Here is a 230,686-nt window from a genome sequence, read left to right on the forward strand (position 1 = left end):
TTGCGGACCACCTGGTTGGCGCGGAACTCGTCGGGGGAGTGGGGGTCGTTGGCGAGCAGATTCTCGGTGTACTGCGGGGTCTGCTTGGCCCGCCAGTTGCGGCCCCAGGATTCGAGCATGGGCTGATAGTCGGGGTTCTCGACGCCGGCGCGCTTCTGGTTGATGCGGTAGGCGGCGAAGGCCATCTGCAGGCCGCGGTTGTCGGCGACGTTCTCGCTGAGGGTGAGGGTGCCGTCGACGTGGTGGGCGGGGTCGAGGCCCTCGGGGACCAGGCCGTTGTACTGGTCGACGAGCTTCTTGGTGCGGTCGTCGAACTTGGCCCGATCCTCGGCGGTCCACCAGTCCTTCAGGTTGCCGTCGGCGTCGTACTTGGAGCCCTGATCGTCGAAGCCGTGGCCGATCTCGTGACCGATGACCGCGCCGCCCGCGCCGTAGTTGACCGCCGCCTCGGCCTTCGGGTCGAAGAATGGGGGCTGCAAAAAGGCTGCGGGGAAAACGATTTCATTGTTGACCGGCTGGTAGTAGGCGTTCACCGTCTGCGGCGTCATACCCCACTCAGTCTTGTCGACCGGCTTGTCCAGCTTGTCGAACATCTTCTTGGCGCCGAAAACATTGGCGGCGCGCAGGGATTGGACGAGCTGGCCGCGGGTGATCTTCAGCCCGGTGTAGTCCTCCCACTTTTCCGGATAGCCGATCTTCACGCCCATCTTGCTCAGCTTGACCAGCGCGGCGTCCCGGGTGGGCTGCGACATCCACGTCGAATTGGTGAAGTTGTCCTTGTAGGCCGCGACCAGGTCGGCCACCATGTCCATCGCCCGGTTCTTGGCCTCGGGCGGGAAATGCTTGGCCACGTACAGCTTTCCGAGCTGCTCGCCCACCGTGCTGTCGACGGTGCCGACTGCCGACTTCCACAGATCCGGCCGCTGCTGCTGCCCGCTCATCACGGTGCCGAAGAATTGGAAGTTGGCGTCGGAGAGCGTCCTCGGTAGGAACCGCGCGAACTCCCGCACCACCGCCAGCTTCAAGTAGTCCCGCCACACCGCGATATCCACGTCGTGCCACAGCTGCCCGGCCGTGGTGAGGAACGACGGCTCGCCCACGATCACCGTCGCGAACAGGCTCTTGGGCCGATCGGTGTTCCCGGAAAGCCAGGGATCCCAATCGAATTGCGGCGCCAGCGCCACCATGTCGGTCCACGACATCTTGTTGTAGCTGGCCTTGGTGTCGTGAAGTTTGATGTTGTCCCAGAATCCGGCCGCGATCCGCGTCTCCAGATCCAGTACCCGGTCCGCCATGGCCACCGGATCCGGGAATCCGGCCCCGGTCGCGATCTTCTCCAGGTAGGTCTTGTATCCGGCCAGCTTGTCGGCGTATTCGGGCTTGCGGTAGTACTGCTCGCTCAAGCCGATTCCGGACTGACCGACCGAGGCGATGTACGCGCTGGAGTTCTTCCGGTCCACCGAGACGCCCAGCCCGATCAGCCCGCCGATCGGCAACGCGCCCATCACCTTGGCCAGCTCCGGCTTGCCCGCGGCCTTGTCGATGTCGGCGAACAGGTCGGCGAGCGGCGTGAGGCCCAGCTTCTCGATGGTGTCGACATCCATCCGGGCGTCGTACAGATCGCGGATCTGCTGCTCGGGTGTGTCCGCCTTGGGATCCTTGATGCCCCCGATGATCTCGCGCAGCTGGCCCTCGACCCGATCCGCGACATCGTCGAAGGTCCCGAACGACACCTTGTCCGCCGGCAGCTGATACTCCTGCAGCCACTTGCCATTGACGAACCGGTACAGGTCGTCCTGCGGACGCACCGCCGCATCCGACCCGGACATGTCGGGGCCGGTGAGCTGGGTCGAGGTGACCGTGTTCTTCGTATCGCTGCCGCACGCCGCCAGCGTGGCGACGGCCGGCGCGAGACCGAGCGCGATCAGAAAACGACGACGGTCCATACCGGCCGGACGATCCGACGAACTCACAGGCACTACCTCTCCCCGAAGCTGCGATACCGACGCGAGGCTACCGGGGTCGGCGGCCTCGCGCGGGTTGTCGTGTTCTCAGAGGGTGACGCGCTGGTCCGGCGGCAGGTATCCCTGGTCGCCGTCCTGCACGTGGAAGGTGCTGTAGAACTCGCCCAGATTCCGTACCACCTGATTGCACCGGAATTCGGCAGGGGAGTGCGGATCGGACGCGATCTGACTCTGCAGCGCCTCGGTGGTCATCTTGGTGCGCCAGGTCCGGCCCCAGGATTCGAACATCGGCTTGTAGTCGGGAGTTTCTGTCCCCTTGCGCTTCTCGGCCATTCGATAGGCCGACAGGGAGATCTCGAGCCCGCGCAGATCCGCCAGATTCTCGCCGACCGTGAGCTCGCCGTTGACGTGCTGATCGGGCGATAGGCCCTGCGGCACCAGCGCGTTGTACTGCGCGATGAGCTGGTTGGTCTTGGCTTGGAAGGCCGCCTTGTCCTCCGGTGTCCACCAATCCTTCAGATTGCCGTCCCCGTCGTACTTGGAGCCCTGATCGTCGAACCCGTGGCCGATCTCGTGACCGATCACCGCACCGCCCGCACCGTAGTTCACCGCGGGCTGGGCATCCGGATCGAAGAACGGCGGCTGCAGAAAGGCCGCGGGGAACACGATTTCATTGCCGCTGGGGTTGTAGTAGGCATTCACCGTCTGCGGCGGCATGGCCCATTCCGCCTTGTCCACCGGCGTCCCCAGCCGATCGAACATCCGCCTCGCCTCGAAAACGTCCGAGGCGCGCAGGGATTCGACCAGCCTGCCCCTCGTGACCGTGAGTTCGGAGTAATCGTGCCACTTGTCCGGGTAGCCGATCTTGGCGTTGATCTTCCCGAGTTTCGCGATGGCCGCGTCCCGGGTGGGTGGCGACATCCACGTCGAATTCTGGAAGTTGTCCCGGTACGCCGCGCGCAGATCGTCGACCATCTCGAGCGCTCGCTTCTTGGCCTCGGCCGGGAAATGCTTGTCCACGTACTGCTTTCCGAGCGCGTCGCCCACGACACTGTTGACCGACTCCACGGCCCGCCGCCACTGCTCCGGCTGTTCCCGCAGCCCCTGGACCACCTTGCCCGTGAAATCGAAATCGGCGTCGGCGATCGCCTTGGGAAGATAGGGCGCGTACGCGCGCACCAGGCTCAGCTTCAGGTACTCGCGCCAGGCGGCGAGGTCGACCTCGGCCCACAGCTGCCCCGCGCCGGTCACGAACGACGGCTCACCCACATCGATCATGCCGAACATGTTCGTCGGCCGGTCGGTGCTACCCGAAAGCCAAGGGTCCCAGTCGAATTGCGGTCCCAGCGCGGTCAGCGCGGTCCAGGTCATCAGGTTGTAGGTCGCATCGGTATCGCGGGTTCTGACGTTGTCCCAATGGAATCCGGCGATTCGGGTCTCCAGGTCCACCACCCGGTCGGCCATCGCGGTCGGGTCCGGGAACCCGGCTCCGGCGGCGAGGCGCTGCATGAACGTCCGGTACGCGGCGAGCCGGGCGGCGTATTCGGGCTTGCGGTAGTACTGCTCGCCCATGCCGAGCCCGGACTGCCCGATCGAGGGGAGATAGGCATTGGAGTTCTTCGGGTCCGGGCCCACGCTCAGGCCGATGAGACCCACGCTGGTCAATCCGCCCATCACATGCGCGAGATCCGGCTTGGTCACGGCCTTGTCGATCTGATCGAACAGATCCTGCAGCGGCGTCATGCCGAGCGTCTCGATCTCGTCCAGGTTCATCCGCGCGTCGTAGAGGTCGCGGATCTTCTGCTCGTCCGAGCTGGCCTTGGGATCGCGGATCCCCTCGATGATCGCCTTCAGCTGCTCCTGGACCCGCTCCCGCACTTCATTGAAGGTCCCGAACGACGACTTGTCCGGCGGCAGCTGATACTCCTTCAGCCACTTCCCGTTGACGAACCGGTACAGATCGTCCTGCGGCCGCACCGCCGGATCCGACCCGGACATATCCGGGCCCGTCGGCTGTTTCGACGTCTGGGAGTCCGGGGAGCAGGCGGGCAATACGGCCACCGCGGGCGCCAGGCCCAGGGCGATCAGGAACGTGCGGCGGTCGAGAGCGATGGGGCGCTCGGACAACGCGAATCTCCTCTACCGGATAATCGGAATTGCTCGGACGTTGCTCGCGTCGACGCTAGTTGACCCGACTGAGGAAGATCTGAATCCGCGCCGACCCTGATGTCCCGCTCGGCCTGCCTCCCGGGTTTGCCCCCGATTTCACCCTGAACAGGGTCTTCGCTAAACTGTTCCGGTTGCCTGCGGGAGCTATGCCCGCACTTCGGCCGCGAACCCACAGTGGTTGTTCTCCTGTTCGGTGAAAAACCGCTGGCAGGCGCTGCCCCGCGTACCTGCGGAGCGGGCCATTGGCTCAGCTGAAGGGCAACTGACCATGCCCGTCGGGTCGGCAATCCGGCGTGCATATCGTCCAGGTCTAGGAGGAGCTGAAGTGATTCAGCAGGAGTCGCGGCTGCGCGTCGCCGACAACACGGGTGCCAAGGAGATCCTCTGCATCCGCGTTCTCGGTGGTTCGTCGCGTCGCTATGCCGGCATCGGTGACATCATCGTCGCCACTGTCAAGGACGCCATCCCCGGCGGCAACGTCAAGAAGGGCGAGGTCGTCAAGGCCGTCGTCGTGCGCACCGTCAAGGAGCGTCGTCGCCCGGATGGCTCGTACATCAAGTTCGACGAGAACGCTGCGGTGCTGATCAAGGCGGACAACGATCCGCGTGGCACCCGCATCTTCGGCCCGGTCGGCCGTGAGCTGCGTGAGAAGCGCTTCATGAAGATCGTCTCGCTGGCCCCGGAGGTGCTGTAACCATGAAGGTGCACAAGGGCGACACGGTCATCGTGATCTCGGGCAAGGACAAGGGCGCCAAGGGCAAGGTCATCCAGGCCTACCCGGCGACCGGCAAGGTCCTCGTCGAGGGCGTGAACCGCATCAAGAAGCACGTCGCGAACTCCGCGAACCAGCGTGGCGCCAGCTCGGGCGGCATCGTCACCCAGGAAGCGCCGATCCAGGCCTCCAACGTGATGGTCGTCGACTCCGACGGCAAGCCGACCCGCGTGGGCTACCGCACCGATGAGAACGGCAAGCGGGTCCGCATCTCCCGTCGCAACGGGAAGGACATCTGAGATGACTTCTACTGAGAACAAGGTGCAGCCGCGCCTGAAGACCCGCTACCGCGAGGAAATCAAGCCGGCCCTGAACAACGAGTTCAACTACGCCAACGTGATGCAGATCCCGGGCGTGGTGAAGGTCGTCGTCAACATGGGTGTCGGCGACGCCGCCCGTGACGCCAAGCTGATCAACGGTGCGGTCGCCGACCTCACCCTGATCACCGGCCAGAAGCCCGAGATCCGCAAGGCCACCAAGTCCATCGCGCAGTTCAAGCTGCGTGAGGGCATGCCGATCGGCGCGAAGGTCACCCTGCGCGGCGACCGGATGTGGGAGTTCCTGGACCGTCTGATCTCCATCGCGCTGCCGCGTATCCGCGACTTCCGCGGTCTGTCGCCGAAGCAGTTCGACGGCAACGGCAACTACACCTTCGGTCTCTCCGAGCAGTCCATGTTCCACGAGATCGACGTCGACAAGATCGACCGTCCGCGTGGTATGGACATCACCGTGGTGACCACCGCCACCAACAACGAAGAAGGCCGGGCCCTGCTCAAGCACCTCGGCTTCCCGTTCAAGGAGAACTGATCCATGGCTAAGAAGGCTCTGATCAACAAGGCCAACGCCAAGCCGAAGTTCGCGGTGCGCGCCTACACCCGCTGCCAGCGCTGCGGCCGTCCGCACGCCGTCTACCGCAAGTTCGGCCTGTGCCGTGTCTGCCTGCGCGAGATGGCCCACCGCGGCGAACTCCCGGGCGTCCACAAGTCGTCCTGGTGAGCTAGTACCCCCAAACCCGAAGGCCCCCACCGAGATCCGTCCCGGTGGGGGCCTTCGGCGTGCTTCGCGCTCACCTGACTTCGTGGTATCCGGCATCACGAGGGCAATATCGGTTATATCTGGGTCAGATATCGCATATATAAGCGAGGGATATCCGATGTCCAAACTCCTTATTGACGTCGACGACGAGGCGCTCGCGGAAGCTCAGCGTCTCCTGGGCACGTCCACGAAGAAGGACACCGTGAACGCGGCACTCATCGAAGTCGCGAAGCGAATCAAACGCGACGTCGATCAGATCGATCGACCCTGATTCAGTCATCCAGTCGCTCCGCACTGCAGGCGGCATCGATCTGCGCACGTTCCCCGGTCCCGCTGGCCGCGTCTGCGAAGCGGGCAAGGCAGCGCCGCGTCGCCGACGTGGCGCAATCTCCGTCCGGCTGAATGCCGTGCAGGCACAGGCCTGTTCGGCATCGAATCTACCGACGCTTGCGTGTGGTCCGCTCGCCGTGCATTCGCGCCAATGCCGAGTTGACGGCGTCCCGGTCGAATTGCGCGGGGTCGAAATCATCGGCGGTGTCGAGGCCGAGCCATTCCAGTAGCTCTTCGTGATCCTGGCCGCTCGGGTCGGCGAGGGTCGCCAGCAGGTTCTCGTATCCCCAGATTCCGCCGCAGTCTTCCGGCGGAGCGGCACGCCTTCCGCCGGTACAGCGCGGGTACTCGGCGGTGGCTTCGGCGGGGGCGATGTGTTCGACGAGAATGGTGTGCTCCCAGTCGTCGCCGAAGTCGTAGGTGTAGACCAGCTTCGCGCCGCTGCCGGCGACCTGTTCCAGCGTCGCCTTGGTCTCGGCGCGACGACCAAACTCGGGGTCCGGCTCGCCGAAATCGCCGAAATCGGTCTCGAATACGTGCAAATGGTCGTCGTCCCACTCGAACGCGGCTTGCAACACGTCGTGCAGTTCGTTCAGCGGGATGTCGCCCGGCACCTCGAGTCGTCGCCAGATCGGCGGCTTGGCGCCGCGCAGATCCACCCGCAGCCGGTAGATCGGCGCCCGGCCGTCCCGGGTCTTGCGCTTGGCCGGCAACTTGCGGGGTCTCGGCGAGCCGAGGGGGCGGCCGGCCGGAGTCGTGAACTGACGCAGCATGTCCAGCAGGTCATCCGGTGACGACTGCGGATGGGCCGGAATCGGTTTCGGCGACTTCGGCAGCGTGCGCAGCCGGGCCTGCAACAGCGGAAGCGTGATGTGGTAACCGGGGCCGTCCTCCTCGCCCAGGTCGATGACGTCGGCCAGGTCGGCGGTGTCGAGATCCTCGTGGTCGTGCTGGACGCGGCGATCCAGCGCCACCTCGGCGCGCCAGCGGAATTCGGCTGGGCTGAGCGGTGTTTCGTGGAAGGCGAGTCCAGCCTCCCGTGCGTGCTGTCGGATGTCGGCGAGTGCGTCCGGCAAATGTTGCGAGTCGATCAGATCGATGGTGGCCGCCGCGCCGCAGTGGACCGGTTCGAGGAGCATGACAATCGCGTGTGATCGGTTCGCTCGGTCGAAACAGGCTGCCAGTGCGAAGGTTTCATCGTCGGGACCCGTCAGCGCCAGGAAGTCACGGGCGGTCACCGGGCGGGCCAGTTCCTCGACCCAAGGCGCGAATCCGCTCGCCGGCAACCGATCGAGTTCCGCGGCGGCCTCCCGCCCGAGGCGGCCCGTGCTGAGGAACGCCAGCACCGCCAGCACCGCGGACGCGTTCTCGCCCAGGTCGAGGATCTCCGGAAGTATCGGGCCGATCCCTGTTTCCTCCAGGTCATCACCGGCCAGACGAGTGGTCGCCAATAGCATTCCGCCGAAGAGCTCGGCCTCTACCGGATCAATGAAGTGCTCGAGTGCGTGCAGGATGTCCTGCCTCGCGGTCTCGGCGCCGCCGCACTCGCCGCATTCGCACTCGGCCGGTGCGTCCGCCGAACTCACTACTCGAAGGTCGCCGCGCGTCTCCCGCTTCCGGTTCACCCGCCCTACCCTATCCGCGACCGGCCGCCCGTTCCAACGATTGCGCTCACGTCCGAAACCCGGTCCATCTCGGTGGGAGCCGCCGGTTCAGGTGCCCTTCAGTTGCGCAATATCTTCTGCCGTCGGGGTCGGTGTCAGCGTCAGGGTGCGGCCGTCCGCACCGATGTGCTGCGCAAACCATTGCGGCACTTCGGTCCCCGCCGCTCCGCCGCCGGGGTGATTGTCCGAAGAAGGACGACGACGAGAGTTTCGCCTAGCTGGTCGCCTTCACCACAGGCCCGGACCCGCTGCCCTCTGTCGCTGGTCGTCAACGTCTGCCACGAGTTTGCTATGTGCTACAAGGCCGTCGTCGAATACCTGCTCAGCAACGAGCCCGAACAACCGCCCGCCCCGTGATCGGACGCTAAACTCGGTCCCGCCAATCCACCGCGAAATCCGTGGCCGAGGCGGAAATTCCATGGGATTCCCCGGAATCGCCTGGTTTTGCGGCTGACCCGGACTGATTTCTGCTCGGCTGGGTGATTGGCGGTGGCTCCCGGTGCGATTCGATCTCGACTTGCTGAAAGGTCTGGTCCTCGTGGGTGTTGGAGATGCGTACTCGATTGCGTCCTCTGAGCGCTGCCACCCTCGAGGTTTGCTGAATAATTTCTGCGGTGTTGTTGCGACGGTGATCGTTGCCGTCCTCGCGGTCACGGTGGCCTCTGCTTCGGGCGTTGCGGTCGCTGAACCAGGAGACTCGTTGGCGCGCTTTCATCAGCAATATCTCGACTGGCGTACGTGCGAGGATGCGGCCCTGACGGCGGAGGGCGCGGCCTGTGCGGATGTCGAGGTGCCACTCGATTACGGCAGGCCGGACGGGCCGAGCATCACCATTGCGGTCTCACGGATCCCGGCACGCGACGCAGCACACCGTCGCGGTGTGCTGCTGACCAATTCGGGCGGACCGGGTACGCCGGGGATCGATGCGTTCGATCTCGTCGGTGATGTTCTCGAACCGGATGTGCTGAGCCGCTACGACCTGATCGGATTCGACCCGCGTGGAGTCGCCCGTTCCGGACGGTCCCAGCGATGCGGATGGCCGGTCGCCAGCTCGATTCGGTCGGCCGGTATCGGGTTCCCCGGATTCGCTGCCGAAACCGTCCTGCAAGCACAGCTGGCCGTCGATTGCCTGGTGGGTGATCGGGACTGGATGCGGCAGCTCAGCACTCGCAATACTGCCCGCGACATGGACGTGATCCGTGCAGCACTGAACGAGGACCGCATCAGCTATTACGGTGTGTCATACGGAACGTACCTGGGCGCGGTCTACACCCAGTTGTTCCCCGACCGATCCGATCGCATGGTGCTCGATAGCGTCATCGATCCGCGACGCTACTGGCTCGGGTTGCAGCAGGACTGGGGGCCGGCGGTGGAAGCGGCCTTCGACGACTGGGCCGACTGGGTCGCTGCTCGTGACCAGCAGTACCACCTCGGCGACTCCGCGACCGAGGTACGTCGTGGAGTCGAGGACCTGATCGACCGCGCATCGCTGTCGCCGATCATGGTCGAGGGCTTCGGCTTCGATGATCATCTCCTGCCGAACGTGCTGTGGACGATGTTGCGTGACGCGCGATTGAACGAGGCTCTGGCGGCATCGGTACGGGCCATCACCGACGCGGCCGAGGGACGCGCACCGCAGGTACCCCAGCAGCTGCACCAGCAGATCGAGGCCGACAAGCATGCGGAAGATTCGGTCATGGTGCAGATCTGGTGTGCGGACGCACCGATGCCCGCCGACCCCGCCTGGTACTGGAACGCGATCCAGGCGGCCCGCCCGAGCCAGCCGATCTTCGCGGCACTGGCCAACAATATTCAACCCTGTGCATTCTGGCCGCCGCCCTTGGAACCACCCACTGTGGTCGACAACGCCGTGCCCGCACTGATCCTGCAGGCCACCGGCGACAACCGGACGCCCTACCCACACGCTGTAGCACTCCACCAACAAATGTCGGGGTCGCGCTTGATCACCTTGACCGACACCAGGATCCACATGGTGCTGCGCCCGGGTTTGAGCACCTGCATCCTCGACACCACCAACCGCTACTTCGGCGACGGCACCTTCCCGGCAGAAGACCGCACCTGCCGGCCCACCACACCACTCGAGTAGGCACGTATTTCCGGGCCTTGCAGCGCGATTCGCGCCGGTCGTCATCTCACTCGAGATCGACACGCCGCGCCGACATGCTGGCACCGGTGGTTCGAGGGAGGCGAAAACCTGACCGTCCCCTCCAAACCGCGGCCAGGGCATCGCCGGAGGTCAATTCTCTCAATGCGGTGATCGCTCCAGCAAGATCACGGGCTGTCCCAACCCGGTGGTAGCGTCGGGCGCTCTACCCCTATCGCGGGGGAGTCGAATTTCTCACTGGTGCAAAGGGTTCACAGATGCTGTTCGGCGATGGGGTCGAAGTCGAGATGCCGACGCTCGCAGCGTTCGTGAAGCGACTGCGCCTGCGGCGCGGATGGACGCAGCGGCAATTGGCGCAGCACGCGCACATCGGAGTGGGCACGGTGCAGAAGCTCGAACAGGGTGACAAGGTCAGCGTCGGCGACCGGGCGCTGTCCGTCCTCGCCGACGCGATGTGCGACGACGAACACGAGCGGGCGCATCTGCGGGCGCTGGCGGGACGACCCGATGTCACCCTCGACGAGGCTGCGTCGGCCGAGGACGTGGCGATTCTGCTCGACCAGATCATCTCGATACCGGCGGCATGGGTGGTGGATTGGGGCGTGGCCGCCGCGAACGACGGGTATCGGAGGCTTCTGCCGGGACTGGTCGAGGCGAAAACCATGCCGCACTGGTTGTTCGGGGATCCTCGCGCCAAACTTGTGCTGCCGACCTGGCAGCTCGAGGCGACCGTCGTGACGGGGATGCTCCGCCACCACTACGCGGCCGCACCCGAATACGGGTGCACCGCCGAGCTCGTTCGGGAGTTGGCGGCCAGTCACGGAGAATTTCGCCGGCTCTGGGATTCCGGCGTCGTCTACGTCCGCCGGCCGGAGGGCGACCGCCGGATCTGGTCGCCGGGCACCGCGACCATGACCGTGCTGCGCGAATCTCTCATTCCGGCAGCCTCGGGCTGGCTGGTCATCGGCTTCCCCTCCGGCGACGGAGCCTGATCAGGCAGGCAGACCGTCCAGGAATTCCCTGATCTCGCGATTCACCAGCTCGGGATGGGTGAGATTGCAGATGTGGGTGGCCGTGTCGGCGGAAATCGTCTGGATCCGCGCCGGACCGCCCAATCCCGTTGCGAGACCCTGCATGTGCTCATGGTTGAACGCCTGGTCACCGATGCCGCGCAGCAGCAGTGCGGGCGCGGTGATCTCCGGAAGCAGTTCCGTGATGGACTCGCGGTCGATGAGGCAGCGGGCGGCCTGGGCGAGCCGGCCGCGGTCGCTCGCCCGCCACTTCTCCACCCACGGCCGCTGATGCCGGTCCCGGTCCCCACCGATCATGACCGCGGCCATCGGCAGCGCGATGTCGTCGATCGGCACCGCACCGCCCACCCAGCTCCTGACGATGACCCGCTCGTAGCCCTCCCGCTCCTGCTCGGTGTAAGCGGCCGCGGTGGTGCCGATCAAAACAAGCCCGCGCGTGCGCGCGGGCTGCAACAACGCCATCCGCAGCGCGGTGAAACCACCCTGTGAGAGGCCGCCGAGGACAAGGCGATCCACGCCGAGCGCATCGACGAGCTTCCACGCGTCCCAGGCGAGATCCCAGTAGGTGAACGGGTTCCCGGCATCCTCGGAATTACCGTGCCCGCGTGCATCCACCGCGATCACCCGATACCGGTCGGCCAGCTCCTCCAGCTGCGGCAGCCACATCTCGGCGTCCATGAAGAACCCGTGCCCCAGCAGCAGGGCCGGTCCGTCGGTCTCGGTGTCCAGATAGTGGACCTTGGTTCCGTCGTCGGTGGTCACGTAGGGCACCGGCCCAACCCCCTTGCCATTCCATCGAATTCGCGTGCTGGATCGTCACCCTAACCGACGGCCGAGCACCCGGGCGCGTGTCTCCGGCTCCATCGCGGCCTACACCGGTATGACGGTCAGCAGCGGTTCCAGTCCTTTGAAATCATCGGCATTGCACGTGAACAGAGGCAGGTCATTCGCCGAGGCGATGGCCGCGATCATCAAATCCATTTTGCGGGGCTTTGGGCTACGGCCTGATGCGACAACGAGTTTCGTCATTGAGGTGAACCGCCGGGCGGACGCGGTGCAGAACGGCAGTGCGTCGAAGCCGTGTTCGATCGCTAGTAGACGCTCCGTTCGCAGGGCCAGTGCTTGGGGCGTGGTCGCGAGAGCTATCCCCAGACCGAGTTCGGCCAGGGTCACCGTACTGATCCGCGGCCGCATGGGCAGCTTGGAATCCTCGATGAGATATGCGTCGATGAGAACGCAGGTATCCAACAGTCCTTCGGGAAACCGTCCGGTGGATGTCGGATCAATCATCGAGGCGATCCTCGCCGAAGGTAGCGTCGATCTCCGCCCGCTCCTCTGCGGCAGTGCCGCTGCGTCCGATGCGAACCAGCAGGGCCTTGAGTTCCGCAGTCGTCATGTCGCGGCGAGGGGATATCGGCCGCAGTTCGCCGACCGGTCGACCGTTGCGGGTGATGACGAAGTCTTCTCCAGCTTCGAGGGCATCCATCACGCCCGCACTGCCATTGCGCAGCTCAGCTTGGGTGATGGTTCGAGTCATACCCCCACTATAGCGACAGATGCTATCTGTTGCTATGAAGATCGGTGCAGGAGAACCCGCGAAGCAGAGGCACCGGATGCACGGGGTAAGGCCCAGGCGTGCATCGGTTGGGGTCCGGCGTCGCGAGCGGAATCGCGATCCATCACGCCGACATCGGGTTTGCGAATCCCTGCCGGAGTCGAGATGTCCAAGGGGCCTTGGATGTGGACCTTGGCTGCGGAGGCTCGGGCAGCTTCGGCGGCCATATCGTGTCGGGGACTTGGTGACAACGGGATCAGCCATCCGTCCGCGAGCTCGTAGCTCTTGCCTTCGTCCGGTAGCGCGTCGAGGTCGTAGACGGTGTACGGCCCGAAGCCGCGTTCATGGGCGACACCCACGGTGTCCTTCCCTCCCGGCTGCGAACCGACATCGACGGATTAGTCGTCATGACCCCGATTTGGCCGCTGATCAGCCCGTGTCTACACTAGACCGGTTGCTCGGGCACCCCTGTGTCCGCACGCGCCTCGCGCGTGTGGCCTTATCGTCCCGGGCGCAAGCGTTTTCTCCAGTCGGGCATCCCCGGCTGGACCGCCCCGAATTGTCGTAGGCCCACGACCGCCGATCTCAGACGGTGCTGAATGGGAACCGCGGCGAGAAAGGTACCGGTCAAACACATGACCATGACTGATCCGATCGCAGACTTTCTGACCCGTCTGCGCAACGCCAACTCGGCGTACCACGATCAGGTGAAGGCTCCGCACTCGAAGCTCAAGGCGAACATCGCCGAGATCCTCAAGCGTGAGGGCTACATCGCCGACTTCCGCACCGAAGATGCGACCGTCGGCAAGACCCTGGTCGTCGACCTGAAGTACGGCCCGAGCCGTGAGCGTTCCCTGCAGGGCGTGCGCCGCGTGTCGAAGCCGGGCCTCCGGGTCTACGCGAAGTCCACCAACCTGCCCAAGGTGCTCGGCGGCCTGGGCGTGGCGATCATCTCCACGTCCTCGGGTCTGCTCACTGACCGTCAGGCCAAGCAGCAGGGCGTGGGCGGCGAAGTCCTCGCCTACGTCTGGTAAGGGAGGTAGGAACAATGTCGCGTATCGGTAAGAAGCCGATCCCGGTTCCCGCCGGCGTCGAGGTGACCATCGACGGCCAGAGCATCACGGTGAAGGGTTCCAAGGGCACCCTCTCGCACGTGGTCGCCGAGCCGATCACCGTCGCCAAGGCCGAGTCGGGTGAGCTGGAGGTGGCCCGTCCCAACGACGAGCGCCAGAACCGCTCGCTGCACGGCCTGACCCGCACCCTGATCAGCAACATGATCGTGGGTGTGACGCAGGGCTACGAGAAGAAGATGGAAATCTTCGGCGTCGGTTACCGCGTGCAGGCCAAGGGCTCGAACCTCGAGTTCGCCCTGGGCTACAGCCACCCGGTTCCGGTCGACGCGCCCGAGGGCATCACCTTCGCGGTGGAGTCCCCGACCAAGTTCTCGGTGTCCGGCATCGACAAGCAGAAGGTCGGCCAGATCGCCGCGGTGATCCACGGCCTGCGTAAGCCCGATCCGTACAAGGGCAAGGGCATCCGCTACGCCGGCGAGGTCGTTCGCCGCAAGGTCGGAAAGACGGGTAAGTAAGCCATGGCACAAACCGAAAAGCAGAAGGCCGCTCGCAAGCCGATCGGCAAGGACGCCTCGACCGCGCGCCGCCTGTCCAAGACGCGTCGTCACTTCCGTCTGCGCAAGAAGGTCGTCGGCACCACCGCGCGTCCGCGCCTGGTGGTCAACCGCTCCGCGCGCCACATCCACGCCCAGCTGATCGACGACTCCGCCGGCAAGACCATTGCCGCCGCGTCGACCATCGAGGCCGATGTGCGTGCTCTCGAGGGTGACAAGTCCGCCAAGGGCGCCAAGGTCGGCGAGCTGATCGCCGCCCGCGCCAAGGCTGCCGGCGTCGAGGCGGTCGTGTTCGACCGTGGTGGTCACGACTACCACGGCCGTATCGCGGCCCTCGCCGATGCCGCCCGTGAAGGTGGGCTGAAGTTCTGATGATCAAAACTGCGAATGGAAGGAACGTCTGATGCCGGGACGTCAGCGGCGTGACGGCGGAAACGGTCCCGCCGGACAGAGTGGTGGCAGTGACAACCGCGATCAGCGTGGTGGCGGTCGCGACCGCCGCGGCGGTGGCGATCGCCGGGACAATGCCGCCGAGAAGAACCAGCTCGAGCGCGTCGTCGCGATCAACCGCGTCTCCAAGGTCGTGAAGGGTGGTCGTCGCTTCAGCTTCACCGCCCTCGTGATCGTCGGTGACGGCAACGGTCTCGTCGGCGTCGGCTACGGCAAGGCCAAGGAAGTTCCCGCGGCCATCCAGAAGGGTGTCGAAGAGGCTCGCAAGAACTTCTTCCGCGTTCCGATGATCGGCTCCACCGTCACCCACCCGGTTCAGGGTGAGGCGGCTGCCGGTGTCGTCATGCTGCGTCCGGCTTCGCCCGGTACCGGTGTGATCGCCGGTGGCGCGTGCCGTGCCGTGCTGGAATGCGCGGGCATCCATGATGTTCTGGCCAAGTCGCTCGGTAGCGACAACGCCATCAACGTCGTGCACGCCACCGTTGCGGCTCTGAAGATGCTGCAGCGTCCCGAAGAGGTCGCCGCTCGCCGCGGTCTGCCGATCGAGGACGTGGCCCCGGCCGGCATGCTGCGTGCGCGCGCGGGACAGGGAGTCTGATATGGCACAGCTGAAAGTGACCCAGATCAAGTCCAGCATCGGCGCCAAGACGAATCAGCGGGAGTCGCTGCGCACCCTCGGGCTGCGTGGTATCCGCAAGTCCGTGGTGCGTGATGACAACGCGCAGAATCGCGGCCTGATCAACGTCGTGCGCCACCTCGTTCAGGTTGAGGAGGTCTAAGCATGACCATCAAGTTGCACCACCTGCGTCCTGCCCCGGGTGCCAAGACCGAGAAGACCCGTGTGGGTCGCGGTGAGGGCTCGAAGGGTAAGACCGCGGGCCGCGGTACCAAGGGTACGAAGGCTCGCAAGAATGTCCCGGTCCGCTTCGAGGGCGGTCAGATGCCGATTCACATGCGTCTGCCCAAGCTCAAGGGCTTCACCAACCCGTTCCGCACCGAGTACCAGGTCGTGAACGTCGGTGACATCGCCCGCGTGTTCCCCGAGGGCGGCACCGTCGGCAAGGCCGAGCTGGTCGCCAACGGCCTCGTTCGCAAGAACGAGCTCGTGAAGGTGCTCGGCGAGGGCGAAATCGCTGTGGCCGTTCAGGTCTCGGCCGACAAGTTCTCCGGCTCCGCCAAGGAGAAGATCGCGGCTGCGGGTGGCACTGCCACCGAGCTGGCCTGACGGTAACCTGAAATAGCAATGGCACCGGGCGAGTCGCGAGCTCGCCCGGTGCCGCTGTTAGAGTTCAAGTGTTGTCTGCCAACACCGTCATGGTTCTCGGCGTTTTTCGGCTGAACCAGCCCATCGCTGAATCCGTGGCCTGACCCATGTCGTTAGCCAGGAGGATCTGTGCTTTCCGCCTTCGTGTCGGCTTTCCGGACCCCGGACTTACGGCGGAAGATTCTCTTCACGCTGGGACTGATCGCGCTCTACCGGCTCGGTGCGTCGCTGCCCTCGCCGGGCGTCAGTTACAAGAACGTTCAGGAATGCATCAACCTGGTCAACGGCGGCAATGACGCCGGTATCTACCAGCTGATCAACCTCTTCTCCGGCGGCGCGTTGCTGCAGCTGTCCGTGTTCGCGATCGGCATCATGCCGTACATCACAGCGAGCATCATCATCCAGCTGTTGACGGTCGTCATCCCGCGGTTCGAGGAACTGCGCAAAGAAGGCCAGTCGGGTCAGAACAAGATGACCCAGTACACGCGGTATCTGTCGATCGCGCTGGCCGTGCTGCAGTCGACCGGTCTGGTCGCGCTCGCCTCCCGCGGTCAGCTGCTGCGTGGCTGCCAGAAGGACATCCTGGACGACACCTCGATCTTCGGCATGATCATCATCGTGCTGGTCATGACCGCGGGCGCGGCCCTGGTCATGTGGTTCGGCGAGCAGATCACCGAGCGCGGCATCGGTAACGGTATGTCGCTGTTGATCTTTGCGGGTATCGCGGCGCGAGTTCCGTCGCAGGGCAAGCAGATCTACGACAGCCGTGGCCTGACCACCACCATCCTGGTCGGTTTCGCCGCACTGGTGGTCATCGTCGGCGTCATCTTCGTCGAGCAGGGCCAGCGCCGGATTCCGGTGCAGTACGCCAAGCGCGTGGTCGGCCGCAAGATGTACGGCGGGTCCTCGACCTATCTGCCGTTGAAGGTGAACCAGGCCGGTGTCATCCCGGTCATCTTCGCGTCCTCGCTGCTGTATCTGCCGAACCTGTTGGCGCAGTTGACCCAGAAGAGTTCCGGTAACCCTGCCAAGTGGCAGGAGCTGATCCAGAAGTATCTGGTCAATCCGAGTAACCCGGTCTACGTGGCGATCTACTTCGCCCTGATCGTGTTCTTCACCTACTTCTATGTCGCGATCACCTTCAATCCGGAGGAGCGCGCGGACGAGATGAAGAAGTTCGGCGGCTTCATTCCGGGCTACCGCCCGGGCAGGCCGACCGCCGATTACCTGAACTTCGTCCTGAGTCGGATCACCCTCCCCGGCTCGCTCTACCTCGGTGCTGTAGCTGTGCTACCGAACCTGCTGCTGGGTATTGGCTCCGGAGGTGGCGGCGTGTCCAGCCTGCCGTTCGGCGGTACCTCCGTGCTGATCATTGTGAGCGTCGGCCTCGATACCGTGAAACAGATCGAGAGCCAGTTGATGAACCGAAACTACGAAGGGTTCCTGAAGTGAGACTCGTACTGCTCGGACCGCCCGGCGCCGGTAAAGGCACCCAGGCCGAACTGTTGTCCGAAAAGCTCGGTGTTCCGCACATCTCCACCGGGAACCTCTTCCGCACGAATATCGCGGAGCAGACTCCGCTGGGCCGCGAGGCGCAGCAGTATCTGGACGCCGGCAACCTGGTGCCGTCGGACGTGACCAACCGCATGGTCGAGGCGCGCATCGCAGAGCCGGACGCGGTCAACGGCTTCATCCTGGACGGCTACCCGCGCACCGTGGATCAGGCCGAGGCGCTGGAGAAGATGCTCAAGGAGGCCGGCAAGGAGCTCGACGCCGTCATCTCCTTCGTGGTCGACGAGGACGTGGTGGTCGAGCGCATGCTGGCCCGCGGCCGCGGCGACGACACCGAAGAGGTCATCCGCAACCGCATGCGTGTCTACCGCGAGGAGACCGAGCCGCTGCTGGAGCACTACGACGGCCAGGTCGTCTCGGTCGAGGGTGTCGGCGATGTCGCCGAGGTCAACGAGCGGGCGCTGAAGGCCCTGGGTCGCTGAATGGTCTTCGGCCGCAAGAGCAAGCGGGTGGTGCCCTTCCGGACCGCCGGTGAACTGGACGCCATGGCGGCGGCCGGCGCTATCGTCGGCCGCGCGCTGGTGGCGGTGCGAGCCGCCGCCAAGCCCGGCGTCTCCACCTGGGAACTGGACGAGGTGGCCGAGCAGGTCATCCGTGGGGCCGGGGCGATCCCGTCGTTCAAGGGCTACCACGGTTTCCCAGGTTCCATCTGCTCGTCGGTGAACGACCGAGTGGTGCACGGCATCCCGTCCAAGGACGAGATCCTCACCGAGGGCGACCTGGTGTCCATCGACTGCGGCGCCATCCTCGAGGGCTGGCACGGCGATTCGGCGTGGACCTTCGGCGTCGGCACCATCATCGAGGCGGACCGCCTGCTCAGCGAGGCGACCCGGCTCTCGATGGAGGCCGGCATCGCCGCCATGGTCCCGGGTAACCGGCTCTCGGACGTCTCGCACGCCATCGAGCAGGGCACCTACGCCGCCGAGAAGTTGCACGACCGCAAGTACGGCATCGTCTCCGGGTACGGCGGCCACGCCATCGGCCGCGAAATGCACATGGACCCGTTCCTGCCCAACGAGGGCGCACCCGGCAAGGGCCCGGAGCTCCGCGTCGGCTCAGTGCTCGCCATCGAGCCCATGCTCACCCTCGGCACCACGGAAACCCATGAGCTGGACGACCATTGGACCGTTGTCACCGACGACGGCACCCGGGCCGCCCACTGGGAGCACACCGTCGCGGTCACCGAAAACGGCCCGCGCATCCTGACCCTGCGCCCGGAGTAGGCTCCGCGCAACATCTTCCGTACCCGCCTCGGCCCCGCTGAGGCGGGTACGGTCGTTTCGACGCTCCTGAACCCTGAACCATGCGGGATGGTGATATCGGGTATGCGGGATTCTCGTTGGTCGCATGCCTGCAGAGTCCGTAGCGTCGGTTGCTATGAGCACCACGGAGAATCGAGAGCTGATTCGGGTCGTCTTCGAGCAGATGGCCGAGGGTAATGGCCGGGCGTTGACGGACGCCATGGCCGATGAGTGCAGTTGGACCTTTCCCGGGGAGTGGTCGTGGGCGGGTACCTGGGCTCCGAAAACCGCTGTGGTGCATGGGCTGCTGCGGCCACTCATGGGGCAGTTCGCCGATACCTATCGGATGGAAGCGGATCTGATTCTGGCCGACGGAAACCGGGTCGTAGTCCAGGCGCGCGGGTATGCCACCACGGTCGCGGGGGAGCCCTACCATCAGACCTACTGTCTCCTGTTCACCCTGGCGGGCGGGCTGATCATCGAGGTGGTCGAGCACTGCGACACTTCGCTGGTGGAACGCGTGTTGCAGCCTCTCGCACCCGCCTCGTGATTCGTCAGGCGTGGCTCCGGGGAGCCGCGCCCCATTTCGCCCGCGCCTTCGTCGCCGACAGCCTGTCGGACCTCGACGGTTCTATCGTGGCGGGCCTGACGTCGAAATGGGTCCGCTGGCGGCTCGGCTCAGAACAGGCGAATATGCCTGATGCCCACCAGGACTCGGCGGAGTTCGGTGCGGAGCGGGCCGTCGGTGTTCGGGGTCAGGGTGAGGCCGCAGGTGGTGGCGATCCGATCAGCGACCTCACGCAGCGTGAGCTCGTCGGTGTGGATGTGCTCGGCGAATTCGGGTGAGGCCAGCGCGTTCAGGCAATGGTCGACCCGTTCCACCGCGAAGCTCTCGTGCCGCAGCCCGCCCAGCGCGCGTTCTCGTAGCCGCCGCACCACGGTCTCGGGCCGCGCCATCAGCGCGAAATGCCGTACCTCATGCCCCTTTTCGCGCAACCGCCCGACCGTATCCTCGAAGTAGGCAGGCTCGACCACGGTCATCGGCGCGATCACCGGCCCAGCATGCCTGGTCATCACCAGATCGAGTGTCTCGAAAACACCCTGCCGCCAAGCCGGTAGATCCTGAAAGTCCCCCCGCAACTCCCTGGGGATGACCCGGTGCAGCCCGAACCCGACCTCCTCGGGGTCGCACACCACACTCCCGGGCAACCGCCGATGCAGTTCATACGCGGTGTGCGTCTTCCCTCCGCCGAAGGGCCCATTGATCCACAGCAGCATGCCCGCCACCCTAGCCGCGGGCGTTGTTGTCCCCGGTCAGCTTTCGAGCAGGATGGTGACGGGGCCGTCGTTGACGAGCTCGACATGCATATGCGCCCCGAACTGCCCGGTGGCGACGGTCGCCCCGAGCTCGCGCAGGGTGGCGGCGAAAGTGTCCACCAGCGGTTCGGCGACGGGCCCGGGGGCGGCCGCGTTCCACGAGGGCCGACGCCCCTTGGCGGTGTCGGCGTAGAGCGTGAACTGACTGATCACCAGAATGGGCGCACCCAGATCAGCGGCCGATCGCTCCCCGTCCAGAATCCGCAACCGGAACAGCTTGTCGGCCAGCGTCTTCGCCGTGTCCTCGGTATCGGTGTGGGTGACCCCCACCAGCGCCACCAACCCGTGGGGCGCGCCGTGGGCGGTGGGGTCGATCCGCCCGACAACCTCCCCACCCACGCTCACCTGCGCCGACGTCACCCGCTGCACCAGTACCCGCATGGCTGCCAATCCTCTCAGACGGCGCGTTCGCCCCCGCGGGGCTATCCTCGAGCAGCCACGCACGCCCCGAATTTCCTTGTGCGCCATAGGTAGTTCACGACAGTAGGCTGTGCTGGCATCTTCAGCTGGCAACGGGCGGAGCGACAGTAGTTAGCGATGGCACCTGATAACAGTAAGTACAAGGACAAGGACCAGACGGCCTGGCCGGGGCTGATGGACCAAGCGAATTCCGGCCACCTGGAATTCGAGCCCGGGGCGGCCGAGCAGGGGGCACAGGCCGCCGCACAGCTGGTCGCGGATCTGCTGTATTACCAGGGCATGATCGACGGGCACCTCACCGACATCGGCCCCATCGGCGATCTGAAGTCGGGCGGCCTGGTGGCCACCAATCTCAATTTGATCGGCACGCACATGTCGGATGCGTTGACCACCCATATCGCGATCCTGCGCGACATGATCGACACGTTCAACCGGGCGGGGCGGAACTACGTCACCACGGAAAATATGTCCGCGGACAACTTCCGGTATCTGCACACCCAATCGCCTGCCGATGACAGCCAGTCGACGTTCAAGGTCTCGGGCGACCATCAGTTCACCGTTCCGAACAAGACATCGCCGAACAGCTACGACGATTCGGCCGACGACGGCTATCCGGACAGCCTGAAGAACTACAAGGGCGGCAAGGCGGGCTTCGATGCGCGCCCCGAGCCCAAGGACTCGATGAGCTGGGAGGCGCTGTACCACCTCGGGCAGGACATGAAGCCCGATCCGTACAACAACGCCTACGAGCTGTACAAGCTGCTGAAAACGAAGGTGGACAGCAGCCTCAGCGATTTCAACAACTCGATCCAGGCGTTGCAGAGCAAGTGGAAAGGCGACGGCGCGACCGCCGCGCAGACCGCGGTGACCAGCTACTGCAACAGTATTCAGCCGCTGCTCGACACCATGGACAACGCATCCCAGATCATGCGCTACACCAGCCGCTGGATGATCCAGACCGCGGCGTCGATGCCGTACCAGGAGCATCAGCCGTGGAGTTGCGACAAGCACGGCGAACTGGAGCGTTACCGTGGCCATTTTCAGGACCACTACGCCGACGGCGTCACCCACACCTCGCAGTCGACGCCGTCGGTGCCGGTCCCGGCGCCTGTCGACAAGCCGAAGCCGGACCCCAATCCGAACCCCAATCCCAATCCGAACCCGAACCCCAATCCGAACCCCAATCCCAATCCGAACCCGAACCCCAATCCGAACCCGAACCCCAATCCCAACCCGAACCCGAACCCGAACCCCAACCCCAACCCGGGCGGGGGCACACCCAATCCGGGTGGCGGCACTCCGAATCCCGGTGGCAGCACTCCGAATCCCCAGGTGCCGCCCCTCAAGGACGTCAAGGACCCGAACACCAACGGTGCCAACCCGAATGGCACCAACCCGAACGGTTCCAACCCCAACGGCTCGAACCCGAACGGTTCCAACCAGAGCTACCCGAATCAGTCTCAGCCGCAGAACAGCTCGACCGGCGGCAGCTCCGGTGGTTCGGACATGTCGCAGCTCAGCAGCCTGTTGAGCACGCTGGTCAGCGGTGCGAGCACCGGCATCTCGACGATCGCCCAGCAGCTGCCGTCCATCCTGCAGGCGCTCGATTCGATGCACTCTACGGAGCTGTCGAACTTGGCCACCGCGCTGGGCGTGCCCGAGGACAAGCTGACGACCGCGTTCACCGCGATCGAGCAGGACCCGTCGAAGGTGACCCAACTGTCACAATTGCTGGGCCTGTCGGGGAACACCCCGCAGACGCCCACGCCGACCGCCGGACTGCCGAGCGACACCGTGCCGCTGGGCACGGTGACTACGCCGAATTCTGGTCTGGCGAGCGCGATTCCCGCCGCGGCCGTGACCAATTCGCCGTTGGCGGGGCTGACCAACCTGTTCGGCGGAGCTACGGGTCCGGGTGCCGGACTGGATCCGCTGGTGGGTATCGTGGCCGCGCCCTCGGACGAGGCCGCGCCGACAGCGCCCGGGATCCCCGCCGCCGCCGCGGATCCCGCGCCCGAGCAAGTCGACTTCATCCGGGGCCTGGAGGGCGTTATCGAAGGTAGCCCGGTGGTCGAGGCATGAGCTGGCAGTTCACCGACATCGAGTTCAAGGTGCTGTGCAACCGGTACCGCCAGGGCGCGATCCCGTCGCCCCTGGTGTACACGAGCCGGACCATGGACGCCGACGAGTATCGGCGACAGCTCCTGGCGGCCGAGGAGGAGCTCGACCAGCGGCTCGATCCGAACTTCCGCGCCGTGTTCGAAGTCGTGTGCAACCCGGAGGTTTTCGTGGGTGTGCACGGCTGGCACGACGCGGATATCGACAACCCGGACAAGCATCTGGTGGTGCACGGGGCACGGCGCGGTCGCCGCGCCTGCGTGCTGATCCAGCAGCCGGGGGAGACGACGATGCACAGCGGCGGCGTCACATTGATCGAATGTGAACCGGAGGAGCTGGCGCGGTTGCTGGTGGCGCAGCTTCCCGACGTCGAGGCCGGCCAATCGACCGCGATCGCGATCGCGACCGAGCCGTCGGCTCCGGATCCCTATGAGGCGCCGCAGGCTTCGGCCTTCGATACCTTCGAGGAGTCCACCGAATCCCGTAGTCTGCGCTTCCTGTCGACCCCCGCCGATCAGACCGGCGCCATGCAGATTCTGCAGGGCCGCTCCAAGTACGGACCGCGCGGTGTCGCCGTCTCCACCCTCGTGTGGCGGGATCTGCCCGGTGACGGCCGGTACATGATCGATCTCGATCCGGAGGTGAAGTCCGCTGTCGGCGTGGATGCCCGACGGCTTGTCGATCACCTCGACCGCGTTATCCGGGGGATTCTGGAACACATGGAATCCCGTGGGGAGCAGCAAGAGTACGTCTGATCGGGTGCGGAGGCGCGGCGGGTGTGACCGCCGCGCCTTCTGAATCAGCACTGTCCGTTAATATTCCGGCCACAATCTGGTTGTCCGATGCTGACAAGGTCAACGTTATGAGCGGCAGTCGGCTGGAGTCCTACCATGATTTGCTGATCACGGCGTCGCAGCGGACCGGCGACGTGCGCGACGGCATCAACGGGGTGGTGAACACCTTCAACGCTCAGGCGGACGGTCTCGGCACGCCGTGGGGCAATGATTCGCTCGGTAACCAGTTCGCCAATGGCGATCAGGGCTACCTGGCCAGCAAGAAGAACATTGTCGAGGGTGCGACCAACATGGCCGGGACCTTCGCGAATTTCTCGAAGTCGCAGAAGGATTCGGCCGACAAGCTGGCGGCCACCGAAGAGGCCAACCGCGAGGCCTTCCAGCAGGCCGCGCAATGAGCAATGAACGGCAGAAGGCCGAACTGGCCGACATCCTCGAGGGTTTCGGCGAGCAGATGCGCCTCATCACCCAATTGCAGTGTGAGCGTGCGGCTCTGACCGCGTCGGTCACCGTGCGCAAGCGGGTGACGGTCACGGTGAACGCGGACGGCACCGTGATCGAGACCAAATTCCATTCCGACATCGAGGATCTCGACTACCCGGAGATCGCCAAGGCGGTCACCGAGGCCGCGCAACAGGCCGCCGCCGAGGTCGCCCGCCGCAGCCGGGACATCATGGCGCCGGTGTCGCAGAACCGGAAGCGGCTGCCCACCCTCGCCGACCTGGTGCCCGGCATGCCCGACCTGAGCAAGGCGCTCGCGATCCCGGAGCCGCCGGTGGTGTCCACCGCGCCGCCGAAATCGGCGGAGCGCCTGGGCGGTTACCGAGATTCGGACGCGAATATCGATGTGGCACAGCCGCGGCGGGGCGGGGCCACCGATTCCGGATGGTGATACGACAGCGCCGGGTGAGGTAGCCGACCATGGCTCTCGAACTGCCCTCGGAACTCGAATGGCTGGGCTGGATCGTCGGGGTCGAATGGCCTCAGGGCAACGAAGACCAGATGTGGGACCTGGCCTCCTACTGGAAGACCGCGGCCGAAGGTCTGCGTAACCAGGTCTCGGGCATCGACGCGGCCAAGTCCGCCACGCTGGCCGCGTACGTCGACGGTGACGGCCGCGACGAGATGGCCAAGCAGTTCGATCTGATGGCCGGTGTCGGCGGGAAACAGGACGGCAATACCTCCATCCTGGATCTGGCCGGCTTCTTCGATCAGCTGGGTGATTCGGTGCACGACACCGGCACCGAGATCGAGTCGACCAAGCTGATGTTCTATTCGTCGCTGGCCATGCTGGCGTTCGAAATGGCCGCGGCCTGGATCTTCCCGCCCACCGCCCCGGCCGCGGAGGCGGCGGCGCAGGCGGCCACCCGCATCGCGGTGCGCATCATCGGCAAGGAGGCGGTCGAGCGCATCGCCGAATACGTCGGCAAGATGCTTGGCTCCTCGCTGGCGAAGTTCATGGTGCGGCACTTCGTCTTGGACGCCGGGCTGGGTGTGCTACAGGAAGTCGGCATCGAGGGTTACCAGATCGCGGCCGGGCACCGCAGCGGCTTCGACTGGGGCAAGATCGGCGTCACCGCCATCAGTTCGGCGGCCGGTGGCATCGCCGGTGGCAAGGTCGGCAAGGCGCTCGGTGAGCATTTCGAGTCTTCGGCCATGAACCACTATCTGGCCGCGGCCATTACCGGCACCAGTGCCGGATTGGCCGGTGCAGGAGCGGGATTCCTGGCGGGCACCGGCGCGCAGTTCGGTCTCGACGCATATCAGCACGGCTGGGGCGACGCCTGGAAGAACATGGGCAACGCCTTCACCAATTTCGACCCGCGCATGCTCACCGCCGGTGTCTCCAATGGCGGTCTGTCCGGTCTGAATCACACTGCCTCGCACAACTTCTGGGAACCGCGCGTCTCGGCCTGGAAGGCGGGCGTGCCCTCCGATCTGGCGAATGTCGGCGCCCACCCGGACGGACCGGGCGATACCGGACACACCGGTGTCGGCGACACGGGGCATACGGGCGGCGGGGATAGTGGCCATACCGGTGGCGGCGATACCGGGCACACCGGCGGAACCGACGGCGGACCCAGCACCCACCCGGCCGCATTCTCCGGCGACAGCGGCGATTCCGCCAACGAGGCCCGACCCACGGGTGACGGCAGCACCGCACGGCCCGAGGGCGGCGACACCGGCGGCGGCGTCGGCGTTGACGGCCGATCGTCCGATCGCGGGACCCCGACCGATGATCCGGCCGCCGCCGGCGGCGGCGACCACGGCCAGTCCCACGCTCCGCAGGACAGCACCTCCCATGCGCCCGCCGATGCCCCGAGCGGCGACACCCGTGGCAGCGAGCCGCATGCGGGTGTATCCGAAGCCAACGGCGGTTCGGTCGATACCGGCGTGCAGGCGGGTAAGCACGAAACACCCGCGCCCACGGCAGATTCCACCTCGAGTGGCCCGGCAGCGACCCAAAATGGTTCCGGTCCCGCTCAATCCGCACCTTCCGACGTGCGCGGCTCGAGTTCGTCCGCACCTGCCCCTACCTCCGACTCCAGAGCACCCTCGGGCACGTCGGCCACCCCCGCCGCCGATACCAAGGCCGCGTCCTCCGGCTCAACCTCCGCGGATTCGAGTGCCCGGCCGACCTCGGATTCCGGCACGCGCGCCGGTGACGCGAATGCCTCCGCGAATTCCGGAGCGGGCGACTCGTCGCGCGTGGAAACTCCGACCGACTCTGGTACACATGTGGATTCCGGTCCGCACGACAGCCCTGCGGCGGCCACTCCCGCCGAGTCGGGTGCGCCCGCCCATGAGGCCGCCCCGCAGAGCACCACCGCCGCACACGACATGTCCGGAGCCGCAGCCGTTTCCGGACCTAATGACGCACAGTTCGCCGCCGCGTCCTCCAGCGGAGCCGCACCGGCCGCGGGCCAGGGTGCCGCGTCCTCCGCCGCCCACACCGCGTCTCCCCAGCACGTCACCGCGACCCCGGAAGCGCGTTCCGAAACCCCGCGTTCGGAGACCCCACGCACCGCTACGCCGGAAAACCGGCCGTCGCCGACCCGCGCGGGTGACGCCGCCGGCGCCAGGCCCGACGCAGCCCGCCCGGAAAACGGTCGCCTCCAAGCCGGTACGGACGCCCGCTCGCAAGCCGGTGCCGACGCTCGGTCGACAGCGGGCGAGGCGCGCCCCGGCGAGGAAGCGACCGCGGTGCGCCCCGATGCCGTGGAGCCCGGCCGCGAACCTGTCGGCCCGGAGCACCCGGCCGCCGAACACTCGACCGATCAATCCGTTCCCGGCGACAACGCCGAGCGCCCCGCGTCCGGACACGAGTCCGAATCGCCCCGGCCGGACGCACCCCCGGAATCCGAACCCCGCGCCGGTGCGGCCCCCGAACAAGTCCCCGACCGCGCTGAGACATCCACTGCGGATCATCCTGCGGAACAACCGGATTCGCGTCACGCCACCGACGAATCCGGCTTGCCCCGTGACGAATCGAAGCAGCGTTCCGACACCGCGCCGCACGATGAGACCGCGCCGCACGATGAGACTGCGCCGCACGACGAGGCCGCGGCCCGTGACGAGCAGGCCGCTCGCAATGAGGTGCCCCCGCGTGAGGCGGGCGGCCCACGGTCGGAGGAATCGGCACCGCACGAACGGGATTCACAGCCAGGTGGAGATGGTGAATCGCCGGGTTCCCAGGGTCGCGTTCGAGGTGAGGACTCCGCGCCGACCGATGGTGAGAACCGTTCTCGAACCGACGATGTCGCCGTCGAACCGGTGGAACATGGCGCGGACGAACCGACGACCGCCACCGATCGATCCGAACCCACCGCCGAACACCGGGCAGTCGGCGCGGATCGTCCGGAACCTGCCGAGCACCTGCGGGAATCGTCCGGGGTGCGGCCGGAATCCGAGCATTCCGCCGACCTCCCGGGCCACGACCGCCCCACCGGTGAACGCCCCGGGGCGGATCGATCCGAGCCGGGGGATCCCGCGCCCGCCCGTGATCGGGACGAGCACGGCACGCCGGAGGACAGCCTGCTGATCGCACCGATTCCCGTTGGTGAGCACCTGGTTCCGCGCGTAGGTGACGGTGATCGCGGGATTCCCGATGGCGAACGGCCGCGTGCGGGTGCCGGGGAAGGGCAGCATTCCACCGAGCGCCCGGCATCCCCGGATCGCCGCGGGGCGGATAGGCCCGGCGAGGGCCGGTCCGCGCCGCCGGAGCGTGGCGACGGCGCGGCGGCGCACCCCGGTACCGTGCGTGAGCCATCGGAGCATTCCGCGTCGGCGCATCCGGACTCGGCACCCGATCATGCTGCACCGCAGCCGGATCGGGCCGCCCACTCCGACGCCCACCCGAATCGCGGTCGCTGCGGCGAGCTGGCTCTGAAGCTGCTGCGCCAGCTCACCGGCAACGATTCGATCCGGGTGCCGGAACGCCCGGTCGGCCACGAGGGCATGACCGTCAAGGAATTGGTCTCCATGGCGGGCGGCAAGCTGCGCGGCTACGACGGTCACGAAGCGATCGCGGATCGGCTGCGCGAGTTGGGCTCCGGTTCGTCGGCACTGGTTATCGATCACTACGCGGGCCCCACCGATGAGCACGGGGTGGGTGGGCACGCCTACCTGCTCGTCAATGAAGACGGCAAGATCGTCGTCAAGGAACCGGCGGCGGGCCGCGAGCACGGCTTCCCGCCGGAGGTGCCGACCGAGACCCGGAGCACGCACGCCGTCCTGTTCAAAGACGATGGCACAGCGGTGGATCCGCTCAGTGAGCGGACCCGGCAGGGCCTGCTCCCCGCCCACGCCGGGCATGGGGGTTCGAGCGCTCAGCAGCAGCCCGATGACCTGCGCACGCAGATCGCCCGCTCGCACGACGTGGCCCGGCACGACCTGCGGAAGGCCATCGAGAACCTGCAAAAGGTGACAGGCCTGAAGGTCGCCGAATCCGACCTGGCCGCAGGCAAATTCGCCGACACCATGCGCGACCTCGAGGGTCGCGACCTGGGGAAGGTCAAGGGCGACCCGCGCCCGGCCTTCACCCAATTGCGCGAGGCCGCACAGCAATACCACCGCGCGGAGAACGTCACGCGGTTGATGATCGCCGCCGATCTGGCGCACGCGGCCGATCTGGCCCACGCCGCCGATCCGGCTCGTGCGGCCGATCCTGGGCCGCGCGGCAACTGTGGCGCGATGTCGCTGGAGTTGCTGAAGCAGCTGACCGGCAATGACTCGATTCACGTGCCCGAGCACCAGATCGGCCCGGAGGGGATATCGGCCAGGCAGTTGGTGGCCGCGGCCGGCGGCGAGCTGCGCACCTTCGACGACCACAATGCCATCGCCGACCGCCTGAGAGATCTGGGCTCCGGTGCCTCGGCCCTGATCGTCGACCACTACGCCGGACCGGTCGACGAACACGGTGTCGGTGCGCACGCCTATGTGTTGGCCAATGAGGGCGGCGAGATCGTCGTCAAGGATCCGGCCATCGGCCGCGAGCACGGCTTCCCGCCCATCGTTCCGGTCGAAACGAAGGGCACGCACGCCGTCCTGTTCGACGCCGACGGCAAGGCCGTGGATCCGCTCAGCATGGGCACTCGCCACGGCCTCGACCCGAAGTTCGCGCCCGAGCCCCCCGAAACCGGCCGTCCCGCTTCGGATTTCCTCCAGCAGACGCGGGCCGACCGGATCGCCGAGCTCGAGCGCATTCCCGGGATCGGGAAGGATCCGCTCCCCGAGCACGCGGCCGGCGGAGACGAGCCTCACGCCGCCGAACCCCACGTCGCCGAGCCGTCACGCGACAACCGTCCGGTCGATCCCCTCGCGGACCGGAGCGCCTTCGCCGACCAGGTCCGCGAGGCCGTCGAGTCCGGTGAGGTCTCGTCCCAGGTGATCTCCGAGGGCGCGATGCGCAGCGCCGAGCTGGTCGAGCTGGTGACCTTCGAGGACGGCACCCAGCTCATCCGCAAGATCACCACCACCCCCGCCCACGCCCATGCCGAGGACCTCGCCTCCCTGGTCGGCCGCGCGGCGGGCGCGGATGTGCCGCGTGTGCACCGCGATGGTGAGCGCGTCGTCTATATGGAGGTGGTGCCGGGTGAGACCGCCAAGGACCTGCACCCGGGCGACCTGAATGCCCCTCTGATCTACCGCGATACGCCGGCCGGTATGCGCCTGGGTCTGCTGGACGCGCTGATCGACATGCCGGACCGCGGTCCCGGCAACTGGATGGTCCGACCCGACGGGGTGGTCAGCGGTATCGACCACAGTCTGGGCTTCGGCGGTGGGGTACGCAGTCACAGCCCCAGCATGTTCGCCGCGCACTTCATGGAGCGCGGGGACCACGGCGAAATCGTCTGGCGCGACCACGAACTCACCCGCTCCGATATCGCACGCGTGCGCGAGCGCCTGGACGCCCTGGCACCCGAGTTCGAGCGATTGGGCCACCCCGACTGGCACGAGGCCATGCGCGAGCGCCTGGACCGGATCGAGGAGCACGCGCAGCCCGATCGCGAGGACGTCCATCACGGCTCCGGCGACGGCATCGATCACGGTTCCGGCGACCACTCCGTGGAGGCACAGACCAAGGCCCCGTCGGCTGGCGAGCCGATGGAACACCCGATCGGATTCACCGAGGACCTCGCGGATCCCGGTCCGGCACAGCACATCCACGATCCCGACTTCGAGGGGGACAAGACCCGCGGTGCGGTCGTCGAACAGCTCGATCTGAACGATCACACCCGAGTCCAGGTGGGGGACGACGGCCTCATCAAGGCGATCGACGGCAAACCCGTGCACGAGTACATCGGCGAGCTCTCCCGTGAGCGCGCCCTGTACCACGCGAAGGACTTCGTCCCGGGTGAGGACGGGCCGTGTAGTGCTCTCGGCATCGACCTGCGGACCGGCCTGATCACCGAGGGCGTGAACGGGCGCACCTTCGACGTGATCGACGGCGACAACGTCCATCCCCTGCTCCGCGAGAACCATCGCGCTCTCGGCGACTGGCAGCACCCGGTCATGGAGTCCGAGGACAAGATCCTCCAACGGAAGGTCAAGGGCGTCGGGAAACGGGACGTGGTCTATCAGGGCCGCGCCCACTTCGACGAGCCCTTGCGGCACGCCGAGGTCAAGGCCGTCAACGAGCTGTTGTGGGCACGCCAGCGCGCCCACGACAACGAGTGGCGATTGCAGCACGGCGCGGACTCCACTCCGCCTCCGCTGGGTCGTGAGGTGCTCGCGGAGCTGCGTTTCGATCCCCGCTGGATCAGCGAGAAACTCGGTGTCGGCGATCCCGCCGCGGCGTGCGCCAACTGCAATTCGATGCTGCACGGCGTCCCCAGCTACACCGGCCGAAACCGGTACGTCCCGTTGGACTACCGCATCAAGGCGGAGGACGGCTCGGGTGTGGTGCTCCCGCACCGCGACCCGATACCCGCCGACATCGCGGCCCGGCTCGCCCAGGAGTCCGCCAAACGAGCGTCCGATAGTGCGGTGCCGCCGGGTGGTGAAGCCGAACCGCCGAGGCCCGGAGAGCAACGGCCCGGTGGTGAATCCGAACCACCGAAGTCCGGCGGCGACGAGTCCGGCCCGGCCTCCGACGGTCGTGAACCGGGCGGTGACGACCCGGCTCCCGGCGCGAGCCCCCGCAAGCCCGGTGGACCCGAATCCGGCGACGGCGCTGCCCAATCGGAGCCGCGCGCCGCCGAACAGCCCGCGAACCTCACCGGCGGTTCGACGTCGACCGGTGGCTCGGCGGCGGCCGCACCGCACCAGCCCTCGTCCCACGCCCAGGACGTGCCGGACAACGTGCGCCCGGAGGAGCGCGCCGTGCGCGAACTCGTCTACCCGGTCGTGGCCGATACACACTTCGTGGACTCGCGGTATCTGGCCGAGGGCGTCGATCCACGCGTGGTGGCGGTCGGGGAAGTGCTGGCGCACACCGAATCCGGGCGTGCCGCCCTCATCGCCCTGCGGGAGGCCGGAATCTCGTTGCGCCTGTTCGATAGTGAGGGCGGCGACCGCGCTCTCGTGCACGATCCGGACCGGCAAACGCTGACCTATGATGGCGTGCACGGCCACTTCTACGATCCGGCCCGGCGTGAACTGATCATCGACACGCACGAGCGCAGTGAGCTGGATCAGGCCACGGCCATCGTCGCGGCCGCCGCCCACTTGGAGGGCGCGCATCCGGCCGTCGAGCCCGGCAGTCCCGAGCACCTGCGGCGCGCGGCCGAATCCTTCGCCAGGGAAGCGGAATTCGTCCGCGAGCTGCGTGATGCGGGGTACGACCCCGAGCGCGGGCCCTTCCACGCCCCCGCGGACAGTGCCTTTATCGACGGCACCCGCGAGTCCTATCATCGGGCGGGCGACGAGGCTGTCGAGCGGGCCCGCGAGGTGAATCCCGAACTGACGCAGGAAGAAGCGGGCCGGGTCGCGCGGGAGGCCGGTGTCGAGGCCCTGCTCGCCGACAACCGTTTCACCGGCGAGACCCGTGTCCATTCACTCGCCGAGCACTACGGTGAGCCGACCGAGGTCCACTCCGAAACACCCGCTCGCACCGGTGATCCCACCGGACACGAATCCGACCGGTCCCACACCGATCAGCCGGAATCGCCGCGTACCCGGGCCGAGGCCGCAGCCGATGGAGTCTCCGACGCCATCCAGGCCGCTTTCGACAACGAGCACGGTAGCGAGCTCTCGCGCTGGGCGCTCGAGACGCTGGACCGAAACGGTGTCGACGTCCGGATCACCGACGATCCGGCGGCCGCGGTGGGCGTCGGCCGTGATGGCCGACCCGAACGCGGCCCCATGGCCGGGTACGACCCGGCCACCAATACCGTTGTGCTGCACAGTCAGTCGTCACCGGCCGAACACGCGGCCGAACTGGTGCGCGCCGCGTCCGAGTTCGAGGCGCGCAGCCGGGTCGAGGGCCCGCTGGAGCGGTTCGCGCTCACCCGTGACGACTACGTGCGTGCCATGTTGGCGCGCCAGGCCGAGGCGCTGGCTCTGGGTTACGAACACAACCGCACCGCGGGCCCCGAAGGCCGGACCCGTCCGCGCTCGGCCGATCCGCTCGAACGTGCCTACCGCCGGGCCCACGATGAGGCGCTGGACACCGCGCGCAAGGCCTACGAGGGCAAGAACACCGCCGACGAGCGGATGCTCGAGGCGGCGGCCTACCGGGCCGGTGTCCGCGAGGTGCTGGCTCGGCTGGTCGGCGACGGCCCGCGCGTCGAGGAACACGACCCGGCGGCCGCGCACGCGGCGGATTGGGATCGGGCGCACGGTATTCGGGACAGTGCGGATCCGGTCCGGCTGCCGAGCCGAGAAGCCGACACCCCCGAGATGCGCGCTCGGCGTGCCGCGGAATACGCGCAGGAGATCGAGCATCTGCGCGCAATGCGCGAGGCAGGCACGCCGATGCCGGTCGGACCGGCGGAGCGCGCGTACCACGACGCCCGCGAGGCCGCCGCGGCCCGCCCGCACGCCTCCGAGTCCAGCGTGCGGGAGGCGGGTCTGACCGCGTTGCGCCGCTATCTGGAGAAGACCGGTCTGCACGACGCCGAGGTCGCCTTCGACGTGGTGCGCTCCTTCGGTCAGCCCGGCGATACCCATTGGGGCCACCCGAATGTGCGTGACCTGTTGCGTCCGCCGAACGCCGTGCACGAGCCCGTGCGCGGTGAGCCGCGGCTGGACGAGGCCGGGGATCGCGCGCTGTCGAGGCAGGCATCCGATATCGATGCGAAGAAGCGTGGCTCGACGCGCCTCACCGATCACGTTGTCCAGATCTACAACTCGACCGGAAGTGCCCGTGTATTGAGGGTGTACGCCGGTGAGGGCGGGCACATGCGCGCGCTGCGGGAGCTGGCCGAAGCGCATCCGCGCCTGCGAGACGCGCTCTGGGATCCCTGGACCCGGCTCGAGTACCGGGAGATCACCCCCGACGGCGAGGGCGGGGCGCGGGTGCGCGACATCCACTCGCTCGAGGCCGAAGGTCCCATGCGCCGCCCGGACATGCGGGAAGCGGTCGGCGAGATGCTCGCCCACTACCTGAATTTCCGGGCGGACGGCCGCGTGCACGTCGGATTCGACGAGTGGATGCGCGGCCTGGGTGACGGGTCTTTCCAACTCGCCCATCGGCCGGGGACCAGGGTGCCGCGCGGGGCCGACCGACACGCGCTGCAGCTGTCGCACAACTTCATGGAGGACGGCCACCGGGAGGCCGTGCGGAACCGTGTGAGCCATCCGCATCCGGCTGCGGTCGCCCACGATCTGATGACCCGGCAGGTCGCCCTCGGCTCGCGCAGCGCGGACGCCTACCGGTACCGGGCCGAAGATCGCTTCGACCTGCACGAGTTCAAGGTGGGTTCCACGACCCTGAACCTGTGGCTGGAACGTGACGGCGAGGGCGGCTGGCGGGTACCCGGGCCCACCGGGCGCGGTGAGGCGTCGGACGCGCTGGCCCAGCGCTTCCAGGGCATGCGCGATAAGGATCCGGTCAAGCTGGCCAACCGGATTCGCGATGTGCTGCAGGATCCCTCCGCCCCGCTGCGGCCCACGGAACCGGAGCAGCCGCGGTCTTTGTGGCGGCGGATGACCGACCGGATCGCTGGTCGCGGGCCCGAGGCCGGGCCGCGTGCCGTCGAGGCCCCGGCCGAGCAGCCGCGTCCGGACGGTCCGGCGCAACGCCGCGGCCCGTTCGAGGAGCCGCATCCGGCGACACCCGATCCGGCGTCACATGATTCCGCCGCCGGGCACGAAAACGACCACGCGACACCGGATTCCGAACATCACGAGGCCGTGTCGGACTGGTCGCCGCGCCCCGACGACGCCTGGTCGACCCTCGACCATCAGGGCATCGCCGATCGGCTGAAGCAGATCCACCGCGACGTCGAGGTCACCAGCTACGACGAGCGCACCGGCACCATCGTCGAGGGCTTCGCCGATTACTACGACGTCGAGGCGCTGCGCGAATACGGCCGCGCCCTCGAGGCCAGATTCGCCGAATTCCCGGATGCCCGGGTGGGCAACGTTCATGTCGGGCCGATCGACGAGCGGGGCGTCTTCGCCGAGACGACCCCCGGACGTATCGAGAACGGCCGGATCCAGACCGACCGGATCACCCTCGACAGCCGCTTCGCCCGGGATCCCGCCGCGCTGGCCCGGGAGGTGGCGCGCGCCGAGGAGGCGGGCCACCTCGCGCCGGGATCGGCTGCGCGCCCGGTGTATTCGACGATCGTGCACGAGTTCGCGCACATGTTGGACTACTCCGGCGGCCTCGCGGCCCAGCATCACGCCTTCGACGCGATGATGCGCCACTATGCCGAAACCCGCGGCAGCCTGGACGGTTTCGAGGAGTGGTTCAACGACCAGCCCGGAATCGCCTTCGACCGCAACGGCCGCTGGGATCCCGAAGAGGCCCTGGCCGAGGCGTACACCGACGACGTGCTCAATGGCGCGGCCGCCTCCGAACAATCGAAGGTATTGAGCCAGGTCCTGATCGACGCCCACAATGCCCAGGTCGAGCGAGCGGCCCACGGCGAGAACAACTCCCACACCGAGGACGGCGCCCACCCCGCCGAACCCGCCCAGCGCCGCGGCCTCCCCGACGACGGCAACACACCAGGTGACAGCGGCGCTTGGCTGAATCACCAGCGCGCCGTCCACGCCGACTGGCTGGCGGGCGAATACCAGCGCAATGCCGACTGGCTGCGTGAAATGGCCGAGACCTTCGAGCCCGGCACCCCGCAACGGCTGGACCTGGAAGCCGATATCGCCGACGCCGACGCCCGCGCCCGCATCTTCGCCCACGACGCCGACCTAGCCTGGGAAATCGCAGGCGGCCGCCCCGAAGAGCCACCCCACACCCCCACCGACCCCAACGCCACGACCCAGGAACTCACGCAACCGGGTTCGCCGGTGCATGACCCGAATGCGGCAACACAGGAGCTCCCGCAGCCCGGGTCTCCGGTGCATGACCCGAATGCCGAGACCCAGGAGCTCCAGCAGCCGGGTTCGCCGGGGCACGATCCCAACGCCGCAACTCTCGAAGTGCCGCGACCGCTGCACGACCCGAATGCGGAGACGCAGGAGCTGCCCGCGCAGCAGCACGCCGCGGTCGCGGCGAGCGAGGCTCCGACGGTGGAACTCACTGCCCCCGGGCAGGAGTCGCGGCCGGTGCCGCGCGATCCGGTCGATGCTTCCCCGGCCCTCCGCGCGGCCGCCGACTATCTGTTGCGCGGCGAGCCCCCGGTGGGCGCCCGTGCGCACACGCCCGGCGAGCGCGAGTACGGACGCCGGCTGAGCGAGGCCCTGGGGGTGCGCGAGGCCGTGGGCGGTCGCCGCGATCCGCTGTCGGCCTTCCGGGATATCGCCGAGCAGGCCCGCGCCCGAGGCCATTTCGGTGATCCCGAGGGGGACGTGCCCTCCCGTCCCATGCGCGCCGAGGATTACGGGCCGCTCTCGAACAGCGAGCGCTTCGATTCCCGGCAGCGCACCGAGCTGCCGGCGGGCGCGAAGCCGGACCGGCGGCCGCTGGAGCCTTGGTCGGAGGTGAATCGCGGTCCGGCGCATGATCAGCCGCGCGCCCTCACCCTCGACCAGTTGCGTCACGAGCTTGCAGCCGAGCTGGGCCTTCGTCCCGAGGACCTGAGTCCTGAGCGCATGTCCGAGGTCATCGGCGACATGCAGTATCGGAACATGCTGCGCGCCGGCGCGATCGAGGCGCTCAGCGACGCGGTCGATTGGCATGCCAATGCCGGTAACCCGCAGGAGCGCCAACGCTTCGCGGAGACCCGCGACGAGTGGGCCCGCCTGCTCGGCGTGGATCCGGACCGGGTCCTGCCCGAGCACGCGGCGCAGACCCTGAGCGAGCTGCGCGACGAAACCCTGCGCCGCGCTTCGGATGTCGCGGACCTGATGGCCGCCACCCACCACGTGCAGGACCCGGCCGCCGGTCACCACCTGGTGCTGGAGTCCGATGGCCACCGGGTGCACGTGAAGGTCACCGAGGACGAGCACGGCAACCGCAGCGTCGAGGTGGTCGACCGCCCCGACCTGCCCACCGCGCCCAAGGCGCCGGCGCCGGAGCCCGAGCATCCGGGCCTCGTGAAGCGCGTCCTGCGCCGGATGATGGCCTCCTTCAAGGGCGACTACCCGAAGTACCCGTCCGGCTCCGGCAATGACAGCAAGGGCCAAGGCGCACTGATCAATTTGGTCGGCGACATCATCCACGACGTGGCCCACGTCGAGGTGCACGAGGTCGAGGAGGCCAACCCGGCGCGCATCGCCAAGGAAGCGGCCACCATCCTCAAGGTGCGCGAGCAGATGCCGCTGCTCAAGCACCTGACGAGCAAGATCGCCGACGTCTCCGCCGACATCATCCCGATGCGAACCCGCGACGGCGGCGAATACCAGCCCTGGAATACCGAGGTCGATCATTCGCGGAGCTGGCAGGAGCGGCTCGATCACCAGGAGAGCATCGATCTCTACCGGGAGAACCACCCCGACGACTACGAGGTTCCCCCTGCGCCGGAACGGGATCCGAACTCCGAGCTGCAACCGCCGCCCGCGCGGCACATGGCCGACGACGTCCCGCAGCCGCTGGTCGGTGCCGTCGACGCTCGTGACGCGGCCCTCGCCGACCTGGTGCGGCTGGCCCACCGCCACGGCATCGATCTCACCGACGCCGACCCGGCCACCCTGCACCGCGCGGTCGATCACGCCACCTACGAGCTCATGCGTCGCGCCGGTGCCATCGAGGCCCTGCGCGACGCCTCCGAGCGGTACAACGCGGAGGCGGAGCGGGTCCCCTTCCGGGAAGCCAAGTTCAATGACAAGGACCCGTTGGGCCGCTACGTGCGGGAAGTGCGGGAGGCGCGGGAGCTGGAAATCCAGCAGCAGCGCGCCGATGCCCGCCGCGCGCGCGACGGCGTCTCGCCCGATGATCCGGACCCGTACTACCTGCCCCGCAAGCCCCGCACGACGGCGCTGGACTTCCACGGCGTCAACAATGGCGGCGAATGGGCCCGCCACTTCGACGATCCCGAACCGGAATTCGCGCAGAGCGAGGAGGGCCGTCTCTTCGAGGACGCCCTGAATCGCGATCAGATCCGCGAGGAGCGCTCGAACTGGGCGCAGCTGCTCGGGATCGGCCTGGACGAGCTCATCCCGACCGCGAACGATCCGGACCGGCTCGCGCACACCATCGCCGACCTGCGCATGCAGGTGCGCGATGACGCTGCCGGAATCCACGAGTTCGCCCAGGCGACAGAGCATTTCCTGCGGCTGGACGCCGAAGCGCGGGACCTGGCCGGGCAGCTCGGCGATCGCACCGCGCACGCCTGGCTGGACGCCCACGGCGGCACCATGCTCGAGGACGGTGTCGGCCTGCGTCCGGCCGAGCGCCCCGGCCAACCGAACCGTCTGGTCGTGATTCGCGGCACCGACGACCATGAGGTCCGCCTCGCCGACGCGCTGGCCGCCCACCCCGATCTGGGCGAGCTGCTCAATCGCGGTGAGCTGCAACTGGATTACCGCGTCATCGGCGTGGACGGCGACGGCCATGTCGTGGTCCGCGAGGCCGAGGCCCCGCAGGCCCGCTTCCACGAGATGGAGGTGGACGGCGAACGTACCCCGGTGCTCATGGTGCGCGAGGGCAACGAGCCGTGGCAGGTCGTGCAGCCGGAGCACGGTAGGCACGATCCGACCGTTGCGGCCCATCAGGCCGAAACGGTCGCAACCGAGCCGCAGCGGACCGCACCCCGCGATCCGGATGTCGTTCGCGCCGAACGCAACGAGGTCGCCGCGCGACTCTCGATCGACCACATGAAGTTGGGCCCCGAGCACCTTCAGGCCACCCTCGACGCGCTGCGCCACGACAATGCCCTGCGCGCCGCGCAGATCGAGGGCATGGCGGACTACATCCGCAGCGGCGATGCCATCGAGAACTTCCACGATCTCGATCGCCGACTCAATAACCTCGCCCACTCCATCGGCGTGGACCCCGAGCACCTGACGCCGGAGCGGCTGGCCGAGGCCATGGCCGATCCGAACGTGAAGAAGGCCGCGCGCATCCAGCGGCTCGAGGATCTGCTCGACTACGCGAAGACGTTGCGCGACACCACCGATGGCAAGGCGGTGCTGGCGGCGCGGGACCGCCTGGCCGAGCGTCTCGGTGTCGATCCCGAGGACCTGTACGGGAAGAAGCACGTCAAGGACGAGAACAAGGAGATCGTCGGCTACGGGCCGGATCCCAAGAGCACCAAGCCCAAGGCCGTGCTCCACGCCATCAACGATGTGCTCGAGCGGTCGGGCAACCGGCCGGAGCTGCTGGCCGCGCTGGCCGAATACGCGCACACCATCGCCGAATTGGATCCCTTCCGCCAGGGGTTGCGCCATGACCCGAGCGCCGATCCGCGCGCCGCGGACGGTGTGGTCCGGATCTACGACGAGAACGCTCCCGCGCTGCTGAAGAAGTTGATGAGCGGTTCCATCGGCGAGCCGTTGGTCGCCGAGAATCCGTCACGGGCGGAGGCCGTCTGGTCGCGGCTGCTCGGGGTGGACGTCCACGATGTCGAGCGCCTGGGGAAGCTGTACCGCGACGAGTTGCCGGGTCTGCACGATCGGCTCTCGCCCGCACAAATGGACAATGTGCTGCGCGGGGTGGAGCAGCGCGAAACGGCGGGTGACCAACGGCGCGAGCTGACGGACGACGAAAAGCACGCGGTGTACGCCGAGTACGTGGCGAGCACGGAGCCCGGGCAGCGGCCACTCTCCGAGGGCAAGTTGTTCGAGGTGGTCAAGGAGATTCGGCACGATCGCTACGCCGAGGTCTACGAGGTCTACCGCGACGGCAAGATCGAGAAGCACGAGCATCCCAAGCCGGGCGAGCTGTCCGGGATCATCGACGGCCTGCGCGAGGAGATCCGTTCTCGCGAGGCCGATATCGACGCGCTGGGCCGGTTGGCCGCCGAGCACAACCAACTCACCACCCCGTGGACCCCCGAATCGCCGCGCACCCCGCGCGAACTCGCCGCCGATCTGGCCGAGGCCCGCCACCGGCTGCTCATCGCGAGCGACAACCGTGCGCACGCCATGGGCCGAATGTGGTTGCAGGACAATCGTCCGCTGTCCGAGAGCGACCTGACGCCCGAGCGGATTCACGGCACCACCGAATACCTGCGGACCCGCAATGCCGACGAGGGCGGGAACCTGCCCAATTTCGAGCCGCGGATCAATGATCTGGAGCGGACCGCGCGCGAGTTCAACCAGGCCCAGGACCGCGTGCGGGACCTGGAGTCGAAGCTGCGCGCGGCGGTCGAGGCCGGAGCCGGTCCGCTGGAGACGCCCGCCGAGGTCTGGCAGCGCGAAGTCGACAGCGCGCGCGCCGAATTGCAGGCCGCGGTCGACGCCGCGCCCGGGAACTGGAACTCGGGCGATCTGGATCGGGTCATTCGCCGGGTCGAGCGGATGTCCAACGTCCCGCGCGAGTCCGCGGGTCTCTGGACCGACGAACAGGTCCCGGTCCGGGACGCGGTGCACCGCTATCAGACCGCGCGCGAATTCCTCGGCGCGGCAGAGAACGACGCGCTCGCGGCGGCCCGCGCGGCCGAGACGCCCGAGCAGCGCGCCACCCGCGAACTCGGTTACGCGCGACAGGATCTGGACATCGCGGCGATGGCGCGCGACAACGCCATGTTCGGCCTGCCCGTCACCGAGCCGGAGCTCACCCGCTCCTGGGTGGAGGCCACCCGCGAGGAATTGGGCGGCAAGCCCACCGTGCAGCTCACGCCGGAGGAACGCGGCCGCTTGGACCTGGCCGACGCCGTCGAGCGCCACCTCGATGCCCAGGAGCGGGTGTCCCGCTGGGAAGCCCAGGTCGACCATCTCGCGGCCGAGGCCGCCATTGCCGCCGACACCCCGCGTGCCGCCGCGGCCCGCGCCCTCGACTCCGCCCGCACCGCCCTCGACGACGCCGTCACCCGCCTCGCCGACGAGACCGGCCTGCAGATCTCCGCCGCCACCGATCTGACCCCCGACACGGCCCCGATCACCTTCGACGCCCTCGACGCCGCCGTCCCGCCGCAAGCCGACGGCGACCCCCACGCGGCCGTGGCCGCCCTGCGCACCGCCACCGAGAACTACCACCGCGCAGACGCGTTCAACGACTTCATCAAGGACCACACCCCGCCCGACCCCGTTCCGGATCCGCGCGAGGCGTACGCGAAAACCCCCGAGCCCGAGTCGGGTGCCAAGCCCGCCGACCCGCGTGAGGCGTACGCGAAAACGCCCGAGCCCGACCCGGACACGAAGCCGACCGACCCGCGCGAGGCCTACCGCAAGCCGCCCGAGTCGGATCCCGGCGACCCGAGCGGGTCGGCGTCGAAGACCGATCCGAACGACCCCGGCGACCCGAGCGGTTCGAGTGCGAAGCCCGATCCGAACAACCCGGGCGACTCGGGCAACTCGGGGGCGCAGGCCGATCCGTCCGATCCGGCAGACTCGTCCCGGGATGGCGTGGATTCCGATGGGGCGCATCATCGTTCGGGCACCGATACGGTCTGGGAGCCGGTCGGTCCGCCGGAGCGGCATGTGCCGGTCGACGCGCGGGTCGAGGCCGAGATCACCGAGCTCATGGGCAACGCGCTGCAGGCCGACGCCGAGGCCGCGGCGGCCCACCAGGCGCTGCGAGACCAGGCGCGCGATCTGGGTGCGCGCGCACTGCGCGACGACGCGAGCCTGACGCCGGAGGAGCGGAACACCCGCCTGCGCGAGCTGGAGACCAGGCTTGCCGACCTCTCGGCGAAGCAGCTGTCGGAGATGGTCTACAACGCCGCACGCGACGAGATCAACGCCTTCGACGAATGGATCGCGGGCGAGGGTGTCACCGGCAGTGCGCACGGACCGTACTGGCAGCGGGTCCAGGAGGCCGAGCTGCGCAAAGCCGAGCTGCGCGACATCCGCAATGCGCGGGCGGAACATATCAACACCCACCGCGCGAAATCCGATGAGGCGTACCGCCTGCGCCAGGAGGCGAACCGCAAGGCCATCGACGACATCCTGGCCAACACCACCACGCGTCGGGTGGACGAGAACGTCGGGATCGTCGACGGCAACCCGCCGAAGATCGTGGTGGTCACCCACGAGGACAATCCGTACCGCGTCGTCGACGCCGAGAACCGCGACCGCTTCACCGCCCAAGGCGCCGAGGTCGAGTACCGCCGTATCGACGTGGCCGACGACGGCACCATCACTGTCCAAACAGTCCGTCCCGCAACCGATCCCGGTGCGCACGACCCCGACCCGACCCCGCGGGATCCGCGTGGGGCCTGGTCGCGCGGCGAGAACCTGCCCGGCCGCGATCCGAACATCGGCGACGACCCGAACGCGCGCGGCGAGGACGACCAGTCCAGCGGAACGAAACCGGTTGTCGTGGAACCAGATCCGTCCAAGGCCGATGATCCGGGCGTGAAGTCCGACCAGGAGCGGGCGGCCGGCGGGACCGCGAACGAGGCGCGCGATCAGCAGGACAATGCCACTCCCGGCGAGGGGGACCACGCCGGGAGTGCGAATCCGGCCCAGGCCGACGATCCGGCCGGCGGAACCGATTCTGCCGGTGGTGTCGATCCGGCCGGTGGTGCGGATCCGGCTGGGGCGCAGCATGGCTTGGAGCCGGGGGAGTGGCCACCGGCCGGTCCGGCCGAGACGTATGTGCCCCGGGACCCGGAGGTTCGCGCGCAGATCCTCAAACTGTCCGAGCAAGCCCGCGACGCACAGTGGGTGGCCGACGGCACGCGCGCGGGGCTGGACCAGGTGGCGCGCGGCCTGGGCATCGAGCCGACGGGCCTGACCGCGCGCGAACTGGAACGCGCCGTCACCGATGCCCTCACCGCCGAGGAAGCCCGCGTCGCGGAAGTGATGCAGCGCAATGTCCCGCCGGGCGCGGGCAACGGCCTGGCCGAGTACATGGAAGTCGAACGCCCCGCGGCCATTGCGCGCGGCGCCGAACTGGGCCGCATCCGAGCCATTGCGAGCACCGATTTCGCCCGGCTCCACGAACGGTCCGAGGAGGCGATGAGCCTGCGCGAGCGGGCGCACTTCCTGGCCTCCGAAGACGTCCTGAAGTCCAGCGTCGACCGCGTGCTCGGCCCGGGTGTCGGCCTGGTCGGCGACCCCGCGAGGGTCGTGGTCGTCAGCCCCCTCCACGACCCCAGCCCTGTCCTCGGCCCCGATCTCCGCAACAGCCTCGCCGCCCAGGGCACCGAGGTCGAGTACCGCCGCGTCCGCGTGGCCGAGGACGGCACCATCACCGTCCAAACCGTCCGCCCCCCGGACGATCCCGCCGCCCCCGACCCCGCGGGCACCCCGCCCAACCGCCCCCCGACCCCGCCGGCCGACCCCGCCAACCCGTCTCCCCGCCCCGCCGTTCCGCGCGCCGAAGGCGAGGACCCCGCCCGGCAGCGCCCCCGCACTGAGGCCGATCCGGCCCAGCCCGACCCGAACAAGCCCGAGAACTCGCAGCAGCCGCCCACGGGTGGCGCTCCCAAGACTTCGGAATCGGATTCGACGAAATCCGTTGCGCCGACCACGAAGTCGGAGCCGCGTGGTGCCGATCCGCGCGAGGCCTCGTCCCGGGGCGAGGGGCCGTTCGAGCGCGCGCCCGAGAACCGCGGCGACGAGGACCCGCCCACTGGTGGCACTCCCGCGACCCCGGAGTCGGATCCGACGAAACCCGGTGCGCCGGGTGCGAAGTCGGAGGCGACGCCTGCTCCGGAGGAGCGCACCACGCAGGTTGTGGTGCGGGAGGAGGAGACTCAGGCCACGCCGGTGCATGAAGAGGCAACTCAGCCGCTCCCGGTGCATGAGGAGGCGACTCGGTCCGCGCCCGTGCCGATGCACGAGGCGACGACGCAGACCTTGCCGGTCGCCGCGCACGAGGTCGAGCGAGTGGTCGACCCGGTGGTGGCCTCGCCCGCCCTGGCAGCGGTGGCGGAGCACCTGAGCGAGCATGTGGTCGAGTCGACCGGTCGTCCGCGCGGAATGGAAGAGGGGGCGTACGCAGCTCGCTTGGCGGATGCCCTCGGTCTCTTCGATGCGCTGTCGCACCAACGCGATCCGCTCGGCGCCCTGCAGCATCTGGCCGAAACCGTACGTGAGAGCGGGCATTTCGGCGATCCGGAGCAGAGCCGCCCACCCGCCCCCATGACCCGCGAGCAGCTCGATGCCGCCCGGCGGAACGAGGCGGAGCATCCGCCGCTCGCTTCGGGCGATCCGGCGATACCTCCGCCGCCCGGCCGCGACCTCCCACTGGAGCCGTGGTCGAGGGTGGAGCGCGGTCCGGCGGGCGCGGCCCGGCTGATGTCACTGGACGATCTGCGGTCCGAACTGATTTCCCGGCTCGGCCTCTCGGCCGACGATGTGGCGAACCTGCCGCGCGTGGCCGGGGAGATGCAGTATCGAAACGCGTTGCGCGCCGGTGCGGTCGAGGCGCTGGCGCATACCCTGCATCTGCACGATGAAGCGACCCGGCCCGAGGAACGCGCGAGGCTCGCTGCGGCCCGCGACGACTGGGCCCGCCTGCTCGGTGTCGAGACCACCTTCCTCGAGCCCCCGACCCGCGTCGATGTCCTCAACGACCTCATGCGCGAAACCCTCCGCCGCGCCACGGATGTCGCGGATCTGGTGGCGGTCACCCACGTCCGCCCGGACCCGGCGAAGGGCCCGCACCTGGTGCTGGAGGCCGAGGGAGATCGCGTCTTCGTCCGCATGGCCGAGGGCCCCGACGGCACCCATGTCGCCAAGGCCGTACCGCGGCCCGAACTTCCGAAGCCGCACGCACCGGTCGCGCCCCGTGAGCCGGAAGCCCCGCGCGGCAGGCTGCGCAAGCTGTGGGATCGCCTGACCGGCGACTACCTCGGGCACGCCCCGAAGTACCCCTCCGGCTCCGGCAATGACAGTAAGTACCAAGCCTTCTGGGCCGTCGAGGCCGGCTACGCCTCGCACAACGAGCATCTGCTCCATGTCAAGGACAAGTTCAACCCGATCCGCGTCGTCAAGGAAACCGCGACGCTGTGGAAGGACCGCGAGAAGCTGCCCTTCGTGCGGCGCATCAGCCGCATGGTCGCCGACATCTCGCCCGACGTCCTGCCGATGCACACCCGCGACGGCCGCGAGTACCGGCCCTGGCTGACCGAGACCGACAACACCCGGCACTGGCAGGAGGTGGCGGAGCACGACGAGAGCGTGCGCCTCTTCCTCGAGGGCCATCCGGAGTACGCCTATGTGGAAGAGGTGCTGCCGGTCGTCGGGCCGCCCGAGCTGCGGCCGATGACCGAACGCGAGCTGGGCCCCGAGCTGCCGCAGCCGGTGGCCGAGGCCATTCTGGCCCGGGACGAGGCGCTCACCGATCTGGTGAAACTGGTGCGGGAGCAGGGAATTCGCCTGTCCGACGCGGAACCGGCGACCCTGCGCCGGCTCGTGGACGAACAAACCTATGAGCTCATGCGCCGCGCCGGTGCGATCGAGGCGTTGCGCGATGCCGCGCAGCGGTTCAACCTCGAGGACGCCCAAGTCCCCTATCGTCCGGTCAGCTTCCTCGACAAGGATCCGCTGGGCCGCTACCAGCGCGAATTGCATCACGCCGAGCAGCCCGCCCGGGGCGAGCAGCGGGTGGCGAAGCTGCGCGAGCGGATCGCCGACGAAAATCTGACCCCGGAGCAGATCGAGGCGCTGGAATCGCGGGCGCGCGAGCCGCAGACCACCGCGCTCGAGTGGCAGGGCGCGGGCAATGGCGGTGAGCCCGGTCGCGACTTCGAGGACGCCGACGAGGAGTTCTATCGCAGCTCCAAGGGACAGCTGTTCGACGCCGCGTTGCAGCGTGACCAGATTCGCGACGAGCGTGGCAACTGGGCTCAGCTGCTGGGTGTCGACCTGGACCTGCTCACCCCCGAGCATCTGGATCACACCCTCGCCGAATTGCGCATGCGGGCGCGCGACGACCTGGATCGGCTGAACCGGCTGTCGGACGCGGTGGATCACTTCGTCGACGCCGACAGCGTCATGGTCGACCGTGCGACGAACTTCGCCGACGGGCACATTCGCGCGTGGATGGAGACGATCGACGGCGGCATGGTCGACCGCGGTGTCGGCCTCGCGCCGGGCGAGCGTCCCAGAGATCCCAAGCGGCTCCTCGTGATTCGCGGTGTCCGCGATCACGACGTCCAGTTGATCGAGACCCTGGCCCAGCACCCGGAGATCGCCGCGCGCCTCAATTCCGGCGAGGTACGTCCCGAGTACTTCGCCATCGATGTGGACGGGCAGGGCATCGCCAAGCTGGACTCGCTGGCGACCCCGCAGGCCCGCTACAACGAAATCGACACTCCCGGAGGCAAACTGGGTGTGCTCATGCTCCGGGACGGGGACGAGCCCTGGCGCATCGTGTCCCATCCGCTGGAAGCCGCGGGGCCGCATTCGATCGACCCCGTCGAGCACACCCTTCCGCGCGATCCGGATGTCGTTCGCGCGGAACGCAATGCGGTCGCGGCCCGACTCTCGATCGACTTCATGGAGCTCGGTCCCGAGCATCTGGACGCCACGATCGAGGCGCTGCGCCACGACAATGCCTTGCGGGCCGCGCAGATCGAGGGCATGGCGGACTTCGTCCGCACCACCGATGCCATCGACAACTTCCACGCGCGGGAGAAGCCGCTCGGCCAGCTCGCGAACCGGCTGGGCCTGAACGATCCCCGGAATCTCACGCCCGAGCGCGTCGCGCAGGCGCTGACCGACCCCGACGTGAACGCCGCGCGCCGTTGGCTGCGAAAGCTGCGGCGCGAGCAGGGCATCGGGGATCTGATCGACTACGCCAACGTGCTGCGCGACGGCGACAAGAAGGCCGTGCTCGCCGCCCGTGACCGGCTGGCCGTCCGGCTCGGCGTCGAGCCGAAGGACCTGTACGCCGAGCGCCATGCCAAGAACAAGGCGACCGGTCTGATCGTCGACTATCGTGCAGATCCGGAAAGCACCGACCCCAAGAAGTTGGTGCACGCGATCAATGAGGTGCTGCGGCGCTCCGAGGATCGGCCCGAACTGCTGGCGGCCCTCGCCGATTACGTCGGGGAACTGGGCGATCTCGATCCCTTCCGCGACAACCTGGGCTTCGATCTGTCCCGCGATCCGCGCCTGGCCGACGGCGTGCTGCCCATCCACGATCCGAAGGCTCCGGCGCGCCTGCGGGAATTGCTGCACGAATCCCTCGGTGAGCCACCGCTTTCCGACAACCCGTCGCAGGCGGCGGGCGTGTGGTCGCGGCTGCTCGGGGTGGATACCTTCAGCATCGACCGCACCGTCAAGCTCTACGAGACGCATGCGCCCGCATTGCACGACCGGATGTCTCCGGACCAGTTGCGCGACGCGCTGCACGCCGGGCGCGAGGCCGCCAATTTCGAGGCGGGCTACCAGGCCTATCGCGACAGCATGCCCGCCGGGCGCGAACCGCTGTCCCGCGAGCAGTTCGTGGATCTGCTGAAGAACTCCCGCAATGCCCGATACGCCGAGGTGTACGAGGCCTACCGCGACGGCAAGATCGACAAGCATGAGCGGCTGAAGATGTCGGAGATGGACGACGTCATCGACACCATGCGCGAGGAGGTGCGCGCCCGCGAGGCTGCTATCGACGAGCTGGCGCGGCTCGCCGCCGAGCACAACGCCCTGACCATGCCGCCGGAACCCGAAGCGCCGCAACGGTCTCCGCGCGAGGTGGCAGCGGAACTCGCCGACGCCCGCGCGGCGCTGGAGCAGGCCGACGCGAACCGCGAGTACGCGCGCGGCCGGGTCTGGCTCGAGCACAACCGGGCCATCGAGCACTCCGACCTGACTCCGCACCGCCTGTCCGGCACCGCCGACTACCTGGCCGCCCGCACGCGTGAAGAGGGTGGCCAACTGCCGGGGGCGCAGCAGCGCATCGACGATTTGGTGGCAGCGGCAAAGGATTACACGCACGCCGCGGATCGGGTAGGGAAGCTCGAGGCCGAACTGGGCGCCGCGGTGGACCGCGCCGCGACCGAACCGGGGGAGACCGCGGTCGAGGTCTGGCGGCGCGAGGTCGAGGGTGCCCACGGTGATCTGCAACGGGAAATCACCGAGAATCCGGCGGCCACCGGCCGCAGCCCTGAGCGTGTGATCGCCCAGGTCGAAGCGTTGCTGCGGGTTCCCGAGGGCGACCACCCGGTGTGGACCGAGGAGACCGCCCCGCTGCGGGACGCGGTGCAGCGCTACCGGATCGCGCAGGAATTCCTCGCCGGTGCCGAGAGCGATGCCGCCGCCCACCACCTGGCGAGCGAAACCCCCGACGCCCGCGTTCATCGCGAACTCGACACGGCCCGACGGGATCTCGAGACCGCGGCGGCCAACCGCGAACTGGCCGCGTCCGGCCTGCCGTACACGCTGGATCAGCTCACCCCGGAATGGGTGCGCGAAACGCGCGAGGAACTCGCCACGAAGCTGCGCGCGAACATGACGGTGGACGAACGCGCCCGCTTCGTGCTGGCCGAGGCTGCCGACCGCTTCCACGAGGCCGCCGACCGGGTGGGGCGCTGGGAAACCGAACTCCGCCGTCTCGCAGTGGAATCCGTGGCGGCGGGCGACTCCCTTCCCGCGGCCGCCGAACGCGCGCGCACGGCAGCTCACGCGGCGCTCACCGAGGCCCTCGCGGACCTGAAGCGTCGCACCGGCATCGAGGTCTCCGAGGCGAGACTGACCCCGTCCAGCTACAAGGCCACCCTCGCCGGACTCGACCCGCGCGCCGCTCTCGTGGCGAGCGTCGACCCCCACAACGTCTTCCACACCCTGCGCGACGCCGTCCTCCGTGTCCACCGCGCCGACGAGTTCGCCCGCTGGGTCGCGGGCGAGTCCGAGCCGACGGGCACCCACGAACGGACCCTGCCGGACGGCGGCCTCCCGGCCCCGGAGCAGCTGCCGCCGACCGAGCAACAGCCGCCGACCGAGCGGCGGGAGCGGACCGAGTCGAATCAGGAAGGCGGCGGCTCGAAGCCGCCGGGTGACGACGAGACCACGCTCGGCCAGGAGCCGATCGTCGGCAATGCCGAGCCGCCGAAATCCCCTGCGCCGCAACCCGGTGACGACGAGGCCGACGGCACACCGCCGGAGAATCGCGACCCCGGCGACGACCCGACCCCGGGCGTGAGCGCCCGCAAGCCCGGCGGCCCCGAAACCGGTGACGGCGGAGCCGCTCTCGAACCCGAGCCGCAAAAGCCCGCATCCCCGACACCGCCGGTGATCCTGCACGAATCCGGCCTGCCCGAGCACCCGCCGATCCAGGAACCGGCCCAACCACAACCTGTTGTGGAACAGGCTCAACCGCAGCCGGTGGTCGAGGAGGAGCCCAAGTCGCAGCCGGTGGTCGAAGAACAGCCCGAGCCGCAGCCGGTGGTCGAGGAGCGGGCCGAGTCGGAGTCCGCTGTCGAGGAACCGGATCGTCGGCAGCCGCTGCTCGAGGAACCGAAGCATGCGAATGAGCCTGCCCCGCAGCCGAATTCCTCGGAGGACCAGGAACCGCCGGTGGCGGAGGGTGATTTGCAGGGCAAGGAGCCTTGGCATCGTGTTCCGCTGGAGAAACCGGAGGCCGAGCAGGGCGCGAAGGTTGTCCCCGAGCCGGAGGCCGAGAATGCTCTGCCCCCGGGCGATCCGGGCGATCCGGGCGATCCGGGCGATCCGGGTGACCCGAACCAGAACGAGCCCGGGCAGCAGCCGCGCGACGGATGGCACAACCCGGGCCGGCGCTCGCACGTGCCGCATCCGGTGCATCCGTTCAACCCGACGTTCCCGCAGTACACGCCGCAGCCTTCGCAGGAGGCCGCGCCGTGGTCGTTGCCGCCGGACAATGGCGATCCGAATCAGCCTGTGGGACCGAATCAGCCTGTGGGACCGAGTCATCCGGGTGGACCCAACTATCCCGGCGGCCCGAACTACCCCGGCGGCCCGAACCATCCGGGCGCGTCAGGTCCGGGTGGCTCGATGCCCCCGGGCGGACCGCACATGCCGACCGGTCCGGGGATGCCGCAGTGGCCCACCCCGCCGCACATCCCGACTCCGCCGGGTGGACGGCCGCAGCCGCCCAACGGGCAGAACGGCTGGCCGCACATCCCGGGTGTGCCCACCGATAATTCGGGCCGGCCGCAGATCCCGGGTACGCCGTGGGGCCAGTCCGGCTGGCCGGAGTCGCAGAATCCCTCGAATACCGCGGGTGGCCTCCAGAATCCGGGTGGCCGGCCGCAGCAGCCTGACGGCGTGCCGCACACACCGGTGGCACCCAACGGGAATGGTCCGCACGCACCGGGTGCCCCGACCTGGCCGGGCGGCGGTCCGAACGGACCCGGCGGACACCCGCCCGCGCCGAACGGGACGCCCGGGCACCCGCCGAACGGTTTCGTGCCGTCCGGCCCGGACCCGGCTACGCCCTGGAACACCCGCTCGGCCAATGGATCCGGCGCGAACGGTATGCCCGGCGGATTCCCGGGCGGCGCGCCCATGGGTGGTGCACCGGGTGCCCAGCCGGGCGGCGCGGGCAATGGCCGCGGCCGCAATACCAGCCGGTTCCCGCGTGCCACGGCTCCGAACTCCGGCAATGCCGGCCACGGCGTGTATCTCCGGTCCCATTCCGGATTCGGTGAATTCGCGACCCTCGACCCGGCCACCGGCGCACTGCAATCCGCGCAGGGTGGTGCGGGCTTGCCGGCGGGCGTCTACGACCATCTGGAAGGCGTGCCCGTGATGTTCTACCGTGACCGGACCTCCGGCTTGGTGCTGCGGATCGGCGATCAGGCCTTCGAGGTCGATCGCCTGGGCGCCGATGTCCACTGGGAGCGCAGCCAGCACGGTTACAACCGGCTGCTGGTCGGCGTCGTCGGGACCGCGCAGTGTGAACTGCGCTATCGCACCGTGCCCGCCGACGCGGACCTCGGCCTGTTGATCCGGGATGTGCTGGCCGACCCGGACCGCCGGGCGGGCATATTCGGATGATCGCCGCGAGCCCGGACATGTGAGTTCGCCGATTTTTATGGTTCAGGCAACCGCACGGTCGTTTGCGATATGTGATGCTGACGGTTGGTTTTCGAAACGGAGGAGGGTGGACGTGCGCGGTAGCCGTCCGAGCGAGGAGCAGTTGCGCCACAATTTCGAGTCCGCGCTGGCCGCTGCCCGGCAAGGTCTCGGCGTGCGCAGCGCGACTGGTCTCGACGCGTCGGTCAAGGATGCCCTGTGGGCGATCGCCCGCGCTCATCCCGATATCCCGGACGCCATGATCGCCGCCGCCGAGCGGTCCTTCGCCGGTCAGCTGGACGGCCGCAATGCCGACCGCTGGCGCGCGGAGATGTCCCGTCGGATCGCCGAATTCGATTCGACGACCGAGAGCTAGCGGCGCACAGGAGACAATCGCGTGACACATTCGCACGACAACATCGAAAACCCGCCCGCCGCACCGGAACCGGTCGGGGAGGGCTCGGATTTCGACAGCCTGGCCGCCGTCCTCGGTGTCGACGAGATCCAGGCGGAGCCCACGCCCGACATCGGTTTCAGCATGACCGCGGTCGAACCGGATATCCCGCAGCGCGCCCGTACCCTGGCCCACCGCATCGCCCAGGAACTGCGCGATGCGGCCCCCGAGGGCTGGGCACGGGTACAGGCATCCTTCTCGCTCACCGTGACCGGCCAGCGCGCCCGCATCGACTATTCCGACGACCAGCAGCGCCACGCACAGGTGTCCGCGTGGCCTTCGGTCCTCGCACTGGTCGCCGAACACCGCGGTCTCTCCGCCGAACTGGGTGACCCGTGGTGGCGGTTGGAGCTGCAATTGAGTGCGGCCGGTGAACTGGACGTCGACCATGACTACGGTGACGAGCCCTTTCCGGCCGACCAGATGCTCGCTCTCCAGGACTATCTGGCCGATCTGGAGGCCTACCCGCGCGATACTGTGCCTACGTGGCTGGCCGCGTTGCTCCGGCACAACGACCGTCAGTCCCGCACCCCGCGGCAGGCCGCGACCGCGGCCCGCGCCGATAGCGAATCCGGCTATATCCCAACGGTTTCAGAAGACGACTTCCCGAATCTTCCGGTGCTGTGGGCACGCTGGGCCGCCATCGCGGCCGCGTTCGTAGCGGTCGGTTCCGAGTGGGGGCCACGGGTTCTCCCGTCGTTCAGCTGGTTCGAGGGCTCCCGCCGGTCGGGTTCGTCGCTCTATCTGCTGCCCGGCGGCCGGGCAGTCCTGTCCGGCGGCGTCTGGAACGCACCGGAATTGGTGACCGCCTACGACGATGGGACGCCCCTTCCGGATCTGTACGCGGGTGCCCCCGACTGGGTCGCCAACCCGGTGCTGAACACCCGGGCCAGTGGCGGCATGCTCACGTTCTGCTACTGGTGGGAGCGCGGCCGCTGGTACCGCGGCGCCTCTCCGGCAGCCGCCGAGCTCGCCCCCGCGGTGCCCGGAATCTGGACCGCCGCCACCGTCGCGGGCGTGATCTGCGATCTTGTCGCCGTCGAGCCCTCCGACGAACTGCGGTCCGCGGTAGCCGAATTCGTCGCCGCCGCCGAGCGTCGCGATGTCACCAGGGCCGTGCTGGAGGCTGCCTTCGGGTCGCACGATCTGGATTCCGCGCACTACCAGTTGGCCATGGCCGGGGTGGCGCGCCTCGGCCCGGAACCGCTGCCGGAGCCGGAGGCGCTGGACGCGGTCCGTCACCACCTGCGCACCGAGGACATCGACACCACCGCCTATCCGCTGGATCAGCTTCGCGCGGAACGCCTTCCGGTGGGGTGGATGGTCTACGTTCCCACCGAGGGCGACGAACCGGTGATCGACCGGGCGCTCTACTACGTCACCGACGACGGCGTGGTGGAGGCGACCACCTCCAGCATGCCCGCGTCGATCTATCTTCCGGGCATGGAACAGCGCTTCCGCCAACGGCATTCGCAATGAGCGACAGGTAATCTTTCGACGCGATGGGTGAGTTGAGGAGCGGGGCATGACTGACAAGATCTACAACCCCTGGGTGGATCTGTCCCGGCAGGCGCACCACGGCGGATTGCATATCGAACCCGGCATCGCGAAGGAGGCGGCCGGTTACGCCGCGGACGTCGTGTACGCCTTGACCGAGGCGAAGAAAAGTACGAAACCGCTGACCGAGTACACCGGCTTCAGCAACAACGGCGTGCTGCAATCGGCCCTGAATCTGATGGACCGGTACAAGGAGCAGGGCTCGTCCGTCGACGGCATCATCGACCACCATGTGTCGCTGCTGACCTCCCTGGCCGACACGCTGATCGCGGCGGGGAAGGTCTACGACAACCAGGACCAGGACTCGAAGGCGACGTTCAATAACCTCCTGGGCGCGGCGAAGGGCCACGTCGATGTTCAGACGCTGCCGAAGGCGGGCACGACCGAAGTCCCGTATTGGTCCGGCAAGCCGCCCGGCACGGACGACCCGAACCTCCAGGACATGAACGCCGTCGCGCAGTTCAACAGCAAGGGGGGTGGCTACGGCGCGATCGGCAGTGAGGACCCCGGCATGCATCGCGGCAAGTGGTTCTTCGATGTCCGTGACGGCATCGACGCGCACGCGGTGGCCGATTCCAGCGCCGCATGGAAGACCTTGGCGGGCACGGTGGATGCCAGCTACGAGCAGCTCACCGAGCGCATGAAAAGGATTCAGGAAAGCGGCAACTGGGGCGGTGACGGTGTGGACGGCGCGATGTCGGCCACGGCCCGTTTCGTCGCCGAATCGTCTGCGTTCACAACGGATCTCAAGGCGATGGCCGAGAGCGTCCTGTATTTCTCGGGCACTCTTTTCAACACGGTGACAGCGATGAATCTGCCGTCCGCCTGGAACGACTCCTGGGCCAATACCGACACCGAGGTCCAGTACGCCAATCAGGGTAAGGCCGCGTTCACCAGCTTCTATATCCCGGGTCTGGCCTTCGCGAGCGGCTCGGTCCCCAAGCTGCACGACCCGACCGCGCAGCCGACGCAGGACCCGTCGTGGTCGCCGCGTTCCGATTACAGCGGGACCGGACCCGATTCGCGGTCGGGTGGCCCGCACGGCGGCGTCTCACCGACCGGTTCGGGAACCACCGGTGCCGAGGCCGCCAAGAAGCCGGGCGGTAAGACCGGTCCCAAGGGGACCCATCCGGGCAAGGATGATCCGCATCACAAGGATCCCAAGGACAAGGATCACCACGATCCGAAGGACAAGGACCACAAGGACCCGAAGGACCCGAAGGACAAGGATCCCGGCGGCAAGGACAAGGATCCGACGGGCAAGGACAAGAACGATCAGCACCCCATCGAGAAGGATCCCTCCAGGACCAACCCCGGTTCGTCGGACCCGAGCTCGTCGAACCCGAGCTCCTCGTCGAATTCGGGTCAGAGTTCGGCCCTTTCGGGGCTGCAGAGCGCGCTGAGTTCGCTGACCGGGTCGCAGTCGCAGACCACCGACCAGAAGAAGTCGCAGGACCTCGAGGACCGGCTGAAGAATTCCCCGCTGACCAACCTGCTCGACGACCTGAAGAAGCCGCTGGGCGGCTCCCCGGGTGGTGGCGGCCCGGGTGGTTCCCCGGCGCTCAAGCCGGTGGAACCGGCCAAGGCCCAGTTGTTCCCGCGCGCCGCAGTCGCGGATGCGTTGGAGGCCACCAGTACCGGCGTCGCCCGCGCGGGTGTCGCCGCCGGCAGCACCGCCGCGAGCGGCATGGGCGGCGGCGGTATGGGCGGCATGGGCCACGGCGGCGGCGCGCACGGCGCCCAGGGCAAGGACCACAAGCGCCCGGACTTCCTGGACTCCAGCGAGCACCTGGACGAGGCCATGGGCAAGGCGCCGATTGTCGCGAAACCCGTGGTGGAGGGCTGAATCGGTGCTTCGAACCTGGAAGTTCACCGACCTCGAGTTCCTGGCGCTGTGGGAGGGCCTGGGTGAGGAGTTCCTGCCGCGCCCGCTGACCTTCGTCAGTCGCACCCGGTGGTGGGATGACCATCTGGCGAATTTGGCTCGCGCCCGTGAGAGCCTGCTCGCCCGGGAGCCCGACTACACCGAGGTGCTGCACGCCCTGCTCCAGCCGGAGGTGCGGATCGAGGTGCACGGCTGGGACGGCCGTGATCGGCTCTCGGCCTCGGCCAGCATTCGCCTGTTGGGCGTTCGATCCGGCGAGGCCGGGTATCTGCTTGTGCAGCAGCCGGGCGAAACCTACGCGCACAGTGGCGGTTTCACCCTTTCCGAGTGCTACGCCGAGGAGCTGGCCGAGCGGGTGGTGGCGGCACTGCCGGACACCCCCGCGGGCCGGGAGTTCCCAGGTGGGTCGGGCGGCGATCTGGTGCTCGCCGAGACCGAGGACGTCGCCGAGACCGACTACGACTTCGGCATGTCTCCCGCGCACGAAACCCTGGATGGCACCGTTGTCACCCGTGCCGCCGACTTCCTGGCCGCCGCCGCGCCGAGCATGGGCACTATCGATGTGGTGCAGGGCCGTTCGCGTTTCGGCCCGCGCGGCATCGCCCGCTTTCGATGGCAGTGGCGCGATCTCGAGGACGATGGCCGTTACGTGGTGACCGGTGACCATCCCCCGGTGGCCGTGGCCGCCGACTGCCGCCGCATGGTCGCGACCCTGGAGACCCACATCGCCGAAGTGGTGCAGGTGATGGCCGATGAGTGAGGGAGACAGCGAGCGCGTGGAATCCCCGGACTTCCCGACCTTGTTCACTCTGTCCTCGCGGACCGGCTCGATCGTGGTGACCACCACGGAACAGGGCCTGCCCCGCGCGATTTCGGTGGAACGTGATCAGCTGCGCGGCGACCCCGAGTTGCTGGCGGCCGACATCCTGCGGCTGTGCCGCCAGTCCGCGGCCCGCGCCGGAGCCGAGCGGCGGGCGCAGCTGGCGGCTGCCGGTCTGGCTCCCGAGCTGCTGGCACTCACCGGTCTGCCGACCATGGCGGAGGTGACCCGTCAGGAGTATGTCGAGGAACAGGAGTACGAGACGGAACCCGACAGCTGGCTGCGCCCGATCTGAGCTGATTCCGGATGCCACGGGCCATCCGGCTACTGTGTTCTCGTTCGACCAGAGCCCGACAGGCTGTGCCATGACCCCCGCGACGGAGTAGGAAATGCGAATCAGCGGCGACCAGGTGGAGCTCGACGACGACGGGTTCACCTGCTACCAGGGCGAGCCCTACACAGGGGAAGTCGAGAGGTTCGCGGACAACGGGCAGCTGGTACACCTCTACAACTACATCGACGGCGTCGAGAGCGGGCACCAGCAAGGGTGGTGGCCGGACGGAACCAAGCGGATCGAGGGCGTCACCGATATGGGTGTCGCTGTGGGGGAGTGGCGGTACTGGCATGCCAACGGCCAGTTGTCGGAGCGGGTGGTGCTGGACGAGCGCGGGCGGGTGCTGATCAGGCAGCGCTGGAACGCGGCCGGTGCGCAGACCATGGACAAGACCATTCGGCCCGCACCGTGAACCGGTCCGCGGGGCACGATGAATTGGACAGTGCGGCAACATGATCAGCCACTCTCGAGGCAACCTGCGGAATACTTGATGTTCACCGCGGTGTTCGCCAGTTCGTGAACTTTTCGCTATGCCGGGCGAATCACCGCTCTGTATAGTTCGATTCGAAAACGATCTTCTTGATGGGGGTCTCATGACTTTCGTTGCCACACCGGACGCGATTCGCGCCTACGGAGACGCGTCGGCCACCATGGCGAGCGCGGTGGCCGGTGCCGCCGCCGTCGATCAGGTCGCCACGGTGGCCGGGCTGGTGCCGGTGTTCGGTCTGATCGGTCAGGACTTCTTGCTGAGTTATGCAGGCGCACAGGGCAATCACCTGACGTCGGTCGCTGAACTCGCCGCCGTGCACGCGGGGACGGCGGTCACCGCCTACGAGGCGGCGGCCGATTACGAAGCCGTCGACGACGCCGCCGGAGTCGACTTCCTCTCCCTATCGCGGGACCTGTGAGTACGCCCTTCGACCAGGGCTCGACCGGAGCCGTGCAGGCCACGCCCGCTGCGGCGAGCGCCCAGTCGGTGGCGGATGCCTTGCGCGACACCAACTTCGCGCCGCTGCTGGACAGCCCGGTCGGCGATGTCCTGCAGACGCTGGGCCTGCCCGCGCTGCCGCAGCTGCCGTCCGTGCCCCCGCTGCCGGACATGCCGCCGCTCCCCACCCTGGATCTGACCGCGCTCACCAAGCCGCTCACCGATCTGGCGTCTTCGTTCGGCACCGGCCAGCTGGGTCAGGGGCTGGACGCGTCGAAGATGCTCTCGGGCGTCTCGAGCGCGTTGCAGCAGGTGATGTCGATCGCCCAGTCGGTCATGTCGCTGGCCAACTCGAACTCGTGGCAGGGTTCCGGCGCGACCGGCGCGGCTGAGAAGGGCACCGCGGCCCAGACCAACGCGCTGGAGCTGGAAGGCCAGAACTTGCACCAGAAGACAGTCATGGCCGGCGCGGCGACCTCGGTGGCCACCGGCGCGGCCCTGATGTCGGCCATCATCACCAAGTTCGTCACCGGCGTCACGGTGGCAGCCCCCTTCATCGGCACTCCGCCCGGGCAGGCGTTCCTGCTGTCGCTGGCCACCGAGACGGCCGCGGAGGCGACCGCCACGGTAGCCAAGACGCGCACCGAGATGACGGTGCACAGCGCCAATATGACCACGGCCGGACAGAAGGTGAAGGTCACCGACGCCCCGAAGGGCGTGGACTCGATGTCGCAGGTGACCCAGCTGCTGAGCCTGATCTCGCCGCTGAGCAGCGCCGCGAGCACCGGCGTGCAGCAGTTGCAGCAGCTCCAGTCGATCAGCCAGACCTCCGAGATGCAGCCGACCCAGGACACCGAAGTGGTTGGCGGGCCCAAGGATTCGGTCGGCGCACTCGGTGGCGGCGGCCTCGCGCCGATGGGCGGTCCGGGCGGCGGCGTGGGCACGCCGTCGACGCCGCTCGGCCAGGCCAGCCCCCGCACCATGAGCGCCTCCACCACCCCGCCCGTCCCCGTGCCCGCACCGGTGCCCGGCACCGGCGTGGGCGGCATGGGCAACGGCATGATGCCGCCCATGGGCGCAGCGGGCGCGGGCGCCGCGCAGGCCGGTGACGCGGACGAGGACGTACGCACGAACATGGTCACCGCCGAACACGGCGACGAGGTCGTCGGCGAGCTGGGTTACACCGGCGTCCCGGTGGTCGGCGCGGTCGGCACCAACGGCCCGCGTCCGGCGCAGTGATCGACATGAGCATGGCGCGGGGCTTCGACATGAGCACGGAGATCGGGTCGTTGTATGTCGGTGCGACGCGGTAAGATTCGCGCCGAAAGGGAGGGACGATGAGCGAATTCAACTTGGGCGGTGTGCGTTTCGACGCGGACACGGTGCTGTCCGCCGCCGCTGACCTGGAAGCCATGGCAGACCGCCTGGAGGCCGCCGTAGGCGCGGACACCCCGGCCCTCTCGGTACCGGCCGCCGGTTCGGACAAGGTCTCCCTGGCCGCAGCCGACACCCTCACCGCGGTCGGCACGTCCTTCGTCACGCAGACCGGCCTCGGCGTCGACGAACTACGCAAACTGGCCGCCGTCGTCCGAAATCAGGCCACCACCTTCGGCCAGGTCGAGGTCGACAACTCCACGGACTTCACCAACCTCTGACCGCGGGCGACCCCTCGCAACCCGAGGGGAGCCCACGAGTCTCGAGGCGATCCCAGGAGTCTAGAGGGGGTTCCAGAGAGCCTGGGAGTCCCAAGGGTGAAACCAGCCCAAGGGTCTCGAGAGGTTCCAGGGGTGAAACCCCTGAGAGCTCCCGAGAGTCAGGTTCCTCAGTGCGGTCGTGCGGAGGGGTGGTCGATGTGGGTCGGAAGCGGTTCGCCCGCCTCCGATTCCGGGTCGAAGGGGGGAGTCGTTCCGGCCAGGCTGAGGTATCCGTTCAGGCTCTGGTTGAGGGCGAAACCGTAGCCGTCGGGGGTGCGCGCGTATCCGGCACGCGGGAACGCGTCTTCGGTGCTCGTCGCCCAGCCTTGCTCGCTCCATGCCCGCAGCACCAGATCGAAGACGGCGTCGCAGGTCTCGGGTGTGGTGCCCAGGACCCAGTACCTGATGTCCAGGAATACCAGCGTGTTGTCGGGATCGCTGCCGTCCCAGGACAGCGTCACGCCGTTGTGGAACACCGCGTTCGGCAGGTCTGGATGGCGCAGTGTCAGCCCCACTCCGGCGGGCAGCGACCGCAGCGTCGCGTCGAAGTGCCGGAGCAGTTGCGCGCGGGCAGCGGCCCGCGTTGTCGCCGTCGCCATTCCGTCCTCGTTTCGTCGATTCCGTTGGGTGGCCCGACCGTTCAGCGCAGCAGATCCTTCCGGCCGACGATGATCAGCCCCAGTTTCCGGAAGGAGTCGTAGTCGTCGCTGAAGTAGTTCTTGCCGGTGTGGTCTTCCGGGTTCCAGCCGAGCCGCGTCGGGCTGGGTGTGGTGCCCGACTCGAAAACCCTAGCGCCGAAGTCCGGGTCGTCGGGTTTGGGCCCGTGGGTGGGCGGCATCAGCTCGAGCGAGTCGTACTCGGCCATGGTCGCGAAGACGTGGTCGCCGATCTCGGCCGGATCGACGCCGGTCAGTCGCAGATCCTGGACATTTTCGACACCGGTGCCGATGCTGCCGATGAAAACCAGCGCATCGGTATTCAATTCGTGCCCGTGCCCGGCCGCGTGCCCGGCGGTGACGCCACCGTACGAATGCGCGAAGGTGGTGATGTTCGCGGGCGGTCCCTGCTGGGTGGCCCGCAGCCCGTCGTGGAACTCCCGCAGCTTCGCCGCACCGCCCTCGGCGTGCTCGGAATGCATGCCCTGGACCAGCGAATTCGGGTTGTTGTAGGCGCCGAACAGAATCACCGACGTCTTCGCGTTCGGGTCGACGAACAGCGAGGCCTGCCGCACCTGTTCCAGCGTCTCGAGTGCGTAGCCGACACCGCTGCGCCGCCGGAACGCACCGGCCACTTCGACGACCACGTGCCGGGCGGTATCCGGATCGCCCAGGGCGTAGATGTACTGGAGCTTCTCGTCGAGATACGACAGGTGGACGGCGGGCTTGCCCTCCTCGGTCGGCCGATCGAGATAGCTCTCCATATCCCGAAGGATGTCCAGGCGGTCCTGGATCTGCTTTCGCTCGGCCACCACCTGCGGCGTCTCCGGCTCGGCCTGTGCCCGCGCCATGTCCTGCTCGGCTTGGTGCCGCAGCATGTCGAAGGTCTGCCGGTTGTACCGATCGCGGTCGGCGTGCGGTATGCCGTCGCGGTTTCCGATGAACGGGTCCGTGCTATGCCAGGCGTCCTTCTCCTCGGGGGAAAGACTCTGCCACTCGTGGTGCAGTTCCTGGGGATCGGTCGGTAGCCGGTGGTCCGGATCGGTCGGGAGCCCGGCGTCCGGCACCGGCGTGCGGTCGGGATACTCCTCGGTACCCGGCGGCCATCGGAACCAGCGTTCCCCGGTCCGGGCATCCTCGACCATGTGATGGTCGCCCACGAGCCGGATCGGTCCCGAGTCCGGCACCTCGTGTGCCTGTGCGAGATGCTCGGCCATCTCGGCCCGGTAGACCATGTGGGTCCGCATGATGGCGCCGTGGGTCGGATTGGACAGGTAATCGAGTGCGTCCGCGGCCCGGCGCTCGAGACGGACCTGCTCGATGTATTCCCGGTCAGCAGGGGACAATTCATGGTCGCGACGGCCGACATCGCTGAGCAGCTCGTCGACTCGCGTGCGCGCATGCTCGTTCAAGTACTCGGCGACGATCGCGCGTCGCTCGGCCGCACCCGGTGTGCCCTCGCGCAATCCGAGTTGTTCGACCAGGGCCAGTGCTTCGTGCCGGGTCTCGGGTGAACCGTCGTGTGCCAGCCCGGCCAGGTCGCGCAACTGCCGGATCCGGCCGAGATCGTGCGGGGTCGGCGCGGCATCGTGATCGACCGGACCCGGTCGCAGGACGCCCTGATCCGGTACGCGCGCCTGATCGATCAGTCGCGCCAGATCCGGATCATGCTGAGCCAGTAGCCGTTCCACGGTGGGTGCGTGCTCCGGGTCGTGCAATCCCAGGTGGTTCATCAGATCGTTGAGATCGCGGCGCAGGGGCTCCAGGAGCTTGGGCTTGACGCGCGCCGCGACGCCCTCGCCGATCTGGTCGACCAGGACGCGGAGTTCGGCGAAGCGGCCACCCAGATGCGAGGTCATGCGCGTGGGCCGATCGTCGACCGGATCGATGACCACGTTCTCGTCGTGGGCCAGCCGGATCTCGGCCAGCTCGTGCGCGACCGCGCGGACGACATCCCCGTCCCGGGCGCCGGGGGAGACCTGGATGTCGTACCCGGTGATCCGTCCGGATTCGTCTGTGCGCGCAGTGAATTCGGCGACGGCATTGCCGGAGGTCGGGCCGACGTCGACGCGGATGTCGAGTGTTCGCCCGTCGTGCGTCATCTCGAACCGGCCCGCCTCGTGGTTCCACGCGACGTCGTCGGGCTCGATGAGCCGCAGATTCTGCTCGACCTTGTCGACCACCGCGTCCCGGGTCAGCGGGTCCGCGCCGACAGGCCGTGCGTCGCCGCGGAATTCGCCGACCGGGCTCGCCGTACCGTGCTCGGCACCCGGCTCGTGCGTGCCGTGCGGGTCGTAGGTAATCACCATGCGGTGTTCGGGCAGCGGCGGGTTGTAGGTCGCCATCAGCTTGGTATTCAGCTTGTTACTGGCACCGGCGTCGATGGTGTAGTCGTAGTTCTCATTGCCCGGGTGCGGGAATTCCTGGTACTTCTGCTTGAACGGGTTCCCCCCGTCCGGGTACTGCCGTTCGATGGCGTCCCACAGCTTGGTGCCCAGAATGTGATTGCGGTCGCCGGGCTTCCCGTCCGTGGTCTCCGGCTTCATGTCCCACTGCACCTCGACCCGCCCACCCGGGGCGAGGGTCTCGGGCAGTCGCGCGGCGATCTCGCGGTAGACGTGCTCGGGCAGGTCGGCGCTGACATTGTTGATGAAGATCCGCGCCACCTCGCCGGTGGGCGCGGCGGTCAGGATATTGCCCTGGGTGAGCAGGTCGCCGAAGACCATGACGGTGCCCGGCTCGGTGAGCGGTCCGGGATCCAGGATGCCGAGATCGCGTCGGCGCTGGCCCTTGATGGGGAATTCGGAGGCGAGTTCGGTCTTGATGATCAGTCCGCGGCCGGCACGGTCCGCGTCCGGTGTCATCTCGACGGCGAAGGCGCTGCGGCCGACGCCGATATCGATGGTGTGGCCCTCGACGCCCGTGGCGGGCAGCCGCTCGTGCCGGATGCGTTTGTTGTCCGCGCCGAAGACGTTCTGCTCCAACGGCAGCCGGTGCTGCGGCCGGGGCCGGGACAGCACCTCGACGGCGGACTTGCCCGCGACCGCGTCGTGGACGACCACGGTGTACTCGACATTGAGCCCGTGTTCACCCGCGCCGCGGTTGGCGCTGTCCACCCCGCGCAGGAAGTCGCCGAGGTTCGTGGGCTCGCCATCGACTACGAGCAACCCGGTGGTGTGATCCATGACGGCGTCGATCCGGTCCAACCCGGGCGCGAAATCATCTGCGGCCCGGTACATCTCCTCGAGGACCTGCGGGCCCAGGGCCTCGTGGAACTTCTCGGGCATGTCGTCACGGAACTGGGCGATGGCCATCTTCATCGCCTGGGCGCGGTCGACTCCGCTCAGCGCCGGGTCGTTGATGGCCGTGTTGAGCGGGTCGAGCGCGTTCAACAGGTATTCGATGTCGACGGTTCTGCGCGCGGCCTTGGTGCTGGGATCGAACAGCGGGTCGAAGACGCGGCGGGCCAATTCCTCGCGCATGCGTCCGTCGAGCGCCATCCGCTCGGTCCGCACCACATCGGCGGCGTGGTCGCCGGTCAGCAAGTGCTCCAGCTGATTCAGATGTTCGGCGCCGGCGTGCTCGAAGCCGGATTCGGTCAGGTTCCGGTCGAAGGCGGGCCGATGCTCGTGCAGGCCTTGCTCTTCGAGCTCGAAACGCCGCGCGAGCTGCGGATCGTGATCGGCGAGCAGCTGCCGCGCGGTCGCGGCGTGCTCGGGATCGTTCATCCCGAGGTGCTCGGCCAGATCGTGCAGATCCTGGCGTAGTCGCGGAAGTTCATGTGCGCGAGCGGGATCGGCGATCGCACGGTCGATGTGCGCTTCGAGGACGCGCATCTCGGCGAACCGGCCACCCAGATGGGTGCTCATCTCCGAGGGCCGATCGTCGACCGGGTCGATGAGGATGTCCGGGTCCTGCGACAGCCGGATCTCGGCCATCTCATGTGCGAGCGCGCGCACCACGTCCTGGTCGCGGGCCCGCTCCGAGAGCACCACGTCATACCCGGAACCGTCGGGCCGAGCGTGGAATTCGGCCACATTGCCGTCGCTGGTCGTGCCGACGGTGACGGTCACTTTGCCGCCGCCGTCGGGAAGCAGGAAGTGGTTCTCGTCGCGGTTCCACGAGACGCCCTCCGGGGTGATGAGCCCCAGATTGTCCTTGATCTGGTCGAGCACGAACTCCGGCTGCAGATTCGCCTCGCCTTGGCGGGCATCGCCGTGGAAGTCGCCGATCGGACTCGCGTGCCCGTGCTCGGCGCTCGTGTCGTATGCCCCGGCCGAATCCGGCTCGTAGGACATGATCCACCGGTGCTCGGGCTGCGGCGGGGAGAACCCCTTCATCCGCTGGTGCGGCAGTTCGTTGCTGGAGCCCGCGTCGATGGTGTAGTAGTAGTCCGGATTTCCCGGGTGCGGGAAGTCTGTTTCCTCCACCTTCTTGAATGGGTTGCCGCCGTCCGGGTACGGCTTTTCCATCGCGTCCCACAGCTTGGTGCCGAGAATGTGGTAGCGGTCGCCCAGCTTGCCGTCCGGCTTCTCGGGCTTCATGTCCCACTGGATCTCGACCCGGCCGCCGGGCGCCATGATCTTCGAAAGATGCTCGGCGATGGGGTGATACGCCTCGTCGGGGAGCTTGGCGCTGACATTGTTGATGAAGACGCGCGCGATGTCCCCGCCGAGCAGGTGGCCGTTGCCCAGCAGGTCGCCGTACACCATGACCGAGCCGGGTTCCATGAGCGGTCCCGCGTCGAGGATGCCGAGATCGCGGCGGCGCTGCCCCCCGATCGCGGCGTCGGCGAGTTCGGTCTTGATGATCAGCCCGCCACCGGCCTTGTCGGACTCCGGGACCATCTCGACGGCGAACCCGCCGCGGCCGACGCCGACATCGATGGTGTGCCCGCCCGCCGCGGCCGCCGGAAGCGCGGGCCGGGGCTGGTGCTCGATGGGCGTGTTGTCGTCGCCGAACCGATACTGCTCCAGGGGAAGTCGATGCTGCGGCTGCGGGCGGGGCAGCACCTCGACGGTGGACAGGCCGTCCACCGCGTCGTGCAGGACGACCGTGTATTCGACGGTGAGGTGATTGTCGGTCGCGCCCCGATTGGCACGGTCGATGCCGTGCAGGAAATCCGCCAGGGTGGTCTGCTCGCCACCGATGTGCATGCGCCCGGTCGCGTGGTCGATGACGGCGGTGACGCGGTCGGGCGCGGTGGCGAAGGCGTCTGCGGCGGCGTGCATGCGCGCGAAACGCTCGGGGCCGAGGGCGTCCCGGGCCGATTGCGGCATGCCGTCGTGGAATTCGTCGATCGCCCGGTGAATGGCGGCGGCCTGCTCATGCCCGCGCAGCGTCGGATGGTTGATGGCCGCATTGACCGGATTGAGCGCCTTCAGCAGGCCGGGTACCTGGCCGCGGGCGGGCTTGGCCTCTTCCTCGAAGATCGACTCGAAGACGCGCCGGGAAAGTTCCTCGCGCATACGGCCGTTCAATCCCTGCTGTTCGGCGCGCAGCAGATCCTCGGCGTGATCCCCGGTCATGTGCTCGCGCAGCTGCTCGAGATGCTGTTCGGCGGCGTGCTGGAACTCGTCCTCGGTGAGGTCCCGGTTGAAGGCCGGCCGCTCGGAGAGCACGCCCTCCTCTTCCAGCCGCAGCCGGTGCGCGAGATCCGGGTCGTGTTCGGCCAGTAGCCGTTCCACGGTCGGCGCGTGCGCCGGATCGTTGAACCCGAGATGGTTCATCAGATCGTGCAGGTCGTGTCGGAGGCCGGGCAGACGGTCCGCCCGGGCCGGGTTCATGGTCGCGTGATCGATCTGCGTGGTGAGCGTCCGCAGTTCGGCGAACCGTCCGCCCAGCTGGGTGGACATCCGGGTGGGCCGATCATCGTGCGGATCGATCAGGATGTCGTCGTCCTGCGACAGCCTGATCTCGGCCAGCTCGTGCGAGAGCGCGCGCACGACGTCCCCATCGCGGGCCTTGTTCGAGATCCGCACGTCGTAACCGTCGGCGCTGGGCACGAATTCGGCCACGTGCCGGTTCGAGGTCTCGCCGACCTCGATCCGGACGATGCGCCCGTCGGACAGGACGAAGTGCCCCTTCTCCGGATTCCACGACACCCCTTCGGGTGTCATGAGCCGCAGGCTCTCCTGAATCTGGCCGTGCACGTACTCGAGCGTGAGATCGCCCGAGCTCCGGGCGTTTCCGTGGAAGTCGCCGACCGGACCGGCGGCGGCGACATCGGCCGGGCGCGCGTCCGCGGCTCGGGGGCCGCGGTCGGCGTGCGGAGTCGTATCGACCGGGAACGGGATGATGGTCGCCCCGTCCGGGTGGGTCCCGTCCGGGCGGGGTGTTGCGTCACCGGACAGGTTCAGGAAGTCGCCCGGTTCGCCCGCGTGCGCGTCGACGTGCTGCTGGTCGCCGTTGCTGCCTGCCTCGGTGCGGTGCCCGGTCGGTTCGACGCCGGTGCGGTTCGCCTGCACGGGGGCGTCGGGGCTGGTGGCGCGATCGACACCGGCACGGGTGTCGGGGGCCTTTGGCGAGCCGCCCTCCGCGGACTTGGGTGCCGTTCCATCGACGGGTTTGGCCGCACTGCCGTCGACGCCGCGCAGCGAGTCCCGTGACAAGGGGATCACCTTGGCCGAATCCGCTGCGGGCAAGCGAGTCTCGGTGCCGGGTGCGCTGTTCGAGGTGCCGTTGTGCGCGGACGAGTTCGCGGCACCCTGTGCGGGATCACCGACCGGGCGGAGGGTGGTGTCGTTCGAGAACGTGATCCCCGCCGTGGGATTCGCGTCCAGGGACGGATCCGATGTTTGATTCGGCGTTGATTCCGTTGTCCGCGAACCTATTCCGGTGTCATGTGTACGACCGGTCGGATCCGTGGTGGCCGACGCGTCTCCGGCGCGATGTTCCGGAGTGCCGCTCGTGTCGGCCCGGCTGGAGTCCCCGGACGTCGAGTCGCCCGTGTGGTCGCCGACCGTCTGGGTATCGGCGGAGCGGTGCGACGAGGAATCGCTTGCGCCGCCGTCGTCCTGGACATTCGCGTCAGGGCGCTCGCGCCTGCCGTCGGAGGAGAAACCGCCATTGTTGTCCGACCGCGTGGAGTCGCCATTGTGGTCCGTCGACTGGTCGTGCCCGTGGTCGGTGGGAGGGGCGTCGGTGGCCGCCGTCGCGCTGGCCGCATGCAGCTGGGGTCCGCCGGATTGCTGACCCTGACCGTTGTCGCCGCCCTGGCCGCCGTTCGACTCTCCCGTGTTTCCGTGCTGCCCATTGGCGTTCGGGTCGCCGGTACCGCCATGCTGGCCGGTGTTGCTCGGGTCCGCCGTACCGCTGTGCTGCCCGGTATTGCTCGGGTCGCTGGTACTACCGTGCTGCCCGGTGACGCTCGGATCCCCGGTGGTGCCATGCCCGTTGCCATTGGCATCGACGTTGGTGGTACGGCCATCCGGGGTGGCCGGTGTGTCGACCTTGGTGCCGGTCTCACCGGGTACGCGCGCGCTGCCGTCGCCGTTCTCGCTGCCCATGGGCCGTCCGGCGTGCGGGGATTCACCGACGTAGCCGTGCAGACCACTGGGTCCCGCCCCGGCGAACATGCCGCCCGTGAGCGAGCGCGGGTCGAATGACCAGTCGCCGTTGACCATTCCATTGGCCAGCCACCCCGCGCCCGCGCCGCCCGCTCCGGCGGTCGCGCCGGTGAGCATGCCGCTGAACGCGCCCTTCCAGCCGCCACCGGCCTCGCTGGGCAGGACATGGTGCGCGCCCAGGCCGATCGCGCCGCCCGCACCGCCGGACAGTCCGGCGACCAGAGCGTTCTTCCCGATCGCGTTCCAGTCGAAGCCGTGTCCGTGCCCGTCCAGGTTCTGGATGGACTCGACGAGCAGTTCCTGGGCGGTGGCCTGGACGGTGGAGATCACCGCGCCCTTGCCGATCTCGTAGATGAGCTTGGGCAGGATCTCCCGCAGCAGTGCGTTGGTGATCCGGCTCTCGACCAGCTCCGCGATCCGGTCCGCGAACATCTGGCCGAGCTTGCGGAACGCGATGCGCGCCGTCGCGAAGACCGCGGTCTCCGACTCCGGCGCGAACGGTCCCGTGGCCGCCGCCCACGCGAGCTCGCCGATCAGCCATCCGCCCGCGATATAGAAGTTGAGCTTGGCCCCTTGCAGCTGATCGCCGAATCCGTCGGCGGCCGTGGACAGCTGGCGATAGTTGTCGCCGAACTCCTTGATCGACCCGTGCCCGGAGCCGTCCCCGTCGCGCAGCGGCGTCAGCCACTTGAGGATCTCCTCGCCGCCGTTGCCGTCCGGATAGGCCTTGCCGATCGAATCGATCAGATGGTCGAGATCCCCGAGGAGCTTATCGGCGTCACCCGCAACCGATTCCAGGTCGCGGCCCATCTGCCACATGGTGTCTTCGTTGCCGTGTGGCCATTCGGAGCCCACCAACCAGCTCAACCACTCGAGCCACGATGGAAACTCCAGAGCCACAGGCCACCTCACGCCGGTCGGTTCTGATCTTGGCGAGAATGACTGTGCCACAAGGACACAGATGAACTCAACACGAACGGCGAATGAGTCGCCGGTGACCGACCCGCGTACACCCGGCGGTGATAGGGTCCGGCGGGAAGGAGGCCGCATGGGCGACATCTCTGGCGCACGCGAGGAACTGGACCGGCTGGGCGCGGCCCTGCGGGCGCAACTCGTCGAGCTCATCACCGATCTGACGCCCGGTACCGGTCTCAGCCTGCTGTTTCTCGACGCACCCACGGTTGTCGACTGGGCCGATCCGCCGCGCTACCACTACTCGGGCCTGATCCGCGGCCAGCGGCCAGCGACCGTTCCGGCCGCCGATCTCGTCGAGCGTGCGGCTGCCTTGCTGGCCGCCGCGGGCTGGGAGGTCGGCACGGAGGAGGTAGAGGCGGGTGCCGTGGTGGTCACCGGTCACCGCCAGGGCAACAGCATCGAAGTGCGTGTGAGCGGCCGGAGTTCGTCGGTCATGTTCAGCGGCCAGACACCCGCGCTCGCGCTGAGCGGCCCGGGGGAGTTCCGTCGGCCGGACCCGGTGCGGACTCCCGAAACCCTGACTCCCGGCTATGTACTCTGCTACGAGTGCGACGGACTGGGTGCCTGCCCCGAATGCAATGGCAGGGGCCGACTGTCCAACGGGCACATCTGCCCCGAATGCAATGGCGGCCGGTTCTGCCCGATCTGCCGGGGCGCGGGTCAGCTCGCTGTCTCCGAGCTATCACCCTTCCAGCGCACCTATTACCCCGAATTGCGCGGGGCACCTGAGTAATTCAGCACCGATAATCCGGTAACTCACCACCCGGAGTCGGTGGCTCCCCGCTTCTCCTGGTCCTCGGTCCACGCCTCGTAGCCCACCGCATTGCCGAAGTCGGGTGCGGGCTCGCCGAGCTGGGACAGCCGTTCCCGCGAGCGCGGGGGAGCGAGCGAGGCGGGCTCGATCGTCGGCGCCTGGGATTCGATATCCGGCATACCCTCGATCAACTCCGACAGCCTGGGCATCCGCGCGCGTCGATCTCGCAACGGCTGCAACAGTTCTCGCCCCTGGCGCGCCACGTCGGTCGCGGCGTTCTGGGCGGCCGTCGTCACCGCCTTGGCGATCTCCTCATAGGTCAGCTCGCCGATATCGGAGGAGAACCGCGTCGCGATCACCACCCCGTCCGCGTTCACCGTCACCTGCACACGCCCACTCGCCGCGGAGGCGCTGGCGACGAGCTGGGTGCGCTTGCGCGACGCCTCCGCGATCTCCCGCATCTGCGTCGTGAAGTCCTCGAGGATGGCGGCCTTCGCGACTTCCCCGTTCTGCCTCGTCATTTCGCCCGCCTACGCGAAGGAGTCGTGGTTGCCGTGCTCCATGTCGTCGAGCTTCTTGGCGGATTTCGTCAGCCCGTGGTGCAGATTCTTGAACGAGTTTGCCAAGTTCTCGGTTCCACTGGCCATGTTCTCGCTACTGGTGGAGAACCCCTTCGCGCCATCGGCGAACTTGCCCCCGAAATCGTCATCGCCCCACCCCGAGGCACCCGGCGAGACCGCGGCCCGGGCATGGTCGGCCATCGACTGCAATCGCGCCTGAATGTCCCCGGCGAACCCCGCGGCGTCGCGCACCGGGTCCGAATGTGCCTGAACTCTCCCAGCCATGATGTGCCCCTCGCGAGTGAGCCGAATCCCTGACACCGTGCCCCGCACGGCAAGATCGACTGTCCCACAACCGATCAGTGAACACAACATGAACGAGACGTGCCGCCACGGGCCTGGCAAGATCAACCCCACACCGTCCGCCCCGGCCGAAGGAGCCCCCGTATGCCCGACACCCTCCCGCTGGCCAGAACCAACGCCGAGGCCCGCCTCTACCTCACCCTCCAGCCCTGCCCCACCTGCGGCGAGACCCGCTGCCAGTTCCGCAGCGCGGTGGTCACCGTCGGCGACGAGCTGGCCAGCCGCTACACCGGCGAATGCCCGACCTGCGGCACGGCCCGCGCCTACGAGTTCCGCCTCCCCGCCGACATCCTGCCCCCGCCCGCAGATTCCGTCCGCTTCGGCGCGGACAACCCCTCCGAACTCCTCGACCCCGGCGTGTGGCTCTGGTACGCCGACAACTGCATCCGCCAGGTCCCGCCCACCACCGCGGGCCTAGACGACCGTGCCGCCCGCACGGCCCGCCACACCCTCGCCACCGCCCTGGCCGCCGTCGAGGAGACCCTCAAATTCCTCCCACCCGCCACCGACCGAATCCCCGCCTCGGCCTTCACTTCCCCCCGAGGCCGCGCCACCTACGAAACCGAACCGGGCCGCTTCACCCGCCCCCGCCTCGAGGCCCTGCGCGACACATACGTCGCCGCGCTCTCGGCGGGGTAGCCCTCAACCTGCGGTAATCACCCGAATGGCCGCATCCTGCGCGGCCTCGCTGACCTCTCCCACCCGAAACCCGCGCCCGGTGATGTGCCGCACCAACTCCGGCTCGGGCGGCAGCCCGTGCTTGTGCAGATAATGCGCCACCGCCCCCGCCCACACCCAGGTCCCATCGGTCCTGAAGTTCAACGGCACATCCCGATCCGCGGGCACGAACTCATCCTGCTCGAAACTCCTGGCCGCCAACACAATCGGCGCACTCTCCAGATACGCCAACACCGCGGTCCGCGTATTCCCCTCCAGCGACTCCCGATTCACCACGGGACGCCCGTCATCGTCCTTGCCGTCGTACACCTTCGCCATCCGCGGCGGAGCTGCTGGGACCTGTTCAGGCTCGATCTTGACGGTCGCCTCGACCTCCGGCGCGGAGGGCGCGAATGGATTCGCGAGTGTCGCACCGGGTGCGGGATTCGCCACCGTGGCAGCAGGTGCGAAGGGATTGGGTGCGGGCGCACCTTGCGCGAATGGATTCGGCGCGGCCGAAGCCTGCGCAAACGGATTGGGCGCAGCACCCACCGACGCAGGCGCGGCACCCACCGGCGCAAAGGGATTCACCGCCCCCGGCCCGCCGGGCATCGCCCCGGCCGGCGGCATGAACCCCGGCCCATAGCCCACCCTCGGCGGTGTCATCAGCCGCGGCCGCGCCAACTGCGCCACCAGCCCCGCCACGGTCGCGGCGAAGGATAGGACAAGTGTGATCACCTTCAACCAGAACCCGGCTCCCGCATACTCCCAGAAGTTCAGTCCCTCCAAGGAGAACGCAGTACACAGCCCACTGATCGCGGTCGTGAAAATCAACCCGGCAGCGGCTCCAGCGGCCGCTCGCACCGCCGCGTTCCGCACCCCCGCACCGGCCAGCAAGGCGACGGCCACGATAGCGACGGCGATCAATCCCAGCGCGAAATGCGCGGCGGGCAACGAAACAGAGTCGGGACCTCCCGCCCAGATGGATATGACATCCGAGGAACGTCGCACCAGCGAGGGGAACGAACTCCAGAAATCGACCGCCGCGGCCACCAACAAGAAGACGGCCCCCACCCGATCCGCCGCCCCACCGCTCGGCTCCTGCGCCACCCCGCGCTTGGCCACCACCGCATCACGCAACGCGCTCGCCAATGCCGCGATGGCAACCAGCATCACCAGTATGATCACCCAGAATCCAGACCCAGGTGAAACGTGATCCCCGAACTGGCGTGAATACCCCACCACATTCCCAGACGCCATCTGCAGCACCAACCCGCCCGCAAACGCCGCCGCCCAGAACAACACCCGCCGCCGAGCCCCCGCCCCCACGGCAAGCAAAGTCCCAACAACCCCGGCGCTGATCACCATGAGCACATACGGCGCAGCAGAGAAGTACTCACCAAATGATGTGTGCCACCCACGCCCCGCGTTCTTCCAGACATAGATGTCCCACGAATCGCCGTGCAGCCCAATAGTCATCACAGGCAGCCAGAACATCGCGACCGTCAACACCGCCGCCGCAATCAGCAAAAACCCGGTAACCCGCCCAACGCTCGGCGCTTCACCCACCTGCGCCGAACTCCCCGGCACCGGTGCAGCCCCACTCATGAAGCCATCATTCCGTGTGTAGGCCATAGACTCTCGCGCCTCTCCCGATACAAAATATGCCCCGTAGCAGCCCGAAACAGCCCATCCTCAACCCCATCGGTCCGAGCCGTCCGCCCCACCTTGTCAATAATCAAGGTCCGACTCATCCCCTCCCGACTGGGCCCGAACCAATACTCAGATTCCTCCGGCTCATCCCGGACCTGCCGGTAGTAGACAAGCAGCCCCACGCTGTCACCAGTCGTCCGCGCGAATTCGGCCGGGTGTGATGTCGTCGAGGTCCTCGACATCGGTGAAGGTCATGCCTTGGTCGGCGTGTTGGTGCCGCTCAGGGGAATTCGGGGGAGCGGTGGAGGCGGGGATCGGTTCCGGGATGCGTTCGGTGAGGTCCGGCAGGCCCTCGATGAGGTCCGACATCTTCGGCATCCGTCCGCGCCGTTCCTGAATCGGACTCATGAGTTCGGCGCTCTTGCGGCCCAATTCGGTGGCCGCGGCCTGCGCGGCCTCGGTGACGGCCTTGCTCAACTCGTGGAGCGAAAGGCCCTCGAGATCTTCGTCGAAGCGGGTTTCGATAACCGTCCCATCGGCATTCACCACCACCGTGACCCGCTTCTGCAGCGCGTATCCGGTGGCCATGAGCTGCGCCCGTTTCTGCTGCATCTCGCCGAGAACCCGCATCTGCTGCTGGAACTCGTCGAGCATCGAGGCCAATTCGGTCTTCGCGCTCTCGTTGGCCATGGTTACTTGCCGAACGCGTCGGCGTTGCCCTGATCGGTACCGTCGAGCTTCTTGCCGGACTGGTTCTGCCCGTCGGAATTGTTCTCGGCGTTCTTTGCCAGAGTCTCGGAGAGGCCCTTCAGCGTCTTGCGGGCGGCCAGGTAGCCGGACCCGTCCTCGGTACCGGCGAATTCCTCACCATAGCTGTCGTTTCCCCACGGTTCGCCCTTGCCGCCGGTGCTGGCCATGAGACCGTCCACCACCCCACGCAGCCGACTGTTGACCAGGTCCGTTTTGGCCGACGCCTTCTTCAATAGCTCGGGATCGACGTCGAGTTTGTCTGTCATCAGGTATTACTCCTCCCCATAGCAGCCGGTCAGCGCGTCAGCCGCGCTGCCACATCCGTTCCTGAAACCGCTGAGTGAACCCCGCGATGTAGACCGTCGGCGGCACCGAGGACGAGGACGGCTCGATCACGCCGTCGTCGGCCATGTAGTAGATCGCGCGACCGATCATGATCTCGCCCGGCCGGGTGGGCACGAAAACCATCCAGCCGTTGTCGATTCGTTCGGCGGTCAACTGGTCGAGGGGGTAGCCACTGGTGTCGGTACCGCGCGCCAGGATGAATCGGCGGACCTGCTCGATGGCGTCGATCCGGCTCAGCGGCGGCGCGGTGACAAAGGTCCGAAGGCCCGCCAGAGTGAACTGGTTCAGGGCCGAATCCACATCGTGTTCGGCCGGATCGAAGACCGCGGCCACTGTCTCGTAGGTCACCAGTCCCGCCTGTGCCGCTGAAACCAGCGTCGCGACAGCAGATTTGGTGGTGTCGGTAATTGTCTTCCCGGCGGAGGTCATGACCTGCAGGATCACTTCGACGGTCGAGTCGGTGGTCCAGATCCCGGGTACGGCGGCAGCTATGCCGGGGCCGTCCGGCGATTCCCCCCGGAACCACTGTCCGTCCTCCCACCAGTAGCAGAAGGTCAGCTGCCCGGTGGCCGCCCGCGGATTCAACACCGCGTCGGTCACCCAATCCGGTGCGCCCGCGTACAAGCTGGGTAGTAGAGCGCCGTCGTTGTAGACAGCATCGAGTTCGGGTGCGTTGAGCACACCGCCCGAGATGACCGCCCGATCTCCCGGCAGCACGTACAGCGTGCTCCCACTGCGATTCGGTCCCTCGAACCAGGCGAGCGACGGCAGCATCCGGGGGCCGTTCGGTGCGTCGAGAGCGACGAATACCGCTGCGAGCGTGGTCCAGTGCGACCACATCAGCGGTAGCGGCGGGAAGACCTCGGTCGTCGCCTGGCCGCGAATCTCCTTCGCGCGATCGGACCGAGCCTGCTCCGCGGCGACTCGCGGCGAGCGCATCAGGCGTCCACCGTGGCTGACGTACGCGGCCAGCCAAACGGGTAGTCGGTTGCGCGGGTACTCGCGCAGATCGGCCAGATACGCCTCGGCCGGAAATAGTTGGTTGTCCGGAAACGGCTCGTCGCCGTAGTCGTAGTCGGTCTGCACCTGGCCCGCGTTATTGAGGCTGATTCGGATCCGCCACCACGGTCCTTCGCTCATCCCCGCCGCGACGTCGCGCTGCTCCTGCACCAATTGCAGGACCGACTGCGCGGGTTCGACCTGAACCGCCTGCTCCCCGGCCGAATACACGACGCTCCAGGTCTTGTCGGTCACGGTCCACGCGAAGGTCGCGTCGACCCGCTCCCAACCCTCCGGTGCGGCGGCCGCGAGTTCCTGGGCGATCCGATGCGTCAATCCCCGCGCTCGCTCGATGATCTCCTGCTCATCGGCCACCGCTTCGGGACCGGGATGCGAAACCAGGCTGAATCCGATGTCCGGCTCCGCGTTGGACTCCGCGAACCCAGCCATGAACGACTTCATGAATTCGTCGTCCGGATTCCCGCCCTGAGGTCTGCTCACGTCCCGACTCCCCTCCTCGACCGGTCCCGCGCCCTTCACCCGGTCGGATACCTGTGCGACCTTACACATTCGAGGTGTCGGTGTCGGCGGAGGTGGGGTTAGCTCAGAGTTCGCGGGAGCTTACGTAGCCCTCGTCGGTAATGCGCAGAGCATCCAGCGTCGCCGTCGGGCTGCCCGACAGAACGACGTCCCAGCCACCGTCGATGCGCTGCGGGGCGAAGCCCATGGCCCCGATATCCACGCCGGCACCGATCAGATACATCCGGATTCGGCTCGATGCCTCGGCCGCGGACATCCCGCCCGGAGCCGCCGCGTGCACAGGCCATGGACGGCGATCGAAAAACCCGAGGCGTTCCGCCTCGCGTTGCCGGTTCTTCTCGCTGTGCCGGTAGTGGTCGGAGGTGTTCGTGAACGGTATCCGCCAGAGTGCCGGGCGCTTGGCCCAACCGTAGAAGTAGGGCCCGCCGGTCACCTGCAATCCCGCGGTGACTAGTCGGGAATCCTTCGGCTGAACGAGCGTGATGATGCCGCTGTGCCCGGAACCGTCGGCCAGCCGAACACGGCAAGTCCTGCGGTGGGTCGCGGTGCGGTTCTCGACCTCGCCGACGACATCGGAGGGCATCGCGGCGAAACGGCTCACCAGCTCATCGAATTCCGCTGGTGGGCCTGAGAATCCGGCGGTGATCTCGTGGAGGCGGCCGTTGGATCCCTTGTCGACCCGGTTGAACCCCTCGCCGACGAAGGCATTCGCGCTCCAGGTTTCGGAGCCGTCACCGTCGGCGGTGAATCCCGCGCCCTCCAACAGCGAGACCAATTCCGAGGCACGCCTGCGCCCGTGCGCGATGACGGCCGCGGCCTGTGCCTTGCCGATGGGATTCAGCGTCGAGGAGACCCCACCCCGATATCCGGTGCTCTCCTCCGGCCCGACCACGGCGATGCCGTGCGGAATGAACCACAGTGATCGCACGGTGACACTCCTTCGGCGGCGGCTGTCCCGATTCCGTTGCCGACCCTAGCCGATCGATAACGGCGGTCGCTTTCCCAGTTGATCGTCGGCGCGTTCTGTGGCAGCGTGTCGCGAGATCGTGAACTGTCCGCGCGCCGAATGCGCTGCTGGACAGCGAATCAGCAATGCAGGTCAGCGCGTATTCGGGGGCGATAGTGGGGTCACGGGGGTGTCTGATTGAAGCCACCGCTGCGCGAGTGATTCTCGTCGCAGGCAGTCCGCGATGATCTGGAAGCCGCCCGCGGCGGGAGGTCTCGGCTGGCTCGTCGGCATGAAATGGCCCGAAGGCAATGAAGACCTCATGTGGGGGATTGCCGACGACTGGACCGGTGCCGCGAAGGACATGCGCAGTATCGATGCCGACATCGATGCCGCGATCGCCGCGGTGCGCCAGGCCTATCCGACCGGCGACGGCGGCGACAAGATCATCGCTCAGCTGTCGGACATGCGGACCGGCAACCAATCGATCGACAAGCTCGCGGACTGGTTCGACACGATCGCGGGGACCGCGAACAACACCGGGACACAGCTCGAATACACGAAGCTGATGTTCTATACGACGCTGATCACGCTGGCCGCGGATATCGCGGCGGCGTGGGCGTTTCCGCCGACCGCGCCGATGGCCGAGGGCGCGATCATCGGCGTCGGCCGGATCACCGTGCGGATCCTCACCCGGCGCGCGATCGACTTCCTGGGCAAGGAAGCCGAGAAGGCCGGTGAGATCGCGCTGAAGAAGTTCATTCTGAAGCAGGTACTCATCGGTGGCCTGATGGGTGGATTGCAGGACGGCGCAATTCAGGCCTATCAGAACGAATTCGGACGTCGCAACGGTATCGACTACAAGCAGTTGGGGCTGTCAGCGGCAGGTGGTGCTGTCGGTGGTCTGATCGCCGCTCCCGTCGGCAAATACGTCCCGAAGATGTTGCTGAGCCCGCTGTCGAAGGACGTCGCCCAGAAGATGGTGACGCAGAAGGCCGCCAACTTCCTCGGCGGTGGAGTCGCCGGTGGTGTGGCCGGTCTGGGCGGCTGGGTCGTCAGCGGTGGTGTCACGCACAACTGGGAATTCGACCCCCGTGTGGTCACCGCGGGTATCGCGGGAGGCACGCTGCCCGGTGTCGCCCACGAAGTCCCGTCGCCCTGGAAGGGCGGCGAGCCGAAGCTGTCCACTGCGGGAGTCAAGACCGACGGCGCTCCGTCGGGCATCACTGAGCAGCACAAGACGCCTGAGATCGAAACTGGCAAGCCGTCGATCGGTGAGCAGCCTCATCAGACGCCTTTGTCCGCCGAGAACGCAGCTCGCGATGGTGCTCCGGCGGCCGAGCATCCCCAATCGGTGGAGCCGAAAGCGCAACTGACCGATCACGGGAACCAGCACGAAACTCCGGCCGGCGGGCCGCAGGCCGCACCGAATGCGCAAGCGCAGGTGCACAACCCACAGGTCGTCGAGGCGCGCCCGGCGGACGGTCCGCAGGCCGCCGACACCGGGCAGACACCGGCGTCGGCTGATCCGCGTCAGGTAACCCCTGCGGGCGCACCGCGCGCCGAGACGCCTGGTGTACTGCGCACCGAAACACCAGCTGCGCTGAAACCCGAAACACCCGTCACCTCGAATACGTCGCGTGCCGACGCACCCGGATCGCAGACCCCGCAGGCTGCCGAACCGAGGGCCACGGCCGTCCCGGCACGCGATGGCGGCGCCGCGCTGACTCCGATGAGCACCAGGGCCACCGGGCAGGACGTCCCCACTCGCGTGGGCGAGCACACGGATCTGAGCCAGTCCGCGCGGACCGCGGAACCGGCGGTCGGTCGTCCGGACGGCAGGGAATTGGTCGGCGCCGGTAGCGGTCCCGCTTCCAGAATCGGCGCGCGACCCGAGAATCCTTTGGGCGGAAGAGAACCGCGGCCGGATGGGCAGACGAATCATCCGTCCGGGTCTCCGACAGAGCACAACCGGGGACCCAACGACCAACGCGGCCCGAATCACCCCGCGGCGGGTCCGGCACCCGACCCGACGGGCACTCATACAACGCCGCCGCACGATTCCACGCCCGCGCACACGCTTCCGCGCGACCCCGAACATCCTGTGCTGCCGAAGGATTCGCCGGTAACCGAGGCCGAGCACGCGCATGCTCGTGACGCCTTGGATCGCCTAGGGCCGGAGGCGACGCCCGAACACCTTGCGCACGAACAGGACAGCTCTGTCGCGGCCGCGCACGACCGGGCGACCGAGAACCACGAGTGGTGGCACTCGCTCACTCCGGAGCAGCAGGACGCCATGTTGCGTGTCCACCCGCACGAACTCGGCAATGCCGACGGCATTCCGCCGCACATCCGCGACGAAGCCAACCGCCTGGCGATCGCGCGCGACATCAACCAGATACGCGAACAGAATCCGCGGGTCGACAAGTTCCTCACCCGGTTCACCGATCCGGAGAGCGTCCGGCAGTGGAAGAACCTGCGGTCTACCGTGGAAGCCCTCGAGCACGCGGACGATCTGGCGCGTAGCTTCGCGGACAAGAACGCCGGTCACGAGCCGCCGGTGCAGGTGCTCTCCTACGACTCGGAGGCGTTCGGTGGCGAGGGGCGCGCGGTCGTCGCCTTCGGCGATACCCAGCACGCGTCCACCGTTTCGTTCCACGTTCCGGGAATCACGACCACGGTGCGAAGTCTGGGAACGAACCTGGACAACGCTTTCAACCACTACCGGGCCACATCGGAGAACAGGGATCCCGCCGAGGTCGCGTCGATCGCGTGGATCGGTTATGACGCGCCGAGCGGATTCCCGAAGATCCTGCGCGAGATGACCGACGCGCGGCTGGCCTCACGCGGCGGCCAACTCCTCGCCCGAGATGTTGCCGCGTTCAGTCAATCCCGTCGTTCGGACGCCGCCCTGCCCGGCGGCTCGCCGACACCCGACGTGCACCTGTTCGGCCACAGCTACGGCTCCACCACCACGGCCTTCGCGGGCGCGGGCGGACGCCTCTCCGGCGACATCTCCACCATCACGCTGCTCGGCTCACCCGGCGCGGGCCCGGTGGGGCACGCCGCGGATTTCGGCATCGGCGCGCACAACATCTTCGTCGCCAGTTCCTCGCGCGATCCGGTCACCTGGATCGGCGCCAACACACACGGCGAAATCAGCCGTATGGCACCGGGTCTCGGCAATGGCCTAGGGATGGACCCCGCCATCTCGGCCTTCGGCGCCAACCGCCTTACCGCCCAATTCCCCGGCGGCATACACACACTCAGCGACATCTCGACCCACACGGGCTACTACAACTACCTGGACAAGGGCGCCACGGTTCCGACCGAGTCCCTGCACAATTTCGCCCGTATCGCCAACGGCGAGAGCCCGCACACCCTGCCCGAATACCCTCGCCCCGGCCGAGACGACCTCAACGCGTGGCAGCGCAACGTCGGCTCCCTACCTCACGACCCGGCGGGCTTCCGCGCTCCCGAACCCAATGTCCATCAGGGCGAACACCCCTACGGCTACGACGATCTGGTCAACCAGCACCGTACCCAGGACCCGGCCCCGGTCGCCCCGGAACGTACGCACTCCCAGGTCAACGACTGCGGCCCCCAGGCCCTCCGCCAGGTCCACGAGCTAACCGGCAACCCCGACGTCCACGTCCCCGAAGACGCTCACATCGCCGACCACGGCATGACCGCGGCCGAACTCGAGAACGCCGCGGGCGCCCACCTCGACCGCCACGAAACACTGGGCTCGATCGCCGACCAACTCCACCGACTAGGCGACGGCGCCACCGCCCTGGTCGTCGACGAATTCCACGGCCCCACAGACGCCAACGACATCGGCGCCCACGCCTACACCATCACCAACGACGGCGGCCGACTAGTAGTCCACGACAACGCAGTCCCCGGCGGCCCCCACTCCTTCCCGCCCGACCACACCAACGTCAAATCCACCCACGCCATCGTCTACGACTCCCATGGCAACCCGGTACATCCGCTCGAATCAAGCGCGCGTGAGCATCCCTCCGCTTCGCGCCCGGAAGCCCGTATCGGCCAACCGGATTCGCATTCGGCCGTCCCCGACCACACCGGTCCGTCCCATGTTCCGGACGAACACGCCCGCCCGAAGCTCCCCGTCGAGGACAAGCCCTACTACGCCAACCCGCACTACGAAGATCCCAGGGCTTCGCACGAGTACGCCGCAAAGAACAACATCAACCAGCGCGAAGTCGACACCATTCGCGAGTTCGAAACCGAGCAATACCCTGAGATCTCCCGTCTCTCCGACGCCGAGATGGACGCGATCCGCCGCAACCAGTTCTTCAATCTCAACAGGCCGGTCAATGACGCGACCCGCAACGGGAACGCGCTGGCTCTCGGCGACCATGACGTCGAACTACGCACTCTGGTCTCGGCGTACAACAAACTGCCGGACTACGAGGGCACCGTCTACCGCTCCCTCAGCTTCGACGACCCGGTGGCCATGGAGAAGTTTCTCGATGACCACACTCCGGGCAAGGAGCCGCCGGCCGACCGGGGCTTCGCATCATCGGACAAAGGCAGCTCGATGCCGGATGGCAATATCGAGTTGATCATCGATTCCAACACGGGGAAGGACATCTCCTGGGCCAGCCTCTCCCAGGACGAGGTGGTCTTCCCGCCCGGCACCCGATTCCGGGTCGAAAGCCGTGACTTCATCGACGGCAAATACGTCATCCGAGTCACCGATATAGGAAGGACCTCCGATGCCCATCAGTCGGGAGGAAATGGAACGCATAGCGCGGAAGGTGCTGGGCCCCACGATGCGGGACGAGATCGAGGACCCGGAGCTCCGCGCGAAGCGGGACCGCGACCTGGAGATCCTGCGCGAGATGGACGCGAAGGGACGCCGCCCGGCCACGGAAGACCAGACCAAGATCTGGCAGGCGTGGGGGGAATCGGAGATCAAGCGGATCGATCGCGAACGGGGGGAGACGACCTAACTCCTGAGGAGTCGGCTCCCACTCACCCTGACGAGCTGCAGCGCCCTGAGGAGCCGCACCTCGACCAGGAACTAGCCAGTCATATCAACGGACCGGACGAACACCATGTCCCGTTCCGTGCTGATCTCGAAGGGTCCACCGGCCACCAGGTCGAGCCACACCAGGAAAACGGACAGCCACACCAGGATTCGCACGAACGAGCGCACGGTTCCGAGCCCACGCATGAGGGGCCGCATACCGAAGCTCAACACGAACCCGCGGCCCACGAAGTCGCCCATCAGACCGGGCCGGAGGTCGTGGCACCCGCCCACGACCCGATTCAGCGATTCGATACACCCGAGGCCGCGCGCCATTACGGCGACGAGATACTCGGTCCGATCCGTGACACCATGTCCGATGCGCAGCTGCGTGAGCTGCAGCGGTACACCCAGAAGTCTTGGATCAACGATTTCTTGCGTGCGCCCGACCCGGTGAAGCTGCTCGCGAAGCTCGGCGAGGATGAGGGGCACTACCGGCAATTGATGCGGCTCACCGACGGTAGCCCGATCCTGCCGAAGGTCGAAATGCTCGACCGACTGCTCGCGGAGCATCCGGATCCCCGTGACCCTTACCTTGATCCGCAGCTGCGCGCCACAATCGAGCACGTTGTCAACAGTCCCGATCCTTTTAGTCGACTTCAAGAACTGTCGCGCAACTCCGAAAAGCTACCCATGATGCGCGAGTTCTTCGGCGGCGAACCGACAATGGATGTCCTCCGGCCCGTGGTCGAGCACCTCGACCAGGCGACGAATCGCCCCGTTCCTGAGGGCGTGGAGGTCTCGCGCGGTATCAGTATGAGGAGTCTCGACCGCTTCACCGGTCCAGACGGCCAACCGTTGAACGGTCGGAACCCGAAACTGTTGAAGGGCACGATCCAGACCGAACGCGGATACATGTCGACCAGCCTGGGTCCGACCCCGCCTCAGGAGTTCAGGCTCAAAGTCCGTGTGGAACTGGATGTTCCAGCTGGCGCAAAGGGCGCTTGGGTCGGCGACAGAGGTCTGTCCGGACCTGAGAACGAGCTTGTTCTCCAGCGCCAAACCCAGTTCCTGATCACCGACGTAATCGAGGACCCGCACGGCGCACGCTACGACGATGGTTATGTCGATTACCTGGTCAAGGGCACTCTCGTGTCGGCGGACTACGTCCACGAGCCCCATGTCGAGGTGCCGGAAGTCCACGATCCCCATACGGCACCAGAAAAGCCCGTAGACGAACAGGTCCATGCGACGGATGGGCCTGACAAAGACCACGTCCCGTTTCGGATGGGCGAGGACTCGGAACGTCCGGTCGAACAGCACACCGCCGAACCGGTACGACCGCAAGAGATTCCGAACGAGGAAGCCCCGAAACCCGAACGCGCACCGATCGACCCGGCTGATCGCCCCTCGACGCTCACCCCGCATCTGATCGATCGGTTCAAGGAGCTACACGGGCGCCTCTACGACCTTGCCTCGGCCTATCATGAGCCGTCCCGCGCCGCCGAGCTGCCGGGGCTACGTCTCGGACTCCACGACCTCATGGACAAGCTCGGCATGGTCGACCATTCGACCTCGGAAACCGCCATGCGGCTGTTCGAGGAGTACCGCCCCGACCTGGCGTCGTACTTGAAGGAAAACCGCGAGGCGTTTGCACCCCACCCGTCCGACACCGCAACACCCCACGAAGCCGCCCCGCACGCGACCGAGCCCGCTCCGCACGCGACCGATCGCTTGCCGGAGTCCACCGAACAGCGGCCGAACGATTCCGAACATCACCCGAATGAGGATGCCCCCCACCAGGATTCACCTCACGCACTCGACGACCACAACCCACCGGCCGATCCGCTGGGACACTATGCCGACCGCACACCCGCGGGTCTCGCCCTGCACAACGACCCGGAAATGCGCGCCCTCGCACACCTGGTCCCCGAAGACCCGCGCTTCTTCACCATCGACGCCCACCTGACCGAACGCGGCACCGTCCTGCTGGACGGCCGCGAGTACACGATGGAAGAACTGGCCGCTCGCCTCCCGGAACTCGGCTACGACGGCCGCCCCATCCGCCTGATCGGCTGCGACGCCGCCTCCACCGACGCCGCAGCCCGCCTCGCCAAAGCCACCGGCCGCTACGTCCTCGCCCCCACCAAACCAGCCTGGACAGACCCCACCGGCCACGTCTACTCCTCCACCGCCGAAGTAACCCCGGAAGGCACCCGCCGCCCCCGCATCCCCCCGGACGGCGACTGGGAACTGATCCACCCCGACGGCACCAAAACCAAGGTCTCCGAAGACGGTTTCGTCCCGGGTACCCGCGACGAAGATAAGCACAGCATCAACCCTGACGACGCTAAGGAGCGTAGTGCGTTTCGTAGTGACGAGGATCCACGGATTCCCTATGAGGACCTAGTTGGGGATCGGCCGGTCGAGAGAATTACTTCAGACGATCCCCGGGCTCCTAAGCGTGACAAACCATTCGGTCGAGATGAACGGACAGGAGCTCCGAAACCGTTGGAGCCCAATAAGGCATACCTCGTCACCGACAAGGCTGGACGTGACCGAGGTCTCTTCATCACCGGCCATGATGGCCATGTCCAGGAAGTGGTGACCGACTCAGGACGCAGAAGGATGCGTCAATTGTTGGCTCCAGATCCGAATCCTGCTCCGAGCAGCGGCCGTTCGCGGCGTCCGAAGTACAAGTATGTCGGTGAAGGCTTCAATCCTGATTTGAGACGGCCATTCCCGGACGCCGTTTATACTGTTGATAATAGATTTATCTATTCAACAGACGATCACGGCCGGGTTGTTCAGGCGGAAGGTCGTTTGAACCTGGTCGACTCGGACACGGCGCGCCGCGGACCGGATCAAACGCGGATTGGTCACGATGGCCAGAATGAATACGGGGTAATTAACAAACAAACGATCAAGGAGTTTGAGGAGCTCTTCGGGCGGAAGCCATCGCTTGCTGAAGTTGTCCTGTTCAAAACCGTTGCGTTCAACGGTGGCCATCTCTTCGGCACGGAGTTTGGCGGACCAGGCGAGGCAATAAATATGGTTCCAATGCTGGAGAGTCTCAACCAGGACCCTGGAAATACAACACCGCTGGACAACTGGCGGAAGCTGGAAGGGCACTGGGAACACCTGCTGGAGCAGGACCCGCCACCGACATTAAACGTTAAGATCTCGCTCGACTACGATCCTCACAGTCCAGAGATCTCGTCTCCGATGTACATAGATGTGGAGTACGCCGTCGACGGTACTCTGGTAGATACATTGAGTTTCAAGAATATTCCCCCACGGCATACGTAGCGGGCTTCGTTCTACCCAAGGCTGCGCAGACATGAAAGGACTAACAAAGTATGGCGCAGGAGGATTCGTTCGGTCCGCTCGAGCAGTCAGCGGTACTGGAGAAGGTTGGTCAAGCGTTGGTCGGAGCTGTCCCCGCTGGTTGGGTGCAGATCAGGTTTGAGTTCAGGGGTACGGTTCAAATCGATGGCGCGCGACTGGAGTCAACGGCGGAAGATGGTTCCGCGGTACGGCATTCAGTGCCAAAGGTTGCGATGAGAGAGTTCGACAGACTTCGTGCTGCGATGTATGAACCTGGGAAGGGCGCCTGGTTCACCGCTCGGTTCGTGATCGAGCAATCTGGGGACTACAAGATCGACTTTGACTATGACGCCGAGCCGGATTTTGTTCCGCAATTGACGGCAGGCGCATATGCGTTGGATTTGGAGCACTACCCGCGTGATGAGGAGCATACGCCCGCCTGGTTGCGGGACATGCTTCGTGAGGTGCGCGGTTAAATCTGGGGGCCGACAGGGGCAGACGTGAATTACGATGTGATGACTCCGAATTATGATGCCTGGACGCGTCTGCCGGTGTTCTACCTGCCGGTCACGCTCGGCGACGTTCTGGTCGGTTACCTATGGGGATCACAGAATGGGAGTTCTGCGGGATTCTTCGCGAGTTTTGAGCTCGGTGTGAATCGGGTGAAAACCATTGTGTACTGGAACGATCGGCTTGAAGAGACGTATCGGATGGGTCTCACGCCGATCGAGGCGGTCAGGTATTGGCTTGGGAAGCCTGCGGATCCGCAGTTCGGTGGGATCGCCGGTGATGCGGAGCAGCGCGAGGCTCGGACTATTCAGGAGTTGGCGCTGCAGTTGAATCCTGATAAGCCGATTGGCGAAGGTCCATGGGTTCAGGACGGCACCTATCCCAGTGGAAGTCCTGAGGACCGATCTGAGGGCTTCAGCGCGATTGCACCGGTGCCGACCACTACCTATCCCGACGAAACCAGCTCGGCTGTCATCTATCTGCCCGTCAGTCTGAAAGGCACCATCGTCGGATATGTGTGGGCGTCGACGACTGACGATGCCGCCGGGTACATCCCGCGCACCGCGGTCGGCCACACGGGCTTCGTTGCAGGCGGACTGTGGCGCGCACGTCTCATCAATGCGCATATGGCTGGTCTATCCGCGCTCGACGCGGTCCGGCGTTGCCGGTCGCTACCAGCCAACTCGCCTGGAACATTCGGTGTGATCGAGCCGATTCCGGAGCAGAAGGCTCCCACGCTCGCCGATCTCCGACGGCTCGCCGATCAAGGCTGATCGCTGCGAAGGCCGCGGCCGCGACATGAGGCGCCGTGAGACGGATCGATCGGACATACGACGACGACCAGATCTCCATCGGTGATGATCTGCGACTCGAGTACCGGGGCGAGCCCTTCACGGGCGAAGTGGTCACGACACTTGGTGACCAACTCTTGGCTCAGGCCCTATATGTGAATGGGATCTGGCATGGACTCCAGCGCGCGTGGTGGTCAGACGGTCAGGGTACTCGACGTAGTGCTCGCGGGGAGCTCAGCTGCGGTCGGGGCGGAGCTCGATATCAAGGTGGACGCCGACGGTGCCGCGAGTCTGACGGACAGCCGCGGTAGGCGGTTGACATTCACCGCAGGCGAATGGGATGCGTTCACGAAAGGCGTTGCGGACGGCCAGTTCCAATAGCGGTTCGGCCGCTATTTCACCGGCATCGTCGTGGTCCACTGGCCCTTGCTGTCGGCGATCGTCGCCTTTGTGAACATGCCCTGACTCGGGTCCGAGAGTACGACCCAGGAGTGGAGGGTTTCGTAGGTGCCCGCGGCGCAGGACGGGTCGCACTTGTTCACGTGGTAGGTGCCTTCGCCTACCGCCACGTCGGATCCCCAGACCTGCCAAGTGACGTCGGTGAGGTATTGGTGAGCCGAGGAGCAGCCGGGTTCCAGTCTGGTCGGCTTGGCGGACGGGGTACGGCCGGTGCAGTCGAGCACCTGCGAGTCGGCCTGCTTCGCAGGGGCGGCGGTTGCCTGCGGGGCAGCCATTCCCGACGCCACGGTCAGTACGACGGCGCTGGCTCCCATCAGCAGTGCCGTTGTCCGTGCCACCATTCGATTCGCCATCGCCCGTTCCTTTCCGTCGACCCCGATCCGGTGCTTCGGCCGGGTACGTTGTCGACGGTAGAAACCGGGACTAGGCGACTTCTAACGAACTTCCAACGGAGACCTGCGCGACTACAGCCCGCGTCCGCGCTTGATCAGCGCATACAGCAGGTTGAAGTTGGTCAGCGAGCTGATCGGAACGGCGATCGAGGGATGTTTGGCCGCGGTTTTGATGCGGAGCCGACCCTCGGCAATGTCAACGTCGGTGATCTCGGCCCACTGCACCAGGGTGCTGTATCCGGTTACTCCAGCCGGGCTGAGGGTGATCGAACCGAACTCTACCGCTTGGCCTGATCCCAAAGTCGCCAGGACGGTAGGCATCTGGTGGACGGCTACACCTTCCTGGATCCGCGGCCCCCACTCCTGAGGGTTGACGATCCCCTCGCGTAGACGCAGAGGCCGGCCGTCGAGGTCCTGCATCTCATAGGCGTAGGTGACCCGGGTAGTGACCCCGTTCCGGCGATGGTCGACCAGGTCTTGGATCACGCTCGTCGAGTCGTACCGAACCACCCGCAGTTGTTCCCGGGACACGAAAATCAGCCCATGCTCGAAGAGCTCCAGCCATTTGCCGGAATTCCGCTGCCCGTAGAAGAGCCCGTGCACAATCGAAAACAGCGCCGCCAGCCCCACGATCAGCGCGAAGTACATCGCTGCTTCCAACAACTCGACTCGCACGGCGAACCCCAGCACCGTCACCGCGACCAGCCCGACGAATATCATCCCGAGTCGTCCGATGCCGCGCCAGTCCATCGTGACCGCGCCGTAGGTCTGAACGTGCCTCCCCAGACCCGCCCGCACAGCCGCTTCCGAAATGCGCTGTGTGTGATCGGTTTGCAGGCCTGGCTGCGTCATGATTCCCCCTGTCGTCAAACGTTCTTCCAACGATGGTGCACGAGCATGTCACCCGCGGTATTGACCACCGCTATTGAGCTGCGCCGCAGCCTGGTTGACGGCTGTGGCGAGCTCGGTCATCAGTCGTATGACTTCCAGGTAAGCGGCGGAATCACGGGGGATGGTGCCGCGGATCCAGCAGATCAGTACTCCATCGTTGACGCGAATGCGCGCCGTAGGGGCAATCTGGACGATCGCGTACGCCGCCTTCTTGACGGGGAGCGTCAGTAGCTGCCGGGCATGATCAGGGTTATTGGGGGTCAGACCGAGGTACCAGCGATCGAATTCCGCGTCACCGCTGGAGAATCGGCGGTGTTCGACCGATTTCTTATTGAACTCGAGAAGCCACTCACCCTGGGTCGACAGGAGGTCCAGCCGGTCCACCGTGGGATCGATGCCTTCGAGCAAGGCCGCGGTGTGTCGCCAGGTCTTGATCGTATTGAGGTACATGGTCTCGTGCTCGACCAAGAATGTGGTGAACGGGAAGCCGAGGGCCTGACCGTGGATGGGCTCCTGGTATTTCGCCTTCGAAGGGTAGGGGCACAGCCCGACCTTCGCGTGTTGCTCGCGCCAGACCTCGGTGGGCCAGCTGGGCACACCACCCATCGCGGCCGCCATCGCCGCATGCGCCTCACGGTTCTTCGCAGTGCCACTGATCGCCAGCGCACCCCACCCCACGACGATGACCACCCCGATGACAATGGCAATAACCATGAACTCCCCCTGTAATCAAGCGTCCATCAACCGCCCGCAGCTTAGTCACCGCCCGGATACGCCGCTATTCGCAGCTATGTCCGCTGGCCAGCGGCCCTGCGACTGCCCGGCTAGGATCGTCTGAAACGTGTCGGGGTGGGAGGGTTCCAAGGGTGAGTGCCGAATTCGACGAGCTTCCAAGGCTCGCGCGCGTCTATGACCACCGCGACGAAAACGGTCGCCCGGTCGCAGTCAGGGCGTCGCTGCCCTCACACCTGCGTGACCGGCTCCTCGCCTACCTCGACTCCGCCCCGATCGTCCTGGCCGCGCGCAGTTTCGAGGCCGACGAATTCATCCCCTCCGTCCGTGACGTGCCCCTGACTTTCCGCACCGACGGCGTCTGGATCTGGTCCGGCGCGGTATCCCACTACTTCCGCAAGCACGCCCTTCCTCCAGACCCAGAGCTGGTGCGCCACATCATCGCTCGCGACTTCCAGCTGGGCGAGGTCAGCCCGGAAGCAAAAACCCTGGCTGTACGGATGATCACCGCTGGATGACATCGCTGGGTGCCGCCGTCTCCTGCGGCGCAGCCTGAAGCGCGACAACAGATTTCGGCCGAACCCGTACCGAAGGGCATGAGTCGGAGGAGGCTGTTGCGACTGAGTGTCGCCGTGGTTCCGCAGGTAGCCGTCGGCATCGCGGCAACAGTGGTGCTGTCAAAGGACAAGGACTCGGGCGCGCCGGATTCTTCCCCGGGCGTGAAAGGCGCCACCGGCGGCATCGCCCCTCAGGCAGGGGACGAGGTCCATCGGGTGGCCTTCAGTCCTGACGGTCGCACTCTCGCGGGTGCGTACTACTGGGCAAGCGGCAACAACGAGGTGTGGCTCTGGGATGTGGCCACTCGCGCCAAGCTGTCCGACCCCCTCGCCGGCCATACCAGCCCGGTACGTTCACTGGCCTTCGCCCCGAATGGCTCGCAGCTCGCCTCCGGCAGCATGGATCACACCGCTCGACTGTGGACGATGCCCCGCCCGAGGTGACGGAAAGCTGCGCGGGGTACCTCATGGTACGGTCGGGCCGTATCGTCACCGGGGGCTTGGTAGCGCAACAACACGGTGCAGTAAGAGTCGTAAATAGCGTTGGATTGCAACGTTATTGGACGGGGAGGGAGAACGTTTCGTGGCCGATGGCGACGCCTTCACCAATCTCAGAAACGACGGTCAGAAGGGTGTGTACTTCGATTCCGGAGCCGCCCAGACGATGGCGCAGCAGGCCGCCGACATGTTGACGGTCGTGAACGCGGCTATGGCTCTGGTCCAGCCGGAGGCGAATCTGCAACCGTTCAATCAGCGAGACTCCGGGCGGATGCTCGCGGACAAGCTCAATGCGGCTACGCAGCGTCTGGGCGGCACGGTCGCGAAGGACCATGTGGAAGTTCTCACGAGTATGGGTGAGGCCTTCGTCGGGGCGAACAAGGCGTATGCGGACGCTGATCAGACGTCAGCTGTGAACTTCGACCACAATGTGAGTGCCAGATTCAGCGGTATGCATGCGAGTGGGCAGCCCGGATTGGCTACGTCTCCGTTGGCCGCGCTGACGCAGCACGTCGACTCCGTCAGTTTGCCAGGGTGGGGACAGTCCAATAGGGGCAACGTCTACGAGTGGTCCGGAACGTCGAAGGACGACTACTCCAACAAGCTCCAGAGCACAGACCAGGCGGGCCAGCTCAGCTCTGCTGCCAAGGCTGCGGGGATTGCGTTGGACGGTAAGCAGATTACTCCCGAACCGGGCAGCCAATACGGCTGGGACGATTTCCATAATCACTGGCAATATATTCACGATTCCACGATCCTCAGCGTGCTCGCGCAGCATGCGCAGGACTGGAAGACCGCGAGCGCTTACATCAAGAGTCAGGCGTCTACTTTTTCCGCGGCCAAGGACCAGTATCTGACGGGCTACCAGGGTGACAACTCGATCGGGGACAAGATCTGGGCCTCCGACGCTGCCAAGCAGGCGCGGGACGGGATCGGGCACTACCTCGACAATGTGAAGACCCTGACCGATTCGATGGATTTGATGAGCGCCAATCTCGCCTTTGCCGAGGGATGGCTGAAGAAATTGCAGAATTTCTTGCCGTACAAGAGTATTTCGCAGACCACCGAACTTGTCGCGGCGGGAGAATCGGCCGTCGAGATGCCCATTTCGCAGAGTTCCGTCGATGAAGCGATGAACGAGATGCGGCAGGCATGGGATGAGTGGTACGGCAACGGCGTCAGGGACTCGAGCGGTGCGGTGCCCATCATCCCCGACCCGAAGGACGCGGTTTCGATAAAGCCGGCGGGCCCGGCGCCCACCGATCAGCCGGATCCGAATGCGAAGCAGCCGGCGGGTACTCCTACCACGCAGACCCCGACCACACAGACACCCAATATCGACAACCCGGACGGCCAACAGCCAACCAACACCGATCCGAAGGACACCGATCCCAAGAAGACCGACACGCCGACAACAACGACTGACACGACGCTCCAGACGCTGATCACGCAGGCCAGCACGGTGCTTCAGGCTGGCATCACCGCCGCCGAGCAGGGCGTCGAGAAGCTCGCCTCGGCGGTCGAAACGGCGCTGACGCAAACACAGACGACGACGAAGACCACCGATCCGACGGATCAGCTCACTCAGCAGTTGCAGAACCTGGGCTTGATTCCGAACACCGATACACCCGGTGGAACCCCGACCGGAGGCAGCCCCACGGGTGGCACGCCCACTAGCCCCGGGTCGCCCCAGACACCGAAGACTCAGATCGCTCCTCGTTCCGCCAACCAGACAACGACGACCGAGACGGACGCGGAGGAAACTACGACTTCGCGTGCAGGACTGGCGTCTACGTCCTCGGCCTCCTCCAGCGGCTCAACCGGCGGTATGGGTGGTTCGCCGATGTCGGCGGGTTCGCAGGGGCAGGGCAAGGAACACAAGCGTCCGCAGTTCCTCACGAACCTCGACAATCTCGAAGAAGTTCTCGGTGAGGCTCCGGCCGCGGTCACCCCGGTGGCGGAGAAATGACGCCGAGCTGGCGATTCACTGAGGCCGAGTTCTACGCCCTCTGGATGGATCGGACGGGGCAAGCGCCGCCGAAGCCTTTCTTGTTCACCTCGGCCACGCAGACCGCGGACGAATTCGACGCCGAGCAGTCGGAGGCTCGGGAAAGCCTGAGCCACAAGGTCGGCGGTAGTTTCGAGCTCGTTTTCGACGCCATGGCAAACCCCGATCTGTTCCTGACCGCTTACGGATGGGATGAACGGGACCGCTTCGGTATCGGCTCGATGATTCGGGCCCGCGCTACGCGTAAGGGACCAAAGGGCTATGTGATCAAGCAGTTGCCCGGCACGAGCTACTTCCAACGTGGCGGCTACACGGTGACCGAATGTGATCCCATCCAGCTCGCCGACGAAATCGTTCGTGCCATGCCTTCCGTCGAGCGGGGCCGCCTCGGCGACATCGGATTGGCCTCACGCGAGCAAGATCTGGACCACGATTTCGGCCGTTCGTCCATCGCCGCCGCACCGGACACCGCGGTCTCCCGCACGCGGGAATTCATGGCGCAGTCCATCACGACGGCCGGTGAGGTCCGGATCGTGCAGGGCCGATCGGTGTTCGGTCCGCGTGGAATCACCAGCCACATCGTGCGTTTCCGCGATATCGAAGATGACGGTCGTTACGTCATGGTCGAGAACCCCCAGCGCGCACTCGCGGTCGATGAGACCAGATTCATCTCGGTAGTCAACAACTATGTCGCCGCCGTGGTGCAGACCATCAAGGACGAGCGCGGGTGAACGCATCCGCGCATCGAAATGCTGTTGGCTTGTCGAAGCGGCCTGTGATACTCATACGCATAGCTAACTGGGAGGGAGTTCGGCATGACTGAGTCGGGGGCGACCAGTTCTGGTGCTGGCGAGGGGGATTGGGCCTCGCTAGTTGTTGCCAACATATCCGGATCGATTCGGGTACGGGCGACCAACCAGGGGCTGCCGTTGGCGGTGAAGGTGGAATCTGCTGAGCTGCACCGGGATCCGGCGCAGCTCGCTGGAGAGATCTTGCGGCTGTGTCAAAAGGCTGCCAATCGCGCTGGGCTCGCGCTGCGGAAGCAGTTGGAGGAGGCCGGGCTTGGCGCTGAGGGCCTTGCTCGGACCGGGCTGCCCACCGAGACCGACGTAGCTCGACAGGAGATTGTCGAGGAGCAGGACTACGATACTGAGCCGCAGAGTTGGCTCAGGTCGGTGTGAGAGGGGGCCTCGTGGTTTCGTCCATGGATGAGCTGCAGGAGCAGGTTCGGCGGCAGCTGTATCGGTTTCAGGACCTGGCGGATCAGATGGCTGCGGTTCGGGGGCGGGAGACTTCCGAGGACGGGGCCGTGACGGCCGAGGTCGACGGGAACGGCGCGCTCAAGGATCTGCAGTTCACGAGCGCTGTTTCGCGGATGACACCGGCCGAGTTCGAGCAGGCTGTGGTGACGACGGCGGCGCAGGCGGCGCGGCGGGCGTTCGAGCGGCGGGCCGAGGTCGTCAACCGGTTCAATGAGGAGATGGCCGGCTAGGCCGGTCTGTTAACAGAACCTTGAGCCAGAATTTGCATCTTGCGGTCTGGCACAAGAATTTTCGCACTTGTAGTCTGAGCACGATCATAGGTAGTGGGAGGGACACTCATGGCCGATCATGTGGCGGCGGACTTCGCGCCCATCTTGGCGTACGGCACCCAGAAGGCGGGCATCGCCGCGCAGGTCGCGGGGGCGGCCGGAGCCGATGTGGCTACCGCGCTCGCGCAGGCGGTGCCGGTATTCGGGCTGATCGGGCAGGAGTTCCTGGCGGCGTTCGCTGTCGCGCAAGGCAATTACCTGCTGTCCTCGGCGGAAATCGCGGCGGTCCACGCGGACACCGCGACCACGGCGTACGCGGCTGTCGGGGCCTATGGCTCCAACGAAGTGACCTCGGCGGCGAGCTTCCTATCGACGGTGCTGTGACCAACCCGTCGAATCCGACCGTTCTGGACGAGCTCCGCAGCAGTCCGATCGGTCAGTACCTCGATACTCCGGTCACGGATGTATTGAGCAATCTGGGATTGCCGCAGCTGCCACAACTTTCGTCGATCAGCCTGCCGGATCTGTCGGGGATACAGCTGCCCACACTGCCGACGATCGACGTGACGAGCCTGATCCAGCCCGTCGTCAGTTTGCTGCAGTCGTTCGGGACGGGGAGCCTGAGCAACAGCAGTTTCAACCCGGCAACCATTCTGACCTCGTTGATCAGTGCGTTGACTTCCGCTGTGTCACAAAGTAAGTCGGCGACCAGCACGGTCATGAACACGTGGACCGGTGATGCCGCCACTGCTGCGGAGGACAAGAGCAAGTCGGTCGAGGCCAACAGCGTCGAGGTAGCCGCGCAAGGGGCCAAGCAGCACGGGATCCTGCTGAGCGCCGAGGCCATCGTCGCCGAGGGCTATGCCGAAATCAGCGCTGTCATAGCGAAATTCGTCGCGGAGGTTACCGCGGGCATCGCGATGCTGGCGACTCCCGCCGGCATCCCGTGGTTGATCGCGACCGCGACCGACGCGATCACGGAAGGCACGGCCATCGCGGCCAAGACCAGCACCGAGCTTGCGGGCAGCACCGCCGAGATCACCGCAGCGGGAGCGAAGGTCATGATCGCGGGTGCGCCGATCGCGTCCAATATCGCGGATCTGGTGAACATGGTGGGCACCGCGCTGCAGCCCATGGCCAGCGCCGCTCCGACGGTCGCGGAAAAGCTGGTCGAGAAGGGCGCGTCGGTCGTCTCGACCGGCGCCAGCGACATCAGTTCGGCGCTGAGTAACAACAACAGCAACACCAATACAAACACCAACACCAATACGAACACCAAGACCAACACGCCCACGGATACCACCACCAAGACCGACGACGCCGCGAAGACCGACAGCCCGGACACCACCAAGACCGATGGTGGCGGCGGCAGTCCGCTCAGCACCCTGTTCGGCGGCGTGCCCACCACCACGACACCGACGAACACGCCGGGCACCAGCCGGATCCCGACCGGTGAGGTCACCTCCGGCACCGGAGTTCCCAAGACCACCACCGAGGCGACCGGGCGCACTACCGCCACCACCTCGCCGGGGATGGCCTCGGGCGCTGGTGCCGCGGGTCGGGCCGGCGCCGCCGATGAGGAGTCCACCTCGGACCGCTCGGGCCTGGTCACCGGCGCGCACGGCGACGAGGTGGTCGGTGTCATCGAGGGTGTGGTCCTGCCGGTTGTCGGCGCCATCGAGGCCATCGAAGAGCCGCCGGACAAGGCGCTCACACTCTGAGATCACTGTGATGTAGGTACCGAATTGCCAGGGGTAACAGGAGGATTGGCATGAGCACCAACGCATTCGACGGTCTGCGCTTCGACGCCTCGACCGCACGCGACGCCGCGGCCCAGCTGGACGCGCTCGCCGACCGTATCGCCGGCGGACTGGGCGTCGAGCAGGCCAAGCTCGACTTCGCGCCCGCCGGTGCAGATGAGGTGTCGGTGCGCGCCGCGCAGACACTCAACGCGGTGGCCGCGTCCTTCGTGGCCTCCGGCGGCGACGGCGTCACCGAACTGCGCAATCTCGCTTCGACGCTGCGTAGCCAGTTCGACGCCTTCGGGCAGGTCGAAGAGCAGTCCGTCCTAGGCTTCGCCGGCTGAGTCGAGAGAGCTTCCTCGATGTTGGAACCGACGAAACCTGGCTTCACCGAGACGGTTTGGGAGTCCCGGCCGCCCGAGCAGCTGGCGCGTGACCTGGTCACAGGTGCCGGTGCGGTACCCGCCGCCGAGGCAGGTCTCGCGTGGACGCGATTGAGCGCGGGTTTCGCGGCTGCCGCCGTCGAGTACGAGCGGATTCTCGTAATCCTGGACAGCGCTTGGGAATCCAAGAACAGCGGGCCGTTCATCGAACGCATCAAGGCATTGCGGGACTGGCTCGGCGCATCCGCGGCGGCCGCCGCGGGCAACGCGACACAGGCGGAATCGCACGCTGCCGCCTATGAACTCGCGAAACTGACCATGCCCGACGTCGACGAGGTCGAGAAGCTCAAAGACCTCCAGCAGCTGATGCAGCAGCTCGGTCTGGCCGCCGGCATGCCGCTGCTGGGCGGACTGGCGACGACCGAGACCGACGCCGAGAAGGCGAAGGCTGAGGCGGCCCGGGTGATGCGGACGTACGAGGCCGCCACCGAATCACTATCCAAACCCTGGGAACATCAGGCGCCGCCACAGGTGACCGCGGGGCTGACGCCTGCCGAGCAACCGGCCGAACCCGTGGAAACCCCGGAAACGCCATCGGTCGTGCCGACCTCGCTGCCGACCCTGTCCCTCGACTCGCTCAACCTGCCGCCGATGCCGCTCACGCAGGTGCGTGCGACAACGATCGAGGCCAAGGAAACGACGACGCAACGTGTTGTGACGCAGCCGGTTACGGTTCAACAGGCCGGCACGTCGATGGCGCCCACCGCCATGGGCAATGCGGGCCAGGACAGCGACGAAGAGCACATCCCGCGCGCCGGACTAGTGGGGGCGCCCACCCGCGACGCCGACCTGGGCCTCACCTCGGGGATGCAAGTCGCGCCCGCCGTGCTCGGCGGGGTCGACCCGGCCGCACAGCGTGCCCCGGTGGACATTGCGTTCAATGCGGGCAGCACTGGTTCTGAAAGCGGCTCCGGTGCAAGCGATTCCGGCAGCCGTCAAGGGGCCGCCTCGTGACGACCCTCACCAACGACGGCGTGATCGCACTCGCCGGCCACCTAGGTGTGCAAACCCTGCCCCTGGTGCTGTCGATCGGCCCGCAACAGGATTCGTACCAGGAATGGGAAGACGCGCAGGAACTAGCCCGCGCCGACCTACGCGCCCGCCGCATCGTCGACGCCCACGGTGATGTCGACACCGACACCGCCACTGCGCTTTTCGTCTTAGCCCAGCCCGACCGCGAACTGGCTATGCGTGTCCACACCGCCGATGGCCTCATCCGCGTCTGCGTCACCCGCCGCGCCGAGGACCACGCCGTCGCCATCCGCCGCGGCGACACCCTGGACATCCACCCCCTATGGTCCGACGGCTCCGGTGAATCCCTGGCCCGCCCTCTCCTCGACGCCCTCGGCCCCTGCCCGCCCGCCGACCTGGCCGCTTTCAGCGCCGAGTCGGCCGACCTGGCCGAACGCCTCGACACCGCAACGACTTCCGCGGACTACGCGAGCACCGTCTACAACCTGGGCGTCCCCGACACCGACGCCACCAGCTACGGCCTCGCCCTGTCCGCCACCCACGCCTACGCCGAAATCGTGGCCTACGCCTACGCCGACGGCCTCACAGACCGATCGCCCGGAGCCGTCGCGGTCTACGACACCGCACGGGGCCGCATCGTGGCCGCACCGGGGGTCGCCCCGGACCAGCAACTCTGGTCCACGCTGACACCGGGCAGTGATCACCGTATCGCGCAGTCGATCTCGACTTTGATCGACTCGCTGCCTGGGGGGAGGTGGCTGTCGTGAGTCCCTCGTGACCCACTCACAGCTGGTCAACCCGAATCGGTGATGCGCAACGCATCGCCTATCCATCCCGAAGAAAAGGCAAGGTACAGACGATGGTTGCTAATGATGCGGAAATGGCCAAGGCGGCACAGAGCCACATGGCGGACGTAGTCGCCTCGATCAAGGACATCCTGCGCAAGATCACTGACGAGGTCGACTCGTCCAAGGGCAGCTTCCAGGGTGAGGCGGCTGGCGCGTTCAACACTGCCGCGCAGTCGTGGGACACCGAAGCCCAGCAGCTGAACAAGGCCATGGATGAGTTCCAGGAGAAGGTTGGCGCGGGTACCGACGTCTTCGACGGCGTGGATGTCTCCAACAAGGACGACTTCACGAAGGCTCTCACGAACCTCGGCTAGTCAGGGTTAGCACCCGCTCCAACTCTCCAACACTTGCAAAGGAAGACAAATGCTTTACGACAAGACCGGAATGACCCTGCTCGCGGAGCACCTTCGCCAGTACCACAAGGACCTGGTTGCTGTCGCGGGTGACGGTACGGCTGCGGTCGATACCTCCAGCGACCTCGGTCAGGCGTACGAGCGGCTGAAGTCGGCGTGGTCCAACCCGAACAGCGGTGCGGAGAACGGCGCGCTGGAGGCCGTCATCGCCGCGAAGTCCGACTGGGACAAGGCTTACGCCGAGAAGTGCCTGTCCACGCTGGACGCTGTTACCTCCGCGGTCGAGAGTGCCCTCGCGAACGCCCTCGCGGCGGACTCCAAGGTCGGCCAGTCCTTCTCCTAGCGAGAACGTCGGTGCCAGCCACAACAGCGCACCCCTCCGACCTGGAGGGGTGCGCTGTCGTCGGCTGATACCCAGTAATCTTTGTGCCCGTAGTTCCCGGTTCGACGGAGGATTTGGTTAGTGCCAGCCCAATTGAGCACTCGTGCCCAGGTCAATGGGTACCGCTTTCTGCTGCGCCGACTCGATCACGCGTTGGTACGCCGGGACGTGCGGATGCTGCACGATCCGATGCGATCGCAGACCCGATCGCTGATGGTTGGAGCCGTTCTTGCTCTGCTCGTGGTGGCAGGGGCGGCGATTATGGCCTTCATCCGTCCACAGGGCTCCATCGGCAACGCGAACATCGTCATGGGCAAGGATAGTGGCGCTCTCTACGTCGTCGTTCGGGACAAAGACGACAAGAACAAGATGACGCTGTACCCGACGCTGAATCTCGCGTCAGCCCGGTTGATCTCCGGCACGAGTGAGACGCCGACCTCTGTGAAGGACGGCAAGCTCAATTCGGTTCCGCGCGGTCCGATTCTCGGAATCCCCGGTGTCCCTGCGGCTTTGCCGGGCACCGGACAGGGAGAACGGTCCCAGTGGACTCTCTGTGACAAAGTGCCGCTGTCTGCGTCCGGTGGAGCGGCGTCCTCAGCGGGTGCCGAGACCACGGTCATCTCCGGCGGTCTGGAGCTCAGTGACCGCATCAAAGCGACCGGCACGGACTCCGCCATCTGGGTGACCAAGAGTGGCAAGGATTATCTGATCTACGACGGCAAGGTCGCGGAGTTCGATAAGACGAAGGATTCGATCGCACAGGCGCTCGGCTTGAGCGGTAAGCGCTCCCGGCCCGCCACAACTGATCTGATTGGGGCGGGCGTCAAGGTTCCGCCTTTGGTTCCACCGACCATCCCCCGCGCGGGTGAGAACGGTATGGGCAAACTGAGCAACGTACCGGTTGGCGGCATCATCAAGGTGGCGGCACTGGATGGTTCGGATCGATCCGATCTGTATGTCGTGCTGGCCGACGGTGTGCAGCGCATCTCCGCGTTCACCGCGCAGGTTATCGGCTCCGATAACTCTCAGGGCATGAGCGGTTTCAAGTCCGTGACACCGGACGTGCTCAACGGAATTCCGGTTGTGCACTCGCTGCCTGTCGACGATTTTCCCGTAGGTACCCCGAAGATCGTTACGGCGGAGGACAATCCGGTCGCCTGCATCACCTGGGTGAAGAAGAGCGGCCTCGGCAAGGAACAGTCGGACGCTACTGAGGGTCCCTCCGACCGAGCCACCGTCCAGCTGCTGCTCGGCACGCGATTGCCGCTGCCGGAATCCCAGAAGCCGGTAGACTTGGCAACCAAGGATGGAGCCGCTGGCGACCGTGTCGATGCCGTCTACGTCGCTCCCGCCACAGGCGAATTCGTTCGCACCACCGGCATCGAGCCGGGCAGCCAACGGCGCGAGAATCTGTTCTATATCGCCGACAACGGAATCCGATACGGCATCCCAGATCTCGCGACCGCGCAAATCCTTGGGCTGGGTGCCACACCCCACTTGGCTCCATGGGAGATCATCGGCCAACTGATTCCTGGTCCCACCCTGTCCAAGCAGGACGCGCTGAAGGATTGGGACACTCTGCCTACCCAGTAGGGAAGGTCCGACGGTTGACCCGTCGGACCGAACTACTTGACGCTCTTGCTCAGGATCGGTAGCAGCTTGTCGAGCAGAACCTTCTCGGAGTCGTCCGACCATTGACGGATCGCGGTGACTGCGGCCGGGTCGTCGAGGACGATGACCGAAGCCCGGCTTCCCGCGACCCCCGACGGGAGATTCACCAGGCCACCGCCGCCCGCATCGGTGTCGCTACGGACGGCAAGCAGATAACCGGAGTTGATCGGCGACAGCGCATCATACTGAGCGTTGAACCCCGATCCGATCGAGCGAGGGTTCGGCTCATCGCCTTTACGGAGGAAGTTGGTGTTATAGATGAAGCCGAGATCTTCGAAGAATTTCGATTGGGACCCAGGCTTCAGCTGAACATCCATCTCGGCGGAGATACCGCTCTGGCCCGAGATATCCAGCACAACGATGGATTTGCCATTGAAAGCGGGGTTCTGAGCACGAGCATTGGCGATTGGGCTCCGTGGTGCCGATGCCGCGGATCCGTGCTGTGTCGCCCAAATACCCACACCTGCCGCTACCGCGATGGCGGTTGCCGCTGCTCCACCCACAAGCCAAATACGACTGCGTGCACCGGATTTCACAGGACTGACGGATACCTGCGGCTGGTTGGCGAGCGTCGTGGAACGGTCGTGCGGCAGCGTTTGCATGGACAGGCCGGAAACGCCGTACTCAAGAGCGGATTTCAGCGCCGCTGTGAATTCATGACAGGTGTCGAAGCGGTCTGTGGGGTTCTTCGCCATCGCGACGGCGATCACGTCATCCAGCGCCGAGGGGAGGGTGGGATCGATCGCCGTGACTCGCGGCGGGGGCTCACTGAGGTGGCCTATCATGACCATCGCCGGTTGTGTTCCAGGATAAGGATTCTGGCCCGTCAACAGGCGGACGAACGAGCAGGCCAGGCTGTAGATATCGGCGCGATGATCGAGCCGATTTCCGCTCAATTGCTCGGGCGAGGCATAGGCAATGGTGGCCACAAAGCCACCGGCTTGGGTTAGTTCGTTGGTGTCTTCGGTGGACTTCGCGACACCGAAATCGGTGAGCAGGACGCGTTCTTCGCTGTTGTCTCCCATGGACAACAGGAAGTTCGCGGGTTTTACGTCTCGGTGCAGCAAGCCTCGGCGGTGCGCGTGGTCGAGACCCCGGCCAACCTCGGTGACGATGTGAAGCGCCCGCCAGGGCGTGATCGACCTCGGATCTCGCTCGGCGGCTGCCGCAGCGTCGATGCCGTTCACGTACTGCATCGCGATCCAGAGTTGGCCGTTGTCCTCTCCGCGATTGTAGATCGAGACGATATTCGGATGATCTAGGGCCGCAGCCAGATTCGCCTCACGTTCGAACCGTGCCCGGTACTCGGCATCCTGGCTGAACTGTGGGCTGAGGACCTTCAGTGCGTCCCAGCGCGGCAGTTCCGGATGCTTGGCCAGATACACCGTGCCCATGCCCCCCGCGCCGAGAATGCGTTCGATGCGGTAGCCGCGGATGATGGTGCCCGGTCCGATATTCATCCCGATTCCTCACATGTACTGACTGTTGGCCAGCAGGGCGTACTGTGCTGCGGCCGCCTGTTGAGCCTCAATCAGCTGGTCCCCGGCTACGCGGGCAACGTAGCGGTCGTACCGCAACGTGCAGACGTAGAAGCCTGTTTTTCCGACGTAGTACCCCCACCATGCATCTCCGAGGGCGACCTTGTTCTGAACGCAGGAGACATCGGGGACGTTGGCGGGCCCTTCGACCGATCCGCTTGTGGTGGCTACGATTCCGGACCATAGCTTGGCGGAGGCATCGGCGTCGCGGGCTCGAAACAGCAGGCCGCCACTGCTTGCAGTAGAGATTTTATCGACGCCGTTGTCGTCCAGAAGCCGTTTCCAAGTTGTCTGGTCGTATATCAAGTGGAGGTGGCCTCGTGGCGTGTGGGTCGCTTCATGGATGGGCTTCGCCTCGAAGACACTCTTGGGATGCAGCGTCCGCCGCAGCATGGCGTCCGGGTCGTAATCCAATCGGAAAATCTCGTGCGGTGACAAAGCGGGTGCCTGGTCGAGCAGTGGCAACTGTGCTGCGAAGACCTGATCAGCCAGTTCGCGCAGTCCATCGAGATCCGGTTTGGGCTGTGCGACATAGACGTTTATGACGTACTGGCCATACGGCATAGTGGCTGCCATAGAAGGAACACCAGGACGCCAATGGGCTTTCGCGCTCGGTTGTTTGCTGAGGGTGACCTTGACATTTTGATCGGCGGCTACCGCGAAGTCGACGGCTTCCATTTGATCAGCGGCTGCCTGTGCGCGCTGCTGGTCTGGGAATTGCAGCACAGTGACATTGAAGGCAGTTGCCTCCGGATCGCTCAGAGCGCCGCCGAAGGGATTGAAGTTGTCCGTCTGATCGACCTCACGCGACTTGGGTAGCTCTCGGGTGCTCGCGGCAGCAGAGAAGCCGAACATCATGCCGTTGCTCTCGAGCGCGGGTCGGACAGCGCCGGCAAGCACTCGTGAGGCCTGTGCAGAGTTCACCGAATCCATCAGCAGGCCGGTGACATTGTGGCCGAACTTCGGGTCAACATCCGCTCCGATGACAACATTGTCCATCAGGCGTGCCAAGGCAATTTGCTTGCCGTCTACGGCATTGTGCTGATACGAGTATCGGATATCGAACGGATCGGTCGGGAAGTTGCCGATAGGGAACTTTCGAACATCGACCTCACCCGCAGCTGGCGTCCCGCCTACCTGGCTTCCGCATCCGGAGAGCGCCGTCGCGGCTAATAGTGCGGTCAGTGCTCCGAAAGCTGTTCTGCCAATGGAACGGTGAGTACCAAGTTTCTTCACGAGCTCCCCCTATTTGCCACTGGCCAGGATGGCGTACTGCGCGGAGGTCCTTTGGTATAGATCCTGTTGTTGCTGAGACCACACCGTCGCGACGTACCGTCCGTATGACACGTAGCAGGCAAAGGGAGCCGCGTGTTCGTCGGGACCTTTATATTTCGAACAGCGTGCCGTCGGGAGTCCGGTGGGTGGGTCGATGCGGTGCAAGAACCGCGAAGTGGATGTGGTGTCGAGGAAGGTCTGAGCCGACGCTGTGTCTCTGGTTCGAACGAGCACTACCGCCCCGTAACTGACGAGATCTGTCCCTGTTTTGTCGAACAGCTCCCGGTACTTGATTGGTTTGTTCACCATGTGCAGCGCGCCGTGCTGGTCGAGGACTCCGGTAAACGCATTGGCGGTCGGATCGCCTGCCGGGCGCGGCAACGTCAGACGAAGCATGCCGTCGGTGTCGAGTGGAAGACCAGCGAGCTTATCCGGCGGCGTCGGCTGGAACGTCTTCAATCGGTCGGTCGTCACGTTGATGGCCTTATCGACCAGGTCGAGAGGTGCGGGTTCGGTCGCGACGCCGAATGTTTGTTCTACAGAGTAGTTCTCGGCCTGATCGATCATCGAGAAGATTAGAAGCTTGCCGGTCGGAAACCAGGAGGCGAGTCGCTGCTCCGTTGGTGCCCAGATGATCTGAGCAGCAGGATGCTGGCTCGACTGCAATGGATCAACCTCAGGGCTGCCTCTAAGCGCGAATCCAGTATGGGCAAGTGCGGTCGCAGCGGAGGTCGCGGCTGCCTCGCTGTCGAAGGTCATGATGGCGTTCGTGAGCGTGTAACCAAGAGCGGGATCCTCTGAGGGGCGTCCGCTGGTCGCGAAGCCTGCAATGAACCCCTTTGTGTCATCGGCGAAATGATCGACATTGAGATGACCGCCGAATGAGTTTGGCTCGATGAAGACGAGGGTGCTATCTGGGTTGTAGGAAAGAGACGGGTCGATGTCGGAGACGAGTGGCACTGCGTTGCCGAGCCGAAGGCCCTCGAGGAGGCGACCCCGCTTCTCGGGATCCGACGTTGTCGGGTCTTGGGGCTTGGTAGCGAAACTACCGGTGTCGAGCTTGCTGAGATCGACTGTTTCTTCCTGCGCCGGTTGTGAGTCCGACCCGCAGCCAGCGCTGACCATTACTGAAACCGCCAGTACTGCGGCCGCTACTGTGCGCACTGTGATGCGGGCCGACCGTAGTCGGCCAAAGCCATGACGCATGTCGAACTTCCCCCCGCCGATACCGAATTCCCTGTGAGACATTGCCTCTGGTGTGCAGAGTGTACTGGGCGGTTGGGCAGGTGGCCCATCGTGTCAATCCGCTGGGTGGCATCTCAAAGGTACTGACTGTTCGCGAGCAGGGCGTATTGTGCTGCCGCCTTTTGCTGTACGTCGATCAGTTGGTTGCTTGCGACGCGGGCGACGTAGCGGTCGTAGCGGACGGTGCAGATGTACTTGTCGTCGGCGTTCCAGGCGTCGTAGTCCTTCGAGCCGCTTTTGGCTGCGGCGTCGTGGTTGTCGGCGCAGGCGACGTCGGGGACCTTGGCGGGGGCCTCGGCGGGGGTAGGAGTGAGGGCCGTGATGCCGGTCCAGAGGGCGGCGGCGGACTTGGGGTCGCGGGCGCGGAAGAGGAGGCTGCCCTTGTCGGCCTCGGAGATGCGGTCGACGCCGTTGTTGTCCAACAGGGGTTTCCAGGTGGTCTGGTCGTCGATGTAGTGCAGGAAGCCGCGGGTGGCGTGGGTGATCTCGGCGTCGGGGTTGGGGTTGATCAACGTGCTGGGGTGCAGGGTGCGCCGGAGCATGTCATCGGGGTCGAAGTCCAGGCGGTAGAGGTCCTTGGTCGACAGGCCGGGCGCGCGGTCGAGCATGGGCAGTTGGGCGGCGAGGACCTTGTCGGCGAGGCCGCGCAGGCCGTCGAGGTCGGCGGTGGATTGTTGGACGAAGACGTCGACCACGTACAGGCCGTAGGTCAGCGTGGCCGCCAGCGATGGGACGCCGGGCCGCCAATGGGCGGTGGCGGTGGGGTTCCCGGTGAGGGTGACGTGGACGTTCTGGTCGGGGGCCACGTTGAAGTCGGCGGCCTCTATGTCCCGCTCGGCCGTCTGCGCGCGCTGCTGGTCGGCGAACTGGATCACGGTCAGATTGAACGTACTGGCGGTGGGGTCGACATCCGCGCCGCCGAAGGGCTGGAAGTTCCCGGAGAGGGTGAAACCGGTCGACGGGCCCAGCGGTTTGGTGCTGGAGGCGGTGGAGTAGCCGTAGACCATGTCGTCGTTTTCCAGCACCTGCCGAACCGGGTCGGCCAGCATCCCATAGCTACTGGAGGCCGATTTGAGCGACTTGTACAGCACATTGTGACTGAACGACGGGTCGACGTCCGCTCCGATGACCATGCTGTCGGCGAGCCGTGCGATGGCCATCGAAGATCCCTCGCCGCTGCCGTGGCGGTAGGTGGCCCGAACGTCGAGCGGGTCGGTCGGGTAGTTGCCGACCGGGAGTTGCCGCACGTCGACCTCCGCGGCGGCCGCCGTACCGGACACGTCGCTAGCGCATCCGGCCAGGGCGGGCACTGCCACGACTGCCGCGATGCCGAGGACCATCGCACCGAGAACTGTTCTACCGCAACGGCGGTGAGCACCGAGATGCTTCACGATTCCCCCTACTTGTCGTTGGCGAGGATGGCGTACTGCGCGGAGATGCGCTGGAACACGTCCTGCTGCTGCTGGGACCACGCCGTCGCCAGATATCGCCCGTAGGCGACCGAGCAGGTGAACGGGAACGCGTGGACGTCGGGGCCGTGGTACTTCACGCAATTCGCACCCGGCAGCCCGGGCGGCGAGTCGATTCGGTGGAGGAACTTGTTCACGTTGGACTTCAGAAAGTCCTTCGCCGCGTCCGCATCTCGGGTCCGGTACAGGGTTCCCCCGCCGTAGGTGACAGCGTCCACCCCGTCCCTGTCGAACAACGAGCGGGCCAGCACCACATCGGATTCGGTGTGCAGCGCGCCGTGCCCGTCGAGCACGCCGTCGAAGGCGTACGCCGTCTTGTCCCCGGCCGGGCGCGGCAGGGTGAGACGCAGCAGGCCCTGCGGATCGACCGGCACCGAAGAGATCTTGTCCGGGGCAGTGGGCTGGAACGACTTCAGCTTGTCGGTGGTGACGTCGATCGCCTTGTCGGACTTCGCGATCAGATCGGGGAGGTCCGAGATCTTCGCGTAGAAGTTCTCGGCATTTTGGACCAGCGTGAGGATGAGGTACTTCCCGGTCGGGTAGAACGTCGCGAGGTATTGGTCGTCGGGCAGCCACGAGAGGTGCGCGGTGGGATGCGCGGTCGACTGCGCGGGCTCACCCGTCCCGAAGCCGACGTCCAGGAAACCGCTGGCCGCCTCGGCCGCCGCGGCCGCTGCGGCGTCGCCGTCGTTGTCGAATTCCATGACGACGTCGGTGAGCCGGTACCCGAGGGATTCGTCCTCGTCCGTGCGTGCGGCGGTGGCGAAGCCCGCAACGAAACCGGCCGGATCGTTGGTGAAGGCCGCCTCGTTGAGCCAGCCGAATGCCGAATGGCCACCCTTCATCTCGGGTCGGAGTACGTCCGAGATATGGGCGAAGGGGTTTACCCCGCCATCGTTGTGGGTCAGCGCCGGATCGATCTCCATGGGCAGCGGCATGGTGTTCCCGAGCCGCAGCGCCTCGGCCAGGCGGCCGGCCTGGACCGCGTCGGTGGCGGTGATCGGCGTCGGCTTGGTCGTGAAACTGCCGGTGTCGAGCTTGCTCAGATCGACCGTCTGCTCCGCCGCCGCACTGGAATTCGACGCGCACCCGGCGCTCGCCAGCGCCGAGACCGCCAGCGCGGCGGCCGCCGCCGCGCGCAGCCGCATGCGGGCCGACCGTAGTCGGCCTGTGCTGTAACGCATGTTGTTGTATCCCCCCCGGGTCGATCAGTGCCGCAACGAAGCCCATCATGCAGCAGATCATCGGCAAGCCGCCACCGCGCCGAGCTACCGATGGATTGTCCGCACCTCGCCCGAGTCGCGTCGGCTGATCAGCGAGGCCTTCAACCTGGTGATGTCAGCATTGCCAGATGTGGCTGTGGAGGAACGTATCCCATTGCGAGCCTTGGAAGAACAGCTCGGGGCCGCCGCGATCCTTCGAGTCGCTTACACCGACCCGATCATGATGCTGGTAGACCTCTACACACTGGTTCGAGGTTTCGCTCCTGCTGGACTTGTACCACAGCCGATTCCAACCGGAGATAGTGCGGGAAGTGCGAAGGTAATTGATCAGCATACGGTTGCAGGTCAGTTCGGGCAGGCGGCGTCCAGCGCCTTGGCGGTGGTCTGCAACGGGCCGCTCGAGAGCGGAACGAGGTTGTCGTCGGGGGCGGTCTTGATCTGGTCCAGCACCTGAACATAGGCCCGGAGCGCGGACTTGACCTTCGTGTCGGCGACCTTATCGACCATGGGGGTCAATGAAGCGTCCTGAGCGCCCATGACGGACCGGATCTGGTCGGGGGTCGGTGTGCTGTTGCCGAACGGATCATCGGGGACGGCAGCGAGGATCTCCTTGCATCCGACAGTCTGGGCGGTTGAGGCGGCCACGGTGGTCTTCGATGGTTGCCCCGCATCGCTTTCGGTGGTGGACCCGCATCCCGCGAGCAGCACCCCGAGCGCCGCCAGCAACGCGACGGGAACGGTGCGCGAGACCGCCCGCGGCGAAATCATGCGAGAAAACGACTGTGGCGCTGGTGAATTCATGACAAGTCGACCTTCCTGAGTTCTTGCCCCTGCACCGATCATGTTGACGTGGCCCCGATAACTTCCGGCTCACCACCGATAATTTCCACGTCATTCCGGATCTGGCCGCCAGCGCTGCTCGACCGGCGGCCCGCCCTGCGGCGGGGATGTCACGCGCGAAGTACTGTGACAGTGCGGCCGGACGGAGTACGGGCCTCGTGGAAAGCGGTGCGCTCGGCAATCGGGGCCGCCTGGGGGCGGCGATCGAAGACCACCAGAACGCCGGTCGTCAGGCCAAGTCGATCGAGGTAACCATCGAGTTGGGCGAGGCCCTCGGCCAGCGGGTCCGGTCGGCCGTCGGCCCAGACCTTCAACTCCAGCGCCTCGCGTTGTTCCGCGCGTCGGCCTTCGGAGTCCTGGTATGGCTGGCGCACCAGTAGGTCGATCCGACCGCGGCCGACGCCTACCTCTCGGTCAATGTATCCGGCGCCGTTGACGATTCGATGCAGGTATGCCATCAACACCAATTGCGCGGCGGCCTCGTGGTAATTGTCGCGGGCGGCGAGTACGTCGCCGTGCTGTATCCAGAACGCCGTGAACTCCCGCAGTAGGCGAGGGAAGTCGATGCGGCCGTCGGAGAAACGGAAGCTCGGCGGCTCGGCGGTGATCACCGCTTCGGCGCGCTGACCGAGCACTCGGACGATGACCTCCTGGTAGATCGGATTCGCGAACCGCAACTGCTTGCCCTGCGCGATCAGTCCCAGATCTCGTGTATAGGCCACATCGTCGTCGAAACTGGTATCCATATCGGGGATTTCGCCGGTTATGACGGGCTCGAGTACCCGCTGCACCCGCGGCTCGTTCAATTTGTCGATCAGCGAATCGAGATGGGTGGTACGCGCCGTGATCAGCCGTTCCTTCGCGGTCTCGATGCGATCGAGAGTGATGGTTTCGCGCACCCGCATCTTGCCGATGATCTCCCAGGCCAGCGCGTTCACCAGCCAGGGCTGGCCTTGGGTGTAGTAGAACGCGAGATCGATTGCCTTGTCATCGAACTCTTGCCCGGTATCGGTGGTGTGCTGGCGGCAGAGCTGCCGCATTTCGACCTTGTCGAAGTCGCCGATCCGGATCGACTCGATCTTGATATTGAATGGGCTCGCCGTCCCCAGCCTCTTCGGGTCGCCACCGGAACCCGCCTTGTAGTCCCGTACATCCCGCAGCCCACACAACACCACCGAATGCACGAACTGCTTGCGGCTCTGTGTGTACCCGGCGCGAAGTTGCTGCAAGACATTGAGCAATCCGTCACCGCGCAACGCGTCGATCTCGTCGAAGAACAGCACCAGCGGGCGTGGGCACTTGGCTACCCAGGCGGCCAGACCGGCCTTCAAGCGGGTGCCCGGCGCGGTGTCCGGCCATTCGTCGGGCGGCAGCAACTCCGGTGCCCAGCCGTGCAGCTCAGCCGTTTGCCGAAGCTCGCTGAGCAGGGCTGTCTCCACTCCCGCGAAGTCGTCGCCCAGCACGTGTGCGGTCTCGCAGGAGATCGACATCGCCAGGAAATACCCCTCGGCGGTCAGGTCGCGCGCCAACCCCAGCAGTGCGGTGGTCTTGCCCGATTGCCGGGGCGCATGGACGACGAAGTAGAACCCGAATTCGATGTACATCCGGGCATCGGGCAGCCGCTCCTCGGCGGCAAGCATATAGTGCAGGTCCGGAAAACACGGACCCGCCGTGTTGAAGTACCTCACCAGCTCACCCTATCCACCCGAGTAGCAGGCTGTTGCAGGTTATCTCCGTCAGGCCGCCGGCGGTGCCGGGTCGCCGTGCGCGTCGTGGAGCGTCACCGAGCAGGTTTCGCGGTCGGTCAGCGCCGGGCCATGGCCCCGCTCAGGTAGTGCTGCTCCGCGGGCGTGGTGACCATCTGCGCGGTGGTCATCGTGGCCGGGGTGTGGACGGAGATGGTGTGCGGGGCGTCCGGGTGCTGGACGATGGTGACGTCGGCGTCGGGTTCGTAGTCGGCGGAGATGGATTCGTGGATCGTGACCACGGTGGCCGAACCCGGGGGAGCGCTGGCCGGGACGCCGTCGAAGACGATGACCGTGGCGGCCGGGCTGGGCAGGCGGCCGGTGATGGCGGTGCCTCGGGAGCTGTGGGTGACCGAGGAGGCCAGGGAGAGGGCGTGCGGGGCCGCGACATTGGCGACCATGGCCTGCCAGGCTCCGGGGCGGGCGGTGTGGACCACCGCGCCCGCGCCGAGGGCGATGGCACGCAGGATGACCTGCTGGGCCAGTTGCAGACTGGCGATGATGTCGATGCGGCGGGAGCCGTCGCCGATGAGGGGCACCGCGATGCCGCTGCCGGTGGCGTCCGCGCCGATGAGTTGGCCGCAGCCCGCCGTCGGCATGGTGATGTCGGTGAGCACGTCCACGGGGCCGCGGTAGCCGCTGGGGCGAATCTCCTGGGCGCCGTAGGCCAGGATGTCCATGAGGGCCCACATCTGGCGGCGCGGCAGCTCTTTCAGGCCCGCGACCGGGGGTTCGCCGTGCTCGTATGGAGTGTCGTAGCGGACGCGGGCATCCACCTCGACGATGCTGGCGGGCTGGCCGGGCTTCGCGCCGGGCTCGGGGACCGGCTGCAGGCGCACGGTCACCGTGGTGGCGAGGCTGCGGACCGCCCAGATCTTGGCCAGGCCATCGGAATTGAACAGCTGCGGATCGATCTGGTAGCTCGTCAGGTGAACCCCGTTGTGCTCCAGGTTGTCCGGGTGCTCGGTGAATTCGCCGACGGGAATACCGCGGGTGAGCTCTCGCACCGCGGTCGTCATCTCGGACGTTGTCAGTACCGACGCTGTAATACCGTGCCCAGCAAGGCGATTCGCTACCCGGCGGGTGGCGACCAGGGCGGAGCGCAGCGCGCCCTCGGGACCGCCGCCGCGATTGTCGACGGCCTTGGCGTTGTCGAGCGGATTCAGCCGCAGCACCAGCCACATGGTGCGGTGCGCGATGGCGGGCAGCGGGCCCAGGATCTCGTCGTACAGACGGCCCAGCGGTGCGATGCTGGCCGCGTAGCCGGAGATCACCGCCTCGGTGCTGGCGGTGCGGGTGCCGGTGCTGATGACATCCACCGAATGCAGCTCGACATCGTATTGCCGCAGGCAGGCCGCGATCTCGTTGAGCGGCAACAGCTGATCGGTACTCAGCGAACCGCGCCGCAGCAAGGTCAGCGTGTCCGGCGGCGGATCGATGCGCAGCATCGTGGTCAACAGCGTGCCGTCCCAGCGCAATCCGCAGCTGCCGCCATCGGGCAGCGGGACGTCGACCAGGGCGTTCTCGTCGAGACTCGCGCGCCGCGCCTGCTGCCAGCGATACGCGAACCATCGTCCCAACCGCAGCCCGATCGGCGTCCCTGCCACCGGGACCAGCCCGATGAGCGCGGGCACCAGCCCGGCCACCAGCGCCGCCCACCAGGGCGCGTGCAGTGCGACCACGACCAGCGAGACAGCGACCCCGATCAACGCCACCGGAATCACCAGCCGCAGCGGCAGATTCCGCAGCAGCCACAGATCATCCGACCGCAGCTCGGCCGCAACGGCATTCGTCGCGGGCCGGTCCGCTGAGGGCTGTGCACGCTGCCCCCGAGGATCGCCGGACTCCGGTGTGGGCTGCGCCGCCGGGGGACGCGCTGTGGGCGGCGCCGGTCGCGGTGGCGCGGCTACGCGCGAGGCGCCGTGCGAGAACTCGTCCAACGCGCCACGGCCGAAATCGCCGTCTCCACTGCGTGAATGGCCGCTCGGCGCGAAGTTGCCGGGTCCGCCGGGTCCGAAGCCCGGCTCGCCCTGCCCGTATTCGCTGGGTCCGCCCTGGCCGTAGCCGCCAGGACCGCCCTGCGGATAACCGCCCGGTGGCAGGCCTTGCCGCCCGTCTCCGGGATAGCCTCCGTCCCCGACTGGGTTCCCGCCATTTCCGCCCGGCTGATAGCCGCCCGCTCCCCGCGGAAAGTCGTTCACAGTTCAGTTGCCCCTCAGTCGGCGGCCGACGCTAGACCGAGCGAGCCCAGCAGCGTGCTCAGCGCGGCCTTCATGTCCGGACCCTCGATCCGCATGAGCACCGATTCGTCGACGGCGCTCAGATCGATGGAATCGTCATTGGCCAGCCGGAACTCGCGCTCCTCCTCGGCGGCCTCGATCAGGTTGCGGATGAAACGACCGTTACCGGCCACGTCGACACCACGCCGCGGTTGCCCGCTCTGGTCGGTGCTCTCCATGGTGTAGAGCTTCTCGCAGGTCGCGACCAGCGCCCGCAGCGCGTCCTCGGACAGGTCCGAGTCCCGCTTGGAGGCAACGACTTCACCGATCCGGCCGAGCTCTTCGGCGGTGTAGGACGGAAACTGGAGCCGCTTGGCGAAGCGGGAGGCCAGACCGTCGTTGGCGGACAGGAAGCGGTCGATCTCGCCGTCGTATCCGGCGATGATCACCACCAGGCGGTCGCGGTCGTTCTCCATGCGGGCCAGCAGCGTGTCCACGGCCTCCCGACCGAACGCGTCACCGCCCGAAAGGCCGGTCTGGATCAGGGTGTACGCCTCGTCGATGAACAGCACGCCGTCCATGGCGGTGTCGATCAGCGCGTCGGTCTTGATGGCGGTGGAACCCAGGTGCTGGCCGACGAAGTCGGAGCGTTTGGTCTCGATGACCTTGTCGGTCTTGAGAATGCCTAGGCCGCAATAGATCTTGGCGACCACGCGCGCGATGGTGGTCTTACCGGTTCCGGGCGGGCCGGTGAACGCGAGATGCTGACCGCGCGCCGAGCTCGAAAGTCCCTTCTCCGCACGGATCTTCGCGAGCTGTGCGCTCGACTGCAGCTTGGCCACCTGCGTCTTCACCGCCGCCAGGCCGATCTGCTTGTCCAGCTCGGCGCGCGCCTGCGCCAGGATCTCCTTGGCCCGGTCCTCGTGCTCGGCGGCCTGCTTCTCCTCCAGCGAGGGTGCCGAGGCCGGATCCCACCTGTCGGTGCGGGCCTCGATCACCTCCTTGGTGGTGAGGGTGATCCGGTAGGTGCGGTCACGCATGGCCGCGGTGTTGGCGTCGAAATCCGGTGCCTGCGAATACACCTTCTCGAACAGCGCCTGCGCCTCGTCGGCGGCGCCGTTCTCGCGCAGGCACAGACCGCGGCAGAACATGGCCGCGGTTCGGGCCGCCGGAATCGGGCCCGCCTCAGCGGCTTCCATCCGGCGAATCGCCTCGCCGAACAGACCCAGCTGCGCACAGGCCGTGCCGACCATCACATGCGCGCCCGCCGCCAGATACGGGTCTTCCCAACCCTCGGAGCCGGCCAGCACGGTCATCACATCCGGCCAGCGCTGGGTGTTGTAGTGCAGGATGCCGCGCACGTACTTGGCAATACGGCCGTCGATTTCGAAGTCCGGCTCGGAAGCCCGTGCGCGCCGGTGCTTTTCGAGTTCATCGAGCACCTGCTCGGCCTCGTCGTACTGCTTCTCGGCGATCAGATGCGCGGCCCACGCCAGGTGGATCTCGGTGAAACCGGCCAGCGGGTAATCGATGTAGAGGCCCGGGAGGAAACGTCCGGCAAGCTGCCGCGGCGCCAGCCCCAACCGGCGCTGTTCCCGTCCCAGCGAGACGGTGCTGCACTTGTACAGGTTGCTCAGAACATCCTTGGTGACCTCACCGGCGGCGGCCCGGCCGAGCCAAGCGTCGGCCATGGTGTGGTCCCATTCGGTCGCGCGCTGGAAGGCGAGTTTGGCGTAGTCGAGGTCCCGGTTCGACTCCTGGCCCTCGATGCTCAACCCCAGTGACAGCACTCCCGCATCGAAGGCGCGTTGGGCCTGGCGAGTGTCGATCATCCTAGTCGAACCCCGAATTCGTCGAGCCTGGTTGGTCTTTCGTTCACAATCCCCACCCACATCGCGCGAATCGCACGGCTGCGGACAGTCGGATACATTATGGTTAACCGCCCTGGGCGGGCAACTGTTGAGAGCTACAGGGGAGCAGTTCAGCTAGTGACAGCACAGTCGATCGGCGGCCCGCGGGCGGCTGAACCCGAATTGTGCCGTGTGTCCGTCATCGGGGGGAATACCCAGCTCGACGTCGGTCTGCCGGCCAACGTGCCGATCGCCGCCTTCATCGGTGATCTGGTGCGCCTCATCGAATCCCGCAATCCGGATCCGATCGGCGGCGAGGAGGGGGGAACAGCCCTCCAGTCGCAGCATTGGACACTGGCCAAATTGGGACGCGACATGATCGCGCCCAGCCAGACGCTCAATGACGCCGAGATCTACGACGGCGAATTGCTGGTGCTGCGCGCGGTTTCCGCGAAGGAAGCACCTGCGCTGTTCGACGATGTCATCGACGCTGTGTCGAGGCTCACGGCGGAGGAGTTCCGCAGCTGGTCGCCGACCGCGGCCCGCTGGACCGGGCTCGTGGCAGGTGTGGCCGCGGTGGCGTTCGCGGTTGTGCTGGGGCTGATCTCGCGCTCGGCCGGAGACAAGTTCGTCGCGCCGCCGCTGCTGCTGGGCGGGGCGATCGCGGCGCTGGTCGCCGGTGCCATCGCCATGCGCAAGTACGCCGACGAGCTGACCGCGACCGTGCTCACCCTGTGCATGCTGCTGCTCACCTTCGGCGGGGCGGCGCTGGTCGTACCCGGATCGGTGGGCAGCCCGCACCTGATGCTCGGCGCGGCCGCGACCCTGCTGCTCGCCGTGGTCGGATACCGCATCATCGGGGCCGGAGCGGCGGTGGTGTCGGCCGTCGTGACCGTCGTGCTGCTCTCCGGAATCGGCGCGGCCGTGCGCATGATCTGGGACGCCGGGGTGTCCAAAGTGGCTGCGGGCGTGCTGGTCGCGTCGATCATCGTGTTGTCGATGGTCCCGCGCCTGGCCGCCATGCTGGCGCGGCTACCCGTGCCGCCGGTGCCCACCGCCGGTGCGGCAATCGACCCGGCCGACCACGAGCCCCGACCCACCATCGAGGGCATCGGCGCCATCGGCGCGACCGTGCTGCCGTCCGCGCACGGGCTCGGGCAGCGCGCCCGCACGGCCAATCAGTTCCAGACCGGCATCGTGATGGGTAGTGCCATCGGCGCCGTCGCGGGTGCGCTGGGCTCGGCCGATCCGCTGGGCACCGCTCGCTGGCAGGGCATCGCGCTGGCCGTCGTCATCTCGATCATTCTCTGTCTGCGCGGCCGCTCGTTCGCCGATCTGACCCAGGCCGCCACGCTGATCGCCAGCGGCTGCGTCACTTTCGTCGGTCTGGCGGTGCTGCTGGCCCTGGCCGACAACGGCATGCTGCTCGTCTCGGCCGGAATGCTGCTGGCATTCGCCGTGGGCGCCATCGGATTCGGCATCATCGGACCGCATGTCGAGGTCACCCCGGTCACCCGGCGCTTCAACGAGATCTTCGAATACGGCCTGATCGTGTCGATCGTCCCGTTGGTGCTGTGGATGATGGATGTCTACTCGACGGCTCGGAACATATGAGCCCGCGTCCTGGAAACTGGGCGCGAACACTGTGTGCGGCGGCGGTTCTCGGCGGTGCGCTGCTGGGGCCGCACGGCACCGCGGCGGCCTCGGTCACCCAGCCCGATCCCGACCTCTCCCATCTCGGGGATGTGCAGGCGCTGGCGGGTAAGGCCGCGCCGCCGGTGCCGACCCAGAAGAGCGCGGTCTGCGTCGAGCAGTCGCTCAAGGGCGACACCCCGCGCGACGAACCCGTCGCGCAGAAGGTGCTCGACCTGCCCGGGGCCTGGGCCGCCAATCCGCTGCCCAACCGCAGGGGCGCAGGGCAGAAGATCGCCGTGATCGACACCGGCGTGAATCGGCATCCGCGACTGGCGAATTTGACCGGCGGCGGGGATTACGTCTCCGACGGCGACGGCACCACCGAGGATTGCGACGGCCACGGCACCTTGGTCGCGGGCATCATCGCCGCCCAGCCCAGCGTCGACGACGCGTTCGTCGGAGTCGCGCCGGACGCGGAGATCCTCTCGATCCGCCAGCTCAGCGATGCCTACAAGGCCAAGGACTCGGCCGGCGGGGACACGCCGGGCAGCATGAGCAAGTCGGGGTACGGCAATATGCAGACCCTCGCCGCGGCCGTGGTGCGTGCGGTGAACATGGGTGCCACCGTTATCAATATCTCAGAGGACGCCTGCACGGCGGCCGGGGGTGACACCGCGGACTCGCTGCTCGGGGACGCCGTGCGCTTCGCCTACGAACAGAAGGTCGTGGTGGTCGTCGCCGCCGGCAATGTGGACCAGGCCAACGGCTGCGGCACCCAGAACGATCAGTTCAGCACGCCGAAGGCCAGCTGGGACAAGGTGAAGACCATCTCGAGCCCGGCCTGGTTCAACAAGTACGTGCTCTCGGTCGCCTCGGTCGATCCGACCGGCGGCCCGTCCAGCTTCTCGCTCTACGGCCCGTGGGTGGGAGTCGCGGCGATCGGGACCAATATCGTCTCGATCGACAACAAGCCCGGCGGGACCGGGCTGGTCAATGCCACCGGCATCGACTCGGGTCAGAAGCCCATCAACGGAACCAGTTTCGCCGCACCCTATGTGGCGGGTCTGGCGGCGCTGGTGAAGGCGAAGAACCCGGACTGGTCCGCGCGGCAGGTGATGAATCAGATCATGCTCACCGCGCATCAGCCCGGCACCGGACACGATGACCGGGTCGGCGCGGGCCTGATCGATCCGGTCGCCGCTCTCACCACGCAGTTCCCGGCGAGCACGCTGAACGCGGACACGCCCGAACTGCCCATCCATGTCGGGGCCGCCAAGCCTCAGGCCTTCCCCAACCCCGTGAAGCCGTCCGGCCCACCGCGATTGCCGCGGCTGGTCGCCACCGTCGGATCGATCGTCTGTGTGTCCGCCCTGGGAATCGGTCTCGCCATATCGATTCCGTTCCGGCGACGCCGAAGCGACGACGAGCTGCCCGACCTCGATTCCTAACGACCGGAGAAATACCCATGGCTACCGAAGGTTTCGTGCGCAGACCCCGCATCGCGCCACCGCGCGCGCCGGGCGGTGAGATGGCGCTGACCGCGCCGCCGGAGATCCCGCGTCCGGTGCCCTCGCCGCTGATGGCCAAGCTGATGCCGGTTGTCATGGTGGTCGCCATGATCGGCATGCTGGCCATGATGAGCCTCATGGGTCGGTCGATGTTGTCCAACCCGTACATGATGATGATGCCGATGATGATGATCATGTCGATGGCGGGCATGCTCATGGGTCAGCGCGGCAGCAGCAAGAGCTCCGCGGAGCTGAACGAGGAACGCAAGGACTACTTCCGGTACCTCGACCAGACTCGCCGCGAGGTGCGGCGTACCGGGCAGAAGCAGCTGGAGACGTTGGTCTGGAGTCATCCGGAACCGGCGGACCTGCCCTCTATCGTGAACACCCGGCGCATGTGGGAGCGCCGACCCAACGACCCGGACTTCGGGCACGTGCGCGTCGGCATCGGCACGCATCGCCTCGCGGCCAAACTGGCGCGGCCCGAAACCGGTCCGCTCGAGGACCTGGAGCCGGTCTCCACCGTGGCGTTGCGTCGTTTCGTGCGAACGCATTCCGTGGTGCACCACCTGCCGACCGCGGTGTCGCTGCGCGCCTTCCCCGCCATCAATATCGAGGGTCCGGCCGAGGACGTGCGCGGGCTGGTGTGGTCGATGCTCATGGAGCTCACCGCCTTCCACGGGCCCGATCATGTCGGTGTCGCCATCGTGACCGCCGAGCCCGACTGCGAGGCCTGGTCGTGGGCGAAATGGCTACCGCACGTGCAGCATTCGAGCCAGCGTGACGGCATGGGCGCGGCCCGCATGATCTACGGCTCGCTCGGTGAGCTGGAGACGGCGCTGGCCGATGATCTGCTCGAGCGCGGGCGGTTCATGCGCAACCCGCAGCCGACCGCGGGGCGCATGCACCTGGTCGTCATCATCGACGACGGATACGTCAGCGGCGGTGAGCGTTTGATCAGCGAGTCCGGTCTGGACGCGGTCACCGTCATCGACCTGAGCGCTGCCGAGAACAGCCTGGCCGCGCGGCGCGGGCTGCAACTTGTCGCGGCCGGGGGAGAGGTGTTCGCCAAGAGCGCGGCGGGCACCGAGAAGTTCGCCAATGCCGACCGCGTGACCCTCGCCGAGGCGGAGGCGTTCTCCCGCAGCCTGGCTCGCTTCCGCATCGCCACTGCGGCGCAGATCGTCAGCCTCGGCGACAACACCTCCGCCGCGGACCCGGGTCTGATGAACCTGCTCAAGATTCCGGACGCGTCCCAGATCGACCCGGCCAAGGTGTGGCGGCCACGCGCGGGGCGCGAACGACTACGTGTGCCCATCGGCATCACCCCCGACGGGACGCCCGTCGAGATCGACATCAAGGAATCCGCCGAGAACGGTATGGGCCCGCACGGCCTCTGCATCGGCGCGACTGGCTCGGGTAAGTCGGAATTCCTTCGCACACTGATTCTTTCGATGGTCACCACGCACTCGCCGGATCAGCTCAACCTGATCCTGGTCGACTTCAAGGGTGGCGCGACCTTCCTCGGCATGGACCCGCTGCCGCACGTGGCGGCGGTCATCACCAACCTCGAGGAAGAGCTCTCACTCGTCGACCGTATGCGTGACGCGCTGGCCGGTGAGATGAACCGGCGGCAGGAACTACTGCGCTCCGCGGGCAACTTCGCCAATGTCAACGAGTACGAGAAGGCCCGCGCGGCCGGCGTGCCGCTCGACCCGCTGCCCGCGCTGTTCGTGGTCATCGACGAGTTCTCCGAATTGCTCTCGCAGAAGCCGGATTTCGCGGATCTGTTCGTCATGATCGGCCGACTGGGCCGCTCGCTCCACGTTCACCTGCTGCTCGCCTCGCAGCGGTTGGAGGAGAACAAGATGCGCGGCCTCGACTCGCATCTGTCCTATCGAATCGGTCTGCGTACGTTCTCGGCCAACGAATCCCGCGCGGTGCTGGGTATCACCGACGCCTATCACCTGCCCGGTATCCCGGGTTCCGGCTACCTCAAGAGCGACGCCTCGGATCCGTTGCGGTTCAACGCGACTTATGTATCCGGTCCCTATGTCGCGCCCCGGGCAGCCCGGCAGGCCGCGGACGGCACCACCGTCGTCGAAGCGCCGCCGCGTGAATTCACCGCCTCGATGGTCGAAATCCTCGAGCAGCCCGAACCGCAGAACCCGCTCGATCCGCTCGACCTGCTGCCGCCCCCGCCGCCGACGGGTGAGGAGGGCCTGCCCGACAGCCTGCTCCAAACGGTCGTGAAACGCCTGACCGGTCACGGCCGCCCGGCCCACGAGGTCTGGCTGCCGCCGCTGGACGAGTCGCCGACCGTGGACATGCTGCTGCCGGATCCGGACTGGCGTTCGCCGGTCAACCGGCACGGGCAGCTGTGGATGCCGATCGGCATCATCGACAAGCCCTATGAGCAGCGCCGCGACGTGCTCACCATCAATCTCGCTGGGGCGCAGGGCAATGTCGCCGTGGTCGGTGGTCCGCAGTCCGGCAAGTCCACCACGCTGCGGACCATCATCATGTCCGCGGCGGCAACGCACACGCCCGAACAGGCGCAGTTCTACTGCCTCGACTTCGGTGGTGGCTCCATGGCGGGTCTGGTCGGCCTGCCGCACGTGGGCTCGGTCGCGGGCAAGCTCGACTCCGACAAGGTGCGGCGGACGGTTGCCGAACTCGCTACCCTGCTGCGCGAACGGGAAGAGCGTTTTGCTGCCCAGGGCATCGAATCCATGGCCGAATTCCGGCGGCGCAAGCACGCCGCGCTGGCCTCGGACCGGACCGACGACCCGGTGTTGGCCGACCGATTCGGCGATGTGTTCCTGGTGATCGACAACTGGCAGGTCATCCGTGAGGAATTCGACAGCCTGGAGCCAGTGGTCGGACAGCTTGCCGCCCAGGGTCTTTCGTACGGCATCCACGTGATCCTGGGCGCGAACCGCTGGGGCGAGATCCGCGCCTCCGTGAAGGACATGATCGGTACTCGCATCGAGCTGCGCCTGGGTGACCCCTCCGACTCCGAGATGGGCCGCCGCGTCGCGGTCAACGTCCCGCTCAACCGGCCCGGCCGCGGTCTCACCCCGGACCAGCTGCACATGCTCATCGCCATGCCGCGCCTGGACTCCGACACCAACGTCCAGAACCTGGCCGAGGGTGTGGCCGCCGCGCGCACCGAGATGCAGGCCATCTGGGGCGAACGCCGCGCACCCGCCGTCCGCACGCTGCCCGGTAGCGTGCCCCGTGAACAGGCGCTGGAACTGGCCCACCGCCACGGTATTCAGCAGGGCCCCACCAAGGTGGTCATCGGCATCGGCGAATCCGAACTGCAGCCGATCGTCCTGGATTTCAGCTCCGACCCGCACTTCATGGTCTTCTCCGAAGTCGAATCGGGTAAGACCACGGTGCTGCGCAACATCATTCGCGGCCTGGCCGAGAGCTCCAATGCCGACACCGCCCGCGTCATCCTCATCGACTACCGCCGCACCCTGCTGGGTGTGCTGGAAGGCGACCAGCTGGCGGGGTATTCGACGTCCTCCCAAACCTGCGGCGGCATGATCAAGGAGGTCGTCAACTACCTCTCCAAGCGCATCCCCGGCTCCGACATCACGCCCCAACAGCTGCGCGATCGCGACTGGTGGACCGGCCCGGAGATCTACGTCGTCGTCGACGACTACGACATGGTCGTCGCGGGCGGAAACCCCCTGGGAGCCTTGGTGGAGCTCCTACCGCAGGCCCGCGACATCGGCCTGCACGTCATCATCTCCCGCAATATGGGTGGCATCTCCCGAGCCCTCTACGACCAGGTCCTCGGATCGATGAAGAACCTGTCGGTCCCCGCCCTGCTCATGAGCGGCTCCCGGGACGAAGGCAAACTCATCGGAGACATCCGCCCCATGCGCCTGCCACCCGGCCGCGGCATCCTCTGGTCCCGCTCCCGCGGCGACGAAATGATCCAAATCGCCGACCTCCCCGCGCTGTAACCCGATGCGGGACAACGAGACCGCCGCATGACCATCGGCCCTGCGGAGGCGCGACCTCGCCGAAAGCGTCTATACCGGTGACGATCCGAAACTGCGCCGCTGAGATGCAGTAGCCACAGCGATCACGTGGTTGCCGGGCCCGGCTCGGCGATCACACCGGGGAGGGTGCGCAGGAGTGGATTGTGAGTGAGGGACCACGTGGTGGTGGGGTCCGGGTTCAGGGTGAAGCGCGTGGTTTCGCCTGCCGCCAGGGTGAGGGTTGGGCGCGTCGGGAGGGGGTGGGGCCAGGCTGCTGTGGGGCGTTCGAAGAGGGCTCGGGAGGGGCCGGTGGCTTCGGGGCCGGCTATGCGGGCGAGGTGGAAGCCGGCGCGGCGGTAGTAGGCGTGGAGGTCGGTGTTGGTGGTCCAGGCGTCGAGGCGGACCCAGGCGCGGTGTTGTTCGCGGGCCAGGTGGGCGGCGTGGGCCAGGAGGGCTTCGCCGACGCGGGTTCCGGCGAAGCGGAGGTCGACGATCATGTAGTGGATGATCACGGCGTCGGCGAGTTCGCCGGGAGACCAGAGGTTTTCGTCGGCGCGGTCGTTGATGGTGATGGTGCCGGCCGCTTCGCCGCCCACCTCGGCGATCCAGGTCTCGCCCTGGCGGACCGCGTGGGCCACGAACCTGACGAAGGTCTCGATGGGGAGTCCTCGCCCGGCCCGGGTCCACTGGTCACTGCCGCGCGCCGCCAGCCAGCTCGTACGTTGCAGCCGGAACCGGGTGATGGTCCCCAGATCGGCGATGCGGGCTCGCCGGAGGTGCGGTTTCATGGCGAACCGGGTAGCAGGGAATTACCGAAGAAATGGGAATTTCCGGATGGAAAGGGAGTGCCCAGAGTTTTACGAATAATGTCCGTTCCCTCGTCGTCGCCCAATTCGTATGCCAATCGGTTGCGGGCGGCTGTGGAACGATGGCGGGTCACTCGGGTAATGCGCTCGTGGTTGGCTCCGATGCGGAGATGGTCGAGCAGCAGCGTGCCCGGGCCCACGCCCAGCAGCGCCGCCTCCTCGGCCGTGGCGGGGCGTGCGACGACCGTGTCGCGATGGGCGGTCTCGGCGAATCCGCGTTCGGCGAGCCGCCGCGTGGTGCCCTCCGGGATGTCGTGCGGTGCGTCGATTCCGGTGGCCTCGGCCAGATCTCGCGGATAGAAGCTGACCTCCCACGACCACGGCTCGTTGTCGAGGTACTGCATGATGGTGCGCGACACGACCCACTCGTCGCGCGCGACACCCAGCCAGTGCGCCACCTCCGAACTGGCCGGTTCCATTCTGGCACTGAACTGTTTGGACGGTACCCGGCCCGCGGCGCGCGCGATCTCGGAGAAGATGTCGTGCGCCGCCTTCGGCCGGTCCGGCCGAATATGGTTGGTGACAACGGATTCCAGCACTTCCTGACTGCGCACGATGGTGCCTCGGGAAGTGGCTGTGTAAACCAGGTTTTCGGCAACCAGGAGTTGAATTGCGTTGCGAGCCGTGGTAATCGAGACCTGCATCTGGTCGGCCAGCTCGTGGTGACTCGGCAGTCGATCGCCCGGTTCCCACTTGCCGGCGCGGATCTCCTCGCGGAGGAGGTCTGCGATCCGTTGATATCTCGGACCGTCCGCCATCTCACTCCTCGGTTGTTGCTTCAAGGCTCAGAAGTCTACTCCGCTAGTACTACTGCCGTGTAAGGCTTGACACCAGCATTCTGAGGTTTATTGTAATGAACGTCCTGAATGCGGTGTTGTTATACGTCGAAGAACGCGAGGCAACGTGGCAGGTTCGGAGACATCAAACACGGTCGTTGTGGCATTGCCCGACGTGTCCGCTTCGTATGCGGATATGGAGGCGCAGCCCTTGGCGCCCGGCCTATTGCCGACCTCCGACCTACTACTGCGCGCTTGTCGCGGTCACCGGGTGATCGGCGGACCCCTGCTGTGGTTCGCCCACGATCTCGCGGTGCTGCACCAGCGGCGGCTGGTCGGACGCGGCGGTATCGGTCCGGAAACCGATCCCACCTCGATCATCGAAACAAAGCGCCGCCGAATCGAATTGGTCATGGCCATCGACGACTGGATCGTGCGCTCGGTTCCCCAGCATCGTCTGGGTGCGACCCTGCACACCGAAACGGTCGGATCGGTCATCGACCGCCTCGCGGAGGCTTCGGTTCGGGCGCATCACGCGTTGATGACCCTTGACGCGAATGATGAAATGCTACACGGCGCTTGGCACCATTTAGCCGAATTGTCGGACGCTTACGACGATCTCGTTCGTGATGTGCTCGCCGGTCGGCGTCGGCTGCCCGCCTGGTAAATAGCGAAACAACTGCGCGGTCCGGGCCCCAGGGCGGCCCGGACCGCCATGTTCTGCGCGAAAGATCATTTGCAATCGCAGCGCGCGGAGATGGTTACTTCGGCAGTCGTCGGATGGCCTCCTCGAGCAGTTTCACGGCCTTACCGCACGCATCCGGTGAATTCGACAGATCGGACACCGTGAGCTTCAGTTGCTCGGCATTGTCTTTATCCGTGGGCCGCACCAGGTAGCTGAGATAGCAGTCGTTGCTGGAGCGCGCGCCGGTGACATACGCGGTGAATTCTCCGGCCTGCAGGGATTCGTAGGTCAACTCGCCCTGATCGGGGCGGCTCTGGTCGACCAGGTCGACGCGGACCCAGCCGTCGCGGCCGATGGTCGCACAGGCGTGCGGGGCGCGCTGATGGTCGGCGATATCGCCGACGGTCTCCCGAATCGTGCTGTCCTGCACCACCGAACACGGGTCCACCCGCAGTATCGAATTCGACGGGACCGTCCGCTGCGGCACGTAGGAGGTGAGCTGCTGCGCGACCGCGGTCAGCGCGTCCTCCGCCGCGGTGCAGGCGGTTCCCGGCTGGGCCGCGGGGTCCAGTTCCTCGGCCGACATCCGCAGCGGCACATTCCCGCCGGACTGGGTCACCAGCACGGTGTCGCATTTGTTGTCCGCGGCTCCGGCGCTGAGGATCGGGCCCCAGCCGGCGGTCCGGCCCGTCGGCGTCAACTGGTCCACACCGATGGCGTGGTCGGGAATGTCCAGGTTGTAGTGGACCTTTCGCTGCGCCGAATCGACCACGGTGGTGCCACAGCCGCCCTCGGGCGAGGCTTCCGGATCACCGGTGCGGGTGCCGAGCTTGCCGGGCACCGCCTTGTCGATGACCGCGCAGAAGTCCAGCAGCCGCAGTTCCATGGCCGTCAAGTCCAGTGATGGATCCGTGTGCGGCTGGGCGTGGCCGTCGGTCTGCGAGGACCGGCTCAGCCCCGCCAGCGTGCCACTCACCACCACGAGGCCGGTGACGGCCGCCGCCGCCCAGCCGATCGTGCGCCGCCGCCGACCGGCCAAGCGTGCCAGCTGATCCCGATAGCGGGTCTCCTGCTCACCGCTGGACGCCCACCATTCGGCGTCGGCCCGATGCGACTCGAGGAACTCCAGAACCGGTTGCGGCCACGCCGATTCCGCCGGAATGCGCTCCGCCTGCTCCAGCAGCTGGCGCGCCGACGGGCGATGCGCGTGATCGGGCGCCAGGCAGGACTCCACCAGTTTGCGCAGCGCATGCGGGACCGCCTGCAGATCCGGTGTGGCGGACATGGATCCGGTGGCGGCCAGGACCAGCAGCATGCCGACCGCGTAGATGTCGACGGCGGAGGTCACCGGCTCGCCCTCGGCCTGCTCGGGGGCCACATAGGGCGGCGCGGCGGCGGCTGCGTCCGAAGCGTTCTCGCCATCGCGTGCCCGGGTGAGACCGAAATCGATGATGCGCGGGCCCTCGGGCATCAGCAGGACATTGCCGGGTTTGAGATTCCGGTGCACCAGCACCGCTCGGTGCACCTCGATCAGGGCGGTGGCCAGACCGATCGCCAGCAGGCGCAGCCCCGGCAGCGGCAGCGGACCGCAGGCCGCCACGACCGTCTCGAGATCCGGCGCCGGCAGGTATTCCGTGGCAAGCCAGGGTCGCTCGGCATCCGCGTCACTGTCCACCACGGCCGCCGTATAGGGTCCGGTCAGCTGCCTGGTGGTCTCCAGTTCCCGCTGGAAGCGCGCCCGGAACTCCATATCCACGGCCTGCGAGCGGTGAATCCGCTTGACCGCCACCAGCTTTCCGGTGGGCGTACGGCCCAGCAGCACCCGACCCATATCACCGGTGCCGATGACGGCGATCATATGGTGCGGGCCGATCCAGCGCGGATCGTCGGGCAGCAGTGCCTTCATCGCGGATCCCCCATGATCGCGTACTGCGCCGCCGCCAGCTGCCGGACATCGGTCTCGGTATTGCTGTAGACCACGGCTACATACCCGTCGCGCACCACCACACAGCGATATCGGCGGGCCTGCACAGATTTCGGGTCCGGGCGGGTCGCCTGCGAACAGGTTGCGGCGGTCAGGCCGCGGACATTACGCATCCAGGTGTACTCCGAGTTCTCAGGGTCGGTGGCGAGGTCTCGGCCGTACTGTGCGGCGGCCTTCGAATCCCGCATCCGATACAGGTACTTGTTGTGGGACACCGCCAGCGCCGTCACGCCGCTGCCGGAATATTTGCCGAAAGTGTGCGGTGGCTCCGGTGAGAGCGCCGAGAAGGCGCGGACCCCGAAGGCGGCGAACGTCTTCGGGTCGGCCAGTGGATCACCGGTGCGCACCAGCCGGGTCAGCAGGCCGTCCGGATCGAGCGGCACCGTCGCCGGATCCGGCACGGGGGAGGTGTCGAAGCCGGCCAGCCCTGCCACCTGCTTGCGATAGGTGGTGGTGACCACGTCGACCAGCCGGCCCAGGTCGGGATCCGGCAGCTCGGCGTACACCCGGATCACCACGTTCTTCCACGCCATCAGACTGCCCAGCGACGGCACACCCGGCCGCCAATGACTCAGCGCGGCCGGGAAGGCGTCCACCCCGACCGGCGCGTTGTCGGGACTCGCCTCGAAATCGACCCGGGCCATCTCCGCCGCGGCCGCCGTCGCCGACCGCTCGTCGCGAAATACCGTGAGCGACACCGCCAGATACTTCTGTGGCGGACCCTCACCGGCGGGCCGGTTCGCGGCCGCGATACCGAAGGAACCGGCGACCCCGAAGGGGCGCGCCGCCGCCCGCTGCTGCGGCGAGAGCGCGGTCTCGTGGAAGCCGCGATCGTCGGCCGAGATCCCGCCGCCGCGCACCGTCGTCAGGTCGGGATCGATATCGGTCGCGAAGACGATGTGATCCGCCAGTCGCACCGACTCGGCGAAGATCCCGCGGATCCGGCTCGGCTGCCGATCGAAGTCATTGTCGCCATGAATCGCGTACGGCCCGTAATCCGGTGTATCGCCGTCGTTCCCGCACGCGGTGGCCAGGATCAGGAGGGCGGCGCCAATTCCGGCGGCGCACCATCGCCCGGACCTCAGACGCATGCGTTCCTCTCACCCACCGGTCAGCGGCGGGCCGGCCGTACGTGCAAAACCCGCATCGCACCGAGGCGAGCGGCGCGATCGAGCCACAAACTAGCACCCGGCCGGTGCCGTGTCATGCGCAGCGGTCCCGGCCGAAGCCACTGCCCGCGAACGGATTCGGAACCGGTGCCGGAACCGGCTCCGGCTCAGCCCCGATAGTGCCGGTGGTCGGCCCCGAAATCGTCGGCGACGGTGGCCGCCAGCTCGACGTACGCGCGTTTGGTGGGCTTGCTGAGACGGTGCAGATCGATCTCCGCGCCCTCACCCAGATGTGCGTCGTAGGGGATGATGTGCACTGCGCGGCAACGCGACAGGAAATAGTCGCGGAGCTGATTGATGCCGACATTCGGGGCGCCCGGCCGCGGCAGGTTGATCACCACCACGGCATTCCGGACCAGATGATCGTGGCCGTGCAGCGACAGCCAGTCCAGGGTGGCGGCGGCACTGCGGGCGCCGTCGATGGCCGAGGACGAGATCAGCACCAGGGCGTGCGCCAGATCCAGCACACCCGCCATGGCCGAATGCATCAGGCCGGTACCGCAGTCGGTGAGGATGATGTTGTAGAAGCGCTGCAGGATGCGCGCGACCGCGCGGTACTCCTCCTCGCTGAACGCCTCCGACGCCGCCGGATCCCGCTCACTGGCCAGTACCTCCAGGCGGCTGCTGCCCTGCGAGGTGTGGCGGCGCACATCCGAATACCGCTGAATGTGCTCGTCCAGCAACAGATCCCGCACCGTCGACCGAGTCTGCAACGGCACCCGCTGCGACAATGTCCCGAAGTCCGGGTTCGCGTCGACCGCGATCACCCGGTCCCCGCGAATCGAGGAGAAGATCGAGCCCAACCCCATAGTGGTCGTCGTCTTCCCGACACCGCCCTTCAGCGACAGCACCGCGATCCGATAATCCCCGCGCACGGGCTGCCGGATCCGCGCGACCAACTCCTGCAGCCGGCGCTCCTCCGCCGACATCCCGGGATTGATGGCGCCACCGGACATGTGGTGCACGGCCCGCCGCCACCCCGACTCCGGAGCCTTCTTGGCCCGCCGCATCGGCACATCATCCAGTGAAGGCACGGCACCACCGGCAAACCCGCGCGGTCCTGCCGCACCCCAGGCGCCCGCCCCCGGCCTACCGACCCCCGACTGCCCGGAAACCGGCACACCGTACTGGCCCGGAGCTCCGGCCTGCCCGGGAGCCGAGACGCCGTGCTGCCCTGGAGCACCGGCCTGTCCCGGGGCCATGCCGTACTGTCCGGGACCCGCTGCCTCCGGCTGGCCTGGCGCACCGAGGCTCCCCGGGCCACCGAACCCCTGCTGTCCCGGGCCACCGAACCCCTGCGGTCCCGGACCACCGGTGTGCGGCCCGGTCAACCCGGCGGCTGCCGCCTCGGACATGGGCGCGTTCGCCCACGGATTCGCATCCGGGTTGATGGCGTCCGCGCCACCCGGCATCGGCCCATCCGGCCCCTGCGCCCAGGGATTCAACTGCGGCGGAACAGCACCCGCCGGGAATCCCGGGGTCTGCTGCATCGGCGGCATCCCCGGACCGGGTCGGCCCGGACCATTCGCCTGCGGCCCATTCGGACCCGCGGCTGCTGCCTCGGACATGGGAGCGTTCGCCCAGGGGTTCGCATCCCCATCGGGGTTGCCGGACGAACTGTCAGGATGGTGGAAATTCGGCCCCGGTGCCTGCCCCCACGGATTCGGCTGCGGCGGAACAGGACCCGCCGGGAACCCCGGAGTCGGCTGCATCGGTGGAAGCCCGGAATCAGCTGCCGGCGGCATCCCCTGTGCGCCCGGGAACGGTCCCGGAACCGGCGGCGCGGGCGGCATCCACTGGCCGCCATTACCGGACACCTGCGCGCCAGGCCCCGGAATCTGAGGCAGCGAACCGGATCCGGTGCCCGGTGCCAGCGGACCTGATCCCTGCGGACCGGTTGCTGGAACCTGCGGGATCGGTCCGGTGCTCTGCGGTTGGGTGCCGGGCATCGGGGGAAGGGGCGGGCGGCTGTCGGGTTGGCCGGGGATGGGCGACGTGGAATTCCCTTGCGGTGCAGGGGGTACCGGGTCGCCGGGGCGGGAGTCCGATGGCTGCGGGAGGGGGTCTTCTGCGGCGCGGTGACGTCCCGGGAGCATCGACTGGTCGAAAGCGGCGTTCGGGTCGGTTTGTTCGCCGTCGGTGGGCGCGCCGGTCGGACCGGCCGGCTGGGTCTCGAGCAGCTCGTGTGCGGCGGCCGTCGTGTTCGATACGGGCGCAGCATCATTGCCGCCGGGCGGGCTGGGAATACGTGTGGTGGGGTCGGCGGCGGGGCGCTCGTCGGAGGCATCGTTCGTACCTTGCCGACCCGCCGCGGCGGCCTGGTCGGGGTCCGCGTGGCCGGTGCCATCGGGCTGACGGGAGTCCGGTTGACCTGCGCCGGGGCCGGTTTCGGGGGCCGGGGGGATCGGTGCGCGAGTGGTCGGGACTGCCGGGGCGATGATGCCGGAACCGGTCGCGTCCAGGTCGCCCGGAGCCGGGGGCAGGGGCGGGTGCGACATCTTGGTTGTGGCGTCGGCCGGATCGGCTGCGGTATCGGCTTCGCCGGGGGCCGGGGGCAGTGGCGGGCGCGCGGCACGGAGCGCCGGATCGTTTGCGGCCGAGTCGGCTTCGCCCGGGGAGGGCGGGAGCGGCACCCGGATGGTCGGATCCGCTGGGGGACGCGCGAGGCCGGCCGGGCCGGGAGTACCCGCGGCCGGCCCGGCGAGGGACGCGCCCCGCGAGTGCGACTCGGCTGAACTCGGGCCCTGTGGCGAGTTCGGCAGTGGGGGCGGGGTGAAGTCGGGTTTGGCGTGCTGCGGTGGTGCTGGAGCGGACAGATCGGCCGGATTCGCGGGCTCGGCGGGGGGCGTCGGCGGCGTCGAGAATTGCGGACCCTGCACCGGCCCCAGCGGACCCGAATGCGTGCCCAGCCGAGCCGGTTCGGCACCGGATATGCGCTGCGTCGGATCAACCGGGGGCGTCGGCGGAGGCGAGAATTGCGGACCGGGTGTGGGTCCGAGCGGGACCGAATGCGGGGCCGGGCGAGGCGGTTCCGGCGCGGTCGGGTGCACGGGCTGCCCGCCATTGGCCGGAGGCACGTCGAAGCGAGGCCCCTGCGGAAGGTTGGGCGCCTGGCCAGGATGCGGTGAACCGCCGAAGCCCTGACCGTTGGGCGGCGGCGTCGAGCCTTGTCCGTTGTGCGGCCCGGGTGCAGGGCGCTGGCTGTTCTGCGGGAGCTGGGTCGGGGTTCCGCCATTCGGCGGCTGCGCCGGGCCGTGGCCATTGGGGTGTGGCGGTTGCGGGATGTGGCCGTTGGACTGCTGGTTCGCGCTGCCCGACTGGTCGCCGCCGTGCGGGAGGTTGAAGTGGGTGCCGGGGTCGCGGGTCGGCATCGGGGTGGCCGGCTGCGAGGCCCACGGATTCGGCTCGGCGTCACCGGAGGTGGGATTCGCGGCGGGCGGCTGGGCGGCGGGCCTGGGCGGCGCGTCCTTGCGAGGCTTGCGCCGGCCGAAGAGACCGCGGCCGCCCTTCTGCTCAGGGATGACGTCGTCCTGGGGGAGGTTCTCGACGGGAGCCTCGTAACCGGTTGCGGCGACGTCGCTCTCGGAGAGCCAGGGCGGAAGCATTGGGAGTCCGTCGTTCTCGCGACTCACATCTACCCCCGGTGCTCGATCGATCGTGCAGGACCGGGCGTAGTTTAGCGATCTCCGACGGGTGCGCGCCCGGCATGTCTCGTCCGCCCGGTGGCGCGCTGTGCGGAACCGGCGGCATCGGCCGTGCACAGCGGGGCACCTCACGGCACCCGTATTTGGCCGGGTCTGGGGAAACGGGTAAGCTAGGTCGCTGGTGACTTACATAGTGGTTGTGGCATGTCCTAGTGCCGCCTCCAGTGAGTATGTCACCGGGTTGGCCGCAATGCACCACCAACTTCGGGGCCGACCTGCCGTAATGAGCTTGAACCAACCAGGTTCAGCCTAACCGGGATCGCGGAGGATATGGCGAAGAAGGAAGGGGCCATCGAGGTCGAGGGCCGGGTTATCGAGCCGTTGCCCAACGCGATGTTCCGGATCGAGCTGGAGAACGGTCACAAGGTGCTGGCCCACATCAGCGGCAAGATGCGGCAGCACTACATTCGCATCCTGCCCGAGGACCGCGTCGTCGTGGAGCTGTCGCCCTACGACCTGACACGTGGCCGCATCGTCTACCGCTACAAGTGAGTCACCCCCACGGGTGCCAAAGACTTCCGGGGCGTGAGTCCCGGGTTTTCCCCGGTCAAACCGGCCGGGGAAAAACTGTGTTCACGGCCAGTGAACACCGACCCAGATTGGATCTGACGTGAAGGTTCAGCCGTCCGTCAAGCCGATCTGCGAGAAGTGCAAGGTGATCCGCCGTCACGGTCGGGTCATGGTGATTTGCGAGAACCTGCGCCACAAGCAGCGTCAGGGCTGATTGCGGCCTCGTGCCGTGATCGCCGGGACAGTGGTTTCTTCACGCCCCCGGTCGCTCACCGCCAAGCACCGAACGCGGTTCGGATTGGCAACAAAGAAGAACTCCCAGCACCAGTCGCCGTCGCCGAGTCCCGTAGGGGACGGATGGCGGCCCACCCCCGGTACGGAGGCCGGGGCCCCACTTACGAGGGGACGGACAGGGAGCAGACCTCCGCAAAAGTAAGGAATCGCCAACCATGGCACGTCTGATGGGCGTCGACCTCCCGCGCGAAAAGCGCATGGAGATCGCGCTGACCTACATCTTCGGCATCGGCCGTACCCGCGCCAAGGAGATCCTGGACGTTACCGGCGTCAGCCCGGACCTGCGTTCCAAGGACCTCAGCGATGACGACCTGACCAAGCTCCGCGACTACATCGAGTCGCAGGACTTCAAGGTCGAGGGTGACCTGCGCCGCGAGGTGCAGGCCGACATCCGTCGCAAGATCGAGATCGGCTGCTACCAGGGCATCCGCCACCGCCGTGGCCTGCCCGTACGCGGCCAGCGGACCAAGACCAACGCCCGCACGCGCAAGGGTCCGAAGAAGACCGTCGCCGGCAAGAAGAAGTAGGGATAGCGCATGCCTCCGAAGAGCCGGGCCTCGGGCCCGAAGAAGACTCAGAAGTCGCGTCGCCGGGATAAGAAGAACATCCCGCACGGCCACGCGCACATCAAGAGCACGTTCAACAACACGATCGTGTCCATCACCGACCCCGAAGGCAACGTCATCTCCTGGGCGTCCTCCGGCCACGTCGGTTTCAAGGGCTCGCGTAAGTCGACTCCGTTCGCCGCGCAGCTGGCCGCCGAGAACGCTGCCCGCAAGGCGCAGGAGAACGGCGTCAAGAAGGTCGACGTCTTCGTGAAGGGCCCGGGTTCGGGCCGCGAGACCGCGATCCGCTCCCTCCAGGCCGCCGGCCTCGAGGTTGGCACGATCTCCGATGTCACCCCGCAGCCGCACAACGGCTGCCGTCCGCCCAAGCGGCGTCGCGTCTAGCGGGAAGGAAGAGTAGAAAACAATGGCTCGTTATACCGGCCCTATCACCCGCAAGTCGCGTCGTCTGCGTGTCGACCTCGTCGGAGGCGACCAGGCGTTCGAGCGTCGTCCTTACCCGCCCGGCCAGCACGGCCGCGCGCGGATCAAGGAGTCCGAGTACCTCATGCAGCTGCAGGAGAAGCAGAAGGCTCGCTTCTCGTACGGCCTCATGGAGAAGCAGTTCCGCCGCTACTACGAAGAGGCCAACCGCCAGAAGGGCAAGACCGGCGACAACCTGCTGCGTCTGCTCGAGTCGCGGCTGGACAACGTCGTGTACCGCGCCGGCCTGGCCCGGACCCGTCGTGGCGCCCGTCAGCTGGTCTCGCACGGCCACTTCACCGTCAACGGTGTGAAGGTGGACGTGCCCAGCTTCCAGGTCTCGCAGTACGACATCATCGATGTCAAGCCGAAGTCGCTGGCCACGCTGCCTTTCCAGGTCGCGCGTGAGACCATCGGCGACCGTCCGATCCCGGGCTGGCTGCAGGTCGTTCCCGGCCGTCTGCGGATTCTGGTGCACCAGCTCCCCGAGCGTGCGCAGATCGATGTTCCGCTGCAGGAACAGCTGATCGTCGAGTTCTACTCGAAGTAATAGGTGCGCGTACGCGTGCCGCTGGTTGCGGCCCCGGTGGGCGGGTTTCATCGAAACGAATCCGCCAGGGCCGCAACAGTTCCCAATCGTGAGCGTCAAATGGTGGGCGCTCGAAGGAGGAAGAAATGCTGATTTCACAGCGACCGACGCTGACCGAAGAGGTCGTGTCCGAGAACCGGTCGCGGTTCACCATCGAACCGCTGGAGCCGGGCTTCGGTTACACCCTCGGCAACTCGCTGCGCCGCACGCTGCTGTCGTCGATTCCTGGTGCCGCTGTCACCAGCATTCGCATCGACGGCGTGCTGCACGAGTTCACCACCGTCCCGGGCGTGAAGGAGGATGTCACCGACATCATCCTGAACCTCAAGGGCCTGGTCGTGTCGTCCGAAGAGGACGAGCCGGTCACCATGTACGTGCGCAAGCAGGGCCCGGGCACCGTCACCGCCGGTGACATCGTCCCCCCGGCGGGCGTGACCGTGCACAACCCGGACATGCATATCGCCACCCTGAACGACAAGGGCAAGCTGGAGATCGAGCTCGTGGTCGAGCGCGGTCGCGGCTACGTCCCGGCCGTGCAGAACAAGGCGTCGGGTGCGGAAATCGGCCGGATTCCGGTGGACTCGATCTACTCGCCGGTTCTGAAGGTGACCTACAAGGTCGAGGCCACCCGTGTCGAGCAGCGCACCGACTTCGACCGGCTCATCCTGGATGTCGAGACCAAGAACTCGATCTCCGCGCGGGATGCGCTGGCGTCGGCGGGCAAGACCCTGGTCGAGCTGTTCGGTCTCGCGCGCGAGCTGAACGTCGAGGCCGAGGGCATCGAGATCGGCCCCTCGCCGGCCGAAGCGGACCACATCGCTTCGTTCGGTCTGCCGATCGAGGACCTGGATCTCACCGTGCGGTCGTACAACTGCCTCAAGCGTGAAGGCGTGCACACCGTCGGCGAGCTGGTCGCCCGCACCGAGTCGGACCTGCTGGACATCCGCAACTTCGGTCAGAAGTCCATCGACGAGGTCAAGGTCAAGCTGCACTCGCTCGGCCTGTCCCTCAAGGATTCTCCGGCTTCCTTCGATCCGTCCTCCGTCGTCGGCTACGACGCGGCCAGCGGCACCTGGAGCGACAGCGGTTCGTTCAGCGACACCGACAACGGCGAGCAGGACTACGCCGAGACCGAACAGCTTTAGGTCATTCGGGGTGTAGCGCCCCGAATCGGCCTTCAACACAGGAGATTCAAACAATGCCCAAGCCCAAGAAGGGTGCCCGCTTCGGCGGGACGGCGTCGCACCAGAAGGCGATCTTCGCCAACCTGGCGACGGCGCTCTTCGAGCACGGTCGCATCACGACCACCGAGGCCAAGGCCAAGGCGCTGCGCCCCTACGCCGAGAAGCTTGTCACCAAGGCGAAGGGCGGCAGCCTGGCCGACCGTCGCGAGGTCATGAAGGTGATCCGCTCCAAGGACGTCGTGCACGCCCTGTTCGCGGAGATCGGTCCCTCGTTCGAGGGCCGTGAGGGTGGCTACACCCGCATCATCAAGACCATCCCCCGCAAGGGTGACAACGCTCCGATGGCGATCATCGAACTGGTCCGCGAGAAGACCGTGACCAACGAGGCGGACCGTGCCCGTCGTGTCGCCGCTTCGCAGAAGGCTGCCGAGGCTCCGGCCGAGGCCAAGGCCGAAGAGGCTGTCACCGAGGCTCCGGCCGAAGAGGCTGCCGCCGAGGCTCCGGCCGAAGAGGCTGCCGCCGAGGACAAGGCCGCGGAGTAATTCCGCACCTTTCGGATTCATGAGTGAGCCCGCCGTCCCCTCCGGGTCGGCGGGCTTTCTCCATGTTAACCAGGAGATCGCTGTGACCGTGGAGGATCCGACGCCCGAACCGGTTTCGATTCGGGTACGGCTGGACATCAGTTACGACGGCACCGATTTCACCGGCTGGGCGCGCCAGCCCGGCCTGCGCACCGTGCAGGGCGTGCTCGAGGACGCGCTGAGCAAGGTGCAGCGCGAGCCCATCCAGCTCACGGTGGCCGGGCGCACCGACGCGGGCGTGCACGCGGAAGGTCAAGTCGCGCACTTCGATACGCACACCGAGGTGGACGGCCCCAAGCTGGTGCACCGGCTGGCGCGCTTCCTGCCGAAGGATGTGCGCGTCAAGGCGGCCCGCCTCGCGCCGCCCGAGTTCGACGCCCGCTTCTCCGCCATCCGCCGCCACTACGCCTACCGTCTGACCACGGCTCCCTTTGGCGCGGAACCGCTTCGGGCGCGCAGTGTCGTCCCCTGCCGCCCGGGCCCCGATGTCGACGCCATGCGTGAGGCGTCACGAAAACTGTTGGGCCTGCACGATTTCGCCGCCTTCTGCCGCCGCCGTGAGGGTGCGACGACCATCCGCGAACTGCAGCGCTTCGACTGGGTCCAGGACGGCGATCTGCTGACCGCCTATGTCAGCGCCGACGCGTTCTGCTGGTCCATGGTCCGGAGCCTGGTCGGCGGGATCCTTGCGGTGGGGGAAGGCCGTCGCACTCCCGCCTGGATCGCCGGTTTGCTGAACGAGCGCGAGCGCTCTAGCTCTGTCACCGTGGCCCCGGCCCACGGCCTGTCGCTGATCGCGGTCGACTACCCGGACGAGGCCGACCTGGCCGCCCGCAATGCCCAGACCCGCGAGGTCCGCACTGTTCCCGACCCCGAAGGCTGCTGCGGCGACTGACTCGTCCTCGACCGGTGGTACACGCAACCGGCCGGCCGAGCGCTGACACACGACCGCGCCGACACCGGGTTCCCGCCAACTGGCGTGCGGTCTCGGCCGTTTCGGGCCTTCGGAAGCACCCGCGCACCCGGGCCGGACCACATGCGTGGGCTGCATCGTCCAACCACCGGCCGGCGGCGCGTTCGGCCGCGGCGTGAGTTGGCGCGAAACGTGAAGGGCGACCTTCTTTTCGGTTCGGGGTGTGAAGTTTCGTTTCGCGGTGTGGCGGCCGGGGCGCGGGCGGATAGTCCTCGGTATGGGGAAATCGAAGCGTGGCCGCGGGGGTCGAAACCACAAGGGCGGGTGTGGCGGCGGGCGACGGCCGGAGCGGGTGCTCGTGCCGGACGAGGATGAGTTCGCCGGGTTCGACGGACAGGGCTTCGATCTGCGGGAGCCGATCGACCAGGTGCTGGCGGACGCTGCCGAGTTGGGGGATCACACCGATCCCCTACAGGTCGAATTCCTGGTCGCCGATCTGCTAGCCGGAGGCGACGAGGATTTGGGGTTCGCCAAGCTGTTCGGTGCGTGGGCGGTGCTCGTGCTCGAGGAGCGGGCGACCTCGGAGGCCTTGGGTACGCTGCGCGTCCTGGCCCGGCTCTCGACCGCCGAATTGTCGCGTGCGGCACGGGCTGCGGCGGATCGGCTCGAGGCGCAGGGGGTGAGTGTGCCGGGCTGGTCGGTCCGTTCGGCCGCACCGCTGCGGGCGGTCGCGTGCACCCGCTCGACTGCCAGGGGCGCTTCGGTGCTCGTTGGCAGTTTCGAACGTGCGGACCGCATCCATACCTTCCTGGTCTGGATGTTCCATGACGGTGGGGAGGCCGCGCAGGTCATCGACCTGCTCCCGGGCGATCGGACGGCTGTGGCACGGCAGTTGGCCGGCACGGACCTGCCCGGCGTCACGGAGCGGTTGTCGCCGTGGGAGTTTCGCCGTCAGGTGGAGGCGGCGCTGGATCGGCGGGCGTGTCGGGAGCGCGCGGCGCTGATGGCGGATCTCGATGCGTTCGACGATCCGGACGACGACCCGGAGGACGATCTGCCGCCGTATGCGCTCGCGGCGACGGTGCTGCGCGCACAGCTGCGGACGATCGACTCGGACGTTTGATGTGGTTCGGCCCGCACAGGCAGGCGGGTCGGCGAATTCGATGTCGGGTGGAAATGACGGCCCTGTGATTGCGGATGGGGGTTTGCGTGAAAGTGCAAGTCCGGGATGAAGATTCGTGGTGCGAGTTGCGGGGAATGGGGAAATTCGGGCGATGTGATGAAAGTTGGATGTTGTTAAGGGAATTCGAGGATCGGGGCGGGCGTGGGGTGCGAGAATCGGGCGATGAGGGGCGGCGTCGAGCCCGCGGTGATGGAGGTTCGGTCCACACCGGAGGTTTCGCAGCAGGAGACTTTCGAGGAGTGGGAGGCCGTTGTCGCAGCGGCCTACGTTCCGCTGGTGGTGACACCGGTGCGGTCGGGGGAGTTCCGGGCGCGCATCGTGCAATCGCGATTCGACGGCATCGATGTGTCCATGGTGACGGCCAGCGAGCAGCACCTCAGCCGGATACCACGGCTCATCCACGAGCCCGAGGAACCCATCCTGTTCGCCAGCGTGACCACACACGGGCACGGCTGGCTGGAGCAGGACGGGCGGGTGGGGGAACTGGCCGACGGCGGGCTCACCCTGCACGTCAGTTCCCGGCCCTTCAGCGCGCATTTCGAGCAGTCCTGGGGCGTGGTGGCGGTGCAGGTGCCGCTGGCGGAGGTGGTGGGGGCGTCGGGGGTGCCGGCGGACCGGCTGCCGACCGCAGTGCGCTTCCCGCCCGAGGGGGCGGCCGGCATCGTGGGCCGCTTCTTCTGCGGCCTGGCGCAATTGCAGCACACCGCACCGGACCAGGCGGCGGTGCTGGCCAAACACGGTACGGGACTGCTCGCTTCGGTGGTGCAGCTGGCGGCGGGCGACCTGCCGCGCGACGAACCCGCGCAGACGCTGGCCAAACAGCGGGCGCTGGCGTTCATCCAACGCCATTACGCCGACCCGGAACTCACCATCGATCAGGTGGCCGGCGCCTGCGCGGTATCGCGCCGCACCCTGTACCGGTTGTTCGAGCAGGGCGAGGACGGTGTGGCGGCCATGCTCCGGCGCATGCGGGTCGAGCGTGCCCTGGCCCTGATCCGCACCGATCCGACTCGGCCGCTGCTGTCCGTGGCCCAGGCGTCGGGCTTCATGTCCGAGCGGCAGTTCTATCGCGCCTTCAAACGCGAAATGGGGATGACCCCTGGCGAATTCCGGTCGAGTCCTCCCTGATCAGGAGGTGTATCGGGGCTGTCGCCAATTGACAGTGATCTGGCACGCCGGGGCAGTCACAGCGGCGCGGCGGATTGGAATACTGATGAGGCGCCGCCCGGTCGCCGCCTTCGAGCCGCCGGCGACCGGGCAGGCGGCCTATCCGGATCGGCTTGTTTACCAGGACAATCCGGGCGACCGGTCCGTTTTGTCGGATCGGTCGGCTTCATTCGCAGTTTCCCGGCGGCCGGTAGTGGAATGATGCACGGTGTGGGTATTGCGTCCACTGCCAGCGCCGAAGTCCGTACGACCTCAGAGGTTTCCGCGCGGCAGGCATTCGAGCAGTGGGAGGCCATCGTGGCCGACGCGGTGCTGCCGTCGATCTGTGAGCCGCTCGGCAAGGGCGAGTGGCACGGCAAGCTGCGCTTCACCCAGTTCGATCACTCCAGTCTCACCATGATGACCTCGAGCGCGCAGCGAGTGGTGCGCACCAAGCGCCAGCTCGACCAGGCCGCCGGGGACTTCCTGCTGGTGAACATTGTTGTGGAGGGCGCGAACTGGACCGAGCAGAACGGCCGGATCACCGAGGGCGGGGCCGGGACCATCGCCTTCTACGACAGCGCCCGCCCGATCGAGAGCCGCACCACCGAGAACGCGGTGTCCACGATCGTGCGCGCGCCCATGGCCGCGGTGCTCGATCATGCCGGGCTGGTGCGCGACGAGCTACCGATCGCCAAGGCGCTGCCCGCCACCGGGGCGATGGGCGTGGTGGTCGACTTCTTCCGCGGCATGGCGGCCCTTCCGGTCAAGGAAACCGACCGTGCCGCACATGCTCTCGAATCGCAGATCACGGCCATGCTCTCCTCGGCGGTGCTGCTGGCCAACGGGCAGAACTCGCCGGCGCCGGCCGATTCGCTCTACACGCGCCAGCAGGTGCTGTCGGTGCTGCGCCAGCGCTATACCGATCCGGATCTGACCGTCGATGAGGTGGCGCACGCCTGTCTGGTATCACGCCGCACGCTCTATCGGGTGTGCGAGGACATCGGCGGCCCCGCCGCACTGGTGCGCCGCATGCGGGTCGAACATGCCCGGCGGCTGTTGCGGGCCGACCCGACCCGGCCGCTCTCGGCGATTGCCGCAGCTTCCGGATTCGCCACCGATCGCCATTTCTACCGCGCATTTCGCCAGGAAACCGGGGTGACGCCTGGTCAATTTAGGTCACAACTGGACGCAGGCACGCGCGGTCGGTAGTACGGCACGGTATGTCGCTGTGACCGGCTCGCGTTCGGCGAAGGGTGATTGCACATCATCCGATCCCCGTCGAAGGAGCCGACGTGCCGACGAAGGTACGAGTCGCAGCCGTCCAGGCCGAGCCACGATGGCTGGATCTGCGTGCCGGTGTCCAGCAGACCATCGAGTTGATCGAGGACGCCGCCGCTGACGGCGCGCAGCTGGTGGCCTTCCCGGAGACCTTCCTGCCCGGGTATCCGTGGTGGTTGTGGCTGGAATCGGTGAGCTGGGGCCAGGGGTTCTTCGCGCGGTATCGTACGAATTCGATGACGGTGGGCCGCACCGAGTTCCGGCGCATCGCCGACGCCGCGCGGCGGCATCGCATTCACGTGCTGCTCGGCTTCAGTGAACGCAGTGCCGACGCGCTCTACCTGTCGCAGTGCCTCATCGATGATCGCGGGGTACTGCTCGGAGTCCGTCGCAAGCCTGAGCTGACGCCCCTGGAGCACAAGATCTTCCGCAGTGGCGAGCCCGGCGAGTCGCAGGTCTTCCGCACCGGCATCGGACGCATCGCGGTGCAGGGCGGCTCCGAGCAGTTACGTCTGCCGGCGCGGCGGGAGCTGGAGCGCACCGGCGCACAGATCCATGTGGTGTCCTGGCCGGGCTTCATCGTGGCGCGGGACGTGGATTGGGGTGTGCGCGTGAACAATGCGGCCACGCTCTGGTACGCGGTGGTCGGGCACCTGAACGTGGTCGCGGCGTGTGCGGTGATGGATGTGGCGGGCGGTGAGAGCCGCCGGGGTTCGGAGCCGACCAAGCAGCTGGTGCGCGGGCCGGGCGGGCATGCGCGCATCTTCGCGCCGGGCGGCGAGGAACTGGCGTCGCCGCTGGCCGGGCACGAACAGGGTTTGCTGTACGCCGATCTGGAGCTGGACCTGAGTTTCCAGTCCGCGGCCTAGTGGTATCACTGCGTACCGCTCCGATGTATTGGCTCGATTTCCCCCGATCTGACACACTCTCCCGAGTATTCGGCTGTACATGGGCCGACCATTGTCATCGAGGGATGGGGAGTGGAACGGTCAGAAGCGGTCGATCGGATCGAGGTGCGGTCCGGACCGGAGCAGTCGGCGGCGGAGGCATTCGAGCGCTGGGAAGCGCACGTGAGCGATGCCTATGTGCCATTGGCGGTTTCACCAAAACCGACCGATCGTTTTGTTGGCCATATCGAACGCGCTCGATATCGCGACCTCGATCTGACCGTCGTCGGATCCTCTACTCAGCTCATCCGTCGCACCGATCGGCTGATAGCGCAGGCGAATGACGAGTATCTGATCGCGAGTATTCCGCTTTCGGGTCACGGCAGCCTGCAACAGGACGGCCGGGTGGCGGATGTCCGTCCCGGTTCGATCGTGTTCTACGACACCACTCGTCCCTATCAGTGGAACTTGCAGCAGGAGTGGGAACAGGTCGTGGTGCAGGTCCCGCTGAGCCGGCTGCGCGATCACTACGGCGTTTCCAATCCCGAAGTCCCCACGGCCACTGTGTTTTCCAATGGAACCGCGCCGGGAATCGTGGCGCAATTCTTCCGGGGCGTCGCGGGATTGCAGCGCACCGATCCGGCCGGGGCGGCACTGCTGGCCGAACCGGGCATGGATCTGCTGGCGGCAGCGGTGATCGCGGCGTCCGGTCGCACTCCACACGACCAGTCCGCGGACGCCCTCAACCGGCAGCGGGTGCTGGCCTTCATGCGCAGCAACTGTGCGGATCCGGATCTCGGAGTCGATCGAATCGCCGAGGGCTGCCGCATGTCGCGGCGTACTCTCTACCGGGTGTTCGGCGAGTTCGAGGGTGGACCGGGAACGGTGCTGCGCCGTATGCGAATCGAACGTGCCTGCGACCTACTACGAAATGCGCCACAGTTGCCGCTTTCGGCTGTTGCGAAAGCTTCGGGATTCCTCACCGAGCGTAGTTTCTACCGCAGCTTCCGCTTGGAAATGGGTACGACTCCGGGGGCTTTTCGTACCCTGGCATGATCAGTCGGTGATTCGGCACTCGTCGCCATTGTTTTGCCGGAAACTCTTGGCAAGCATCACGTTCCATGAGGGAACAGCGATGAGGATTACGGTGCGAGTCGCCGCCGTCCAGGCCGAACCCAGCTGGCTGCGGCTGTCCGACGGCGTGGAACAGGTCGTCGAACTGATCCGAGCAGCAGCGACGCAGGGCGCCCGGCTGATCGCATTCCCGGAGGCGTTTCTCCCTGGATATCCCTGGTGGCGCTGGATCGATACCAATCAGTGGAATGTCGAATACTCGACTCGGTGCCGTGAGAATTCGATGACTCGGGATGGCGTGGAAATGCGCGCGATCACCGGCGCCGCCGCCGCGCACGGCATTCACGTCGTCCTCGGATTCGGTGAACGGCAGGATCGGCGAATCTATATGTCGCAGGCCGTGATCGACGATTCTGGCGAGTTGCTGTCCGTGCGCCGCAAGGCCGGTTTGAACAGCGTGGAACGCAAGATATTCGCCTCCGGAACCCCGAATCTGCCTGCGGTGCACCACACTCCGATCGGCAAGTACGGCGCGCTGTCCGGGCAGGAGAACCAGCGGCCGCTGCTCACCCGCGCGCTGCGCGCCGACGAGGAGCAGATCCACGTGGCCGCCTGGCCCGGCAGTCCGTACGCCGATGCGGCAGGGCCGGATTCGAGCACCACGGTCAGCCGGATGTGCGCGCTGGAGGTCGGCGCCTTCGTGCTCGCGCCCACCGCGGTGGTGGGGGAGCCGGCGTTCGACGGTATGGGCGGCGCCCCCCGGATCAGCGGCCCCACCGGCCGCGCCCGCATCTATGCCGCGGACGGCAGCGAAGTGGTGACCCCGCTCGAGGAGGGCGAGGGGGGCATCCTCTACGCCGATCTGGACCTGGACGCCGACAGCGCCGACGCCCAGCAGTACGACTCCGCCCGGGCCACGCGTGACTGCGGGGACCGCGACCCCGTCCCCGCCCGCCGCGGGTCCCGTCGGGTCGCCTCCGGCTGGCAGTCCGACCCGGACCGCTGGGCGCTGCCCATGTCCCTGGGCACGTATCCCGGAGGCATCGCCGCCTGCTGAGGGCTAGCTCCGCACGAGGCGGGCGATGGCGTCGGTGGCTTCCTTGATCTTGGCCTCGGCCTCGGGGCCGCCGGCGACGGCCGCGTCGACCACGCAGTGACTGATGTGATCCTCGAGCAGGCCCATGGCAACGGCCTGGAGGGCCTTGGTCATGGCCGAGACCTGGGTGAGGATGTCGATGCAGTACTTCTCCTCCTCGACCATGCGCTGCAGGCCACGGGCCTGGCCTTCGATGCGGCGCAGGCGCTTGAGGTAGTCGTCCTTGGCGGTGATGTAGCCGTGGGTGGCGTGGTCGTGGCAGGACTCGGCGGCTTCGGCGGGCGCAGCCGGGTCTGTGGTCGCGGTCTTGTCGATGGTCACCTGCGCTGTCCTCACTCCCGGGCGTTAATACCCCCCTAGGGTACATGGTTTGCCCTGGTCCCACCACTCGCGCGCGCATGCGCGAGAATCGTGGGCATGAGTGAGGATCCACGGGCAACGCTCGCCATCATCGGAGGCAGCGGGTTCTACGACTTCTTCGGCGATGACGCGACCACGGTCGAGGTCGAGACCCCTTACGGTGCGCCCAGTGCGCCCATCACCATCGGTCAGGTGGAGGGGCGATCGGTGGCGTTCGTGCCGCGGCACGGCCGCAAACACGAGTTCTCGCCGCACACCGTGCCCTACCGCGCCAATATCTGGGCCCTGCGTTCGCTGGGCGTACGCCGCATCTTCGGCCCGTGCGCGGTCGGCAGCCTGCGTGCCGACTGGGGCCCGGGCACCGTGTCCGTGCCGGACCAGCTGGTGGACCGCACCTCCGGTCGCGCCCAGACCTTCTACGACACCGGCGGCGTGCACGTGGCCTTCGCGGACCCGTACTGCGAGGAGCTGCGTTCGGCGGCGATCGGTGCCCTGGGCGACGAGCTGCCCGCGCACGATCACGGCACCATGGTCGTGGTGGAGGGCCCGCGCTTCTCCACCCGCGCCGAGAGCCGCTGGTACGCCGGACAGGGCTGGGCGCTGGTCAATATGACCGGGCACCCGGAGGCCGTGCTCGCCCGCGAGCTCGAAATGTGCTACTCCGCAATCGCTCTCGTGACCGACCTGGACGCGGGCCTGGAGACCGGTGAGGGCGTCAGCGCCGCGGCCGTCTTCGCCGAGTTCGAGCGCAACCTGGTGCCGTTCAAGGCGCTGGTGCGCCGCGCCGTCGCCGCCGTCGAGGGTGACGACACCTGCGACAAGTGCCGCGTGCTGACGGGCACCGGCGTGCAGCTTCCCTTCGAGCTGCCCTGAGCTCCCCCGCCTCCCCGGCGCCTTCGGCGGACGGCTGAGAGCCGTCCGCCGAAGGCAACCCGTGCCGTCGGTTGGGTGCGAAACCGATCCTGGGCGTCCCCGGCGAGTTACCCGGATCGGCGCGAAATCAGTTGTTGCGTCTGATTCGAAGAGACCTGAATGAGAATGTGGTCGCGACGTTGTCCAGCGGACCTGAGCGGAGGCCGGTCGAATAGGCTGGAACCATGAATGCGGGCGGTCCCGACCCCGTGCGTGTGTTGCTGACCGGCGCGGCCGGTTACTTGGGCTCCCATGTGCACCGTGCTCTGCTGGCGGCAGGTCACGAGGTCGTCGCGATCGATGCCTTGCTCGAGACCGTGCACGGTGCGAATGCCGCTGGCCCCGAGGATGTTTCCCGCATCGATGTCCGTGACCAGGACGCGCTGGAACACCTGCTCGCCGATATCGATGTGGTCTGCCACCTGGCGGCGGCCGTACCGCTGCCGCGGCTGCGGGGCGCGATCGAGCCGGTGCCCGCCGACTCCTCGAATCTCGCTGCCCCGCAGGATGTTCCGTGTCCGCGCCGCGTCTCGGTGGACAGGCGGCGCGGCAGCGGGCGGGCGGGCGCGGAGGGCATGCGCTGGGCCGGGCTCTACGCCGCGCACAATGACGTGGGCACAGCCGTCCTGCTGGCCGCCATGGAGCGGGCCGAGGTGCCGCGGCTGGTGCTCGGGTCCTCGGTGGCCGTATACGGCGAGGGCCGGTATCGGGGCGTGCGCAGCGGGCCGTTCTATCCGGGGCTGCGGCGGCCCGTTGACCTGGATCGGGGATTGTTCGATCATCGCGCGCCCCGGTCGGGGGAGGTGCTCACCTGGGAGCCGATAGGGGAGGACGCGCCATTGCGGCCCCGGAGCGCCTATGCGGCAAGCAAAGTCGCGCAGGAGCGCTACGCGCTGGCGTGGGCCGCCAATACCGGCGGGGATGCCGCGGTGCTGCGGTATCACCAGCTCTACGGCGAGCCGGTGGCGGATGGCCGCAGGGTGCGGTCGGCGGAATCCGGTGTGGTGGCGCATTTTCGGGCCGAGCTGGTGGCGGGGCGCCCGCCGCAGGTGTTCGAAGACGGCGGTCAGGTGCGGGATTTCGTGCATGTGCGGGACGCGGCGGTGGCCACCGTTGCGGCCGTGGAACGCCGGCTGCCCGGTTTCGTGCCGTTGAATATCGCCTCGGGGCGGCCGCTCACGCTGTGGGAGGTGGCCTCTGTCTTGGCCAGGGCGATGGACGGGCCGACCCCGGTGGTGACGGGTCAATGCCGCGTCACCGATATCCGCCATGTCGTCGCGCATCCGGAAAGAGCCCGGCAGGCACTGGAATTCACCGCGCGCACCCAGCCCGCCAAGGGGTTGGCCGACTATGCCGCGCGCGGGATCGGGCGGCGCTGACCGCCCAGCCGATAGGCTCCCGGCATGGATACCCCGCTGCGGCTCGAGGTGGTCATTGCCAGTGTGCGTCCCCAGCGGTTCGCGCCGGTCGTCGCGGACTGGTTCCTACGCCGCGCCCGCGCCGACGCGGATTTCGAGGTGGGCGTCATCGACCTCCTCGACACTCCGCTGCCGCTGGACCTCACGGAGTCCGACGAGGTGCGGGCGTTCCGGCAGCGGGTCGAGGCCGCGGACGCGTTCGTGGCCGTCACCTCCGAGTACAACCACGGCTACCCGGCCTCGCTGAAGACCGCCTTCGACAGCGTCAAGCGCGAATGGCGCGGCAAGCCCATCGGTTTCGTCAGCTACGGCGGTCTGTCGGGCGGGCTGCGCGCGGTCGAGCAGCTGCGGCAGGTGGTCGCCGAGATCCATATGGTCTCCATCCGCGAGACCGTGAGTTTCCATGAGGCCAAACGCAAGTTCGATGCCGACGGTGAGACCCGGGATGGCGCGGCCATCGACGCCGCCGATCGCATGCTGCGTCAGCTCGCCTGGTGGGCGGCGGCGTTGCGCACCGCCCGCGCCGCGGATCCGTATCCGGGCAGCTAGCGCGCGAGCGCGACGGCGGCGCGGGGCCGTCCGATGTAGGTGGACTCGCGGGGGATGGAGACCAGGGTCAGGGGCACCTCGGTGGTGCCGGTGCGCAGGATGATCCGGTTGCCGGCGGCGGCGGGCTGGCGGATGGACAGGTCGGGTCTGGTGCCGGGCCAGCCGAGGGGGTCTCCGGTGAGGTAGATGGTGGTGACGCCGGCGTGGGGTGCCGGGGCCAGGACGCCGTCCACCAGGGTCGCGGTGAAATCGGCGTCGGACTGGTGGGTTTCGACGGCGATGCTGAGGCGGTCCGAACTGCCGATGGTTGTGACCAGCTGCTGCCAGGCCGCGGGGCGGTCGGTGCGGATGAGGATGCGTTCGCCGACGGCCAGCGCGCGGAAGACGATCTGCTGGGCGAGATAGAGCTCCCCGGCCAAGTGGACGCTCGAAATACCCTGCCCGACAAGGCGGATGGCGACGCCATTGCCGTCGTCGTCGGAGCCGAGCAGCTGGCCGCATCCGGCGGAGGGCAGCTGCAGGGCCTCGATCCCGGCGATGTCGCGGATCTCGGTGGGCACGGTGTCGTCCAGGCCCGGCGCGGCGAAGGGGAGATGCGCGAGCAGCCCTTCCCGGTGGCGGCCGTTCATGGAGATCATGTGCTGCTGCACCGGTTCGTCGGGCAATTCCCGGGCGGTGAGCCGCCAGGCCGCGCCGATGCGCACGGTGTCGGCGTTGCGGCCCGGGCGCAGCCGCACGGCCACCGTGGTGCCGCGTGAGGCGGGCACCCACAGCTGGGCGAGCAGATCGGAGGCCAGCTGCCGGGGATCCACGGCCGCACCGATGTTCACGCCGTTGCCGAGTTCGGCGTAGCGCCAGCGCTGGGTCAGTTCGCCCGGGTCGACGCCCGCGGTGACCTGCAGGGCGGCCTGCCGGATCTCGGGCGCGGTGAGCAGTCGGGCCGAGCAGTCGGCGTCCTCGAGGGTGCGCACGATGCGCTGGGTGGCGATGGTGACCGCCCGGCACGCGCCGGTCAGCCCGCCGCCGCGCCGGGCCGCGGCCTCAGGGCAGATGATCGGGTCGAAGGCGATGGCCAGCCATACCGTCCGGTGCGCGGTGGCGGGCAGCGGGCCGAGCAGGGTGTCGTAGATCGCGCCCGCTGGTGTGCCGGAGCGGCTGCGGAAGCCGTGCGAGACGATGTCGATGCCGGACAGCAGAATGTCGTGCCGGTTCAGGCTTTTCGCGAGTTCCGGCAGTGGCAGCAGATGGGTGGACTGCACGGTGGAGCGCCCGAGCCGGGTCAGTCCACCCTTGGGTGCGAGCACCTCGACGACCGCCACCACGCGGCCGCCGTCCCGGTAGAGCCCGAGCGACCGCCCGTCGGGGGCGCGGAAATCGATGAGGTCGGCGGGCGGGTGGTCGCGCCGGGTGCGGAAGCGGCCGCGGGTGGCGATCCAGTCGGAAACGGTCCGTTTGCCCAGCGGTAGCAGAAGAACCAGACCGACCACTATGCCGAGAGTGAGTGCGGCCCACCACGCCAGCCCGCACCGCGCGCCGAGGACCAGAACGACCAGTCCGGCAACCTGAGCCCAGATCAGGTTCGCGAGGGAGATCCGGCCGAGCAATGGCCGCGTCGCCGTCTCCCCGGATTCGATCGTCATCGTCGGTCCCCGGCTCCCCGATATCGGCCCCGCGCGCTGCCCCAGTGCGCTCGCGCAGCGGCCGAGTGCGTATGAATGTCCTTGTAACTGTACTGTGTTCGACGAACGCAACGACTTGCCGGGGACTTGGATGCCTTCGAAACCCACGACCCGATGGCAGGTGAGCGGTTATCGCTTCCTGGTCCGTCGCATGGAGCACGCCCTGGTTCGCCGGGACGTGCGAATGCTGCACGATCCCATGCGTTCACAGTCGCGGGCGTATGCCGCCGGACTCATCCTCGCGTGTGTCGCGCTGGCGGGTTGCGGAGTGTTGGCTCTGCTGCGGCCGCAGGACCGGATCGGGTCCAACAAGATCCTCATCGGCAAGGACTCCGGCGCGGTCTACGTGGTGCTCGACAATGTGGTGCATCCGGCGCTGAACCTGGCCTCGGCGCGCCTGGCCGCCGGCGATGCGGTCAAGCCCGCGACCGTGCAGGAGTCCCAGCTGGCCGAGAAACCGCGCGGGCAGCTGATCGGCATACCGGGCGCGCCGACCTCCTTGAACCTCACCGGCGGTGACGGCCGCACCTGGACGGTGTGCGACGTGCTGTCCAATGACGGCAGCCGCTCTCTCACCACCTCGGTGCTGGCCGGCGATACGGGCAAGGCGGACAAGATATCTCACCTGACGTCCGATAAGGCGCTGTTGGTGCAGGGCCGGGTCCACACCTACCTGATCTACGACGATCAGCGCGCCCGGATCGATCTGAACGATCGGGCCGTGGTCGATGCCCTCGATCTGCGCGGCCAGACCCCACGCCCGATCAGTGACGGCCTGTTGAACGCGATTCCCGAAGTGCCGCCGCTGGTTCCGCCGCGTATCGAGAATGCCGGCGCCGCACCGGACTACCCGCTCGGCGACCACCGGATCGGCGATGTCGTGCAGGTGCGGACCGACAGCAAGTACTACGTGGTGCTGCCCGACGGCCTGCAGCCGGTCTCGGCGCTGACCGCCGACATCATCCGGAATGCCTACCGCGCCAGCGCCGCCGACGACTTCATCGCGCAGGCCGATCGCACCGGCGCGCCGGTCTCCTCGGCCCTGCAGGTGTCGAAGTATCCGGGCCGGGCGCCGGTCCTGGTGGACGGCAAGGATCAGCCCGTCGACTGCCTGTCCTGGAAGCCGGTCGGTTCCGCCGAGGCGTCCGACGGCAGCAAGCACGCCGAGCTGGCCGTGCTCACCGGGCACGCGGTACCGATTCCCGACCGCGCCAGGCTGGTTCCGCTGGCGCAGGCCGACGGCAGCGGCCCAAATGTGGACAGCTTCTATATGAAGCCGGGCGCGGGGGCGTACCTGCAGTCCACCGGTATCGAGCCGGACAGCCAACGCCACGACAGCCTGTTCTTCGTGTCCGACTACGGAGTACGGTTCGGGATCGAGAATCTGGATTCCGCCAAGGCCCTGGGCATGGATCCGGAGCAGGAGCGGCCGGAACCGGCGCCGTGGCCGATTCTCGGATTGCTCGCTCCCGGACCGACTCTCGGCCGGGACGCGGCCATGGTCGCCCACGACGGGGTCGCGCCCGATCCGAATCCCGCCAGGGAGCCGGTGAAAACCAAAGCGCCGAACGGCAACTGAGCTCAGGCGTCGGTCCCATCGAGTTAGGCGTCGGTATCCCGCACGCCGAACCTGCGGCGCAGCGGGAACGAGGCCAGAAAGCCGAGCGCCAGCAGCAGCGCGACGACGCCGGTGCCGATCAGGGCGACATCGCGTGGTGTGTGGTCGGGTGTGGGCGGCGGCGTGGGCAGGGCGAGCTGCTGATCCCGCGGTCCCGCGGGTCGCTTGGGCGGCAGGCTGTCTCGCACCTCGGCGGTGAGCGCGGCCACGGGATCGACTGTGCCGTAACCGATGGCCGGATTCCAGCCCTCACCCGGCGCGTGCGCGGTGGCCTCGATGCGCTCGATGACCCCGGCGGCGCGCATATCCGGATAGCGGGCCCGCACCAGCGCGGCCACGCCCGAGACCTGCGGCGCGGCGAAACTCGTTCCGCTGTAGGGGACGATCTGTCCCTGGTTGGTCACCTTGGCCGTAGTGAGCCCGGTGTTGCGGGGATCGACCGAGACGATGTTCTCGCCCGGCGCGGCCACCCCCACCCACGGCCCGGGGACGGTGAACTTCGACGGCTGGCCGAAGGCGTCCACCGAACCGACCGACAGCACATACGCGTCCCACCAGGCCGGCACCACATACGACGCGACGTGCTCCCACGGATCGTCGGTGGGATGCAGGGGATCCTGGCCCGGATTGCTCGCCTTGCAGGTATCGGTATTGCCCGCCGAGGCCACGATGACCACGTCCTTCTCGACGGCCGCATACCGCACCGCCGCGCCCAGCGCGCCCATCTCCGCGCCGGCGGGCTCGGTGGTGAGGCAGGCGACCAGGGAGATATTGATGACCCGTGCGCCCGCGTCGGCGGCCCGGCGCACCGCCGAGGCCAGAGCGGAAATCTTGCCGTAGCCGTCGGGCATATCGTCGGGGCCCTTCTCCCGGCCCGCACCCTTGGCCTGATACAGCGCACTGGTCTGGCGGATGGTCATGATCCGCGCCTCGGGCGCGACCCCGGCGAAGCCCTGGCCGCTGATCTCGGAAGCGGCGATGAGGCCCGCCACAATGGTGCCGTGGGCGTCGCAGTCCTCGGTGCCGTCGCCGCCCGCGGCCACATAGTCGCCGCCGGGAATCAGGCCGGGCAGCCGCGGGTGGCGAGACACCCCGGTGTCGATAACGGCCACCAATTGCCCTGCGCCCCGCGAGAATTGCCACGCATCGGGGAGGTCCAGGGTGCGCTGAGCGGGTGGAATGGTCGGCCCGCCACCGCCCACCTGGGTGCTGACGCACGGCGAGTTCGCGGGGTGTTCGGTCTCGGTCGGTGGCACGGCCGGACCACCGGGAGGCAGCAGGCCCGCGTCGATGGGCGGCGGCCGGTCCGCGAACGCGACACCTGGCCCGGCCCCCACTCCGACTGCCGCACCGAGCGCCAGGACCACCGAGGCCGCCGCGACCCGCAAGCCCCGCGCGCCGGGAGCGGGGTCGTGGAAACCGTTGGCGCTCAGCGCGCTATCCAGCATGGCCGACCACGATCACAGTCCGCGTACGAGGGCGTAGAGGTCGGTCACCCAGAAGGCCAGCGGCACCACGGCTGCCACGAATGCGTATTCCAGCAGTTCCACCGCCCGCCGCACGGGTGGGGTGGCCTGCTGGCGGGGCACGATGATGCCCAGGACCAGTGCCGCGGCGAAAAGTGCCAGGGCCACACCGAAAATCGTGAGTGGCTGTCGCCGGGTGAGAGCCGCACCGATGAGCACCAGCAGCACGATGGAGGTGGCGCCGGCGATCAGGACCACGGCTTGTTCCGCACCCGCATAGGTGCGGCCGCGGAACATCAGCACCATGGCGCACACCAGCGCAAGGGCCAGGCCCGGCCAGTATGGGGTGCCGGCGGTCGGATCCACGGCGGCGACCGCCCCGGCCACGACCACCGCGGTGGTCGCCGCAACCAATCCGGCCAGATAGTCGCGCGCCCGTGCGGATTTCGCGCGCAGCACCTCCATGGTGGGCAGGGCCCGATGGTCGTCGGGGTCGTCCTCGGTGGGGTCGATGGGGGTGCCGGGTGCGGGGACCGGCGGCAACGGCAGCGCGGCCAGCAGCATGGAAAGCCGTGGGGCCAGGGACAATCCGGCCAGGCCCAGCGCCGCCGCGCCGCCGCCGATGGCGTGCACGGGCAGATCCGTCAGCAGGCCCACCAGTATCGCGGGGATGGCGAAGACCGCCAGCGCGGTCGCGCCGATGAACAGGCCCAGCCCGACCCCGCTCACCCGCCAGGCCAGCATCGCGGTGGCCCCGGCCAGGACCGTGCCCAGTAACGCGTTGGCCCAGCCGAAGTGGCTCGGCACGAACAGCATGCCCGCGCTGAAGGCGGTGGGCAGTGCGCAACCGCCCAGCACCACCGCGCTCGCGCGGTCGTGGTACATGCGGCTGAGCACCATGCTCGCGGTGACCAGCAGCAGGGTGACGGCGGCGGCCACGGTCGCGCTCACCCAACCGGGAATGGCGGTGGGCGCTGCCAGTAGGCCGAGGCAGCCGGTCAGCATGATGGCCACCGCCAGCGTCGATCCGGTCAGCCGGGCCGTACGCGGCGTCCAGCCGCGGAAGTGATCGGCGTCGGCGATGGCGACGTTGTACATGATGTCGTCGAAAAGCGGTGTGGGCGCGATATGTTCGGCGCTCTCCAGCATGAGCAGCTCCCCGTCGCGCACGCCCTGCTCGGCCAGGCTCAGGGAATTGGAGAAGGGCGGCTGCCCGACACGGGCCAGCACCCACTCGTGCGGCTCGAACTGTTCCCCGTCGTGGTCGAAGTCATTGACGCGATTGTGCTGGTCGACCATGTCGACCACGCTCGGGATGACCAGTGCCACCGGCACATCGACGGGAATGGCCATGTCGACCTGAGTGTGCTTGGCCAGAATGGTGACTCGCGCCAGATCCGGCGCGCGGACCGTGCCGCGGAGTTCGTCGAGGTGATCGGTCCGCGACTGCGCCACGCCCGCACTGTACGGCATGATGGTTGCCGTTCGTGCACTGAAGCCCCAAGTCGACCCGAATCCGTGGGGGATTTTCCGCGATGAGCACCATACGGTTCCAGCGCCGGCCGCGCCGGGAGATGCCCCGCTCACCCGGCGGTGAGGTGAGCCTGCAGCCGCCGCCGGAGATTCCGCGGACGGTTCCGGCCACTCTCTTCACCAAGCTCATGCCGGTGGTGACGGCCGTGGGCATGCTCGGGATGGTCGCGCTGATGATCACCTCCGGGAGTGGTCTCGCCGCCAATCCGATGAGCCTGATGTTCCCGATGATGATGGTGTTCTCCATGGTCGGGATGTATGCGGGGCAGGGCGGCAAGGGGCAGCGGGCGGTCGAGGCCGATGAGGATCGCAAGGACTATCTGCGCTATCTGGACCAGGTTCGCCGGGATGTGGAGGAGACGGCCGGGCAGCAGCGGGCGGCCGTGGAATGGAGTCATCCGGAGCCCGGGCTGATCTGGATGCTCGCGGGGACCACGCGGATGTGGGAGCGCCGACCGGGGGACCGGGACTTCTGTCACGCCCGCATCGGCCTTGGTAGCCAAAGACTTGCTACGAGACTGGTCGCCCCGGAAACTGGACCCGTCGAGGAGCTCGAACCCATTGCCGCGGTCTCGCTGCGGCGCTTCGTGCGCACCCACTCCACCGTGCCCGATCTGCCCACCGCCCTCGCCGTCAAGGGCTTCGCCGCCGTCCAGCTCACCGGCGACCGCGTCCAGGCTCGCGACATGTCCCGCGCCATGCTGTTGCAGCTGGCCATGTTTCAGGGCCCCGACCAGGTGCTGATCGCCGTGGTCTGTGGACCGGACGCCGTCCGCGAATGGGAGTGGACCAAGTGGCTGCCCCACGCCCAGCACCCCGACTCTCAGGACGGCGTCGGCAGCGGGCGTATGGTGTACGGCTCCGTCCGCGAGGCGCACACCGATCTGAATTCCCTGCTGAACAACCGGATTCGATACTCTCGCAATCAGCCGCCCGATCCGAACCTGATCCAGCTCGTGCTGGTGGTGGACGGCGGACTACTCGAGGCCGAGCAAGATCCCCTGCGGGAGAACGGTTTCGAGGGCGTGACGGTTATCGACCTGTGCGGGTACGCGCCGCGGCTGGCTGCCTCCCGGGGCATTCAGATGGTGGTCGAGAACGGCGAGTGCGCCGGGCGCGGAGCCTCCGGAGCGATGGAGCGCTTCGCCGTCGTCGACCGCATCACCGCCCGGGAGGCCGAGCAGGCCGCGCGGCGGCTCGCGCCGTATCGGGCCGCCGTCGCGCGCACCGCCGCGGCCACCGGCGAGGAGGGCGAGGTCATCTCGAGCTGGTCACAGCTGCTGGGCCTGGGCGATATCGGTACCTTCACCCCCGAGACGGCGTGGAAGCCGCGCTATGGCCGGGAGCGGCTGCGGGTGCCCTTCGGCGTCGGGGCCGACGGGCTGCCGGTGGTGCTCGACATCAAGGAGGCGGCCGAGGGCGGCGTGGGGCCGCACGGGCTGTGCATCGGCGCAACCGGCTCGGGTAAGTCGGAATTCCTTCGGACGCTGGTTCTTTCGCTCATCGCTACGCACTCGCCGGATCAGCTGAACTTCGTGCTGGTGGACTTCAAGGGCGGCGCGACCTTCCTCGGGCTGGAGGGGGTGGCGCATGTCGCGGCCATCATCACCAATCTGGAGGAGGAGGCCGATCTGGTCGACCGCATGCGCGACGCGCTGGCCGGCGAGATGAACCGCCGCCAGGAACTGCTCCGCGCGGCAGGCAATTTCGCCAATGTCTCCGAGTACGAGAAGGCGCGGGCGGCGGGCGCGGATCTGGATCCCCTGCCCGCGCTGTTCGTGGTGCTCGACGAGTTCTCCGAATTGCTCTCGCAGCATCCGGATTTCGCGGAACTGTTCACCATGATCGGCCGACTGGGCCGTTCGCTGCATGTGCATCTGCTGCTGGCCTCACAGCGGCTCGAGGAGGGGCGGCTCAAAGGGCTGGAAAGTCACCTCTCCTACCGCATCGGCCTGAAGACATTCTCCGCCAATGAATCCCGGCAGGTGCTGGGCGTGCCGGATGCCTATACCCTGCCCAGCAATCCCGGTGGCGGCTACCTGAAATCCGATTCGGGGGAGATCCAGCGGTTCCAGTCCGCCTACGTCTCCGGTCCCTATGTCGGCGGCGGCTCGCAGCGCGATGCCGCGGTGGCCACCCGGTCCGGCGACATCGATGTGAGCGCACGCCCGTTCATCGCCGGCCACGTGGAGTTCCGTGCCGCCGACCGGATTCCGCTGCCCGGCCCGCCGGAATTGGTGACGGCCCCCGCCGACGCGGATCAGATCTCCAACCTGCAGATGCTGGTGTCGCGGGTGCGCGGGCACGGTCGGCCGGCCCACGAGATCTGGCTGCCGCCGCTCGGTGCGGCATCCACGCTCGATAGGCTGCTGCCGCGCTCGATCCTCACCGGGGACTGGAATCCCGTTGCGGCCCTGCGTGCCCCGATCGGCATTGTCGACCGGCCCTACGATCAGCGCCGCGACCCCATGGTGGTGGACCTGTCCGGATCGCGCGGCAATGCGGCGGTCGTCGGCGGCCCGCAGTCGGGGAAATCGACCGCGCTGCGAGCGCTCGTCATGGCGATGTCCTTGACGCACACCGCCGAACAGGTGCAGTTCTATCTCCTGGACTTCGGCGGCGGCACCATGGTCGGCCTGGAGGGGCTGCCGCACGTGGGTGCGGTCGCCAGCCGCATGGAGGAGGACACGGTGCGGCGCACCGTGGCCGAGATGGTGGGCATCGTGCGCCGCCGCGAGGCCACCTTCCGGCGGCTCGGCGTGGAGTCCATGACCGAGTTCCGGCGGCTGCGCGCCGACCCGGGGGTCGGTGATCGCGCCGCCGGCCCGGGAACCGGTCTCACCGCCGCGGGCGTGCACGAGGATCCGTTCGGCGACGTGTTCCTGGTGATAGACGGGTACGGTGCGTTCCGGCAGGAGTTCGAACCGCTGGATCAGACCGTCATGAACCTTGCGGTGCAGGGACTTTCGTACGGCGTGCACGTGGTCATGTCGCTGAACCGCTGGGCCGAGGCACGGCCCGCGCTCAAGGACCAGATCGGCACCCGCGTCGAACTGCGGCTCGGCGACCCCATGGACTCGGATCTGGGGCGCAAGTTCGCGGCGCTGGTGCCCATGGGCCGCCCGGGCCGCGGCATGACCGCCGACGGGTTGCACATGCTGACCGCACTGCCGCGGGTGGACGGCGACTCCGACCCGTCGACGCTGGGAACCGGTGTGGCGCAGGCTGTTTCGGTCATTGCCCAGTTCACCCCGGGGCGTCCCGCACCGGCGGTGCGCATGCTGCCCGATCGGCTGTTGCGTGCGGAGCTGCTGCGGCTGGCGGGGGACTGGCCCGCCGAGGTGGATGGCACCCAGCCGTGCCTGCGCTTTCCGCTCGGCATCAATGAATCCGGTCTGGCCCCGGTGTATCTGGATCTGGCGGCGAGCCAGCACTTCGTCGTCATCGGCGATTCCGAGTGCGGCAAGACCACACTGCTGCGCGCGCTGGTGCATTCCATCTGCGCGTCCAATACCACCGATCAGGCGCGCATCATCCTGGGCGACTACCGCCGGACCATGCTCGGCACCGTGCCGCAGGGCTATCTCGCCGGCTACGGCACCACCGCCCCGCAGTTCACCCAGAACATGGCCGATCTGGCCGCCTACGTCACCCAACGCATGCCCGGCCCCGAGGTGACCCCGCAGCAACTCGAGGACCGGTCCTGGTGGCGCGGCCCGGAACTCTATGTCGTCGTCGACGACTACGACCTGGTCGCCACTGCCGGCGGCAACCCGCTGCACGCCCTCGTCGACCACCTGGCCCACGCCCGAGACCTCGGCTTCCACCTCATCCTGGCCCGCCGCTCCGGTGGCGCCGGCCGGGCCATGTACGAGGCCACCCTCAACCGCCTCAAGGAACTCAATTCCGCCTCCCTGATCATGAGCTGCAGCCGCGACGAGGGCACCCTCTTCGGCAATACCCGCCCCGCCCTCATGCCCCCGGGTCGCGGCACCTACGTCACCCGCGCAAGCGAGGACCTGATCCAAACCGCCTGGCCGCCTACGGACGATTTGTGACGGCGAGCTGCCCGAGACACCACCGGCACTGCGAAACCCTCACCGGGCACCCCGCCTTCCGCACCGACATCGGCATCCCGGCCTGATCGCCGCCCACCTACACGCCTCGCCCTCGACCACGGGCGTCGTCGTTTGATAACTTGAATTGGTTACTCGTTGAACACGAGGTGGTTCCATCGCTATGGTCCGCACAACGTGATAGACGTCGGCTGCGACAGTCCGGAAAACGCCGCACTGTCGATTGCGGGGGTCATCGACCGATTCGCTTCCGCTTGGAAGGAGCGGGGTTCGCCGCCGGATCCACATGCATTCCTCGCGGAGAGCGGCGGGTATCGTCGAATTCTGTTGATCGAACTCATCAAAGTCGACCTCGACTACCGTTGGGTCCACTACAGATTTCCGAAACGGTTGGCCGACTATCAAGCCGAGTATCCCGAGCTGAATACGGCTCCGTTGCCACCCGATCTTGTTTACGAGGAGATTCACGCTCGCCTCAAAGGCGGTGACGCGCCGGATCCAGAGGAGTACAGCGCAAACACCTCTTTGCAGGCGACCCGACTGACGCAGAATCTCGCGGAACCCGAGTACCGCAGCACTCTGATCGTGCAGCCAGGCATACTCGACGCGCTCGGGGAATTCGAATCGGGTGGCCGAATCGACGATTTCGACTTGCTGATGCGATTGGGCAGCGGCGCGTTTGCCCGCGTTTTCCTCGCGAGGCAGCGGTCTTTGCAGCGGTTCGTGGCCGTGAAAATCTCACGCAATCACGGCAAGGAGCCGGAAACCCTGGCCCAGCTCGACCACGACTACATCGTCCGCGTATTCGATCAACGAATCCTCCACGACGGTGCCCTGAAACTCATGTACATGCAGTTCCTGCCGGGAGGCACACTTCTCGATGTGCTGCGCCACATACAGGCCACGAAGCCCGAGCAGCGGAGCGGTCGACTGTTGCTGGAGGCAATCGACGGCACGCTATCGCGTCGGGGCATCGTCGAGCCGGCGGAATCGGCGGTCCGGCGTGAGATAGCAGAACTGAGTTGGCCGGACACTGTTGCATGGCTCGGGGTTCGACTGGCAAGCGCGATCGACTACGCACACCGCCGCGGCATTCTCCATCGCGACCTGAAGCCGGCGAACATACTGTTGACCGCCGAGGGCATCCCCAAGCTTGCGGACTTCAACATCAGCTTCAGCCGGCACATTGCGGGAGCCAGCCCCCTCGCCTACTTCGGCGGCTCGTTGGATTACATGTCCCCTGAGCAGCTGCAGGCATGTCATCCCGACATGTCGACGACTCCTGCCGACATCGACACCCGCAGCGATCTGTATTCGCTTGCGGTCGTGTTGTTCGAACTGCTGACTGGGCATCGACCGATCAGTGACCCACCCGACGCCGGGCTCTCGGCGACATCTCTGGAGCAGATGATCGCGGTTCGCAAACATGCCATCACCGGCGAGGTCCTGGCGGGCATCCCCTCGGATTGCCCGGCCGTACTGCGCCACACGCTGCTGAGGTGCCTTGCACCACAACCGAGCGATCGCTATCCCTCCGGAGCCGGGCTCGCGCGACAGCTCGAGCTCTGCCTCGATCCACGCGCCCGCGACCTGGTCGATCCGCCGTCGGGTACGTGGCGCTCGAGGCTCGCCCCTTGGGTCCTGATCGCGCCCGTCGTGTTGTTCGTAGCCGGCGACGCGATGGGCATGCTGTACGACTTCTTCCACAACTCGCCGATTCTCAACAAGTACCTGTCATCGACGCAGTGGGACTACCTGCGAAACGTTGTCTGGATGATCATCCTGGTAGTCATGCCGCCCGCAACTGGCTTGTATCTCTTCACATGTCGGTACGCGATCCGAGTTCCGCACGGGCTGCGACGGGGTAGACAGTACGACTCTGCGACCATCGTTCGCGCCAGAGTGGACCTGCTTCGGCTCGGCGACCGAGTCGCCCTCATGACTCTGGGCGGTTGGGCACTCGGAGCCGTTGTCGCGACCGTCGCCGTCGCCGGGCTTTCAACACTGCGGCCATCATTGATCGCGCATCTCGTTTTCGCGAACATCCTCGGCGGTCTGGTGGCCGTCAGCTACACCTTCCTGTTCTTGACCTTCTACCTGGTCAGATGTGTTTATCCGCCGCTGTTGCTGCGCAGCGACATCACGGCCGCCGACGTGCACCAACTCCGCGCCCTCTCCCGCCGTTGCCCGGTCTACCTCGCGATCGCGCTTTCGATCCCCCTCCTGAGCGTGTTCTTCGGGTTGACCTTTGTCGATTCGACCGATGCGGTGGCTGTTATCGGTCCGATTCGGTGGTTGAGTGTGGGTGCGGTGCTCGGCTCATTGGGTTCGTACCTGCTCTTCCGTAGGTTGGAGGGCGACTTGTCTGCACTCACCCGAGTGGTAGAACGTCTTTGGTTCGATAGTTCCGATCGCCATGACAACCAATCGGCCGAAGGTCCTGGGAGACAAGCCCTTACCCCGGCGTGACAATGCGTTCGGATGGCGCGCGGTGGAACCCGGCAGTCAGCCCGCTGCGCGGGCCGACTGCCCTGCCCACAACCCGGAAACCAGAAGGCGGGTCAGAACAGGCCGGCCAAGGCGGTGTCCTTGGCCTGGAGTTCGGCGTTGCCGGTGCGGACGAGGGTGGCTGCGCCGCTGAGGGTGGTGTTGAGCTGGAGGACGTGTTGGTTCCACGTGCGCTGGAGGTCGGCGAACGCGTCGTTGGCGTCACCCTTCCAGCTGTTCTGCACGAACTCCTCCACACTGCGGTGGAAGGCCTCGAGTTCGTCGCGGATGACCTCCGCGCGGCGGATGATCGAATTCGCGCCGTCGGCGACGCCTTCGAAGTGGGCGGAGATGATCTGGCCGTCTACTGCTGCCATGGTGAATTCCTTTGCCACTATTAGGAATAGAGGGGGAGGCCGAATCGGCTAGACGGCCGGGAGGTCCAGGCCAGCGATCTGCGCGTCGACCTTGGATTCGTAATTCTTGTCGTGCTCTTCGTAGTTGGAGCCGACCTTGATCAGGGTCTCGGCGGTGTGCATCAGCTTGTCGTTGAGCTTGTCGGCCTGGAAGTAGTACCGCTGCATGAACGCATTGAAGGCGTCAGCCGCGCCGCCCCTCCAGTTCGAACCGGCGACCATGCTGTCCTCGTCGCGCTTCAGATCGGTGATGGCGTGCATCAGCATGTCGTGGGTCTGCTGGAACTCCTGGGCCTTGGCCTGAATGAGCTCATTGCTGGCTTCGAATGCACCGGCCACGGTGTCTCCTCTCGATTTGCGGGCGAACGACCTCTCAGTGCTATTGGACGTAGGTCACGACCCGCCGGTTCCGCCCTCGCTCGGCTGTTCGCCACCAAACCGACTACCAGGTGCTGTTCGCCAGTAAGGCGTACTGCGCGGCCGCCCGCTGATGGGCGTCGGCGAGCTGATTCGACTCGACCGCACCCGTGTAGCGGCGGTAGCTGACCATGCACCGAAAGCGCTTGGCGCCACTGTTCCGGTTCTGGTCGCTGGTCTCACCGCATTTCGCGTTCGGCACCCCGGCGGGCGCATCCGCGACGCCTGAATAGCCGTGCCCGAGAATGGCGGCGGACAAACGCTCGGCGGCCTGGGCGTCCCGCGCGCGGAAGAGCATGCTGACGCCGTCGTACGACGCACCGGAGGTGGCGAATCGATCCATGCCGCTGTCGGCGATCAGCCGCCCCCAGAAATCCTGGTCACGCACCCGATTCAGGAATCCCCGCGGTTCGGCGACCGCCTGGTTGGTGAAGTCGGGCGCGAAATAGACCTGTGTGGAGAGGGTCCGCCGCAGCATTCCGTCCGCGTCGAAGGGCAGCCGCAGGACGCCCTCGCGGTCCAGGGGCGGCAGTGAATCCAGCAGCGGCAGTTGCGCGTCGTAGACTTTTTCGGCGAGGGCTGTCAACTTCGGCAGGTCCGGATCCTTCACCCCGAGATAGGTGTCCACAACATAGCTGCCGTGCGCCAGGGCCGATCCGATGCTGGCCACGCCCGGGCGCCAATGGCTGTGGGCGTCAGGGTATTTCGATAGTGACACGTGCTGATTCGCATCGGCCGCCACCCCGAAATCGGCATTCTCCAAGTCCGTGGCGGCCTTCGATGCCGCCGCGGCATCGGGGAATTGCATCACCGTCACCGTGGTGAACGCGCTGTCGTCGGGCGTCTTGCCGTACTTGTCCGGCTGCTTCACGCTGTGCCCCACCGCGACACCGAACATCATCTTGCCGGCGTCGAGGATCGGCGCGGTGACCTTGGCCAATACGGCAGTGGCCTCGTCCGAATCCTTGAAGGGCTGAACGCCGGTGCTGTACTTGAATTCCGGATCCACGTCTGCCGCGTTGACGACGTGGTCCGCCAGTCGCTGCTCGGCCAGTTCGAAACCCTTGGCCATGTCGGGGGAGTACTCGTAGCGCAATTCCAGCGGATCGGTGGAGTACTTGCCGACATCCAGTGTGCGGACGTCGATTTCCCCGGGGCGGGCGCTGCCTTGCACGGTCGTGCCACACCCCGCCACGGCGGCGGCCGTCAGCGCGAGCAGGGCAGTCACTCGAAGTTTGTGCGAGAGCATGGTTTCCGTTCTCCCTCAGTGATCCGCGTTGACCAGCAGGGCGTACTGCGCCGAGATGCGCTGCTGGGCATCGAGGAGCTGATTCGTCGAGACCTCGGCGGCGAAGCGACCGTGCCTGACGTAGCAGTAGTAGGAGATCGCGAACTTCTCGGGACCGGTGTACTTGCGGCACTGGGCATTCGGCAGGTTCGCCGGAGACTCGGCGGGCCGGAACGTGCGTGAGGTCTCGCTGCGCGCGGCGACGATCGCGTCGGCGCCTACGGCGTCACGGGCGCGGAAGACGGTGCCGCCGTTGAACGCCACCCGGTCGACACCCGCCTTGTCGAACAGTGCCGCGTTGTCGTCGCCGGGGAACAGTTGCAGTCCGCCGTGCTGGTCGTAGACGCCGGGAATGCCGCGCTCGGATTGATCGTCGTACACGGTCGGCAGCGTGCGCCCGAGGACTCCGTCCATATCGACGGGCTGTTCGGTCAGCTGGTCCTGGGGGATGACCGGGACCTTGGCGAGGGCGGGCGGGATGGCATCGAGGCCGAGCTGCGCCCGGGCGGTGAGCTTGGCCGGATCGCTCACGCCGGTCTCGGCCATCACGTCGTCCCAGATGTAGGTGAAGAGGACGAATCTACCTGTGGCATACCAGGATCGGACGGTGGCATTGAAGTTGTATTGGGTATCGAGGTAGACGAACGCGTCCGGATACTTGTCGATCCGCAGGCGCTGACTGCCCGGGACGGCGTCGAAGTCGGTCTGGCCGAGGGCCTTGGCGGCGGCGCTCGCCGCGGCGTCATCGGTGAACATCAGCACGACGTTCGAGTACTCGTAGGCCAGCGCACCCTGTTTGTCGGAGTCGCCGGTGGTGACGAAGCCCGATATGAAACCCGGGGCCGCGGCCTTCAGAGCATCGGCTTTGGCGTTGGTGCGCAGTTTCATCGCACCCGAACCGAAATCTATGAACGGGCGGATGGCGCCGTTCACCGCGGCTGCCGGGTACCTGACCTGAGGATTCACCTCGGACGGCAGGGGAATGTAGTTGGCCAGCCGTTCGGCCTGTACGGCGCGCGCCAGGTCGGGATCGGCCGCCTTGTCGTAGTGCTTGGGCTGGGTGGGCAGATTGCCGGTGTCCAGCTTGGACAGGTCGATTGTGGCCTCGGCGGGCTCGACCGGGCCGGGCGCGGTGTCGGAGCCGCAGGCGGCGGTGCTCGCCATCGTCGCGGCGACAGCTACGGACACGACGGCGCGTGCGAGCTTGCGCATGGTTCCCCCCGACAAACGAACGATCGGTCGCTACCCTACTTGATCCTGTTGTGCAGCACCGGAACCAGCTTGTCGACCAGGGTCTGCGACGAATCCGGGGTCCAGCCGCGCAGCGCGGCCACTGCGGCCGGATCGTCGAGCGGAACGACGACGGCGCGCGAGCTGGTGATCTCGTTCGGCAGGCCGAGCAGCCCACCGCCACCGGCCTTTTCGTCGCTGCGCACCGCGATGATGTAGGAATCGTCGGACACGGTCAGCGATCCGTAGCCCTCGGAGGGGCGGGGAGAGGATTCACCGCCCTTGGGCTGGTACTCGTTGTTATAGACGAAGCCGAGGCTCTCCAGGAACTTCGCCTGCGGGGTGCCTGCCAGATAGATGCTGTATTTGGTGTTGAACTGCGCACCGGTCACGTCGACCATGGTGACGGTCTTGCCCGCGAAGGCGGGATTGTCCTTGCGCGCCTTGTCCACCGGGCTCAGATTGGGATCCACCGCGGTGGTTGCGGCGGGGCCGGCGCTGGAGGTCGTTGCGGCGGAGTTGGTCTCGCCGCCGCCTGTGGCAACGATCCCGATGCCCACGGCCAGCGCGACCGCCACCACCGCCGCGCCGATCCCGATGTAGAGCCGGTTGCGGTTGCGCGGGGCCTGCCCCGTCGCGGTCGGCTCGGACGCGGAAAGTGGTACACCGCCCGTGGTTTCGCCGCCAGGTAGCAGCATGCTCTGCGGCGCGACCTGGATCGGATAGGTCGGCGAGGTGGTGGTGGAGACCGGGTTGTAGCCGGGCACCAGTGCGGCCGTGGCGGCCTCGGTGAACTCGCGGCAGGAGTTGAAGCGCTCGGCCGGGTTCTTCGCCATGGCACGCGCGAAGACCTCGTCCAGCGTCGCGGGCAGGTGCGGGTTGACGTCGGTGGCGCGCGGCGGCGGCTCATGCAGGTGGCCCATCATGACCAGCGCCGGTTGCGTTGCGGGATAAGGGTTCCGGCCGGTCAGCAGCTTGAAGAAGGAGCAGCCGAGGCTGTAGATGTCGGCGCGGTGGTCCAGCGGCCGGCCGGACAGCTGTTCCGGCGGCGCGTAGGCGATGGTGGCCACGAAGCTGCCGGTCTGGGTGAGCTCGGTGGTGTCCTCGGTGGACTTGGCGACGCCGAAGTCGGCGAGCAGGGCGCGCTCGTCCTCGCCGTCGACGCTGGAGAGCAGGAAGTTGGCGGGCTTCACATCCCGGTGCAGCAGGCCGCGGCGGTGCGCGTAGTCCAGGCCGCGGCCGATCTGGGTGACGATGGACAGCGCGCGCAGCGGCGGCACCGCGGCCGGATCACGCTTGAGCTCGGCCGAGGCGTCGATGCCCTCGACATACTGCATGGCGATCCACAGCTGGCCGTTCTCCTCGCCGCGATTGTGGACCGTGACGATATTCGGGTGGTCCATGCCCGCAACCACATTCGCCTCGCGTTCGAAGCGGCCGCGGAACTCCTCGTTGGCGGTCAGATCGGAGGAGAGCACCTTGAGCGCGTCCATGCGCGGCAGTTCGGGATGCTTGGCCAGGTAGACCGTGCCCATACCGCCGGATCCGAGCACGCGGACGATCCGATACCCGCCGACGATGGTGCCGGGACTCAGCACTGTGCCGCCTCTCCGCGACTGCCGCTCCGCCTCTCCGCGCGGCGGGCGGCTGAGAGCCGTACTGCACCCGTGCCGACGGCCGGGTGCCGAACGAATTTTGGACGTACCCCGGGAGTTACCCCAATCGGTACGAGATCAGTGGTCACTTTGGCATACGAAGACTCGTCAGTCGAATGGGCTGAAGGATGGGGCGGCTATGTGGTCCAGGGCCGGGACGTAACCTGGTGCTGTGTCGAACAACGCCTGCCGCATGCTCCCCGGGAGCCGGTTCCCTTGATGGATCGGCAGGTCGAGGTGGTCGCGGGCGGCCATGTGGTGAGCCGGGTGGCGGGTGCGGTCATCCTGGTGGCGCATCGGGAGCCGGGGGCGCTCACGCCGGGATCGCGGGCCGTGGTGGTGGCGCGGGCGCTGGGCGAGCTGGTCGCGGACGCGACGGATCAGGCCCCGGACGGGCCGGGCCGACTGGTCGCGCGGCACGCCACCCGCTGGCTGATGAAGGACGCCGAGCGCATCTCGCCCGGTGCGCCCATCGAATTCGGCATCCTGACCGCCGCCGACACCGGTGGCCTGGCGATCTTCCTGCACGGATCGGTGACGGCGCTGCTGGCCGGGTCCGTGGTCGAGTACTACCGCGGCAGCGACGCCGCCTTCACCGTGGACCGGGTGGCCGAGCCGCCCGCGCGGGCCGCCGCCCTGTTCATCGATGGGAACCGGCCGCCGGAGCTACCCGGGCGCGGAATCGGTTCGCTCATCGAGGGACTCGCACCGGCGGCGGGCGCGGTGGTGTGGTTCGAGGGCGAGCCGGTGGCGTCGCGACGGCCCGGGCGCCCGGCCGGGGCGCGGCAGCGGGTCGTGGAACCGCCGCCGCCGACCGCGGCGTTCGACGCGGAGCGGGAGCGGGAGCCGGAAGCGATTCCCCTGGACCCCGACCTGATTCCGACCCGCACCTCCAATCGCATTCCGGAGAGCCTGGATCCGGAACCCGCCCCGGTGGATCCGGACACCGAGGGCATCGACCTGCACCATGCGCCGACCGAGATGGGCGGCGCCCGGGAGGCGAACGGCACCAACCCCGCGCCCAAACCCGACCCGGATCTGCAGCGTCGCCTGGAGGCCACCGCCAAGGCCACCGCGCTCACCGTGAAGGTGCTCGGATTCAAATGCGCGCGTGCCCATCCCAGCGATCCGCGGGCGGCCTTCTGCACCGTGTGCGGCATGCCCGTGGATCAGACCCAGCAGCCCGCCGAGGTGATCCGGCCGCCGCTGGGCATGCTGGTGCTCGATGACGGCATGACCTACATGGTGGCCGTCGACGCCGTGGTCGGCCGCGACCCCGAGCACTCCGATCCGGTGCGAGCGGGCCTGCTGCCCTTGCGAATCGACGACAATTCCGGCGGCATGTCCCGCGTCCACGCCGAGATCCGCCTGGTGAACTGGGACATCACGATCGTCGACCACGGCTCCACCAACGGCACCCGGGTCCGCCCGCAGGGCTACCGGGATTGGATTCGGCTACAACCGAACCAGCCTTTCACCCTGACCGCCGGCACCGAAGTCATGCTCGGCAACCGGGTGCTGCGGCTCGAGCCGGTAGCGCCTCCGCCCTTCGGGTAACCCGGCGTGACAACTGATTTCGCACCGTCCGGGTAACTCACCGGGCACGCCCAGAATCGGTTCGGCTCCCAACCGCCGGCACGGGTGCACGACTTCACGGCACCCGGCCGTCCGCCGCGCGAAGAGGCGGAGCGGCAGGCGCGGAGAGGCGGGACTGCGAGGCGCTATGTGTAGCGGGAGTAGCAGGTGTCCTGGGTGCCGAGGACACCGGCGCGGAAGGCGTCGACCCGGGAGAAGCCGCTGGGCACCGTCTTGCCATCGGTGTCGCTGGCGGCCAGGCCGTCGGAGAGCAGACCGGAGACCGCCTCGTCGATATCGCCCGAGGTGAGTGTGATAGTTCCCTGCGACTTGTTTCGGCTCGGGTCGGCCAGTTTCGCGGTGATCACACCCGACAGGCAGGCCGCCCGCAGGCCGGTCTTGGCGCCGGTGAGCGCCTGCCCAGCCGCGTGCTGCACGGCCAGGGCGTACCGGGAGATGAAGACGATATAGGCGGTGTAACTGCCGGTCACATTGGCGGGCAGGCCATCCTGATCGTCGGCGTTGGAGACACCGCGGTCGTGCAGCGCGGGCACGTCGGTGCCGATCAGATTGGTGGCCGGACAATAGGTGACCGGTGCGGTGTCGGCGGCGTTGCGGCAGTTCAGTTTCGCGGTCTGATAGTTGTATTTCGGTTCGTCCGGGATGGGCAGGATCGAGGCCATCGCCTTGGCCAGGTCCTCCAGATCGGCCTGGTTCACCTCGGGTTCGGCCTGTGTGGCATCGCCGTTGCCCTGCGGCAGATTGACACTGCGACGGTCGATCTCGTTCTGATCGATCGCCTTGCAGCCCTTGGGCCCTTCGGTGAAGCCGATCTGCACCGCCGTCACCCGCTGGAACGCCGAACCGTGCACGCTTTGCGGATCGTCCGGATTCTCGTCGCGGAAGGCCACCGTGGCGGCCAGCACCGCGTTCAATCCGTCGGAGGTGTTGATGGTGAAGTGCTTGGCCTTCCCCTCGGCCACATTCCGGATGAACGCCCCCGCGAAGCAGTCCGCCTGCTGCTCCTTGACGATGGTCGGGGTGCGGCGGCCGACGAGCTTGGCCATCTCCTGGATGGCGTGCCCGTACTCGTGGGCCAGCACCATCACCACCGACATCTTTCCGAACTCGTCGGCCACCGCGGGCAGCAGCACTCCGCGATCCCAGCCGACGGATCCGTCCAGGCGGCAGTAGGCGGCATTGACGAGCCGGTAGCTGGACTCCCCGCAGAACTGCCCGGCCTGCGAGCGCGGCGTCTTGGCGCTCCACGAGATGAACTTGCCGACCGGGGTGAAGACGCCGGCGAACTCGAGCGGGAACTCGCCCTGCCAATAGGTCTGGATATCGTCGAGCGCGTTGAGAACCAGCCGGTCGATCTGGCCGCCGTCGGAATCCTGCGCGGTCAGCGTCGAATCCGGGGCGCCCGCGCGCGGACCGCTGGGGCCGCTGGTGGTGGGCAGACCGGCCACCTTGAACGGGTCGTCGTAGATGGAAACCGCGCGACCGTGAACAGTTCGTGTACATCCGGACACAAGTGCGACCGCGAGCATCAGCACCCCCGCCACCACGACCATGCGGCGCATCCCCCCGGACCGGCGCGTGCGCACCGCCTCCCCCTGGCGTCTCGCCACGTGCACTCCCTCACAGGCCGATTCGATCTTCGTCCCGTTATCGGGCGGGCGGCCGATAAGCGCAACGCCGGACTCCGGGGGCTTCGCTTATTATCCAGCCATGTCTTCACCGGGGGCGCAGCAGATCACTGTGCGTCATGAGGGAACCGAGCGGGTCTTCGACGCGACCCAGCAGATCACCATGGGCAGGGCGCCGGAGGTGACGCTGTTCGTCGACAGCCCGCTCGTGTCCCGGCTGCACGCGACCCTCAGCTACGAGGCCGGGTCGTGGATGCTCAGCGACAACGGCAGCACCAATGGCGTCTTCGTGGACGCCCGCCGCCTGACCACGCCATTGGTCATCAACCGGCCCACCCAGGTGCGGCTCGGCGATGCCATCACCGGGCCGCTGCTGCACCTGCTGCCGCAGACCAGCCGGGGCGGTGGCACGCCGCAGCCGCAGCAGCGCCCGGGCATGATGCCGCCGCCGAATCGGCCACCGTCGCGGCCGATGCCGCAGGCGGGTCAGCCGCAGCAGGCTCAGCAGCCGCCGGTGCCGCTCTACGCGCAGCGCCCGCCGGTACAGCAGCGGCCCAATCCGCAACAGCCCTGGCCCAACCCGGCCCAGCCCAACCCGGCCCAGCCCAACCCGAATCTCGCGCAGCGGCCGCCGGTGAACCGGCCGGCGTCCGGGCCGCAGCATCAGCTGCCGCACCCGGCACCGCACCAGCAGCCGAATCCCCTGCAGCAGCGGCAGACTCCGCCTCCCGTCACCTCGGCGACGCCGAACGTGCCGCGCCCGCCGGTGAATACGCCGCCCCCGGCCGCCGGTGACAACATCAACATGACCACCAAGGCGGACACCTCCGCGCTGCCGCCGATCCGCGCCCGCGCCTCCACCGCGGCCATCGCGCGCGCCGACCGGATTCCGCGCGACGGCCTCAACATCGGCCGCACCAGCGACAACCAGATCGTGGTCAACGACCCGATGGCCTCGCGCCGGCACGCCCGCCTGGTGCCGGACCGGCAGGGCCTGGCGATCGAGGACCTGGGCTCGGCCAACGGCACCTTCGTCAACGGCCGCCGCGAACAGCGGGCGCTGCTGCGGGAACGCGACATCGTCACCATCGGTAACGTCGACTTCGTCGTGCAGGAGGGCACGCTGGTCCATCGCCAGCGGCCGGTCACCGAGCAGGGCCTGCACGTGCACGGCGTCTCGTTCACAGTCGAGGGCAACAAGCAGCTGCTCATCGACGTGAACATGCAGGCCGGGCGCGGCTCGCTGACCGCGATGATCGGCCCCTCCGGCGCGGGCAAGTCGACCCTGTCGAAACTCATTGCGGGAACGACGCATCCGTCCGCGGGCGTGGTCACCTTCGAGGGCCGCAACCTGCACGCCGAGTACGAAGCTCTGCGCTCCCGGATCGGCATGGTGCCGCAGGACGACGTGCTGCACCGGCAGCTGACGGTCAAGCAGGCGCTCAACTTCGCCGCCCAGCTGCGCCTGCCCCCGGACACCAGCAAGGCCGATCGCCAGCAGGTGATCGCCGATGTGCTGAAGGAACTTTCGCTCACCCAGCACGCCGACACCCGCGTGGACCGGCTGTCCGGCGGTCAGCGCAAACGCGCCTCGGTGGCCATGGAGCTGCTCACCGGTCCCTCGCTGCTCATCCTGGACGAGCCCACCTCGGGCCTGGACCCGGCGCTGGACCGGCAGGTCATGACCATGCTGCGGGAACTGGCCGATGCCGGGCGCACCGTCATCGTGGTCACGCACTCGGTGGCCTGCCTGGACATGTGCGATCAGGTGCTGTTGCTCGCGCCCGGCGGCAAGACCGCCTTCTGCGGGCACCCGGGCAGCGTCGGGCACGTCATGGGCACCAGCGACTGGGCCGAGATCTTCGGCCGCGTCGCCGCCGATCCGGACGGGGCCTTCGCGAATTTCCGCTCCCGCCAAGCCTTCGCGGAGCCGCCCGCGCCGGTCAAACCCGTGGAACGGGCGAAGGCGCCGAAATCGAGTCCGCTCAAACAGTTCTCGACGCTGTCGCGGCGGCAGCTGCGGCTCATCTTCGCCGACCGCGGCTATCTGGCGTTCCTCGCGATCCTGCCGTTCGTACTGGGCGGCCTGTCCCTGGTTGTGCAGGGCAAGAGCGGATTCGAGTCCGTCGGCTTCGTGCAGGCGCCCGACGGCAGTTTCGTGCGCGCCAACAATGGCGAGGCCCAGCAGCTGCTGGTGGTGCTCATCCTGGGCGCCTGCTTCATGGGCGCCACGCTCACGGTGCGTGACCTGGTCGGCGAGCGGGCCATCTACTACCGGGAGCGCGCGGTCGGATTGCGTTCCGGCGCATACCTGATGTCGAAGGTCGTCGTCTTCAGCCTTGCGGCACTGCTGCAGTCGGCCGTGATGATCGGCATCGTGCTGGCTGTGAAGAAGCCGCCGAGCAAGGGCGCGGTGATTCCCTACGGCCCCGCGGAGCTCTACCTCGATGTCGCCCTGACCGCGGTGACCTGTGTGGTGCTGGGGCTGGCGCTGTCCGCGCTGGCCAAGTCCAACGAGCAGGTGATGCCGCTGCTGGTGGTGATCATCATGGCGCAGCTGGTGATGGCGGGCGGCATGATCCCGGTGACGGGCCGCGTTGTGCTGGACCAGCTTTCCTGGCTGTTCCCCTCGCGCTGGGGCTATTCCGCGGGGGCGTCCACGGTCGATCTGCCCAACCTGTCGGCCTCGGCGGCGGCGCAGCAGGACCACTTCTGGAAGCACACCGTCGGCGCGTGGGCACTGGATGTCTCCGTGCTCGCCGTAATCGCCGTGCTGCTCGCCCTGTTCACCTGGTCGCGCCTGCGCTTGAAGAAGTCGGCAGCGTGATCGGCCATTCGCACGGTCCGGGGTGCGAAGTGTGGATTCGGTCGCGCATGCGTCGGGGCGAGCAGGCAGACTGATGACTGTGACGGCTCGAGTTGGGGCAGTGCATCTCGGCTGGGACGTGGTGTCGGTGGCCGCCGGTGGCGGCGGTTCGCCCATTCGCCCGGTCCAGGTCGAAAGCACATACACACCGCCCGCATACCTGCTGGCGGATTCGTCCGGCCGGCTGCACACCGCCGGCGTGGACCGGCGTCCCGACGTCGGCATCGCCATCTCCGATGTGCGCGACATCATCGGGCACCCGCAGATCGTGGTGGCCGGGGCGACCTGGCCGGCCGAGCTGGTCTTCCGGGCCCGCATGCACAATCCGCTCGCGGCCATCGTCGAGCACCTGGGCGGTGCGCCGGATGTGCTCGCGCTGCCCTTCCCCGATGAATGGCCCGACCCCAAGGTCGACGAATTCGTGCGCCTGGTCGAGCAACTCGGCGTGCCCGCCGAGCCGTTGCCCGAATCGGTCGCGCTCTCCGGCTATGTACGCGCCCTGGGCCTGGTGCGCGCGCCCGGTCGCGGTCCGGCGGTCGGCGCGGTCGGCGTCTACTCCGACGGCCGCGAATGCCTGGTCGTCGCAGTACACGGCAATGACGATCAGCCCACCGAGTCGGTCAGCGTCGCCATCACCGCCGAGGCCCTGCACGAGGCCCACGCCGCCGACAATGTGGTCATCGAGGTGATGGCCGCGGCCCGCGCCATCAATGCCGACACCTCGACGGTGCTGCTCACCGGCAATGTGTGTTTCAACGACGCACTGCGCCTGGCCTTCCAGAACCATCTGGGCCACCGTTTCCAGGTCGCCGATCACCCGATGCACGCCCTGGTCCTGGGCGCGACCCATCTGCTGGTCGCCGACAGCGAGGGCGACCCGGCCTACGACCGGCCCGCTGCCGCTGTGCCGCAGCCGGCGGGCGCCGATGCGCGCCCGATCGAACAGGGTCCGCGTCATGTCACCGGCGGCCCGGCCGCCGGGCAGCCACTGCAGCGTCAGCCCGAGCCGCTGGCCCACCAGCCGGAATTGATTCCCCGGCACATGGATTCACCGCCCGCACCCGAATCCGCCCCGAATCGAACGGATTCCGCGCGCGGCACCGGCCCGCAGCCCACCGTCGATCCCGCCGCCGCGCCCGATCGCTCGGGTGACGACCCGGCGGGCGCGACCGTTCGCCTCACTGCCGAGGAGGCCGCGGCCATCATCGCCGGCGCCAAGGCGAAGCGGGCAGCCGGGACTGGCCCACAGGCCGTGGCCGATCCCGCCGCGGAAGGACTCACCCGGCGAATCACCGCGCAGGAGGCCGCATCTCAGAGCGGTGGCGCAGGCCCCGCGACCGGACCCGGCGGCCTGACCCAGCGGATGACGGCCGAGGAGGCCGCGCGGCTGACCGCGCAGGCGGCGGCCGGCACCGCGCAGGCGGCGGGCGGTCACGGGCGGCACGAGGTTCCGGCGGCCGGGCAGTCGCCGAGTGGCGATGCGGGCCAAGGGGTTCCGCGTGGCACCGAGAACCCGAGCACCGGGCCGCAGCCGGTGGCCGGTGGCCGCGGCACGCTGCCGCCCGGGCTGGAGGGCGTGGGCGGCCGGTTCATGCGGCCGCCCGGGTCGCCGGCCGATGATCAGCTGACCACGGTCATGGGCCAGGGTGGCGTCGGGGCTGGTCAGCAGGGATTCGGTCAGCCGGGCACGCCCGCCGCCGATGCCGGGCCCGGCTCGGGTGCAGGCGCGCAACAGGGTTCGGGTGGTGCGCCCGCCGGATCGTACGGTTCCGGTGGTTACGGCCCGGCCGGCGGCTACGGCCAGGCGGCCGGGCAACCGGGCTACGGCCAGTCCGGTGGGCAGCCCGCCGGCCAGTACGGACCCGGTGGTTCCTACGGTTCCGGTCAATCCGGTTCGGGCGCAGGGGCCTCCGGCTACCCGGCCGGTGCGGGCTACGGTTCGGCGAATGCCCCGGGTTCCGAGGCGGCTGCCCAGGGCGGCTACGGGCCGGGCGGTGCGCAGCCGAATGCGAGTGGCCAGTACGCCCCGCAGCAGGGTGCCGCCGGGCAGTACGGTCAGGGCGGATACGGCTCGGGCGGCTATGGGCAACAGGGTGGGTACAACACGGGCGGCTACCCGGTCGGTCCCTATGGGCCGGAGGGAGATACGTCCGGTTCGGGTCGCGGAAGTTTTGCTGGATCCGGTGGAAACGCTCCTGGTCAGTCCGGCGGGATGTACGGTGGACCGATGTCGACGGGGGCGCATGGGGCGAATCCGCAAATGCCGGAAGATGCGGCTGGGCAGTCGGATTCGGAATCCGGCTCCGAGGACGAGCGCAAACAGCGCAAGGGCAAACTGTGGAACAAGATGCGCAAGCCCTTCGGCGCTCCGATCATCGTCGGCGCGGCGGCGCTGTCGCTCCTGGGCGCGCACTCCGACCAGCGGTCCGACCCGGCCGCGTCAACCACGCCCTCCGACACCGTGATTCGGGTCGCCGGCGGGACCGTGCGCCCGGTCAACGAATCCTGTGCCCTGACCCCGTTCGTGTCCGGCCTCCCGCACGCGGGCATCGCCACCGTCGGTGATCCCAGGGATCAGGAGTGCCTACGCTTCGGCATCGACACGCTGCGCTACACCATTCCCGGCCCCGCGCGCGGCGCCGATCCGGGACCGCCCCTGCACATCTGATCCGTCCGCCGCGAGATCGTCGAGCCGCAGCCAGCTGGTGGCGGTCAGCAGCTCGACCCGGGAGACCCGGGGCGCGGGTCCGGTGTGACCGGTCAGCGCCCAGGCGCGTTCGATGGTGAGTCGCAGCAGCCGCCGGGCCGCGTAGAACAGCAGCGCGGCCAGCGGCAGTTCGCCGATACCGGCGGAGAGCACGGCGAACCACAGATCCGGGCTGTTCCAGTCGAGCACGATGTCGAACCAGGCATCGCAGATCAGCAGCGTCCCGGTGATCATCGCCCATGGAATGAAGACCTGCCGGCGCCGCCAGGCGTGCCAGGCGGTCATGCCGATCGCGCCGACCAGCGCGAAATCGAAGCCCACCCACGCGATGTCCCACTGGCTGACCTGCCGTTCGGAGGGCAGGCTGACCGAGAGGTACGCGATCCAGGGGATCAGGAAGACCAGGCTGCCGGTCACCACGGTCAGCAGGATCCGGCGCATGGCGGCCGCATGCGGGTGGGGCATCGCCGCTGCGTGCGAATGGGTCGGCTGGATGCTGATCGCCATGGCGGCCTCCATTGGCAGGACGGCTGCACCAACCGTCGCGATGGTTCCCGTCCTCCTTACAATGCCCGTAACGGAGGAAGTCATTCCGCTTATGCTGTGAGATGGATCACTCTTCGTTGGGTGTTCCCTGCCCTCCGGGACCGATTCGGGAGACGGCCACCCCCGCTGGTAAGGTGGCTCGTTGGCGTGCGGTACGGCCGGGCAACCGGTTGTCGCGCGAGCCCCGGGTCTCCACCGGCCGCCGGGAATCAGCTCGACCTCACGCTTGGCTGGCAAAACCTACGACAGACAGGGATGCACTGTGCCTACGTACAGCCCCAAGGGCGGTGACGTGACCCGCAAGTGGTACGTCATCGACGCCACTGACGTAGTGCTCGGCCGTCTTTCCGTGCAGGCTGCCAACCTGCTGCGCGGCAAGACCAAGCCGACCTACGCCCCGAACGTGGATGGTGGCGACTTCGTCATCATCATCAACGCGGACAAGGTCGCCGTCTCCGGCAACAAGCGCGAGGACAAGGTCCTCTACACCCACTCCGGCCACCCCGGTGGTCTGAAGGGTCGTACCGTGGGCCAGATCCTGGACACCCGCCCCGACCGTCTGGTCGAGCGTGCCGTCAAGGGCATGATCCCGAAGAACAAGCTGGGCAACCAGATCATTCGCAAGCTGAAGGTCTACGCGGGCCCGAACCACCCGCACGCCGCCCAGCAGCCCATCCCCTTCGAGATCAAGCAGGTGGCCCAGTGACCGCTCCTGAGGAATTCAACGACGACTACGTCGTCGAGGACACCGCCGTGGAGGTCGTCGACGAGGGTGGCTACGAGGCCGAGGCCGAGTACACCGAGACCTTCGTTGCCCCGGTCGTCATCGACCGTCCGGTTCAGACTGTCGGCCGCCGCAAGGAGGCCGTGGTCCGCGTGCGCCTGGTGCCGGGTTCCGGCAACTTCGTGCTGAATGGCCGCACCATCGAGGATTACTTCCCGAACAAGGTGCACCAGCAGCTGGTGAAGTCCCCGCTGGTCACCGTCGAGCGCACCGAGACCTTCGACGTGCACGCCCGCCTGGTCGGCGGCGGCCCGTCCGGTCAGGCCGGCGCCCTGCGCCTCGCCATCGCGCGTGCCCTCATCGAGGTCACCCCGGAGGACCGTCCCGCCCTGAAGCGTGCCGGCTTCCTGACCCGTGACCCGCGTGCCACCGAGCGTAAGAAGTACGGCCTCAAGAAGGCCCGCAAGGCGCCTCAGTACTCGAAGCGCTGATATTGCGCCGTCGGGCTCTACCGTGCCCGGTCCTTCCGGGGGCCGGGCACGGTACGGTCTACACGGCAACCTGTACGAGAGCAGGCTCCCCGCAACAGTTTTCGGACTGGCTGGGCGCCTGCTCTCGTGCTGTATCGACCGAACCGGCAGGGGTGTTGAGGTAATGGGACGTTTGTTCGGCACCGATGGGGTGCGCGGGCTCGCCAACGATTCTTTGAGTCCGGAACTGGCGCTGCAGGTTTCTGCCGCCGCCGCTCAGGTTCTGAGTCGGGGGAAGAAGCGCGCGCTGGCCGTCGTCGGCCGCGACCCCCGCGCCAGCGGCGAGATGCTGGAGGCCGCCGTCACCGCGGGACTCACCGCCGCCGGTGTCGACGTGCTGTCGGTCGGCGTGCTGCCGACGCCCGCCGTCGCCTACCTGACCGGCCTGTACGACGCCTGCCTGGGCGTCATGATCTCCGCCTCGCACAACCCCATGCCGGACAACGGCATCAAGATCTTCGCCGCGGGTGGGCACAAGCTGGACGACACCATCGAGGACCGCATCGAGGCGCTCGTCGCCGAGGGCGCCTTCACTCGCCCCACCGGGGCCGCGATCGGGCGGGTGCTCGGCCGGCCCGGACTCGGCGGGCACGTCTACGACGTGCACGACCGCTTCAGCCTGGAAGGCACCCACGAGCGCTACGTCGAGCACCTGGTCCAGGCCACCGGCCGCGATCTGCGCGGGCTCGCCGTGGTGGTGGACTGTGCGAACGGCGCGGCCTCCGAGGTCGGGCCCACCGCCTACCGCGAGGCGGGCGCGACGGTCATCGCCATCAATGCCGAACCCGACGGCCTGAACATCAATGACGGCTGTGGCTCCACGCATCTGGAGCAGGTCCAGCGCGCTGTCCGCGAGCACGGCGCGGATCTGGGCCTCGCTCACGACGGCGACGCCGACCGCTGCCTGGCCGTGGACGCCACCGGCGCCGTGGTCGACGGCGACGCCATCATGGCCATCCTCGCCCTGGCCATGCGGGACTCCGGCGACCTGGTACAGAACACGCTGGTCGCCACCGTCATGAGCAATCTCGGCCTGCACATCGCCATGCGCGAGGCCGGAATCACCATGCGCACCACCGCCGTCGGCGACCGTTACGTCCTGGAGGATCTGCGTGCGGGCGGCTACACCCTGGGCGGTGAGCAGTCCGGCCACGTGGTCTTCCCCCGCTTCGGCACCACCGGCGACGGCGTCCTGACCGGCCTGAAGCTGATGGCTCGGATGGCCGAAACCGGCCGGGGCCTGGCGGAGTTGGCGAGCATCGTGCAGACCGTCCCGCAGGTGCTGGTGAACGTCCCGGTCTCCGACAAGGCGGCGGTCGCGACCGCGCCGTCGGTGCTGGAAGCCGTCGCCGAAGCCGAGCGCCTGCTGGGCGACACCGGCCGAATCCTGCTGCGCCCCAGCGGAACCGAACAGCTGGTCCGCGTCATGGTGGAGGCGACCGACCCCACCCAGGCGCAGCACCTGGCCGACAATCTCGCCAAGCTGGTCGCCGCCGTCTGAGTAGCCCCTGTCGTCCCGGCATGCCGAATCGCACGCCGGGAGAACGGGGTCAGAGCGTTTCGGTGAGCTGCCCGCCATCCATGTGCCAGCGGCGGGTGGCCCGGACGTTGTCGAGCATGCGACGGTCGTGAGTGACCAGGAGGACTGTGCCCTCGAAGGATTCGACGGCCTGTTCCAGCTGCTCGATGGCGGGCAGGTCCAGATGGTTGGTGGGCTCGTCCAGGACGAGCAGGTTCACGCCGCGGGCCTGGAGCAGGGCCAGTGCGGCGCGGGTGCGCTCGCCCGGGGAGAGAGTGTCGTTGGAGCGCAGCACATGTGGGCCGCGCAGGCCGAACTTGGCGAGCAGGGTGCGGACGTCGGACTCGTTCCAGTCGGGCACCTGGGCGCTGAAAGTGTCGGCCAGGGTGGCGGTTCCGCGGAAGAGGCCGCGCGCCTGATCGACCTCACCGATGGCGACACCCGAGCCGAGGGCGGAGGATCCGCTGTCCGGCTTCGTCTTTCCGAGCAGCAGGGACAGCAGCGTGGACTTGCCGGAACCGTTGGCGCCCGTCAGCACGATGCGGTCGCCCCAATCCACCTGCACCGTCACCGGTCCGAGGGTGAAGTCGCCACGGCTCACGGTCGCGCCCGACACGGTCGCCACCACCGAGCCGCTGCGCGGGGCGGCGGCGATGGACATGCGCAGCTCCCACTCCTTGCGCGGTTCCTCCACCGTGTCCAGGCGTTCGATGCGTTTGACGGTTTGCTTGACCTTGGCGGCCTGCTTCTCGGTGGATTCCGCGCGGGCCTTGCGGCCCATCTTGTCTGAGTCCGCCTTCGATTTGCGCCGGGCATTGCGGACACCGTGTTCCATCCAGTTGCGCTGCATGGTGGCGCGCGCTTCCAGACCGGACCTGGTGTCGGCGTACTCGTCGTAGGCCTCGCGCGCGTGTCGGCGCGCGATCGCCCGCTCCTCCAGATAGGACTCGTAACTGCCGTCGTAGACGCCGACCTGCTGCTGGGCCAGATCGAGTTCCACGATGCGATTCACGGTGCGCGCCAGGAACTCCCGGTCGTGGCTGATCACCATGAGGGGCTCGCGGACGCCGGTCACGAACTGCTCGAGCCGGGCCAGGCCGTCGAGATCCAGATCATTGGTCGGCTCGTCGAGCAGCAGGATGTCGAAGCGCGACAACAGGACCGAGGCCAACCCGGCACGCGCGGCCTGACCGCCGGAGAGCACGGTCATGGGGGTGTCCAGGCCGTGCGGGAGGCTCTCGGCCAGGCCGAGATCGGCGGCCACCTCGTCGGCGCGCTGCTCGAGGTCCGCACCGCCGAGGGCGAGCCAGCGCTCCAGGGCGGGGGAGTACTCGTCGTCGCCGCCGTCGGCGAGGCGTTCGGCGGCGGCATCCATGAGCTGCTGGGCGGCGGCCACACCGGTACGGCGGCGTAGGAATTCGAGCACGGTCTCGCCGGCCAGGCGCTCGGGTTCCTGGGCCAGGTAACCGACGGTGGCGTCGGGCGGGCTCAGCACGATCTCGCCCTCGGGGGTGTGACCGTCGGCGAGCATGCGCAGCAGGGTGGACTTCCCGGCCCCGTTCACCCCGACCAGCCCGATCACATCGCCCGGGGCGAGGATCAGGTCCAGGTCGGAGAACAGGATCCGCTCACCGTGTCCGGCGGCCAGGCCGCGCGCATGCAGAGTGGTGCTCACCAGGGCGATTCTGCCGTGTTCGGGGTGGCACCCTGACTCCGGCCCTCGGAAAGTTCAGGGTCGTATCGGGGCGAGCGACCGATGTGCGCCGAGATCGAGCTGGGCACAGTGGGAGACATGACGACACAGTTTCCGACTCCGGCCCCCAAGCGCCTGACCCGCTCCGGCACCGACAAGTGGATCGGCGGCGTGTGCGGCGGCCTCGCCCAGTACTTCGGCTGGAACGCGAACCTCATCCGCGCCCTGTTCGTGCTGTCCTGTCTGCTGCCCGGCCCGCAGTTCCTCATCTACATCGCGCTGTGGATCGTGATCCCGAAGCAGTGAGTTGTCCACAGGCCGCGAGTTGTCCACATTCGTGATCGAGGGTGATGCGGGTGCCTCGGCAAAGTGACAGGATGAGAGCCACGTCACAGCGAAGGAGTGCACACCATGGTCACATCGGGTGATCTGCCCGGACTGGAGCTGCCTGATCTCGACGCGCACACGGAACTCGGCGGGCTCGGCGCGGTCGAGTTATCGCACCCCACGCAGGATCTCGACGGTGACGGCCTGCTGGACACCGTGACCACCAACACCGATCACGCCATGCAGGTGTGGACGGATCTGGATCACGACGGCTACGCCGATCATGTGACCGTGGTGGACAGCGGCGGGGACTTCTCGGCCTGGGAGTTCCACCACAATCCGGACGGCACCACCGAGTGGGTGCGCATGGACGTAGGACACCTCGGCGGCACATAGCCGGGGCGGCGGGGGTTTTCACGGCATCGCGATTCGAGGGGGACCAATGAGTGAATCGGGCGATTTCGGCGTGCGCATCGCGGCCCTGCGCGACGGGGCCACCACCTTGCGCGACAATGCGGCGGCCCTTGGGCGGCATGCCCGTACGGTCGGCGATCACGCCTTCGGTATCGGCAGGGACGAAGCCGGGCGCAACTATTCCGCGCAGGGCATAGCCGTGCGCCAGGGCTTCGAGCGCGCGGCCGCCTGCCTGCGCTACTGGGGCGCGGCCGCCTCCGCCTCCGCCGAGGTATTCGACCGCGCCGCCACCGAATACACGCGCCTGGACCGTGAACACGCGACCGCGCTCACGAGGGTGGGCCGATGAGCTTCGACCCCGCCGGCAAGAGCGTCGACCAGATTCTCGATTACGGTGCGCCCGGACTCCAGTACTGGGAACACTTTCTGCCCCTGTACACCAAGGTATTCGGCGCGCCGGAGGGGCTCGGCCACGCCGACCTCTATGCCCGCTACGACGAGCAGCGAGGCGCGGATCTCATCGAATTCGATACCGCCCGAACCGAACTGGACAGAGTGCTCACGGACGCCGAGTCGCGTTGGTCGTCGCATCAGGCTGTCGCGCAAACCCTGCCCACCGCCTGGACCGGCGCCACCGGCACCGAGGCGCTCACCATCGTGAATTCCCAACTGCGCCAGGCCCGCGACGATCTCGACACCATTCGCACCGCCTCTACCACCATCGCCGCCGCCCTGGACCCGCTCCGCGAATCAGTCCTCACCAAGGCCGAACACACCCTCGCCCTGCTCGAACCCACCCCGGACGGCGAAGGCCGCCTCGCCATCGACGGCAAGACCCCGGACGATATCGAAGCTCTCGACCCCATCGACCCCTGGCTCACCGGTACGTTCCGCGCCGACGTCGATCACAAACTCGCGGCCTTCACCGCTGCCTGCGCCACCACCAACGAGACCTTCGAATCCCACTACCGCACCATCATCACGGCCCTGGCCCAGGTCATCGACCATCCCTACCCGCAACCCGCCCAGGCGCTGCTGCCCGAGCCCGAGGAGAGCCCGGCCCCGAGTATTCCTACGCCCCAGCCTCTTCCAGCGCCCCAGTCGTACCCAGCGGCAACGCCGCCGACATCGCACCCTCAGCTGCCGCAGCCGGTCGTCCCGCCTGGATACCCGCCCCCTTCTGGTGGGGCAACCACATCCGACCCGACCCAGCCGCAGTCTCCGGATCGAGCCCAGCCGACGGCCGTCCCGCCGGAATCCTTGCCCGGCCGAGCGGGTTCCAACGCACCGGCCGCCGAGACGCAACCGGCCGGCGTCGCGGATCCCGGTGGTGCGGAGTCCGGTGGCGCCCTGGGATCGACGGACGCCGGAACCGGAGCATTCCCGGAGCAGGCCCAGCCGCGATCCGGCCAGTTCAGCAGGACTCTGAAAGACGCCCTCTCCCAACTCGAAACCGGCCTCCAACAGGGTATTTCCGCCGCCGTGGAGAAGCTCGGCTCCCTGGCCGGCCAGACGTCGCCATCGCCCGGTGAATCCGAGGCTGCAAACGAGCCCAAGCCCGACACGGATCACCCGGAGGGCCAAGCACTCCCGCGCGATCGACTCGAATTCGACCTGGCCGAAAAGCATTTCGTCCTCGACCGCACGCCTTCCGGTGACCTGATCCTCACTGCGACCGACGAATCCGGCCGAACCCACACCTACACGCTGTCTTTCGATCAGAACGGCATCCCCGTCCTCGCCACCGACGATCCGGCCCACACCCCCACCGCTCCCACCGGTGATGCCAACACGACCCCGGACCCACCCGCTACAGGGAGCGGCGGCGGAACGCCGGGTACGCCGAAAAACACCCAGCCCATAGACCCCAGCGAGGTTGGACCCACCCCGGACCAACCTCTCCACCCGAACTGCGTACCCCGTACCTGCACAGTTCCCGACCCGCCGATCGCTCCACCGAACCCCTGCCCCGATCACACCCCGGATCAGGCTGCGCCGCCGGAGGTTCCGGCCCCGCCACACGCCGCCGAGGACGATGTCCTGCCGGACTGCACCCAGCCGTCCACCCCCGATTGCACCCCGGACCAGGCTGCGGGCGGTTGCGTGCCGTCGACCTCGCCCGCGCCGACAGACCCACCGCCCGTGCCCGCGCACCCGCTCGATAACCCCGTGCCGTCAACAGCTACGGGTCAACCCGGGTCCGACGCGCCACTCACCGCCGCGACGCCCTGGTCGGCGGAGCCGGGTGCGCCGATGGAGATCCCGGAGGAAGGTCTCGAAATCCCTGAGACCACCGAACCTCTCGCGCCGTAATGGGGTCCCGGTAGTAGTCGCCGAAGTTTCAACGAAGTTCGGCGTAGTCACTGAGCACGAGACGCGGAGTCGCCCCCAGCCACTCGCATCCGACGCGAGGAGTCGCATCTGATGCGAGCCCGTGAGCGGCGATGTCCACGGACCAGCGTTTGCGAGACGACCTCTGGGGCAATGCGTTTCCGCAGTTCGAACCTGTATCGCCTCCCGTGTACGCAGCACTATCTTCTTCTGGAAGATTCAGTATATACTGAAATAGCTAGAAGAACATGAGAGGACGGTGGGATGAGTAGGTCGGATTCCGAGCGTGAACGGGTGTTGGAGTGGGTCGAGCAGGTGGCGATGTTCTGCACCGCGGAGTACGGGGTGCCGCCCATCGCGGGTCGGATCCTGGGGTGGTTGATGATCTGCGATCCGGCGGAGCAGTCGGCTGAGCAGATTGCGGCGGCGGTCGGTGCGAGCCGGGCGTCGCTTGCGACCAATATGCGGGTACTGACCGACGCCGGTTTCATACGGCGACGCACGAAACCCGGCGAGCGCACCAACTATTACCGGATGGACGACGACGCCTGGGAAACCGTGGTTCGGCGGCGCGTGGCCAGCCTGGCGGCATTCCGCGATGTCGCCGCCGCCGGAATGGAATTGGCGGGGACCGACACCACCCGTGTCCGGCGACTGCGGACCGCATATGAGGTCTACGACTGGATGACCAAGCGTCTCACCGAGGAACCTCTTCCATTCCGAAAGGACGAAAAGTGACGACCTCATCGACTCGCTATGAGCGGACGGCGATAGTGGCCGGCGGCGGTATCGGCGGACTCGCCGCCGCGATCGGGCTGCGGCGGGCAGGGTGGTCGGTCACCGTGCTGGAACGACGCCCCGATCTTCACGAGATCGGGGCCGGCTGGTCGTTCGCACCCAATGCCGTGCGAGCGGCGGACGCGCTGGGCGTCGGCGACGAGTTGCGCGCCGTGTCGGTGCCGACGCAGGCGGGAGCGACATTGCGCACACCCGCCGGTAGCTATCTCATGCGATTCCGCCCGGGACGCGACACGGCGCTGCTGGCCAACCATCGCGCCGATCTGCACGACGCACTGCTTGCGCACCTTCCTGCCGAATGTGTGCGCGCCGCAGCCGAAGTCACCGGTATCGAGCAATCCGACAGCGGGGGCGTCGTCTCCTACCGCACGCCGGATGGTCAAGGGCAGGTCACGGCCGACATGGTCGTCGGAGCCGACGGGATTCACAGTGTGGTCCGCCGATCGGTCTTCCCGAATGCTTCCGGGCCGGTCTTCCAGCGTGTCCTGTGCTGGCGCGGCGTCTCCACACCGGGGTCGGTGTGGCCGGTCGACGGATTCCAGACCTGGGGTCGTGGTGCGCGATTCGGCGCCCACCCATTGCCCGGACAGCGCGTGTTCTGGTTCCTCACGGTCCGCCAGGACCGGCCCGACACCCGATACGACGACGATCTCGCCGAGATCCGCCACCGGATCGGCGATTGGCACGACCCGATACCCGCCCTGCTGGATGCGACACCACCGGAATCGGTACTACGGCACGATATTTACGACCTGGATCCGCTGGACACCTACACCCGCAATCGGGTGGTGCTGCTCGGCGATGCCGCCCATGCCATGACTCCATTCCTCGCCCAGGGCGCCTGCCAGGCATTCGAAGACGCGACGGTGCTCGCTGCGCAGCTCTCGGGCGATACCGACATCCCCACCGCCCTGGCGCATTACGACCGACTCCGCCGACCCCGTAGCCAACGGGTACAACGCCTGGCTCGCCAGGACCCGAAAATCAGTCTGTCCACCAACCCGCTCACGTATGGGCTCATGACCCGGCTCACTCAGATGGCCGGCGCTGCCGTCGCTGCCCGTAAGTCTGCTCCCCTATGGGACTGGACCCCACCCGTCCTCGACTCACACCACTCCACGCCGGTCAACCGTGAATGACGTTGCCGCCGAACAGATTACGTTCCGGAGCGGCGAGGTGCGATGCGCCGCAGACCGCTAACTCCGTGACGGGGCCTGCCATTCGGGCCTGCGTCCGGCGATCGTCATGGGCCACAGCGTCCACATGGTCAAGGGGGTTGCGGGATATCCGTGCGAGGAGCGGGTTACTTGCGCAGGGCTTGGATGAGTTGGAGGACAGGGAGTTTCTGGGGCTGCTCGGGCTCTTCCTCGATGGCGTTGGGGTCCACGAGCTGGGTGTGGGGCAGGGCGGCTTCCGGGTCGGCGAAGGGCTTGTACTTCTTGTCGCCGAGGACGGTGTAGTTGAGGTAGCCGACGAGGAGGGCTCGGGTGAGGCGTTCGGTTCTGGGTTCGTGTTTGCCGGCGCCGAGGGCGGCCAGGGCGCGGCGGCCCTCGATCATGCCGTTGTGCCCGGCCTTGTCGAGCGAACGCAGGATCGCGCCGTCGCCCCAGGCGGCGGCCAGCGGGATGGCATCGGAGCTGACCGAGTCGATATCGGTGGCGCCGGCCAGGATCAGGGCCGGGGCGTCGATCTTGGGGGCCAGGGCCTCGGCGGAGGGCGCGGTGGGGGACGGGTACAGCGCCGCGACGGCGGCGACGTCGCGCTGGGAGGCGGCGATGACGGCCGCGCCCGCGCCCATGCCGTGTCCGGCCAGGGTCAGCCGCTTCGGATCGACGCTGACATTGCCCGCGCCCAGCCGCACCCCGGCGCAGATGTCGAGGGTGGTCAGCAGATCCGTCGCGAGGTTCAGGTGCGAGGGGATGGGTCCGCGCTCGGTATCGGGCGCCGCGGCGACATAGCCCCAGGAGGCCAGATGCTCCAGCAGCCTGCGGTAGTTGCCGACTCCGGTCAGCCACCCGTGCCCGAACGCCACCGCGGGCAGATTGAGTCCCTTCCCCGGTGTGTACACCACGCCGGGCAGCCCGGCGATGCCGAGATTCCCGCGCAGCACCTCGTGCGGGCCACGCAGGGTCAGAGTGCTCAGGAGCGATTTCACAGACGCCGACACGGTGTAGAACTTAGCTGGAATTCCGACGAGATGCTTTGACCCCACCCAAAGGCTCGCGGCCGTCTCGATTCTGGACTGCGCTCCGCATACCCGCGCTTGGAGGGGGGAGCGAAGCGGAGGGCAGATTGGACACAGCTTCGTCCGGCGCGCCTACCCCGTTAGGCTAGGGGGCCATGTGCGGAATCGTGGGGTATGTGGGGTACCGGGATGCGCTCGGCGTGGTGGTCGATGCGTTGCGCCGCATGGAATATCGAGGTTACGACTCTGCGGGAGTGGCGATCCTGAACGGCTCGGGCGGTCTCGCGGTGGAGCGCAAGGCCGGGCGCCTGGCCAATCTGGAGGCGGAGCTCGCCGAGACGGGGCGGGACCGTTTCGCCGGATCGACGGGCATGGGCCACACCCGCTGGGCCACGCACGGCGCGCCGACCGATCGCAACGCCCACCCGCATCGCGATGGCACGGGCCGGGTCGCGGTGGTGCACAACGGCATCATCGAGAACTTCGCCCCGCTGCGCCGCGAACTGGAGGCTGCGGGCGTCGAGCTGAGCAGCGACACCGACACCGAGGTGGCGGTGCACCTGGTGGCCCGCGCCTACGCGGCCGGGGACACCGCGGGTGATTTCGTCGCCTCCGCGCTCGCGGTGGTGTGCCGTCTCGAGGGCGCGTTCACCCTGGTCTTCTCGCACGCCGACCACCCGGGCACCATAGTGGCCGCCCGCCGTTCCACCCCGCTGGTGGTAGGTGTCGGCCAGGGCGAGATGTTCATCGCGTCCGATGTGACCGCTTTCATCGAACACACCCGGGAGGCAGTCGAACTCGGCCAGGACCAGGCCGTGGTCATCACCGCCGACGGCTACCGGGTCACCGATTTCACCGGCGCGACCGACGGCGTCCGGTTCCGTCCGTTCACCATCGACTGGGATCTGGCCGCCGCCGAGAAGGGCGGCCACGACTACTTCATGCTCAAGGAGATCCAGGAGCAGCCCGCCGGCGTCGCCGACACCCTGATCGGCCACTACGCGGGCGGCCGGATCATTCTCGACGAGCAGCGGCTGGCCGATCAGGAGCTGCGCGAGTTCGACAAGGTCTTCGTGGTCGCCTGCGGCAGTTCGTATCACGCGGGCCTGCTGGCCAAGTACGCCATCGAGCACTGGACCCGGCTGCCCGTGGAGGTCGAGCTGGCCAGCGAATTCCGTTACCGTGACCCGGTTCTGGACCGTTCCACCCTGGTGGTCGCCATCTCGCAGTCCGGCGAGACCGCCGACACGCTGGAGGCCGTGCGTCACGCGAAGGAGCAGAAGGCGCGAGTCCTGGCCATCTGCAATACCAATGGCGCGCAGATCCCGCGCGAATCCGATGCCGTGCTCTACACCCGCACCGGCCCGGAGATCGGCGTGGCCTCGACCAAGGCGTTCCTGGCCCAGATCACCGCCAACTATCTGGTCGGCCTGGCGTTGGCGCAGGCGCGCGGCACCAAGTATCCGGACGAGGTGGCGCGCGAGTTCGCCGAACTGGAGTCCATGCCGAAACTCGTTGCCCAGGTGCTGGAGTCGGCCGACCGCGTGCGGGAGATCGCCCGCCGGTTCGCGCATGTGCCGACCGTGTTGTTCCTGGGCCGCCACGTCGGCTACCCGGTCGCCCTGGAGGGCGCGCTGAAGCTCAAGGAACTGGCGTACATGCACGCCGAGGGTTTCGCGGCGGGCGAGCTCAAGCACGGCCCGATCGCCCTCATCGAGGACGGGCTGCCGGTCTTCGTGGTCATGCCCTCCCCGAAGGGCCGCGCGGTGCTGCACTCCAAGCTGCTCAGCAATATCCGGGAGATCCAGGCTCGCGGCGCGCGCACCATCGTCATCGCCGAGGAGGGCGATGACACCGTGCGCCCGTTCGCCGACCACCTGATCGAAATCCCGTCGGCCCCAACGCTGTACCAGCCGCTGCTGTCGACGGTTCCGCTGCAGATCTTCGCCGCCGAGGTGGCGCAGGCCCGCGGCTACGACGTCGACAAGCCGCGCAACCTGGCCAAGTCCGTCACGGTCGAATAGCCGCGCGGCTACTGGACGGTGACCGTGCCCTTCATGTCCGGGTGCAGCGGGCACAGATAGCGGTAGGTGCCGGGCGTGGTGAAGGTGTGGCTCCACTCGCCCTTGTGGATGATCGGGCTGTTGATGCCGAGTGCGACATCGCCGATGCCCTGCACGGCGTGCGGGGCGCGGTCGTCGAACTTCCAGGTCACGGTGTCCCCAGCCTTGACGGTGATGTCGGCCGGGGAGAACTTCATGTCCTTCACGTCGACGGTCACCGCGGCGGCAACCGCCGGACCGGTCGAGGTGACCGTCGCGGAAGCGGCCGGAGCAGCCGTTGTCGAGGTGGCCCCGCTCTTCGAGCTTTCCGACGAGCAGCCACCGGCCATCAGCGCTCCGGCCACGACGGCGACGACGGCGACGAGAAGCAGGACACGCGAAGACGACTGGCGACGGATCGACATGCCAGCCAGGTTAGTACCCGGCGATAGCGCGCCATGCGCGGGCACCGCGCTGACCTGCGCCGCGATTCGCCAGGCGTAGTCTCCTTCAACGCAGGCAATCACATCCGGGAGGCGACCATGACCGCACCGGCGGTGCGCGGGTACTACACGGCCGACGAGGTCCGGACCGCGGAGGCCGAGCTGTTCACCAGGGTTCCCGAGGGAATGCCCATGCGGCGGGCCGCCTTCGGCCTCGCCGACGTGGTGGCGCGGGAACTGCGGGAACGTACCGGGGGTGTGGCCGGTCGTGCGGTGACCCTGCTGGTCGGGTCGGGCGACAATGGCGGCGACGCGCTGTGGGCGGGCTCGTTCCTGCGGCGGCGCGGGGTCGCGGTGCGGGCGATCCTGCTGGTACCGGAGCGCGCCCACGCGGCCGGCCTGGCGGCCTTGCGTCGGGCGGGCGGGCGGATTCTCGCCGTCTCCGCCACCGTGGAGGAACTGCGGGAAACGGATCCGCGCCGGCTCGGGCTGCTGCAACACGTCTACACCAGCACCGCCGTGCCCTACCGGGTCGGTCAGCTGCTCGGTGCGCCGGATCTGGTGGTGGACGGGATTGTCGGCATCTCCGGTCGTGGCCCGTTGCGCCCGGTGGCGGCCGAACTGGTTGCGGGCGTGCGCTGTCCGATCATCGCCGCCGACCTCCCCTCCGGCGTCGATTGCGACACCGGAGCCGTGACCGGTCCGGCCGTCCGCGCGGACGTCACCGTCACCTTCGGCGCCTGCAAGCCGGTGCACGCGCTCGCCGCACCGCACTGCGGCCGAATCGAGCTGGTGCCCATCGGATTACGACTGCCCGAGGCGAATCTGATCGCGCTGGAACCGCGGGCGGTCGGCGCAGGCTGGCCGGTCCCCGGTCCCTCGGACGACAAGTACACACAGGGCGTCACCGGCGTCTGCGCGGGCAGCGGCACCTATCCGGGCGCGGCCGTGCTGTGCACGGGCGGCGCGGTCGCCGCCACCTCGGGCATGGTGCGCTACGCGGGCACCGGCGCGGAACAGGTCCTCGCCCACTTCCCGGAAGTGATTGCCGCCGAGACCATTTCCGCGACCGGACGGGTCCAGTCCTGGGTCTTCGGCCCGGGCGCGGGCACCGACTCCGCCGCCCGCGACCGGCTGGCCGAGATCCTGGCCACCGACCTGCCCGTGGTGGTGGACGCCGACGGCCTCACCCTGCTCGCCGCCGACCCCGGTCTGGTGACCGGCCGCGCCGCCCCGACCGTCGTGACGCCCCACGCCGGCGAATTCGCCCGCCTGACCGGCTCCGAACCCGGCTCCGACCGCGTCGCGGCGGTACGCAAACTCGCCGAATCCTGGCAGGTCACAGTGCTTTTGAAGGGTCGCGCCACCCTCGTCGCGGGCCCCGGCGTCCCGGTCTTCGTCAATGAGGCCGGTGGCTCCTGGGCCGCCACGGCCGGTTCCGGTGACGTCCTCTCCGGCATCATCGCCGCCTTGCTGGCCCGTGGGCTGGACCCGTCCTGGGCAGCCGCGGCCGCCGCCCGCGCCCACTCTCTCGCCGCCAACCTCGCCGCCCACGCCGCTACTTCCGCCGGGGCCCCGATCTCGGCTTCCCCCTTGCTCTCCCACGTCCGCGCGGCCATCGGCACGCTCCGGGAGCTCGCCTCCTGATCCCTGGCGGCCGCGCATGCGCCCGGGGTGTGGCTGATCCGGTTCCAGCTCGTCCTGCTCGTCGGCGCCGCGCTGTTCTATCCGGAGGATTTCACTCGCGAGTACTGGTAGCGGCCGCGCGGAGTGCGGTACGCGCGGCCGTGACGATCGGATGGGCACCGGTGCCGCTGCGGTAGGCGAGGTGGGTGCGGCGGCGGGTCGGCAGCGCGGTGAGGGTGACGCCCGGGGGTGTCGAGAGCGCGCCCAGATCCGGGACGAGTGCCACGCCCTGGCCCGCGGCGACGAGCGCCAGCACGGTGCCGAAGTCGTCGGCGTGGTGGCGGATACGCGGGGTGAATCCGGCGGCGAGACAGGCTCGGACGGTCATCTCATAGCAGAGGGTCCCTGGCGTGCCCGCGATCCACGGCGAATCGGCCTGTGCGGCAAGCGGTCCGGGTTCGCGGGCGGCCAGGTGGATGGTTTCCTCGAACAGCGGCTCGGTGTCGAGGCCGGGTTCGGGTGCGAGGGGAACGTAGTCGTACTCCTGCAGCAGCGCGATATCCAGGGTCCCGGCCCGGAGGGCGGCAGGGGCGGCGGCCGGATCCAGTTCGGTGACAAGCAGTTCCAGCCGCGGATGGTCTCGGCTCAGCGACACCAGCGCGGGGGAGAGGATGGCGTGTACGGCGGTCGGGAATGCGCCGATGCGCAGGGTGCCGGTGAGTTCGGTTCGGGCCGAGGCGAGTTCGGCGGTGGCCTGTTCCAGCACGGCCAGAATGGTCTCGGTGTGCTCGACCAGCCGCAGCGCGGCCGGCGTCAGGGTGACGCTGCGCCCGGTGCGTTCCAGCAGCGGCACCCCGGCCTCCCGTTCCAGCGCGGTGAGCTGCTGGGACACCGCCGACGGCGTGTAGGTCAGGGCTTCGGCGACCGCGGCGATGGTCTGGCGGTGCGCGAGCTCGCGGAGCAGGCGCAGACGGCGTACATCCAGCATCAGCTGATCTTATGCTCGGGCGAAGAAACGTGAAATAGACCTGAAGCCCGGTATCGATCACGCTGGTCACATGACATTCACCGGCCTGTACGTGCCCTTGGTCACACCCTTCACCGCCGATGGCGACCTGGCCGCCGACGCCCTGGAAGCCCTCGCCCACGAGGTCCTCGACGCGGGCGCGGCGGGCCTGGTCGCGCTCGGCACCACCGGAGAACCCGCCACCCTGACCGCGGACGAGCAGGCCCGGGTCATCGACATCTGCGCCAACGTCTGCCGCGAGCGCGCCGCCGCCCTCATCATCGGCGCGGGCTCCAACGCGACCATCGACTCCGCCCGCTCCCTCACCGCACTGGACCCGCGCGCCACCGCCGCCCTCGCGGTCGTTCCCTATTACACGCGGCCCTCGGAAGCCGGTGTGGTGGAACACTTCCGGACCCTCGCCGCCGCCAGCCCCGTGCCGCTGCTCATCTACCACATCCCATACCGCACGGCCCTGACCCTCGGTGCCGACACCCTGCTCCGCCTGGCCGAACTGCCGAATGTCGCGGGCTTCAAATACACCGCGGGCGGCATCGACGACACCACGATCGCCTTCATGTCCCGCCTGCCCGACCACACATCCGTGCTCGCGGGCGACGATCTGTATGCCGCCCCACTGCTCGCCCTGGGTGCGTCGGGCGCGATTCTCGCCTGCGCCAATGTCGCCCCCGCCGCCTACGCCGACCTGATCGCCGCCTGGCGCAAGGGCGAACTGGCATCCGGCCGCGAACTCGGCAACCGCCTGGCTCCGCTGGCCGCCGCCCTGTTCACCGAACCCAATCCCGTTGTGGTGAAGGCGGTTCTGGCCGCCCAGGGCCGCATCCCCTCCTCGGCAGTCCGGCTTCCGCTGCTCCCGGCAAGCGATGGGTCGTTGTCCGCCGCGGCGGCGGCGATCGCCGCTGACGTGGCGGCGGCGATCGCCGCTGCGAAGGTGACAACTGATCTCGTAAGGGCCGGGTAACTTGCCGGGTACGTCCGAAATCGGTTCGGTACCCAACCGCCGGCACGGGTGCGCGACGGTCAACGGCTCTCAGCCGCCCGCTGAAGGTTCGGAGCGGCAGCGGAGCGTGGCAGTATCGAGGGCGTGAAGAAGCCCGACCCGCAGGTGGAGATCGTCGTCGACCTGGATGCCATTGCCCACAATGTGCGAATCCTGGCCGAGCACGCCGGAGACGCCGCGGTCATGGTCGTGATCAAGGCGGACGGGTACAACCACGGTGCGGTCGAGGTGGCGCAGGCGGCCCTGGCGGCGGGCGCGCGGGAACTCGGCACCACCACGGTGGGCGAGGCGGTGGAGCTGCGGGCCGCGGGGATCACCGCACCGATCCTGTGCTGGCTCAACACCTCCGACGCCGACTACGCGAGTGCCATCGCCGCCGATATCGAAATCGGCGTCTCCGCGCTCACGCAGCTCGAGGGTGTAGCACAGGCGGCGCGGCAGCTCGGCCGGACCGCCACCGTGAGTCTGAAGGTGGACACCGGGCTCAACCGCAACGGCATCCCCACCGCCGAATTCCCCGAGGTGCTCGACCTGCTCGGGCGGCTGGTCGCCGAGGAGACGGTGCGCTTCCGCGCCATCTTCTCCCACCTCGCGCTCGCCGACGAGCCGCAGCATCCGGTCAATGACATGCAGCGCGAACGGTTCCTGGAATTCATCGCCACCGCCAAGGAGCACGGCCTGCAGCCGGAACTGGCGCACCTGGCGAATTCCGCTGCCGCACTGACCCGTCCGGACCTCGCCTTCGACATGGTGCGCCCCGGCATCGCCGTGTACGGCCTGTCGCCGATCCCGGAGCTATCCGATTTCGACCTGCGCCCGGCCATGACCTTCCGCGCCAGGGTGCTCCGGGTGAAGCGGGTCGCGGCGGGGGAGGGCGTGTCCTACGGCCACGAGTGGATCGCCGACCGCGACACCACGGTCGCCCTCGTTCCGGCCGGCTACGCCGATGGCGTGCCACGCCTGCTGGGCGGCCGATTCTCGGTGGCGCTGGGCGGCGTCCGCTACCCGCAGATCGGCCGGGTGTGCATGGACCAGATCGTGGTGGACCTGGGCGAGAACGAAGCCGGGGTCCGGGCGGGCGACACCGCGGTGCTGTTCGGTGGTGAGCCCGGTCACCCGCACGCCCAGGAGTGGGCCGACACGCTCGGCACCATCAACTACGAGATCGTCTGCTACCCCCGCGGCCGCGTGGTCCGTACCCACGTCGGCGGTGACCGGTGACCGATCACCGCATGCTCGCCACCGTCGAGGACACCGAGGCGCTGGGCCGCGAGCTCGCCGAACAGCTGCAGGCCGGGGATCTGGTCATCCTCGACGGCCCGCTGGGCGCGGGTAAGACCGCGCTCACCCGCGGCATCGCCGCCGGGCTGGGTGTCGAAGGACGCGTCAGCTCACCGAGTTTCATCATCGCCCGCCAGCACCGCGCCGGAACCCACCCGGGTGCGGTGGCGCTCGTGCACGTGGACGCCTACCGGCTCGGCGGTGACCTCGACGAACTCGACGCCCTCGATCTGGACACCGATCTCGACCACGCCGTGGTGGTGGTCGAATGGGGTCTGGGCGTGGCCGAACACCTGGCCGATCGCCATCTGCGCGTGCAGCTGCGCCGCGAACCCGAGTCCGACGTGCGCACCGCCGAATGGGAGTGGGTGTCGGGAAAATGACTTCGCGGTTTTGATTGTGCCGAGTGTCACAGCCCGAGGCCATTGCGATGAGGTTCGCGGCCCGTCTCGTTCTGGACTGCGCTCCGCCTCCCCGCGCTGGGAGCGGACACGGGAGCGAACGGCTCCATAGACCTGCGCCTTGGAGGAGCGGAGGGAGGGAAGAACGAGACCTCCAGGGCCGCGAACCCCGCCGGAGCGAAGCGGAGGCAATTAGACCAGTATCGTAAAGACAATCATGCTGATATTGGCTGTCGACACCGCGACCCCCGCCGTCACAGCGGGACTGGTGGAACTGGAACCGGCGCAACCCGGGTCGAACGCACCGCAGATCACCACGATCACCGCCAAGGTGACCGTGGACGCTCGCGCGCACAACGAGGTGCTGACCCCGCAGATCCTGGCCTGCCTTGCCGGATCCGGGCGTTCCCGTGCCGATATCGCCGCTGTCGTGGCCGGTGTCGGGCCAGGACCGTTCACCGGACTGCGCGTCGGCATGGCCACCGCGGCCGCCTTCGGTGACGCACTGGGCGTTCCGGTGTATGGGGTGTGCAGCCTGGACGCCATCGCTGCCGACACCGAGAGCTATCTGCGCGAGAGCGCCGACCCGATCGAGCTGCTGGTCGTCACCGACGCCCGCCGGCGCGAGGTTTACTGGGCGCGCTACCGCACCGCGGCCGGGGGCCGGACGCTGACGCGGTCCGAGGGGCCCGAGGTCAGCAAGCCCGCCGATCTGGATCAGGCCGCCGCCACCGTGATCGCCGGATCCGCTTCGCACGTCGACTATTTCGATCTGCCGGTGCTGCCGGTCGAGACGCCGTCCCCGGCGGGTCTGGTGCGTTGCGCCGCCGCCGAGATTCTGGCCGGCGTCGTGCCCGCGCCGCTGGTGCCGCTGTATCTGCGCCGCCCCGATGCCGTCGAGAAGAGTTACGCGCAGGTGGGCCGATGACCATCCGCATCGAACCGATGCGGCCTGCCGACGTCTCCCGCTGTGCCGAACTCGAGCAGGTGCTGTTCCCGGAGGACGATCCCTGGCACGAGGTTTCGTTCCTGTCGGAGCTGGCCGGACCGCACAACCGCTACATCACCGCGCGCGACTCCGACGGCCGCATGATCGGCTATGCGGGCATCGCACTGCTCGGCACCGCCGAACATCCCGAGGCCGAGGTCCACACCATCGGCGTCGATCCCGCCGAGCACCGGCGCGGTATCGGCACTTTGCTGTTGGAGGCGCTGCTGCTGGAGGCCGGCCGCCGCGGCGGGCCGGTGTTCCTCGAGGTCCGCACCGACAACGCGCCCGCCATCACGCTGTACGAGAAGCACGGCTTCCACATCATCGGGTTGCGCAAGAACTACTACCAGCCCAGCGGGGCCGACGCGTACACCATGCGGCGACCCGCCATGGCCGGCTTCCCGCAGGACGGATTCACCACCGACGCCGAGGTCTCGTCATGATCGTCATGGGTATCGAAAGCTCCTGCGACGAAACGGGAGTCGGCATCGTGCGCCGACGGCCCGACGGCAGCTGCGAACTGCTCGCCGACGAGGTCGCCTCCAGCGTGGACCAGCACGCCCGCTTCGGCGGCGTGGTGCCCGAGATCGCCTCCCGCGCACACCTCGAGGCCATCGTGCCCGCCATGCGCCGGGCGCTGGCCACGGCCGGCATCAGCAAGCCGGACGCCCTCGCCGTCACCATCGGCCCCGGTCTCGCGGGCGCGCTGCTGGTGGGCGTCGCGGCGGCGAAAGCCTATGCGGCGGCCTGGGATATCCCGTTCTACGCGCTCAACCACCTGGGCGGGCACGTGGCCGTGGACACCCTCGAACACGGTCCCATGCCCCCGGCGGTCGCGCTGCTCGTGTCCGGCGGGCACACCCACCTGCTGCAGGTCACCGATCTCGCCCACCCCATCACCGAATTGGGCAGCACGGTCGACGACGCCGCGGGCGAGGCCTTCGACAAGGTGGCCCGCCTGCTCGGCCTCGGCTACCCGGGCGGGCCGGTGCTGGATTCCATTGCCACCGAGGGCGATCCGAACGCCATCGCCTTCCCGCGCGGCATGGCCGGCCCCCGCGACCCGCGGTACGACTTCTCCTTCTCCGGCCTGAAGACCGCCGTCGCCCGCTATGTCGAAACGGCGCAACGGGAAGGCCGCGAGCTGCCCATCCCGGATATCGCCGCGTCCTTCCAGGAGGCCGTGGCGGATGTGCTCACCATGAAGGCGGTGCGCGCGGTCCAGGACACCGGCGTCGACACCCTGGTGCTGGGCGGCGGCGCGACCGCCAACTCCCGCATCCGCTCGATGGCCGAAGAACGCTGCACCGCAGCCGGTATCACCCTGCGCGTCCCCAAGCCGCGCCTGTGCACCGACAACGGCGTCATGATCGCCACCCTCGGCGCCCACGTGATCGCCGGTGGCGCAGAGCCTTCCGAACTCACCGTCGCCACCGACCCTGGGCTCCCCGTCTCCACCAGCCACCTGTGAATCCAGCCACCTGTGAATGCCGCCTGCAACAGGTCGTGAGCGGGCTGGCGAATGCCGAGGCGGCAACTGATTTCGTAACGCTCGGGGTAACTCATCGGGTACGTCCGAACTCGGTTCGGCACCCAACCGCCGGCACGGGTACGCGACCGTCAACGGTTTCAAGTGGCCGCTGAAGTCTCGGGGAGGCGGGGGAGTGTGCCACCGCCGTTCGCGGAGCCCGAATCAGTGGGCGTGCGCGGGCGTGACCGAGATATGCGGCTCCGATTCGGCCGGCGGCAGAGTGGTGCCGAGCAGCGGGCCGAGCAGGCGGGAGAGATCCGCTGGGAACGGGATCTGGGGTAGGTCGGGATCCGGGCGCAGCGGCGGCTGCTGGGCGGTGCTGCTGGGCGCGACGGGGGCTCCGCCGGCCGAACCGGTCAGGGGCAACGGAACGGCGGCCGTGGTGCGGCGCTGGGTGGTCGTGGTGGAGCTGCCCGACGGACCCGTCGACGGGGTGGTCTGTGGGACCGACTGCTGCGGGCCGGTCGTGGAGGGCGAGTAGTGGGTGTTCTGCGGCTCGGGCACGACGAATTCCTTGACCCCGTACCCGACGATCAGACCGACCACCACGATCGCGCCGGCGAGCGTGCCCGCCACCTTGGTGAAGGTGCCGATCGACGCGTCCGAGCCTAGGCCGATCACCGGGAAGGCGCTGCTCGGCGTGGTCGAATCCGCCACCAGCGCCGCGCCTTTCGCGATCGCGGCCTCCGGCTCCGGCACGGTGACGACCGGCACGTCGAGCTGGCGCTCCAGCCCCACCACCATGATCGGCACATTGGCGCCGCCGCCGATCACGGCGACCGCCTCCGGGAACTTCGGGGCGCGTGCGAACACGGCGCGCGCGAATACCGCCAACTCGCGTAGCAGGTCGGCGACGATCTCCTCGAAGTCCACCCGGGTCAGCTTGAGCGGCTGCCCGGCCACGTGGTCGATGGTGACCGCCGGAACCACCGACAGGTGCTCCTTGGCGGCGCGGCTGCGGTTGAGCAGAATGCCCCGGTTGGGGCGGATGCCGCGGCGGGACAGGTGGCAGTCCAGCAGGTGCCGCAGGATCAGCTCGTCGATGGCGTTGCCGCTGATGGCGGTGGTGCGCTCGGTGCGCAGCACGGTGTCGTCAGCGTGGTCGGCCACGGTGACCGTGGTGCCGGTTGCCCCGATGTCGATGATCGCCACCGTGTTCCAGCGGTCCAGCAGGCCGGTGTGCCGCAGATAGGCCAGGGCCGCGGTGCTCTCCGGGATGAGCTGTACGCCGTGCCGCTGCCGGCCGATCGCCGAGCGGATGATCTGGGCCTGCTCCCGGTCCCGGTAGGCGACCGCGATGTCACCGGGCGGGGCCGAGCCGGGCTCGCGGTGGCCGTTGCCGCGGGCGACCGGATGGGCGCCGACCGGATGCACGCTGTCGCGCGGAATCTGGGTGGTCATCAATTCGATCGAGGACGCCACCAGATCACCGAGGTCGGAGTGGGCGGTATCGGCCGTCACGACCCGGTAGTCGAAGTTCTGGGCGCCGTTGGGTGCGGTGACGACCGTCGCCGAGCACACCACCTCGCTCCCGGCGGAGATACCGAGGGATGTTCGCATGTTCACCTCCCTTCGAGCGGATGGTCCGGGTGGAGGCGACCATCTCGAACGGACTCCGGACGCGCCCAACGGGTGGCGGACGTCTCCGAGCTTCGGATCGCGGCGGGCCCTTGCCCGATGGGGCATCCGGACCTGCCACTGATCACTTGCGGTCTTGCTCTCTTCTCGAGCCCGCGCGCAGCGTTGCCACGCGGTCGGCGGGGTGAAGCAGTTGTGAAACTCTCGACGGTGCACGTGGCGGGACCGATTCGGTCTCGTCGCGTGGCCGACGTCAATGGTGTCACAATCCGTTATCCGAACGTTACAGATTTTCGGATTTCTTTGGAAGACCTCAGATTCCCGGGCCGTCGTGTCGGCGAGTCGTGTTCAATTTGCCCTCCGCTTCGCTCCGCGCGGGTTCGCGGCCCAAGGCGCAGGTCTATGGAGCCGGTACCTCGGCCTTTCCTCCTCCGCTCCTCCAGGGCGTAGGTCTATTGAGTCGTTCGCTCCCGTTTCCGCTCCCGGCGCGGGGAGGCGGAGCGCAGTCCGGGCCGAGGCGGACCGCGAACACTCGGTGGTCAATAGGGCAGCCCCTTACCTTGAGCGCTGGCACTCGCATGTATAGAGTGCTAGTTGGCACTGTCAGTGCTCCGGTGCCAGCTGATGACTACTGGGCAGGGGTCCCGGCACCCGCGACGACGGGGCTGATTGCACAGGGTCACACACATGACCGAAACCGTGAGTCCGGGGAACAGCCCCGGACGCGACGAATCCCCTGAAAGTGGAGGGCTCAACGTGGCGAGCGTGAACATCAAGCCGCTCGAGGACAAGATCCTCGTCCAGGCCAACGAGGCTGAGACGACGACCGCCTCCGGCCTGGTCATCCCCGACACGGCGAAGGAGAAGCCCCAGGAGGGCACCGTCATCGCCGTGGGCCCGGGTCGCTGGGACGAGGACGGCGAGAAGCGGATTCCGCTGGACGTCAAGGAAGGCGACGTCGTCATCTACAGCAAGTACGGCGGCACCGAGATCAAGTACAACGGCTCGGAGTACCTGATCCTGTCGGCTCGCGACCTGCTGGCCGTCGTCACCAAGTAGGAACGCTCCAACTCTCGGGGCTCGGGCCTCCGCCTCCCCGCGGCCGGGCTTCCCAGAGCACCGAGAGACACCGCCCCGAGTCGCAGCTGCCAATACAGCAACCGGCCCGGGGCGGAGTGCGTTCCGACCCAACTCATTTCAGGAGTAGGTACATGGCAAAGCAGATCGAGTTCGACGAGAAGGCTCGCCGGGCGATGGAGCGCGGCGTCGACAAGCTCGCCGACGCCGTCAAGGTCACCCTGGGCCCGCGCGGCCGGCACGTGGTGCTGGCCAAGGCGTTCGGTGGCCCGACCGTCACCAACGACGGCGTGACCATCGCCCGCGACATCGACCTCGAGGACCCCTTCGAGAACCTGGGCGCGCAGCTGGTCAAGAGCGTCGCCACCAAGACCAACGACGTCGCCGGCGACGGCACCACCACCGCCACCGTGCTGGCGCAGGCTCTCATCAAGGGTGGCCTGAAGAACATCGCCGCAGGCGCCAACCCGATGACCCTGGGCAAGGGCATGAACAAGGCCGCCGAGGCGGTCGCCGCCGCCCTGCACGCTGTCGCGACCCCGGTCAACGGCGAGAAGTCCATCGCGCAGGTCGCCACCGTGTCCTCGCGGGACGAGGAGATCGGCGCGCTGGTCGCCGAGGCGCTGACCAAGGTCGGCAAGGACGGCGTCGTCACCATCGAGGAGTCCTCGGGTCTGCAGACCGAGGTCGCCATCACCGAGGGCGTGCAGTTCGACAAGGGCTACCTGTCCCCGTACTTCGTCACCGACCCGGAGACCATGCAGGCGGTCTACGAGGACGTGTGGATCCTGCTGAACCGCGAGAAGATCAGCTCCCTGCCGGACCTGCTGCCGCTGCTGGAGAAGATCGCCGAGTCGGGCAAGCCGGTCGTCATCATCGCCGAGGACGTCGACGGCGAGGCGCTGTCCACCCTGGTGGTCAACGCGATTCGCAAGACCCTCAAGGTCGTCGCCGTGAAGGCCCCGTTCTTCGGTGACCGCCGCAAGGCGTTCCTGGACGACCTGGCCATCGTCACCGGCGGCACCGTGGTCAACCCGGACCTGGGCATCACCCTGCGTGAGGCCGGCCTGGACGTGCTGGGCAAGGCCCGCCGCGTCGTGGTCACCAAGGACGACACCACCATCGTCGAGGGTGCCGGCTCGCAGACCGACATCGACGGGCGAGTTGCCCAGCTGCGCAAGGAGATCGAGAACACCGACTCCGACTGGGACCGCGAGAAGCTGGAAGAGCGCCTGGCCAAGCTGGCCGGCGGCGTCGCCGTCATCAAGGTCGGCGCGGCCACCGAGACCGAGCTCAAGGAGCGCAAGTACCGCGTCGAGGACGCCGTCGCGTCCGCCAAGGCCGCGGTCGCCGAGGGCATCGTCCCCGGCGGTGGCACCGCCCTGGTGCAGGCCGCGTCCACACTGAACGCCCTGCGCGACTCGCTCTCCGGTGACGAGGCCGTCGGCGTCGAGGTCGTGCGTCAGGCCCTGCTGTCGCCGCTGTTCTGGATCGCCAGCAACGCCGGCGTCGACGGCGCGGTCGTCGTGTCCAAGGTGTCCGACGGCAAGAATGGCTTCAACGCCGCCACCCTCACCTACGGCGACCTGGTCGCCGAGGGTGTCATCGACCCGGTGAAGGTCACCCGTTCCGCAGTGGAGAACGCCACCTCGGTGGCCCGCATGGTCCTCACCACGGAGTCCGCGATCGTCGACAAGCCGGTCGACGAGCCCGCCGACGCCCACCACGGCCACGCCCACTGACCCAGCCCGGCTGACGTCAGCTCAGGCCCCCGGACAGCCCGCTGTCCGGGGGCCTCGCCGTCTCCGAATCCCAACCGCGCCACCCACTATCGTCCGGCGCAATCCGGCCGTCGGCGTGACTGTGCCACGCCCCGCACTGCCATGATGACGCCCGGACTGCCATGGTCGCGTCCGGACTGTATTGCGCCACTGTCGTTTTCGGGCCGCCATGCCCTCTTCGTCGCGGAGGCGAATGCCTCGTTCCATGAAAGTTCCAATGCCCGAACCGAATCCGACTGTCGCGCGCTCTCGGTCCGGGCATGCCGGCCCGCAGCGGTTTTCGGGTCCGGGCTGTCAGCGCGCCGGGGAGATCGTCACCGTGGGCCCGGGGTAGGAGTCTGTCGGTGACGGCGTCAGCCAATTCGGGCCCAGTGGCACGGAGACGGGCGGGAGCGGGATGGCGGGGGATGGGTCCCGGAGATCGCCCGTGTGCGGGTCAGCGACGACGTAGAGGCCCGCGAGTACCAGGGTGACAGCTGCCACGCCCGCGAGGGCACGGCGGTAGGAGCGGATGAGGATGCTGAGGAGTCGCATACAAATCGGGTCTTTACGGCAAAGCATGCAGCCGAAACCGGTCAGGCGACCTGAATCGGCGGCATGCAAAGGACCTCGCGGGCGTGACGGGTTCTGGACCTCTTACTTCGGGAAATGAGCTCTCAGTCGTGGATCGGACTGGCGGAGCGGCCGTTTCCGTGGTGGAGACCGTGGTGGGAGCGGTGAATCGTGTTCGGCGGTGCCTGGTCTGTGGCTATTGCGGCGAGAAGGCGATCGCGGAGCGCGGGCGGTGGCGGTACGGCCACCGCGGACGCGGCCAGCATGATGGCTTCTCGGGTCTGCTGCACTTCCTGGGTGAAGGCGGCGTGCAGTACGGCGTCGTCGGTATCCAAAAGGTCCGCCACTGCGCGCTGATCTTCGTCGCCGATCGATCCGAGCGCGACAGTGTGCGCGAGATCGATCTGGCTTTCTTTCATCTCACGTCACTCCCAAACTTTTCTTGAGTCGTGTCAATCCATCCCGTATACGGGACTTAACGGTGGGCAACCCTACGCCCAGATGGGCTGCGACCTCGGCGTACGTGCGTCCGCCGAAGTACGCGAGGGAGATGGCTTCCCGTTGCGTCTCCGTCAACGTCGCCAGGCCGGCGAGCACCGCCTGCTGTTCCAGCCGACGCCCGACCTCCTCGGTGACCTCGTCGAACTCGTTGCCGAGAGTGCTGGTGCCGTACGCGACCTCGCGCAGGGCGTGCGCCTGCTCGGCCCGAACCCGGTCGACCGCGCGCCGATGGGCCAGCGTCATCAACCAGGTGACGGCCGAACCCTTGGACGGGTCGAAGTTGGCTGCCGTGCGCCAGATCTGGAGGTAGACCTCCTGGGTGGTCTCCTCCGCGTAGCCCGGATCATGTAGCACGCGTAGGACCAGGCCGAACACTCGCGCGCTGGTGCGGTCGTACAGCTCGGCGAACGCCTGCTGATTCGACTGCCCGCAACGCTCGAGGAGTGCGGCTAGTTCGAGACTTTCGGCTGCGCGCGCCGTCACCGCAGAGTCCACGCTGGGCGTTTCCGCCCCTCCGTCCCTCGAGCTCTGGAACGAGTTGCCCTCTGCGGCCGGCGGCCGCGCTGTCACAACGCTCCGTTCTGTGTCATCGGCCACGAGGGTAGCGTGCCGCTATAACCTCCTCTCGCGTGGGGGTATCGGCAAAGAGACTGCGGCAGAGTGGCTTTCCAGTTGCACCGAAACGTCGCATACGTGACATTCGAGACACGACGCGACGTGCCGACGTCGCCGACCCCTGGAGCGGTGCCGGGTGTTTGCTAGACATTCGGCACGCCATCGCTGTCGGATGGGAGGCATCTCGAGCCCACTCGGTCGTCGGTCTCAGCGACAGCGCAGGTGAACACCAGTCACGCGAGTTTGCCTGGAGCGCGGAACCGGTACGTCAGGCGACGATGCGCCGACGGTTGCGGCGGGCGTGTAGCTCGCGCTCGGTCTCGGACATTCCGCCCCAGATGCCGTAGGGCTCGCTGACCTTCAGCGCGTGCGACCGGCACTGCAGCAGCACCGGGCAGGACTTGCAGATCTCCTTGGCGCGTAGCTCGCGCTGGGCCCGGGCGCGGCCGCGTTCGCCATCCGGGTGGAAGAACACCGCGGAGTCCTGACCGCGGCAGGATCCGCGCATCTGCCAATCCCAGACATCGGCGTTCGGGCCTGGGAGGTGGGTCGGCATAGGCATGGTGAACTCCTCATGGTGCGAGCTCGTCGGCATTGTCGAGCGGTGCTGGTGGCAAACAGGTGGCCGCATCGCCGTGGCCCGGCGATCGCACTTCGTCGGCTCCGCAATTCGACACGACGCCAACGACGGCGATGACGTACGTTAGGTCGGACAACGAATTCGAGTCAATAGCTTCATTCGACTCGAGCCGAATACGTGCACATTAGAGAATTAACATCTTCGCTATTTACAAAACCGCCTGCCTGTGGTGATACTGATCGGTTGCCCAGTGCCGTGACCAACCTGTGATAGCCCATCCGACTGGTAGAAATGCCTGGTAGCAGCGGCTTTTCGGGGGTCGATACCTGTCACCTGATCTATGCAAGACTCTCGATCAGAGTGATCTCAGCCATTGGACATCTCGCGCTGAGTAGGGTAGAGATGGCCGATTCGCGGCCGTCAGGTTAATAGCGCGAAACGCTATACGAATTCCTTACGGGCGTGCTGGGCGATAGCGAGAACAGATTTACGGAGTGGAAACACAAAGACGCTTGCGAATGCTGATCGATAGCTGGAGGGCTGTGGTATGGCAGCTGCCCTCACTTGCCCCGGCACTGGTTACAGTGCGGCTGTGCCTGTGCTCGAAGTGAACTCCGAACTCGCCGACGCCGCTTTCGGCGCCCACCCAGAACGCGCTGCCATCGGGTTGCCGGCCGCCGCCGACGCCGCCGGATACTGGTTGCGAGCAGTCTCGCTCAGTGGAATCGGACGCTACGCCGCCGCGCGCGCCGAGCTCGGCCGCGCCCGCCGCGCGACCACCGACCCCGCGCTGCTGTCGCTCACGCACAGCACCGAGGCCTCGTTGCTGCGCCAGCTCGGCTGGCACGGCGACGCCGCCGTCGCCGACGGCCGCGCGGCCGCCCTGGCCCTGCCTGCCGTTGCCTGCGATATCCAGCACGCGGCCGCCCCCGACGCGACCCCGGCGGAAATCAGGCGCGCCGAAGCAATCAGGCGCGCCGAAGCGGTTTGCGATGCGTTGACCGGACTCGCCGCCGATGCTCTCGGCACCCTCCGCCCGGCGCTTGCCGCCCGGCTGCTGGATCGTTGCCGCAAATACCTCGACGTTCATCTGACCGATGCCGCGAGTGCGTGGCGCCCGCGTGTCCGACTGCACTGGGTGGCTGCCGAGACGGCGCTGTCGGCCCCCGGCTCCGGTTTGATCTCCGCCCCCGTGGCCGACCTGACGGCCGGCGGTCGCCCGGCCCCGGTCGATCCCGCCCTGGCACACGCCGAGGCCGCCCTCGCCCTCGCGGAAAACTCGCCCTCGCTGCGGCATCGAGTGAAATCCCGGCTACTTCTGGCCGCCGCCAGCGCCGCCGCGGGTGACCTCGACCGATCCCGGGCTCTCGCAACCGAAGTCGATCGCGCCTGCGCCGAACATGAGCTGCTTCCGCTGCGCTGGGCCTGCGCCATGCTCCGCTCCGGTGTCGAACCCGGAGGTGACGGCGCGATCCTGGCAGCCGAGTGCGCGCGGTTGCTGGACGCTCGCGGTGGGCGATTGCGTTCGGCCAGCGGCCTTCTCGGTCATCCCTGAGTGCCCCCCGGGACTTCCCTGAGTCGTCCCCGAGAACGACCCCGTAACGCCTGGCATGAATGCGCCAGCCGCTATTGTTGGACCGTTCCGCCCCTCCGCGGAAGCACCGGCTCTACCGCCGCCGTGCCACTCTCGAAAACGCCAGGAACAGCTCTGACGATGAACAACACGGGTGAGGAGTTGGATCCCGCAGTCGTCGCTGCCGCAGCGCAGGGCGACCGGGCGGCCCTTTCCCAGGTACTGGTGAGCATCCGCCCCCTCGTGGTGCGGTATTGCCGTGCGCGCATCGGATCGGCCGAGCGTGGCCAGCTCTCCGCTGACGACGTCGCGCAGGAGGTTTGTCTGGCCGTTATGACCGCCCTCCCCCGGTACCAGGATCAGGGTCGGCCGTTCATGGCTTTCGTCTACGGCATCGCCTCGCACAAGGTCGCAGACGCCCACAGAAATTCCGCCCGTAACAAGGCGGACGCCATGGCCGAAGTACCGGATGTCATATCCACCGACCAGGGACCGGAGCAGCGAGCTCTCGAATCCGAAACGAGCCGGCAGATGAACGCTCTGCTGGCGACCTTGCCGGAAAAGCATCGAGAAATCCTGATCCTTCGCCTGGTCATGGGTCTGTCGGCTGAAGAAACTGCAGTCGCCGTGGGCAGTACGGCGGGTGCTATACGAGTCGCCCAGCACCGGGCACTCGCGAAACTCAAGTCTCAAGTGGCGAGGGCAGGTGAAATGTATGGCTAGGGATGGCGAGCGCGGTCGGGGCGACTGGAAGGCGCGACCTGGATCGCAGAACAGCGGTCCCTACGCCGAGGCGTCCGGTGATACCGGGCCGGTGGACATTGCCGCGGTGCGACGCGACGATGCACTGATCGACGCCATCTCCGGCGATGGCCCCGTGCAGACGGGTACTTCGGAGGAGTATCAGCTCGCCGCCTTGCTGGCGGACTGGCGCGCGGAGATCGTGGCCGAGCCGTTGCCGGCCGGACCGGACCTGGATGCCATTGTCGCCGCGGTCAACCAGGAGATCGGCGCACGACAGGCCAGAATCGGCGCGTCGAATCGCGGGCGACTACGGCTCGTCCGGCCCATCCTGGGTGCGGCGGCGGCCATGGCACTTGTCATCGGCGGTCTGACGGCGTTCTCCTACAACGCGAGCCCCGGCGATCCGCTCTGGCGGGTCAAGGAGGTCGTGTTCAGTGAACAGGCGCAATCCACGGTCGTCTCGCGGGCGGACAGTGATCTGCAGCAGGCGCAGCAGCTCATCGCGCAGGGCAAGGCCGACGAGGCCAAGCCGCTGATGGAGCGTGCCGCCGACAATGCCTCCCAGGTCAACGACTCCGGCAAGAAGGACAACCTGACCGACCGCTGGCAGCAGCTGTATGCGGTGCTGCAGCAGAAGGCGCCCGAGGTGGCCAGTTCGCTGGCGTCGATCGCCCCGACCAGCAGCACCACCAAGGTGCCGGTCGTGACGACCACGCCGAATGAGCCGGTGCCGCCGGTGAATCCGCCGACCAGGCCGGACGGCAATCCGTCGACGACCATCGATTCGCGGGCGGCCGAAACCGCGCCGAGCCCGAATCCGGGCACCGGAGGCGGAGTTTCGACGGTGCCGGTCGTTCCGCCGGTGACCACCCTGCCGTCTCTGCCGCAGGAATCCGAACCGCCGGTGGTGCCGCCGACCGGTGGTGGCGGGAACTCGACGTCGGTCGCGGTTCCGGGCGGAGGCACCACCGGTGGCGGTACGACGGGTGGTGGCGTGCAGCCGACGCCACAGCCGCCGGTCGAAAAGCCCTCGGCCATCGTGCCTATCCTCCCGTCCACGATCATCGTGCCGTCCGGCGGCGGCGTGCTGCCGCCGGTTCCGATGCCGGGGACGCGCTAGACACCACCCGCTTCACCCGATCGTCGTGCGCCGATCGGGTTTTCACGTCAGCGGGGCGGAGCGGACTTCGCAGGACATACGAAAAGGGCCTGCATCCTTGGGATGCAGGCCCTTTTCGATGAATCAGACGTCGAACCCGTCGAATCCGTCGCCGTGCAGTGCCTCGTTCATGGAAGCGTCCGCGTAACCGCGGCAGTAGTCCCAGGTGACGTAGGCCTCGGGCGTCGGGTCGTAAGCGGGCTCGTGCGGTCGCACCGTGCCGTCCACCAGTAGCTGGAGGAGATTGGCGCGCAACATGTCCCAGTCGTGGTAGTGATCCTGTCGGCAGTCCTCGCAGCTGACCACGAGACCGCGGATGCCACGGTGGGCCAGCAGCGCCTCGTAGACCGCGAGGTCGGCGAGATCCTCTTCGACCGCTAGGCGCTCGTGAGGATCCAGCGGCTCCCCCGGCTCGATGGCATCGAGCGCGGCCGACGGGTCGGAGGGGTCTCCGGCGAACGGATCCGGCGGCAAGCCAGGTGGTAGATGGTCACGCACAGTCCCACGGTACGCAGAACCACCCCATGTGCGCCAGCGCTGAAGGGGATTTGCCCTCACTTCGCTGGTGGTGCGGCGCACAGTCCTCTCCCGGCGCGGCGCACTGTCTTGTCCTGCGGCGGGCCCAGTGTTGTCCCGGGCAGGCGCCGTGATGTGGTGGCAGCCGACACATTAATGGCACAGCCGACAAACCGCAGCGGTTGTGGCCGTCGATACGGCGCTGTCAGGTCCACTGACGCGGGGTCGGGCGGGGTGCGGCGTGGAATTGTCGAGCCGATACCATGGTTGACCAAAGGCCGGGTAGCAAACGCCGGCATTGCCATTCATCCATGCGTCCACCGGTGCCCGGTCCGGTGGATGTCGCCGAGGTCCAGGAGGGGTCGATCCGAATGAGCAGTCCCGTGACGGGCGAACGAAACGCTGGCCGCCCCCATACGGGCGGCGACGATCCCGACAAGATCGCCATGCTCGGCCTCACCTTCGACGATGTGCTGTTGTTGCCCGCGGCCTCGGATCTGATTCCGAGCTCGGTCGACACCTCGAGCAAGCTGACGCGTGAGATCTCGCTGCGCACCCCGCTGGTGAGTTCGGCCATGGACACCGTCACCGAGGCGCGTATGGCCATCGCCATGGCGCGCGCGGGCGGTATGGGCGTGCTGCATCGCAATCTGTCGGTGGAGGCGCAGGCCGCGCAGGCCGAGACGGTGAAGCGGTCGGAGGCGGGCATGGTGACCGATCCGGTGACCTGCCGTCCCGATGACACGCTGGCCGAGGTCGACGCCATGTGTGCTCGCTTCCGCATCTCCGGTCTGCCGGTGGTTGACGAGCGCGGCATGCTGGTCGGCATCATCACCAACCGCGATATGCGGTTCGAGGTCGATCAGGACCGCAAGGTCGTCGAGGTGATGACCAAGGCGCCGCTGATCACTGCCCAGGAGGGCGTCACCGCCGAGGCCGCGCTGGGCCTGCTGCGCCGCCACAAGATCGAGAAGCTCCCGATCGTGGACGGCAGCGGCAAGCTGCGCGGCCTGATCACGGTCAAGGACTTCGTCAAGACCGAGCAGTACCCGAACGCCACAAAGGACCGCGACGGCCGCCTGCTGGTCGGTGCCGCGGTCGGTGTCGGTGAGGACGCCTGGGCCCGGGCCATGACCCTGGCCGAGGTCGGCGTGGATGTGCTGGTGGTCGACACCGCGCACGGTCACCAGTCGGGCGTGCTGCAGATGGTCTCCAAGGTCAAGGCCGAGGTCGGCGACCGGGTGCAGATCGTCGGCGGCAATGTCGCCACCCGCGCGGGCGCCCTGGCGCTGGTCGAGGCGGGCGTGGACGCGGTGAAGGTGGGTGTGGGCCCCGGCTCCATCTGCACCACCCGCGTGGTCGCAGGTGTCGGCGCGCCGCAGATCACCGCGATCCTCGAGGCCGTGGCGGCGTGCAAGCCGCACGGTGTGCCGGTCATCGCCGACGGCGGTGTGCAGTACTCCGGCGACATCGCCAAGGCCATTGCGGCAGGCGCCTCGACCGTCATGCTCGGTTCGCTGCTGGCCGGTACCGCCGAGTCGCCCGGTGATCTGATCCTGGTGGGCGGCAAGCAGTTCAAGAGCTACCGCGGCATGGGTTCGCTGGGCGCCATGCAGGGTCGCGGCGAGGCCAAGTCGTACTCCAAGGACCGCTACTTCCAGGACGACGTGCTGTCGGAGAAGAAGCTGGTGCCCGAGGGCATCGAGGGCCGGGTGCCGTTCCGCGGCCCGCTGGATCAGGTCATCCACCAGCTGGTGGGCGGTCTGCGCGCGGCCATGGGCTACACCGGTTCGCAGAGCATCACCGATCTGCAGGCCGCCCAGTTCGTGCAGATCACGGCGGCGGGTCTGAAGGAGTCGCACCCACACGACATCACCATGACCGTCGAAGCTCCCAACTACACCACCCGTTCGTAGCCGGACATAACCGGCAAATGCCAACGCCCACAAGGTTCGCGGCGCGTCTCGTTCTGGACTGCGCTCCGCCTCCCCGCGCTGGGAGCGGACACGGGAGCGAAGCGGAGGAGCGGACGGAGGGAAGAACGAGACCTCCAGCGCCGCGAACCCACCCGGAGCGAAGCGGAGGGCAAATTAGACACAGGAGGACTGACGATGCGCGATATGGTCGAGATCGGCATGGGCCGGACCGCCCGGCGCACCTATGAACTGGACGATATCGACATCGTTCCGTCCCGTCGGACCCGCTCGTCCAAGCAGGTGTCGCTGTCCTGGCAGCTGGACGCCTACCGCTTCGAGATCCCGTTCCTGGCGCATCCCACCGACGCGCTGGTGTCGCCGGAGTTCGCTATCGAGCTGGGTAGGGCCGGCGGTCTGGGCGTCATCAACGGTGAGGGCCTGTGGGCCCGGCACGCCGATGTGGCCGCCAAGATCCAGCGGCTGACCGAGGTCGGCGAGAAGGAGGGCACCGAGGCTGCGGTGGCGCTGCTGCAGGAGCTGCACGCCGCGCCGATGCAGCCCGATCTGCTGGCCGCCGCGGTCGCGCAGGTTCGCGCGGCCGGTGTCACCACCGCGGTGCGGGTGAGCCCGCAGAACGCGCGGGCGCTGACCCCGGCGCTGGTGCAGGCGGGCATCGACCTGCTGGTGGTGCACGGCACCATCATCTCGGCCGAGCACGTGGGCGACGGTGAGCCGTTGAATCTGAAGACCTTCATCGCCGAGCTGGATGTGCCGGTGGTGGCGGGCGGCGTGTCCGATCACCGCACCGCGCTGCACCTGATGCGCACGGGCGCGGCGGGCGTCATCGTCGGCTACGGCTCCATGCAGGGCGCCACCACCACGGGTGAGGTGCTCGGCATCGGGGTGCCGATGGCCACCGCCATCGCCGACGCCGCGGCCGCGCGTCGCGACTACCTGGACGAGACCGGTGGCCGCTACGTGCACGTCATCGCCGATGGCGAGACGCTGACCTCGGGCCACATCGCCAAGGCCATCGCCTGTGGCGCGGATGCGGTCATGCTCGGCGTGCCGCTGGCCATGGCCCGGGAGACCCCGGGCAACGGCTGGTACTGGCCGTCGGCCGCCGCGCACCCGTCGGTGCCGCGCGGCGCGGTGCTGCCGTACGCCGTCGACGAGGAGCGCGTCCCGCTGGACCAGGTCCTCAACGGCCCCTCCAACGACCCGTTCGGTTCGCTGAATCTGGTTGGCGGCCTGCGTCGTTCGATGGCGAAGACCGGCTACAGCGACCTCAAGGAATTCCAAAAGGTCGGTTTGAACGTCCGCGCCTGACCGCAAATCACGGCCTAGCGCCCTTGCGCATTCACCCGAATGTGCAAGGGCGCGAACCATATCCGACGTCCGCGCTACCGGACTTCGACCGCTGACGAAGTTCTGGATCGGTCACTCCCCGTGCCTTCAGCGCACGGCTTGGGAGCTGTCGATGGTCGTGCACACGTGCCGGCGGTCGGGTGCCGAAACGATTGTGGACGTACCCGACGAGTTACCCGGATCGGTCCGAAATCAGTTGTCACCTTTGCGAACCGAGTCAACGGCTCCCGAGCTGGGCGCTGAAAGCGCGGGGCGGCGGGGGAGTCAACCCGCGGAGGAATTCTCGGACGGCAGTGTTGACGGCCACGGGGTGGGTCATGTTCACCGTCTGGCGGGCGCCTTCGATTTCGAGGTAGTGGGCATTGGGGAGGCGGTCGGCGAGTTCGCGGGCGTGGGAGCGGAGGACGCCGGAGCGGGTGGGGTGGATGACCAAAGTGGGGCAGGTGATTTCGGATAGTCGGTCCAGGACCGAGTCGCGGCCCAGCAGGGCGCCGGCGGCCACCTCGGTGGCATTGGGGTCGCGGGCGAGCCAGCGTTTCACCCAGACGGCGCGGTACCAGTCGTCGTCGCCGATGAGCCAGCGGGCGAGGTAGTCGGCGAGGGCGGGGCGGGGGCCGTCTTCATGCCATTTGTCTAGGAACCTACGGGCGTTGGTGAGTTCGGTCGGGGTGGGTTCGTGTGCGTCGCAAGAGAGCAGGACGAGGGCGGCGACGCGGCCGGGGGCCAGCAGCGCGGTGCGCAGGGCGATGAAGCCGCCCTGTGAAATCCCTCCCACCACGGCGCGTTCCGCGCCGAGTTGATCCAGTACGGTCAGCGCGTCCCGGGCGGAGGTCCAGTACGTGAACGGCAGCCCCTCGTCGCGGGTGCGGCCGTGCCCGCGCGCATCCCAGGTCACGATCCGGAACTCGGGTGTCAGCGCCGCCTGTTGCGACGCGAACATCGTTCGGTCCATGAGGAATTCGTGCCCCAACAGCACTACCGGACCTTCGCCCCCGCTGTCCTCGTAGTGGATCTCGGCATCGATCGCACGGGCGAATGGCACGAGGTAGAGGATAGCCAGCACCGGTGACAATCTGGCGAGCTTTCCTGCTCGCCGCGACGCTGGGTGCGGCCGGGCCCCGGCGTCCGGGCCGGACTTCCCCGTCGAAGGACGGAGGGCTCTACCGCCGAGCCGTCGCCGGGACTACGGTGCGGCCCGGCCGATTTCGCGATCCGGCTGGTCGGAATCGCCAGGGATGGGCCGGAAGTCCCTATCGGTGACCCACCCGACGCGAATACCGTCCCCGATGCCACCACTTCCGGGCCGGGCGGGCTACCGCATCCGAGGCCGCGGCGCACCCCGGCCCGGGGTGGAGGTCCACGGGGGCTCGATCGAAAGGTGACGACTGGTTTCGTGCCGGTCGGGGTAACTCGTCGGGTACTCCCAAAATTGGTTCGGCTCTCGACGCTGGCGCGGGTGCTCGAAGGCTGACGGCACCCGGCCGTCCGCCAAAGGCGCGGGGAGGCGGAACTGTGTCCTGTATCGCTCACTAGACTGTGGCCCGTGGCAGAAACCCAGCGACCAGTCCTTGTCGTCGACTTCGGCGCGCAGTACGCGCAGTTGATCGCGCGCCGGGTGCGCGAAGCGAGTGTGTATTCCGAGGTGGTTCCGCACACGATCACCGTGGAGGAGATCGCGGAGAAGAACCCCCTCGCGGTGATTCTCTCCGGCGGGCCGAGCAGCGTGTACGCCGAGGGCGCGCCGCAGTTGGACGCGCGGCTGTTCGATCTGGAGCTGCCGGTCTTCGGTATCTGCTACGGGTTCCAGGCCATGGCGCAGGCGCTCGGCGGAACGGTGGCGCACACCGGGACTCGGGAGTACGGCCGCACCGAGCTGAGCGTGGACGGCGGCATCCTGCACGGCGGCCTGCCGACCCGGCAGCCGGTGTGGATGAGCCACGGCGACGCCGTCACCGATGCCCCCGCCGGGTTCGAGGTGACCGCGACCTCCGCGGGCGCACCGGTCGCCGCGTTCGAGGATCGGGCGCGCAAGCTGGCGGGTGTGCAGTACCACCCGGAGGTGCTGCACTCGCCGCACGGCCAGCAGGTGCTGAGCCGGTTCCTGCACGAGATCGCTGAGATTCCGGGCGCGTGGACGCCCGCCAATATCGCCGACGCGCTGATCGCCCAGGTGCGGGAGCAGGTCGGGGACGGGCACGCCATCTGCGGTCTGTCCGGCGGCGTGGACTCCGCGGTCGCGGCGGCGCTGGTGCAGCGCGCCATCGGTGATCGTCTCACCTGTGTGTTCGTCGATCACGGTCTGCTGCGCGCGGGTGAGCGTGAGCAGGTGCAGCGTGATTTCGTCGCCGCGACCGGGGCCAAGCTGGTCACCGTCGACGCGGTGGAGAAGTTCCTGGGTGAGCTGAAGGGCGTCACCGATCCGGAGGAGAAGCGCAAGATCATCGGCCGGGAGTTCATCCGGTCGTTCGAGGACGCGGTCTCCGAGGTGGTGAGGTCGGAAGGCGAGACGGCGTCCGATGGGCGCTCCGCGCCGAAGGTCGAGTTCCTGGTCCAGGGCACCCTGTATCCGGACGTCGTGGAGTCCGGCGGCGGTGCGGGCACCGCGAACATCAAGAGCCACCACAATGTCGGCGGCCTGCCCGACGATCTGGAGTTCGCGCTCGTCGAGCCGCTGCGGCTGCTGTTCAAGGATGAGGTGCGCGCGGTCGGCCGCCAGCTGGGGCTGCCCGAGGAAATCGTTGCGCGCCAGCCGTTCCCGGGTCCGGGTCTGGCCATCCGCATCATCGGCGAGGTGACCCACGACCGGCTGGAGCTGCTGCGCCAGGCGGATGCCATCGCGCGCGAGGAGCTTACGGCCGCCGGCCTGGACAAGTCGATCTGGCAATGCCCGGTGGTGTTGCTGGCCGATGTCCGCAGCGTCGGCGTGCAGGGCGACGGCCGCACCTACGGCCATCCGATCGTGCTGCGCCCGGTCTCCAGCGAGGACGCCATGACCGCCGACTGGACCCGCCTGCCCTACGAGGTGCTGGAGCGCATCTCCACCCGCATCACCAATGAGGTGGCGGAGGTCAACCGCGTGGTGCTCGACGTGACGAGCAAGCCGCCGGGGACGATCGAGTGGGAGTGAGAACCTGTCCCGCCTCCCCGAGCCTTTAGCGGTCGGCTGAGCGCCGTCGGCGGTTGGGCACCCGTGCCGACGATTGGGAGCCGAACCGATGTCGGGCGTAGGCGAGGTACCCTCGTCGGCGCGAAATCAGTTGTCGTCTGGGCAACGAAAGGCCCCGCACCGGGAAAGGTGCGGGGCCTTCGGCCTTCTCGGAGGGCAGTTCCTCGAAGGGGTGCGCTACCCCGGCGAGGGGAAGGGGCAGCGCGGTCGGTCAGTCGCGGTTCTTTCTCGGGGTGAGAACCAGGACGATGCCGACGACAATGGCGGCGATCACCACGATCCAGCCCAGGGACAGGCCGCCGGAGACGGGCCAGAAGTGGGGGCCGACGAAGGCCCACACGCTCACGCCCAGGCCCAGCAGGCCGGCCAGCAGGAGTCCGAACGAGGGACGACGATTCTTGTTCCGGTTCTCAGCCACGGTTCACCTCCGCATTTCCCATCTGTACATCGACGGTCAGGTTCAGGACGGGACCCGTTGCCGGGCCGGACATTCCGCTCAGGCAATTCGAATCGCCCATGCGGACAGTGCATGTCGTATTGACGCGGAGGTTGGGCGGCAGCACCACGCGGGCGTCGCCCATGCGTACCTTCACGGCGACGTCACGGTCCTCGGTCAGCTGCAGCCTGCTCAGGTCGAGGGTGCCCGACCCCATGGTGACGTGGTACTCGGGCAGTAGCTCGGAAGTCGTTGCGGCGGTCCACCGGTGGTCGCCCATCGCGCCCTGATCGAATTCGATGGGACCCACCAGCGAGGCCAGGATGACGAATCCGGCCAGCGGCGCGAGCAGCACCATGAGGCCGTGGCCGCGACGCAGGAACGCGCCGATGATCAGTCCGAGCGCAATCACCGCGAGGGCCGCGGCCCCGATCCGGGCCGGGGTCATCCAGTCCACGCCCGAGGCGGCCACGGAACCCGCTGCGGCGGCGGCCAGGATCGCGAGGCCGATGGTGACCGCGGTCAGCCGGGAGCGAGGGCGGCGCGGGGGCGCCTGTACCGCGGTCTGCTGCAGTGGCATGCCAGGCTCGGGGAGCTGCCAGGCCAGCGGGGCCACGCCGAGCGGATCCCAGCCGGGCGGGGTGGGCCCGAAGTCGGGGGAGATCGGCGCGGGCCCGAATCCGGCCCGGGGGCGATCGGCGGCCGACGGAATCGGGTGCAGCACACGGGGTTCGCCGGTCTCGGGGATGGCGGGCGCCTGATTTCCGCCGCCGGCGTCATCGGCCGGTTCGGAGGGGCTGTCGAGGGCAGACATGGCAGGGCTCGGCTTGCTCATGTCGACCGGTGCCGCAGGACCTGCGCTGCCGGGCTGCCCGAAATCCGTCGCATCGCCGCGTTGTCCCGCGCCGGTCCGGCTCGAGTCGGTCGTCCCCGCAGGGCCGGCACCGGCGGCAGCCTTGCTCCCGGCGGATGCGTCCTGATTCGCGGTCCCGGTCCGGGCGGCGTCGGTCGGTTCTCCGGAAATGACCGGGCCCGAGGGAGATCCGGACTTCCGCACCACCACGGTGTCGGCCACGGAGGATGCTGGGGCGTAGCGGGTGTCGAGGACTTCGGTGACCGCGGTGTCCGGAAGGTGTTGCGGGGTAAGCGATTCCGGGTGCAGGACGGCGGTGTCTGCGTCGGGCGGATCGGCGCGGAGTACCGCCGTGTCGGCGTCGCCGGTCGGAGCGGGGTGCTGCACCGTACCGGGCTGCGACATGGGCTGGGCGGCGGCGGATTCCGGCGCGGGCGGCTGGTTGGGGTCGGGCTCGTAGTGGTCCGGGAGGGTGGTGTATGGGCCGTAGGTTTGGAAGGTGACCGCGTTGGCGCCCGGGTAGCCGGTCCAGTACGGGTTGGTGGTGCCGGGGTAGCCGGTATTGAGGCGGCTGTCGGCGGCCGTCTGGTCGAAATAGGCTGCGGGCGGCTGGGTTTGGCGCTGGTAGAGCAGCCACCAGCCGGCCAGCATGAGCGCGAAGCTGATGACACCGGACCCGCCGAGCCCGACGCCGACGGGTCCCATCGTGCTCACGGCGATCCCCAACGCCACCATGAGCACGATGGTCCGGGACGAGTTCTGCGAGGACTGGCCGCGGCCGAACAGCGATTCCGCCGGCGAGGACTGGTCGCCCGCCTGCGGGAGCAGCAGCCAGCCGAGCAGGTAGAGCACGATGCCCGCGCCGCCGAAAAGCGCCGACACCACGAACGCCACCCGCACCAGGACGGGGTCCACGTTGTAGCGGCGACCGAAGCCGACGGCCACGCCCGCGAGCGGTCCGTCCTTCGGGAAGCGCATCGGCCGGGTCTGCCACAGATCGTGAAGTTGATCGGAGAAGCCGGTACGCCCGGCGCTCTTGGACCAGTCGCTCGTTCTCGCCATGGCTTCCATCGTGCTGTTCGGCGTTGTCCGGGCGCATCGGGGATCACCCTGAATGGGTACCTGAACTTCGCCCCGGAGCCGTGCCCTACCGGCGGCGATGGGTTCGGTGCCGGGCCCTACAGGGTGATGGGGTCGCCGTATACCGCGCCGCTGCCGCCGTCGGGTCCGGAGTCGGCGCTGATGAGCGTGTAGGGCCGGATGGTGAGTGGTCCGCCGCAGCCGCTGACCATGAGGTGGAAGTCCTGGATCAGCAGTGTCCCGGTGCCGCCGTCGCCCGGCAGGTCCTTCTCCCCGGCGACCACGTCGGCGATCTTGCCGGGGGAGATGGAGATGTCGACGCCGACGCCGCCGGTGACCGTGGGCCCGACGCTGAGGTCGACGCCGGCGTGCGGGCCGAGTGAGGTGTCGAGTCCGGCAGTGGCGGTGACGGTGGGGTTGAGGTCGAGTTCCGGGTCGATGTGCAGCTTGGCGTCGATGTCCGCCTGGCAGGCCACGTAGTACCCGGTCTTCAGGTGTCCGGTGCCTCCGGCGGGGACGGTGCCATAGGAAGTGCTGTCCAGGAACACTTCTCGATTGGTCGGCATGCCGTTCAAGGGCGCGATCGGCCGGGCGTCGAGGTCGCGCTGTCCGACGGTGAATGTGAATCCGCTTGCCGTCGAATAGGTTTTCTCGTGCGGCGCGTAGGCCGCGCTCGCGTGTGCTGTGATCATTGCGTATCCGACGGCCGCCGCGACAGCCGTCAGTACCCGTGCGCCCTGCATTGTTCTCCCCGCGATCCTGCCCAAATCAACGGCACGCAGCGCGGGCCGTTGTCGATGATCTGCGGCGAATCTCCATGATCGCTGCGGGGTTCCTGGGAGTCGGCTGTGGGGATCAGCGGCATGCTCGAGGGCGTCTCGCAGCATGCGCCGCCCGGCGGCGTTGCGGTGACGTCCCAATCGCCCAGGGCGGGCATCGAACCCGCGGAGGCGGATCGGAAGCCCGGTTGTCAGCTCGCCTGCTGCTCGACCTCGCCGGAGTCCCAGCGCCGAGCCGCGCGGCGCAGCGCGCGCACATCGGAATAGCCGAGCCGCTGGGCCAGCGACGATTTGCTGATGGTCCCGTCTGCCTGCCGCGCCACCGTCTGCCGGGCGAGGTCCAGTTCGCGCCGCCAGGTTGTGCCGGATTCGGCCAGATGGCGCTGCAGGGTTCGCGGGCTCACGGTCAGGCATCGCGCGACGGCGTTCAGTGAGACATCGTCCGCACCGAGCATCTCCCGCAGCGCCCGCTGAACATGCTCGGGCCAGGAGAGCTTGTCGAGCAGCGGGGCAGACAGCGACTCCGCGTGCCCACGCACGATTTCCGCGAGTACCGGATCGGCGGTGCGCAGCGGCAACGCCAGGTCGCCGGCCCGCAGCGTCACACTGTCGAACGGGGCGTCGAAGTCGATGGCCGCGGTACCGAAGGCGTCGACGAACGCGCCCATGGCCCGAGGCGGCTTCTGTCGCAGGGTGATTCGAGCCGGTGTGATCGACGCCCCGGCGGCATGCCGGATGCGAGCCAGCGTACTGGCGTAGGCGGCCTGGATGGTCAGATCGGCGCCGCGCCCATCGCCGTCGGTCATCTCCAGCACCGTGGTGTACTCGCTGTCGCTCGCATCCCGAGCCGAGCTGTAGTGGTGATTGGTGGCCATCAGTGCGCCGCTGCGCCGCACTGCGGCGAGCCCTTCGGCGACGGTGGCGGCCGTGCTGAACAGGTAGTCGAAGATGCCGAATCGGCCGATCCGGTACGTCGCGGCGATCCGCAACCCGACTTCCGGTGCGTCCTGGCGGAATTCGGCATGCTCCCACAGCCGCAGGTAGGCGCCGCTGGACACCATGCCGTGCTCGGTGGTCAGCACCGACTGCGGCAGGCCGGCGTCACGCAGCAGCATGCGCGTATCGACTCCTTCACCCGCCGTGTTCAGTACGCATCGGGCCAATACTGCGCTATAGGCGGGCACCGAATCGAACACCTGATCATCGTAAGCGCTGACCGGAATCCGACGCCCAGGTCACGCTGTCGGCGAAATCGGTGGCGGATCGGCTTCGCTGCGGCGGCGGCCGGCCGAGGATGACGCATTCGGTTCCCTTCCCGACATGAACGGTCCTTCCGCGAGTCACCTCCGGTCGGCAACGCTGAGGCGGTGTCAGAGACTACGACCGGGCAACCGCGGCGGCTGGTGGTGGGAATCAGCGGAGCGACCGGAATCGCCTATGGCATCCGGGCACTGGAACTTGCGCGCAAGGCCGGGGTGCAGACCCATCTGGTGGTGACTCCCGCCGGGCAGCAGACAAGGGCCTACGAAACCGGGTTCAGTGCAAAGGATCTCGCGGCCATGGCCGACGTGGTCTATCGTCCCGCCGACATCGGGGCGGCCATCGCATCGGGCTCGTTCCGGACGGCGGGAATGCTGGTGGCGCCGTGCTCGATTCGAACACTGTCGGCTATCGCCTACAGCAACGGTGACAACCTGCTCACCCGCGCGGCGGACGTGACCCTCAAGGAACGGCGCCGGCTGGTGCTGATGGTGCGCGAAACCCCGCTGACACTGGGCCATCTGCGCGCGATGACCGCGGTCACCGAATCCGGCGGCATCGTGATGCCGCCGGTGCCCGCCTTCTATCTGCGCCCCGACAGCATCGACGAACTGGTCGACCACACTGTCGGCCGGGCGCTGGATCTGTTCGGCATCGATCTACCGGATATGCCCCGCTGGGGCGAGTGACACCTCCTCGAAGGAATCATCGTGAAACATCTGAAGAGCCTGCGCGAATTTCTCTCCGAGCTGGAGCAGATCGGCGAGCTGCAGACCATCGATCACGAGGTCGATTGGGATCTGGAAATCGGTGCGGTCACCCGACGCTCCTACGATCTGCGGGCTCCCGCACCGCTTTTCACCAATGTCACCGGATACGGCGACACCGGGTTCCGAGTGCTGGGCGCCCCCGGCGCGTTCAGCAGCGCCGAACATCAGTTGGCACGCATCACGATGGCGCTAGGGCTGCCCGCCGAGGCGAAGGGCCAGGAGCTGATGGAGGCGCTGGTCGCTGCCCGCAGCAAGCCGGGTATTCCGCCGGTGGAGGTGCCCAAGGAGGGCGCCCCGTGCAAGCAGAACGTCCTGCTCGGTGACGACGTCGACCTGACGATCTTCCCGACGCCGCGCATTCACGGCAACGACGGCGGTCGCTACATCGAGACCTGGGGCATCAATATCGCCCGCACCCCGGACGGGTCGTGGACGAACTGGTCGGTCAATCGCATGATGATCCACGACCGCAAGAGCCTGGCCTGCCTGATCGCTCCGGTGCAGCATCTGGGCATCGTCCGCTCGAAGTGGGCCGAGATCGGCAAGCCGATGCCGATCGTGCTGGCGCTGGGCGTGGAGCCGGGACTGCCGTTCGTGGGTGGAATGCCGTTGCCGGAGGGCGTATCCGAGTGCGACTTCATCGGAGGCTATTTCGGTGAGGGCATCGAGGTGGTGCCGGCCGAGACGGTCGATCTGCTGGTGCCAGCGACGGCGGAGATCGTGATCGAGGGCTATGTGTCGATCGACGAAACCGTCATGGAAGGCCCATTCAACGAATTCCCGGGCTACAACGCCACTGTCGCCTCCCCGAAGGCGCGTTTCGATGTCACCGCGATCACCTATCGCGACGGTGCCATCCTGCCGGTGGTCGCCGCGGGCCCGCCGGTCGAGGAAGATCACACCTGCACCGCCACCATGCACGGAGCGGAACTGCTCTACCAACTGCGTCAGGCCGGGCTGCCGATCTCCTCGGCCTGGCACACCCCCGAGGCCGCGATGCACTGGCTGACCCTGTCGGTGCGCCAGGACTGGCACAAGACCCTCGGGATCTCCTCGGCCGAATTGGTACAGCGGGTCGCCGATGTGGCGTTCACCGGCAAGGCATCGGTCAACGCACCCAAGATCCTGCTGGTCGAGGACGATGTCGACATCACCAACGTCAACGAGGTGGTGTGGGCGTTCGCGACCCGGTCGCACCCCGACGTGGAGCGCGGTGAATTCCATTTCCCGCACAAGCTCAGCGACGACCTGCCGGTGTACCTCGACGACGAGGAGAAGCACACCTTCATGGCGGGCAAGGTGGTCTACAACTGCCTGCTCGCCGACCTCTACCCGGAGGGCAAGCGCCCGGTGAAGGGCAGCTTCGAAAACGGTTGGCCCACCGAGATTCAGCAGCGCGTGCTGTCGAATTGGCAGAAATACGGATACCGCTGATCCGTATTCCGAGAAACGAAGGAGAAATTGATGAGCAATCCCGAAACCACCCACGCCACCGGCCGGATCACGGTCCACAAGTACGAGCCGACGGCCTACGAGGAGCCGGCCGAGGGCCCGGTGCTGACCCGGATCCACGTCGAGGAGAGCTTCAGCGGCGACATCTCCGGTGAGGGCGTGGTGGAGTTCCTGCAGTCCGCCAATGCGGACGGCTCCGCCAGCTTCGTCGGCATCGAGCGGGTCACCGGCACCATCGCGGGCCGGTCGGGCACCTTCCTGCTGCAGGACCAGGGCAGCGTCGCCGACAATATCGTCAGCGGCGAGTGGTTCGTGGTACCCGAGTCGGGCACCGGCAAGCTCGCCGGCTTGCGGGGCACCGGCGGCTTCAAGGCCAACCTCGGTGAGAACGCCGAGATCTGGCTCGACTACTGGTTCGAGTAGAAGGTAAGGGACACCGCATGTCTGAATCACTGGCCGGCAGAACGGCCCTCGTGACCGGGGCGGCCACCGGTATCGGCACGGCCATCGCCCGTGCCCTGGCGGCCGCGGGCGCGCAGGTGGCGATCAATCACCCGCACACCCCGGATCTCGCCAAAGCCGCTGTCGCCGAGATCGAATCGGCCGGCGGCAGCGCGATCGAGCTCGCGGCGGATGTGACGAACCCGGACGAGTACCGGGCGATGGTGGAGCAGTTGCTTTCCACCTTCGGTCGCTGGGACATCCTGGTGAACAATGCGGCGGTGGCCATCACCAAGCCGTTCGACCAGGTCACCTCCGAAGAGTTCGATCGCAGCTTCGCGGTGAACGTCAAGGGCGTGTTCCACGGTCTGCAGCTGGCCTGGGATCACCTGGCCGACGGCGGGCGCATCATCACGATCTCGAGTTCGACGACCGGATTGATGTTGCCCGGCTACGCGGTCTACGACGCCACCAAGGGCGCGGTCGAACAGTTCACCCACATCCTGTCCAAGGATTTCGGCAAGCGCGGCATCAGCATCAACACCGTCAGCCCCGGCGCGACGGAGACCGAGACCTACCGGATCGGCAAGAGCGAACAGTTCCTCGCCGGCCTGGAAGCGTTGAGCGCCTTCGGAAGGCTCGGACGGCCCGACGAAATCGCCGCCGTGGTCGCATTTCTCGCCTCCGACGCGGGCGGCTGGGTGACCGCCCAGAACATCCGCGTCAACGGCGGCACCGTCTAGTACTGCCGCATTCGGGTGAGTGGGTGGCCTCGCCCTCGTCTTCGCTGTCGGCGAGCCACCCTTCACGGCAAGGGTTTTCGTGGCCGCAGACCGGGCCGGGGCGAGCTTCGACAGGGCGATATTGGCACACCAGGCCCGCCATGTGCGGGCCTGGTGGTGGCCGAGCCCGACCTCGTCTTCGGCCTGCTCGAACACCTCTTCGGCGTGCAGCGTCAGCCCTGTCGGAACCTGCCACCCCGGCACGGTCCCGGCTGTGCCGGGCCGCCCCGGTGCGGGACAGCCGGCGCAGCATCTCGCGGATACCTCGACATCGAAAGGTCAACGGCCCATACGATTTCGGGCCGTTGACTGTCGAGGCCGCGGTCATGCGGAGGTGGCGATCTTCCAGAGGTGGCTGTCGGGGTCGGCGATGTAGCCGAAGTAGCCACCCCATTGGGCGGCGGTGGCGGGCTTGACGATTGCGCCGCCGGAGGAGACGGCGGTGTCGATCAGCGTGTCGACTTCTTCGCTGGTGTCGACGATGTGGTGGAAGGAGACGCCGCGGAAGCCGCTACCCTCCGGGGAGACTCCGGCGTCGCCGGCGGCGTGGGCCACCGGGTAGATGCCGAGGGCGGAACCGCCGTCGAGTTCGAACGAGGCGAAGTTCGGGAAATCCTGACCGAGTTTCGCGCCGATTCCGACGTAGAACTTCTTGGACCGCTCCATGTCGTCCACTGCCAGCATGATGGTGGTGACCTGCAGAGCCATTGTCTTCTCTTTCCTGCCGATGTTTGCGGGTTCACTCTCTCGACCGGCCGCGTCGGCAGTATGTGACAGGCAGTGGCCTAGATCACATATTTGCTCTCAGGCGGTTTCGCGGTACACCGCGATCACGGGAATCTTCCGGGTCGTCTTGACCCGGTATTCGGCGAACACCGGCATGAGCTCGATCATGCGGTCATAGAGCTCGTCGGCTTCCGGGCCGGTGACGAATTCGGCCTTGCCCGTGTATGTTTCATTACCGACCTCCACCATGAGCCGGGGATTGGCCCGCAGGTTGTGGTACCAGGCGGGATGTTTGTCCCCGCCGCCGTTGGACGCGATGAGGACGATGCGCTCACTGTCGGGGACGTAGACGAGTGGATTGGTGATCGCCCGGCCGGATTTCGCGCCGGTCGTGGTGATCAGCACCATGTTGGTGCGGCCCTCGAACGTCCCGCCGACCTTCCCGCCGTTGGCCCGAAACTCCTCGATCACGGATTCGTTGAATGCGTTCATATCCCCTGTCCTGTTCCAGATCTCCTGCTGCCAACCGAGCCGGCCGGGGAGAAATTCCACTCTGTCAGCGGGCGGGGCAGGGCGGGTGGTGGGGGAGCTGGGGGAGGTAGCGGCGTCAAAGGTCCTGGGTCCAGAGGTGGGCGGTGATGGCGCAGACTCGGGTCTTGCATCCGATCGCCGACCAGGTCAGCGGCGCTTTCCTGGCCGGTCCGGACAAAACGGCGCCTCAGGGATCGAATCGGGGTGTTTCCTGATGTCGGGTGTCACCGGCCCGTGCCAGTATCGAAGGCATGTATCCGTCCGCGCCCCTGTACGACCCTGCCCGCGGGGCGGTCACACCCGTGACCCAGCCCAGGCTGGTGCGGCGTACCGGCGGGCGCATCGTGGGCGGGGTCGCGGGCGGGCTCGCCGATCACCTCGGGATCGACGTGTTGCAGGTGCGGATCGGTTTCGTGCTGCTGTCCGCGCTGGCCGGGGCCGGGATCGTCGCCTACGGGATGCTGTGGATCTTCACGCCCGCCGGGGGCGATGCGGCTCCGCCGACCGGGTCGGAGCGGCGGCAGGCCATCGGATTGGCGCTGCTCGGTATGGCTTTGGCGGTGGCCACCGCGTGGGTGTTCAACGGGACGGCCGCGCATGTGGTGGGGCCGATCATCGTGGTAGCGGTCGGTGCGGCGCTGGTGTGGCGCGAATTCGACGCGGACGGGCCGAGATCCGTCATCGGGCTGCCCGCCAAACCGTCGGTGGTCACCTGGGCGCGCATCGTCGGCGGGGCCACCCTCATCGTGGTCGGGCTGGGTGTGGTGGTGCTGGGGCGGATCAACCTCAGTTCGCTGGGGTCGGCGCTGCTGGCGGTGGCGGTGACCCTGGTCGGGGCCGGGCTGCTGACCGTGCCGCTGTGGCTGCGCATGATGCGCGCGCTGAATGCCGAACGCTCGGCGCGGATCCGCAATGACGAACGCGAGGAGATCGCCTCGCACCTGCACGATTCCGTGTTGCAGACGCTGGCCCTGATCCAGCGGCAGGCCGGCGACCCGCAGGAAGTGGTGCGGCTGGCCCGCAGCCAGGAACGCGAGCTACGCAAGTGGCTGTTCGAGGACACCGGGCCGGCGCAGTCCAGTCTGGCCGCCGCGCTGCGCACCATCGCCGGCGAGGTGGAGGACCAGCACGGGGTGAAGGTCACCCCGGTCACCGTGGGCGATGTGTCCATGGACCTCGACGACAGCGGAATCGGACTGCCCAAGGAGCATTTCACCGCGCTGCTCGGGGCCTCCCGGGAGGCGCTGGTCAATGCCGCCAAGCATGCCGGGGTGCCGACCATCGACCTGTACGCCGAGGTGGAACCGCATCAGGTGAGCGTCTTCGTGCGCGACCGCGGCAAGGGCTTCGATCCGGACGCGGTGTCGAAGGACCGGCGGGGCGTGGCCAAATCCATCCACGCCCGCATCGAACGCCGCGGCGGGCACGTGGAGATCAAGTCCGCGCCCGGCAACGGCACCGAGGTGCGAATCTTCATGCCGCGCAAGGACGGTGGCGACGAGCGGCTGGTGGTGCAGACCGACACCCCGGAAGACGCCGCCCAGCTGTGAGCCGCGGAGTGTGGTACCGATGGGGGCAGGGTTCGGTTCGGCGTCAGGTGAGGAGTCTTCAGGTGAGCGTCCGGGTCTTTCTGGTCGACGACCATGCCGTGTTCCGGTCCGGGGTGCGGGCGGAACTGAGCCGCGAATCCGATATGGAGGTCGTCGGCGAGGCGGGCGGGGTGGCCGAGGCCATCGCCGGGATCAAGACGACCGCGCCGGACGTGGTGCTGCTGGACGTGCACATGCCCGACGGCGGCGGGGTGGCGGTGCTGCAGGGCATCGACCCGGGACCGGTGTGCCTGGCGCTCAGCGTCTCCGACGCGGCCGAGGACGTGATCGCGGTGATCCGGGCGGGCGCGCGCGGGTATGTCACCAAGACCATTTCGGGGCCGGAACTGGCCGACGGGATCCGCCGGGTCTCCGGTGGGGACGCGGTGTTCTCGCCACGGCTGGCCGGCTTCGTGCTGGACTCGTTCACCGGCAGGTCGCCGGTGCCGGAGCCGCCACTGGATCCGGAACTGGACTCACTGACCCCGCGCGAGCTCGAGGTGCTGCGCCTGCTGGCGCGCGGCTATACCTACCGTGAGATCGCCGAGACCCTGTTCATCTCGGTGAAGACGGTGGAGACGCACGCGTCGAACGTGCTGCGCAAGACCCAGCAGTCGAACCGGAACGCCCTCACCCGCTGGGCGCACCGGCGTCGTATCGATTGAAATTACCCAAGGCGACAACTGATTTCGTGCGACGAGGGTAACTCGTCGGGTACGACCGAAATTGGTTCGGCACTCGACCGCCGGCACGGGTGCACTACTGTCGACGGCACCTGAGCCGTGCGCCGCGCGGGGGGCGGAGCGGCAGTCGCGGGGAGGCGGCTACAGCACAACGAGAACGACGATGATGATCAGCAGGCCGATGAGCAGGCCGATCGCCACCGCGAGCGGGCCCGCGTTCGGGCCCAGGGCGCTCAGGTCGAAACCCTTCGACTTGGGTTGCGGGGCAGTCGCAGCCGCGGCCGCCTGCCGCTGTGGGCGGGGGAGCGGGCTGGAGTGCGGGCTGCGCAGCCCGGCGGCGGAATTGCGGGCCGCCCAGGCCGGAATCGTCCCGTCCTCGGTGCGGACCGGCGCGCCCAGGATGTAGGGCGCGGTGCCTGGACCGAAGGCGGCGGTGAGGATTTCGTTGCGCGCCTCGGTCATGGTAGGGCGGCGCTGCGGGGCCGGCTCCATCATGTGCAGCAGGACCTCGGTGAGCGGGCCGCTGCGGGCGGGCGGGGTGATCTGGGCCATGGCGGCGCGTTCCACGATGACATTGCTGTCCTCGTCGAAGCCGTAGGGCGGCCGCCCCTCGATGGCGGTGTACAGCGTTGCGCCGAGCGAGAATACGTCGCTGGCGGTGGTGGGGCTGGCGCCGCGTGCGACCTCCGGCGGCAGGTAGGCGGGGGTGCCGGTGATGACGTCACTGATCTCCTCGGTGGCGTCGTTGGCGCCGCTGGAGATGCCGAAGTCGCTGAGCTTGACCTTGCCGACCTCGTCGCCGCGGTCGGCGACCAGGATATTGCCCGGTTTGATGTCGCGGTGCACGATGCCGGCGGCGTGCGCGGTCGCCAGCGCGTCCGCCACCTGCGCGCCGATCTGCGCGACCTCGATCGGGGACAGCTGATCCACCAGCGCAAGGGCTTTGGCCACACTGCGTGAGGGCAGATACTCCATCACCAGCCAGGGCTCACCGGCCTCCAGCACCACGTCGTACACGGCGATGGCGTGCTCGTGCGACAGCTTGGCCGCCACCCGGCCCTCGTGCATGATCCGGCTGCGGACCTCCTGCGCCTCCTCCTCGCTGAGCCCCTGCGTGGTGAGGACCTGCTTGATGGCGACATCGCGGTGCAGCAGCCGATCGGTCGCCAGCCACACGGCACCCATGCCACCACCACCCAGCTTCGACTGCAGGCGGTAGCGGCCGGCCACCAGATAGTCGGGGCCGACAATGGGACGGGCGCGTTCGGTCACGGGTGCAGGGTAGCGGAAAACCATCCTGACTGGCCTGCTTCGAAACCCGAGGTTTGCTGGTATCCGGGTGTAGATCTGGACATATCATTCCAGACCCATACGGACACAGCACGTTTCGCTTCGTGACGCCTGCGGGCCGGGCTCGGAGAGAATCTTGCGCGGCCCGGGAACGCTCTCGCTGGTATCTGGCTTTCCGGACGAAACTCACCAAACGGCGGCCGGGGGCGGTCTCCGGCGACGCGTCGATCCGCTCTTATCACAATGTGCCGCGATGACACCCGCCCCTATTTTTCGGGGGTTTCTTTTCGCAACCGGTAAGTCGATGACTCGCGATATTCGCGACCAGGACGAAAACACGGCGCGCTACCGAGCGAACTCTAATTCCGACCCGGCAATTGGAGTGTCGGCCGTTACGCCAATTGCCTTATCTCGTCGGCCTCTATCGCGATGGCGGGTTTCGGCGCCGCACCGCAGCTGGCCTGGCGGGGCGGGTAGGCGATGGTGCGGGTGGTGACCAGCCAGCGGCGGCCGTCGCGATGGCTGACCTGGGCCGCGCCGGCGAAAGTGGCCGGGTCGGTGGAGTGTTCGGCGTGATCCGGGGCCGGTTCGACGGCGAGGTCGTCGATACCCGCGGTCGGGTCGGCGTCCCCGGGGACGGTGGTCGTCAGGCCGGTGTCGTCGAGGAGCGGAGCGGCCAGAGTATAGGTGGCGTCCGCGATGCGCTGGCGGACCGCGACTTCCGCGACCTGCTCGACCGGGGTGTAGCAGCTGCGGCCGCGCAAACCGGCGAGCGAGACCTCGCCCTTGTCGGCGGCGGCGAGCATGGCGTGGGCCGAATCCTCGTCCAGGCGGCCGTAAGTGAGCCCGGTGGGGAGGACGATAACGGCGGGGGCGAAGCGGTGGCCGCCGGTGTGGGAGCACTCCCACACCCGGTCGGGGTGGGCGGCGGACAGGCTCGCGGCGATGGGGCGGCCCAGCAGGGCGCAGCACTGGTCGCGTTTGCCGTGCGCGCAGACCAGGACCAGCGGATCCGTCACGGCCGCACCGATTCCCGGGGCCGGGCCGTTGAGCAGATGCAGGTCCAGGTCCAGCAGCTCGCGCAGGTCACTGATCTCGAGGCGCTCGCACCAGGATCCTTCCGGCCGTGAACTGGCGAGCAGAACGGTTCGCACACCCGTGAATTCCGTGCGCCCGGGCCGCCGGATCAGGGTCGGCCGGACGTGCGCCGCCTTGGTGCGCGCCGCCAGTTCCGGCGTGATGTCGGGCCCGAGCACCTCGTCGCCGATCACATCGCGTCCCCACGCCCCGGGCTGCTCGACACACAGCCAGCCGGTGATGCGGGTCGCGCTCCCGGGTAGCGGAACCTCCAGCGTCGCAGCCGAACACGACAATCCCTCGAACCCCGTCACGATGCTCTCGAACTCCGTCACAATGGCTTCCCGTCGATCAGCTTCCGGATCACCTGCTCCAGCCGCCGCGCTCGCGCCTCCGGCCGCACCGCGCTGCCCAGGTGGTAGCCGACCGCGATGCGCGACCGCATGGGCAGCGTCGCGAAGCAGGCCGCCGCCTCCGGATGCCGGGCCCGCGCCGCGTGATCGGCCGACAGCCAGTCCCGGAACGACTGCTCGTCGGGAAAGCACGGTGTGGGACGCTCGGATGCGGACACCGTTCAACTGTAGATTCCGGCAGCTCAGTGCCCCAGAAAGGGGAGTACTTCGGCCTCGAACCGGTGGTAGCGGTCGCGGTGGATGCTGTGCCCGCAACCGAAGGTGCGAACCGTGCAATCGGGCAGGCTCGCGCGCATCTGTTCGAGCTTGTCCGGGTCCACCATGCCGCCGGGCCCGCCGCGCAGGAACAGCGTGGGCGCGGTGATGTCGGACAACCCCTCCCACCACTCCGGATACGGCTTGCGGAACTGCTCGAGCGCCACCCCGGTCATGGACCGATCGAAGGCCAGCACCGCGCGCGGATGCCGGATGACGCTGGTGGTGGCATGCCACAGTTCCGGGATCGACGGCAGCCTGCGCGTGAACCGCATCTGCTCGTCGCCGGAGCGCAGCGGCAGCGGCTGTTCCTCGATCACCAAGCGCCGCACCAGTTCCGGGCGTTCCATCGCCAGCCAAGAGATGGCGTATCCGCCGAGCGAGTGCCCGACCAGATCCACCGTTTCCAGTTCGAGCCGATCGCACAGCCGCAGCAGGTCGGCCCCGAATTCCGGGAATCGGTAGGAGGCGGTGTGCCCGCTGCGTCCGTGCCCGCGCAGGTCGGGAATGATCACCCGGCGTCCGCGCCGCAGCAGCTGTGTGGCGAATCGATCCCAGGTGTGCCCGTCCCCGCCCATGCCGTGTACCAGCATCACGGGTATGTCGCTGTAGAGATGCCCGCCCGTCGCGCCGGAATCCCGGTAGGCGAGCCGGACGTCTTCGAACTCGACCCGGGTGACCGCTGACTCCACGATGGTCCAGAGTACGGATCGGGGTCCGGGTGAGGACCCAGTTTGTGCGCAGCGCCATATCGAATTACCGATTCGGTTGCCTATTCATTCCGATGACGAATGATGGCGAAACCCTGCACATCCTGGCAGGATGCCCGGTTGTTCAGGATGTGAAATAGATCACTTTCACATTCTCGATAATCGGTCAACCGTGACGGTAGCGTCATTGCCGATTCACCAAAGCTTTTTCTGTCGGGGAAATATGGTTCTCAATGCTGCCGCCCCCGCGGTCGATCTCCAGGATCTTCGGGAACCGAGCCCGCCGCGGCCCACCTTCGCTACGGCGTGGGTCCTTCTACTAGCCGCACTCAGCGGGGCCTTTCTCGCCATCCCCACGCTGCGCTACGACTTCTTCGGCGACGAACTGTATTTCGTCGCCGCGGGCGCGCACCGCAGCATCACCTACGCCGACCAAGGCGTGCTCATACCGCTGATGGCCCACCTGGCCGACGCCGTGGCGCCCGGCTCGGCGCCCGTGCTGCGATTGCCGGCGGTCCTGATGACCGCGGCCGCGGTCATGATCAGCGCCGCGGTCGCCTACGAGCTGGGCGGCTCGCGCACTGCGCAACTGCTCGCGGCCGCCGCCTACGGGATCTCGCCACTCGCCGCGACCCAGGCCGTCCAGCTGAGCACCTTCTCCTTCGACGCCACACTGCAGGCCGCGGTCATCTGGTTGCTGATCCGCTGGATCCGCACCCGCGACGACCGCCTGCTCATCGCGCTCGGCCTGGTCGCCGCCATCGATCTGCAGGTCAAATGGTTCATCCCCACGATCCTGCTGTGCCTGGGCGCGGGCGTGCTCGTCGCGGGGCCGCGACAGCTGCTGTGGCGGCCCGCGCTGTGGCAGGGCGCGGCGATCTTCGCGGTGTCCGCGTTGCCCGGCCTGTGGTGGCAGAACACGCACGGCTGGCCGGCGCTGGCCATGAGCAAGGTGATCGGCGCCGAACAGGACGCGGCCGGCGGCGGGCCGCTTGCGTGCATGCCGCAGATGATCGGACTGACTGGTTTGCTGGGCGGTCTGCTCGCCGGCTGGGCCTTCTGGTGCCTGGCCCGGCAGCGCTGGCTGCGGCCCTACCTGTTCATGCTCGTCGCCTCGGCGCTGCTGGTGCTCGTGGTGCTCGTCGGGCACGGGCGCCCGTACTACACAGCGGGATTCCTGCCCGTGCTGTTCGGCATCGGCGCGGCCTCGCTGCCCTACTCGGTGAACGACCGCGGCGGCCGATTGCTGCGGGTCGTCGCGCCGCCGATCGTGGTGCTGTCGCTGGCCATCATCGCCGCGCTCGTGGTCACCCTGCCGCAGCCGCCCTCCCGCGTGCACAGCGTCATCCGGACCCAGGCCGACTTCGCCGTCCGGACAAGCATTTTCGGCTACTCGGGATGGTCCGATCTGACCGCGAAGGTCGCCGACGCCTACCGGCAGCTCCCGGAGCCGGAACGCCCGAAAGCGATCATCGCCCAGAACTATTGGCAGGCGGCCGCGATCCAGAACTTCGGCCGCGACTACGACCTGCCGCCCGTCTACAGTCCCAACCGCGGCTTCGGCTACTTCGGCCCGCCGCCGTCGGACACCGACGCCATCCTCTATGTCGGCCTCGACAGCGCCGAACCCACGCTGCGGCGGCAGTTCGGCCAGGTGACGGTCCGCGCGCACCTGAACATCCCGAACGGATTCCCCGGCGTGAACAGCGATATCGTCATCGCGGTGTGCCGAGGACCCGTGCACCCATGGACCGAGCTCTGGCCCACCATGATGGATCTGCGCCTGCCGCTTGGCATTTGAGCGGCGCCTACTCGTAGAGCCCCTCCACATGCCAGGCGCCGTTGTAGCCGAGCAGGAGCAGCGCGCGCAGGCGGGTGGCGTCCTCGGCGTCCAGCTGCACCTGGGCACGGGCGGCGAAGCCGTGCTCGAAACGGTGTGTCCACCAGCGATCGTCGACCGGCCAGGGTCCGGCCCAGCCGGTCAGCCGCCAGGAGCTGCTGCCCCAGTGCAGGTGAGCGGGATCGGCGGTGAACAGGCCGCGCTCGGTGACCCAGATCGGGGAACCGTCGGCAGCCTCCAGGCGCACCTCCGGATGATGGGTGAGCACCAGCGCCGGAGCGGGCTCGGGAAGCCGGCCGGGCCAGGGCTGGGCCGGATCGGTCGCGGGCACCGGCTCGTCACCGAGGGCGACCATGGTGATGCGCTCCCCTGGGCCGCGGCCGCCGCTGAGCACACCCATGCGCACGGCGTCACCGCCCAGCAGACTCTGCACCCGGATCAGGGCGCGGCGCGCTCGCTCCTCGTCCTCGCCGACCCCACCCCACAGGCCGAGTTGCAGGGCGCCGGCCGACACCACCTCGACGGGTTCCAGACGCAGGAGGGTGATGGCTGCGTTCGGGCCGGTATCCCGGTCGTCGTGTGCCTCCGGCGAACCGGGAGCCGCGACGCGGGTCCGGCCGCGATCGAGGGCGCGGCGGGTGAGCCAGCCGTCGAGCTGCCAGCGGATGCGGTCGGCGGTGCTGTCCGGGGTGAGCGGTTCGGCGCAGCGCCAGATGCGGGAGAACCCCTCGCCCGCTTCGGTTTCGGCGTGGATGACCAGGCGGGTGCAGGCCACGGCGGCGGCGGAGAGCTTGGTGTGCAGCTCGGTGGCGAGCAGTCGGCCCGCGAATGCGGCCATGTCGACGCGTTCGATCGGGGGATCGCAGCGATGCTCCACGGTCAGGTCGGCGGCGGGCAGGCGGGCGGCGGGCGGGCGCTCCGGGACCGCGCGGGCGCAGCGGTGCGCGATGATCGCGTCCGCGCCGAACCGCGACGCCACCTCGGCGGGAGTGAGGGCCGCGAAGTCGCCGATGCGGCGCAGGCCCAGCCGGTGCAGCAGATCCACCAGTTCGACGCGCTGCGGCGCGGCCAGCACCGGTTCCACCGCCAGCTCCGAAACCGGCATGGGCGCAAGGAATTCCGCGCCCCGGCCGGGCGGGACCAGGGTGGCGTGGCGGGCGGCGAAGACCGCGGTGGACAGCTCGTCGGCAATCCCGATCTGGCATTCCACGCCGACCGCCGCCACGGCGTCCACCAGCCGCTCGGCGGCGGCCTCCTCGGAGCCGAAGAACCGCGCCGCGCCCCGCGCAGAGAGCGCCAGCATGCCCGGGCGCAGCACCTCCACGCCCGGCACGGTCGCGTCCACGGCCGCCACCACGGGCTCGAACAGACGGGCGTCGCGATCCGGATCATCCTGTGCCACCAGCAGATCCGGGCAGCGGCCCTGAGCCTCTCGCTTCCGCAGACCCCGGCGGATCCCTTCCGCCCGTGCCACCGCCGTACAGGCCACCACCCGATTGACCGCGAACACCGCCACCGCGCGAGTGGCCTCCGCGCCTGCCTCGGCGGCCGCCGCCACCGCGGGCCAATCCAGGCACCACACCACGAGCACCCGCCGCGCCTTCACGACCGGCCCACTCTCGCGGCGCTACCGCATCGGTCGGCGGCCGGACGACAAGCGCGGCGGTCAGCCCGCGACACGACGCCCGCCCACACCCGGGGGCAACCGGAAGACACGGGAAATCCGCTGCGCCGCAGGCTCTATCGTCTGGCGGGCGGCGGTCGGCGATCGGTCAGGACGCGGCATGACGCGCCGGCCGCAGTGGTTCGGGAGCGGCGGCGGGCCGGGCGGGGCCGGGGGTGGCGACCCATTCGACGCGACCGTCGGCGGGGCTGAGGGCCAGGTGGCCGGAGCGGGATTGGGCGGAGCGGCCGCGGACGGAGACGTCGAGGCGGACGGTGCGCAGGCGGCCGCAGCCGCGGCCCAGGCCGCTGTATCCGGCGACCCGGGTGTCGATGTGCAGGGCGGAACCGGACCAGGAGCCGTTGGTCACCATCAGGGTGGAGTTCTTGCTGCGGGCGCGGGCGGCGAGGATACGGGCGCGGGACATGGGGACGGCGAGACCGTTCAGCCCGAGCACCACCAGGTCCAGGCCATCCAGCAATACGGAGGCAACTTCGAGCGGGTCCGGGCCTGGATCGGAGACCACCGCCAGCCGGTCGAGCCGGGCCCCCATCTCCGCGGCGGCCAGCAACCCCAGCCGTGGCAGCCCGACCACCGCGGCATGCCCTCCGGAGCCCGTCACCGCGGCCAGCAGCCCCGAGATCAGTGACCCCGCGCCGTTGTAGACGACCACCGACCCCTTGGCCAATCCGCCATCGGGCAAGAGGTTTTCGAGCGCGCCCGGCACCGGCAAGGACTCCCGCCGCGGCTCCTCGGATACGGGCACATGGGCCGACGACTCCGTGCCGCGCGCGGGTATCGCGGCCATCCGCCGCCGCAGCTCCGTCAGCTGCGCCCGCCTGGCCTCCGCCGCCGCACCCATCTATGTGACCACCTCTCCAGTCGACGGGAACTCATCCTCGAAAACTCGAGCCAGCACCGACCCAGCTACCTAACATAATCGAAAGTTTGTTCGAACAGTAGAACTCGAGTCTCGAGACGCGTCAAGAGATGTGTGGCCCGCCACGCCATCTGTTACCGGATCGCCGTGACCGCCGGCCCGCGCGGCGGCTTCAGGCGAGGTGGTTGCGGAGCCAGGTGGTCATGAGGGGAGAACCTCGGGAAGTTTGGCGGCGGCGACGTGGCCGGTGCCGGGGATGAGATGAACCTCGGTGTCGCGACGGCCGGAGAAGGTCGGGGTGTCGGACGCGGTGATGTGTACATCGTCGGTGCCATTGACGATCAACATCGGCGAATTGGATTCTCGCGCAAGCAGATCGGCGACCTGCCGCAAGTAGCAGATCCCGGACGGCGCCACGCTCCGTGATTCGGGGCGGGGGGTCAGTCGAGGGTGACCACCACGGTTTCGCCGTGCCGGGTTATTTCGATGCTGCTGCCTGCCGGAGCCTTGGCCGTGAGCAGGACATCGCGTATTACTTCGATCGCCGTGCGCCAATCGTCGATCACTGTCAGGGGGAGGTCGTCGACCCAGCTGCCGTCCCTTCGGCCCAGGCGGGCGGGCCCGTGCTTGGTGGTTCCCAGTCCGGCGGCTCGGAGGGCGGCGTTGAGGGAGGGCTTCAGCTGTGATGCCGGGCCGTTTCGAGGAGCTTCGGAGGAGGAAACGGGCAGGTAGGCGTGGGCGTGGTAGCGGCGGGGTGGAGGGGACGTGTGGTCGGAGCGGGTGCGCAGCAGGGTGTGGGGGTCGAGGCCGAGGAGGAGCTCGGTCATGACCAGGGCGCGGAGTTCACCCGCGCCGGGGGACAGCGCCGACAGGACGGACCGGTCGGTGCAACCCGCGGTGTGCAGCGCGGTGGTCAGGGCTGTCCGGTGCGCCGCTGTCGGATCGGCGGCGAAGGTCTCGGCGGCCGCCTCGACCTCGGGGTGTCTCGACCAGGGCTGGTCGCGGACGGCCGCGCAGCGGGCGCGTGCCCGGTCGATAGCGGTTGCCAGTGCGGCGAAGGGGAATTCGGGATCGTCCGGGTCGCGCATCGAGTACAGGTCGCCGGTGGGGTAGTCCGGATCATCGCCATAGGGATTGTCCGGCTGCTCGACGTAATCGAGGTACCACCAACCGGTTTCGTCGTCCCGCAGCCAATCCGCGCCGAATGCCCGGATATCGCCGTGCGCGGCATACGCGCGCCGCTGATAGGGGTCCAGGCCCGGCAGGGCGGCGAATGCCTCACGCAGCAGCGGGACGGCGATCGCGGCGTCGGCGTCGGTGCACAGCGGGGCGAAACGGCCGAGCAGGGCCAGGTACGGGCCGGGGTAGGCTGCGTCGGGGTCGGCCAGTGCGGTGGCACGGCAGATCAGGTCGACCTCGGACCAGCGCAGGGCATGCGGATGCCAGTGCGCGAGATCGTCCCAGCCCAGCTCGACCGGGCGGGTGGCGTCGGGATGACGCAGGGTCAGCGAGGAACCGTAGGAGCCGGACTCGACCTGGAATACGTAACCGTCGCCGAGGTCGTACTCCGCCTCGAAGTCGTCGTACTCCTCTTCGCGGCCGGCGCGGTCCCCGCCGGGCACATCGGAGGCGTACTCGTCGAGAAAGCTCGCCGCCCAGAGTTCGGGTCGTGAGAACAGGGAATTCGGCTGCCGGACCTCGGTCATGCCGCGATCCTGCCAGTTTCGATCCCGTCGGCAACCCTTGGGGCGCACCGGCTTCGGCGCGCCGCAGCGTGGCGTGCCTGGCTGGCCGTCCGCACCGCGCGGCGACGACGCCGCCCGGTATCCGGCGTACTGGAGGCCATGAGCCACGGCATACCGCCGCACGGCGGCTTCGCCATCGGGCTGGAACGCTGGGTGTCGCGGCTGCTCGAGGCCGACAACATCAGGTGGGCAACGCTTTTCCCGCGTGACACCCACCGGGTGCGGCCCTGCGCAGGGCGGGTCCGGGTCGGCGGGTGGTCACCAGTGGGCGCCCGGGACCAGCCGGGCCGCGCGGCGCAGGGCCGTGCCGGTGACGCGGACCGCGGGCGGGACGGTGCGGCGGCGCTGGTGCGGGGCAACGATGTCCGTGTCGACCGGCTTCGGTTCGGGCACCGACTCGCCCTTGGCCGCGGGGGAGTCGGGGATGGCGCGGTAGTAGCGGTGCAGGACCCGCTCCTTGATACCGGGCGCGAACATGGAGCCGTACTCGGCCAGGGTGCCGAGCGGCACGTCGATGCGGCGGGGGCGCTCGGTGAGGGCCCGCACGATGAGCGCCGCCGCCCATTCCGGGGACTGGGTGCCGGTGCCCTGATCGCCGCTCGGGGTGATCATGGGGGTGCGGACCAGCGGCATGTGGATGGTGGTGAAAGTGATATTGCTGGAAAGCATTTCGGCCGCGGTCACCTCGGCGAACTTGTCCAGGGCGGCCTTGCTGGCCAGGTAGGCGGCGAAGCGCGGGGTGGCGACCTGGACGCCGGCGCTGGAGATGTTCACGATGTGACCGTCGTGGCGCTCCCGCATGCCGGGCAGCAGGCCCAGGGTCATGCGCACCGCGCCGAAGTAGTTGACGGCCATGGTGCGCTCGAAGTCGTGTATGCGGTCGGTGGAGCGGTGTACGGCGCGGCGGATGGAGCGGCCGGCATTGTTGACCAGCATGTCGACGTGTCCGTGGGTGTCGAGCACGGCCCGCAGGGTCCGGTCGACCGAGTCCTGATCGGTGACATCGCACGGGTAGCCGAACGCGGCGCCGCCCGCGGCGGTGATCTCGTCCACCACGGTGGACAGCTCGTCGGCGCGGCGGGCCAGCAGGATGACGACCGCACCCTTCTCGGCAACGGCGAGCGCGGCCGAGCGGCCGATGCCGGAGGATGCGCCGGTGATGACGACATGCTTGCCGGCCAGATCGCGGCGGGCGCGCCGGCGGGCCAGGTAACCGGTGCCGTTGTCGGTCGAGGTATCGGGCCCGCCCGTCGCCCCGTCGCCACCCCTGACCGAATCGCTTCGCGATGCCATCATTTCTGCTCCTTGCAGCTGAATTGCCTCGAACTTACTCCAAAGTAAGTTACCGCGCCACGGTGCGGTTGCCCACCCCCGAATCGGCCTCCGGGGATTTGGTG

Annotated in this window: 181 protein-coding genes and 2 pseudogenes (1 of these 183 only partly in view); 111 read left to right on the plus strand and 72 right to left on the minus strand. The window is 67.8% G+C overall.

The features are described 5' to 3' along the window. Positions 1–1,973 carry the 5' portion of a M13 family metallopeptidase gene (locus ABZ909_RS08005; RefSeq protein WP_356996978.1) on the minus strand. Its footprint begins 82 nt before the window's first position, so the window shows 1,973 of its 2,055 coding nt (coding positions 1–1,973); it begins with the start codon at positions 1,971–1,973; its stop codon lies off the left edge, out of view. A gap of 78 nt (positions 1,974–2,051) precedes the next feature. Then, positions 2,052–4,091 (minus strand): M13 family metallopeptidase, encoded by a 2,040-nt coding sequence (locus tag ABZ909_RS08010; protein ID WP_356996979.1) that lies wholly within the window; start codon positions 4,089–4,091, stop codon positions 2,052–2,054. A gap of 367 nt (positions 4,092–4,458) precedes the next feature. Between ABZ909_RS08010 and rplN the strand changes: the two genes are divergently transcribed. The 5 genes from rplN to ABZ909_RS08035 all read left to right on the plus strand — a co-directional run bounded on the left by rplN (position 4,459) and on the right by ABZ909_RS08035 (position 6,211). Next, positions 4,459–4,827 carry a 50S ribosomal protein L14 gene (gene rplN / locus ABZ909_RS08015; protein WP_033090674.1) on the plus strand — a complete coding sequence of 123 codons (369 nt, stop codon included), beginning with the start codon at positions 4,459–4,461 and terminating at the stop codon, positions 4,825–4,827. Positions 4,828–4,829: 2 nt separating this feature from the next. Further along, positions 4,830–5,144 carry a 50S ribosomal protein L24 gene (gene rplX / locus ABZ909_RS08020; protein WP_040804283.1) on the plus strand — a complete coding sequence of 105 codons (315 nt, stop codon included), beginning with the start codon at positions 4,830–4,832 and terminating at the stop codon, positions 5,142–5,144. Position 5,145: 1 nt separating this feature from the next. Further along, positions 5,146–5,712 (plus strand): 50S ribosomal protein L5, encoded by a 567-nt coding sequence (rplE, locus tag ABZ909_RS08025; RefSeq protein WP_354830525.1) that lies wholly within the window; start codon positions 5,146–5,148, stop codon positions 5,710–5,712. Between the two features lie 3 nt (positions 5,713–5,715). Then, positions 5,716–5,901, plus strand: a complete 186-nt coding sequence (locus tag ABZ909_RS08030) for a type Z 30S ribosomal protein S14 (protein ID WP_029923637.1) — start codon at positions 5,716–5,718, stop codon at positions 5,899–5,901. A 157-nt stretch (positions 5,902–6,058) separates the two neighbouring features. Further along, on the plus strand, positions 6,059–6,211 hold the full coding sequence (locus ABZ909_RS08035; protein WP_356996980.1) for a type II toxin-antitoxin system VapB family antitoxin: 153 nt from the start codon (positions 6,059–6,061) through the stop codon (positions 6,209–6,211). Positions 6,212–6,377: 166 nt separating this feature from the next. On the opposite strand, the gene ABZ909_RS08040 is transcribed toward ABZ909_RS08035, so the two are convergent. Next, a complete protein-coding gene (locus tag ABZ909_RS08040) occupies positions 6,378–7,856 on the minus strand; it encodes a plasmid pRiA4b ORF-3 family protein (RefSeq protein ID WP_356996981.1) in 1,479 nt (492 codons plus the stop codon). A gap of 778 nt (positions 7,857–8,634) precedes the next feature. Between ABZ909_RS08040 and ABZ909_RS08045 the strand changes: the two genes are divergently transcribed. After that, positions 8,635–10,041, plus strand: coding sequence for an alpha/beta fold hydrolase (locus tag ABZ909_RS08045; protein WP_356996982.1), 1,407 nt, complete (start codon positions 8,635–8,637; stop codon positions 10,039–10,041). 275 nt (positions 10,042–10,316) lie between these two features. Continuing rightward, entirely contained in the window at positions 10,317–11,051 is a 735-nt protein-coding gene (locus tag ABZ909_RS08050) for a helix-turn-helix domain-containing protein (RefSeq protein ID WP_356996983.1), read from the plus strand. On the opposite strand, the gene ABZ909_RS08055 is transcribed toward ABZ909_RS08050, so the two are convergent. The 4 genes from ABZ909_RS08055 to ABZ909_RS08070 all read right to left on the minus strand — a co-directional run bounded on the left by ABZ909_RS08055 (position 11,052) and on the right by ABZ909_RS08070 (position 13,004). After that, positions 11,052–11,852 carry an alpha/beta hydrolase gene (locus ABZ909_RS08055; RefSeq protein ID WP_356996984.1) on the minus strand — a complete coding sequence of 267 codons (801 nt, stop codon included), beginning with the start codon at positions 11,850–11,852 and terminating at the stop codon, positions 11,052–11,054. A gap of 108 nt (positions 11,853–11,960) precedes the next feature. Next, complete coding sequence (locus tag ABZ909_RS08060) at positions 11,961–12,380, minus strand: type II toxin-antitoxin system VapC family toxin (RefSeq protein ID WP_356996985.1); 420 nt, start codon at positions 12,378–12,380, stop codon at positions 11,961–11,963. Continuing rightward, complete coding sequence (locus ABZ909_RS08065) at positions 12,373–12,627, minus strand: type II toxin-antitoxin system prevent-host-death family antitoxin (RefSeq protein ID WP_356996986.1); 255 nt, start codon at positions 12,625–12,627, stop codon at positions 12,373–12,375. The genes ABZ909_RS08060 and ABZ909_RS08065 overlap by 8 nt, the downstream gene beginning before the upstream one ends. Positions 12,628–12,659: 32 nt before the next feature. Beyond that, entirely contained in the window at positions 12,660–13,004 is a 345-nt protein-coding gene (locus ABZ909_RS08070) for a hypothetical protein (protein ID WP_356996987.1), read from the minus strand. A gap of 276 nt (positions 13,005–13,280) precedes the next feature. On the opposite strand from ABZ909_RS08070, the gene rpsH reads away from it, so the two are divergent. The 10 genes from rpsH to ABZ909_RS08120 all read left to right on the plus strand — a co-directional run bounded on the left by rpsH (position 13,281) and on the right by ABZ909_RS08120 (position 19,349). Next, a complete protein-coding gene (gene rpsH / locus ABZ909_RS08075) occupies positions 13,281–13,679 on the plus strand; it encodes a 30S ribosomal protein S8 (protein WP_040855371.1) in 399 nt (132 codons plus the stop codon). Between the two features lie 14 nt (positions 13,680–13,693). Then, entirely contained in the window at positions 13,694–14,233 is a 540-nt protein-coding gene (rplF, locus tag ABZ909_RS08080) for a 50S ribosomal protein L6 (protein WP_356996988.1), read from the plus strand. 3 nt (positions 14,234–14,236) lie between these two features. After that, positions 14,237–14,644: a 50S ribosomal protein L18 gene (gene rplR, locus ABZ909_RS08085; RefSeq protein WP_354830513.1), complete on the plus strand. Its 408-nt coding sequence runs from the start codon at positions 14,237–14,239 to the stop codon at positions 14,642–14,644. A gap of 31 nt (positions 14,645–14,675) precedes the next feature. Then, a complete protein-coding gene (gene rpsE / locus ABZ909_RS08090) occupies positions 14,676–15,320 on the plus strand; it encodes a 30S ribosomal protein S5 (RefSeq protein WP_356996989.1) in 645 nt (214 codons plus the stop codon). 1 nt (position 15,321) lies between these two features. Further along, positions 15,322–15,501: a 50S ribosomal protein L30 gene (gene rpmD, locus ABZ909_RS08095; RefSeq protein WP_356996990.1), complete on the plus strand. Its 180-nt coding sequence runs from the start codon at positions 15,322–15,324 to the stop codon at positions 15,499–15,501. Positions 15,502–15,503: 2 nt separating this feature from the next. Further along, complete coding sequence (rplO, locus tag ABZ909_RS08100; RefSeq protein ID WP_356996991.1) at positions 15,504–15,947, plus strand: 50S ribosomal protein L15; 444 nt, start codon at positions 15,504–15,506, stop codon at positions 15,945–15,947. Positions 15,948–16,115: 168 nt separating this feature from the next. Continuing rightward, the gene (gene secY, locus ABZ909_RS08105; RefSeq protein WP_356996992.1) at positions 16,116–17,438 is read left to right on the plus strand and encodes a preprotein translocase subunit SecY; all 1,323 of its coding nucleotides are present in this window, start codon (positions 16,116–16,118) and stop codon (positions 17,436–17,438) included. Further along, positions 17,435–17,980, plus strand: coding sequence for an adenylate kinase (locus ABZ909_RS08110; protein WP_356996993.1), 546 nt, complete (start codon positions 17,435–17,437; stop codon positions 17,978–17,980). The genes secY and ABZ909_RS08110 overlap by 4 nt, the downstream gene beginning before the upstream one ends. After that, positions 17,981–18,781: a type I methionyl aminopeptidase gene (map, locus tag ABZ909_RS08115; protein WP_356996994.1), complete on the plus strand. Its 801-nt coding sequence runs from the start codon at positions 17,981–17,983 to the stop codon at positions 18,779–18,781. A gap of 154 nt (positions 18,782–18,935) precedes the next feature. Next, positions 18,936–19,349, plus strand: a complete 414-nt coding sequence (locus ABZ909_RS08120; protein ID WP_356996995.1) for a nuclear transport factor 2 family protein — start codon at positions 18,936–18,938, stop codon at positions 19,347–19,349. Between the two features lie 128 nt (positions 19,350–19,477). On the opposite strand, the gene ABZ909_RS08125 is transcribed toward ABZ909_RS08120, so the two are convergent. Together ABZ909_RS08125 and dtd are read right to left on the minus strand one after the other, a co-directional pair. Beyond that, entirely contained in the window at positions 19,478–20,077 is a 600-nt protein-coding gene (locus ABZ909_RS08125) for an AAA family ATPase (protein WP_356996996.1), read from the minus strand. 36 nt (positions 20,078–20,113) lie between these two features. Then, complete coding sequence (dtd, locus tag ABZ909_RS08130) at positions 20,114–20,557, minus strand: D-aminoacyl-tRNA deacylase (protein ID WP_356996997.1); 444 nt, start codon at positions 20,555–20,557, stop codon at positions 20,114–20,116. A 156-nt stretch (positions 20,558–20,713) separates the two neighbouring features. Between dtd and ABZ909_RS08135 the strand changes: the two genes are divergently transcribed. From ABZ909_RS08135 to ABZ909_RS08200, 14 genes are all read left to right on the plus strand, one after another. After that, positions 20,714–22,678, plus strand: a complete 1,965-nt coding sequence (locus ABZ909_RS08135) for a hypothetical protein (protein ID WP_356996998.1) — start codon at positions 20,714–20,716, stop codon at positions 22,676–22,678. Then, positions 22,675–23,469 (plus strand): ESX secretion-associated protein EspG, encoded by a 795-nt coding sequence (locus ABZ909_RS08140; RefSeq protein ID WP_356996999.1) that lies wholly within the window; start codon positions 22,675–22,677, stop codon positions 23,467–23,469. The genes ABZ909_RS08135 and ABZ909_RS08140 overlap by 4 nt, the downstream gene beginning before the upstream one ends. Positions 23,470–23,492: 23 nt before the next feature. After that, positions 23,493–23,906 (plus strand): hypothetical protein, encoded by a 414-nt coding sequence (locus ABZ909_RS08145; RefSeq protein ID WP_356997000.1) that lies wholly within the window; start codon positions 23,493–23,495, stop codon positions 23,904–23,906. After that, positions 23,903–24,400 carry a YbaB/EbfC family nucleoid-associated protein gene (locus ABZ909_RS08150; RefSeq protein ID WP_356997001.1) on the plus strand — a complete coding sequence of 166 codons (498 nt, stop codon included), beginning with the start codon at positions 23,903–23,905 and terminating at the stop codon, positions 24,398–24,400. The genes ABZ909_RS08145 and ABZ909_RS08150 overlap by 4 nt, the downstream gene beginning before the upstream one ends. A gap of 29 nt (positions 24,401–24,429) precedes the next feature. Beyond that, complete coding sequence (locus ABZ909_RS08155; RefSeq protein ID WP_356997002.1) at positions 24,430–50,544, plus strand: hypothetical protein; 26,115 nt, start codon at positions 24,430–24,432, stop codon at positions 50,542–50,544. Between the two features lie 112 nt (positions 50,545–50,656). Continuing rightward, positions 50,657–50,938, plus strand: a complete 282-nt coding sequence (locus tag ABZ909_RS08160) for a hypothetical protein (RefSeq protein ID WP_356997003.1) — start codon at positions 50,657–50,659, stop codon at positions 50,936–50,938. A gap of 21 nt (positions 50,939–50,959) precedes the next feature. After that, positions 50,960–52,495: a hypothetical protein gene (locus tag ABZ909_RS08165; protein WP_356997004.1), complete on the plus strand. Its 1,536-nt coding sequence runs from the start codon at positions 50,960–50,962 to the stop codon at positions 52,493–52,495. A 46-nt stretch (positions 52,496–52,541) separates the two neighbouring features. Beyond that, the gene (locus ABZ909_RS08170) at positions 52,542–54,419 is read left to right on the plus strand and encodes a hypothetical protein (RefSeq protein WP_356997005.1); all 1,878 of its coding nucleotides are present in this window, start codon (positions 52,542–52,544) and stop codon (positions 54,417–54,419) included. 4 nt (positions 54,420–54,423) lie between these two features. Then, a complete protein-coding gene (locus ABZ909_RS08175; protein ID WP_356997006.1) occupies positions 54,424–55,218 on the plus strand; it encodes an ESX secretion-associated protein EspG in 795 nt (264 codons plus the stop codon). Next, positions 55,211–55,573 (plus strand): hypothetical protein, encoded by a 363-nt coding sequence (locus ABZ909_RS08180; RefSeq protein ID WP_356997007.1) that lies wholly within the window; start codon positions 55,211–55,213, stop codon positions 55,571–55,573. Before ABZ909_RS08175 ends, ABZ909_RS08180 begins: the two co-directional genes overlap by 8 nt. A 94-nt stretch (positions 55,574–55,667) precedes the next feature. After that, positions 55,668–56,024: a hypothetical protein gene (locus tag ABZ909_RS08185; RefSeq protein ID WP_356997008.1), complete on the plus strand. Its 357-nt coding sequence runs from the start codon at positions 55,668–55,670 to the stop codon at positions 56,022–56,024. A gap of 181 nt (positions 56,025–56,205) precedes the next feature. Continuing rightward, positions 56,206–56,520 (plus strand): type VII secretion target, encoded by a 315-nt coding sequence (locus ABZ909_RS08190; RefSeq protein ID WP_356997009.1) that lies wholly within the window; start codon positions 56,206–56,208, stop codon positions 56,518–56,520. Continuing rightward, positions 56,517–57,779, plus strand: coding sequence for a hypothetical protein (locus tag ABZ909_RS08195; RefSeq protein WP_356997010.1), 1,263 nt, complete (start codon positions 56,517–56,519; stop codon positions 57,777–57,779). The genes ABZ909_RS08190 and ABZ909_RS08195 overlap by 4 nt, the downstream gene beginning before the upstream one ends. Before the next feature lie 98 nt (positions 57,780–57,877). Then, positions 57,878–58,195, plus strand: coding sequence for a PE family protein (locus ABZ909_RS08200; protein WP_356997011.1), 318 nt, complete (start codon positions 57,878–57,880; stop codon positions 58,193–58,195). Positions 58,196–58,362: 167 nt separating this feature from the next. On the opposite strand, the gene ABZ909_RS08205 is transcribed toward ABZ909_RS08200, so the two are convergent. Further along, positions 58,363–58,833 carry a hypothetical protein gene (locus ABZ909_RS08205; RefSeq protein ID WP_356997012.1) on the minus strand — a complete coding sequence of 157 codons (471 nt, stop codon included), beginning with the start codon at positions 58,831–58,833 and terminating at the stop codon, positions 58,363–58,365. 41 nt (positions 58,834–58,874) lie between these two features. After that, positions 58,875–67,268, minus strand: coding sequence for an alpha/beta hydrolase (locus tag ABZ909_RS08210; RefSeq protein WP_356997013.1), 8,394 nt, complete (start codon positions 67,266–67,268; stop codon positions 58,875–58,877). 238 nt (positions 67,269–67,506) lie between these two features. On the opposite strand from ABZ909_RS08210, the gene ABZ909_RS08215 reads away from it, so the two are divergent. Further along, on the plus strand, positions 67,507–68,166 hold the full coding sequence (locus ABZ909_RS08215) for a hypothetical protein (protein WP_356997014.1): 660 nt from the start codon (positions 67,507–67,509) through the stop codon (positions 68,164–68,166). A gap of 23 nt (positions 68,167–68,189) precedes the next feature. On the opposite strand, the gene ABZ909_RS08220 is transcribed toward ABZ909_RS08215, so the two are convergent. Beyond that, positions 68,190–68,708, minus strand: a complete 519-nt coding sequence (locus ABZ909_RS08220) for a YbaB/EbfC family nucleoid-associated protein (protein WP_356997015.1) — start codon at positions 68,706–68,708, stop codon at positions 68,190–68,192. Positions 68,709–68,717: 9 nt separating this feature from the next. Beyond that, positions 68,718–69,032 carry a hypothetical protein gene (locus tag ABZ909_RS08225; protein WP_356997016.1) on the minus strand — a complete coding sequence of 105 codons (315 nt, stop codon included), beginning with the start codon at positions 69,030–69,032 and terminating at the stop codon, positions 68,718–68,720. Between the two features lie 162 nt (positions 69,033–69,194). On the opposite strand from ABZ909_RS08225, the gene ABZ909_RS08230 reads away from it, so the two are divergent. After that, the gene (locus ABZ909_RS08230) at positions 69,195–69,749 is read left to right on the plus strand and encodes a hypothetical protein (RefSeq protein WP_356997017.1); all 555 of its coding nucleotides are present in this window, start codon (positions 69,195–69,197) and stop codon (positions 69,747–69,749) included. 3 nt (positions 69,750–69,752) lie between these two features. On the opposite strand, the gene ABZ909_RS08235 is transcribed toward ABZ909_RS08230, so the two are convergent. From ABZ909_RS08235 to ABZ909_RS08255, 5 genes are all read right to left on the minus strand, one after another. Then, positions 69,753–71,402 (minus strand): hypothetical protein, encoded by a 1,650-nt coding sequence (locus ABZ909_RS08235; protein WP_356997018.1) that lies wholly within the window; start codon positions 71,400–71,402, stop codon positions 69,753–69,755. Between the two features lie 204 nt (positions 71,403–71,606). Further along, positions 71,607–72,110 carry a YbaB/EbfC family nucleoid-associated protein gene (locus ABZ909_RS08240; protein WP_356997019.1) on the minus strand — a complete coding sequence of 168 codons (504 nt, stop codon included), beginning with the start codon at positions 72,108–72,110 and terminating at the stop codon, positions 71,607–71,609. 2 nt (positions 72,111–72,112) lie between these two features. Further along, positions 72,113–72,436: a hypothetical protein gene (locus tag ABZ909_RS08245; protein WP_356997020.1), complete on the minus strand. Its 324-nt coding sequence runs from the start codon at positions 72,434–72,436 to the stop codon at positions 72,113–72,115. 37 nt (positions 72,437–72,473) lie between these two features. Further along, positions 72,474–74,015, minus strand: a complete 1,542-nt coding sequence (locus ABZ909_RS08250; RefSeq protein WP_356997021.1) for a hypothetical protein — start codon at positions 74,013–74,015, stop codon at positions 72,474–72,476. Positions 74,016–74,118: 103 nt separating this feature from the next. Continuing rightward, positions 74,119–74,982 carry a hypothetical protein gene (locus ABZ909_RS08255; RefSeq protein WP_356997022.1) on the minus strand — a complete coding sequence of 288 codons (864 nt, stop codon included), beginning with the start codon at positions 74,980–74,982 and terminating at the stop codon, positions 74,119–74,121. 310 nt (positions 74,983–75,292) lie between these two features. On the opposite strand from ABZ909_RS08255, the gene ABZ909_RS08260 reads away from it, so the two are divergent. Genes ABZ909_RS08260 through ABZ909_RS08270 form a run of 3 tightly spaced genes read left to right on the plus strand, consistent with a single transcriptional unit; the run spans position 75,293 to position 84,606 of the window. Next, a complete protein-coding gene (locus tag ABZ909_RS08260; protein ID WP_356997023.1) occupies positions 75,293–83,305 on the plus strand; it encodes an alpha/beta hydrolase in 8,013 nt (2,670 codons plus the stop codon). Positions 83,306–83,355: 50 nt separating this feature from the next. After that, positions 83,356–83,799, plus strand: coding sequence for a hypothetical protein (locus ABZ909_RS08265; RefSeq protein ID WP_356997024.1), 444 nt, complete (start codon positions 83,356–83,358; stop codon positions 83,797–83,799). A gap of 24 nt (positions 83,800–83,823) precedes the next feature. After that, positions 83,824–84,606 carry a hypothetical protein gene (locus ABZ909_RS08270; RefSeq protein WP_356997025.1) on the plus strand — a complete coding sequence of 261 codons (783 nt, stop codon included), beginning with the start codon at positions 83,824–83,826 and terminating at the stop codon, positions 84,604–84,606. A 410-nt stretch (positions 84,607–85,016) separates the two neighbouring features. On the opposite strand, the gene ABZ909_RS08275 is transcribed toward ABZ909_RS08270, so the two are convergent. The 3 genes from ABZ909_RS08275 to ABZ909_RS08285 form a co-directional block, all read right to left on the minus strand. Further along, entirely contained in the window at positions 85,017–85,436 is a 420-nt protein-coding gene (locus ABZ909_RS08275) for a hypothetical protein (protein ID WP_356997026.1), read from the minus strand. Between the two features lie 111 nt (positions 85,437–85,547). After that, positions 85,548–86,327, minus strand: coding sequence for a DUF6585 family protein (locus tag ABZ909_RS08280; protein ID WP_356997027.1), 780 nt, complete (start codon positions 86,325–86,327; stop codon positions 85,548–85,550). Positions 86,328–86,375: 48 nt separating this feature from the next. Beyond that, positions 86,376–87,056 (minus strand): hypothetical protein, encoded by a 681-nt coding sequence (locus ABZ909_RS08285; RefSeq protein WP_356997028.1) that lies wholly within the window; start codon positions 87,054–87,056, stop codon positions 86,376–86,378. A 176-nt stretch (positions 87,057–87,232) separates the two neighbouring features. Between ABZ909_RS08285 and ABZ909_RS08290 the strand changes: the two genes are divergently transcribed. The 14 genes from ABZ909_RS08290 (at position 87,233) to eccB (ABZ909_RS08355) (ending at position 98,025) form a co-directional block, all read left to right on the plus strand. After that, positions 87,233–87,616, plus strand: a complete 384-nt coding sequence (locus ABZ909_RS08290) for a hypothetical protein (protein ID WP_356997029.1) — start codon at positions 87,233–87,235, stop codon at positions 87,614–87,616. Between the two features lie 96 nt (positions 87,617–87,712). After that, entirely contained in the window at positions 87,713–88,099 is a 387-nt protein-coding gene (locus tag ABZ909_RS08295) for a hypothetical protein (protein WP_356997030.1), read from the plus strand. A gap of 139 nt (positions 88,100–88,238) precedes the next feature. Beyond that, positions 88,239–90,122, plus strand: a complete 1,884-nt coding sequence (locus ABZ909_RS08300) for a hypothetical protein (protein WP_356997031.1) — start codon at positions 88,239–88,241, stop codon at positions 90,120–90,122. Then, a complete protein-coding gene (locus ABZ909_RS08305) occupies positions 90,119–90,892 on the plus strand; it encodes an ESX secretion-associated protein EspG (RefSeq protein ID WP_356997032.1) in 774 nt (257 codons plus the stop codon). The genes ABZ909_RS08300 and ABZ909_RS08305 overlap by 4 nt, the downstream gene beginning before the upstream one ends. A gap of 84 nt (positions 90,893–90,976) precedes the next feature. After that, a complete protein-coding gene (locus ABZ909_RS08310; RefSeq protein WP_356997033.1) occupies positions 90,977–91,342 on the plus strand; it encodes a hypothetical protein in 366 nt (121 codons plus the stop codon). A 23-nt stretch (positions 91,343–91,365) separates the two neighbouring features. Then, entirely contained in the window at positions 91,366–91,653 is a 288-nt protein-coding gene (locus ABZ909_RS08315; protein WP_245550298.1) for a YbaB/EbfC family nucleoid-associated protein, read from the plus strand. Between the two features lie 108 nt (positions 91,654–91,761). Then, positions 91,762–92,076, plus strand: coding sequence for a hypothetical protein (locus ABZ909_RS08320; protein WP_356997034.1), 315 nt, complete (start codon positions 91,762–91,764; stop codon positions 92,074–92,076). Continuing rightward, positions 92,073–93,413 (plus strand): hypothetical protein, encoded by a 1,341-nt coding sequence (locus tag ABZ909_RS08325; RefSeq protein ID WP_356997035.1) that lies wholly within the window; start codon positions 92,073–92,075, stop codon positions 93,411–93,413. Before ABZ909_RS08320 ends, ABZ909_RS08325 begins: the two co-directional genes overlap by 4 nt. Before the next feature lie 50 nt (positions 93,414–93,463). Further along, entirely contained in the window at positions 93,464–93,778 is a 315-nt protein-coding gene (locus tag ABZ909_RS08330) for a PE family protein (protein ID WP_356997036.1), read from the plus strand. 18 nt (positions 93,779–93,796) lie between these two features. After that, complete coding sequence (locus ABZ909_RS08335) at positions 93,797–94,831, plus strand: PPE domain-containing protein (RefSeq protein WP_356997037.1); 1,035 nt, start codon at positions 93,797–93,799, stop codon at positions 94,829–94,831. After that, complete coding sequence (locus tag ABZ909_RS08340; RefSeq protein ID WP_356997038.1) at positions 94,828–95,616, plus strand: ESX secretion-associated protein EspG; 789 nt, start codon at positions 94,828–94,830, stop codon at positions 95,614–95,616. Before ABZ909_RS08335 ends, ABZ909_RS08340 begins: the two co-directional genes overlap by 4 nt. Before the next feature lie 92 nt (positions 95,617–95,708). Continuing rightward, the gene (locus tag ABZ909_RS08345) at positions 95,709–96,011 is read left to right on the plus strand and encodes a WXG100 family type VII secretion target (protein WP_356997039.1); all 303 of its coding nucleotides are present in this window, start codon (positions 95,709–95,711) and stop codon (positions 96,009–96,011) included. A 49-nt stretch (positions 96,012–96,060) separates the two neighbouring features. Beyond that, positions 96,061–96,393, plus strand: a complete 333-nt coding sequence (locus tag ABZ909_RS08350; protein WP_356997040.1) for a hypothetical protein — start codon at positions 96,061–96,063, stop codon at positions 96,391–96,393. A 120-nt stretch (positions 96,394–96,513) separates the two neighbouring features. After that, on the plus strand, positions 96,514–98,025 hold the full coding sequence (gene eccB, locus ABZ909_RS08355) for a type VII secretion protein EccB (protein ID WP_356997041.1): 1,512 nt from the start codon (positions 96,514–96,516) through the stop codon (positions 98,023–98,025). Between the two features lie 32 nt (positions 98,026–98,057). On the opposite strand, the gene ABZ909_RS08360 is transcribed toward eccB (ABZ909_RS08355), so the two are convergent. From ABZ909_RS08360 to eccA, 10 genes are all read right to left on the minus strand, one after another. Continuing rightward, on the minus strand, positions 98,058–99,563 hold the full coding sequence (locus ABZ909_RS08360; protein WP_356997042.1) for a serine/threonine-protein kinase: 1,506 nt from the start codon (positions 99,561–99,563) through the stop codon (positions 98,058–98,060). Positions 99,564–99,572: 9 nt separating this feature from the next. Next, positions 99,573–100,877, minus strand: a complete 1,305-nt coding sequence (locus tag ABZ909_RS08365) for a hypothetical protein (RefSeq protein ID WP_356997043.1) — start codon at positions 100,875–100,877, stop codon at positions 99,573–99,575. A gap of 9 nt (positions 100,878–100,886) precedes the next feature. Continuing rightward, positions 100,887–102,164 (minus strand): hypothetical protein, encoded by a 1,278-nt coding sequence (locus tag ABZ909_RS08370; RefSeq protein WP_356997044.1) that lies wholly within the window; start codon positions 102,162–102,164, stop codon positions 100,887–100,889. 71 nt (positions 102,165–102,235) lie between these two features. Then, positions 102,236–103,501, minus strand: coding sequence for a hypothetical protein (locus ABZ909_RS08375; RefSeq protein ID WP_356997045.1), 1,266 nt, complete (start codon positions 103,499–103,501; stop codon positions 102,236–102,238). Between the two features lie 59 nt (positions 103,502–103,560). Then, positions 103,561–104,814, minus strand: coding sequence for a hypothetical protein (locus ABZ909_RS08380; protein ID WP_356997046.1), 1,254 nt, complete (start codon positions 104,812–104,814; stop codon positions 103,561–103,563). A 154-nt stretch (positions 104,815–104,968) separates the two neighbouring features. Continuing rightward, positions 104,969–105,187: a DUF397 domain-containing protein gene (locus ABZ909_RS08385; protein WP_356997047.1), complete on the minus strand. Its 219-nt coding sequence runs from the start codon at positions 105,185–105,187 to the stop codon at positions 104,969–104,971. 11 nt (positions 105,188–105,198) lie between these two features. Continuing rightward, on the minus strand, positions 105,199–105,621 hold the full coding sequence (locus ABZ909_RS08390) for a hypothetical protein (RefSeq protein ID WP_356997048.1): 423 nt from the start codon (positions 105,619–105,621) through the stop codon (positions 105,199–105,201). A gap of 182 nt (positions 105,622–105,803) precedes the next feature. Next, positions 105,804–107,381 carry an ATP-binding protein gene (locus ABZ909_RS08395; RefSeq protein WP_356997049.1) on the minus strand — a complete coding sequence of 526 codons (1,578 nt, stop codon included), beginning with the start codon at positions 107,379–107,381 and terminating at the stop codon, positions 105,804–105,806. 116 nt (positions 107,382–107,497) lie between these two features. Beyond that, positions 107,498–109,639 carry a type VII secretion protein EccE gene (eccE, locus tag ABZ909_RS08400; protein WP_356997050.1) on the minus strand — a complete coding sequence of 714 codons (2,142 nt, stop codon included), beginning with the start codon at positions 109,637–109,639 and terminating at the stop codon, positions 107,498–107,500. A gap of 14 nt (positions 109,640–109,653) precedes the next feature. After that, positions 109,654–111,489, minus strand: coding sequence for a type VII secretion AAA-ATPase EccA (gene eccA / locus ABZ909_RS08405; RefSeq protein ID WP_356997051.1), 1,836 nt, complete (start codon positions 111,487–111,489; stop codon positions 109,654–109,656). Between the two features lie 210 nt (positions 111,490–111,699). Here eccA and eccD (ABZ909_RS08410) point away from each other — a divergent pair, with 210 nt between their 5' ends. Genes eccD (ABZ909_RS08410) through eccCa (ABZ909_RS08420) form a run of 3 tightly spaced genes read left to right on the plus strand, consistent with a single transcriptional unit; the run spans position 111,700 to position 118,630 of the window. After that, positions 111,700–113,121 carry a type VII secretion integral membrane protein EccD gene (gene eccD, locus ABZ909_RS08410; RefSeq protein ID WP_356997052.1) on the plus strand — a complete coding sequence of 474 codons (1,422 nt, stop codon included), beginning with the start codon at positions 111,700–111,702 and terminating at the stop codon, positions 113,119–113,121. Continuing rightward, positions 113,118–114,590 carry a type VII secretion-associated serine protease mycosin gene (mycP, locus tag ABZ909_RS08415; protein WP_356997053.1) on the plus strand — a complete coding sequence of 491 codons (1,473 nt, stop codon included), beginning with the start codon at positions 113,118–113,120 and terminating at the stop codon, positions 114,588–114,590. Before eccD (ABZ909_RS08410) ends, mycP (ABZ909_RS08415) begins: the two co-directional genes overlap by 4 nt. Before the next feature lie 17 nt (positions 114,591–114,607). Then, entirely contained in the window at positions 114,608–118,630 is a 4,023-nt protein-coding gene (gene eccCa, locus ABZ909_RS08420) for a type VII secretion protein EccCa (protein WP_356997054.1), read from the plus strand. Positions 118,631–118,752: 122 nt separating this feature from the next. Here eccCa (ABZ909_RS08420) and ABZ909_RS08425 read toward each other — a convergent pair whose 3' ends face one another. Both ABZ909_RS08425 and ABZ909_RS08430 read right to left on the minus strand, forming a co-directional pair. Then, positions 118,753–119,436: a GNAT family N-acetyltransferase gene (locus ABZ909_RS08425; protein WP_356997055.1), complete on the minus strand. Its 684-nt coding sequence runs from the start codon at positions 119,434–119,436 to the stop codon at positions 118,753–118,755. Further along, the gene (locus ABZ909_RS08430; RefSeq protein ID WP_356997056.1) at positions 119,433–120,272 is read right to left on the minus strand and encodes a GntR family transcriptional regulator; all 840 of its coding nucleotides are present in this window, start codon (positions 120,270–120,272) and stop codon (positions 119,433–119,435) included. The genes ABZ909_RS08425 and ABZ909_RS08430 overlap by 4 nt, the downstream gene beginning before the upstream one ends. A 193-nt stretch (positions 120,273–120,465) precedes the next feature. Between ABZ909_RS08430 and ABZ909_RS08435 the strand changes: the two genes are divergently transcribed. Continuing rightward, on the plus strand, positions 120,466–120,957 hold the full coding sequence (locus ABZ909_RS08435) for a DUF4254 domain-containing protein (RefSeq protein WP_356997057.1): 492 nt from the start codon (positions 120,466–120,468) through the stop codon (positions 120,955–120,957). A gap of 94 nt (positions 120,958–121,051) precedes the next feature. On the opposite strand, the gene ABZ909_RS08440 is transcribed toward ABZ909_RS08435, so the two are convergent. From ABZ909_RS08440 to ABZ909_RS08450, 3 genes are all read right to left on the minus strand, one after another. Next, the gene (locus ABZ909_RS08440) at positions 121,052–122,881 is read right to left on the minus strand and encodes a serine/threonine-protein kinase (RefSeq protein WP_356997058.1); all 1,830 of its coding nucleotides are present in this window, start codon (positions 122,879–122,881) and stop codon (positions 121,052–121,054) included. Then, on the minus strand, positions 122,878–124,050 hold the full coding sequence (locus ABZ909_RS08445; protein WP_356997059.1) for a hypothetical protein: 1,173 nt from the start codon (positions 124,048–124,050) through the stop codon (positions 122,878–122,880). The genes ABZ909_RS08440 and ABZ909_RS08445 overlap by 4 nt, the downstream gene beginning before the upstream one ends. A gap of 185 nt (positions 124,051–124,235) precedes the next feature. Continuing rightward, a complete protein-coding gene (locus ABZ909_RS08450) occupies positions 124,236–127,733 on the minus strand; it encodes an AAA family ATPase (protein ID WP_356997060.1) in 3,498 nt (1,165 codons plus the stop codon). Between the two features lie 369 nt (positions 127,734–128,102). On the opposite strand from ABZ909_RS08450, the gene infA reads away from it, so the two are divergent. The 14 genes from infA (at position 128,103) to ABZ909_RS08520 (ending at position 139,559) form a co-directional block, all read left to right on the plus strand. Continuing rightward, positions 128,103–128,324, plus strand: a complete 222-nt coding sequence (infA, locus tag ABZ909_RS08455) for a translation initiation factor IF-1 (protein ID WP_040804562.1) — start codon at positions 128,103–128,105, stop codon at positions 128,322–128,324. Positions 128,325–128,442: 118 nt separating this feature from the next. Next, positions 128,443–128,556, plus strand: coding sequence for a 50S ribosomal protein L36 (rpmJ, locus tag ABZ909_RS08460; protein ID WP_033085975.1), 114 nt, complete (start codon positions 128,443–128,445; stop codon positions 128,554–128,556). Between the two features lie 235 nt (positions 128,557–128,791). After that, positions 128,792–129,163, plus strand: coding sequence for a 30S ribosomal protein S13 (gene rpsM, locus ABZ909_RS08465; RefSeq protein ID WP_040855471.1), 372 nt, complete (start codon positions 128,792–128,794; stop codon positions 129,161–129,163). Positions 129,164–129,172: 9 nt separating this feature from the next. Next, positions 129,173–129,586 carry a 30S ribosomal protein S11 gene (gene rpsK, locus ABZ909_RS08470; protein WP_040855472.1) on the plus strand — a complete coding sequence of 138 codons (414 nt, stop codon included), beginning with the start codon at positions 129,173–129,175 and terminating at the stop codon, positions 129,584–129,586. Between the two features lie 22 nt (positions 129,587–129,608). Beyond that, positions 129,609–130,214 carry a 30S ribosomal protein S4 gene (rpsD, locus tag ABZ909_RS08475; RefSeq protein WP_356997061.1) on the plus strand — a complete coding sequence of 202 codons (606 nt, stop codon included), beginning with the start codon at positions 129,609–129,611 and terminating at the stop codon, positions 130,212–130,214. 125 nt (positions 130,215–130,339) lie between these two features. Continuing rightward, a complete protein-coding gene (locus tag ABZ909_RS08480) occupies positions 130,340–131,398 on the plus strand; it encodes a DNA-directed RNA polymerase subunit alpha (protein ID WP_040855475.1) in 1,059 nt (352 codons plus the stop codon). Between the two features lie 53 nt (positions 131,399–131,451). Next, a complete protein-coding gene (gene rplQ, locus ABZ909_RS08485; RefSeq protein WP_356997062.1) occupies positions 131,452–131,979 on the plus strand; it encodes a 50S ribosomal protein L17 in 528 nt (175 codons plus the stop codon). A gap of 19 nt (positions 131,980–131,998) precedes the next feature. Next, entirely contained in the window at positions 131,999–132,913 is a 915-nt protein-coding gene (truA, locus tag ABZ909_RS08490) for a tRNA pseudouridine(38-40) synthase TruA (RefSeq protein ID WP_356997063.1), read from the plus strand. A gap of 376 nt (positions 132,914–133,289) precedes the next feature. Continuing rightward, complete coding sequence (locus ABZ909_RS08495) at positions 133,290–134,054, plus strand: hypothetical protein (protein ID WP_356997064.1); 765 nt, start codon at positions 133,290–133,292, stop codon at positions 134,052–134,054. Positions 134,055–134,276: 222 nt separating this feature from the next. After that, positions 134,277–135,242, plus strand: a complete 966-nt coding sequence (locus tag ABZ909_RS08500) for a helix-turn-helix domain-containing protein (protein ID WP_356997065.1) — start codon at positions 134,277–134,279, stop codon at positions 135,240–135,242. A gap of 249 nt (positions 135,243–135,491) precedes the next feature. Next, positions 135,492–136,472 (plus strand): AraC family transcriptional regulator, encoded by a 981-nt coding sequence (locus tag ABZ909_RS08505; RefSeq protein WP_356997066.1) that lies wholly within the window; start codon positions 135,492–135,494, stop codon positions 136,470–136,472. Positions 136,473–136,555: 83 nt separating this feature from the next. Beyond that, on the plus strand, positions 136,556–137,410 hold the full coding sequence (locus ABZ909_RS08510; protein WP_356997067.1) for a nitrilase-related carbon-nitrogen hydrolase: 855 nt from the start codon (positions 136,556–136,558) through the stop codon (positions 137,408–137,410). A gap of 111 nt (positions 137,411–137,521) precedes the next feature. Then, positions 137,522–138,484, plus strand: a complete 963-nt coding sequence (locus ABZ909_RS08515) for a helix-turn-helix domain-containing protein (protein ID WP_356997068.1) — start codon at positions 137,522–137,524, stop codon at positions 138,482–138,484. A 79-nt stretch (positions 138,485–138,563) separates the two neighbouring features. Further along, on the plus strand, positions 138,564–139,559 hold the full coding sequence (locus ABZ909_RS08520; RefSeq protein ID WP_356997069.1) for a nitrilase-related carbon-nitrogen hydrolase: 996 nt from the start codon (positions 138,564–138,566) through the stop codon (positions 139,557–139,559). A 3-nt stretch (positions 139,560–139,562) separates the two neighbouring features. On the opposite strand, the gene ABZ909_RS08525 is transcribed toward ABZ909_RS08520, so the two are convergent. Next, on the minus strand, positions 139,563–139,913 hold the full coding sequence (locus ABZ909_RS08525) for a metal-sensitive transcriptional regulator (protein ID WP_356997312.1): 351 nt from the start codon (positions 139,911–139,913) through the stop codon (positions 139,563–139,565). Positions 139,914–140,015: 102 nt separating this feature from the next. On the opposite strand from ABZ909_RS08525, the gene ABZ909_RS08530 reads away from it, so the two are divergent. From ABZ909_RS08530 to ABZ909_RS08540, 3 genes are all read left to right on the plus strand, one after another. Beyond that, entirely contained in the window at positions 140,016–140,831 is an 816-nt protein-coding gene (locus tag ABZ909_RS08530) for an S-methyl-5'-thioadenosine phosphorylase (RefSeq protein ID WP_356997070.1), read from the plus strand. Between the two features lie 224 nt (positions 140,832–141,055). Next, the gene (locus tag ABZ909_RS08535) at positions 141,056–142,249 is read left to right on the plus strand and encodes an NAD-dependent epimerase/dehydratase family protein (RefSeq protein WP_356997071.1); all 1,194 of its coding nucleotides are present in this window, start codon (positions 141,056–141,058) and stop codon (positions 142,247–142,249) included. 24 nt (positions 142,250–142,273) lie between these two features. After that, a complete protein-coding gene (locus ABZ909_RS08540) occupies positions 142,274–142,837 on the plus strand; it encodes an NAD(P)H-dependent oxidoreductase (RefSeq protein ID WP_356997072.1) in 564 nt (187 codons plus the stop codon). On the opposite strand, the gene eccE (ABZ909_RS08545) is transcribed toward ABZ909_RS08540, so the two are convergent. Beyond that, positions 142,834–144,477, minus strand: coding sequence for a type VII secretion protein EccE (eccE, locus tag ABZ909_RS08545; protein ID WP_356997073.1), 1,644 nt, complete (start codon positions 144,475–144,477; stop codon positions 142,834–142,836). The genes ABZ909_RS08540 and eccE (ABZ909_RS08545) overlap by 4 nt on opposite strands. Before the next feature lie 130 nt (positions 144,478–144,607). Between eccE (ABZ909_RS08545) and eccB (ABZ909_RS08550) the strand changes: the two genes are divergently transcribed. Continuing rightward, positions 144,608–146,095: a type VII secretion protein EccB gene (gene eccB, locus ABZ909_RS08550; protein ID WP_356997074.1), complete on the plus strand. Its 1,488-nt coding sequence runs from the start codon at positions 144,608–144,610 to the stop codon at positions 146,093–146,095. Positions 146,096–146,118: 23 nt separating this feature from the next. Here the strand turns inward: eccB (ABZ909_RS08550) and mycP (ABZ909_RS08555) are convergent, their stop codons facing one another. Next, positions 146,119–147,582 carry a type VII secretion-associated serine protease mycosin gene (mycP, locus tag ABZ909_RS08555; protein WP_356997075.1) on the minus strand — a complete coding sequence of 488 codons (1,464 nt, stop codon included), beginning with the start codon at positions 147,580–147,582 and terminating at the stop codon, positions 146,119–146,121. 12 nt (positions 147,583–147,594) lie between these two features. Next, positions 147,595–149,055, minus strand: coding sequence for a type VII secretion integral membrane protein EccD (eccD, locus tag ABZ909_RS08560; protein WP_356997076.1), 1,461 nt, complete (start codon positions 149,053–149,055; stop codon positions 147,595–147,597). Between the two features lie 80 nt (positions 149,056–149,135). Here eccD (ABZ909_RS08560) and eccCa (ABZ909_RS08565) point away from each other — a divergent pair, with 80 nt between their 5' ends. Further along, positions 149,136–153,191, plus strand: coding sequence for a type VII secretion protein EccCa (gene eccCa, locus ABZ909_RS08565; RefSeq protein ID WP_356997077.1), 4,056 nt, complete (start codon positions 149,136–149,138; stop codon positions 153,189–153,191). Between the two features lie 195 nt (positions 153,192–153,386). Beyond that, positions 153,387–155,678, plus strand: coding sequence for a serine/threonine-protein kinase (locus ABZ909_RS08570; protein ID WP_356997078.1), 2,292 nt, complete (start codon positions 153,387–153,389; stop codon positions 155,676–155,678). Positions 155,679–155,770: 92 nt separating this feature from the next. On the opposite strand, the gene ABZ909_RS08575 is transcribed toward ABZ909_RS08570, so the two are convergent. From ABZ909_RS08575 to ABZ909_RS08595, 5 genes are all read right to left on the minus strand, one after another. Further along, positions 155,771–156,073, minus strand: a complete 303-nt coding sequence (locus ABZ909_RS08575; protein WP_356997079.1) for a WXG100 family type VII secretion target — start codon at positions 156,071–156,073, stop codon at positions 155,771–155,773. A gap of 48 nt (positions 156,074–156,121) precedes the next feature. Continuing rightward, entirely contained in the window at positions 156,122–156,451 is a 330-nt protein-coding gene (locus ABZ909_RS08580) for a WXG100 family type VII secretion target (RefSeq protein WP_356997080.1), read from the minus strand. A 103-nt stretch (positions 156,452–156,554) separates the two neighbouring features. Further along, on the minus strand, positions 156,555–157,757 hold the full coding sequence (locus ABZ909_RS08585) for a hypothetical protein (protein WP_356997081.1): 1,203 nt from the start codon (positions 157,755–157,757) through the stop codon (positions 156,555–156,557). A gap of 36 nt (positions 157,758–157,793) precedes the next feature. Further along, entirely contained in the window at positions 157,794–159,029 is a 1,236-nt protein-coding gene (locus ABZ909_RS08590) for a hypothetical protein (protein WP_356997082.1), read from the minus strand. Positions 159,030–159,064: 35 nt separating this feature from the next. Next, positions 159,065–160,645, minus strand: a complete 1,581-nt coding sequence (locus ABZ909_RS08595; RefSeq protein WP_356997083.1) for a serine/threonine-protein kinase — start codon at positions 160,643–160,645, stop codon at positions 159,065–159,067. 276 nt (positions 160,646–160,921) lie between these two features. On the opposite strand from ABZ909_RS08595, the gene ABZ909_RS08600 reads away from it, so the two are divergent. After that, positions 160,922–162,259 (plus strand): FHA domain-containing protein, encoded by a 1,338-nt coding sequence (locus tag ABZ909_RS08600; protein WP_356997084.1) that lies wholly within the window; start codon positions 160,922–160,924, stop codon positions 162,257–162,259. Between the two features lie 164 nt (positions 162,260–162,423). Here the strand turns inward: ABZ909_RS08600 and ABZ909_RS08605 are convergent, their stop codons facing one another. Beyond that, positions 162,424–163,860, minus strand: a complete 1,437-nt coding sequence (locus ABZ909_RS08605; RefSeq protein WP_356997314.1) for a metallopeptidase — start codon at positions 163,858–163,860, stop codon at positions 162,424–162,426. Positions 163,861–164,008: 148 nt separating this feature from the next. On the opposite strand from ABZ909_RS08605, the gene ABZ909_RS08610 reads away from it, so the two are divergent. Next, on the plus strand, positions 164,009–166,753 hold the full coding sequence (locus ABZ909_RS08610) for an ATP-binding cassette domain-containing protein (RefSeq protein ID WP_356997085.1): 2,745 nt from the start codon (positions 164,009–164,011) through the stop codon (positions 166,751–166,753). Positions 166,754–166,832: 79 nt separating this feature from the next. Then, positions 166,833–169,460: a hypothetical protein gene (locus ABZ909_RS08615; protein WP_356997086.1), complete on the plus strand. Its 2,628-nt coding sequence runs from the start codon at positions 166,833–166,835 to the stop codon at positions 169,458–169,460. Here ABZ909_RS08615 and ABZ909_RS08620 read toward each other — a convergent pair. Beyond that, the gene (locus ABZ909_RS08620) at positions 169,377–170,006 is read right to left on the minus strand and encodes a hypothetical protein (RefSeq protein ID WP_356997087.1); all 630 of its coding nucleotides are present in this window, start codon (positions 170,004–170,006) and stop codon (positions 169,377–169,379) included. The genes ABZ909_RS08615 and ABZ909_RS08620 overlap by 84 nt on opposite strands. 301 nt (positions 170,007–170,307) lie before the next feature. On the opposite strand from ABZ909_RS08620, the gene rplM reads away from it, so the two are divergent. The 3 genes from rplM (at position 170,308) to glmM (ending at position 172,800) form a co-directional block, all read left to right on the plus strand. After that, a complete protein-coding gene (gene rplM / locus ABZ909_RS08625) occupies positions 170,308–170,751 on the plus strand; it encodes a 50S ribosomal protein L13 (protein WP_326309446.1) in 444 nt (147 codons plus the stop codon). 47 nt (positions 170,752–170,798) lie between these two features. Then, positions 170,799–171,260 carry a 30S ribosomal protein S9 gene (gene rpsI / locus ABZ909_RS08630; RefSeq protein WP_356997316.1) on the plus strand — a complete coding sequence of 154 codons (462 nt, stop codon included), beginning with the start codon at positions 170,799–170,801 and terminating at the stop codon, positions 171,258–171,260. 163 nt (positions 171,261–171,423) lie between these two features. After that, positions 171,424–172,800 carry a phosphoglucosamine mutase gene (gene glmM / locus ABZ909_RS08635; protein WP_356997088.1) on the plus strand — a complete coding sequence of 459 codons (1,377 nt, stop codon included), beginning with the start codon at positions 171,424–171,426 and terminating at the stop codon, positions 172,798–172,800. A 49-nt stretch (positions 172,801–172,849) separates the two neighbouring features. Here the strand turns inward: glmM and ABZ909_RS08640 are convergent, their stop codons facing one another. Further along, on the minus strand, positions 172,850–174,493 hold the full coding sequence (locus ABZ909_RS08640) for an ABC-F family ATP-binding cassette domain-containing protein (RefSeq protein WP_356997089.1): 1,644 nt from the start codon (positions 174,491–174,493) through the stop codon (positions 172,850–172,852). A gap of 117 nt (positions 174,494–174,610) precedes the next feature. Between ABZ909_RS08640 and ABZ909_RS08645 the strand changes: the two genes are divergently transcribed. The 6 genes from ABZ909_RS08645 to ABZ909_RS08670 all read left to right on the plus strand — a co-directional run bounded on the left by ABZ909_RS08645 (position 174,611) and on the right by ABZ909_RS08670 (position 179,520). Then, positions 174,611–174,817, plus strand: a complete 207-nt coding sequence (locus ABZ909_RS08645; protein WP_356997090.1) for a PspC domain-containing protein — start codon at positions 174,611–174,613, stop codon at positions 174,815–174,817. A 105-nt stretch (positions 174,818–174,922) separates the two neighbouring features. Further along, complete coding sequence (locus ABZ909_RS08650) at positions 174,923–175,234, plus strand: DUF6802 family protein (RefSeq protein WP_356997091.1); 312 nt, start codon at positions 174,923–174,925, stop codon at positions 175,232–175,234. Between the two features lie 46 nt (positions 175,235–175,280). Further along, positions 175,281–175,601, plus strand: a complete 321-nt coding sequence (locus tag ABZ909_RS08655) for a hypothetical protein (protein WP_356997092.1) — start codon at positions 175,281–175,283, stop codon at positions 175,599–175,601. Then, positions 175,598–177,565: a hypothetical protein gene (locus ABZ909_RS08660; RefSeq protein WP_356997093.1), complete on the plus strand. Its 1,968-nt coding sequence runs from the start codon at positions 175,598–175,600 to the stop codon at positions 177,563–177,565. Before ABZ909_RS08655 ends, ABZ909_RS08660 begins: the two co-directional genes overlap by 4 nt. A gap of 282 nt (positions 177,566–177,847) precedes the next feature. Further along, complete coding sequence (locus tag ABZ909_RS08665; RefSeq protein WP_356997094.1) at positions 177,848–178,321, plus strand: helix-turn-helix domain-containing protein; 474 nt, start codon at positions 177,848–177,850, stop codon at positions 178,319–178,321. After that, positions 178,318–179,520: an FAD-dependent monooxygenase gene (locus ABZ909_RS08670; RefSeq protein ID WP_356997095.1), complete on the plus strand. Its 1,203-nt coding sequence runs from the start codon at positions 178,318–178,320 to the stop codon at positions 179,518–179,520. Before ABZ909_RS08665 ends, ABZ909_RS08670 begins: the two co-directional genes overlap by 4 nt. 164 nt (positions 179,521–179,684) lie before the next feature. Here the strand turns inward: ABZ909_RS08670 and ABZ909_RS08675 are convergent, their stop codons facing one another. Beyond that, positions 179,685–180,548, minus strand: a complete 864-nt coding sequence (locus tag ABZ909_RS08675; RefSeq protein WP_356997096.1) for a dienelactone hydrolase family protein — start codon at positions 180,546–180,548, stop codon at positions 179,685–179,687. Between the two features lie 173 nt (positions 180,549–180,721). On the opposite strand from ABZ909_RS08675, the gene glmS reads away from it, so the two are divergent. Next, entirely contained in the window at positions 180,722–182,590 is a 1,869-nt protein-coding gene (glmS, locus tag ABZ909_RS08680) for a glutamine--fructose-6-phosphate transaminase (isomerizing) (protein WP_356997097.1), read from the plus strand. An 8-nt stretch (positions 182,591–182,598) separates the two neighbouring features. Here glmS and ABZ909_RS08685 read toward each other — a convergent pair whose 3' ends face one another. Then, a complete protein-coding gene (locus tag ABZ909_RS08685; protein ID WP_356997098.1) occupies positions 182,599–183,033 on the minus strand; it encodes a plastocyanin/azurin family copper-binding protein in 435 nt (144 codons plus the stop codon). Positions 183,034–183,165: 132 nt separating this feature from the next. Here ABZ909_RS08685 and ABZ909_RS08690 point away from each other — a divergent pair, with 132 nt between their 5' ends. Then, a complete protein-coding gene (locus tag ABZ909_RS08690) occupies positions 183,166–184,698 on the plus strand; it encodes an NAD(P)H-hydrate dehydratase (RefSeq protein WP_356997318.1) in 1,533 nt (510 codons plus the stop codon). 91 nt (positions 184,699–184,789) lie between these two features. On the opposite strand, the gene ABZ909_RS08695 is transcribed toward ABZ909_RS08690, so the two are convergent. Continuing rightward, complete coding sequence (locus ABZ909_RS08695; protein WP_356997099.1) at positions 184,790–185,665, minus strand: LysR substrate-binding domain-containing protein; 876 nt, start codon at positions 185,663–185,665, stop codon at positions 184,790–184,792. Between the two features lie 70 nt (positions 185,666–185,735). Here ABZ909_RS08695 and dapA point away from each other — a divergent pair, with 70 nt between their 5' ends. From dapA to tsaD, 6 genes are all read left to right on the plus strand, one after another. Next, positions 185,736–186,665, plus strand: a complete 930-nt coding sequence (gene dapA / locus ABZ909_RS08700) for a 4-hydroxy-tetrahydrodipicolinate synthase (protein ID WP_356997100.1) — start codon at positions 185,736–185,738, stop codon at positions 186,663–186,665. Between the two features lie 123 nt (positions 186,666–186,788). Next, a complete protein-coding gene (gene alr / locus ABZ909_RS08705) occupies positions 186,789–187,925 on the plus strand; it encodes an alanine racemase (protein ID WP_356997101.1) in 1,137 nt (378 codons plus the stop codon). Positions 187,926–187,936: 11 nt separating this feature from the next. Next, positions 187,937–188,368, plus strand: coding sequence for a tRNA (adenosine(37)-N6)-threonylcarbamoyltransferase complex ATPase subunit type 1 TsaE (gene tsaE / locus ABZ909_RS08710; protein WP_356997320.1), 432 nt, complete (start codon positions 187,937–187,939; stop codon positions 188,366–188,368). A gap of 235 nt (positions 188,369–188,603) precedes the next feature. Next, positions 188,604–189,314 (plus strand): tRNA (adenosine(37)-N6)-threonylcarbamoyltransferase complex dimerization subunit type 1 TsaB, encoded by a 711-nt coding sequence (gene tsaB / locus ABZ909_RS08715; RefSeq protein ID WP_356997102.1) that lies wholly within the window; start codon positions 188,604–188,606, stop codon positions 189,312–189,314. Beyond that, positions 189,311–189,820 carry a ribosomal protein S18-alanine N-acetyltransferase gene (gene rimI, locus ABZ909_RS08720; protein ID WP_356997103.1) on the plus strand — a complete coding sequence of 170 codons (510 nt, stop codon included), beginning with the start codon at positions 189,311–189,313 and terminating at the stop codon, positions 189,818–189,820. Before tsaB ends, rimI begins: the two co-directional genes overlap by 4 nt. After that, on the plus strand, positions 189,817–190,848 hold the full coding sequence (tsaD, locus tag ABZ909_RS08725) for a tRNA (adenosine(37)-N6)-threonylcarbamoyltransferase complex transferase subunit TsaD (RefSeq protein ID WP_356997104.1): 1,032 nt from the start codon (positions 189,817–189,819) through the stop codon (positions 190,846–190,848). The genes rimI and tsaD overlap by 4 nt, the downstream gene beginning before the upstream one ends. A 222-nt stretch (positions 190,849–191,070) precedes the next feature. Here the strand turns inward: tsaD and ABZ909_RS08730 are convergent, their stop codons facing one another. Continuing rightward, a complete protein-coding gene (locus tag ABZ909_RS08730) occupies positions 191,071–192,468 on the minus strand; it encodes an Hsp70 family protein (protein WP_356997105.1) in 1,398 nt (465 codons plus the stop codon). A 774-nt stretch (positions 192,469–193,242) separates the two neighbouring features. Here ABZ909_RS08730 and groES point away from each other — a divergent pair. Both groES and groL read left to right on the plus strand, forming a co-directional pair. Continuing rightward, positions 193,243–193,545, plus strand: coding sequence for a co-chaperone GroES (gene groES, locus ABZ909_RS08735; RefSeq protein ID WP_033086015.1), 303 nt, complete (start codon positions 193,243–193,245; stop codon positions 193,543–193,545). A gap of 152 nt (positions 193,546–193,697) precedes the next feature. Then, the gene (gene groL / locus ABZ909_RS08740) at positions 193,698–195,305 is read left to right on the plus strand and encodes a chaperonin GroEL (RefSeq protein WP_356997106.1); all 1,608 of its coding nucleotides are present in this window, start codon (positions 193,698–193,700) and stop codon (positions 195,303–195,305) included. 333 nt (positions 195,306–195,638) lie between these two features. Here groL and ABZ909_RS08745 read toward each other — a convergent pair whose 3' ends face one another. Beyond that, entirely contained in the window at positions 195,639–195,878 is a 240-nt protein-coding gene (locus ABZ909_RS08745; RefSeq protein WP_356997107.1) for a hypothetical protein, read from the minus strand. Between the two features lie 158 nt (positions 195,879–196,036). Here ABZ909_RS08745 and ABZ909_RS08750 point away from each other — a divergent pair, with 158 nt between their 5' ends. Continuing rightward, positions 196,037–196,342, plus strand: a complete 306-nt coding sequence (locus tag ABZ909_RS08750) for a hypothetical protein (protein WP_356997108.1) — start codon at positions 196,037–196,039, stop codon at positions 196,340–196,342. Here the strand turns inward: ABZ909_RS08750 and ABZ909_RS08755 are convergent. Together ABZ909_RS08755 and ABZ909_RS08760 are read right to left on the minus strand one after the other, a co-directional pair. Then, on the minus strand, positions 196,317–196,892 hold the full coding sequence (locus tag ABZ909_RS08755; protein ID WP_356997109.1) for a sigma-70 family RNA polymerase sigma factor: 576 nt from the start codon (positions 196,890–196,892) through the stop codon (positions 196,317–196,319). The genes ABZ909_RS08750 and ABZ909_RS08755 overlap by 26 nt on opposite strands. Positions 196,893–197,280: 388 nt before the next feature. After that, positions 197,281–197,574, minus strand: coding sequence for a WhiB family transcriptional regulator (locus ABZ909_RS08760; RefSeq protein WP_040855647.1), 294 nt, complete (start codon positions 197,572–197,574; stop codon positions 197,281–197,283). Between the two features lie 610 nt (positions 197,575–198,184). Here ABZ909_RS08760 and ABZ909_RS08765 point away from each other — a divergent pair. From ABZ909_RS08765 to ABZ909_RS08775, 3 genes are all read left to right on the plus strand, one after another. Beyond that, a complete protein-coding gene (locus ABZ909_RS08765; RefSeq protein WP_356997110.1) occupies positions 198,185–199,147 on the plus strand; it encodes a hypothetical protein in 963 nt (320 codons plus the stop codon). 159 nt (positions 199,148–199,306) lie between these two features. After that, on the plus strand, positions 199,307–199,888 hold the full coding sequence (locus ABZ909_RS08770; protein ID WP_213557917.1) for a sigma-70 family RNA polymerase sigma factor: 582 nt from the start codon (positions 199,307–199,309) through the stop codon (positions 199,886–199,888). Next, positions 199,881–201,029, plus strand: coding sequence for an anti-sigma-D factor RsdA (locus ABZ909_RS08775; protein WP_356997112.1), 1,149 nt, complete (start codon positions 199,881–199,883; stop codon positions 201,027–201,029). Before ABZ909_RS08770 ends, ABZ909_RS08775 begins: the two co-directional genes overlap by 8 nt. A gap of 123 nt (positions 201,030–201,152) precedes the next feature. On the opposite strand, the gene ABZ909_RS08780 is transcribed toward ABZ909_RS08775, so the two are convergent. Continuing rightward, positions 201,153–201,566 (minus strand): DUF5319 domain-containing protein, encoded by a 414-nt coding sequence (locus tag ABZ909_RS08780; protein WP_029923780.1) that lies wholly within the window; start codon positions 201,564–201,566, stop codon positions 201,153–201,155. 389 nt (positions 201,567–201,955) lie between these two features. On the opposite strand from ABZ909_RS08780, the gene guaB reads away from it, so the two are divergent. Together guaB and ABZ909_RS08790 are read left to right on the plus strand one after the other, a co-directional pair. Continuing rightward, positions 201,956–203,500 (plus strand): IMP dehydrogenase, encoded by a 1,545-nt coding sequence (gene guaB / locus ABZ909_RS08785; RefSeq protein ID WP_356997114.1) that lies wholly within the window; start codon positions 201,956–201,958, stop codon positions 203,498–203,500. 195 nt (positions 203,501–203,695) lie between these two features. After that, on the plus strand, positions 203,696–204,829 hold the full coding sequence (locus ABZ909_RS08790; RefSeq protein WP_356997116.1) for a GuaB3 family IMP dehydrogenase-related protein: 1,134 nt from the start codon (positions 203,696–203,698) through the stop codon (positions 204,827–204,829). Positions 204,830–205,085: 256 nt separating this feature from the next. On the opposite strand, the gene ABZ909_RS08795 is transcribed toward ABZ909_RS08790, so the two are convergent. Further along, positions 205,086–205,910 carry an alpha/beta hydrolase gene (locus ABZ909_RS08795; RefSeq protein ID WP_356997118.1) on the minus strand — a complete coding sequence of 275 codons (825 nt, stop codon included), beginning with the start codon at positions 205,908–205,910 and terminating at the stop codon, positions 205,086–205,088. Positions 205,911–206,411: 501 nt separating this feature from the next. Between ABZ909_RS08795 and guaA the strand changes: the two genes are divergently transcribed. Continuing rightward, entirely contained in the window at positions 206,412–207,995 is a 1,584-nt protein-coding gene (gene guaA, locus ABZ909_RS08800; RefSeq protein ID WP_356997120.1) for a glutamine-hydrolyzing GMP synthase, read from the plus strand. Positions 207,996–208,245: 250 nt separating this feature from the next. On the opposite strand, the gene ABZ909_RS08805 is transcribed toward guaA, so the two are convergent. The 4 genes and pseudogenes from ABZ909_RS08805 to ABZ909_RS08820 all read right to left on the minus strand — a co-directional run bounded on the left by ABZ909_RS08805 (position 208,246) and on the right by ABZ909_RS08820 (position 212,378). Beyond that, positions 208,246–208,452 carry a hypothetical protein gene (locus tag ABZ909_RS08805; protein WP_356997121.1) on the minus strand — a complete coding sequence of 69 codons (207 nt, stop codon included), beginning with the start codon at positions 208,450–208,452 and terminating at the stop codon, positions 208,246–208,248. Positions 208,453–209,926: 1,474 nt separating this feature from the next. After that, positions 209,927–210,385: pseudogene (locus tag ABZ909_RS08810) on the minus strand (PspC domain-containing protein); the annotation flags it as partial. Between the two features lie 116 nt (positions 210,386–210,501). Continuing rightward, complete coding sequence (locus ABZ909_RS08815; RefSeq protein WP_356997123.1) at positions 210,502–211,095, minus strand: MspA family porin; 594 nt, start codon at positions 211,093–211,095, stop codon at positions 210,502–210,504. A 278-nt stretch (positions 211,096–211,373) separates the two neighbouring features. Beyond that, entirely contained in the window at positions 211,374–212,378 is a 1,005-nt protein-coding gene (locus ABZ909_RS08820) for an AraC family transcriptional regulator ligand-binding domain-containing protein (RefSeq protein ID WP_356997125.1), read from the minus strand. A gap of 171 nt (positions 212,379–212,549) precedes the next feature. Between ABZ909_RS08820 and ABZ909_RS08825 the strand changes: the two genes are divergently transcribed. Genes ABZ909_RS08825 through ABZ909_RS08840 form a run of 4 tightly spaced genes read left to right on the plus strand, consistent with a single transcriptional unit; the run spans position 212,550 to position 215,848 of the window. Next, entirely contained in the window at positions 212,550–213,131 is a 582-nt protein-coding gene (locus ABZ909_RS08825) for a UbiX family flavin prenyltransferase (protein ID WP_356997127.1), read from the plus strand. A gap of 21 nt (positions 213,132–213,152) precedes the next feature. Beyond that, the gene (locus ABZ909_RS08830) at positions 213,153–214,646 is read left to right on the plus strand and encodes a UbiD family decarboxylase (protein WP_356997128.1); all 1,494 of its coding nucleotides are present in this window, start codon (positions 213,153–213,155) and stop codon (positions 214,644–214,646) included. Positions 214,647–214,676: 30 nt separating this feature from the next. After that, a complete protein-coding gene (locus ABZ909_RS08835) occupies positions 214,677–215,087 on the plus strand; it encodes a DUF3224 domain-containing protein (protein ID WP_356997130.1) in 411 nt (136 codons plus the stop codon). A 17-nt stretch (positions 215,088–215,104) separates the two neighbouring features. Then, positions 215,105–215,848, plus strand: a complete 744-nt coding sequence (locus ABZ909_RS08840) for an SDR family oxidoreductase (RefSeq protein ID WP_356997131.1) — start codon at positions 215,105–215,107, stop codon at positions 215,846–215,848. 363 nt (positions 215,849–216,211) lie between these two features. Here the strand turns inward: ABZ909_RS08840 and ABZ909_RS08845 are convergent, their stop codons facing one another. Both ABZ909_RS08845 and ABZ909_RS08850 read right to left on the minus strand, forming a co-directional pair. Beyond that, on the minus strand, positions 216,212–216,595 hold the full coding sequence (locus ABZ909_RS08845) for a VOC family protein (RefSeq protein WP_356997133.1): 384 nt from the start codon (positions 216,593–216,595) through the stop codon (positions 216,212–216,214). A 96-nt stretch (positions 216,596–216,691) separates the two neighbouring features. Continuing rightward, positions 216,692–217,105 carry a nitroreductase/quinone reductase family protein gene (locus ABZ909_RS08850; protein ID WP_356997134.1) on the minus strand — a complete coding sequence of 138 codons (414 nt, stop codon included), beginning with the start codon at positions 217,103–217,105 and terminating at the stop codon, positions 216,692–216,694. A gap of 290 nt (positions 217,106–217,395) precedes the next feature. Here ABZ909_RS08850 and ABZ909_RS08855 point away from each other — a divergent pair, with 290 nt between their 5' ends. After that, positions 217,396–218,694, plus strand: a complete 1,299-nt coding sequence (locus ABZ909_RS08855; protein ID WP_356997135.1) for a PspC domain-containing protein — start codon at positions 217,396–217,398, stop codon at positions 218,692–218,694. 62 nt (positions 218,695–218,756) lie between these two features. Then, positions 218,757–219,398: a response regulator transcription factor gene (locus ABZ909_RS08860; protein ID WP_356997136.1), complete on the plus strand. Its 642-nt coding sequence runs from the start codon at positions 218,757–218,759 to the stop codon at positions 219,396–219,398. A 159-nt stretch (positions 219,399–219,557) separates the two neighbouring features. Here ABZ909_RS08860 and ABZ909_RS08865 read toward each other — a convergent pair whose 3' ends face one another. The 4 genes from ABZ909_RS08865 to ABZ909_RS08880 all read right to left on the minus strand — a co-directional run bounded on the left by ABZ909_RS08865 (position 219,558) and on the right by ABZ909_RS08880 (position 223,143). Next, positions 219,558–220,712, minus strand: coding sequence for a serine/threonine-protein kinase (locus ABZ909_RS08865; protein ID WP_356997138.1), 1,155 nt, complete (start codon positions 220,710–220,712; stop codon positions 219,558–219,560). Between the two features lie 386 nt (positions 220,713–221,098). After that, positions 221,099–222,118: a sucrase ferredoxin gene (locus ABZ909_RS08870; RefSeq protein ID WP_356997140.1), complete on the minus strand. Its 1,020-nt coding sequence runs from the start codon at positions 222,116–222,118 to the stop codon at positions 221,099–221,101. Then, positions 222,115–222,354 (minus strand): YdeI/OmpD-associated family protein, encoded by a 240-nt coding sequence (locus ABZ909_RS08875; RefSeq protein WP_356997141.1) that lies wholly within the window; start codon positions 222,352–222,354, stop codon positions 222,115–222,117. The genes ABZ909_RS08870 and ABZ909_RS08875 overlap by 4 nt, the downstream gene beginning before the upstream one ends. Positions 222,355–222,378: 24 nt before the next feature. Continuing rightward, on the minus strand, positions 222,379–223,143 hold the full coding sequence (locus ABZ909_RS08880) for an alpha/beta hydrolase (RefSeq protein ID WP_356997142.1): 765 nt from the start codon (positions 223,141–223,143) through the stop codon (positions 222,379–222,381). A 241-nt stretch (positions 223,144–223,384) separates the two neighbouring features. Here ABZ909_RS08880 and ABZ909_RS08885 point away from each other — a divergent pair, with 241 nt between their 5' ends. Beyond that, positions 223,385–224,962 (plus strand): glycosyltransferase family 39 protein, encoded by a 1,578-nt coding sequence (locus tag ABZ909_RS08885; protein WP_356997143.1) that lies wholly within the window; start codon positions 223,385–223,387, stop codon positions 224,960–224,962. A 7-nt stretch (positions 224,963–224,969) separates the two neighbouring features. Here the strand turns inward: ABZ909_RS08885 and ABZ909_RS08890 are convergent, their stop codons facing one another. From ABZ909_RS08890 to ABZ909_RS08905, 4 genes are all read right to left on the minus strand, one after another. Next, on the minus strand, positions 224,970–226,607 hold the full coding sequence (locus ABZ909_RS08890; RefSeq protein WP_356997144.1) for a DNA polymerase Y family protein: 1,638 nt from the start codon (positions 226,605–226,607) through the stop codon (positions 224,970–224,972). A gap of 166 nt (positions 226,608–226,773) precedes the next feature. Next, a complete protein-coding gene (locus ABZ909_RS08895; protein WP_356997145.1) occupies positions 226,774–227,526 on the minus strand; it encodes a hypothetical protein in 753 nt (250 codons plus the stop codon). A gap of 219 nt (positions 227,527–227,745) precedes the next feature. Then, positions 227,746–227,892 carry a hypothetical protein gene (locus ABZ909_RS08900; RefSeq protein ID WP_356997146.1) on the minus strand — a complete coding sequence of 49 codons (147 nt, stop codon included), beginning with the start codon at positions 227,890–227,892 and terminating at the stop codon, positions 227,746–227,748. Positions 227,893–227,984: 92 nt separating this feature from the next. Beyond that, complete coding sequence (locus ABZ909_RS08905; protein WP_356997148.1) at positions 227,985–229,250, minus strand: hypothetical protein; 1,266 nt, start codon at positions 229,248–229,250, stop codon at positions 227,985–227,987. Between the two features lie 81 nt (positions 229,251–229,331). Here ABZ909_RS08905 and ABZ909_RS08910 point away from each other — a divergent pair. Next, positions 229,332–229,487 (plus strand): annotated as a pseudogene (locus ABZ909_RS08910) (amino acid--tRNA ligase-related protein); the annotation flags it as partial. A gap of 60 nt (positions 229,488–229,547) precedes the next feature. Here the strand turns inward: ABZ909_RS08910 and ABZ909_RS08915 are convergent. Further along, a complete protein-coding gene (locus tag ABZ909_RS08915) occupies positions 229,548–230,585 on the minus strand; it encodes an SDR family NAD(P)-dependent oxidoreductase (RefSeq protein ID WP_356997150.1) in 1,038 nt (345 codons plus the stop codon). Between the last annotated feature and the right edge of the window lie 101 nt (positions 230,586–230,686).

It is taken from the genome of Nocardia sp. NPDC046763 (assembly GCF_040645495.1).
Taxonomy (GTDB): domain Bacteria; phylum Actinomycetota; class Actinomycetes; order Mycobacteriales; family Mycobacteriaceae; genus Nocardia.

Excerpts from the sequence above, each read along its gene's own strand:
- ABZ909_RS08620 (WP_356997087.1), bottom strand. The coding sequence starts at position 170,006 with ATGGCGATCAGCATCCAGCCGACCCATTCGCACGCAGCGGCGATGCCC.
- ABZ909_RS08440 (WP_356997058.1), bottom strand. The coding sequence starts at position 122,881 with ATGAAGGCACTGCTGCCCGACGATCCGCGCTGGATCGGCCCGCACCAT.
- ABZ909_RS08260 (WP_356997023.1), top strand. The coding sequence starts at position 75,293 with ATGAAATGGCCCGAAGGCAATGAAGACCTCATGTGGGGGATTGCCGAC.
- ABZ909_RS08030 (WP_029923637.1), top strand. The coding sequence starts at position 5,716 with ATGGCTAAGAAGGCTCTGATCAACAAGGCCAACGCCAAGCCGAAGTTC.
- ABZ909_RS08125 (WP_356996996.1), bottom strand. The coding sequence starts at position 20,077 with ATGCTGCTGTGGATCAATGGGCCCTTCGGCGGAGGGAAGACGCACACC.
- ABZ909_RS08885 (WP_356997143.1), top strand. The coding sequence starts at position 223,385 with ATGGTTCTCAATGCTGCCGCCCCCGCGGTCGATCTCCAGGATCTTCGG.
- ABZ909_RS08450 (WP_356997060.1), bottom strand. The coding sequence starts at position 127,733 with ATGCTTCCGCCCTGGCTCTCCGAGAGCGACGTCGCCGCAACCGGTTAC.
- ABZ909_RS08610 (WP_356997085.1), top strand. The coding sequence starts at position 164,009 with ATGTCTTCACCGGGGGCGCAGCAGATCACTGTGCGTCATGAGGGAACC.
- rplE (WP_354830525.1), top strand. The coding sequence starts at position 5,146 with ATGACTTCTACTGAGAACAAGGTGCAGCCGCGCCTGAAGACCCGCTAC.
- ABZ909_RS08655 (WP_356997092.1), top strand. The coding sequence starts at position 175,281 with ATGAGTGAATCGGGCGATTTCGGCGTGCGCATCGCGGCCCTGCGCGAC.
- ABZ909_RS08660 (WP_356997093.1), top strand. The coding sequence starts at position 175,598 with ATGAGCTTCGACCCCGCCGGCAAGAGCGTCGACCAGATTCTCGATTAC.
- ABZ909_RS08380 (WP_356997046.1), bottom strand. The coding sequence starts at position 104,814 with ATGCGTTACAGCACAGGCCGACTACGGTCGGCCCGCATGCGGCTGCGC.
- ABZ909_RS08310 (WP_356997033.1), top strand. The coding sequence starts at position 90,977 with ATGACTGAGTCGGGGGCGACCAGTTCTGGTGCTGGCGAGGGGGATTGG.
- ABZ909_RS08170 (WP_356997005.1), top strand. The coding sequence starts at position 52,542 with ATGACTGACAAGATCTACAACCCCTGGGTGGATCTGTCCCGGCAGGCG.
- ABZ909_RS08135 (WP_356996998.1), top strand. The coding sequence starts at position 20,714 with ATGGCACCTGATAACAGTAAGTACAAGGACAAGGACCAGACGGCCTGG.
- rplX (WP_040804283.1), top strand. The coding sequence starts at position 4,830 with ATGAAGGTGCACAAGGGCGACACGGTCATCGTGATCTCGGGCAAGGAC.
- ABZ909_RS08865 (WP_356997138.1), bottom strand. The coding sequence starts at position 220,712 with ATGGTTTTCCGCTACCCTGCACCCGTGACCGAACGCGCCCGTCCCATT.
- ABZ909_RS08695 (WP_356997099.1), bottom strand. The coding sequence starts at position 185,665 with ATGCTGGATGTACGCCGTCTGCGCCTGCTCCGCGAGCTCGCGCACCGC.
- ABZ909_RS08790 (WP_356997116.1), top strand. The coding sequence starts at position 203,696 with ATGCGCGATATGGTCGAGATCGGCATGGGCCGGACCGCCCGGCGCACC.
- ABZ909_RS08315 (WP_245550298.1), top strand. The coding sequence starts at position 91,366 with ATGGATGAGCTGCAGGAGCAGGTTCGGCGGCAGCTGTATCGGTTTCAG.
- rpsD (WP_356997061.1), top strand. The coding sequence starts at position 129,609 with ATGGCTCGTTATACCGGCCCTATCACCCGCAAGTCGCGTCGTCTGCGT.
- ABZ909_RS08185 (WP_356997008.1), top strand. The coding sequence starts at position 55,668 with ATGCGAATCAGCGGCGACCAGGTGGAGCTCGACGACGACGGGTTCACC.
- rplQ (WP_356997062.1), top strand. The coding sequence starts at position 131,452 with ATGCCCAAGCCCAAGAAGGGTGCCCGCTTCGGCGGGACGGCGTCGCAC.
- ABZ909_RS08530 (WP_356997070.1), top strand. The coding sequence starts at position 140,016 with ATGAGTGAGGATCCACGGGCAACGCTCGCCATCATCGGAGGCAGCGGG.
- ABZ909_RS08915 (WP_356997150.1), bottom strand. The coding sequence starts at position 230,585 with ATGATGGCATCGCGAAGCGATTCGGTCAGGGGTGGCGACGGGGCGACG.
- ABZ909_RS08835 (WP_356997130.1), top strand. The coding sequence starts at position 214,677 with ATGAGCAATCCCGAAACCACCCACGCCACCGGCCGGATCACGGTCCAC.
- ABZ909_RS08385 (WP_356997047.1), bottom strand. The coding sequence starts at position 105,187 with ATGCTGATCAATTACCTTCGCACTTCCCGCACTATCTCCGGTTGGAAT.
- ABZ909_RS08770 (WP_213557917.1), top strand. The coding sequence starts at position 199,307 with ATGAACAACACGGGTGAGGAGTTGGATCCCGCAGTCGTCGCTGCCGCA.
- ABZ909_RS08855 (WP_356997135.1), top strand. The coding sequence starts at position 217,396 with ATGTATCCGTCCGCGCCCCTGTACGACCCTGCCCGCGGGGCGGTCACA.
- ABZ909_RS08535 (WP_356997071.1), top strand. The coding sequence starts at position 141,056 with ATGAATGCGGGCGGTCCCGACCCCGTGCGTGTGTTGCTGACCGGCGCG.
- ABZ909_RS08540 (WP_356997072.1), top strand. The coding sequence starts at position 142,274 with ATGGATACCCCGCTGCGGCTCGAGGTGGTCATTGCCAGTGTGCGTCCC.
- ABZ909_RS08850 (WP_356997134.1), bottom strand. The coding sequence starts at position 217,105 with ATGAACGCATTCAACGAATCCGTGATCGAGGAGTTTCGGGCCAACGGC.
- tsaE (WP_356997320.1), top strand. The coding sequence starts at position 187,937 with ATGCTCGCCACCGTCGAGGACACCGAGGCGCTGGGCCGCGAGCTCGCC.
- ABZ909_RS08035 (WP_356996980.1), top strand. The coding sequence starts at position 6,059 with ATGTCCAAACTCCTTATTGACGTCGACGACGAGGCGCTCGCGGAAGCT.
- ABZ909_RS08895 (WP_356997145.1), bottom strand. The coding sequence starts at position 227,526 with ATGGGTGCGGCGGCGGAGGCCAGGCGGGCGCAGCTGACGGAGCTGCGG.
- ABZ909_RS08060 (WP_356996985.1), bottom strand. The coding sequence starts at position 12,380 with ATGATTGATCCGACATCCACCGGACGGTTTCCCGAAGGACTGTTGGAT.
- ABZ909_RS08120 (WP_356996995.1), top strand. The coding sequence starts at position 18,936 with ATGAGCACCACGGAGAATCGAGAGCTGATTCGGGTCGTCTTCGAGCAG.
- eccCa (WP_356997054.1), top strand. The coding sequence starts at position 114,608 with ATGGCTACCGAAGGTTTCGTGCGCAGACCCCGCATCGCGCCACCGCGC.
- ABZ909_RS08900 (WP_356997146.1), bottom strand. The coding sequence starts at position 227,892 with ATGTTGATCGTCAATGGCACCGACGATGTACACATCACCGCGTCCGAC.
- rpsK (WP_040855472.1), top strand. The coding sequence starts at position 129,173 with ATGCCTCCGAAGAGCCGGGCCTCGGGCCCGAAGAAGACTCAGAAGTCG.
- rplF (WP_356996988.1), top strand. The coding sequence starts at position 13,694 with ATGTCGCGTATCGGTAAGAAGCCGATCCCGGTTCCCGCCGGCGTCGAG.
- map (WP_356996994.1), top strand. The coding sequence starts at position 17,981 with ATGGTCTTCGGCCGCAAGAGCAAGCGGGTGGTGCCCTTCCGGACCGCC.
- ABZ909_RS08240 (WP_356997019.1), bottom strand. The coding sequence starts at position 72,110 with ATGGCCAACGAGAGCGCGAAGACCGAATTGGCCTCGATGCTCGACGAG.
- eccCa (WP_356997077.1), top strand. The coding sequence starts at position 149,136 with ATGAGCACCATACGGTTCCAGCGCCGGCCGCGCCGGGAGATGCCCCGC.
- tsaB (WP_356997102.1), top strand. The coding sequence starts at position 188,604 with ATGCTGATATTGGCTGTCGACACCGCGACCCCCGCCGTCACAGCGGGA.
- ABZ909_RS08480 (WP_040855475.1), top strand. The coding sequence starts at position 130,340 with ATGCTGATTTCACAGCGACCGACGCTGACCGAAGAGGTCGTGTCCGAG.
- ABZ909_RS08375 (WP_356997045.1), bottom strand. The coding sequence starts at position 103,501 with ATGGTCCTCGGCATCGCGGCAGTCGTGGCAGTGCCCGCCCTGGCCGGA.
- ABZ909_RS08760 (WP_040855647.1), bottom strand. The coding sequence starts at position 197,574 with ATGCCTATGCCGACCCACCTCCCAGGCCCGAACGCCGATGTCTGGGAT.
- ABZ909_RS08215 (WP_356997014.1), top strand. The coding sequence starts at position 67,507 with ATGGGCGACATCTCTGGCGCACGCGAGGAACTGGACCGGCTGGGCGCG.
- ABZ909_RS08275 (WP_356997026.1), bottom strand. The coding sequence starts at position 85,436 with ATGGCGAATCGAATGGTGGCACGGACAACGGCACTGCTGATGGGAGCC.
- ABZ909_RS08235 (WP_356997018.1), bottom strand. The coding sequence starts at position 71,402 with ATGGCCTACACACGGAATGATGGCTTCATGAGTGGGGCTGCACCGGTG.
- rplO (WP_356996991.1), top strand. The coding sequence starts at position 15,504 with ATGACCATCAAGTTGCACCACCTGCGTCCTGCCCCGGGTGCCAAGACC.
- ABZ909_RS08605 (WP_356997314.1), bottom strand. The coding sequence starts at position 163,860 with ATGCGCCGCATGGTCGTGGTGGCGGGGGTGCTGATGCTCGCGGTCGCA.
- ABZ909_RS08065 (WP_356996986.1), bottom strand. The coding sequence starts at position 12,627 with ATGACTCGAACCATCACCCAAGCTGAGCTGCGCAATGGCAGTGCGGGC.
- glmM (WP_356997088.1), top strand. The coding sequence starts at position 171,424 with ATGGGACGTTTGTTCGGCACCGATGGGGTGCGCGGGCTCGCCAACGAT.
- ABZ909_RS08350 (WP_356997040.1), top strand. The coding sequence starts at position 96,061 with ATGCTTTACGACAAGACCGGAATGACCCTGCTCGCGGAGCACCTTCGC.
- ABZ909_RS08600 (WP_356997084.1), top strand. The coding sequence starts at position 160,922 with ATGGATCGGCAGGTCGAGGTGGTCGCGGGCGGCCATGTGGTGAGCCGG.
- ABZ909_RS08305 (WP_356997032.1), top strand. The coding sequence starts at position 90,119 with ATGACGCCGAGCTGGCGATTCACTGAGGCCGAGTTCTACGCCCTCTGG.
- ABZ909_RS08150 (WP_356997001.1), top strand. The coding sequence starts at position 23,903 with ATGAGCAATGAACGGCAGAAGGCCGAACTGGCCGACATCCTCGAGGGT.
- ABZ909_RS08210 (WP_356997013.1), bottom strand. The coding sequence starts at position 67,268 with ATGGGCCGCGACCTGGAATCGGTTGCGGGTGACGCCGATAAGCTCCTC.
- ABZ909_RS08645 (WP_356997090.1), top strand. The coding sequence starts at position 174,611 with ATGACGACACAGTTTCCGACTCCGGCCCCCAAGCGCCTGACCCGCTCC.
- ABZ909_RS08245 (WP_356997020.1), bottom strand. The coding sequence starts at position 72,436 with ATGACAGACAAACTCGACGTCGATCCCGAGCTATTGAAGAAGGCGTCG.
- ABZ909_RS08330 (WP_356997036.1), top strand. The coding sequence starts at position 93,464 with ATGAGCACCAACGCATTCGACGGTCTGCGCTTCGACGCCTCGACCGCA.
- glmS (WP_356997097.1), top strand. The coding sequence starts at position 180,722 with ATGTGCGGAATCGTGGGGTATGTGGGGTACCGGGATGCGCTCGGCGTG.
- ABZ909_RS08430 (WP_356997056.1), bottom strand. The coding sequence starts at position 120,272 with ATGGCGGACGGTCCGAGATATCAACGGATCGCAGACCTCCTCCGCGAG.
- ABZ909_RS08265 (WP_356997024.1), top strand. The coding sequence starts at position 83,356 with ATGGCGCAGGAGGATTCGTTCGGTCCGCTCGAGCAGTCAGCGGTACTG.
- tsaD (WP_356997104.1), top strand. The coding sequence starts at position 189,817 with ATGATCGTCATGGGTATCGAAAGCTCCTGCGACGAAACGGGAGTCGGC.
- ABZ909_RS08050 (WP_356996983.1), top strand. The coding sequence starts at position 10,317 with ATGCTGTTCGGCGATGGGGTCGAAGTCGAGATGCCGACGCTCGCAGCG.
- ABZ909_RS08390 (WP_356997048.1), bottom strand. The coding sequence starts at position 105,621 with ATGATTTCGCCGCGGGCGGTCTCGCGCACCGTTCCCGTCGCGTTGCTG.
- ABZ909_RS08200 (WP_356997011.1), top strand. The coding sequence starts at position 57,878 with ATGAGCGAATTCAACTTGGGCGGTGTGCGTTTCGACGCGGACACGGTG.
- eccA (WP_356997051.1), bottom strand. The coding sequence starts at position 111,489 with ATGATCGACACTCGCCAGGCCCAACGCGCCTTCGATGCGGGAGTGCTG.
- rpsH (WP_040855371.1), top strand. The coding sequence starts at position 13,281 with ATGACCATGACTGATCCGATCGCAGACTTTCTGACCCGTCTGCGCAAC.
- ABZ909_RS08225 (WP_356997016.1), bottom strand. The coding sequence starts at position 69,032 with ATGGCTGGGAGAGTTCAGGCACATTCGGACCCGGTGCGCGACGCCGCG.
- ABZ909_RS08280 (WP_356997027.1), bottom strand. The coding sequence starts at position 86,327 with ATGACGCAGCCAGGCCTGCAAACCGATCACACACAGCGCATTTCGGAA.
- ABZ909_RS08815 (WP_356997123.1), bottom strand. The coding sequence starts at position 211,095 with ATGATCACAGCACACGCGAGCGCGGCCTACGCGCCGCACGAGAAAACC.
- ABZ909_RS08775 (WP_356997112.1), top strand. The coding sequence starts at position 199,881 with ATGGCTAGGGATGGCGAGCGCGGTCGGGGCGACTGGAAGGCGCGACCT.
- truA (WP_356997063.1), top strand. The coding sequence starts at position 131,999 with ATGAGTGAGCCCGCCGTCCCCTCCGGGTCGGCGGGCTTTCTCCATGTT.
- ABZ909_RS08205 (WP_356997012.1), bottom strand. The coding sequence starts at position 58,833 with ATGGCGACGGCGACAACGCGGGCCGCTGCCCGCGCGCAACTGCTCCGG.
- ABZ909_RS08520 (WP_356997069.1), top strand. The coding sequence starts at position 138,564 with ATGAGGATTACGGTGCGAGTCGCCGCCGTCCAGGCCGAACCCAGCTGG.
- ABZ909_RS08845 (WP_356997133.1), bottom strand. The coding sequence starts at position 216,595 with ATGGCTCTGCAGGTCACCACCATCATGCTGGCAGTGGACGACATGGAG.
- guaB (WP_356997114.1), top strand. The coding sequence starts at position 201,956 with ATGAGCAGTCCCGTGACGGGCGAACGAAACGCTGGCCGCCCCCATACG.
- dtd (WP_356996997.1), bottom strand. The coding sequence starts at position 20,557 with ATGCGGGTACTGGTGCAGCGGGTGACGTCGGCGCAGGTGAGCGTGGGT.
- ABZ909_RS08445 (WP_356997059.1), bottom strand. The coding sequence starts at position 124,050 with ATGCGTCTGAGGTCCGGGCGATGGTGCGCCGCCGGAATTGGCGCCGCC.
- ABZ909_RS08905 (WP_356997148.1), bottom strand. The coding sequence starts at position 229,250 with ATGACCGAGGTCCGGCAGCCGAATTCCCTGTTCTCACGACCCGAACTC.
- ABZ909_RS08500 (WP_356997065.1), top strand. The coding sequence starts at position 134,277 with ATGAGGGGCGGCGTCGAGCCCGCGGTGATGGAGGTTCGGTCCACACCG.
- groL (WP_356997106.1), top strand. The coding sequence starts at position 193,698 with ATGGCAAAGCAGATCGAGTTCGACGAGAAGGCTCGCCGGGCGATGGAG.
- dapA (WP_356997100.1), top strand. The coding sequence starts at position 185,736 with ATGACATTCACCGGCCTGTACGTGCCCTTGGTCACACCCTTCACCGCC.
- ABZ909_RS08220 (WP_356997015.1), bottom strand. The coding sequence starts at position 68,708 with ATGACGAGGCAGAACGGGGAAGTCGCGAAGGCCGCCATCCTCGAGGAC.
- ABZ909_RS08370 (WP_356997044.1), bottom strand. The coding sequence starts at position 102,164 with ATGTCTCACAGGGAATTCGGTATCGGCGGGGGGAAGTTCGACATGCGT.
- ABZ909_RS08685 (WP_356997098.1), bottom strand. The coding sequence starts at position 183,033 with ATGTCGATCCGTCGCCAGTCGTCTTCGCGTGTCCTGCTTCTCGTCGCC.
- ABZ909_RS08230 (WP_356997017.1), top strand. The coding sequence starts at position 69,195 with ATGCCCGACACCCTCCCGCTGGCCAGAACCAACGCCGAGGCCCGCCTC.
- ABZ909_RS08425 (WP_356997055.1), bottom strand. The coding sequence starts at position 119,436 with ATGAAACCGCACCTCCGGCGAGCCCGCATCGCCGATCTGGGGACCATC.
- rpsE (WP_356996989.1), top strand. The coding sequence starts at position 14,676 with ATGCCGGGACGTCAGCGGCGTGACGGCGGAAACGGTCCCGCCGGACAG.
- mycP (WP_356997053.1), top strand. The coding sequence starts at position 113,118 with ATGAGCCCGCGTCCTGGAAACTGGGCGCGAACACTGTGTGCGGCGGCG.
- ABZ909_RS08730 (WP_356997105.1), bottom strand. The coding sequence starts at position 192,468 with ATGCGAACATCCCTCGGTATCTCCGCCGGGAGCGAGGTGGTGTGCTCG.
- ABZ909_RS08140 (WP_356996999.1), top strand. The coding sequence starts at position 22,675 with ATGAGCTGGCAGTTCACCGACATCGAGTTCAAGGTGCTGTGCAACCGG.
- ABZ909_RS08190 (WP_356997009.1), top strand. The coding sequence starts at position 56,206 with ATGACTTTCGTTGCCACACCGGACGCGATTCGCGCCTACGGAGACGCG.
- ABZ909_RS08590 (WP_356997082.1), bottom strand. The coding sequence starts at position 159,029 with ATGCGCAAGCTCGCACGCGCCGTCGTGTCCGTAGCTGTCGCCGCGACG.
- rplR (WP_354830513.1), top strand. The coding sequence starts at position 14,237 with ATGGCACAAACCGAAAAGCAGAAGGCCGCTCGCAAGCCGATCGGCAAG.
- rimI (WP_356997103.1), top strand. The coding sequence starts at position 189,311 with ATGACCATCCGCATCGAACCGATGCGGCCTGCCGACGTCTCCCGCTGT.
- ABZ909_RS08840 (WP_356997131.1), top strand. The coding sequence starts at position 215,105 with ATGTCTGAATCACTGGCCGGCAGAACGGCCCTCGTGACCGGGGCGGCC.
- mycP (WP_356997075.1), bottom strand. The coding sequence starts at position 147,582 with ATGCTGGATAGCGCGCTGAGCGCCAACGGTTTCCACGACCCCGCTCCC.
- ABZ909_RS08180 (WP_356997007.1), top strand. The coding sequence starts at position 55,211 with ATGAGTGAGGGAGACAGCGAGCGCGTGGAATCCCCGGACTTCCCGACC.
- ABZ909_RS08320 (WP_356997034.1), top strand. The coding sequence starts at position 91,762 with ATGGCCGATCATGTGGCGGCGGACTTCGCGCCCATCTTGGCGTACGGC.
- ABZ909_RS08335 (WP_356997037.1), top strand. The coding sequence starts at position 93,797 with ATGTTGGAACCGACGAAACCTGGCTTCACCGAGACGGTTTGGGAGTCC.
- rpsM (WP_040855471.1), top strand. The coding sequence starts at position 128,792 with ATGGCACGTCTGATGGGCGTCGACCTCCCGCGCGAAAAGCGCATGGAG.
- ABZ909_RS08360 (WP_356997042.1), bottom strand. The coding sequence starts at position 99,563 with ATGAATATCGGACCGGGCACCATCATCCGCGGCTACCGCATCGAACGC.
- ABZ909_RS08345 (WP_356997039.1), top strand. The coding sequence starts at position 95,709 with ATGGTTGCTAATGATGCGGAAATGGCCAAGGCGGCACAGAGCCACATG.
- ABZ909_RS08155 (WP_356997002.1), top strand. The coding sequence starts at position 24,430 with ATGGCTCTCGAACTGCCCTCGGAACTCGAATGGCTGGGCTGGATCGTC.
- ABZ909_RS08650 (WP_356997091.1), top strand. The coding sequence starts at position 174,923 with ATGGTCACATCGGGTGATCTGCCCGGACTGGAGCTGCCTGATCTCGAC.
- rpmD (WP_356996990.1), top strand. The coding sequence starts at position 15,322 with ATGGCACAGCTGAAAGTGACCCAGATCAAGTCCAGCATCGGCGCCAAG.
- ABZ909_RS08575 (WP_356997079.1), bottom strand. The coding sequence starts at position 156,073 with ATGGCAGCAGTAGACGGCCAGATCATCTCCGCCCACTTCGAAGGCGTC.
- ABZ909_RS08665 (WP_356997094.1), top strand. The coding sequence starts at position 177,848 with ATGAGTAGGTCGGATTCCGAGCGTGAACGGGTGTTGGAGTGGGTCGAG.
- infA (WP_040804562.1), top strand. The coding sequence starts at position 128,103 with ATGGCGAAGAAGGAAGGGGCCATCGAGGTCGAGGGCCGGGTTATCGAG.
- eccB (WP_356997074.1), top strand. The coding sequence starts at position 144,608 with ATGCCTTCGAAACCCACGACCCGATGGCAGGTGAGCGGTTATCGCTTC.
- ABZ909_RS08745 (WP_356997107.1), bottom strand. The coding sequence starts at position 195,878 with ATGCGACTCCTCAGCATCCTCATCCGCTCCTACCGCCGTGCCCTCGCG.
- eccE (WP_356997073.1), bottom strand. The coding sequence starts at position 144,477 with ATGACGATCGAATCCGGGGAGACGGCGACGCGGCCATTGCTCGGCCGG.